Annotated in this window: 205 protein-coding genes and 3 tRNA genes (1 of these 208 running past the window's edge); 127 read left to right on the top strand and 81 right to left on the bottom strand. The window is 64.5% G+C overall.

The genetic code is table 11. The features are described 5' to 3' along the window. The 22 genes from DBZ32_RS15100 to DBZ32_RS14995 form a co-directional block, all read left to right on the top strand. A protein-coding gene (locus tag DBZ32_RS15100; protein ID WP_119168018.1) for a flagellin crosses the window boundary here: on the top strand, positions 1–106 show its final stretch. 824 nt of this gene lie to the left of the window's left edge; the window shows 106 of its 930 coding nt (coding positions 825–930); its start codon lies off the left edge, out of view; its stop codon occupies positions 104–106. A 35-nt stretch (positions 107–141) separates the two neighbouring features. Beyond that, complete coding sequence (fliW, locus tag DBZ32_RS15095) at positions 142–642, top strand: flagellar assembly protein FliW (protein WP_119168017.1); 501 nt, start codon at positions 142–144, stop codon at positions 640–642. Positions 643–884: 242 nt separating this feature from the next. Continuing rightward, complete coding sequence (locus tag DBZ32_RS15090) at positions 885–1,613, top strand: cytidylyltransferase domain-containing protein (RefSeq protein WP_119168016.1); 729 nt, start codon at positions 885–887, stop codon at positions 1,611–1,613. Continuing rightward, the gene (locus DBZ32_RS15085) at positions 1,613–2,650 is read left to right on the top strand and encodes a Gfo/Idh/MocA family protein (RefSeq protein WP_119168015.1); all 1,038 of its coding nucleotides are present in this window, start codon (positions 1,613–1,615) and stop codon (positions 2,648–2,650) included. Before DBZ32_RS15090 ends, DBZ32_RS15085 begins: the two co-directional genes overlap by 1 nt. Beyond that, positions 2,643–3,803 (top strand): DegT/DnrJ/EryC1/StrS family aminotransferase, encoded by a 1,161-nt coding sequence (locus DBZ32_RS15080; protein ID WP_119168014.1) that lies wholly within the window; start codon positions 2,643–2,645, stop codon positions 3,801–3,803. The genes DBZ32_RS15085 and DBZ32_RS15080 overlap by 8 nt, the downstream gene beginning before the upstream one ends. After that, entirely contained in the window at positions 3,800–4,531 is a 732-nt protein-coding gene (locus DBZ32_RS15075; RefSeq protein WP_119168013.1) for a GNAT family N-acetyltransferase, read from the top strand. Before DBZ32_RS15080 ends, DBZ32_RS15075 begins: the two co-directional genes overlap by 4 nt. A gap of 4 nt (positions 4,532–4,535) precedes the next feature. Beyond that, positions 4,536–5,546, top strand: coding sequence for an N-acetylneuraminate synthase family protein (locus DBZ32_RS15070; RefSeq protein WP_119168012.1), 1,011 nt, complete (start codon positions 4,536–4,538; stop codon positions 5,544–5,546). Positions 5,547–5,553: 7 nt separating this feature from the next. Next, a complete protein-coding gene (gene asnB, locus DBZ32_RS15065) occupies positions 5,554–7,392 on the top strand; it encodes an asparagine synthase (glutamine-hydrolyzing) (protein WP_119168011.1) in 1,839 nt (612 codons plus the stop codon). Then, positions 7,389–8,510, top strand: coding sequence for an N-acetyl sugar amidotransferase (locus tag DBZ32_RS15060; protein ID WP_119168010.1), 1,122 nt, complete (start codon positions 7,389–7,391; stop codon positions 8,508–8,510). Before asnB ends, DBZ32_RS15060 begins: the two co-directional genes overlap by 4 nt. After that, complete coding sequence (locus DBZ32_RS15055; protein ID WP_119168009.1) at positions 8,507–8,893, top strand: hypothetical protein; 387 nt, start codon at positions 8,507–8,509, stop codon at positions 8,891–8,893. The genes DBZ32_RS15060 and DBZ32_RS15055 overlap by 4 nt, the downstream gene beginning before the upstream one ends. After that, on the top strand, positions 8,890–9,726 hold the full coding sequence (locus DBZ32_RS15050) for a class I SAM-dependent methyltransferase (protein ID WP_119168008.1): 837 nt from the start codon (positions 8,890–8,892) through the stop codon (positions 9,724–9,726). Before DBZ32_RS15055 ends, DBZ32_RS15050 begins: the two co-directional genes overlap by 4 nt. Positions 9,727–9,730: 4 nt before the next feature. Beyond that, complete coding sequence (locus tag DBZ32_RS15045) at positions 9,731–10,552, top strand: AAC(3) family N-acetyltransferase (RefSeq protein ID WP_119168007.1); 822 nt, start codon at positions 9,731–9,733, stop codon at positions 10,550–10,552. Next, a complete protein-coding gene (locus tag DBZ32_RS15040) occupies positions 10,549–11,322 on the top strand; it encodes a class I SAM-dependent methyltransferase (protein WP_119168006.1) in 774 nt (257 codons plus the stop codon). Before DBZ32_RS15045 ends, DBZ32_RS15040 begins: the two co-directional genes overlap by 4 nt. Further along, positions 11,319–12,329 carry a class I SAM-dependent methyltransferase gene (locus tag DBZ32_RS15035; protein ID WP_119168005.1) on the top strand — a complete coding sequence of 337 codons (1,011 nt, stop codon included), beginning with the start codon at positions 11,319–11,321 and terminating at the stop codon, positions 12,327–12,329. The genes DBZ32_RS15040 and DBZ32_RS15035 overlap by 4 nt, the downstream gene beginning before the upstream one ends. Continuing rightward, the gene (locus DBZ32_RS15030) at positions 12,326–13,162 is read left to right on the top strand and encodes a hypothetical protein (RefSeq protein ID WP_119168004.1); all 837 of its coding nucleotides are present in this window, start codon (positions 12,326–12,328) and stop codon (positions 13,160–13,162) included. The genes DBZ32_RS15035 and DBZ32_RS15030 overlap by 4 nt, the downstream gene beginning before the upstream one ends. A gap of 75 nt (positions 13,163–13,237) precedes the next feature. Then, a complete protein-coding gene (locus DBZ32_RS15025; RefSeq protein ID WP_119168003.1) occupies positions 13,238–14,656 on the top strand; it encodes a DUF4910 domain-containing protein in 1,419 nt (472 codons plus the stop codon). Further along, entirely contained in the window at positions 14,653–15,276 is a 624-nt protein-coding gene (gene hisH, locus DBZ32_RS15020) for an imidazole glycerol phosphate synthase subunit HisH (RefSeq protein ID WP_119168002.1), read from the top strand. The genes DBZ32_RS15025 and hisH overlap by 4 nt, the downstream gene beginning before the upstream one ends. Further along, positions 15,273–17,414 carry an N-acetyl sugar amidotransferase gene (locus DBZ32_RS15015; RefSeq protein WP_119168001.1) on the top strand — a complete coding sequence of 714 codons (2,142 nt, stop codon included), beginning with the start codon at positions 15,273–15,275 and terminating at the stop codon, positions 17,412–17,414. The genes hisH and DBZ32_RS15015 overlap by 4 nt, the downstream gene beginning before the upstream one ends. Continuing rightward, a complete protein-coding gene (locus DBZ32_RS15010; RefSeq protein WP_119168000.1) occupies positions 17,411–18,445 on the top strand; it encodes a class I SAM-dependent methyltransferase in 1,035 nt (344 codons plus the stop codon). Before DBZ32_RS15015 ends, DBZ32_RS15010 begins: the two co-directional genes overlap by 4 nt. Before the next feature lie 5 nt (positions 18,446–18,450). Continuing rightward, positions 18,451–19,380, top strand: a complete 930-nt coding sequence (locus tag DBZ32_RS15005) for a class I SAM-dependent methyltransferase (RefSeq protein ID WP_162906774.1) — start codon at positions 18,451–18,453, stop codon at positions 19,378–19,380. 9 nt (positions 19,381–19,389) lie between these two features. Then, on the top strand, positions 19,390–20,115 hold the full coding sequence (locus DBZ32_RS15000; RefSeq protein WP_119167998.1) for a class I SAM-dependent methyltransferase: 726 nt from the start codon (positions 19,390–19,392) through the stop codon (positions 20,113–20,115). 38 nt (positions 20,116–20,153) lie between these two features. Further along, on the top strand, positions 20,154–22,037 hold the full coding sequence (locus tag DBZ32_RS14995) for an asparagine synthetase B family protein (protein ID WP_119167997.1): 1,884 nt from the start codon (positions 20,154–20,156) through the stop codon (positions 22,035–22,037). 847 nt (positions 22,038–22,884) lie between these two features. Here DBZ32_RS14995 and DBZ32_RS14985 read toward each other — a convergent pair. Both DBZ32_RS14985 and DBZ32_RS14980 read right to left on the bottom strand, forming a co-directional pair. Further along, the gene (locus DBZ32_RS14985) at positions 22,885–23,982 is read right to left on the bottom strand and encodes an NAD-dependent epimerase/dehydratase family protein (protein ID WP_208539246.1); all 1,098 of its coding nucleotides are present in this window, start codon (positions 23,980–23,982) and stop codon (positions 22,885–22,887) included. A gap of 117 nt (positions 23,983–24,099) precedes the next feature. Beyond that, positions 24,100–26,220, bottom strand: coding sequence for a tetratricopeptide repeat protein (locus DBZ32_RS14980; protein WP_162906773.1), 2,121 nt, complete (start codon positions 26,218–26,220; stop codon positions 24,100–24,102). A gap of 189 nt (positions 26,221–26,409) precedes the next feature. Between DBZ32_RS14980 and DBZ32_RS14975 the strand changes: the two genes are divergently transcribed. From DBZ32_RS14975 to DBZ32_RS14880, 20 genes are all read left to right on the top strand, one after another. After that, on the top strand, positions 26,410–27,312 hold the full coding sequence (locus DBZ32_RS14975; RefSeq protein ID WP_119167994.1) for a class I SAM-dependent methyltransferase: 903 nt from the start codon (positions 26,410–26,412) through the stop codon (positions 27,310–27,312). 274 nt (positions 27,313–27,586) lie between these two features. Next, positions 27,587–28,759 (top strand): flagellin N-terminal helical domain-containing protein, encoded by a 1,173-nt coding sequence (locus tag DBZ32_RS14970; protein WP_119167993.1) that lies wholly within the window; start codon positions 27,587–27,589, stop codon positions 28,757–28,759. Positions 28,760–28,992: 233 nt separating this feature from the next. Next, positions 28,993–29,340 (top strand): flagellar protein FlaG, encoded by a 348-nt coding sequence (locus tag DBZ32_RS14965; RefSeq protein WP_119167992.1) that lies wholly within the window; start codon positions 28,993–28,995, stop codon positions 29,338–29,340. A gap of 7 nt (positions 29,341–29,347) precedes the next feature. After that, a complete protein-coding gene (fliD, locus tag DBZ32_RS14960; protein WP_119167991.1) occupies positions 29,348–31,771 on the top strand; it encodes a flagellar filament capping protein FliD in 2,424 nt (807 codons plus the stop codon). Positions 31,772–31,819: 48 nt separating this feature from the next. Continuing rightward, entirely contained in the window at positions 31,820–32,299 is a 480-nt protein-coding gene (fliS, locus tag DBZ32_RS14955) for a flagellar export chaperone FliS (RefSeq protein ID WP_119167990.1), read from the top strand. A gap of 600 nt (positions 32,300–32,899) precedes the next feature. After that, positions 32,900–34,060: a flagellin N-terminal helical domain-containing protein gene (locus tag DBZ32_RS14950; RefSeq protein WP_119167989.1), complete on the top strand. Its 1,161-nt coding sequence runs from the start codon at positions 32,900–32,902 to the stop codon at positions 34,058–34,060. Between the two features lie 89 nt (positions 34,061–34,149). After that, the gene (gene fliS / locus DBZ32_RS14945) at positions 34,150–34,557 is read left to right on the top strand and encodes a flagellar export chaperone FliS (RefSeq protein WP_119167988.1); all 408 of its coding nucleotides are present in this window, start codon (positions 34,150–34,152) and stop codon (positions 34,555–34,557) included. A 54-nt stretch (positions 34,558–34,611) separates the two neighbouring features. Beyond that, positions 34,612–36,093: a flagellar hook-length control protein FliK gene (locus DBZ32_RS14940; protein WP_119167987.1), complete on the top strand. Its 1,482-nt coding sequence runs from the start codon at positions 34,612–34,614 to the stop codon at positions 36,091–36,093. A 9-nt stretch (positions 36,094–36,102) separates the two neighbouring features. Next, positions 36,103–36,810, top strand: a complete 708-nt coding sequence (locus tag DBZ32_RS14935) for a flagellar hook assembly protein FlgD (RefSeq protein WP_162906771.1) — start codon at positions 36,103–36,105, stop codon at positions 36,808–36,810. Between the two features lie 44 nt (positions 36,811–36,854). Further along, positions 36,855–38,132, top strand: coding sequence for a flagellar hook protein FlgE (gene flgE, locus DBZ32_RS14930; protein WP_119167985.1), 1,278 nt, complete (start codon positions 36,855–36,857; stop codon positions 38,130–38,132). A gap of 298 nt (positions 38,133–38,430) precedes the next feature. Next, on the top strand, positions 38,431–38,763 hold the full coding sequence (gene sciP / locus DBZ32_RS14925; RefSeq protein ID WP_119167984.1) for a CtrA inhibitor SciP: 333 nt from the start codon (positions 38,431–38,433) through the stop codon (positions 38,761–38,763). 249 nt (positions 38,764–39,012) lie between these two features. Beyond that, positions 39,013–40,782 (top strand): flagellar basal-body MS-ring/collar protein FliF, encoded by a 1,770-nt coding sequence (gene fliF / locus DBZ32_RS14920; protein ID WP_119168380.1) that lies wholly within the window; start codon positions 39,013–39,015, stop codon positions 40,780–40,782. A gap of 6 nt (positions 40,783–40,788) precedes the next feature. Beyond that, positions 40,789–41,826: a flagellar motor switch protein FliG gene (gene fliG / locus DBZ32_RS14915; RefSeq protein WP_119167983.1), complete on the top strand. Its 1,038-nt coding sequence runs from the start codon at positions 40,789–40,791 to the stop codon at positions 41,824–41,826. A gap of 24 nt (positions 41,827–41,850) precedes the next feature. Beyond that, positions 41,851–42,615 (top strand): FliH/SctL family protein, encoded by a 765-nt coding sequence (locus DBZ32_RS14910; RefSeq protein WP_119167982.1) that lies wholly within the window; start codon positions 41,851–41,853, stop codon positions 42,613–42,615. A 3-nt stretch (positions 42,616–42,618) separates the two neighbouring features. After that, entirely contained in the window at positions 42,619–42,972 is a 354-nt protein-coding gene (gene fliN / locus DBZ32_RS14905) for a flagellar motor switch protein FliN (RefSeq protein ID WP_119167981.1), read from the top strand. 43 nt (positions 42,973–43,015) lie between these two features. Further along, positions 43,016–43,888, top strand: coding sequence for a motility protein A (locus tag DBZ32_RS14900; RefSeq protein ID WP_119167980.1), 873 nt, complete (start codon positions 43,016–43,018; stop codon positions 43,886–43,888). A 63-nt stretch (positions 43,889–43,951) separates the two neighbouring features. Further along, complete coding sequence (locus DBZ32_RS14895; RefSeq protein ID WP_119167979.1) at positions 43,952–45,376, top strand: sigma-54 interaction domain-containing protein; 1,425 nt, start codon at positions 43,952–43,954, stop codon at positions 45,374–45,376. A 29-nt stretch (positions 45,377–45,405) separates the two neighbouring features. Further along, positions 45,406–47,532, top strand: a complete 2,127-nt coding sequence (flhA, locus tag DBZ32_RS14890) for a flagellar biosynthesis protein FlhA (RefSeq protein ID WP_119167978.1) — start codon at positions 45,406–45,408, stop codon at positions 47,530–47,532. A gap of 36 nt (positions 47,533–47,568) precedes the next feature. Beyond that, entirely contained in the window at positions 47,569–48,567 is a 999-nt protein-coding gene (locus DBZ32_RS14885; protein ID WP_119167977.1) for a flagellar biosynthesis protein FlhF, read from the top strand. Next, complete coding sequence (locus DBZ32_RS14880) at positions 48,564–49,364, top strand: MinD/ParA family protein (RefSeq protein WP_119167976.1); 801 nt, start codon at positions 48,564–48,566, stop codon at positions 49,362–49,364. The genes DBZ32_RS14885 and DBZ32_RS14880 overlap by 4 nt, the downstream gene beginning before the upstream one ends. A gap of 146 nt (positions 49,365–49,510) precedes the next feature. Here the strand turns inward: DBZ32_RS14880 and DBZ32_RS14875 are convergent, their stop codons facing one another. Beyond that, the gene (locus DBZ32_RS14875; RefSeq protein WP_119167975.1) at positions 49,511–50,656 is read right to left on the bottom strand and encodes an acyltransferase family protein; all 1,146 of its coding nucleotides are present in this window, start codon (positions 50,654–50,656) and stop codon (positions 49,511–49,513) included. A 64-nt stretch (positions 50,657–50,720) separates the two neighbouring features. On the opposite strand from DBZ32_RS14875, the gene DBZ32_RS14870 reads away from it, so the two are divergent. After that, on the top strand, positions 50,721–51,692 hold the full coding sequence (locus tag DBZ32_RS14870) for a LytTR family DNA-binding domain-containing protein (RefSeq protein ID WP_162906770.1): 972 nt from the start codon (positions 50,721–50,723) through the stop codon (positions 51,690–51,692). Here the strand turns inward: DBZ32_RS14870 and DBZ32_RS14865 are convergent. Next, positions 51,670–52,449 (bottom strand): peptidase, encoded by a 780-nt coding sequence (locus DBZ32_RS14865; protein WP_119167973.1) that lies wholly within the window; start codon positions 52,447–52,449, stop codon positions 51,670–51,672. The two genes, DBZ32_RS14870 and DBZ32_RS14865, sit on opposite strands and share 23 nt — an antisense overlap. 226 nt (positions 52,450–52,675) lie before the next feature. On the opposite strand from DBZ32_RS14865, the gene DBZ32_RS14860 reads away from it, so the two are divergent. The 4 genes from DBZ32_RS14860 (at position 52,676) to DBZ32_RS14845 (ending at position 58,975) form a co-directional block, all read left to right on the top strand. Next, positions 52,676–53,662, top strand: a complete 987-nt coding sequence (locus DBZ32_RS14860; protein WP_235830217.1) for a TAXI family TRAP transporter solute-binding subunit — start codon at positions 52,676–52,678, stop codon at positions 53,660–53,662. A 135-nt stretch (positions 53,663–53,797) separates the two neighbouring features. Next, positions 53,798–55,957 carry a TRAP transporter permease gene (locus DBZ32_RS14855; RefSeq protein WP_119167972.1) on the top strand — a complete coding sequence of 720 codons (2,160 nt, stop codon included), beginning with the start codon at positions 53,798–53,800 and terminating at the stop codon, positions 55,955–55,957. Between the two features lie 11 nt (positions 55,958–55,968). Continuing rightward, the gene (locus DBZ32_RS14850) at positions 55,969–56,814 is read left to right on the top strand and encodes an SDR family oxidoreductase (RefSeq protein WP_119167971.1); all 846 of its coding nucleotides are present in this window, start codon (positions 55,969–55,971) and stop codon (positions 56,812–56,814) included. Positions 56,815–56,866: 52 nt separating this feature from the next. Next, positions 56,867–58,975, top strand: a complete 2,109-nt coding sequence (locus DBZ32_RS14845) for a molybdopterin-dependent oxidoreductase (RefSeq protein WP_119167970.1) — start codon at positions 56,867–56,869, stop codon at positions 58,973–58,975. 24 nt (positions 58,976–58,999) lie between these two features. Here the strand turns inward: DBZ32_RS14845 and purB are convergent, their stop codons facing one another. Both purB and DBZ32_RS14835 read right to left on the bottom strand, forming a co-directional pair. Then, the gene (purB, locus tag DBZ32_RS14840; RefSeq protein WP_119167969.1) at positions 59,000–60,310 is read right to left on the bottom strand and encodes an adenylosuccinate lyase; all 1,311 of its coding nucleotides are present in this window, start codon (positions 60,308–60,310) and stop codon (positions 59,000–59,002) included. Beyond that, complete coding sequence (locus tag DBZ32_RS14835; RefSeq protein ID WP_119167968.1) at positions 60,307–61,761, bottom strand: tetratricopeptide repeat protein; 1,455 nt, start codon at positions 61,759–61,761, stop codon at positions 60,307–60,309. Before DBZ32_RS14835 ends, purB begins: the two co-directional genes overlap by 4 nt. Before the next feature lie 207 nt (positions 61,762–61,968). Between DBZ32_RS14835 and DBZ32_RS14830 the strand changes: the two genes are divergently transcribed. The 4 genes from DBZ32_RS14830 (at position 61,969) to DBZ32_RS14815 (ending at position 64,227) form a co-directional block, all read left to right on the top strand. Continuing rightward, on the top strand, positions 61,969–62,262 hold the full coding sequence (locus DBZ32_RS14830) for a DUF1127 domain-containing protein (RefSeq protein WP_119167967.1): 294 nt from the start codon (positions 61,969–61,971) through the stop codon (positions 62,260–62,262). A gap of 21 nt (positions 62,263–62,283) precedes the next feature. Beyond that, positions 62,284–62,718, top strand: coding sequence for a VOC family protein (locus DBZ32_RS14825; protein ID WP_119167966.1), 435 nt, complete (start codon positions 62,284–62,286; stop codon positions 62,716–62,718). Between the two features lie 107 nt (positions 62,719–62,825). Continuing rightward, positions 62,826–63,329, top strand: a complete 504-nt coding sequence (locus DBZ32_RS14820; protein WP_119167965.1) for a DinB family protein — start codon at positions 62,826–62,828, stop codon at positions 63,327–63,329. A gap of 247 nt (positions 63,330–63,576) precedes the next feature. Then, positions 63,577–64,227, top strand: coding sequence for a GNAT family N-acetyltransferase (locus tag DBZ32_RS14815; RefSeq protein ID WP_119167964.1), 651 nt, complete (start codon positions 63,577–63,579; stop codon positions 64,225–64,227). A gap of 124 nt (positions 64,228–64,351) precedes the next feature. Here DBZ32_RS14815 and bfr read toward each other — a convergent pair whose 3' ends face one another. The 4 genes from bfr to DBZ32_RS14795 all read right to left on the bottom strand — a co-directional run bounded on the left by bfr (position 64,352) and on the right by DBZ32_RS14795 (position 69,618). Continuing rightward, entirely contained in the window at positions 64,352–64,837 is a 486-nt protein-coding gene (gene bfr, locus DBZ32_RS14810; RefSeq protein ID WP_119167963.1) for a bacterioferritin, read from the bottom strand. A gap of 160 nt (positions 64,838–64,997) precedes the next feature. Then, on the bottom strand, positions 64,998–65,198 hold the full coding sequence (locus DBZ32_RS14805; RefSeq protein WP_119167962.1) for a (2Fe-2S)-binding protein: 201 nt from the start codon (positions 65,196–65,198) through the stop codon (positions 64,998–65,000). A 145-nt stretch (positions 65,199–65,343) separates the two neighbouring features. After that, positions 65,344–68,538, bottom strand: a complete 3,195-nt coding sequence (gene putA, locus DBZ32_RS14800) for a bifunctional proline dehydrogenase/L-glutamate gamma-semialdehyde dehydrogenase PutA (protein WP_119167961.1) — start codon at positions 68,536–68,538, stop codon at positions 65,344–65,346. Between the two features lie 252 nt (positions 68,539–68,790). Then, complete coding sequence (locus DBZ32_RS14795; RefSeq protein WP_119167960.1) at positions 68,791–69,618, bottom strand: SDR family NAD(P)-dependent oxidoreductase; 828 nt, start codon at positions 69,616–69,618, stop codon at positions 68,791–68,793. A gap of 166 nt (positions 69,619–69,784) precedes the next feature. On the opposite strand from DBZ32_RS14795, the gene DBZ32_RS14790 reads away from it, so the two are divergent. Further along, positions 69,785–69,869: transfer RNA gene (locus tag DBZ32_RS14790), tRNA-Leu, on the top strand. Between the two features lie 133 nt (positions 69,870–70,002). Here DBZ32_RS14790 and DBZ32_RS14785 read toward each other — a convergent pair. The 6 genes from DBZ32_RS14785 to fabD form a co-directional block, all read right to left on the bottom strand. After that, positions 70,003–70,260, bottom strand: a complete 258-nt coding sequence (locus DBZ32_RS14785) for a hypothetical protein (RefSeq protein WP_119167959.1) — start codon at positions 70,258–70,260, stop codon at positions 70,003–70,005. A 274-nt stretch (positions 70,261–70,534) separates the two neighbouring features. Continuing rightward, complete coding sequence (gene mltG / locus DBZ32_RS14780) at positions 70,535–71,521, bottom strand: endolytic transglycosylase MltG (RefSeq protein ID WP_119167958.1); 987 nt, start codon at positions 71,519–71,521, stop codon at positions 70,535–70,537. Positions 71,522–71,536: 15 nt separating this feature from the next. Then, entirely contained in the window at positions 71,537–72,805 is a 1,269-nt protein-coding gene (gene fabF, locus DBZ32_RS14775; protein ID WP_119167957.1) for a beta-ketoacyl-ACP synthase II, read from the bottom strand. A gap of 76 nt (positions 72,806–72,881) precedes the next feature. After that, positions 72,882–73,121 (bottom strand): acyl carrier protein, encoded by a 240-nt coding sequence (locus tag DBZ32_RS14770; RefSeq protein ID WP_119167956.1) that lies wholly within the window; start codon positions 73,119–73,121, stop codon positions 72,882–72,884. A gap of 235 nt (positions 73,122–73,356) precedes the next feature. After that, positions 73,357–74,094, bottom strand: a complete 738-nt coding sequence (gene fabG, locus DBZ32_RS14765) for a 3-oxoacyl-[acyl-carrier-protein] reductase (RefSeq protein ID WP_119167955.1) — start codon at positions 74,092–74,094, stop codon at positions 73,357–73,359. An 11-nt stretch (positions 74,095–74,105) separates the two neighbouring features. After that, complete coding sequence (gene fabD / locus DBZ32_RS14760) at positions 74,106–75,053, bottom strand: ACP S-malonyltransferase (RefSeq protein WP_119167954.1); 948 nt, start codon at positions 75,051–75,053, stop codon at positions 74,106–74,108. Between the two features lie 395 nt (positions 75,054–75,448). On the opposite strand from fabD, the gene rpsF reads away from it, so the two are divergent. The 14 genes from rpsF (at position 75,449) to rpmG (ending at position 87,923) form a co-directional block, all read left to right on the top strand. Further along, entirely contained in the window at positions 75,449–75,904 is a 456-nt protein-coding gene (gene rpsF, locus DBZ32_RS14755; protein ID WP_119167953.1) for a 30S ribosomal protein S6, read from the top strand. A gap of 5 nt (positions 75,905–75,909) precedes the next feature. Beyond that, positions 75,910–76,167 carry a 30S ribosomal protein S18 gene (gene rpsR, locus DBZ32_RS14750; protein ID WP_119167952.1) on the top strand — a complete coding sequence of 86 codons (258 nt, stop codon included), beginning with the start codon at positions 75,910–75,912 and terminating at the stop codon, positions 76,165–76,167. A gap of 40 nt (positions 76,168–76,207) precedes the next feature. Then, on the top strand, positions 76,208–76,810 hold the full coding sequence (rplI, locus tag DBZ32_RS14745; RefSeq protein ID WP_119167951.1) for a 50S ribosomal protein L9: 603 nt from the start codon (positions 76,208–76,210) through the stop codon (positions 76,808–76,810). A 245-nt stretch (positions 76,811–77,055) separates the two neighbouring features. Continuing rightward, positions 77,056–78,315 carry an SAM-dependent methyltransferase gene (locus DBZ32_RS14740; protein WP_119167950.1) on the top strand — a complete coding sequence of 420 codons (1,260 nt, stop codon included), beginning with the start codon at positions 77,056–77,058 and terminating at the stop codon, positions 78,313–78,315. A gap of 165 nt (positions 78,316–78,480) precedes the next feature. After that, a complete protein-coding gene (locus tag DBZ32_RS14735; RefSeq protein WP_119167949.1) occupies positions 78,481–80,001 on the top strand; it encodes a replicative DNA helicase in 1,521 nt (506 codons plus the stop codon). Between the two features lie 6 nt (positions 80,002–80,007). Then, entirely contained in the window at positions 80,008–81,138 is a 1,131-nt protein-coding gene (gene alr / locus DBZ32_RS14730) for an alanine racemase (RefSeq protein ID WP_119167948.1), read from the top strand. Continuing rightward, positions 81,138–81,911 carry an MlaE family ABC transporter permease gene (locus DBZ32_RS14725; protein ID WP_119168378.1) on the top strand — a complete coding sequence of 258 codons (774 nt, stop codon included), beginning with the start codon at positions 81,138–81,140 and terminating at the stop codon, positions 81,909–81,911. The genes alr and DBZ32_RS14725 overlap by 1 nt, the downstream gene beginning before the upstream one ends. After that, positions 81,908–82,699 carry an ABC transporter ATP-binding protein gene (locus tag DBZ32_RS14720; RefSeq protein WP_119167947.1) on the top strand — a complete coding sequence of 264 codons (792 nt, stop codon included), beginning with the start codon at positions 81,908–81,910 and terminating at the stop codon, positions 82,697–82,699. The genes DBZ32_RS14725 and DBZ32_RS14720 overlap by 4 nt, the downstream gene beginning before the upstream one ends. Positions 82,700–82,777: 78 nt before the next feature. Continuing rightward, positions 82,778–84,184, top strand: a complete 1,407-nt coding sequence (gene radA, locus DBZ32_RS14715; RefSeq protein ID WP_119167946.1) for a DNA repair protein RadA — start codon at positions 82,778–82,780, stop codon at positions 84,182–84,184. A gap of 6 nt (positions 84,185–84,190) precedes the next feature. Further along, on the top strand, positions 84,191–84,844 hold the full coding sequence (locus DBZ32_RS14710) for a CvpA family protein (RefSeq protein WP_119167945.1): 654 nt from the start codon (positions 84,191–84,193) through the stop codon (positions 84,842–84,844). Between the two features lie 54 nt (positions 84,845–84,898). Beyond that, positions 84,899–86,377, top strand: a complete 1,479-nt coding sequence (gene purF / locus DBZ32_RS14705) for an amidophosphoribosyltransferase (RefSeq protein WP_119167944.1) — start codon at positions 84,899–84,901, stop codon at positions 86,375–86,377. After that, positions 86,374–86,886 (top strand): DUF2937 family protein, encoded by a 513-nt coding sequence (locus DBZ32_RS14700; RefSeq protein WP_162906768.1) that lies wholly within the window; start codon positions 86,374–86,376, stop codon positions 86,884–86,886. Before purF ends, DBZ32_RS14700 begins: the two co-directional genes overlap by 4 nt. Before the next feature lie 5 nt (positions 86,887–86,891). Then, a complete protein-coding gene (locus DBZ32_RS14695; protein WP_119167942.1) occupies positions 86,892–87,626 on the top strand; it encodes an SDR family NAD(P)-dependent oxidoreductase in 735 nt (244 codons plus the stop codon). A 129-nt stretch (positions 87,627–87,755) separates the two neighbouring features. After that, positions 87,756–87,923, top strand: coding sequence for a 50S ribosomal protein L33 (gene rpmG / locus DBZ32_RS14690; protein ID WP_119167941.1), 168 nt, complete (start codon positions 87,756–87,758; stop codon positions 87,921–87,923). Between the two features lie 228 nt (positions 87,924–88,151). Here rpmG and DBZ32_RS14685 read toward each other — a convergent pair whose 3' ends face one another. Both DBZ32_RS14685 and DBZ32_RS14680 read right to left on the bottom strand, forming a co-directional pair. Further along, positions 88,152–89,567 (bottom strand): PleD family two-component system response regulator, encoded by a 1,416-nt coding sequence (locus DBZ32_RS14685; RefSeq protein WP_119167940.1) that lies wholly within the window; start codon positions 89,565–89,567, stop codon positions 88,152–88,154. Between the two features lie 46 nt (positions 89,568–89,613). Beyond that, entirely contained in the window at positions 89,614–90,012 is a 399-nt protein-coding gene (locus DBZ32_RS14680) for a response regulator (RefSeq protein ID WP_119167939.1), read from the bottom strand. A 190-nt stretch (positions 90,013–90,202) separates the two neighbouring features. Here DBZ32_RS14680 and DBZ32_RS14675 point away from each other — a divergent pair, with 190 nt between their 5' ends. Further along, positions 90,203–91,099: an ROK family protein gene (locus DBZ32_RS14675; protein WP_119167938.1), complete on the top strand. Its 897-nt coding sequence runs from the start codon at positions 90,203–90,205 to the stop codon at positions 91,097–91,099. Beyond that, entirely contained in the window at positions 91,096–92,397 is a 1,302-nt protein-coding gene (locus DBZ32_RS14670) for a DNA polymerase IV (protein ID WP_119167937.1), read from the top strand. Before DBZ32_RS14675 ends, DBZ32_RS14670 begins: the two co-directional genes overlap by 4 nt. Positions 92,398–92,438: 41 nt before the next feature. On the opposite strand, the gene DBZ32_RS14665 is transcribed toward DBZ32_RS14670, so the two are convergent. Continuing rightward, positions 92,439–93,260 (bottom strand): EipB family protein, encoded by an 822-nt coding sequence (locus DBZ32_RS14665; RefSeq protein WP_208539245.1) that lies wholly within the window; start codon positions 93,258–93,260, stop codon positions 92,439–92,441. 90 nt (positions 93,261–93,350) lie between these two features. Between DBZ32_RS14665 and DBZ32_RS14660 the strand changes: the two genes are divergently transcribed. Beyond that, positions 93,351–94,316: a 2-hydroxyacid dehydrogenase gene (locus DBZ32_RS14660; RefSeq protein WP_119167935.1), complete on the top strand. Its 966-nt coding sequence runs from the start codon at positions 93,351–93,353 to the stop codon at positions 94,314–94,316. A gap of 66 nt (positions 94,317–94,382) precedes the next feature. On the opposite strand, the gene DBZ32_RS14655 is transcribed toward DBZ32_RS14660, so the two are convergent. Then, positions 94,383–95,078 (bottom strand): glutamine amidotransferase-related protein, encoded by a 696-nt coding sequence (locus DBZ32_RS14655; protein ID WP_208539244.1) that lies wholly within the window; start codon positions 95,076–95,078, stop codon positions 94,383–94,385. Between the two features lie 167 nt (positions 95,079–95,245). Between DBZ32_RS14655 and DBZ32_RS14650 the strand changes: the two genes are divergently transcribed. The 4 genes from DBZ32_RS14650 (at position 95,246) to DBZ32_RS14635 (ending at position 98,762) form a co-directional block, all read left to right on the top strand. Beyond that, positions 95,246–96,289 carry a GlxA family transcriptional regulator gene (locus tag DBZ32_RS14650; protein WP_119167933.1) on the top strand — a complete coding sequence of 348 codons (1,044 nt, stop codon included), beginning with the start codon at positions 95,246–95,248 and terminating at the stop codon, positions 96,287–96,289. 298 nt (positions 96,290–96,587) lie between these two features. Beyond that, a complete protein-coding gene (locus tag DBZ32_RS14645; RefSeq protein WP_235830216.1) occupies positions 96,588–97,046 on the top strand; it encodes a MarR family winged helix-turn-helix transcriptional regulator in 459 nt (152 codons plus the stop codon). Between the two features lie 144 nt (positions 97,047–97,190). Next, positions 97,191–98,150: a methylenetetrahydrofolate reductase gene (locus DBZ32_RS14640; RefSeq protein ID WP_208539243.1), complete on the top strand. Its 960-nt coding sequence runs from the start codon at positions 97,191–97,193 to the stop codon at positions 98,148–98,150. Between the two features lie 33 nt (positions 98,151–98,183). Beyond that, positions 98,184–98,762, top strand: a complete 579-nt coding sequence (locus DBZ32_RS14635; protein ID WP_119167931.1) for an HD domain-containing protein — start codon at positions 98,184–98,186, stop codon at positions 98,760–98,762. A gap of 34 nt (positions 98,763–98,796) precedes the next feature. Here the strand turns inward: DBZ32_RS14635 and DBZ32_RS14630 are convergent, their stop codons facing one another. Beyond that, complete coding sequence (locus tag DBZ32_RS14630) at positions 98,797–99,795, bottom strand: GlxA family transcriptional regulator (RefSeq protein ID WP_119167930.1); 999 nt, start codon at positions 99,793–99,795, stop codon at positions 98,797–98,799. A gap of 241 nt (positions 99,796–100,036) precedes the next feature. Here DBZ32_RS14630 and DBZ32_RS14625 point away from each other — a divergent pair, with 241 nt between their 5' ends. The 4 genes from DBZ32_RS14625 (at position 100,037) to DBZ32_RS14610 (ending at position 105,348) form a co-directional block, all read left to right on the top strand. Continuing rightward, positions 100,037–101,290: a sarcosine oxidase subunit beta family protein gene (locus DBZ32_RS14625; protein WP_119167929.1), complete on the top strand. Its 1,254-nt coding sequence runs from the start codon at positions 100,037–100,039 to the stop codon at positions 101,288–101,290. Positions 101,291–101,369: 79 nt separating this feature from the next. Then, entirely contained in the window at positions 101,370–101,663 is a 294-nt protein-coding gene (locus DBZ32_RS14620; RefSeq protein WP_119167928.1) for a sarcosine oxidase subunit delta, read from the top strand. A 27-nt stretch (positions 101,664–101,690) separates the two neighbouring features. Continuing rightward, positions 101,691–104,735 (top strand): sarcosine oxidase subunit alpha family protein, encoded by a 3,045-nt coding sequence (locus DBZ32_RS14615; RefSeq protein WP_119167927.1) that lies wholly within the window; start codon positions 101,691–101,693, stop codon positions 104,733–104,735. Continuing rightward, complete coding sequence (locus DBZ32_RS14610; RefSeq protein ID WP_162906767.1) at positions 104,728–105,348, top strand: sarcosine oxidase subunit gamma; 621 nt, start codon at positions 104,728–104,730, stop codon at positions 105,346–105,348. The genes DBZ32_RS14615 and DBZ32_RS14610 overlap by 8 nt, the downstream gene beginning before the upstream one ends. Here DBZ32_RS14610 and DBZ32_RS14605 read toward each other — a convergent pair. Both DBZ32_RS14605 and guaB read right to left on the bottom strand, forming a co-directional pair. Further along, complete coding sequence (locus tag DBZ32_RS14605; RefSeq protein ID WP_119167925.1) at positions 105,345–106,370, bottom strand: patatin-like phospholipase family protein; 1,026 nt, start codon at positions 106,368–106,370, stop codon at positions 105,345–105,347. The genes DBZ32_RS14610 and DBZ32_RS14605 overlap by 4 nt on opposite strands. A gap of 36 nt (positions 106,371–106,406) precedes the next feature. Further along, entirely contained in the window at positions 106,407–107,870 is a 1,464-nt protein-coding gene (gene guaB / locus DBZ32_RS14600) for an IMP dehydrogenase (RefSeq protein WP_119167924.1), read from the bottom strand. A gap of 328 nt (positions 107,871–108,198) precedes the next feature. On the opposite strand from guaB, the gene DBZ32_RS14595 reads away from it, so the two are divergent. Continuing rightward, complete coding sequence (locus DBZ32_RS14595; protein WP_119167923.1) at positions 108,199–108,648, top strand: baeRF12 domain-containing protein; 450 nt, start codon at positions 108,199–108,201, stop codon at positions 108,646–108,648. Positions 108,649–108,686: 38 nt separating this feature from the next. Here the strand turns inward: DBZ32_RS14595 and DBZ32_RS14590 are convergent, their stop codons facing one another. Together DBZ32_RS14590 and DBZ32_RS14585 are read right to left on the bottom strand one after the other, a co-directional pair. Further along, complete coding sequence (locus DBZ32_RS14590; RefSeq protein ID WP_119167922.1) at positions 108,687–109,436, bottom strand: RlmE family RNA methyltransferase; 750 nt, start codon at positions 109,434–109,436, stop codon at positions 108,687–108,689. A gap of 1 nt (position 109,437) precedes the next feature. Next, on the bottom strand, positions 109,438–110,535 hold the full coding sequence (locus tag DBZ32_RS14585; RefSeq protein ID WP_119167921.1) for a Ppx/GppA phosphatase family protein: 1,098 nt from the start codon (positions 110,533–110,535) through the stop codon (positions 109,438–109,440). 252 nt (positions 110,536–110,787) lie between these two features. Here DBZ32_RS14585 and DBZ32_RS14580 point away from each other — a divergent pair. Continuing rightward, positions 110,788–110,861 (top strand) — tRNA-Gln (locus DBZ32_RS14580). 115 nt (positions 110,862–110,976) lie between these two features. Here the strand turns inward: DBZ32_RS14580 and DBZ32_RS14575 are convergent. Genes DBZ32_RS14575 through DBZ32_RS14560 form a run of 4 tightly spaced genes read right to left on the bottom strand, consistent with a single transcriptional unit; the run spans position 110,977 to position 115,543 of the window. Further along, on the bottom strand, positions 110,977–112,572 hold the full coding sequence (locus tag DBZ32_RS14575; RefSeq protein ID WP_119167920.1) for a gamma-glutamyltransferase family protein: 1,596 nt from the start codon (positions 112,570–112,572) through the stop codon (positions 110,977–110,979). Next, the gene (locus DBZ32_RS14570) at positions 112,569–114,077 is read right to left on the bottom strand and encodes a tripartite tricarboxylate transporter permease (RefSeq protein WP_208539242.1); all 1,509 of its coding nucleotides are present in this window, start codon (positions 114,075–114,077) and stop codon (positions 112,569–112,571) included. The genes DBZ32_RS14575 and DBZ32_RS14570 overlap by 4 nt, the downstream gene beginning before the upstream one ends. A 3-nt stretch (positions 114,078–114,080) precedes the next feature. Continuing rightward, entirely contained in the window at positions 114,081–114,584 is a 504-nt protein-coding gene (locus DBZ32_RS14565) for a tripartite tricarboxylate transporter TctB family protein (RefSeq protein WP_119167919.1), read from the bottom strand. A gap of 8 nt (positions 114,585–114,592) precedes the next feature. Beyond that, positions 114,593–115,543 (bottom strand): Bug family tripartite tricarboxylate transporter substrate binding protein, encoded by a 951-nt coding sequence (locus DBZ32_RS14560; protein WP_119167918.1) that lies wholly within the window; start codon positions 115,541–115,543, stop codon positions 114,593–114,595. A 114-nt stretch (positions 115,544–115,657) separates the two neighbouring features. On the opposite strand from DBZ32_RS14560, the gene DBZ32_RS14555 reads away from it, so the two are divergent. After that, on the top strand, positions 115,658–116,560 hold the full coding sequence (locus DBZ32_RS14555; protein WP_208539241.1) for a LysR family transcriptional regulator: 903 nt from the start codon (positions 115,658–115,660) through the stop codon (positions 116,558–116,560). A 29-nt stretch (positions 116,561–116,589) separates the two neighbouring features. Here DBZ32_RS14555 and pta read toward each other — a convergent pair whose 3' ends face one another. The 4 genes from pta to DBZ32_RS14535 form a co-directional block, all read right to left on the bottom strand. After that, positions 116,590–117,633 carry a phosphate acetyltransferase gene (gene pta, locus DBZ32_RS14550; protein ID WP_119167917.1) on the bottom strand — a complete coding sequence of 348 codons (1,044 nt, stop codon included), beginning with the start codon at positions 117,631–117,633 and terminating at the stop codon, positions 116,590–116,592. Between the two features lie 10 nt (positions 117,634–117,643). Continuing rightward, on the bottom strand, positions 117,644–118,672 hold the full coding sequence (locus DBZ32_RS14545) for a YeiH family protein (RefSeq protein ID WP_119167916.1): 1,029 nt from the start codon (positions 118,670–118,672) through the stop codon (positions 117,644–117,646). Between the two features lie 70 nt (positions 118,673–118,742). Beyond that, positions 118,743–120,518 (bottom strand): sulfoacetaldehyde acetyltransferase, encoded by a 1,776-nt coding sequence (gene xsc, locus DBZ32_RS14540; protein WP_119167915.1) that lies wholly within the window; start codon positions 120,516–120,518, stop codon positions 118,743–118,745. Between the two features lie 38 nt (positions 120,519–120,556). Continuing rightward, the gene (locus DBZ32_RS14535) at positions 120,557–122,203 is read right to left on the bottom strand and encodes a GMC family oxidoreductase (protein WP_119167914.1); all 1,647 of its coding nucleotides are present in this window, start codon (positions 122,201–122,203) and stop codon (positions 120,557–120,559) included. Positions 122,204–122,345: 142 nt separating this feature from the next. On the opposite strand from DBZ32_RS14535, the gene DBZ32_RS14530 reads away from it, so the two are divergent. The 5 genes from DBZ32_RS14530 to DBZ32_RS14510 all read left to right on the top strand — a co-directional run bounded on the left by DBZ32_RS14530 (position 122,346) and on the right by DBZ32_RS14510 (position 127,595). Continuing rightward, positions 122,346–123,581 (top strand): TRAP transporter substrate-binding protein, encoded by a 1,236-nt coding sequence (locus DBZ32_RS14530; protein ID WP_119167913.1) that lies wholly within the window; start codon positions 122,346–122,348, stop codon positions 123,579–123,581. A gap of 202 nt (positions 123,582–123,783) precedes the next feature. Beyond that, entirely contained in the window at positions 123,784–124,452 is a 669-nt protein-coding gene (locus DBZ32_RS14525) for a TRAP transporter small permease (protein WP_119167912.1), read from the top strand. Positions 124,453–124,460: 8 nt separating this feature from the next. Beyond that, positions 124,461–125,819, top strand: coding sequence for a TRAP transporter large permease (locus DBZ32_RS14520; protein WP_208539240.1), 1,359 nt, complete (start codon positions 124,461–124,463; stop codon positions 125,817–125,819). A gap of 32 nt (positions 125,820–125,851) precedes the next feature. After that, the gene (locus DBZ32_RS14515) at positions 125,852–126,628 is read left to right on the top strand and encodes an IclR family transcriptional regulator (RefSeq protein ID WP_119167911.1); all 777 of its coding nucleotides are present in this window, start codon (positions 125,852–125,854) and stop codon (positions 126,626–126,628) included. Positions 126,629–126,851: 223 nt separating this feature from the next. Continuing rightward, positions 126,852–127,595: a FadR/GntR family transcriptional regulator gene (locus tag DBZ32_RS14510; RefSeq protein ID WP_162906766.1), complete on the top strand. Its 744-nt coding sequence runs from the start codon at positions 126,852–126,854 to the stop codon at positions 127,593–127,595. 24 nt (positions 127,596–127,619) lie between these two features. Here the strand turns inward: DBZ32_RS14510 and DBZ32_RS14505 are convergent, their stop codons facing one another. The 6 genes from DBZ32_RS14505 to DBZ32_RS14480 all read right to left on the bottom strand — a co-directional run bounded on the left by DBZ32_RS14505 (position 127,620) and on the right by DBZ32_RS14480 (position 135,503). Then, positions 127,620–129,524 carry a TRAP transporter permease gene (locus DBZ32_RS14505; RefSeq protein WP_119167909.1) on the bottom strand — a complete coding sequence of 635 codons (1,905 nt, stop codon included), beginning with the start codon at positions 129,522–129,524 and terminating at the stop codon, positions 127,620–127,622. An 82-nt stretch (positions 129,525–129,606) separates the two neighbouring features. Then, positions 129,607–130,593 (bottom strand): TAXI family TRAP transporter solute-binding subunit, encoded by a 987-nt coding sequence (locus DBZ32_RS14500; protein ID WP_235830213.1) that lies wholly within the window; start codon positions 130,591–130,593, stop codon positions 129,607–129,609. 105 nt (positions 130,594–130,698) lie between these two features. Continuing rightward, entirely contained in the window at positions 130,699–131,817 is a 1,119-nt protein-coding gene (locus DBZ32_RS14495; protein ID WP_208539239.1) for an Ldh family oxidoreductase, read from the bottom strand. 4 nt (positions 131,818–131,821) lie between these two features. Continuing rightward, positions 131,822–132,586, bottom strand: coding sequence for an aldolase/citrate lyase family protein (locus DBZ32_RS14490; protein ID WP_119167907.1), 765 nt, complete (start codon positions 132,584–132,586; stop codon positions 131,822–131,824). A gap of 23 nt (positions 132,587–132,609) precedes the next feature. Next, on the bottom strand, positions 132,610–134,340 hold the full coding sequence (araD, locus tag DBZ32_RS14485; protein ID WP_119167906.1) for an L-arabinonate dehydratase: 1,731 nt from the start codon (positions 134,338–134,340) through the stop codon (positions 132,610–132,612). 500 nt (positions 134,341–134,840) lie between these two features. Further along, positions 134,841–135,503: a GntR family transcriptional regulator gene (locus DBZ32_RS14480; protein ID WP_162906765.1), complete on the bottom strand. Its 663-nt coding sequence runs from the start codon at positions 135,501–135,503 to the stop codon at positions 134,841–134,843. Between the two features lie 201 nt (positions 135,504–135,704). Between DBZ32_RS14480 and DBZ32_RS14475 the strand changes: the two genes are divergently transcribed. Genes DBZ32_RS14475 through DBZ32_RS14435 form a run of 9 tightly spaced genes read left to right on the top strand, consistent with a single transcriptional unit; the run spans position 135,705 to position 143,080 of the window. Next, positions 135,705–136,241 (top strand): TRAP transporter small permease, encoded by a 537-nt coding sequence (locus DBZ32_RS14475; RefSeq protein ID WP_119167904.1) that lies wholly within the window; start codon positions 135,705–135,707, stop codon positions 136,239–136,241. Continuing rightward, positions 136,238–137,524, top strand: a complete 1,287-nt coding sequence (locus DBZ32_RS14470) for a TRAP transporter large permease (protein WP_119167903.1) — start codon at positions 136,238–136,240, stop codon at positions 137,522–137,524. Before DBZ32_RS14475 ends, DBZ32_RS14470 begins: the two co-directional genes overlap by 4 nt. A gap of 25 nt (positions 137,525–137,549) precedes the next feature. Beyond that, the gene (locus DBZ32_RS14465; RefSeq protein WP_119167902.1) at positions 137,550–138,554 is read left to right on the top strand and encodes a DctP family TRAP transporter solute-binding subunit; all 1,005 of its coding nucleotides are present in this window, start codon (positions 137,550–137,552) and stop codon (positions 138,552–138,554) included. A gap of 46 nt (positions 138,555–138,600) precedes the next feature. After that, entirely contained in the window at positions 138,601–139,563 is a 963-nt protein-coding gene (locus tag DBZ32_RS14460; RefSeq protein WP_119168372.1) for a C-terminal binding protein, read from the top strand. Between the two features lie 3 nt (positions 139,564–139,566). After that, positions 139,567–140,190: a bifunctional 4-hydroxy-2-oxoglutarate aldolase/2-dehydro-3-deoxy-phosphogluconate aldolase gene (locus tag DBZ32_RS14455; protein ID WP_119167901.1), complete on the top strand. Its 624-nt coding sequence runs from the start codon at positions 139,567–139,569 to the stop codon at positions 140,188–140,190. Positions 140,191–140,222: 32 nt separating this feature from the next. After that, positions 140,223–140,873 (top strand): RraA family protein, encoded by a 651-nt coding sequence (locus DBZ32_RS14450; protein ID WP_119167900.1) that lies wholly within the window; start codon positions 140,223–140,225, stop codon positions 140,871–140,873. 13 nt (positions 140,874–140,886) lie between these two features. Further along, the gene (locus DBZ32_RS14445; RefSeq protein WP_119167899.1) at positions 140,887–141,813 is read left to right on the top strand and encodes a sugar kinase; all 927 of its coding nucleotides are present in this window, start codon (positions 140,887–140,889) and stop codon (positions 141,811–141,813) included. After that, positions 141,810–142,571 (top strand): SDR family NAD(P)-dependent oxidoreductase, encoded by a 762-nt coding sequence (locus DBZ32_RS14440; RefSeq protein WP_208539238.1) that lies wholly within the window; start codon positions 141,810–141,812, stop codon positions 142,569–142,571. The genes DBZ32_RS14445 and DBZ32_RS14440 overlap by 4 nt, the downstream gene beginning before the upstream one ends. 17 nt (positions 142,572–142,588) lie before the next feature. Continuing rightward, positions 142,589–143,080: a 2,4'-dihydroxyacetophenone dioxygenase family protein gene (locus DBZ32_RS14435; protein ID WP_119167898.1), complete on the top strand. Its 492-nt coding sequence runs from the start codon at positions 142,589–142,591 to the stop codon at positions 143,078–143,080. Positions 143,081–143,097: 17 nt separating this feature from the next. On the opposite strand, the gene DBZ32_RS14430 is transcribed toward DBZ32_RS14435, so the two are convergent. The 6 genes from DBZ32_RS14430 to DBZ32_RS14405 form a co-directional block, all read right to left on the bottom strand. Beyond that, entirely contained in the window at positions 143,098–144,357 is a 1,260-nt protein-coding gene (locus DBZ32_RS14430) for a TRAP transporter large permease (RefSeq protein ID WP_119167897.1), read from the bottom strand. Beyond that, positions 144,354–144,956: a TRAP transporter small permease gene (locus DBZ32_RS14425; protein ID WP_119167896.1), complete on the bottom strand. Its 603-nt coding sequence runs from the start codon at positions 144,954–144,956 to the stop codon at positions 144,354–144,356. Before DBZ32_RS14425 ends, DBZ32_RS14430 begins: the two co-directional genes overlap by 4 nt. 9 nt (positions 144,957–144,965) lie before the next feature. Then, positions 144,966–145,970: a TRAP transporter substrate-binding protein gene (locus DBZ32_RS14420; RefSeq protein ID WP_119167895.1), complete on the bottom strand. Its 1,005-nt coding sequence runs from the start codon at positions 145,968–145,970 to the stop codon at positions 144,966–144,968. Between the two features lie 86 nt (positions 145,971–146,056). After that, the gene (locus DBZ32_RS14415; RefSeq protein ID WP_119167894.1) at positions 146,057–147,076 is read right to left on the bottom strand and encodes a transketolase family protein; all 1,020 of its coding nucleotides are present in this window, start codon (positions 147,074–147,076) and stop codon (positions 146,057–146,059) included. Further along, the gene (locus DBZ32_RS14410) at positions 147,073–147,936 is read right to left on the bottom strand and encodes a transketolase (protein WP_119167893.1); all 864 of its coding nucleotides are present in this window, start codon (positions 147,934–147,936) and stop codon (positions 147,073–147,075) included. The genes DBZ32_RS14415 and DBZ32_RS14410 overlap by 4 nt, the downstream gene beginning before the upstream one ends. Next, positions 147,929–148,696 (bottom strand): SDR family NAD(P)-dependent oxidoreductase, encoded by a 768-nt coding sequence (locus DBZ32_RS14405; protein WP_119168370.1) that lies wholly within the window; start codon positions 148,694–148,696, stop codon positions 147,929–147,931. The genes DBZ32_RS14410 and DBZ32_RS14405 overlap by 8 nt, the downstream gene beginning before the upstream one ends. 112 nt (positions 148,697–148,808) lie before the next feature. Between DBZ32_RS14405 and DBZ32_RS14400 the strand changes: the two genes are divergently transcribed. Beyond that, positions 148,809–149,705, top strand: coding sequence for a LysR substrate-binding domain-containing protein (locus tag DBZ32_RS14400; protein WP_119167892.1), 897 nt, complete (start codon positions 148,809–148,811; stop codon positions 149,703–149,705). Between the two features lie 20 nt (positions 149,706–149,725). Here the strand turns inward: DBZ32_RS14400 and DBZ32_RS14395 are convergent, their stop codons facing one another. The 7 genes from DBZ32_RS14395 to DBZ32_RS22660 all read right to left on the bottom strand — a co-directional run bounded on the left by DBZ32_RS14395 (position 149,726) and on the right by DBZ32_RS22660 (position 156,253). After that, the gene (locus DBZ32_RS14395; RefSeq protein ID WP_119167891.1) at positions 149,726–150,940 is read right to left on the bottom strand and encodes a CoA transferase; all 1,215 of its coding nucleotides are present in this window, start codon (positions 150,938–150,940) and stop codon (positions 149,726–149,728) included. 105 nt (positions 150,941–151,045) lie between these two features. Then, positions 151,046–151,714 carry an isochorismatase family cysteine hydrolase gene (locus DBZ32_RS14390; RefSeq protein ID WP_119167890.1) on the bottom strand — a complete coding sequence of 223 codons (669 nt, stop codon included), beginning with the start codon at positions 151,712–151,714 and terminating at the stop codon, positions 151,046–151,048. Further along, on the bottom strand, positions 151,711–153,711 hold the full coding sequence (locus DBZ32_RS14385; RefSeq protein ID WP_162906764.1) for a TRAP transporter permease: 2,001 nt from the start codon (positions 153,709–153,711) through the stop codon (positions 151,711–151,713). Before DBZ32_RS14385 ends, DBZ32_RS14390 begins: the two co-directional genes overlap by 4 nt. Positions 153,712–153,715: 4 nt before the next feature. Further along, entirely contained in the window at positions 153,716–154,729 is a 1,014-nt protein-coding gene (locus DBZ32_RS14380; RefSeq protein ID WP_119167888.1) for a TAXI family TRAP transporter solute-binding subunit, read from the bottom strand. Positions 154,730–154,926: 197 nt separating this feature from the next. Next, a complete protein-coding gene (gene nthA / locus DBZ32_RS14375) occupies positions 154,927–155,637 on the bottom strand; it encodes a nitrile hydratase subunit alpha (protein ID WP_235830212.1) in 711 nt (236 codons plus the stop codon). Further along, a complete protein-coding gene (locus DBZ32_RS22665; RefSeq protein ID WP_119167887.1) occupies positions 155,634–155,930 on the bottom strand; it encodes an SH3-like domain-containing protein in 297 nt (98 codons plus the stop codon). The genes nthA and DBZ32_RS22665 overlap by 4 nt, the downstream gene beginning before the upstream one ends. Further along, entirely contained in the window at positions 155,927–156,253 is a 327-nt protein-coding gene (locus DBZ32_RS22660) for an SH3-like domain-containing protein (RefSeq protein ID WP_162906763.1), read from the bottom strand. The genes DBZ32_RS22665 and DBZ32_RS22660 overlap by 4 nt, the downstream gene beginning before the upstream one ends. A gap of 279 nt (positions 156,254–156,532) precedes the next feature. Between DBZ32_RS22660 and DBZ32_RS14360 the strand changes: the two genes are divergently transcribed. Then, a complete protein-coding gene (locus tag DBZ32_RS14360) occupies positions 156,533–157,429 on the top strand; it encodes an isocitrate lyase/PEP mutase family protein (RefSeq protein ID WP_119167885.1) in 897 nt (298 codons plus the stop codon). Positions 157,430–157,454: 25 nt separating this feature from the next. Here the strand turns inward: DBZ32_RS14360 and DBZ32_RS14355 are convergent, their stop codons facing one another. The 4 genes from DBZ32_RS14355 to DBZ32_RS14340 form a co-directional block, all read right to left on the bottom strand. After that, positions 157,455–158,375 carry an isocitrate lyase/PEP mutase family protein gene (locus DBZ32_RS14355; protein ID WP_119167884.1) on the bottom strand — a complete coding sequence of 307 codons (921 nt, stop codon included), beginning with the start codon at positions 158,373–158,375 and terminating at the stop codon, positions 157,455–157,457. A gap of 105 nt (positions 158,376–158,480) precedes the next feature. Then, positions 158,481–159,530, bottom strand: a complete 1,050-nt coding sequence (locus DBZ32_RS14350; RefSeq protein ID WP_162906762.1) for an ABC transporter substrate-binding protein — start codon at positions 159,528–159,530, stop codon at positions 158,481–158,483. Between the two features lie 66 nt (positions 159,531–159,596). Then, positions 159,597–160,472, bottom strand: coding sequence for an ABC transporter permease (locus tag DBZ32_RS14345; RefSeq protein ID WP_119167882.1), 876 nt, complete (start codon positions 160,470–160,472; stop codon positions 159,597–159,599). A gap of 1 nt (position 160,473) precedes the next feature. Then, positions 160,474–161,337: an ABC transporter ATP-binding protein gene (locus DBZ32_RS14340; RefSeq protein WP_235830211.1), complete on the bottom strand. Its 864-nt coding sequence runs from the start codon at positions 161,335–161,337 to the stop codon at positions 160,474–160,476. 245 nt (positions 161,338–161,582) lie between these two features. Here DBZ32_RS14340 and DBZ32_RS14335 point away from each other — a divergent pair, with 245 nt between their 5' ends. From DBZ32_RS14335 to DBZ32_RS14310, 6 genes are all read left to right on the top strand, one after another. Then, the gene (locus tag DBZ32_RS14335; protein ID WP_119167881.1) at positions 161,583–162,416 is read left to right on the top strand and encodes an IclR family transcriptional regulator; all 834 of its coding nucleotides are present in this window, start codon (positions 161,583–161,585) and stop codon (positions 162,414–162,416) included. Positions 162,417–162,619: 203 nt separating this feature from the next. Continuing rightward, positions 162,620–163,321 (top strand): isochorismatase family protein, encoded by a 702-nt coding sequence (locus DBZ32_RS14330; protein WP_119167880.1) that lies wholly within the window; start codon positions 162,620–162,622, stop codon positions 163,319–163,321. Positions 163,322–163,468: 147 nt separating this feature from the next. Continuing rightward, positions 163,469–164,233 (top strand): GntR family transcriptional regulator, encoded by a 765-nt coding sequence (locus DBZ32_RS14325; protein ID WP_119167879.1) that lies wholly within the window; start codon positions 163,469–163,471, stop codon positions 164,231–164,233. A gap of 102 nt (positions 164,234–164,335) precedes the next feature. Further along, positions 164,336–165,505, top strand: coding sequence for an acyl-CoA dehydrogenase family protein (locus tag DBZ32_RS14320; protein WP_119167878.1), 1,170 nt, complete (start codon positions 164,336–164,338; stop codon positions 165,503–165,505). Further along, positions 165,502–167,613, top strand: coding sequence for an acetate--CoA ligase family protein (locus tag DBZ32_RS14315; RefSeq protein ID WP_119167877.1), 2,112 nt, complete (start codon positions 165,502–165,504; stop codon positions 167,611–167,613). Before DBZ32_RS14320 ends, DBZ32_RS14315 begins: the two co-directional genes overlap by 4 nt. Further along, positions 167,606–169,126 carry a 3-hydroxyacyl-CoA dehydrogenase gene (locus DBZ32_RS14310; protein ID WP_119167876.1) on the top strand — a complete coding sequence of 507 codons (1,521 nt, stop codon included), beginning with the start codon at positions 167,606–167,608 and terminating at the stop codon, positions 169,124–169,126. The genes DBZ32_RS14315 and DBZ32_RS14310 overlap by 8 nt, the downstream gene beginning before the upstream one ends. 60 nt (positions 169,127–169,186) lie before the next feature. On the opposite strand, the gene DBZ32_RS14305 is transcribed toward DBZ32_RS14310, so the two are convergent. Genes DBZ32_RS14305 through DBZ32_RS14290 form a run of 4 tightly spaced genes read right to left on the bottom strand, consistent with a single transcriptional unit; the run spans position 169,187 to position 172,546 of the window. Next, positions 169,187–169,681, bottom strand: coding sequence for an SRPBCC domain-containing protein (locus DBZ32_RS14305; protein ID WP_119167875.1), 495 nt, complete (start codon positions 169,679–169,681; stop codon positions 169,187–169,189). An 18-nt stretch (positions 169,682–169,699) separates the two neighbouring features. Then, positions 169,700–171,004 carry a TRAP transporter large permease gene (locus tag DBZ32_RS14300; protein ID WP_119167874.1) on the bottom strand — a complete coding sequence of 435 codons (1,305 nt, stop codon included), beginning with the start codon at positions 171,002–171,004 and terminating at the stop codon, positions 169,700–169,702. Positions 171,005–171,014: 10 nt separating this feature from the next. Then, complete coding sequence (locus DBZ32_RS14295; protein ID WP_119167873.1) at positions 171,015–171,497, bottom strand: TRAP transporter small permease subunit; 483 nt, start codon at positions 171,495–171,497, stop codon at positions 171,015–171,017. A gap of 23 nt (positions 171,498–171,520) precedes the next feature. Continuing rightward, a complete protein-coding gene (locus DBZ32_RS14290) occupies positions 171,521–172,546 on the bottom strand; it encodes a TRAP transporter substrate-binding protein (RefSeq protein WP_119168367.1) in 1,026 nt (341 codons plus the stop codon). Positions 172,547–172,827: 281 nt separating this feature from the next. Here DBZ32_RS14290 and DBZ32_RS14285 point away from each other — a divergent pair, with 281 nt between their 5' ends. The 12 genes from DBZ32_RS14285 (at position 172,828) to DBZ32_RS14230 (ending at position 188,376) form a co-directional block, all read left to right on the top strand. Continuing rightward, complete coding sequence (locus DBZ32_RS14285) at positions 172,828–173,697, top strand: FAD binding domain-containing protein (RefSeq protein ID WP_119167872.1); 870 nt, start codon at positions 172,828–172,830, stop codon at positions 173,695–173,697. Further along, positions 173,694–176,444, top strand: a complete 2,751-nt coding sequence (locus DBZ32_RS14280) for a molybdopterin-dependent oxidoreductase (RefSeq protein WP_119167871.1) — start codon at positions 173,694–173,696, stop codon at positions 176,442–176,444. The genes DBZ32_RS14285 and DBZ32_RS14280 overlap by 4 nt, the downstream gene beginning before the upstream one ends. Further along, positions 176,437–177,966 carry a 6-hydroxynicotinate reductase gene (locus DBZ32_RS14275; protein ID WP_119167870.1) on the top strand — a complete coding sequence of 510 codons (1,530 nt, stop codon included), beginning with the start codon at positions 176,437–176,439 and terminating at the stop codon, positions 177,964–177,966. The genes DBZ32_RS14280 and DBZ32_RS14275 overlap by 8 nt, the downstream gene beginning before the upstream one ends. Then, entirely contained in the window at positions 177,963–178,841 is an 879-nt protein-coding gene (locus DBZ32_RS14270) for a UPF0280 family protein (RefSeq protein WP_119167869.1), read from the top strand. Before DBZ32_RS14275 ends, DBZ32_RS14270 begins: the two co-directional genes overlap by 4 nt. Beyond that, a complete protein-coding gene (locus DBZ32_RS14265) occupies positions 178,832–179,416 on the top strand; it encodes an amino acid synthesis family protein (protein ID WP_119167868.1) in 585 nt (194 codons plus the stop codon). The genes DBZ32_RS14270 and DBZ32_RS14265 overlap by 10 nt, the downstream gene beginning before the upstream one ends. Before the next feature lie 35 nt (positions 179,417–179,451). After that, positions 179,452–180,660: an ABC transporter substrate-binding protein gene (locus DBZ32_RS14260; protein ID WP_119167867.1), complete on the top strand. Its 1,209-nt coding sequence runs from the start codon at positions 179,452–179,454 to the stop codon at positions 180,658–180,660. 97 nt (positions 180,661–180,757) lie between these two features. Next, positions 180,758–182,668 carry an ABC transporter permease gene (locus tag DBZ32_RS14255; RefSeq protein ID WP_119167866.1) on the top strand — a complete coding sequence of 637 codons (1,911 nt, stop codon included), beginning with the start codon at positions 180,758–180,760 and terminating at the stop codon, positions 182,666–182,668. Continuing rightward, positions 182,665–183,450 carry an ABC transporter ATP-binding protein gene (locus DBZ32_RS14250; RefSeq protein ID WP_119167865.1) on the top strand — a complete coding sequence of 262 codons (786 nt, stop codon included), beginning with the start codon at positions 182,665–182,667 and terminating at the stop codon, positions 183,448–183,450. Before DBZ32_RS14255 ends, DBZ32_RS14250 begins: the two co-directional genes overlap by 4 nt. Further along, positions 183,447–184,166, top strand: a complete 720-nt coding sequence (locus DBZ32_RS14245; protein WP_119167864.1) for an ABC transporter ATP-binding protein — start codon at positions 183,447–183,449, stop codon at positions 184,164–184,166. The genes DBZ32_RS14250 and DBZ32_RS14245 overlap by 4 nt, the downstream gene beginning before the upstream one ends. Before the next feature lie 42 nt (positions 184,167–184,208). Continuing rightward, positions 184,209–186,275: a hydantoinase/oxoprolinase family protein gene (locus DBZ32_RS14240; protein ID WP_119167863.1), complete on the top strand. Its 2,067-nt coding sequence runs from the start codon at positions 184,209–184,211 to the stop codon at positions 186,273–186,275. Then, positions 186,272–186,631, top strand: a complete 360-nt coding sequence (locus tag DBZ32_RS14235; protein ID WP_119167862.1) for a DUF1937 family protein — start codon at positions 186,272–186,274, stop codon at positions 186,629–186,631. The genes DBZ32_RS14240 and DBZ32_RS14235 overlap by 4 nt, the downstream gene beginning before the upstream one ends. Further along, on the top strand, positions 186,628–188,376 hold the full coding sequence (locus DBZ32_RS14230) for a hydantoinase B/oxoprolinase family protein (protein WP_119167861.1): 1,749 nt from the start codon (positions 186,628–186,630) through the stop codon (positions 188,374–188,376). The genes DBZ32_RS14235 and DBZ32_RS14230 overlap by 4 nt, the downstream gene beginning before the upstream one ends. Positions 188,377–188,412: 36 nt before the next feature. Here the strand turns inward: DBZ32_RS14230 and DBZ32_RS14225 are convergent, their stop codons facing one another. The 3 genes from DBZ32_RS14225 to DBZ32_RS14215 are packed head-to-tail and all read right to left on the bottom strand — an operon-like array spanning position 188,413 to position 191,597. Continuing rightward, entirely contained in the window at positions 188,413–189,516 is a 1,104-nt protein-coding gene (locus DBZ32_RS14225; protein ID WP_119167860.1) for a DSD1 family PLP-dependent enzyme, read from the bottom strand. A gap of 16 nt (positions 189,517–189,532) precedes the next feature. After that, complete coding sequence (locus DBZ32_RS14220) at positions 189,533–190,225, bottom strand: type 1 glutamine amidotransferase (protein WP_119167859.1); 693 nt, start codon at positions 190,223–190,225, stop codon at positions 189,533–189,535. Between the two features lie 13 nt (positions 190,226–190,238). Then, positions 190,239–191,597 (bottom strand): glutamine synthetase family protein, encoded by a 1,359-nt coding sequence (locus DBZ32_RS14215; RefSeq protein ID WP_235830210.1) that lies wholly within the window; start codon positions 191,595–191,597, stop codon positions 190,239–190,241. Positions 191,598–191,719: 122 nt separating this feature from the next. Between DBZ32_RS14215 and DBZ32_RS14210 the strand changes: the two genes are divergently transcribed. Together DBZ32_RS14210 and DBZ32_RS14205 are read left to right on the top strand one after the other, a co-directional pair. After that, complete coding sequence (locus DBZ32_RS14210) at positions 191,720–192,637, top strand: pirin family protein (protein ID WP_235830209.1); 918 nt, start codon at positions 191,720–191,722, stop codon at positions 192,635–192,637. Positions 192,638–192,838: 201 nt separating this feature from the next. Then, positions 192,839–195,658, top strand: coding sequence for a response regulator (locus DBZ32_RS14205; RefSeq protein WP_119167857.1), 2,820 nt, complete (start codon positions 192,839–192,841; stop codon positions 195,656–195,658). Positions 195,659–195,715: 57 nt separating this feature from the next. On the opposite strand, the gene glk is transcribed toward DBZ32_RS14205, so the two are convergent. The 4 genes from glk to DBZ32_RS14185 form a co-directional block, all read right to left on the bottom strand. Next, positions 195,716–196,651, bottom strand: coding sequence for a glucokinase (gene glk, locus DBZ32_RS14200; protein ID WP_119167856.1), 936 nt, complete (start codon positions 196,649–196,651; stop codon positions 195,716–195,718). After that, on the bottom strand, positions 196,648–198,090 hold the full coding sequence (otsA, locus tag DBZ32_RS14195; RefSeq protein ID WP_235830208.1) for an alpha,alpha-trehalose-phosphate synthase (UDP-forming): 1,443 nt from the start codon (positions 198,088–198,090) through the stop codon (positions 196,648–196,650). The genes glk and otsA overlap by 4 nt, the downstream gene beginning before the upstream one ends. Further along, complete coding sequence (locus DBZ32_RS14190) at positions 198,087–199,871, bottom strand: glycoside hydrolase family 15 protein (protein ID WP_119168365.1); 1,785 nt, start codon at positions 199,869–199,871, stop codon at positions 198,087–198,089. Before DBZ32_RS14190 ends, otsA begins: the two co-directional genes overlap by 4 nt. Positions 199,872–200,096: 225 nt before the next feature. After that, positions 200,097–200,483: a flagellar basal body rod protein FlgC gene (locus DBZ32_RS14185; RefSeq protein WP_119167854.1), complete on the bottom strand. Its 387-nt coding sequence runs from the start codon at positions 200,481–200,483 to the stop codon at positions 200,097–200,099. A gap of 213 nt (positions 200,484–200,696) precedes the next feature. On the opposite strand from DBZ32_RS14185, the gene DBZ32_RS14180 reads away from it, so the two are divergent. The 3 genes from DBZ32_RS14180 (at position 200,697) to DBZ32_RS14170 (ending at position 205,730) form a co-directional block, all read left to right on the top strand. Next, the gene (locus tag DBZ32_RS14180) at positions 200,697–201,224 is read left to right on the top strand and encodes a PadR family transcriptional regulator (protein WP_119167853.1); all 528 of its coding nucleotides are present in this window, start codon (positions 200,697–200,699) and stop codon (positions 201,222–201,224) included. Between the two features lie 127 nt (positions 201,225–201,351). Then, positions 201,352–202,506, top strand: coding sequence for an efflux RND transporter periplasmic adaptor subunit (locus tag DBZ32_RS14175; protein WP_119167852.1), 1,155 nt, complete (start codon positions 201,352–201,354; stop codon positions 202,504–202,506). Next, complete coding sequence (locus tag DBZ32_RS14170) at positions 202,503–205,730, top strand: efflux RND transporter permease subunit (protein ID WP_119167851.1); 3,228 nt, start codon at positions 202,503–202,505, stop codon at positions 205,728–205,730. Before DBZ32_RS14175 ends, DBZ32_RS14170 begins: the two co-directional genes overlap by 4 nt. A gap of 48 nt (positions 205,731–205,778) precedes the next feature. On the opposite strand, the gene DBZ32_RS14165 is transcribed toward DBZ32_RS14170, so the two are convergent. Genes DBZ32_RS14165 through DBZ32_RS14155 form a run of 3 tightly spaced genes read right to left on the bottom strand, consistent with a single transcriptional unit; the run spans position 205,779 to position 210,134 of the window. Beyond that, the gene (locus DBZ32_RS14165; protein ID WP_119167850.1) at positions 205,779–206,984 is read right to left on the bottom strand and encodes an efflux RND transporter periplasmic adaptor subunit; all 1,206 of its coding nucleotides are present in this window, start codon (positions 206,982–206,984) and stop codon (positions 205,779–205,781) included. Between the two features lie 19 nt (positions 206,985–207,003). Further along, entirely contained in the window at positions 207,004–209,370 is a 2,367-nt protein-coding gene (locus DBZ32_RS14160; protein ID WP_119167849.1) for an ABC transporter permease, read from the bottom strand. Between the two features lie 20 nt (positions 209,371–209,390). Next, positions 209,391–210,134, bottom strand: coding sequence for an ABC transporter ATP-binding protein (locus DBZ32_RS14155; protein ID WP_119167848.1), 744 nt, complete (start codon positions 210,132–210,134; stop codon positions 209,391–209,393). A 398-nt stretch (positions 210,135–210,532) separates the two neighbouring features. Here DBZ32_RS14155 and DBZ32_RS14145 point away from each other — a divergent pair, with 398 nt between their 5' ends. Continuing rightward, positions 210,533–211,084 carry a hypothetical protein gene (locus DBZ32_RS14145; RefSeq protein ID WP_119167846.1) on the top strand — a complete coding sequence of 184 codons (552 nt, stop codon included), beginning with the start codon at positions 210,533–210,535 and terminating at the stop codon, positions 211,082–211,084. A gap of 54 nt (positions 211,085–211,138) precedes the next feature. Here the strand turns inward: DBZ32_RS14145 and DBZ32_RS14140 are convergent, their stop codons facing one another. Then, entirely contained in the window at positions 211,139–212,335 is a 1,197-nt protein-coding gene (locus DBZ32_RS14140; protein ID WP_119167845.1) for a LysM peptidoglycan-binding domain-containing protein, read from the bottom strand. 209 nt (positions 212,336–212,544) lie between these two features. Here DBZ32_RS14140 and DBZ32_RS14135 point away from each other — a divergent pair, with 209 nt between their 5' ends. Beyond that, a complete protein-coding gene (locus DBZ32_RS14135; protein ID WP_119167844.1) occupies positions 212,545–213,129 on the top strand; it encodes an LOG family protein in 585 nt (194 codons plus the stop codon). 101 nt (positions 213,130–213,230) lie between these two features. On the opposite strand, the gene DBZ32_RS14130 is transcribed toward DBZ32_RS14135, so the two are convergent. From DBZ32_RS14130 to DBZ32_RS14115, 4 genes are all read right to left on the bottom strand, one after another. Next, complete coding sequence (locus tag DBZ32_RS14130) at positions 213,231–213,476, bottom strand: hypothetical protein (protein WP_162906761.1); 246 nt, start codon at positions 213,474–213,476, stop codon at positions 213,231–213,233. Between the two features lie 292 nt (positions 213,477–213,768). Continuing rightward, positions 213,769–213,845: transfer RNA gene (locus tag DBZ32_RS14125), tRNA-Met, on the bottom strand. Positions 213,846–213,954: 109 nt separating this feature from the next. Further along, a complete protein-coding gene (gene mnmA, locus DBZ32_RS14120; protein ID WP_119167842.1) occupies positions 213,955–215,151 on the bottom strand; it encodes a tRNA 2-thiouridine(34) synthase MnmA in 1,197 nt (398 codons plus the stop codon). 57 nt (positions 215,152–215,208) lie between these two features. Continuing rightward, positions 215,209–216,477, bottom strand: a complete 1,269-nt coding sequence (locus DBZ32_RS14115; RefSeq protein ID WP_119167841.1) for an alpha/beta hydrolase — start codon at positions 216,475–216,477, stop codon at positions 215,209–215,211. Between the two features lie 93 nt (positions 216,478–216,570). Between DBZ32_RS14115 and DBZ32_RS14110 the strand changes: the two genes are divergently transcribed. Beyond that, positions 216,571–217,035: a DUF302 domain-containing protein gene (locus DBZ32_RS14110; RefSeq protein ID WP_119167840.1), complete on the top strand. Its 465-nt coding sequence runs from the start codon at positions 216,571–216,573 to the stop codon at positions 217,033–217,035. A gap of 439 nt (positions 217,036–217,474) precedes the next feature. After that, the gene (locus DBZ32_RS14105; protein WP_235830234.1) at positions 217,475–219,277 is read left to right on the top strand and encodes a ribonucleoside-diphosphate reductase subunit alpha; all 1,803 of its coding nucleotides are present in this window, start codon (positions 217,475–217,477) and stop codon (positions 219,275–219,277) included. A gap of 100 nt (positions 219,278–219,377) precedes the next feature. Here DBZ32_RS14105 and DBZ32_RS22845 read toward each other — a convergent pair whose 3' ends face one another. The 6 genes from DBZ32_RS22845 to DBZ32_RS14080 form a co-directional block, all read right to left on the bottom strand. Then, positions 219,378–219,818 (bottom strand): delta-class carbonic anhydrase, encoded by a 441-nt coding sequence (locus DBZ32_RS22845; protein ID WP_208539266.1) that lies wholly within the window; start codon positions 219,816–219,818, stop codon positions 219,378–219,380. Next, positions 219,764–220,225 carry a delta-class carbonic anhydrase gene (locus DBZ32_RS22300; protein WP_208539237.1) on the bottom strand — a complete coding sequence of 154 codons (462 nt, stop codon included), beginning with the start codon at positions 220,223–220,225 and terminating at the stop codon, positions 219,764–219,766. The genes DBZ32_RS22845 and DBZ32_RS22300 overlap by 55 nt, the downstream gene beginning before the upstream one ends. Before the next feature lie 243 nt (positions 220,226–220,468). Continuing rightward, positions 220,469–221,587 carry a CaiB/BaiF CoA transferase family protein gene (locus tag DBZ32_RS14095; protein WP_119167839.1) on the bottom strand — a complete coding sequence of 373 codons (1,119 nt, stop codon included), beginning with the start codon at positions 221,585–221,587 and terminating at the stop codon, positions 220,469–220,471. 40 nt (positions 221,588–221,627) lie between these two features. Further along, positions 221,628–223,967 carry an ATP-dependent Clp protease ATP-binding subunit ClpA gene (clpA, locus tag DBZ32_RS14090; RefSeq protein ID WP_119167838.1) on the bottom strand — a complete coding sequence of 780 codons (2,340 nt, stop codon included), beginning with the start codon at positions 223,965–223,967 and terminating at the stop codon, positions 221,628–221,630. Between the two features lie 8 nt (positions 223,968–223,975). Continuing rightward, the gene (clpS, locus tag DBZ32_RS14085) at positions 223,976–224,317 is read right to left on the bottom strand and encodes an ATP-dependent Clp protease adapter ClpS (protein ID WP_119168363.1); all 342 of its coding nucleotides are present in this window, start codon (positions 224,315–224,317) and stop codon (positions 223,976–223,978) included. Between the two features lie 287 nt (positions 224,318–224,604). Beyond that, positions 224,605–225,141, bottom strand: coding sequence for a phasin family protein (locus DBZ32_RS14080; RefSeq protein ID WP_162906760.1), 537 nt, complete (start codon positions 225,139–225,141; stop codon positions 224,605–224,607). A 391-nt stretch (positions 225,142–225,532) separates the two neighbouring features. Here DBZ32_RS14080 and DBZ32_RS14075 point away from each other — a divergent pair, with 391 nt between their 5' ends. The 4 genes from DBZ32_RS14075 to galU all read left to right on the top strand — a co-directional run bounded on the left by DBZ32_RS14075 (position 225,533) and on the right by galU (position 228,955). After that, positions 225,533–226,390 (top strand): division plane positioning ATPase MipZ, encoded by an 858-nt coding sequence (locus tag DBZ32_RS14075; RefSeq protein ID WP_119167836.1) that lies wholly within the window; start codon positions 225,533–225,535, stop codon positions 226,388–226,390. Between the two features lie 91 nt (positions 226,391–226,481). Then, the gene (locus tag DBZ32_RS14070) at positions 226,482–227,195 is read left to right on the top strand and encodes a VWA domain-containing protein (RefSeq protein WP_119167835.1); all 714 of its coding nucleotides are present in this window, start codon (positions 226,482–226,484) and stop codon (positions 227,193–227,195) included. Positions 227,196–227,214: 19 nt separating this feature from the next. Beyond that, on the top strand, positions 227,215–227,991 hold the full coding sequence (locus DBZ32_RS22500; protein WP_119167834.1) for a DnaJ domain-containing protein: 777 nt from the start codon (positions 227,215–227,217) through the stop codon (positions 227,989–227,991). Positions 227,992–228,085: 94 nt separating this feature from the next. Continuing rightward, positions 228,086–228,955: a UTP--glucose-1-phosphate uridylyltransferase GalU gene (gene galU / locus DBZ32_RS14060; RefSeq protein ID WP_119167833.1), complete on the top strand. Its 870-nt coding sequence runs from the start codon at positions 228,086–228,088 to the stop codon at positions 228,953–228,955. Positions 228,956–229,055: the final 100 nt, after the last annotated feature.

The following is a 229,055-nucleotide window of genomic DNA, read 5'->3' as shown; positions in this document are numbered from 1 at the left end:
CGCCGCAACCATGACGCAGATCACGGCCGATCAGGTGCTGCTGGAGACCTCCTATACCGTGACGTCGCGCCTCAGCCAGCTCAGCCTCGCAAACTTCCTGCGTTAACCGCCCGGTTACCTGGTTTGAAGGAAACTATCGCCATGTCGACCTCCGCCCACGCCCTGGCCACAGCAGCTCCCGACCAAGGGTCCGTCGTGCCTCAGACCCTTGTCGAGACCCGCTTCGGCACCTTCGCCTTCGATGCGAACAACAGCCTCCTGATGCCCTCGGGCCCGTTGGGGTTTGCGACGCACCGGCACTTCGGCTTGGCCAACCTGCCGGACCCGAACCTCGCGGCCTTCAAGTTGCTGCAGTCGCTCGATGATATCGACGTCAGCTTCGTCGTCACGCCGCTGGAGCTGCATCCGGGTCTGATCGAGCCGCTCGACATCGAGGCGGGAGCCAAAGCGGTCGGGATGGCTTCGACGAACCTGGAAACGCTCCTGATCGTGACGGCCCGGACCAGTCCGGAGGGCGCGTCTCTCAGCATCAACCTGCGTGCGCCGGTGCTCATCGACTTCGATGCCCGAACTGCGCGGCAGGTCGTGCTGGGGAATCCGCACTATGCGGTGCAGCACCCGATCACCATGCCCCAAGCCTGATACGGCATCCTCGGCGGCAGGAGCTCGCCCCCCAGGGCAGCGGTCCCGACACCTCGAGACTTGGCAAAAATTAGGTAGAATGCCTCGAATTCGGCCGCCGTTAACGCTTTCGAAATAGGGTTAACGAAATTCTCCGACTGGACAGGCCGAGCCCGCACGAGGTTCGGCCGCTGTCTGGTCCGAAGCGCGGCGCAACGGCTTTCCAAGCTGCTGCAGTCCGCCTCGCTAGGTAGAGAGTCGGCATGACCCTAAGTTTCGAGGCACCGGCCCGGCGCGTCATCGCGATCGTCCAGGCACGTCTATCGTCGGAACGACTGCCAGGCAAGGTCCTGCGCCCCCTGGGTGGCCGGCCGCTGCTCGGTCACCTGATCGACCGGCTCCGCCACGTGCCCGACCTGGACGGTGTCGTGCTGGCAACCTCGAGCGAAGCTTCCGACGATCCTCTTGCGACTTTTGCCGGCCAGGAAGGTCTACGCTGCTATCGCGGACCGCTGGAGGACGTTGCCAGCCGGATTCTTCAGGCGGCCGTCTCCGACGGCGCCGACGCTTTCGTCAGGATCTCGGGCGACAGTCCCCTGATGGCTCCGGAAATCGTGAGCTGGGCGGCCAAGCTGTTCCGGCAACAGTGGCCCGACCTGGTCACCAATGTCGCAACCCGCAGCTTCCCGAAGGGCCAATCGGTCGAGATATTGAAGACCTCGACCTTCCGCGCCGCGGTTCGCGAATTCGAGACGGCATCCGACCGCGAACACGTCACATCTTTTTTCTACCGCCATGCCGATAGATTCCGGATACTTGCCTTCGCTCGGCAAGAACCTCTCGAGTCGCTGCAGCTTTCGGTCGACTGCGAAGAGGATTTCCGGAGAGTTGAGACGCTGATCAAGCGCATGGATCGGCCACCTGCCAGCTACGGACTCGACGACATCATCGGTCTGCTGCCCGATCGCAGCGGAACGGAGGTCGGAGCGTGATGAGCCTGCGCGCCGGCGTGATCGGGCTGGGCGTCGGTTTCCAGCATGCGATCGGCCTCGCGCAGCACCCGAACTGCGATCTCGCGGCGCTTTGCGATCGGGATCCCGTGAAGCGGCAGCAAGCCAAAGAGCATTTCCCCGGCGTTCCCTTGTTCGAGACTGCGGAAGCACTGCTCGAGGAGAGCGATCTCGACCTCATCTGCGTCGCGAGCTACGACGATGATCACGCGAATCAGATCTTGCGGGCCTTGACCCTGGGCCGTCATGTCTTCGCCGAGAAACCGCTTTGTCTGATGCCGGAAGAGACGGCAGCGATCCGTGACGCGCTGGAGCGTCGGCGTCACTTGCGTCTCTCATCGAACACGGTTCTGCGCGCCTCCCCACGCTTTGCCCAGTTGAAACGCGATATCGATGACGGCCGCCTCGGACGTATCTACGCGATCGAAGGCGACTACAACTACGGCAGGCTGGAAAAACTGACCGCCGGATGGCGCGGGCGGATTCCGAACTATTCGGTCATGCTCGGCGGCGGAATTCACGTCGCCGATCTGCTGCTATGGCTCACGGGTCAAGCGGTTGGGGAAGTCGTCGCCCTGGGCAACGGCATCGCCAGCACCGGCAGTGAGTTCTCGGGCCGGGATTACGCCATTGCCCTGCTGCGGTTCGCCGACGGTACGGTCGGCAAGCTTTCAGCGAATTTCGGCTGCGTCGAGCCGCACTTCCATCGGCTGCTCGTCTACGGAACCGAGGCCACCTTCGAGAACGGGCGCGGCTCCGCCCGTCTCTGGCGGTCACGTGCGGCAGACGCCGTTCCGGAGGACATCGCAACGCCCTACCCCGGCGTCGCCAAGCACGCGCTGCTGCCGAGCTTCGTGGAAGCGATCCTTCATGGCAGCGCCCCCTTGGTCGACGAAAACGACGTCTTGGGCGCGATGGAGCTTTGCCACGCGATCGACCAGGCGATCGACTGCGGCCGACCGGTGAAAGTCGAAACCTCCCGTATGACCCGAGCTGTACTAGAGACCCATCATGCATGAGCTGCCGCGCCAGCGCCCCTTCGGACGCCCGCTGATAGGACAGGAGGAAATCGAGGCCGTGGTCTCCGTTCTGCAAGGGTCGCAGCTCGTGCACGGACCGCGCGCCAAGCAGTTCGAGGATGACTTCGCCAGCTTCTGCAAGGGCGGCACGGCGGTCTCTGTCTCTTCCTGCACCGCCGGACTGCACCTGGCCTATTTCGATCTGGGCTTGGGTCCGGGCGACGAGGTCATCGTGCCGGCGCAAACCCACGTCGCCACGGCCCATGCGGTTGAGTTCACGGGCGCTTCCTGCGTCTTCGTCGAGGCGGATCCGCAGACAGGCAACGTCGCCCCCAATGCCGTCGCCGCCGCAGTGACCGAGCGTACCCGCGCCATCTCGATCGTGCACTACCTGGGACTGCCGGCGGACATGCCGGCGATCAATGCCATCGCCGCAAAGCACGATCTGACGGTGGTCGAAGACTGCGCTCTCGCATTGGGGAGTTGGCTGGACGGTGTGCATTGCGGTCTGCTCGGCGACCTGGGCGCTTTCTCCTTCTATCCGGTCAAACACATCACGACGGCCGAAGGCGGTATGATCCTGACGCGCAACGCCGACACCGCCGCACGCATCGCCCGCAAAAAGGCCTTCGGGGTCGACCGCACCCACAGCGAACGCAGCGTCCCGGGCGTCTACGACGTCACCATGCTGGGCTTCAACTACCGCATGAACGAGCTGGCCGCGGCCCTGGGTATCGAGCAGATCAAAAAGGCAGACGGCTTTCTTCAGGCCCGGGCCGAAAACACCAAGGTACTGCGTGCCGCCCTGGCGGAGATCGACGAGGTCGAGCTGCTCTGGACCGGCGACGCGCGCTTCGTCAGCAGCCACTACTGCACCGCCGCGATTCTCAGCGACGCCGTCGCACCGCGACGTTTCGAAATCGTCGCCCAGCTCAAGCAAGCCGGCATCGGAACCAGCGTCTACTATCCCCGCGCGGTCCCGCAGATGACCTACTACCGGGAAAAATACGGCCACCCGGCCGGCGCCTTTCCACAGGCCGAGCGTATCAGCGACCAGTCGATCGCCTTGCCGGTCGGCCCGCATCTGGACGGAGAGGACATGGTCGCCATCGCGGCCGCCGTTAAGAGCGCTATCCGGGATACCGCCGCATGACCGAACAAGCGGCGCCCCTGCCCGGCGGCGAGGTCCTCACGCCCGATCCTTGGCTGCAGCGCTTGCTGGATCGGCCCTGCTTCGCGTTGGCCCGGACCTGGACGCTGGAGAGTCTCTTAGCCGAGCTGCCGCGCGGACGCTGTTTCGTCTCGGCAAAGGTTCCGGTCGCCCCCCTGGATGCGTCGCTCGCCTTGCAAGGTCTCGGGTTCCGGGTTGTCGACACAGCCCTCACCTTCGAAGCAACCGGCATGACGGCAACAGACGACCGGCGCGTTCGAGTCGCTCAACCTGAAGATCGCCAGGCGGTCGGCGCCATCGCCGCCGGCAACTTCAGCAGTTCGCGCTTTCATCTCGATCCTTCGATCTCCAATGCCGCGGCCGACCGCATCAAGGCGGCTTGGGCCGAAAACTACTTCACCGGCCGGCGCGGCGACCTCATGCTGGTTGCCCAGGACAAGGGGGAGGTCGTCGGTTTTCTGCAGGCTCTGCGAAGCGAAAACGATCTTCTGGTCATCGACTTGATCGCAGTGGCCCAAACCGCGACCCGCCAAGGCCTCGCTTGCGCGATGATCGGAAAGCTCGCCGCCGAAGAGGCGGGCAGGCAAGCGTTACGCCTACGCGTGGGGACACAGGCCGCCAATTTGCCCTCCTGCCGTCTCTACGAATCGCTTGGCTTTCGTCTCGCAGAGGCGAAGACCGTTCTGCACTTCCACGGACAGGAGGACTAGAGCGGTGAAGATCGGCCCGGTGGATCTGACCCGTGACATCCTGGTTGTCGCGGAAATCGGCAATAATCATGAAGGCGACCTCGGCCGCGCGGAAGAGATGATCCATCGTGCCGCCGAAGCCGGCGCCCAGGCGGTCAAGTTCCAGACCATCGATCCGGAGCGTCTGGTCGCCACCGATCAGACCGCCCGCCTTGAGCAGTTGCGGCGCTTCGCCCTGACAGCCGACGACCATGCGCGCCTCGCGGCCGTCGCGGCCAAAGCCGGGGTCCTGTTCCTCTCGACGCCCTTCAGCCTGGAGGCGGTCGCCCTGCTCGACCCCTTGGTTCCGGCCTTCAAGATCGCCTCCGGCGACAACGACTTCGCTCCCCTGCTGACGCGGGTCGCCCTGACCGCGAAACCCCTGTTGATCTCGACCGGCATGAGCCGACCGGAGGAGGTCGCCTTGGCGGTGGCAAGGATCCGGACCGCCTGGGCCGATGCGATGCTTGGCGATCCTGGCCTCGTGCTGCTGCATTGCGTCTCCGCCTATCCGACCCCGGTTCACGCAGCCAACCTCCGTGCGATCCTGTCCTTGTCGGCCTACGGCGCCGTACCGGGTTACTCCGACCACACCCTGGGCATCGAGGCGGCGGTCCTGTCCGTGGCGCTGGGCGCCCGAGTGATCGAGAAGCACTTCACACTCTCGAAGACGCAGTCGGACTTCCGCGATCATCAACTCTCCGCCGAGCCACAGGAATTGGCCGAGTTGGTGGAACGGGTGCGTGGGGCGGAGGCCCTGCTGGGCGATGGCGTCAAGCGCATCCAGGAAGAGGAAACTCCAGTGGCCGCCGCCGCGCGGCGCTCGATCTGTGCCGCCCGCGCCCTGACGCCCGGCCAGATCATCGGCCCGCAAGATCTCACCTGGCTGCGTCCAGCCGGCGGACCGCGGCCCGGCTCCGAAGCCGACCTGTTGGGCCGCGGCGTGAAACAGCCGGTTCCCGCCGGCACGCCCCTCACCCCGGAACTGCTGGACTGAACGCGGCATGTGCGGCATCGCCGGATACATCGGGCCGACCCGACTGAGCGCGCAGCGGCTGGAGGCCTGCCAAGCCCTGATGGGTCGGCGCGGCCCGGACGCCTTCGGCCAGGTCCACCGGGTCACGTCGGATGGCCGTCAGCTGCACCTCCTGCACAGCCGTCTTGCGATCCTCGACTTGGACCCCCGCGCCAATCAACCCTTCGAAACCGAGGGTGGGCTGCTCTCCTACAACGGCGAGATCTACAACTACCTGGAGCTGCGCGACGCGCTGGAGCAAGACGGCGACGGCCCGATCGGCAGCGGCGACACCCCCGTTCTCGCTCACCTTCTCGCGCGCGACGGCGCGGCGGCATTGGAGCGATGCGAGGGCATGTTCGCTTTCGCCTGGCTCGCCTCGGACGGCACGCTGCTGCTGGGCCGGGACCGTTTCGGCGAGAAACCGCTGTACCTGCTGCGCGCTGCCGGCGGCGGCCTGTTCTTCGGTTCCGAGGCCAAGTTTCTCTTCGCGCTTGCCGGCGGCCAGCCGCCGGTCAATTTGCGGCAAGTCCGGCGCTACCTCGTGAACGGCTACAAGTCGCTCTACAAGAGCGGCGAGACCTTCTTCGAGGGGCTGAGCGAACTGCCGGCCGGCCATGTCGCCACAGTCGGACGCGACGGTCGCCTGGACAGCCGGCCCTTCTGGCGCCCGACCTTCGGCGCCGAAGAGTCGGGGATGAGCTACGAGGAGGCCGTGGCCGGCGCCCGCGACCGCCTGGTCCGTTCGGTCGAACTGCGCCTGCGCGCCGATGTCCCGGTCGCTTTCTGCCTGTCCGGCGGCATCGATTCCAACGCCCTGATCGGAGCGGCCAAACGCGAGCTGGGCTACGAGGTCCACGGCTTCACCATCGTCAACAGCGACACCCGCTACGAAGAGCGGGAGATGGTCGAGGCGGCGGTGCGCGAGCATGGTCTCAGGCATACGCCGATCCCGCTTGAGACCGACGGCTTCCTGACGAATCTACGCGACCTGGTGCGGCAGCACGACGCCCCGGTCTACACCATCACCTACTACGCGCAGTGGCGCTTGATGGCTGCCGTGGCCGAGGCCGGCTACAAGGTTTCGGTCAGCGGTACCGGGGCGGACGAGATCTTCAGCGGCTACTTCGACCACCATAACGCCTACCTCGCCGCCATGGCCGCCGAAGACCCGCAGCACCATGCAGAGGCCCTGGAGGACTGGCGGGCTCAGGTCGCGCCGATCGTGCGCAATCCTTTCCTGCAGGACCCCGATTACTTCGTTCGTCGACCCTATGCGCGCGACCACATCTATCTGGATGCGGAGCGTTTCGCCGATTTCCTGATCCAGCCCTTCTACGAACCCTTCGCGGAAATCAGCTTTACGGAGACCTTGCTCCGCAACCGCATGGCCAACGAGCTGTTCGCCGAGAGCGTGCCGGTGATCCTGCACGAGGACGATCTCAACGCCATGTACTTCTCGGTCGAGAACCGCTCCCCCTTTCTCGACGGCGCACTCTTCGACTGGTGCCGGAGCATTCCGACCCGGCATCTGGTACGCAACGGCCGTGCCAAGGCCGTGCTGCGCGATGCCGCCCGCGGTCTGGCCCCCGACGCACTGCTCGACAATCCGCGTAAAGTCGGCTTCAACGCGCCGATCCTCGACTACCTCGACGTCACGGACCCCGGCGTACGGGACGAACTTCTGGCCGACAGCCCGGTCTTCGAGGTCGTTCGCCGCGACCGGATCGCCGCCTTGATCGAGCAGGCGGATTTACCGAACAGCCAGTCGAAGTTTCTCTTCAACTTCGTGAATGCCAAGCTGTTCCTGGAGGAGTTCGCCGCATGAAGTGGTGTCGCTCCTGCGTCTTGCCCGACACGCGCCCGAACCTGGAGATCGGGAGCGACGGCGTCTGCAACGCCTGCCGCGCCCATTCCAGCAAACCCGGTATCGACTGGACCGCCCGCGCCGCGCAGCTCCGCAGCGTAGTCGAGCAGGCCAAGGCGCAAGAGACAGGCTACGATTGCCTGATCCCAGTTTCCGGCGGCAAGGACAGCACCTGGCAGACGGTTAAGTGTCTGGAATTGGGCCTGCGCCCACTGGCCGTAACCTGGAAGACGCCGGCACGCACCGCCATCGGCCAACGCAACCTCGACAATCTGGTCGCCCTGGGCGTCGACCATATCGACTGGCAGATCAGTCCCAGGGTCGAGGCGACCTTCATGCTGAAGGCTTTCGAGCGCTTCGGCTCCACGGCCATTCCCATGCATATGGCCCTCTTCAACATTCCGCTCACCCTGGCGACGCGGCTGCGCATCCCGCTGGTGGTTTGGGGCGAGAACTCGGCCTTCGAGTACGGCACGCAGGACGAAGCCTTGACCGGCTTCCGTCTCGACGAAGCCTGGCTCAAGACCTACGGCGTCACCCACGGTACCACGGCGGCGGACTGGGTCGACGAGGCGCTCTCGGCGAAGGATCTAGCCGCCTACTTCGGACCCAGCAGCGAGGAGCTGGAGACGGCCGGTGTCCGTGCTATTTTTCTGGGCTACTACCTGCCTTGGGATCCCGAGGAAACACGGCGCGTGGCCGAAATCCATGGCTTCCGCGCCGAGGCCGCGGGCGCACGCACCGGCTACTACGACTTCGCCGACATCGACGACGACTTCATCGCCATTCACCACTGGATGAAGTGGTTCAAGTTCGGATTCACCCGGCTGTTCGACAACCTCTCCCTGGAGATCCGAAACGACCGGATGACGCGGAGGGACGCGCTGGAGATCCTGCGAATCTCGGGAGAGCAGCAGCCGACGCAGGATATCGCGAGCTTCTGCCGCTTCGCCGGCACCACCGAAGAGACCTTCTTCGGGATCGCCGAGCGCTTCCGCAACCCAGCCGTCTGGTCTCGCAAGCCGGACGGTACCCGCTACATCCCCGACTTTCTCATCGACGACTGGGCCTGGTCATGAAGTTCGCACCGAAGGACCCGCCCCGCCGCTTCACGGTCGGGAACGCCGCCCTCTTCGAGATGAAGGACTGCGGCGAACTGGCGCTGGAGTCCGACGAGCAGGTGACCTTCACCACGCCGGGCGGCGGCGAGTACGACGTGGCGCGCAAGGACTGGGGCTTCTACGCGACCCCCTCGCTGAACGGCCGGCTGCCGCAGTTCGGTCTGCGCGGGGTGCTGATCCGCAACCGACTGACCGGACGCTACTTTCTGTTGCTGGTCGAGCAGGGCCGGGAGGAGAGTTTCGAGGCCTACTGCGAGCAGGAAAGCCTGGAAAGGGTTAGCTGGCTGGACTCGGACGAAGCGCTCGACGGCCTCCGGGCCACGCTGGAGGCGGCCCGATGACACTGGCCTCGGCTCTCGCTCCGACTCTGAACTGCCCCTGCGACGGCCGGCATCTCGTACCCGCCTTCGCCTACGAGGCGCCGCCGCAGGGAGAAACGGTCTTCGACCTGGAGGCTGCGTGCTACCGCCGAGCTTATCGAAGCTGTGCGCTCTGCGGCCACTGGTTCGGCGCGCACGCCCTCGATCTCTCCCGGCTCTACGACGGCAGCTACGTCGACGCCACCTACGGCGGGCCGGCCGGGATGGCCGACAAGCTCCGGCAGATCCTGGCCTTGCCGCCCGAGCGCTCCGACAACGGCGGCCGGGTTCGCTGGATCGAAGGGCAGATCGGCAGGTCCGCCGGCCGCCGTCTGCTCGATGTCGGTGCCGGCCTCGGGGTCTTTCCCGCAGCCATGAAAGCGAGGGGCTGGCGCGTTTTCGCCGTCGAGACCGACAGCCGGACGGTCGCCCACCTGTGCGACGCCGTCGGGATCGAAGCCTTTGCCAAGGACCTTACGCTACTAACGGCGGAGGAGCTGGGCGGCCCCGTCGACCTGGTCTCCTTCAACAAAGTCCTGGAGCATGTGGAAGCACCGCTGCCGCTGCTGAGTCATGCCGCCGAGCTGCTGACCGAGACGGGAGTCTGCTACCTGGAACTGCCCGACGTGGCCGCCGCCGCGGAGGGACCAGGGCGCGAGGAATTCTTCATCGAACACCACCATGTCTTCAGCCCGGCATCGCTGGTCCTGCTGGCCGAACGGGCGGGCTTCTCGCTCACGGCTCTGGAGCGCCTGCGCGAACCCAGCGGCAAGTTCACCTTGCGCGCTCTGCTGACGGCCGGAACCGGAGCTTGAGCGGATGCTGACTCAAGACGACTTCGTCGCCACCCTCAAGACCGCTGGTGTCGGCAAAGGCGATACCCTGATGGTGCAAAGCAACCTGCGTCGGCTGGGGTCGGTCGACGCACCGCGCAACAAGGGCGGCATCCTCGACTTCTACGTCGAGGGTTTCCGCCGGGCTCTGGGCGAAGAGGGCACGCTCGTGGTGCTGACGGCCTTCGAGGACTACGCGCGCCACGGCATGGCCTTCGACCGGCAGCACTCACCGTCCCTCTCCGGCGCATTGTCGGACCACGTGCGCCAGTTGCCCGGTGCGGTCCGTTCACGCCATCCCGTCCTCTCGATCACCGCGCTCGGCCCACAAGCGAACGCGCTTTGCGACGGACCCCACTTCGAGGGCTTCGGCTACGATTCCGCCTGGGGGCGCCTGCATCGCGCCAATGCGAAGATCATGACGCTCGGCTATGCCATCGCCCCGGACGGCATGACCTTCTGCCACTATCTCGAGAACCTCTACGGCGTGCCCTACCAGTACACCAAGGTCTACGACCACCCGGTACTGGACGACGGCGTACCGCAGCCGGGCACCTGGACCATGCCGGTTCGCTACCTCGACTTCGAAGTCGAGAACGATCAGTCTTTTTTCAAACGCTGCCTCGTCGAGGCCGGCCTGGCGCAGATCCACCCCGTCGGTCGCGGCCAATTGCTGATCACCGACTGCGAGTCGATGGTCGCCCATGCGCTGCAGCGCTTCGCGGAGGACCGCTACATGATGCTGATCCGGCCGCCCGCCTTTCGCCGCGGCGAGATTCCCTTTGATGTAAAAGCGAGCGCAGAATGAGCGGAACCGGCAAGCGCACCTACCAGACCTACACAGACAATACGGCCTACTTTTCCGAGTACGACCGCTACCAGGAACGCTATCGGCAGGAGCCGCGCGAGAGCGACAAGTTGATTGTCGAGCTGATCCGAGCTGGCCTGCGGTCGCACCAGACCGCTCCGGCGATTCTCGATATCGGATGCTCGACCGGCAACCTGCTGGCGCTGCTGCGACGCGAGCTACCCGAAGCGAAGCTGTCCGGCTGCGACCTCTCGACGTCCTCGGTCGAGACCTGCCGCGCCGATCCGACCCTGCAGGACGTTGAGATCGAGGTTGCCGACGCCCTGAGCCTCCAAGGGTCGGCGCGCTATGACGCCGTGACGCTCAACGCCATGGCCTTCTACTTCAATGACCGTGAGTTCGCCCGTCTGCTGTCAGCGGTCTGCCGGCTCCTGCGGACAGACGGCCTGCTGGTCGCCTTCGACTGGTTTACTCCCTTTCAACATCAGCAGATCCAGATGATGGAACGGAGTCTCGGCCATCCCGAGGGTGTTACCTACCATATCCGCTCGACAGCCTTGGTTGAGCGTATGCTGAGTGACGTAGGTTTCACCGAGGCCAAGTTCCGTCCCTTCGAGTTGCCGATTGACCTGCCCTTCCCCGGAACGGATGGCGAAGTCGTCTCCTACACGCAGCGCACAGCGACCGGCCAACGGCTCTGCTTTCGCGGAGCTTTCGTTCAGCCTTGGTACCATCTGGTCGCACGCAAGGCCTCTGGAGCCGCGTCATGATATCGGCTCCGCGGGTAACCGTCAGCGCCGCAGTTACCTTCGGCGAGTTCGATCCCGTGCCGCCTGCGGCCGAGGGTGCCTTGGCGGAGGTCGGCAGGGGCAACGCCCTCTTAGCGCTCGACAATGCACAACAGTACCTTTTCGCCACCGCCGACGGAACGCCCTGGCACCGTTATGACCTGCCCGACGATTCCGATATTCTCAATTGCGGCGGCTACCTCGACAAGCTGCTGAAGTATCGCGATCCAGCGCTGGCCGAGCATCTGCGCAGTAAGGGCGTCAGCAAGGCGAGCTTCGAGGATGGTAGCTTTCCCCTGTTGGCCTCGCGCTCGCCGCAACTCGACCTGCTGCTGCACCGCCTGCTGGTGGCGCTCGCCGGAGAGCGGCCCGGCAGGCGTGTCAGGCTGTTCGACCTGGGCTGCACGGTCGCGGAGCATTTCGACCTGCTGGACATCATGCTGCGGGCCACCAGCGACGGCAGGCTGAAAGCGCCGGAGCTACTCGACTACTGCGGCCTGGACATCTCCGCCCTGGTGTTGGCCGCGGCGCGCTTTCTGCACGGAGATCTCGACCCGCGCCACTTCCGCCTATTGCTCGGCGAAGGCTCCGACTTCGATGCCGGCGATCAGCGGTTCGACCTCTCGCTGTCGGTCGGCGTGATCCACAATCTGCGCGACCCGGTCGGCGGCACCGAACGCATGATCGGATTCTCCGACGTGGCGACCGTGCTGGCCTGCTGGGCCTGCGCGTCGGAGCAAGGCATCTGGCTAACCAGCCATCACGCCGCCCCCATCTACGTCTTCGGCCGGGAAGACCTGGTCCGGCTGCGCGGCGCCGCCCAAGGGCGCGAACTTTTGGTCGCGGACTTCATTCCGGAGGCCCAGTCGAGCCAGCAGCGTCACTTCGCCGGCCTCAGTCAGGAGGCGATGGACAGCCTGGGCTGCTACCATCTGGTGATCACCGACCGCCTCGATCTCTTTCCCGATCTGGCGAGGTTGAGCCTGTGACGCAGAGCGATCTCCGCCGCGCCGTCGGGCGCCTGGTCTTTGCGCGCAACAGCACCGTGGCGCTGAACTTCATGCCTCTGAAGGACTTCCACCTGGACGTGGCGCAAGACGCCAGCCTGATCATGGCCCTGCGCAGTCTGCGCGAGACCGGCAGCCGCGCACTGGTGGACCGCCTACGCATCGGTCAATGGATGGATCGCCTGGCGCTGCGCGAGCTTACGGAAGCGATCCGGGCGGCGACCCCGAGCGAGGCAGACGACCCAGCAGCGCTATCCGTCATTGAGGTCGGCGCGGGCAGCGGCGCGCTGTTCGAGTACCTCAAGTCGGCCGGCGAAACCGAACTATCGAGCTATACGGCCATCGGTCCCGCCTGCGAAGGCCGCCGCTTCGAGGTACTGCACGGGTCCGACCAACTGACCTTCGACTATGCGGAGACGCTTCCGGCGCCGTCCGCGGCCTCGAGCGTCCTGGTGCTCAACCAGAACCAGGCGATCCGCTATGGGCATGGCTGCGATCTCGACTGGCTGTCGGCCGCGCACGCGGCCTCGGGCCCCGTGGTCCTGGCGCTTCGGGTTTCGCTCGGCGAGGACGCGAAGCGCCTCACCGTCAACGGTCATACCGTTCGCTTGCTGGCTATCGAAGCGGTTCGCCGCGACTTGCGGGAGAGCGGCCGCAGCTGGCTGCTGCGGCCGATACCCGGTTTCGACGCGGGCTTCTTCCTGCCCGAGCGGGCAACGACGCCCGAGCTACCCAGCGCGCAACTGGAAACGGGTTTGCTCCTGGCGGTCGCCGGCGCGGCGGCCGGATCTCTGCCCGACTACGCCGAGGCCTGAAGCCGCGAAAAGGCAGTCGGGTCGGGTCAGGTCTTTAAGGTCTTGGTTAACGCTTTCTATGCGACGCTAGCCGCCATGCCGACCGCCACCGCAGTTCTCGACCCGCCCTCTGCCACGCTCGACCTCTCGGGCGCGGGCATGATCGCGCTCACCCGCGATCTCTGCCAACCGCGCACGGCGGTGGTCGCCGACGGCAACGAAACGCTTTTCGCCCGCATAGCCGCCGAACTTACCGGGGAACTGCCGCTCGAACTGATCCGAGTACCCTCCGGCGAGAGCTTCAACGGCTGGGTCGTGCCGCAGAACTGGCGGGTGAAGCGGGCCAAGCTCTACCGCGACGGCCGGGAGGTCTTCGACGGCACGGACAACAGCCTGGGCGTAGCCTACTACTCTCGCTCCTTCTCCGGCGAGCTGTCTTGGGAAGCGCTGCAACCGAAGCTGGTCAGCAACCCGGCCCTGCCCGACGCCTACATGTTCCACTGCATGTGGCAGTATCGGCCCTGGGACGCCGACTGGCGGCTGGTGATGCCGCACAGGCTGCTCGCGACGCTGGGGCCGGGCCGCTACCGGGTCGAGTTGGAGACCGAAGACGCGCCCGGCGAGATGCTGATCGGCGTGGCGCAGAAGACCGGCCGCTCGCCCAAGACCATCGTTTTCAACTCCAACAACTGCCACCCGCACATGGCCAACGACGGTTTCGCCGGCACGGCGGTGCTGATCCGCCTGATGCAGTGGCTGGCCACGCAAGACACCTTCTACAGCTACCGCCTGGTGATCGCGCCGGAGCATCTGGGCAGTGTCTTCTACCTGAAAAACCTGCCGCGCGCGGAGGTCGACCGCATGGTCTGCGGCATCTTCGAGGAGATGCCCGGCACCGGCGGCGCCATCAAGGCGACCAGCACCTTCGCCGGCGGCCACATGCTGGACGCGGCCTTCGCCAACGTGCTGCGGCATCACAGCCAGGCGCATGAATTGGTGCCCTGGCGCTGCGGCGCCGGCAACGACGAGACGGTCTGGGAGGCACCCGGCTACGAAGTCCCCTTCGTCGAGGTCACGCGCTGCGAAGATCAGTTCGCGCCTTACCGGGAGTACCACTCCAGCCTCGACACCCCGGACCTGATGGACCCGGTCCAACTGGAAGAGATGCTGGCGGTCCTACAGCGCGTCGTCTCGGTACTCGAGAACAACAAGATCGCCCGGCGCCGCTTCGACGGCCTGATCTGTCTCTCCAATCCGGACTACGGACTCTACATGGAGCGGCCCGACCCCACCGTGGTGAAGGATCTGGAGGCCGACGCGGAGACCTGGGGTCATCTGCTGGACTGTCTCTTTCGCTACCTCGATGGCGATCACACGCTGCTGGAGATCGCCGAGCGCCATCGGCTCTGCTTCGATCGGCTGCTGCTCTATCTACAACGCTTCGAAGCCAAGGGCCTGGTGGAGTTAACCCGCGCCGAGATCGAACGTCGCCGGCCGGAGCGCGTGGCGCCATGATCGCCGTGATCGACAGCGGTCTCTCCAATATCGGCTCCGTGCTGACCGCCTTGCGGCGGATCGGCGCCGAGGCCAAGCCGACCCGCGATCCAACCGAGGTGGCGGCCGCCGGATCGCTCCTGCTGCCGGGTGTCGGTGCCTTCGGCGACGGGATGGCGGCTCTGCGGAAGCATGGTCTGGTCGAACCGATTCGCGCCCATGCAGAAGGCGGAAAGCCGGTCCTCGGGATCTGCCTCGGGATGCAGCTTCTGGCCGGTGAAAGCGAGGAATTCGGGATGCACGAGGGCCTCGGCCTGATCCCCGGCCGCGTGCGGCGCCTGCGCCCGCAGGCCGGACAGCGCGTTCCCAATATCGGTTGGTGCAACCTGCAAGTTCGTACTGGCGCACAACTTTTTGCGGATACCCCAGCCGACGCCTGCTTTTACTTCGTGCATTCCTATGTGATCGACTGCGCAGTCGAGGAAGACGCCGCTGGGACGCTGACCTTCGGCGACGACCGGGCGACGGTGGCGATCGAACGCGGGCGCATCTTCGGCGCCCAGTTTCATCCGGAGAAGAGCCAGGACGCCGGACTTGCGGTCCTCGATGCCTTTCGCCGGATCGGCGAGGCCCTGCAATGACCGAACCGTTGACACCCACGGCGCTGGCCGGCCAACGCGCCCACCCGGCACCCGGCGGACCGCCCGGCGGTCCGCATCCCCGGCTGGTGCCGGTGCTGCTGCTCAAGCACGGTGTGATCGTGCGCAGCCAGCTCTTCAAAGTGCACCAGGTGATCGGCAATCCCCTGTCCAGCGTCGAGCGCTTCTCCCACTGGAACGTGGATGAGTTGATCGTCCTGGATATCTCGCGGGGCAGCGAGGGCCACGACCTGCGCCGCGACGACCTGCAGCAGAGCTATGACGGCGACGATGTCCTGGACGTGCTGCGCGCGATCGCCGAGGTCTGTTTCATGCCGCTGACCTTCGGCGGTCGGGTCCGGACGCTTTGGGACATCGAGGCCCGCCTGGCGGTCGGCGCCGACAAGGTCGCGCTCAACACGGCGGCCTTCGAGACTCCCGAGTTGATCGAGCAGGCCGCACGGCGCTTCGGCAGCCAGTGCATCGTGGCCTCGATCGACGCCGAGAAGACAGACGCCGGCTGGGAGGTGCGGGTCGATGGCGGACGGCGCGCTACCGGCCTCGACCCCGCGGACTGGGCCCGCGACCTGGAACGGCGCGGGGCCGGCGAGATTCTGCTCAACTCCATCGACCGCGACGGCGCGGGTCAAGGCTACGATCTCGAGCTTATCCGTCACGTGACCGACGCCGTCGAGATTCCCCTTGTCGCCTGCGGCGGGGTCGGCCGCTACGAGCACTTCGCGCCAGCGATCCTGGACGCCGCCGCCGCCGCCGCCGGGGCGGCCAACATCTTCCACTTCTTCGAACTCAGCTACCCGCAGGCCAAGCGCACCGCCCTTGCCGCCGGTGTGCCGCTGCGGCCGCTGCGGCTCGGCTCCAAGTACCTGCCGCGCGAACCCTCCTACGACCGCGCCCGGGAAGATGCCCGCCTGGCCGAACGCCTGCGCCAGGCGGAGGAGGCGGACTACCCGGCAGCGCAGCCCGCGGCCGCGATCAAGCGCCAGCCCATCCGCTGGTGCAGCCATTGCACCTATCCCTCGATCTCGGCGGCGCCGATGGAGTTCGATGCGGCCGGCAAGTGCACCGGTTGTCAGATGGCGGAGGTCAAGGCCGCTATTCCCCCGGATGAGTGGGCCCGGCGCACGGAGCTTCTACACGATCTGGTCGAGCGCTACCGCTGCCGCGACGGCTCGCGCCACGACTGCGTCGTCGCCGTGTCGGGCGGCAAGGACAGCTACTTCCAGGTTCATGTCGTCAAGGAGGTGCTGGGTCTCAACCCACTGCTGGTGACTTACGACGGCAACAACTGGACCGAGGTCGGCTGGCGCAACATGGTCCGCATGCGCGAGGCCTTCGACGCCGACCATATCGTGGTCCGCCCTTCGGTCGAAACCCTGAAGCGCCTGAACCGCCTCGCCTTCCAGGTCATGGGCGACATGAACTGGCACGCCCACGTGGGCATCATGACCGTTCCGATGCGGGTGGCGGCGGAGCGCGGCATCCCGCTGGTCTTCTACGGCGAGCACGGCTACCTCGATCTCTGCGGCCAGTTCTCGATGGACGATTTTCCCGAAGTCACTTATCGAGACCGGTTGGAGCACTTCGCGCGCGGCTACGAGTGGAGTTACTTCCTCGGACGCGAGGGTCTGACCGCGCAGCAGCTCGATACCTGGAAATACCCCAGCGACACGCGGCTGCTGGAGCTCGACCTGCGTGGACTGTTCCTGGGCAACTACGTCCACTGGGAAGCCAACGCGCACATCAAGCTGGTGACCGAGCGCTACGGCTTCGAGATCAGCGAGGAGCCCTTCGACCGTACCTACCGCACGATGTCGAACCTGGACGACATGCACGAGAACGGAGTCCACGACTATCTGAAGTACATCAAGTTCGGCTACGGTCGCGGAACCGATCATACCTGCAAGGACATCCGGGCGAGTCTCATGAACCGCGAAGACGCCATCGAGCTGGTCAACCGCTACGACCCCGTCAAACCACGGGATCTCCTGCGCTGGCTCGACTACGTCGGCATGACGGAAGAAACCTTCGACCGCATGGCCGATACCTTCCGCGACCCGCGCGTCTGGCGCCACGAGGACGGCCGCTGGGTTCGGGACCGGCTGGAGCGATCACGGCCATGACCGATCCGAACCTGAAAAGCGACAGCGACATCGGAGACCCGCTGAGCGAGCGGGAACTCTGCCCTGACGAGCTGCTGGGAGGGCAGGAAGCCGCTTTCGCGCGCGATATCGCCCGCCTGCATGCCAGCCCCGACGCGCATCAGCGTGTGCCCTGCCCGGCCTGCGGCAGCGATACGCCCACGCCCGCTTTCTCGAAGTACGGCTTCGCGTTCCAACGCTGTCCGACCTGTGGGACGCTCTATATGAGCCCGCGGCCGAGCGAAACCTTGATGGCCGACTACTACGCCAACTCCGAGAACTACGCCTACTGGGCGGAGCACATCTTCCCGGCCTCCGAGGCGGCACGGCGCGAGAAGATTCACAAGCCTTGGCTGGCACGCGTGCTGGACTACTGCGAGACCTTCGATATTCGCCGCGACCTGCTGCTGGAAGTCGGCCCCGGTTTCGGCACCTTCTCAGCCCTGGCAAGCGAGTCCGGCGCCTTTACCCGGGTCGTCGGCGTGGAGCCGACGCCGGAAATGGCCGCCGCCTGCCGCGCACGCGGGGTCGACGTGGTCGAGAGGCGGATCGAAGATCTCGACAGCGAAGTCGGGCAAGCCGACGTGGTCTGTGCCTTCGAGGTCGTCGAGCATCTTTTCGCCCCTCGCCGATTCCTCGCCGGTATCGCGCCCTGTGTCGCACCCGGCGGCTTGCTGGTGCTGTCCTGTCCCAATGGCGAAGGCTTCGATATCGCGCTACTCGGCGAGAAGTCCCAGGCGGTCGATACCGAGCACGTCAACCTCCTGACGCCGCGCGCTCTCTCGCGCATGGTCGAGGAGGTGGGCTTCGAAGTTCTGCGCATCCATACGCCCGGCCGGCTCGACGCCGAAATCGTGCGCGACGCGGCCTTGGCCGGAGAGATCGATCTGGACCCCTTCCTCAAGCGCGTGCTGCTCGACCAATGGGACACGCTCGGCTGGCCGTTCCAGCAGTTCCTGGCCGAACAGGGGCTCTCGTCGCACATGTGGCTGGCCGCCCGGAAGGTGACGTGACCGGCATGGCCAAGACCGACCGTCCCGACCTGGAGACCGCGATCCGGCGCTGTTACAGCACCTGGGGCGAGCGCTACTACGATGACTACTACGCGTCGGACAGCGCCTATCCACCGGTCCACACCGACATCGTTCGTGCGCTTTTGCAGAACGAGGGCGCAGGCAGCCTGCTGGACGCCGGTTGCGGACCGGCGTCCATGCTGCGAGATCTCGCCCTACCCGGCTTGGAGCGCTACGGCTTCGACGTGACGCCGGAAATGACCTTAGAAGCGCGACGCATTCTCGGTGAACAAGGTCTGCCACCCGGACGGATCTGGGAGGGGAGTGTCCTGGACGCCGGCGCCTTCGCGCCGCCAAGCGGCGCGTCTGCCGATGGGTTCGATGCCGCCATCTGTTTCGGCGTACTACCCCACATCCCGGCCGAAGCCGACAGCGGGGTAATCGCCCATCTGCGCGACGCTCTGGCACCTGGCGGCGTGATGGCCGTCGAGGCCCGTAACGAGCTCTTCGGGCTCTTCACCCTCAACCGCTACAGCCGAGCCTTGTTCCGCGACCGTCTGATCCGCGAAGAAGCCCTAGCTGAAACGGCGGAGACAGCCAGCGAACGCACGGCTCTGGCGGCTGCTTTGTCCAGCCTGGACGAGCGCTTCCGCACCGATCTGCCACCCTTGCGCGGCGGCTACGCGGACGAACCGGGTTACGACGAGGTACTGTCGCGCACCCACAATCCCTTTGAGCTGCGCGCCCTTGCCGAAGCAGCCGGGCTTGAGGAGATCCGCACCCTCTTCTATCACTACCACGCCTTGCCGCCGATGCTTGAGGCCAAGGCCCCCGCCCTCTTCCGCCGCGCCAGCCTTGCGATGGAAGATCCAACAGACTGGCGCGGACACTTCATGGCCTCCGCTTTCATTCTCGTTGCCCGAAGGCCGAGGTAGGGAACTGGCATGACGCATGCCACGCTTGTCTCTTCGAGTCCGGCAGAACTCCGCGACGACGGCTGGAGGGCGCATAACATCTGGCAACATAGCGCCAGCGTTCGCGCGCTCTACACCGCCCGCGCCCGCGACGAAGCCGAGGAGATGGACTGCCTGGCTCAGGCGGCCGAGCTGCTGGCCCCTCTGGCCGCGCCAGGAGACAGCGTGATCGATGCCGGCTGCGGCAGCGGCTATTTCTTTCATTCGCTGCGCAAGCGGGATCTGACCCTTGCCTATCATGGCTTCGACGCCACGGCCGAGTTTATCGAGATCGGCCGCCGCGAACTGGCGCCCTTCGGCTTGCCGTCCGATTGTCTGCAAAATCTGCGGCTGGAGGACTTCCAGGGCAGCGCCGACCATCTGCTCTGCATCAATCTGCTGTCCAACCTGGACAACTACCACCGGCCGCTGGAACGTCTGCTGAAGGCAACGCGCAAATCGCTGATCCTGCGGGAGTCGATCAAGGACGGTGCCGACTACCGGTATGTTCAGGACGCCTACCTCGATCCCGGTGTGGCGCTTTCGGTACACGTCAACGCCTACGACCGGCGCGATCTGATCGCCTTCATCGAGGCTCGAGGCTTCTCTGTCATCGAAGTGATCGACCGACGCAGCGGCGGGCGCCCGGAAAACGTGATCGGCTATCCCCACTGGTGGAGCTTCCTGGTCGCAACCCGCTGCGGCGTGCCGGCGTAAAGCCAGTCAGCGCAACAAGAAGACGAGACACCCCAACCATGTCCCGCATTGCAGGCCTGTTCCGTTTTTCCAACCCTCGGCCCGGCGATCCTGCCGCCCTGGAGCAGATGCTGACCAGTCTGCCCGGCCATAACAACGCCACGACAATCTGCGCCAGTGCGGGCCTCGGCCATCGGGCTTTTCGGCCCTCCGGACCGGCCGGCGGCACCGGTAAGACCGAGGGACTGCTGCTGGCCCTCGACGGAGCGTTGCTGAACCGCGCGGAGCTTGAGAACGAGACCGGTTTGGAGAAAGCGAGCGATATCCGGCTCGTGGCAAGCTTGATTCGGCGGCTGGGTTTCGCGGCCGCGCTCGAACGCCTGGACGGCGACTTTGCCCTCGCCGCCTTCGATCCGGAAACGCGCAAGCTGCACCTCGCACGCGACCGCCTGGGAGTGAAGCCGCTTTACTGGTCACCGCTGTCGGATGGTATCGCCTTCGGATCGCAACCCCGCGCGCTTCTGACCCTCCCGGAGGTTCCAAACGACCTGGACCGGAAATTCGTCGCCCGCTTCGGCGCCTGCCACTATCGCGGCATCGACGCCGTCCCTGAGGCCTCCCCCTACGCCGCGGTCTATCAAATTCCAGCCGGGCATCGCCTGGAAGCGTCGCCTCAGACAGCCCCGCAGGTACGGGCTTGGTGGTGCCTGGAGAACGAACCGGAATTCGCCGTCGCTCAGGCGGACGAGTTGGCCGAAACCTATCGAACCTTGCTGTTCGAGGCCGTGCGCAAGCGGGTCGCGACCGCGGAGCGGCCCATCTTCACGCTGTCCGGTGGTCTCGACTCCTCCTCGGTCCTCTGCAGCGCCACCGAGGTTACCGGGCGCAAACAGGAGGCCATCTCCAGTGTCTACGTCGATCCTCGCTACGACGAACGCAACGAGATCCAGGACGTCGTCGAGACCGCCGTCTCCCGCTGGCACATGATCGAGGTCGGCGACTCCGTGGATCTTTTCGGACTGGTCGCCGAACTGACAGAAATACACGATGAGCCCGTCGCCACCGCCACCTGGCTATCCCACCATCTTCTCTGTCGGGACGTTGCGGCGGGCGGGTTCGATGCGCTGTTCGGCGGCCTCGGCGGCGACGAACTGAATGCCGGCGAATACGAGTATTTTCCACTGCATTTCGCGGACCTGCGCGCGGCGGGGCGGGAGGCGGAGGTCGCCCGCGAAGTCGCGGCCTGGGCGCATCACCACGATCATCCGATCTACCGCAAGGACGCTGCGGCCGCTGAGCAGATGATGGCGCGGCTGGCCGACCCGGTAGTTCGGGGGCAGTGCAAAGCCGATCCCGAACGGCTGTTTCGCTACCGCCCTCTTCTGACGCCCGAATGGGACGAAATGGGCGGTTTCGAACCGGACATGAGCGGACCCTTCCACAGCTACCTCAAGAACCGCACCTTCCAGGACATGTTTCGCGAGACTTTGCCCTGCTGCCTACGCGCGGAAGACCGCCAGGCCACGGCCTTCGGTCTGGCGCACCACGATCCCTTTTTGGACCACCGTCTCGTCGCCTTCATGTACCGGGTGCCCGGCGATCTCAAGATCCGCGACGGCGTGACCAAGCAGTTGCTGCGTCGTGCCATGCAAGGCGTCTTGCCCGAGGCGACGCGGACCCGGATCGCCAAAACCGGATGGAATGCGCCCGCCCATCGCTGGTTCGGCGGCCGAACGCTGGAGGCCCTTCGCGACCGCGTCCGCTCGACGGACTTCCGTACACGCGGGGTTTTCGACCCGGATGCGGTCGAGGCGCTGCTGGACGAGCACGCGGAGATCGTGGCAGGAGACCGGCCTCAGGAGAACCACATGATGCTGCTCTGGCAGCTCCTGAACCTCGACCTCTGGATGGAGCGTCACCGCGAGCGCGCCGGTGCCGGGTGAATGCCCGTCAACCGGTCACGCCTGTCGAGAGAGCTTCGCTGGCCTGGCAGCTTCAAACGTCTAGGGAGGAACTGGCCCCGTAGTACCCGACCAGACGGTCGCAAAGGCGGCCGCGCCGACAATGGCGACGGGGATTTTCTTCGCGAGGTTGAGGCGGGCTCCAAAGATCGTGCCGAAGATACCAAAGCTCACTGCCGGCATTTCCGCCCGCTCCCTTACTTCATAGATCAAATTCCACTCACGCATTTAATCAGTGATAAATCAGTTAATTCAGAACTATTCCACTAAAAGTATTTGTATATTTATTATTGTATTTTTTGATTTCTATTCAACTTCAGATAATCGCCGAGTTGGGAATGCACAACCGTCTCGCCATTGCTGCGACATACTCTGAACAGTCGGACGGTCGGCGTGGCCATGGCGCGCGCGGCGAGCCCGGGCGGTCGAGAGACCGTCGCGCATGGTCTTTGCAAGAGCGATTCGGGTGATCGGGGCGGCTCCCGCGATCGCATAGGGCCTGAAGCAAGATGCAACGCTCGACAGATAGATCTGCCGGTTTGTGCGCATAGCCGAGGAGGCACGTTGCCGAACGTCACACGACTGCAGCAGGATTGCCGTAGGTGGAGTCACTCCGGCGATGCCGCCTAGCGCCTGTTGTGATGGTATGGACTCGCTTCGCGGTTCCGCCGATCCCAAGAAACAGACTCTACCACTTTGAATCGAGACCAGATTTAACGTCATCGCCGGACCCAATAGGTGGGTCCGACCGATCACTATCTGGTCTGGAGCGCGACTCCTGCTCACTCGTAAGGAGAGAGCGCTACTGTAGAAGTGGTTGGTGCTGCGTCTACTCCGCGGCGTCGCGCAGACCGGCAGGCAAACCCAGCAGGTCCGGCTGTTCCGAGGCAAGTCGGCAGTACCAGTCGATATAGGCGTCGAAGCCGCGCTCGAGCGGATATTGCGGCGCATAGCCCAACAGACTGCGGGCCTTCTCGATCGAGAGTGTGCCGCGTTCGGGCATCAGGCTGTCGCGCGCGTGGTGTTTGACCTCGATTTCCGGAAAGCGCGTCCGCACCATCTCCGCCATGTCGTTCAGCGAGCGACCGTCGCCGTAGGTCAGATTGAAAGCCTGATTGCGCGCTTCCGGCTTGCCAATGGACAGGCAGATCCCCTGGATCAGATCGTCGATGTAGGTGAAGTCGAGCGCATCGCTGCCGTCACCGTTGATCGTCACGGTGTTGCCGCGCACCGCATTCTCGATGAAAGCCTGCCCGACGCGCCGGCTGACGCAGCGCTCGCCGTAGAGGGCGGAGGGCCGGACGATGGTGTAGTCCAGCCCGAAGACCTGGTTGTAGGCAATGACCAGCTTCTCGCCTGCAAACTTCAGTGCGCCGTAGATACCGATCGGCTCGCAAACCCGATCTTCCTCCACGGCGTCGCCATTGAAGTTTCCATAGACCATCGAGGAAGAGAAGAAGATGAAATGCGCGTTCCGTTCGCGCACGCAGTCCAATGCGTTCTCCAGCGTGCGCATGGAATGATCGAAGGTGCTGTAGGGATCCTTGTTTGCGCGGTTGGCATGGGCCACCGCAGCGAGCTGAATCACGCAATCCGGATCGATCGACTCCAGATGGCGGCTCAGCACCTGGTAGTCGCGCGCATCGACGATGTGCAGCGGAATGCCCCTTTGCGACAGCAACTGGAGCCGCTGGTTGATGAAACCGACATAGAGACCTGCATTGGGGTTCTTATCGAGACCGTGGCTGTAGGCCCCCAAGTTGTTGACCTGCAGGCTGTCGACGATCTGCGGTTTGGCACCCAATTCCTGAAGTGCCAAGGCCAGGTTATGGCCGATGAAACCGGCGCCGCCGATCAAGGCGATTCGCCGCCCCTTCAGGGCTTGGCGCAGGGTCTTCTCCTGATCGGCACCGAAACGCGTTTTCAAGGCGCTACTCCTTCGCGGTGTTCGCACCACCAGCCGGCAGGCCGCAAATAGCCGTGCCGCGCCCGGCCCAGCTTCCGAGCGACTGGTTAAGAAACCTCGAACGCCGGGCCGTTACTGTCATATGACGCTCGCTTGAGATAAGCCAAGATCGCGCTGTAGAGCAGCGCGGATCATCGGGATTGCCTGGACCAAGGGCGTACCGAACGGATAGTCGAACACTTTCTGGGACGGAAAGAAGGGCACATGGTCGGTGCCCAGCATGTTCCAGGCCGGCCCGACCGTGAACTCGTAAGTCGGACAGCCAATGCCTGCCGACAGGACCGAGCAAGTCGTGTTCGGCGCCACCACAGCCGTCAGGGCCGTATTCAGAGCGGCCACCTCATCGAGGTCGTCGGTGAGATCGAGCTCGTCCTCGAGACTGAGAATGCGGCCCGGCCAGCGTCGCTCCGCTTCGGCCAGTTCCGTCCGGGCATCTCCATACTGCAGGCTGACGAAGCGGGCGCCCGGCAAGGTGAAGATCGGCTCTAGATCCTCCAACTGCAGATACCAGTGATTACGCCCGGTATGCAGGAGCATCGAGCGCCAACACAGCCCGATGACCGGCTCCGGCCCCAGGGCGGCGAGACGCTCGCGCCAATGTTCGACACGCGCCGGATCCGCCTTCAGAAATCCGCCCGTACCGGTGAAGTCCTTATGACTCCGGCGTACGACGGCAGGTAGGCTGCCGAGATACATGACGTAGTCGAAATCGCCTTCGAAAGCTTCAGCCGAGGACTTCTGCGGTGTTTGAAGCGCATCGCAGACGTCGACATCTAGGAAGGATCGCGCGATCAGATCTCGGATCTTCGGATGCACCTCCAGGGAAAGCTTGGCCTCGGAACCCGGACCTTTGGCGAAGTCCTCAAGACAGGAGAGAAACATGATCTGATCGCCGATTCCCTGCTCGGCGACGATCCCCAAAGACTTGCCCGCAAGCGACTCACCGTCCCAGATCGGCTTGAAGGTCATGCGCCAGCCGTTGCGCAGGTTGGCGTGTACGCCGACCTCGTAGTGATCCCAACCTTCGGCAAGCTGGCCGACACCGAGCAGAGCGAAAGCCTTGTTGTAGAGGGTCCCGGGAGACAAAGGAGCGCAGCGCCCCGCCTCCTCGAAGGCGGCCAAGGCCTCGGCGTGACGGAACTGCCGCTTGCGCAAAACACCGAGATTGTTCCAGGAGTGCACCCGATCGGGGTCGAGCGCGAGGGCTCGCTCCAGCAGACTGTCGGCCCTTTCGAGATCGCCGCGTTCGATATCGATCCGCGCCAGGCTGCAGAGGGCCGGCGCGTGATTCGGATCGCGGTCAATAACAGCGCTCAGAAGCGCGCAGGCCTCCTCGATCCGGTCCAGTTCCAGGAGACAATCGGCCTTCGCGGACGCGAAGCGATCGGAGGCTGGATCCAGCGAGATGGCCCGGTCGAGTGATGCCAGAGCTTCATCGAACTTACCCATCCGCATCAGTACCAGCCCCAAGAGCGAGTACAGATTGGCGATGCCGGGGTGATGTTCGATGGCGCGGTTCAGCAGATGCCGAGCCTCCGCGTTACGGCCGAGCCCATGCAGAAAGTTGGCGTAGTTGCCAAGTACCTCGGCACTCTCGGAGTCTAAGAGCAAAGCATCCTGGAAGACTTGCTCGGCCTCTTGATAGCGGGAGAGACGGATCAGTCCGAGTGCCAGCGTCATGCGCGCATCGATCCGCGACATGTCCAGAGTCACCGCTTTCTCTCCGGCCAGGATCGCGCCCTCGCCGTCGCCCGATGCCAGCAGGATCGCGCCCAGACGCGCGAAAGCGCCGGCGTGCTGAGGCCAACGGTCCAGGGCAAGGTTGCAGGCCTCCGCGGCCAGGCCCGTCTGTCCCTTGGCGCCGAACGCCTCGGCGACGCAGACCAGAATGTCCGGCTCCGGCGCGGCTTTCTGCAGACGCCTCAGTCCGGCCGCCGCCTGGGCCTCCTTCGCACCGCACCAGGCCGTCGCCAGGACGCTCGCGACGAGCTCGCGAATCTCCGGCTTCTCCAGAACCGGCTGCCCGAGCAGCTTCATCAGCAACCGTTCCGACTCGCCGGCCCGGCCCAGGCGCGCCAGTGCGGCCGCCAGTCTGATACGGATCTCGGTCCGGTCCGGCTGCAGGCGCAAAAGGTCTCGATAGAGCTTTTCAGCCTCCCGGTCCCGCCCCGCCGCGACCAGGGCATCGGCGAGGGACACTTTCGCGACGGCATCCTTTGGCTGTTGGCGGGCTTGCTGGCGTAAACGAGTCAACCTGGCATCGGCCAGCGGATCGGCAGGCAAGATGTCCGGGTGTCTCATCGCGTTCATTCTCTTAATGGTTTTATCACTATCGTACGAACAACTTTAACGTCGCAGCAGCGAACTCGTCCGAAGAGCTAAACAAATATGCTTTCCAAACCTTTAAATCTTAAGGCTCGAGCCCGTTTACGCGGTCAGTCCGCATCGGGCGCTCCAACTGGAACGCCGTCCACGATCAGAGACACAGCCTACTGGGCGCAGGCAGCCGAGTCTTATCGCAGCGAGCTGAATAGCCCCTATCACCGGAACCGCCTGGCGATGGTCGAGCGCCTGCTCGACCCGTGCGATCTCTCCCGCAGAGTGCTGGATTTCGGCTGTGGAGACGGTCCGTTGAGCGAAAGGGTAGTTGAAGCCGGCGGCGAAGTCGTCGCGATCGATAGCGATGCAAGCATGATTTCGGTCGCGGCAGCGCGACTGAGCGCCAGTCCTGCCGCGTCTGCCAGGGTCGGTAGCGTGGAGAGCCTTTCGCGCTTTCCGGATGCGAGTTTCGACTGCCTGCTCGCCCTGAACGTGCTGGCCTACCTTCACGGCGGACTGGACGCCGTTTTCTATCGCGAGGCCGCACGCCTTCTGAAGCCGGGTGGTATTCTGGTGGCGACCCACTCCAACTCCCTGTTCGACCTCTTCACCCTGAACGCCTTCACCCTGCGCTTCTTCAGGGAGAACTTCTCGGTCCTCGGCCGCGACTGCGAGATCGAAGCGCTCCTGACCCATCCGGACGAACCCGACCGCGTTCCCCATAGCGTGCGGGAAAATCCCCTGGCTTACGGCACCAAGATGAAGGCCTACGGGTTGCAGGAAGTACGGCAGGACTTCGCGATTCCTCATGCGCTACCGCCCCTCCTGCTGAACGAAGATCCCGACGATCTGGCCAACCGCGAAGTCCCCGACATCGCGTTCCTGCCGGAGACCGAAGCCTGGAAGAAGATGTTCCTCTGCAGCATCTTCGGATCGCGCCTGATCAGGATCCGACCGCCGCAAGATGGTTAGCGTGGGGTTAACGCGCGAGGCGACCCGGCAAGACCTGCCCGGCAAGAACTGCGCAATCGGGAAAATCTTGCCGCGTTAACCGGGTCGAAACTGCCCAGTCGGCAAAGTCAGTCTATCGGCAAGGCAAGTTCTGCCGCGGGATCGGCGGTTTTTGCCGAGTTGGCACGCCCCTTGCTGATGGTTATGCCGGACGCGCAGTCGTCCGCAGACTGGGACAGGTGTCCCGCCCTGACAGGAAGTCGGGGTCAAGCATCCAAGTAGGAGACGAGACACTATGAGTACCCTTAACGTTATCTCGAACTTCGCCGCCAACGTGGCCCACCGTCACCTGTCGCAAGCCAGTTCGGAAGCGTCGAACTCGGTGGCCAAGCTGTCGGCCGGTTCGCGTGTGCTTGCCGCCAAGGACGACGCCGCGGCCCTGGCCATCGGTTCTCGTTTGAATTCCGAGGTTGAGAGCCTCAAGCAGGCCGGCGTCAACGCCGGTCAGGCGGTCTCCATGCTTCAGATTGCCGACGGTGCGATGGCTCGTACCAACGACATCCTGGTCCGCATGAAGACTCTGGCGGTTCAGTCCAGTTCCGGTCAGCTTTCCAACACCGAGCGCGGTCTGCTGAACCAGGAGTACACGGCGCTTCGTTCGGAAGTCGATCGTATCGCCGACGATACGGAGTTCAACGGCACCAAGCTGCTGGCCGGTGATAACAGCTTTGCTACAACCGGCGCCGGCACGGCCATCGAAGCCGCCGACGGCTTCGAGCAGATCTCCTTCACCAACGATACCGGCGCCTTCGCGTCCGGTAACACGGTGCAGATTGGTTACGACGCCACGGCCGACCAGTTCACCGTCACGAACACCAGCACCGGCGTTTCCTACACCTCGGATGCGGGTGTCGCCGCCCCGAGTGCCGGTAGCTTCCGGGATGTGAACATCAACGGTGCCGGTATCACCATCACCCTGAACTCGTTGTTCAACGATACGGCCGGCATCACCGCCACTGCGGCGAGTGGCTTCTCCGTGACCGGTGGTACCTCCGACACCCTGTCGCTCGACTTCCGGATCGGCACGGGCACGGTTTCGAGCGAGGACGAGATCACCGTCGCGCTCGACTCCGCCAAGGCTTCGGCTCTGTCGGCCGGCCTGGAGACCTCGACCATCGACACCAACCTGAACGCCGAAACCGCTATCGGTCTGATCGATACCGCGATCGACACCTTGGCGGAAAACCGCGCGCAGTTGGGTGCCAGCCAGAACCGGCTGGAGTTCGCTTCGGCGAACATCGCGACCTCGATGGAGAACACCGAGGCGGCCCGTTCGGCACTGATGGACTTGGACGTTGCTGCGGAGATGACGAACTTCACCTCCAAGCAGATCCTGATGCAGTCCGGTGTGTCGATGCTGGCCCAGGCCAACCAGATGCCGCAGAACCTGCTGCGTCTGCTGGGCTGATCCAGTTCCTTCGGCCGGGGAGGGGGTTCGCCCCCTCCCCACCTTTTTCTCCCGTGTCGTCTTCTTTCTCAGCTTTTCACGCTTCGCCGCTCTAACAGCAGTTTTTTGGCACCGATCTTGCTTTTGTTTTCCTGACAGTCTCCATCAGGAGCCTTTTTTTGCGAAGCACAGCATAGGTGGCGCCGACCGCCGCCAGGGCAGACAGGCCCGACGACGGTCGACCCGATAGAGCCATGGAAGTCACATCGCTAGTCCCCTCGCCCCAGCCTGCCGCTCGACCTGCGGCAATCGGGGCCGACGCGTCCGGCAACTCGGACGCCCGGCAGCGCGTCGAGCCGGTGGAGCGCCTGTTCGAGCAGGCCGTCTCGAAGACGCAGGACGTCGCCGAAGAGCCGCTGGGCAAGAGACCGCAAAAGCTCAAGGTGACGCTCGACATCGAGGAAGGCACCAATCGTGTGATCGCCAGCCTCATCGATCCCGAAACGGGAGAGGTCAAGCAAGAGTTGCCGCCGGAGGAGCTGCTCGAAAGCGCCGCCCAGTTGCGCGAGCTGCTCGATCGAATCATCGATATCAAGGTCTGAACCAGCCATGTCAGACGTCAGCGCCTCATCCAACAGTCTCGTCGTCGACGGAAACGGACGCGTCCGTTTCTCGGGTCTCGGATCGGGAATCGATTTCGAGTCCGCCGTCGAGGGCATCATGCAGGCTCGCCGGATTCCCGTGGACCGGCTCGAAGCCCAGATCGAGAGCGGCAGCGAGAAGCTCACAGCGCTGGCCGATCTGCGGACGTTGATGAACAACCTGCGGACCTCGCTCGACGATCTCTACGGCCGTCAGACGCTGGGAAACAGCGGCAACATCTTCGAAAACAAATCCACCTTCGCCTCTACTTCCCGCCTGGATGGCGGAAATGCCTCCAACGCCGCGAACCTGATCGGCGTCGCCGTCACCAATGCGGCCGAGACCGGCACCAACGAAATCGAAATCGACCAGATTGCGCGGGCGCAGCGGATCGGGAGCCTCACCTTTACCAGCACCACGGCCGATCTGGGCACGGCAAGCGGTGGCGCGGCCGGCTCGATCGCGGGAACCTTCGACATCAACGGCACGACCATCACGGTGGACGCCACCGATTCCCTGCTGGCCGTGCGCGATCGGATCAACGCCGCCAACGCCGGCGCGGATGCGACCGGCGTGCGGGCCTCTGTCGTCTCCGTGAACGACAGCGAGCATATTCTCGTTCTGACGGCGGAGAAGACGGGCACCAACATCGCACTGGACAACGAAACCGGCGGAGTGCTGTCGGAGTTGGGGGTCTCGAACGATGGCGGAACCACGCTTCTGAACGAACTTCAGTCGCCGCGTACGGCCCAATTCTATGCCAACGGACTGCTCGATCAGGACAAGTGGCACTCGCAGCGTTTGACCGCCGGCGCTGCCCTCTCGACCTTCGGCGTGGACGCGGGTCCCTTCAGTTTCGAGATCCGCGACGCCAGCGACACGCTGCTTGGGACCGTCAACTACAGCGGCACGGACAGCGTCACAGACCTGGCCAACTCGATCAACGCGATTGCCGGGGTGAGCGCCAGTGTGGTCACGACCGGCGGCGCGACCCGCCTGGAGATCACCGGCGACGGCGGGCAGACGATCAACCTCTCCGGAGATACGGGGAGCGCCATCGAAGACCTTGGGCTGACCAACAAGCAGCTGATCGAGCGCGACAGCAACACCATTTCCGACCTCTTCGGCGGCGTCACCCTGACCCTCTTCGGCTCCGAGCCCGGCACCACGATCAGGGTGGAAGTCGAACGCGACCTGAATGCGGTCAAGACAGCGGTATCTGGGTTCGCGACGGCTTATAACGAGCTGAAGATCTTCATGAACCAGCAACAGCTCTCGAACCCGGATACGGGTGAGGCGACTGAGGAAACCGGCGCCCTCTTCCGCAACCCGACCTTGGGTGCGATCGAGCAAGCACTGACCGGCGTGCTGGGCAACGGAGCGGAAGGCACCTCCAGCACCTTCACCGTGCTGGCGCAGATCGGCATCGACTTCGTCAACAACGACGCCGTTGCCGATCCGCTGCTGCGGGACACCCTCAATATCGACGAGACCGAACTCGACGAGGCGTTGCTCAATAACATCGACGACATCGAACGCCTCTTCGCATTCGACTTCTCCAGCTCCGACCCGCGGGTTCAGCTGCTCAGCTTTACCGGCGCCACGACCTACGACGCCGGCGGCTATACGGTGAACATCGGGAATTACGGCTCGGCGAGCGAGTTGTCGGGCGAGGCGAACAGCGATACCGCAACCCTGAACGACGGCACGGATTCCGTCGGCGCGACGACCTCCGGCAGCTTCGATATCAACGGGACGGCCATCGCCTACGATGTGACGACGGACTCGTTGGATAGTCTGGCCGACGCCATCAATGCGGCGGGTATCGCCGGTGTCTCGGCCCGCGTCGTCGACGGGGACGGCGGCGGCAGGCAGATCTCGATCACCTCGAACCAGGATCCTCTGGTCGTCAACAACGATACCGGCGATCTGGTGGGCGCACTCGCCCTCACGACCGAGGATTACCTTGTCGGTTCGGCCAACGTCGGCGGTGCGGGCGACGGCAGTGACGATGGGACGGCAACGACCTCCGGCCGCATCATCACGGTAACCGACCAGAACGGCGCCGAAGGACTTCGGCTGCTCTACAACGGCGCGGGCGACGCCAGCAATATCGATGTCAACTTCACCATCGGCGTCGGCGCGAAGATGTTCTTCGAGCTGGAACAACTGCTCGACAGCCAGAGTGGGTCTCTTGAGGCCGAGGTCGATACGCTGAACGAACAGAACCGCGCGGCGGAGACGCGTGTCGACGAGATGATCGTACGCTTGGACTACCAACGCGAACGGCTGCTGGAGCGCTTCATCGTCATGGAACAGAGCCTGGCCCGGATGAATTCCATACTCGACCAGATCCGCGAAATCACCAACGCCGGCAACAGCGATAACTAGCGTTTCGATGCCCTCCCTTCCCCATCAACAAAGAGGTCAGGACGTGCCATGAGCTACGCTCTCGCTCGGAACTACCAGACCCAAGCGCTGATGACCGCATCGCCGGCGGAGTTGGTCGCCATGCTGTTCGAACGCGCGATCCACTTGATGCGCGAAACAGAACGCGCGATCGAGGAAGGGCGGATCGAGGCGCGGCACAACGCCAACACCAAGGCGATGGAGATCATCCATCACCTCGACGTGACGCTCGACCGCGATCAGGGCGGCGAAATCGCCGAGCAGCTCACCAGTCTGTACAGCTTTGTCCTGCGCCGCCTCGCCGACGTCGATAGGCTGAACGACGCGAACATTCCGCGCGACATGATCGGTTTGCTGGAGCCGCTGCGCGACTCCTGGCGGACTCTTGCGCGGGACGGTGCGACAGCCGCACCGGCGCGGCCCCTGCCAGCTCCACCGAAAAGCGCAGCGCTCGCACGGCCGGAAACGCCGGCAGCACCGATCCCCGCGGGTCTCAACTTCTCGGCTTAACCGGCCGTTTTCGCACCGCAAATCCCCCAGTCATCGCCGAACGACGCGCCCTGCAGAGGTGATCTGCGGGGCGCGTTTGCTTTGGAAGACCTCCTCGACAGTCGCACCGGAAAGAGGTCGCGGTCGCGCCTCCGAATACCCATCCCACGCGGAACGCCAAGCCTTTCCTTGGGACTGAGCCTCCGCCCCCGTCAGCCTGTAAGGCTTTGCCGACGCGGAAGGCGCTCTAGGCAGGATCTGCGTAACGCAACCGGCAGAAATGACCGAGCAGGAACGCTCTTGCAGTACGGCATGACCTACCGCCAAAGCCAGTTCGGCCGCGCTGCTTGCAAAAAAATCCCATGTTTTTCAATGCTATAAGCGGAATTCCGCAAACTGGCACGAGCTTTGCTGATAAGGGGTGCCGGCAAGGCTCGCGTGCATCTGCGCTCCTCGGCCGGCGAAACATGTAAGCGCCCGCACCCCTGCGGGGCTGAGCCAAGGAGGAACGAAGCTAGGCCGATCTTACCGCGAACGCCGGAGCCCCAAGGCTCCTTCACCGGTCAGAGGCCGAGCCAGAGTTCAAGTCCACGCGAGCAAGAAAGTACGGAGACCCCAATCATGGCCCTAAACGTAATTTCCAACTTTGCTGCGAACGTGGCGCATCGCCACCTGCAGCAATCGGATGCGGAGGCGACAAGCTCTCTGGCGAAGTTGTCGGCCGGCACACGCGTGCTGTCCGCCAAGGACGACGCCGCGTCGCTTGCCATCGGCTCCCGGCTACGCGCCGAGGTCAGTGCCTTGCGCCAGGCGTCGGTCAACGCCGGTCAGGCCATCTCAATGCTTCAGATCGCCGACGGCGCCATGGCGCGCGTCGACGACATCCTGGTCCGCATGAAGACGCTGGCCGTTCAGGCCTCGTCCGGTCAGCTCTCGGACACCGAGCGCGGCATGCTGAACCAGGAGTACACATCGCTGCGCGCGGAAGTCGATCGCATCGCGGACGACACCGAGTTCAACGGCACGAAGCTGCTGGCAGGCAGCAACACCTTCGGCGCCGGCACGATTGGCACGGCCATCGAAGTCGCCGACGGCTTCGAGCAAATTACGTTCAGTAACGACACCGGCGCCTTTACCTCCGGTAACGCGGTGTCGATCACCTACGATGCCACGGCCGACCAGTTCACCGTCACCAACGACAGCACCGGCGTGTCCTACACCTCGGATGGAGGCATCTCCGCACCGAACGCGGGCAGCTTCCAGCAAGTGATCATCAACGGTGCGGGCATCAGCATCACCCTGAACTCGCTGTTCGACGACACGACGGACATCACCGCCGGCGGCACCTTCACCGTCACCGGCGGCACGTCGAATACACTGGATCTCGAGTTCAAGATCGGGACGGGGACGGACACACCGGACGATGTCACGATCCAGCTCGTCTCGGCCAAGGCACAAGCTCTGGCCGTTGGCCTGGATACCTCGAGCGTCGATACCAAGGCGAACGCCGATACGGCGATCGGCGCGGTCAACACGGCGATCGACAATCTGGCCATCGCCCGAGCCCAGCTCGGCGCGGCTCAGAACCGCCTGGAGTTCGCCTCGGCGAACATCGCGACGACCATGGAAAACACCGAAGCCTCGCGCTCGGCGCTCATGGACCTCGACATCGCGGCGGAAATGACGCGCTTCACCTCGAAGCAGATCCTGGTCCAGTCCGGCGTGTCCATGCTGGCTCAGGCCAACCAGATGCCGCAGAACCTCTTGCGGCTGTTCCAGTAACCGCAGGTCTAGACACCCCTGCGCCCGGCCGGGTGGCGGAAAAGGGTTCCGCCACCCCGGCGCGGGGCGAAAAACGGAGGACTTGAAAGATGGCAAAGCTCGCCACCTGGATCCGCACGAACGATCTTCTCGAGATGAGCCCCAACCGCATGGTTGCAACGCTCTATGACGAGGCGATCGCCGCGCTACAAGATGCCAAACAGGCCATTGCCTGGAGCGATATCGAGAGCCGCTGCAACGCCGTATCCACGGCGCATGAGCTGGTCGGCGCTCTTTATCTCTGCCTCGACAATGATCGTGGCGGCAAGGTCGCCGAGAATCTCGGCAGCATCTACGGCTTTATCCTGCAGCGACTGCATCGGATCAACTTCGAGAACGATCCGACGATCGCCGACGAAGCGATCGGGCTACTGACGCCGCTGCGAGACTCCTGGGTCGAACTCGATCGTATGACCCACGTTCAGGATGCGGCAGAGCCGATTGCGGTCGCCTCCTAACGCCTTACGCCAAACTTCTCTCTCGAAGACACTTTGCTCGGATCGCAAGACATCATGCAGACTCAGGCTGTCACTCCCAACCCCGGTCGGTCGGCGGATAGTGCCCATGGCGTTGCCGCCGTTGCCAAGAACACCGCGTCCAAGATGCTGGCCTTCGGCACGGGAGAAAGCGATTTCCTCTCGATGCTGGTGAGTCGCGACGAAAAGGAAGATGTCGCTGCGACCGAACCGGAACCGCGCGAAGCGTCACGAGACGACAGACCGAGGTCCGAGGAGTATGACACTTCGAGCACTGCATCGAGACCCGAGACGCCCGAACCGCAAGCCGCGCCTCTGCAGGTAGCCGAAGCGAGACAGGACGTCGGCCGTTCCGCGAACAAGGCGGATCCGCAAAGGGCGGAAGCAGCCAGGCCGACGGGCAGCGAGACCGCACCCAGCCGTGACTCTGCGCAGGCCGGGCGTGACTCCCAGGCCGCAAAAGCCTCGGTCGAAGCGGCAGCTGTCGACTCTCGACCGCGGACAGCTCTGGCTGCCGGCGCGTCTCAAGCGGCGATCGCGGCCCAGAGCGAGGCGAACTCTCCGGCCACCTCTCAGGCGGCGACCCAAGGTCAGGCCAAAGTCGAAGGTGCCGGGGCGAAGACAGAGTCGGAGCAAGCGAGCCAGCGTCCCGACTTCGCCCAGATGGCACGCGCCTCTGCTCACGGCAAAGAGCAGGCTGCACCCGGACAGGGCAACACGACGATGGCGGGCCTGGAGGCAATGGCTCAAGGTAAGACTGCCGAGAAGGGGCAGACAACCCAGGCACCAGGCCACCAGTCGCCCAGCGCGGCGAACGCTCTCCCGACGCAGCCGGGTCAGGCGAACCAGGCTCAGCAGGTACAGAGCCTGCCGCTGGTCGCGCAGGTCGCAGAGCGAACCCAAACGAATACCCGTACTGGCGCACCCGCCGCTGGCGGTGCCGGCCAGATCAACGCGCTGTCGAGCGCGTCCGCCGGCGCTGAGGCCCTCCCCGGAAGCGCCGGAACCGGTGCGGCCGTGAAAACGGAGACGCCGAACGCCGCGAAACCGGTGCCCAACGCCGCACGTGTTCCGCAGCCTGCTGTGGACCAGGTGTCCGTAAGGATCCAGAAAGCCGCCGCCGCCGGTGAGGATCGCATTCAGATCAAGCTGAATCCCGCTGAACTGGGGCGGGTCGACGTAAAGCTGGAATTCCAGACGGATGGCGGTGTCCGCGCAGTCGTCTCGGTCGAACGACCGGAAACTTTCGACTTGCTGCAGCGTGATGCACGCAGCCTGGAGCGCGCGCTTCAGGACGCTGGCTTCAAGCCCGGGCAAACCAACCTGAGCTTCGAGATGCAGACGGGCGGTCAGGGGCAGAGCTTTGCGGATGATGGAGCCGGTGACGGCACGCAGGGCTCCGGACGTGACGATGCTGCGGCGAACCCGGCACAGCAGATGAGCGAGGTGCCGTCGCAGACGGATCAAACGCTGCAGACGCGCACGACCTCCGACGGCCGTGTCGACCTCCGGATCTAGGAGCGGATGATGAACGAAATTTCGAATGCCCTGGGAGTGCCGGGAACCGGCGGCGGCGATGCAGCCGCCAGCAAGGACTCCCTCGGCGAGACTTTTGACGACTTCCTGACCTTGCTGACCACGCAGCTGCAGTATCAGGACCCTCTGTCGCCAATGGACTCTACTCAGTTCACCGAGCAGCTGGTGCACTTCACCAACGTGGAGCAGGGCATTGCCCAGAACGAGAAGCTGGAAGAGCTGCTCGCGCAAAACAGCTTCAACACCACGGCCCAGGCCGTCGGTTTCATCGGCAAGGAAGTGGAGATGTTCGGCGAGTTCGTGGTCGTTGGGGACGGCGGTCCGGACGACATGTCGGTCATGAGCTACGGCCTGGCCCGCGACGCCTCCGAAACCACCATCAAGATTTTCGACGATTCCGGCGAGGTGGTGCGCGAACTGATCGGCAAGACGGCCGCCGGTGCCCATGAACTCAACTGGGATGGCCGCGACGAGAACGGCATCGCAGTTCCACCGGGCATCTACGCCATCGAAGTGGAAGCGGTCGGCAGCAACGACGAACCGATCGGAACGGCCGGTCGGACGGAAGCCGTGGTCCAGGCCGTCAGCACGAACAACGGCAGGACATTCCTGGATATCGGCGGCATCGACATTCCGCTGGAAGACGTCATCGCCATTCGCCAGCAGCCTGAAGAAGGCTCGACTGAAACCGCCAACTGATCCGAAAGAAGGATCAACAGGACGATCACAAGGAGCTCCAGCAAATGAGCATCTACGGCGCCATGTTTTCGGGAGTCTCGGCTCTTTCAGCCCAGTCGAACGCCCTCGGCATGATCTCTGACAACATCTCTAACGTGAACACGGTCGGCTACAAGGGCACGAGTGCAGCCTTCGCCACACTGGTCACCGAGAGCGCAACCCGCAGTCAGTTCACGCCGGGTGGCGTACGCTCGATGCCGATGTCGAACGTCGATCGACAGGGCCTGCTGCAGGGGTCCGCCAATACGACGGACCTGGCGATCGCAGGCAGAGGTTTCTTCGTCGTGAACGAGGCCGCAAATCCCGGCCCCGGCAACGAAGTCCTTTTCACCCGCGCAGGCAACTTCCGCCCGGACGCCGAGGGCAACCTGAGGAATGCCGCCGGTTACTACCTGCAAGGCTGGCCGCTGGACGCGAACGGCACTCCAATCGGCAACACCTCGGTGCTCTCAAGCGTGGAGACGGTCAATATCGGCAACCTGTCGGGTGCCGCCAGAGCTACACAGAACATCGAACTCGACATGAACCTGCCGTCGAACGCAGTTGCGGGCGACACGCACGACGTCACGGTCCAGATTTACGATTCCCTGGGCAACGCCCATGATCTGACGCTTGAGTTCGAAAAGACCGTGGCGAACGACTGGGACGTCTCGATCACCGGGATGCTTCAGTCCGGCACCACGACCGACAGCCTCACGGCCGCCGGCATGACCGCGCTGACCGCTTACGTCGGCAACATCACCTTCGCAGGCAACGGCTCGCCGGCGACGATCACCCTGCCGAACATCGCCATTACCGGCTTCGTCAGCGGCGCCGACAACTCGAACATCGCCATTGACGGCGGCACGGCGGGCCAAAACAACGGCATCGTGCAGTTCGGCGGCGACTTCTTCCTGCGAAACATCGATCAGGACGGCGTCCGCTTCGGTGAGTTCAGCGGTGTGGCGATCAGTGAAGACGGGGTGGTGACCGCTCTGTTCGACAACGGCGACCGCCAGGAAATCTATCAGTTGCCGATCGCCATGTTCGCGAACGTCAACGGTATGGAGGCACGCGACGGCAACGCCTACCAGCAGACCGACCGTTCCGGCGAACTGGTCCTGGCAACGGCCAACTCCGGCGGAGCCGGCCGGGTCGCCGCCAGCGCCCTGGAGTCCTCGACGGTCGACCTCGCCAACGAGTTTACCGACATGATCATCACCCAACGGGCCTACTCGGCCGGCACGAAGGTCATTACCACGGCCGACGAGATGCTGGAGGAGCTGATCCGGATCCGTCGCTAAATCTGAAACCGCCCTGTTTGGCGGCGGCGGCAAGACTGCCGTCGCCGCGGTCTTCCGGGCTTGACCCGGGGTCCCCGCCGGCCCGGTCGCGGACGCGCTCAGCTCCCCGATCGGGCCGGTTGTGGTTTCTCCAAAGGGATAAATGCCTTGGTTGCAGCGCTAGCTGACAGCCGCCTCTTCCCGGAAAAAGAGAACAAAGGGCATTTAGCTTAACTATTTGACTTAGGTCTTTTTTAAAGCGCCAAGCGTAGGCTGACCAGACCTCAAGAGACGTTGCGAGCGCGAGGATTGTCACAGTATGTCGAACGACCGTCCAGGTAGGCCGGGTGTTGCCATCGGCCCTAACGGGCAGCCGATGACGCTCAACGACCTTCCGTCTCCGAATACGAAACGCTGGGTGATCCGTCGCAAAGCGGAAGTCGTTGCGGGCGTTCGGGCAGGCCTTCTGAGTCTGGAGGAAGCTTGCGAGCGCTACAAACTTTCGGTTGAGGAATTCATATCCTGGCAGCGTTTGATCGAGCGCCATGGCGTTCGTGGTCTGCGGACCACGCGTCTCCAAGACTACCGCCAGCCCGAAGAAGGCGATGACGGCGGCGGCCCCGACGACTTCAGTTTCCAGGCCGCGGAGTAGGGTCAGCGAGACGGCAAGATCGGAAGACGGCACATCCGCTCGGCGAATCCGAATTGAGCCGAAGATCGGCTCCGGTAAAATTTGCCCGCTTTGATCTTCGGATAGGCAAGTTTTTCCCCCGGCATTAACGACGCATAAACCTGCCAGCTTCTAGCGTTGCGTCATCGGCTGGGACGCGGGCTGCCTGCTAAGCAGGAAGATGGTGCACCCGACCGGCTCGACCATAGAGCGACCAGGACGGTGACGCCCGTGAACGCCTTCTTAGAAACCATGCGAAGTCTGGGTCCGGCCCGCCTTGCCATCATGGCTGGCGTCGCAGCCGCGATTCTCGCCTTTTTTGTGTATTTCACAGGCCGTCTATCTCAGTCGGAGATGGCGCTTCTCTATGGCGAACTCGAACAAGCCGATAGCGCCCAGATCGTCAACACCCTGGAATCGATGGGGGTGGACTATCAACTGTCGCGGGACGGCAGCCGCGTGCTGGTCCCGGAAGATCAGGTCGCCCGGCTTCGTCTCTCGATGGCCGAGCAGGGCTTGGGAACCGGAGGATCGATCGGCTACGAGCTGTTTGACGGCGCTGAGGGCTTCGGAACCACCAGCTTCGAACAGAATCTTCGCCATAAGCGAGCGATGGAAGGCGAACTGGCCCGCTCGATTTCGTCGATCTCGAGCGTCAATAGCGCGCGAGTCCACCTCGTCCTGCCCGAGCGGGAGATCTTCAGCCGCGAGCGACGCCAGCCGTCGGCCTCCATCGTCGTCAGTCTATCCGGAAACCGCGGTCTTTCGGCGCAGCAGATCCGCGCCATACAGCAACTCGTTTCATCGGCCGTTCCTCAGATGACGTCCGGCGCGGTTTCGATCGTCGATGACGAAGGCAACCTTCTGGCGCGACGCAGCGACGGAGACGGTGACGATCAGCTGGCGACGACAGCCGAGGAGATGCGGATCAACATCGAAAACCGCCTCGCCAACGCGGTAGAGTCCTTGCTTGAGCGTTCAGTCGGGCCCGGCAACGTTCGCGCCGAGGTCTCGGTCGAACTCGATTTCGACCGAGTGACCGAGAACAGCGAGATCTACGATCCCGATAGCCAGGTCGTCCGCTCGACTCAGACCATCGAGGAGTCGTCGCAGGATACGGAGCCCGGCGACGCAGCCGTGACCGTCGGCAACAATCTCCCCGACGCCGGACTGCAGAATCCGGGCGCGCTGGGCACCGCGAACAGCCAGAGCCAGCGAACGGAAGAGACGGTCAACTACGAGATCAGCCGGGTCGTTAAGACTCATGTGCGGGAGACCGGACAGATCCGGCGCCTTTCGGTCGCGGTCCTGGTCAATGGTCAATCTGTGGTCGGCCCCGAAGGCGAAGTCACCTTCGAGCCTTACAGTCCCGAAAAACTGGAGCAGTTGAGCGCCCTCGCCCGCTCGGCCGTCGGCTACGACGCCAATCGCGGCGATACGGTCGAGATCGCGAACCTGCCCTTCGCGGATATGGTTCCCAACGAACTCGGCGGGACGATGGCCGACAGCTTCCTCGGCATCGACCAGCAGGACTTGCTGCGCGTGGCGGAGCTGATCGTGCTGGGGGTCGTTGCCGTCCTGGTTCTTCTGCTTGTAGTCAAGCCGATGGTCGGCCGCCTGCTCGAGCGCGGTCCGGCAATGGCCGGCGACGCCGGCGGTATCCTCGCCGGAGAGCTGGCGGGACAAGGTGGCAACTTGCCCGCGCTCGCGGGCGCCGGTTCGGGCGGCGGCATGATGCTGGCCGGCGACGGCCAGGCCCGCTCCATGCTCAGCGGCGCGGGTGGCAGCGGGGCCGGCGGTAACGTTGCGGTCGCTCGCGAGACCGGGCTGTCGATGCCCGATGCAGACGAGAACGGCGCCGAACTCGAGCAGCTGATCGACATAAACCGTGTCGACGGCCGCGTACGCGCCTCGTCGGTTCGCAAGATCGGCGAAATCGTCGAGAAACACCCCGAGGAAGCCGTCGCGATCATTCGCACCTGGCTCTATCAGGAGGCCTGATAGAACATGGCAGCTCCCGGCACTTCGCTACGCGCACGCGACGACTACCGTACTCTTGGGGGGCCGGAGAAGGCCGCTCTGCTGATGATGGCCATCGGCGAGGAGAACGCCGCCCGAATCTTTTCGATGCTCGACGACGAAGAGATCAAAGAGCTCTCGGGCATCATGGCCAGCCTGGGGACCGTTTCGGCACCGGTGGTTGAACGTCTCTTCGTCGAGTTCGCCGATCAAATCTCCTCGACCGGTTCGCTCGTCGGCAACTTCGATTCGACCGAGCGTCTTCTCCTAAAGGTGCTCGACAAGGATCGCGTCGACAACATCATGGAGGAGATCCGTGGTCCGGCAGGCCGGACCATGTGGGACAAGCTGGGCAACGTTCATGAGAACGTGCTCGCCAACTACCTGAAGAACGAGTACCCGCAAACCGTCGCCGTGGTTCTGTCGAAGATCAAGGCCGAGCACGCGGCACGCGTACTGGCGTTGCTTCCCGAACCCTTCGCTCTCGAGGTCGTCATGCGCATGCTGCGCATGGAGGCCGTACAGCGCGAGGTTCTCGAAGATGTCGAACGCACCTTGCGTAACGAGTTCATGAGCAACCTGGCGCGCACCAATCGGCGCGACAGTCATGAGCTGATGGCCGAAATCTTCAACTGTCTCGACCGCAACACCGAGTCCCGCTTCCTGACCTCTTTGGAAGAACGCAACCGCGATGCGGCCGAACGCATCCGCGCCCTGATGTTCACCTTCGAGGATCTGGGAAAGCTGGACGGAGGCGGTATCCAGACACTGCTGCGCGAGGCCGACAAGGACAAGCTGACTCGTGCGCTCAAGGGATCCTCGGAGAGCTTGCGCGATCTCTTCTTTTCCAACATGTCCGAGCGCGCGGCGAAGATCATGAAGGAAGACATGCAGGCCATGGGCCCGGTGCGTTTGCGCGATGTCGACGAAGCGCAGATCTACATGGTGCAGCTTGCCAAGGACATGGCCGCACGCGGCGACATCGTGATCGCAGACAGCAAAGGCGACGACGAACTCGTCTACTAGACGAGCGCGCCGGGAACGAAAGCCATGGCAGTGGTCGAGCGGTTTCTCTTCGACACGAGCTTCGACGCCGGCAGTGCTTCTGCCTCGGCGCGACGAGCCGCGCCCGAGTCGACGTCGGGACCGTCGATCGATACCGCCGCTGCCGCCGCACTCAAGGAAGCTGCCGTCGAGGAGGCCCGTGCCGAGGGCTATCAGGCCGGTCTGGCTGAGGGAGAGGCCGCCGGCCGAAAGAGCGGCTTCGAGGAGGGTCGCGCGAAAGGACAGGAGGAGGCGCGGGATGCCGGCGCTCAAGAGGTCGCGAGCGCACTAACACTGATCGAACACCGCCTACAGACGCTGATCGATCAAAAGGCCGAGGCGACCGTCGAGGCCGAATCGCTCGCTCTGACAGTCCTTCGCTCCGCCCTCGCCAAGCTCTACCCTGTCTGGGCTCAGCGACACGGACTGACCGAGATCGAAGCCCTGCTGGGCAACTGCCTGGCACGACTGAGCGACGAACCGCGTGTCGTCGTTCGTGTCGCCGATAGTCTCTACGACGCGTTGGACGAACGGCTCAGCGACTTGGCGCGAAAAAGTGGGTTCGAAGGCAAGTTCGTCTTGCTGAGCGAACCGGAGTTGCCGCACGGCGACCTGCGGGTCGAATGGGCCGATGGCGGTGCGGAACGCGACGCAACCGGAACGGCCACCGCAATTACCGAGATCCTCGACCGTGCGCTGGGCAATGACCCGGCATCATCTCACGCATCCGACGATACCGCTGTGTCGCCGGACGAAAACCTGGAGGGCTAAGACATGGCCGACGATGAGTCTCTCGAACTGTCCGATTTGGATGACCAGCCCGTCCCCGCGGAGCAGGAAGACGGCGATTTGCCGGCCCCGGCGGAGAAACCACCGACGAATGCCCGCGAGCTTGAAGCGGTTTACGACATTCCGGTTCAGGTCTCGGCCGTGCTGGGCAAGTCGACCATGCAGGTCAGCCAGCTCCTGAAGCTTGGCCGCGGTGCCGTCGTGGAGCTCGACCGCAAGGTCGGCGAAGCGATCGACATCTACGTCAACAACCGCTTGGTCGCACGCGGCGAAGTCGTGGTGGTCGAAGACCGGTTGGGGGTCACCATGACCGAGATCATCAAGATGGATCGCAGCTGATCGGCTGCGGACCGACAAGTCTCAGCGAAGGACGTCGGAGCCCATGGCAAACCTAGAAGCGACCCAGAGCCCTGCGCCCAAAGTGGCGGTCGGCGGCACGCGCCCGGCCCGATCGCGGGTCGTCGTGCGGGGCACGACGAAGGCACGCTTGGATTTCGCGACGATTCTCGGCGCGATCGGCGCTTTCGCCCTGATCGCGACGGCCATGATCCTGGGCGGCTCCCCGGGCGCCTTCATTGACTTGCCGGCCATGTTGATCGTCTTCGGCGGAACCTTCCTGGTGACCACGATCAGCTACACCTTCGGCGATGTGATCCGCGCTCAATCGGTCATGCTGCGAGCGATACTCTATCACGTTCAGCATCCGCGCGACGCGGCTCTGCGGATGCTGTCCCTGGCCGAACAGGCAAGGGCGAAGGGTCCCCTGGGTCTCCAGGACCAACTCGACGTCCTGCACTACGACCGCTTTCTGCACAAAGCCGTCTCTCTTGTGGTCGACGGTACGCCGGGCGACGAAGTCGAGCGCATTCTGTCCCGGGAGGTGGACGCCACCAGCCAGCGCCATCTGCGCTCGGCGGGCGTACTGCGCCGCGCGGGCGAGGTCGCGCCGGCCATGGGCTTGATCGGCACACTGGTCGGCCTGGTGCAGATGCTGGGCAACCTGGACGATCCGAGTGCCATCGGTCCTGCCATGGCGGTCGCACTTCTGACCACCTTCTACGGCGCGATCCTGGCTAACATGGTGTTTCTGCCGCTGGCCAACAAGCTGGACCGCAACTCCGGCGCCGAGGCCATGGTCAAGCAGATCTATGCCATCGGCGCGGCCTCGATCGGCCGGCAAGAGAACCCGCGCAGGCTGGAACTCACGTTCAACACCATCCTGCCGCCAGGCGAGCAAGTGAAGCATTTCGACTAAACCATAAGCGAGACGGAGACCGGCCCGACACTGAGCGCCGGTTCTTAGAGGAGTATTGGGACAATGCGTCTTTTGATCGTGGGCAGCCTGGACGGCCACATTGCCAGCGCCGGCAAGATCGCGCTCGAACGCGGCGCAAAAGTCGCGCATGTGGACGACATCGATCAGGCTATGGACTCGCTGCGTGCGGGTCGTGGCGCCGATCTTTTGATGATCGACGTCAGCTTGGACGTCGGCGATATGGTCAAGGCCTTGGCGCAGGAGCGGATCGCAATTCCCGTGATCGCGTGCGGTGTCCGCGCCGATCCGGAAAAAGCCGCCGCCGCCATTCGCGCGGGAGCGAAAGAGTATGTTCCCCTTCCCCCGGACGCGGAGCTGATCGCCGCTGTTCTGGCGGCGGTCGCCGAAGAGACCACGGCCTTCATCTACGCCGATCCGAAGATGGCTGAAGTCCTGAGTCTCGCGGAACAGGTCGCCGGTAGCCAGGCCAGCGTGCTGATCACCGGAGAGTCGGGAACCGGCAAGGAGGTGATGGCGCGCTACATCCACACCAAGTCGAAGCGCGCCGCCAAGACCTTCGTGTCGGTCAACTGCGCAGCCATTCCCGAAAATCTGTTGGAGTCCGAATTGTTCGGGCATGAGAAGGGCGCCTTTACAGGCGCCCTCGCCCGGCGCATCGGCAAGTTCGAAGAGGCCGACGGCGGTACGCTCCTGCTGGATGAAATCAGCGAGATGCATCCGCGGCTTCAGGCCAAGCTGCTCCGCGCGGTTCAGGAACGGGAGATCGATCGCGTCGGCGGTACGCATCCGATCAAGGTCGACATTCGCCTGCTCGCCACCTCCAACCGCGATCTGGAGGACGAGGTCCGGAGCGGCGCCTTCCGCGAGGACCTCTACTTCCGCCTCAACGTCGTCGCGATCGAGATGCCGGCCCTTCGCACACGGCCCCAGGACATCCAGGTTTTGGCCGACCATTTCGTACGCAAGTACAGCAAAGCGAACGACGTACCGAAGCCGCTGTTCACGCCCGAGGCCCGCGACGTCCTGGCCAGCCACTACTGGCGCGGCAACGTCCGCGAGCTGGAGAACACCATGCATCGCGCCGTCCTGCTGGCGCGCGACGGCCGGATCACACCCGCATCGATCGTTCTGACCGGAGGCAAGCTGGCACCGGAGAGTCCCGCGGTGAAGGCCGCTTCCACCGCCTCGATCGTGACCGGCTCTCCCACTCCCTTGCCCGTTGCGAACGACTCGGAACTGGACGACGCCACCGGCCTTCAACTGGGTCGTCTGGTCGGCAAGACCGTCGCCGAGGTCGAGCGTGATCTGATCATCGATACCTTGGAACACTGCCTGGGCAACCGCACCCATGCGGCCAACATCCTCGGCATCTCGATCCGCACCCTGCGTAACAAGCTGAAGCTCTATACCCAGGACGGCATCACCGTGCCGATGCCGGGCGAGAGCGAAGCTCGTACGGCCAGCTAACCCGGTCCCGATAGCGCGGAAAGGCGACAATGGCGGATACGAGCGAGTCGGGCGGCCGCGGCCTGCTGAACAGCAAGGCGGGCGGCCGCATTGCGGGCGGCTTTACGGAAGCTCTCAAACATGGCGACGTCGCCCTGGCGTTGGGCGTGGTGTGCATCCTCGTGGTGCTCATCCTGCCCATGCCGTCCTGGCTGCTCGACATCTCGCTTGCGATCTCCATGACCTTCTCGGTGCTGGTGCTGATGGTCGTGCTCTTCATCAACCGCGCGCTCGACTTCAGTTCCTTCCCCACGGTTCTGCTGATCGCCACGATGCTGCGGCTGGCGCTGAACCTCGCCTCGACGCGCCTCATCCTGAGTGACGGCCACGAGGGCACCGACGCCGCCGGTGAGGTGATCGAAGCCTTCGGCAACTTCGTGATGGGCGGCAACTTCGTTATCGGCATCATCGTTTTTGCGATCCTGATCATCGTGAACTTCATGGTGATCACGAAGGGTTCGGGACGTATCGCCGAGGTCTCCGCCCGCTTCAGCCTGGACGCCATGCCTGGTAAGCAGATGGCGATCGACGCCGATCTGTCCGCCGGCCTGATCGACGAGGGCGAAGCCCGACGTCGGCGCAAGGAGCTGGAGGACGAAAGCAACTTCTACGGCGCCATGGACGGCGCCTCGAAGTTCGTGCGCGGCGACGCCATCGCCGGCTTGCTCATCACCTTCATCAACGTCATCGGCGGCATCGTCATCGGCGTCGCCCAGATGGATCTTTCCTTCGGCGAGGCCGCCGAGAACTACACCGTCTTGACGGTCGGCGATGGTCTGGTTTCGCAGATCCCGGCTCTCATCGTCTCCACGGGCGCCGGTCTGCTGGTATCAAAGGCCTCGGCGATCGGTTCGGCGGATGAAGCGCTGTTCGGTCAACTCGGTGGCTACCCCAAGGCCCTCGGCCTCGCGGCCGTCCTGATGCTGGCCTTGGCCTTGCTGCCGGGTGTTCCCTTCTTTCCCTTCGCATCGCTCGCCGCGCTCGGCGGCGGCGCTGCTTGGATGCTTTACAAGCGCAACTCGAGCGAGGAACAGCAAAGGGTCGACGCCGAAGCGGCGGCCGCGCCTCCGGAACCCTCGGCGGAGGAGCCGATCGCCCAGGCACTGCAGATCGATCAGGTCCGACTGGAGCTGGGCTATGGCCTGCTGAGCCTGCTGAGCGCCGAGGGCGGCCGTCGGCTGACGGATCAGATCAAGGCGCTGCGCCGGCAGCTTGCACAGGAGGCGGGCTTCGTCCTGCCGTCGGTGCGCATTCAGGACAATCTGCAACTGACCCCGAACAGTTACGTGATCCGCATCAAGGAGATCGAGGCCGGCGACGGCGAGCTGCGGCCCGGACATCTGATGATCATGGATCCGCGCGGCGACCAGATCTCCCTGCCCGGCGAGGAAACCGTCGAGCCGACCTTTGGACTGCCGGCCATGTGGGTCGAAGAGTCGGCCCGCGAGGAAGCGCTGTTCCGCGGCTACACAGTGGTCGACCCCAACACAGTGATCACGACCCACCTGACCGAGGTGGTGAAGGACAACATGGCCGAACTGCTGTCCTATGCAGAGACACAGAAGCTGCTGGACGAGCTGGAAGGCGATCAGAAGAAGCTGGTCGAAGACCTGATTCCGAATACCATCTCCGTCGGCGGCGTGCAGCGTGTCCTGCAGAACCTGCTCGGCGAGCGTATCTCGATCCGTGATCTGCCGACCATCCTGGAAGGCATTCAGGAGGCCTGCGGCTATACGCGTAACGTGCTGAACATCACCGAGCATGTTCGCGCCCGCCTGGCACGTCAGATCTCCAATGCCGCAGCCACGCAGGACGGGTTGCTCCCGTTGGTGACGCTTTCGCCGAACTGGGAGCAAGCCTTCGCGGAAGCCCTGGTGGGCGACGGTGAGGAGAAGCACCTGGCGATGCCACCTTCCAAGTTGCAGGAGTTCATCTCCAACGTGCGCCAGACCTTCGAGCGGCAATCGATGCTGGGTGAGAGTCCGGCCTTGCTGACGAGCCCGAGCGTACGCCCCTACGTCCGCTCGATCGTCGAACGCTTCCGACCGCAGACCATGGTTTTGAGTCAGAACGAGATCCATCCCAAGGCCAAGTTGAAGACCGTTGGCCAAGTCTAACGCTCCCAATCGGCCCGCAAAGGACCCAGCCGCCTGATGCGACTGAAAACCTTCACTTCCAAGACGCTGCCCGAGACCATGGCTCTCGTACGCGAACGCCTGGGCGACGACGCCGTCATTCTCTCAACTCAGGAGATCGACGGAGCCGTTAAAGTGACGGCGGCGCTCGACGACGAGTTCTCGCCGGAGCTCGAGCAGCAGGCCCGCCGGACGGCGGCCGAATGGGTGACCGAACTGGCCGAGCTGCTGGAGGCGCATCGCGTTCCCAACGGCCTCGCCGACCGCCTTCTGAACGCCGCGGTTCACGCCGGAGCAAGCGACCAGGAAGAGATGCTGGTCACCGCCCTGGTCAGCGTGTTCGACTTCGCTCCCCTGCGCTTTCGCAAGGCTGGCCAGGCGAAGCCCGCTCCGCTGTTGATGATGGGACCGCCGGGCGCCGGCAAGACGGCGACCGCCGCAAAGCTCTGCGCCCAAGCCCGGCTGGCCGGGCAGGCAGCGCACCTGATTTCGATGGACACGGTGAGCGCCGGAGCCCGCGAGCAGGTGACCGCCTTCGCGGGGGCCTTGGGTGTCCCCCTCTCCTTCGCCGAGACCGCGTCGCATCTGTCCGGGGTCGTCGCGAAGATCCCGAGCGACCGGCTGATCGTGATCGATACCATGGGGGCGAATCCCTTCGTCGCCGATGAGCTCAGCGCGCTGGCCGGCGTCGTGCAGGCGGCCGATGCCCTGGGCCTCTTGGTCCAGCCAGCCGGCGGCGACGCGCTGGAGGCCGCGGAGAGCGCTCTGGCCTTCGCCGAGGTCGGGGCGCGCCTCTTCGTGCCCACGCGTCTCGATGCCGCCCGGCGCTTTGGCGGCATTCTGGCGGCGGCTCAAGCCGCGCAACTCTCGATCATGGCCGGCGGCGTATCGCCCAGCCTCGGCTCCGGCCTCAGCCCCTTGTCGCCGCGCGGTCTCGCCAAGCTGCTGGCTCCGCATTGGAGCCGTCAGGCGGCGACCGACGACGACTTTCTGCCCGCGACTGGAACCTTCCAATGACCTCCGCCACTTCCCGAGTCACCCCCAGCGCGTCGACGGTCGTCCAGACGGGACCGGTGGCGAACATGATCGCTGTCGCCTCCGGTAAAGGCGGCGTCGGCAAGACCTGGCTTTCGATCGGTCTCGCGACCGCCTTCGCCCAGCTCGGGCAGCGCGCACTGCTGTTCGACGGCGATCTCGGCCTGGCCAACGTGGATGTCCAGCTCGGACTGGTCCCGGAATACGACCTCGGCGGTGTCCTGCAAGGGCGCTACGCCCTGGAGACGGCCGCACAGACTGTGGAGAGCTGCGGATTCTCGGTGATTGCCGGGCGCTCGGGGTCCGGCAATCTCGCCGCACTGGAGCCGCCGCGGCTTGGCCGACTGACGGCCGACCTCAGCCAGCTCTCCGAGCGCTACGATCGCGTCTTGCTGGATCTCGGCGCCGGAGTGGACCGGACCGTCCGCTTCCTGGCGTCGCGCGCCAAGACCTGTCTCGTGATTACGAGCGACGAGCCCACGGCTATGACGGATGCCTATGCCTTCATCAAGCTACTGACGATGAGCAATACGGGTGCCGACTTGCGCGTAGTCGTCAATATGGCCGGCGACAGGGCGGAAGGCGAAAGAACCTACGCCACATTGCGCAAGGCTTGTGAAAACTTCCTCAAGATCTCTCCGCCCCTGGCCGGCATTGTACGGCGCGATCCCTACGTACGCGAAGCGATTAGACACCAGGCTGCACTTCTGGTGCGCCACCCCAATACGCCCGCCGCTCAGGACATCGAGGCAATCGCCCGCCAGCTTGTAAAGCCATAGCGCATAGGTAGCATTTTCCTATCATTTACAACATTATTTTGGCAAAGTTTCGAGATCGAATTCGCCTAACGAAAAAAGGGATGACTTGCCGGCGACCGGCGAGGTCTTCGGAACCGCCGTCGCTGCCACTTTTTCCTTCGCCGTCGCTAGCGTTGGGCCTGCGCCCGCTGTCCGAGGCCGAACAGAGGTCCGAACAGCCGGTTCTTCCGGATTGCGAGTTCGTAAAGCACCCAGCTTGCCGCAAGCGTCAGGATGAAAAGAAGCGGCATCTCGGCCAGCACCGGAAGTTGGCAAGCGAAGAGAGCGACGGCGAGCAGAATCAAGACAGTCTGGTGCAAGGCATAGAACGGCAGGATCGCCCGAGTCAGATAACGCAACAGTGGCGAAGGTCGATCGAACCAAGCTTTTGTCAGACCGCAGAGGGCGAGAATCATCGTCCAACCGAAGATCGCCGCCGCAGTGCCGTAGAGGGGCAGCCTCCAGACGTCAGGCACCAGTCCCGCACGCAAGCCATAGCGGAGCGCTAGAAATCCAGCCATGCAGAGGACTGCGGCTCGCGCCAGAGGCCGACGTCGCGCCTCCAGGTAGTTCCAGACGCCCGATTTAGCCAGCAGAATGCCGGCCAGGAACAAGCCGAGCCAACGCAGATGGGCTGCCCAATCGTCCACCAGAGCATGGGTATCGGGTCTGAACAGGAGTGCCAGCACATTGGCGGCCGCGAACCAAAGCCCGACCGCCAGGAGCGGAACCAAAGGGTCCTGCCGCTCGACCCACCCGGCGAGGCGTTCGATCCCGCGCGGCAGCGCCGCTGCCAGGCCGGCGAGTAACGCTGCATAGACCAGGAGATAGGCGACGAACCAAAGATGATTCCAGGTTGGCAGAATGATACCGAAAGACTGATCCGCAACCAGATAGTGCCCTAACCAGAAACTCAGGAAACCAGGAGGAATGGCGTTATCCTGACGCAGTTCCAGGTAGCTCTGTGGCGGGACGAGCACCAGCACCCCCAAGAGCAGAATCGGCAAGAGGCGCGTGATGCGGCCTCGTAAGAAAGCGCCCGGCCCTTCACGGTCGAGAAGATGTCTGCAGGCGACGCCAGATATGAAAAACAGGAGAGCGAGACGCCAGGGATTGAGCGCGACCATCGGCCAAGCCAGCCACTCCAGGATGCAGGCGCTCTTCACATGAAAATCCCACGGCACATAGAGCATGCCGATGTGGTACACAATCAGAAGTGCGAAGGCTGCAACGCGCAGCCAATCCAGGAAGTACTTGCGCTGATCCGCAGGCATGATGTCGCTTCGCCCCGCCGTTGTTCGATCGTGGCTCAAACTAACCGGCCGAAACGGCCGGTGTATGAGCGATGACACCAACGGCGGCAAATCCGGGACGAGCGGTGGCGGCAGAGAGCAGGTGTCGTTCCAAGATGTGACGCGGTCGGTCTCGTCCGGACAGTCTCTCGGATTTTGGGGTCTGTGGTTCGGACTGCTGACGGCGGTCGGAGTGACCAACGCGGCATCCAGCCTGACCGAGGCCGCCCGTTTCGGCGAAGCCGTGGAACCTTGGAAACCCTACCTCTGGGAAGCCACCAGTGCGGCAGGCATTCTGCTCGCGCTGCCCGGCCTGGTCTGGTTTGTCCGGCGTTACCCCGTGAGCCGCCACAAAATCGCCCGACAGGTCTTCTTGCACACCGCGGCCGCTCTCGCCTTCAGCGCTCTTCACATCACGACGATGCTAAGCCTGCGCGAGGGCATCTATGCCATGACCGGCAACAGCTACAGCTTCGGTCCGTGGCTGCCGGGACTGATCTACGAACTGCGCAAGGATCTGGTCGCCTACCTGCTGATCGTCACGATTCTCAATCTGATGCAGACAGGCGGCAGAATCGCGCGCCGACCTGCCAGGGGCCTTCGGGACTCCAGCGGTCTGTCTCTAAAAGCTGGAGAGAGCGAGGATCGCTCTACGCCGAAAGTTCTGATTTTGCACGACGGCGGACAGAGTTTGGCGATCGATCCAGCGAGCCTGCTGGCGGTGAAGGCAGCAGGCAACTATGTCGAACTTCTGCGAGAGAGCGCCACTCCGCTTCTGGTGCGTGCGACTCTGGCCGAGGTCGAGGTTGCGACGCGTCCCTTCGGCTTCCTACGCATCCATCGGTCTTGGATCGTCGCGCACAACCGTATCCGGCAGGTGACGTCGACACGCGCCGGAGACTTCAGGGCTCAGCTAGACACCGGATTAGTGATACCGGGATCTCGGCGATACCGTCGTGGCTTGAAGCAAGACGGCGGGCAGCCGAAGCCGGTCGTTAGTCCTGCCGCACCAGACTGAGCCGCTTGCCCTCGTCATCGCTCGGCTCTCCTGCGTCGTCCAGCAGCGCTTGGGTCCAGGGTCCGTCCGGCATGTCGGCGGCAAGCTGGGTGATGTGCTCGTTCCACCATTGCCGCTGACGGCTCAAGTCGTCGTAGTCGTACTGCGCCTCCGACCAGATCCGGTCCGACTGCCTATAGGTGAGCATGTCAATCGGATAGCCGACGTCAGCCGAAGAAAAACGGGTCGAATCGAACGAGAGATAAGCCAGCTTGAGCGCCGTCCGCATCGGGGTTGCATAGCTCAGCGCGCGGTCCAAGATCGGTTTTCCGTAGGCGGTCGCGCCAACTGAGAGATAAGGCGTTCGGGCGTCGATCTCGATCCAATTGCCTTCCGGATAAACCAGAAAGATTGTCGGTTCCGGATCGTCTGCCAGGCAACCGCCCAGGATAGCATTGAGGTTGAAAGTAAGTTCCGAGCGCTCCAGAGCTTCGCGGTCTTCTTCGGCAACCTCGCGCAGGGCTCCGCTGTAGGCACTGACCGCCTCAAGCATAGACCCGAAGCCGGTTTTACGATCCCTGCGTTGGTCGCGATCGAAATAGGCCAAGGTCTTGTCGCGCAACGACCGGAGTCCGGAGGTCATGATCGCCACCTGCGCGTCCGGGGGGCCATGCAGAGTGGCCTTGCGGGCGTTGCTGACCTGATGCCCGGCGGTAATCCGCCCATCGGCGAGCAGCACGAGCCCCTGCTCAACCTTAATCCCCAGGCAATAGGTCAAACGCTGTCCTCGCTCCAGCCGAGTCGTGAAAGAAGATGCTCGCAGCCTTTCGACAGGTCAGCAAGCGCCATGCAGACAAACGATCACCCTATTTCCTCGACAGGGGGAACGCGCGAGGCTATCTCAAAAAAATCACCACCAATAAAAATTATCTGTAGAAAAACGGTGGCAGTACAACAGGGATCATAATACCGGCGCTGCAAGCGCTGAAACTGGGAGAATAGACGTGGACTTTATCCAAACTACCAAGGCGGTTGGCTTGGCTGCAACCCTTGCTGTCGCAACCGGAACTGGGGCACTGGCGCAGGACCGTGACGGTTGGCCCGACAACTTCACCGTCGGTACGGCAAGCCAAGGCGGAACCTACTTCGCCTATGGGTCGGGTTGGGCCAACTTGGTGGCTGAATCTTTGGGCCTCTCCGGCGGCGCCGAGGTAACCGGCGGGCCGACCCAGAACATGGCGCTGGTCCATACCGGCGATGTCGCCTTCGGTATGACCACCATGGGCCCGGCGGCCGAGGCGCTTGCAGGAAATTCGCCCCTTGCGCCGGGCGTGCCTCTGGACAACGTTCGGGCGATCTTCCCGATGTACCAGACGCCTTTCTCGATCACGACTCTCTCGTCTTCGGGCATCACCTCGATTTCCGAGATCCCGGCAGGCTCCAGGATCGGCTTCGGGCCGTCCGGCTCGACGTCCGACACTTACTTCCCACGCATGCTGGAGACTCTCGGTGTCGATTTCGAACGCCGCAACGGTGGCTGGAGCGACCTGGGCGGCCAGTTGCAGGACGGCCTGCTGGACGTGATCGCCTTCGCCGCCGGCATTCCCATTCCGGCCGTCAGTCAGCTTGAAGTCCAGACTGACGTCAACATCGTGGACTTCAATTCGGAGGAGCTGGCGACCATTCTGGAAACTTTCCCGGTTTCCGAGTTCGTTATTCAGCCCGGCACCTATCAGTCGCTGGACCGGGAGGCTCAAGCCGTGGCGATGTGGAACTTCGCCGTCGCCAGCGCCGACCTGTCCGACGACTTCGTCTACGAGGTGGTCAAGACGGTGATGGAGAACCACGACCGGATGATGGAAATCCACAAGGCGTCGCGGTCGACCGTTCCGGAAAACTACATCTACAACCAGGTTCTGAAATGGCACCCGGGCGCCGTGCGCTGGTTCGAGGAGAACGGCTTCGACATCCCTGACGAGTTGGAAGGCTGATCGCCTTTAGAAGACCGCCGGGCCGTGTGTTCCAACGCGGCCCGGCAACTTTCTCGCCGTAACCGCTGGGCAGAGGTATCCTAAAGAGAATCTACCCGCCAGCGTCGTCCGAGCGCCTGGGAGGCACCTTTCGAGATGAGCAGCGAAACAAACAGCGCGCCGGCCGGCACCGACGGCCGCGTCGTCGCAGAGGGCGTGGACGAAGAGCCGACCGCTGGAAACCTTCGTCTGTTCCAGGGCTGGAGGCTTTATCTCACCGGCGGCTTCGCGGCGCTCTACGCTGCCTGGCACGTCTACACGCTGAACGTTGCGCCCATGGAAACCTGGGCCTTTCGCATCACCCATGTTCTGGGCGCCTTGATTCTGGGCTTCTTGCTGTTCGCCGCCGCCCGGTTCCCACGCGAACGCACGGCTGGCTTACGTCTGCAATGGGGACTGGCCGGTCTTTGCGTGCTTCCGATTGTCTATGCGATCGTTCGGGTCGGCCTGATGCACCTGGAACTGCAGGGCGGAGCCCAAGGCATCGCAGCCGAAATCGAGATTTGGCATTTCGGTATTCCCCTGCTGGCCGGAACGGCGCTGGCGCTGCTCGGCAGCTGGACCTTTCGCTCCTCTCAAGATCGCCTTTCACCCTTCGATCTGGTGCTGATTCTGGCAGCGCTTGCGAGTTCGAGCTACTTGCTGGTTCACCTGGACGGTACCTCCCTGCGCATGCGCGCCGGCACCCCCTTCGCAACGCCGGGCAACCTCTATGCCTCGCTCGTCGGGGTTCTGCTGATCCTGGAGCTGACGCGGCGCGTGGCCGGCCTTGCGCTGGTGGTCATCGCCGTGATCTTCGTCGGCTACGCCTTCGCCGGACCCTGGCTACCCGGCTTCCTGGCGCATCAGGGGTTCGATCTGCGGCGTTTCTTCAGCTATATCTACACCGACGCCGGCATCCTGGGTCCGACGACGGCGGTCTCCTCCACCTACATCATCCTTTTCATTATCTTCGCGGCTTTCCTACAGGCATCGAAGGTCGGCGACTACTTCGTGAACTTCGCCTTCGCCGTCGCCGGACGCGCTCGCGGCGGTCCGGCCAAGGTCGCGATCTTCGCCTCGGGCCTGATGGGCATGATCAACGGCACCAGTGCGGGTAACGTTGTGGCCACCGGCTCGCTCACCATTCCGCTGATGAAGCGCATCGGCTACCCGCCTAAGTCTGCCGGTGCGGTGGAAGCGGCGGCCTCGACCGGCGGCCAGATCATGCCGCCGATCATGGGCGCCGGCGCCTTCATCATGGCGGAAATCACTGGCATTCCCTACACGGATATCGCCGTGGCCGCGATCATCCCGGCGGTTCTGTACTTCGCCTCGGTCTACTTCATGGTGGACTTCGAGGCCGGAAAGCTCGGCATGCGCGGTATGCGCGACGACGAGTTGCCGCGTGTCAGAGAGATGGTCAAACAGGTCTTCCTGTTTCTCCCCATCGTTATTCTGATCGCCGCTCTCTTCATGGGCTACTCGGTGATCCGGGCTGGTACCCTGGCGATGGCGGCGGCGGCCGTGGTGAGCTGGCTGACTCCGCATCGCATGGGGCCCAAGGCACTCTATCGGGCCTTCGAGATGGGCGGCTCCATGTCGGTACAGATCATCGCCGTCTGCGCCTGCGCCGGCGTGATCGTCGGCGTCATCTCCCTGACCGGCGTGGGCGCCCGCTTCTCCTCCCTCCTGCTGACACTGGCCGAAGACAGCCAGCTTCTGGCGCTGGCCTTCGCCATGTTCATTTCGATTTTGCTGGGCATGGGCATGCCGACGACAGCCGCCTACGCCGTTGCCGCTTCGGTCGTGGCGCCAGGCCTGATCCAGCTCGGCATCCAACCGCTGACGGCGCACTTCTTCGTTTTTTACTTTGCCGTGATCTCGGCGATCACGCCGCCGGTCGCCCTTGCCTCCTATGCCGCGGCCGGCATCTCAGGCGGTAACCCGATGGAGACCTCCGTCACCTCCTTCAAGATCGGTTTGGCGGCCTTCATCGTCCCCTTCATGTTCTTCTACAATCCGGCCCTGCTGTTCGACGGCAGCAGTCTGGAGGTGTTGCGTGCGCTGGTGACCGCTACCGCCGGAGTGGTGCTTCTCTCCGGTGGCGTGCAGGGCTACTTCTTCACAAGGTCGGTCAATCCGGTATTGCGCGTCGGGCTGATTCTGGCCGCGCTTTTGATGATCGAGGGCGGTTGGATCACCGATCTGATCGGCATCGCCATCGCGGTCTCGGTGATCGCCGCGCAGCGCTTGGCGGCACGTTCGGCAGCCTGAGGGAGGTAAGGATGTTTCGGGATGACCTGCTGGCTGGCAAACGCATCCTGATCACCGGCGGCGGCACCGGCCTGGGCAAGGCGATGGGCCGGCGCTTCCTGGAGCTCGGCGGGCGTCTGATGATCTGCGGCCGACGCCAGGAGGTTCTTGAAGAAACCGCCGCCGGCTTCGAGTCCGACTTCCCCGGCCAGACGGCCTGGCAAACCTGCGACCTGCGCGACCCGGCTCAGGTTACGCAGCTTGTCGTCGCCTGTTGGGATCGCCTCGGCGGACTCGATGTGCTGGTCAACAACGCCGCCGGCAACTTTGCGGCCAAAAGCGAGACCTTGAGCCACCGCGCCTTCGACGCCGTGGTCAATATCGTGCTGCATGGCACCGCCTACGTCACTCTGGAGGTCGGCAAGCGTTGGATCGCGGAGCAGCAACCCGGCACGGTCCTCTCCATCGTGACCTCCTATGCCTGGACCGGTTCGGCCTACGTCCTGCCCTCGGCCACGGCCAAGGCCGGCATTCTCGCCATGACCCGCAGCTTGGCGGTCGAATGGGGACCGAAGAGGATTCGCCTCAACGCCATCGCGCCGGGCCCCTTTCCGACCGAGGGCGCCTGGTCGCGGCTGATCCCCAATGAGCGGATCGACAAGCTCTGGCACGAGAAGATCCCGCTCAAGCGGTTCGGAGAACACCGCGAGCTGACCGACCTCGCCAGCTACCTGATTGCCGAGGGCTCCGGCTATATCAACGGGGACGTCGTCACCATCGACGGTGGCGAGTGGCTGTCCGGAGCCGGCCAGTTCAACCTGCTGTCCGAGCTGACGGACGCGGAATGGGCCAGGTGGCGGGACACGGCGAAGGGCTGATTCGCAGCTTCGCGGATTGCGGAGAGGCCGCGACCCACCCTATCCTTCGCCCATGCCTCTGGATGCCAAACTCCCGGACGGCTGGATCACCAGCGTCTGCCCGCACGATTGTCCCTCGACCTGCGCCTTGGAGGTCGAGGTCCTGGACGAACGCCGCATCGGCAAGGTGCGCGGCGGCCGGCACAACCCCTACACGGCGGGCGTGATCTGCGCCAAGGTCGCGCGCTATGCCGAGCGGATCCATCATCCCGAGCGCCTGACCCAGCCCTTGCGCCGGATCGGCGAGAAGGGCGTGGGCCGCGCCGCCTTCGAGGCGATTTCCTGGGACGCCGCCCTGGACCTGGTGGCCGAGGGCCTGACCGCTGCCGAGCAGCGGCAGGGACCCGAAGCGGTCTGGCCCTACTTCTACGCCGGGACCATGGGGCACGTGCAGCGCGACGGCATCGAGCGACTGCGCCACACCAAGGGCTACTCGCGCCAATGGTCGACCATCTGCGTCACCTTGGCCGAGTCCGGCTGGCTGGCGGGGGTCGGCGCCAAGAAGGGCGTGGATGCCCGCGAGATCGCCAAGTCCGAGCTGGTCGTGGTCTGGGGCGGCAACCCGGTCAGCACCCAGGTCAACGTCATGACCCATATCGCCCGCGCCAAAAAAGCCAACGGCGCCAAGCTGGTGGTGATCGATCCCTACCGCACCGGCACCGCGGAACAGGCCGACCTGCATCTGGCGCTCAAGCCCGGTACGGACTCAGCTCTCGCCTGCGCCGTAATTCACGTCCTGCTGCGCGACGGACTGGCCGACCGCGCCTACCTGGCCCGATACAGCGACTGGAATGCCGAAGTCGAGGCTCACTTCGGCGCCCGCGATCCTGCCTGGGCGGCAGCGATCACCGGGCTCAGCATTACGGAGATCGAAGACTTCGCCCGGCTCTACGGCTCCACCAAGAAGAGCTATCTGCGCGTCGGCTACGGCTTCTCGCGCTCGCGCAACGGCGCCGCCAACCTGCATGCCGCCTCCTGCCTGCCTGCCGTAACCGGCGCCTGGGCTGTCGAGGGCGGCGGTGCGCTCTGGGGCAACGGCGCCATCTACAATCTCGACAAGACGCTGATCGAGGGACTGGACGCGGCACAGGCGCGGCCGGCACGCAGCCTGGACCAGTCCCGCTTCGGACCGGTGCTGACGGGCGATCCGCGCGACCTGGGCGAGGGTCCGCCGGTTGAGGCGCTCTTTATCCAGAACACCAACCCCATCGTGGTCTGCCCGGAGTCCGGCAAGTGTCGCGACGGCCTGGCACGCGATGACCTCTTCGTCGCCGTCCACGAGCAATTCATGACCGAAACGGCCGCCATGGCCGACGTCGTGCTGCCGGCCACCATGTTCCTGGAGCATGACGACTACTACACCGCCAGCGGCCACACCTTCCTGCAGGTCGCTAAGGCCGCTGTCGCACCGCCCGAGGGCTGCCGCTCCAACCACGAGGTGATCTGTGCACTGGCGGACCGGCTCGGGGCCGAACATCCGGGCTTCGAGATGACGGCCTGGGAGCTGATCGACGCAACCTTCCGCGCCTCCGGCCATCCGGGCGCCGACCAGGTTCACGCCATGGGCGGGCTGGACTGCGGCGAGGATTTCGCCACGGCCCACTTCATCGAGGGCTTTCCGCAGCCGGGCGGCCGATTCCGTTTCGCGCCCGATTGGACCGCGCTGACCGCGCCGGTCGAGCCGGGTATCGGCCCGGACACGGCCGGCATGCCCGCCCTGCCCGATCACTGGACCGCCATCGACGAGGCCAAACCGGACAAACCCTTCCGTCTGGTTGCCGCGCCGGCGCGAAGCTACCTCAACACGACCTTTACGGAGACGCCGGGCTCGCAAGTGCGCGAAGCCCGCCCGAACGTGCTGATGCACCCCGAGACCTGCACCCGCCTAGGCCTAGGCGAAGGCGAACGGGTGCGGATCGGTAACGACTTGGGCTCGCTGGTCGTGCCGGTCCGTCCTTTCGACGGGCTACAGCCCGATGTCCTGGTGATCGAGTCGATCTGGCCGAACGAAGCCTTCGAAGAAGGGATCGGCGTCAACCTGCTGGTCAGCGCCGACATGGGTGCGCCGCGGGGCGGCGCCGTGTTTCACGACACCGCCGTTTGGGCGCGGAAGACCGACTGAGGAGCGAGCCCGGTCGCGATCGGCTCAGGCGAAGACCCGCCGGAAGATCTCCTCGACACGCTTGCTGTGGTAGCCGAGGTCGAAACAGACCTCGAGAGCCTGATCATCCAGCGGCACCTCGGGATCGGCCTTGAGTTCCGCCAGGAAGTCGGCGCCCTGCTCCCAGACCTTCATGGCGTTGCGCTGAACCAGACGATAGGCGTCTTCGCGGCTGATGCCGGCCTGCGTCAGGGCCAGGAGAACACGCTGGGAATGGACCAGGCCGCCCAAACTGTCGAGGTTGGCCTGCATGGTCTCGGGATAGACCAGCAGCTTCTCGATCACGCCGGCCAGGCGGCTCAGCGCAAAGTCCAGTGTCACCGTGGCATCGGGACCGATCATCCGCTCGACCGAGGAGTGGGAGATGTCGCGCTCGTGCCAGAGCGCCACGTTCTCCAGCGCCGGCGTGACGTAGGCGCGGACCATGCGGGCGAGCCCGGTCAGGTTCTCGGTCAGCACCGGGTTGCGCTTGTGCGGCATGGCCGAGGAGCCCTTCTGCCCCGGCGCGAAGTATTCCTCGGCTTCGCGCACCTCGGTGCGCTGCAGATGGCGCACCTCGGTCGCCAGGTTCTCGACACAGGCGGCGATCACGCCCAGCGTCGCGAAGAAGGCCGCATGGCGGTCGCGCGGGATCACCTGGGTGGAGACCGGCTCCGGCGCGAGACCCAGCTTTGCGGCAACATGGGCCTCGACCGCCGGATCGATATTGGCGAAGGTTCCGACGGCGCCGGAAATGGCGCAGGTGGCGATCTCGCCACGCGCCGCCTCGAGCCGTGTCCGGCAGCGGGAGAAGGCCGCGTAGTGGCCGGCAAGCTTCAACCCGAAGGTGGTCGGCTCGGCATGGATGCCGTGACTGCGGCCGATGCAGAGCGTGTGCTTATGCTCCTCGGCGCGCGCCTGCAAGGCCGCAAGGACACGGTCGAGGCCGGTCAACAGAAGTCCGGCGGCTCGGTCGAGCTGCACCGCCAGCGTCGTGTCCAGCAGATCGGAAGAGGTCATGCCCTGGTGTACGAAGCGCGCCGGCTCCCCCACCGCCTCGGCCAGATAGGTCAGGAAGGCGATGACGTCGTGGCGGGTTTCCGCCTCGATGGCTTCGACCTTGGCCGTGTCGCTGTCGCTCCAGCCCTCGATCAGCGGACGGCCCTTGTCCCAGACCGTTGCCGCCGCCTCTTTCGGAATCGTGCCCAGGTCCGCCAGCGCATCGCAGGCATGGGCTTCGATCTCGAACCAGATGCGATAGCGGTTGGCGGCCGACCAGATCTCGGCCATCTCCGGCCGGCTGTAACGGGGAATCATGACGGGCTTTGCTCCGGTAAAACGGGGTGACGCGCGAAGGCCTCGACGAAAGTCTCGGGCCAGAGATGATTGGTGTCGATGTAGCGGCGTTGCCGAACCTGCTCCCCGGACAGGGTCACGGCTCGCAGGTCGAGCAGCGGCAGGCCCAGACGCTCGGCGGCGTCCGTCAAGCTCGCAACGAAGCACTTGTGCGCGATCAAAAAGCGGCTGCGCTGCGCCGCCGGAACCAGGGTCAGGGGCGCATTGCTGGCGGGCGGCGTCATCAGGATCGGGGTCAGGCCGCGTGCCTGGCCTTCAGCCGCGACGAAGGCGGCGAGATCGCTGGCCACCTCCCGAATACGGGCCATCAACGCGCTGTCGCTCATCTTGAGACACTGGGAGAAGAGCCCCTGGGTCAGCCGCAAATCCAGTTCGCCGATGCAGATCGCCGGGATCGCCCCCTTCGGCATCCGGTCGAGTGCGAGGCGGAAAGCCGTTTGCAGCGGCTCAGGACTGTCCGCGACGAGCGCCGAAGGTGTCGCTTCCAGCAGCGGTTCGGGCAGAAGCAAGGCCTGTCCGCCCTGCCAAGGCACCACGAGATGACCGGCAGAGATGCAGTGGGTATCGCCGATCGCCACGATCAGCGCCGCCACCTCTCCTTCATAGAGATCGGGCCGATCCGCCCGATAGGTGAGAAGACGGCGCAGAAGATCGGCGACGGTCGCAAAAACCGCGACAAGGGACTCGCCCTCCAAGCTGCCTTTTTCGGCCTCTGCCAGATCCAGGTCGCGGAGAACCGCGTCGACCCGGTTCTCCCGCCAAGCGGCCAGAGCGCGCAGCACGGCCTCGTTATGGCGCTGTGCGGGCGTCTCGGCGGCCGGCAGTTCGGCGAGCAGGCGGCTGCGGCCCAGCCCGTAGAGGCTGCGCGCCAGAAAGCAGGCCGGATCGGCTTCTCCGCCCCGTCTGCGGCCGGGCAGCATCAACTCGGCGGTTTCCGACAGGGCGCCGTGCCGGTAGGCCAGGGCCGCGAGAATCCGGCGGCCGCCCTCCACCTCAGGGTCAACCGCCAGCGCCCGGCGCGCATAGTCGTAAGCTTCGTCGGTCCGCTTGGCCGCCATGCTCAAGCGCGCCAGTAACAGCAAGGCGACCGGCTCCTCGCCCCCGACCTCTACCAGCCGTAGCAGAATCCTGCCGGCCTCTTCCGCCTGGCCAGCCGTCTGCAGCGCCTCCGCCAGCCCCCAGGACGCGGGAGGTGAATTCGGCGCCAGTTCCACCGCACGCCTGAGGGCGGAAATGGCCTCGTCCGATTCCTCGAGACGATAGAGTGCCACACCGTAGAGTCGCTGCGCCTCCGCATGGTCCGGCTGATCGGCCAAAAGAGCCGTGGCGCGGTCCGCCGCGGTTCGCGGATAACCACGACTGAGATATCCGAGGATTTCGGCGATGGCCGGCTCGGGCTGTGCGCTTTGCATCGGTAAAGAAAGTCATCTCGAAGGGGGGAACGGCGCGCACCATGCCCCGAGCCGACCGGCTATGGCAAGCAACAGCCTCGACGCGCGGCATCATCTCGAAGCAGTTCGCCGCACCCAGCTCGAAGCTCACGTCAAGGTCTATCGAAAGTCGGATTGACCCGCTCTTATTTTGATGTTTTGATATTTATCAAAATAAAGGAGTGAGACATGATCCGCTGGCCAGCTTGGCTCCTCGACAGCCTACGATTTCTCAGGCGCACAGCCCTCACCTCGGCAACCGCGCAAGAACTCCGCGCGTTGGACCCTAGCCTTCTGAAGGACATCGGGATTGGGCCGGAACAGATTGACGCCGTTGCCGCCGGTCTGGTGCAGCGCGGTGAAGATCAGCACACTGCGGCGGCCCAGCCCTCCAGCCGCAGGGCCGACGTCGTCGTCCTGCTGCCGCCGCGACGACCGGTTCCAGCCCTATCAGCCTGCGATGCAACCTGCTGCGCCGCTTGACGTTCGAGGAGCAAGAGTCCCATGAAGCGCATTCATATCGGCCTGTCGGTCGCCGACATTTCCGCCTCCGTGGCTTTCTACAGCCGGCTGTTCGGAGCAGAGCCGACGCTGCTGAAGGACGACTACGCGAAGTGGCAGTTGGAAGACCCCAAGGTGAACTTCTCGGTCTCCAAGCGCTGCGAGACCCCCGGTGACTTTCACCTCGGGATTCAGGTCGAGACCCCTGCCGAATTAGCGGATATCTCCGACCGGCTGCGCAAGGCCGGCGAAAAGCTGATCGCCGAGGGACCAGCCAGCTGCTGCTATCACCGCTCCGACAAGGCTTGGGTGTTCGACCCGCAGGACATCCGCTGGGAGACCTTTCTGACCCACGGCGAAGAGCCGATCTACGGTGAGGACAGCTTGACGCCCAGCCCGGCTAGCCGTCCTGGCGAGGCCGACGCCTGTTGTTCTTGACTGCCACGGCCGAGCACTGCGCCAGCCGGGCTGGCTGAGCGTTCTCGCTTTGGCTAACCTTGGAAAAGCTCCGCCGCCGGCGGAACGCCAAGACCAAGGAGGCCTGAATGATCTCCGCCGAGTATCTGCGCACACTGGCGCGCTACAACAGATGGCAGAACGACAATCTGGTGACGGCCGCGGACGGCCTCGACGAAGCAGAGCGGCGCGCCGATCGCGGGGCCTTCTTCGGATCCATCTTCGGGACCTTCAACCATCTTCTCTGGGCAGACCGGATGTGGATGAGCCGCCTCGCCGGTCTTCCGAAACCGGTCAAACCTCTGACCGAGTCGGTTTCGGAAGCCGAGGACTGGCCGAGCTTCAAGACAGCCCGCAAGGAAACCGACGACGTGATCTCCACCTGGGCGGATCGGCAGGGCGACGGCGACCTGACCGGCCAACTGACCTGGCACTCGCGGTCGGCCGACCGCGAGTTCAGCCAACCGCTGTGGCTGCTCGCAACCCACGTCTTCAACCATCAAACGCATCATCGCGGCCAGATTCACGCGCTACTGACCGCCGCCGGGGCAAAGCCCGGCGCCACCGACCTGCCGTTCATGACCGCCGCGTAAGACTGCCCGACAGCCAGGTGGGCGAACCGCCAGAGACCAGGCCACGCAAGCGATTGAGGCTATAGAGGCCGCCCAGACGCCCCAATCCCAGCCAAGTTTCGCCACCTTCTTTAGCGAATCTTAAGGCTAATACCCCTTGATGCGACCACGGTGCAGGAAGCACATCTAATGAAGTAGGGCTGCAAGGGGCTTACCTTTGAGCCAGGGAGGAAGATGCCCGTTGCGTAACCAGCGACGGAGGTCTTCCATGTGGACACTTTCCAGCGATATTGGCACCGGGCACCGCCGTGGCGCCGAAACGGCGGCGTCCAAGCCCGCTCGGCGCTCCGCGGAGCAGCCCACACCGCTGTTCCGCAAACTCACCTCCACCGACGCGGCGGACTACGAAGCGCACCTGCTGCGTCTCGGACCGGCCGATCGGCGGATGCGCTTCTGCGGCAGCGTCAGCGACACAGCCGTCAGCGACTACTGCGCTGCGATCGACTGGGCCAGGACCGTGATCCTGGCCTGTTTCGTCGATCGGGATCTGCGCGGCGCCGCCGAACTTCGGCTGCTCGACAGCTCACCGCTCCAGGCCGAATTCGCCTTGACGATCGAGGACGGCTTTCAGGACCGTGGCCTGGGTACGGAGCTGTTGCGCCGCAGTCTGATTGCCGCGCGGAACCGGTGCGTCACGACAGTCACGATGATCTGCATGATCGAGAACGCCCGCATGCAGCGCATCGCCAAAAAGTTCGACAGCGTTCTCGCGCTTGAAGACGGTGAAATCGAGGGCCGGCTGCGGACCAGTTGGCCGACCTATCTTTCGCTGCTGGAGGAAGCCGCCGGCGACGCCCAGGCGTGGTTCCGCGCCCGGTCGCATGCCAATGCACAGCTTCCGGCCAAGCGGACAGCCTGAAGTGAGCGAGACCGGACCAGCCTGCAACGCAGGTCCGGCCCGACGTTTAATCGGACGGGCTGCTTAGAACGGGACTTGCGCCTTAGGCGGAAGCGAACCCACTTCCGCCTATGACGACCGCACTCTAGGCCGGGTCGGCGTTCGGCTGCGACTGCAAGAGCACGAACCGCTCCAGGCCCATCTTCTCGATCAGACCGAGCTGGGTCTCCAGCCAGTCGACGTGCTCTTCCTCGTTGACCAGGATGCGCTCGAAGAGATCGCGGCTGACATAGTCCCGCACCTCCTCGCTCTGTTTGATCGCATCCCGCAGATCGGGAATGGCCTGGTGCTCGAGCTTCAAGTCGCACTCCAGCACCTCCTTGACGTCTTCGCCGATGCGCAGCTTGTGCAGATCCTGCAGGTTGGGCAGGCCTTCGAGGAAGAGGATGCGCTCGATCAGCTCGTCGGCGTGCTGCATTTCCTCGATGGATTCCTTGTATTCCTTCTCGGCCAGTACCGAGACGCCCCAGTCCCTGAGCATGCGCGAATGCAGGAAATACTGATTGATCGCCGTCAGTTCGTTGACCAGGATCTTGTTGAGGAACTGGATAACCTTCGGGTCGCCCTTCACAGTCTCTACTCTCCTGCTATGCCCACACGTGCAAGGTCCAAAGCCTAAAGGCGCGGCCCTTTAAGGCAGCGCTCAGACTTTTGGCCGGTGGCCGATTTCTATTGTCTTCGTGGGATATAGCCCAGGCCGCGGGGCGCACAAACCGCAAATTCTTTGCGGATTAGGCCGACAGCTCGCTCAGACCTGTCCGCGCGCCTTCACCGGAACCCGTCTGCAGCATTTCCCGGACGGTGTCGATACAGCGTCCGCACTGCGGCCTCACACCGTGATGCAGATAAACTTTCGCGCAGCTGAGAGCGCCGGCATCCACGGCCTCGCGCACCTTGCGGCAGTTCAGGTTGTTGCAAACACAGACAATCACAGCAGCTCTGGCCCTCGCGCGACTCTCACTTTAATTGCGAGCGATTTGCAGTTGCAAAGATGTGCGTTCTGAGAACGATTGTCAATCTCGTATTTGGACGCCGTTCGAGCCTGAGCGGCGACGACAAGTCGCACCATGATCCAGATCAGACCGGCAGGGTCTCGTCGTCGAGGCTCATCAGCGAGGCGTTGCCGCCGGCCGCGGTGGTGTCGATCGAAACCACACGCTCGACCGCGAAGCGCTTGAGGTAGTTCGGACCACCCGCCTTGGGGCCGGTTCCGGAGAGGCCCTCACCGCCGAAGGGCTGCACCCCGACGACGGCGCCGATCATATTGCGATTGACGTAGGCGTTCCCGACCTTGGCGCGGCGCACGATGTAGTCGACCGTGGAGTCGATCCGGCTGTGGATCCCCAAGGTCAGCCCATAGCCGCTGGCGTTGATCGCCTCCACGACCTTGTCCAGGCGATTGGCCTGATAACGCACCACGTGAACGAAGGGGCCGAAAACTTCGCGCTGAAGCCGGTTCAGCGAGTCGATCTCGAAGGCGGCCGGTGCGACGAAGGTCCCGAGTTCCGTGTCCGGACCCAGCGGCGCACGGGCGATCAAGCGGCCGTCGTTGGTCATGGCTTTGTCGTGGCCGCACAGCAGGTCGCGTGCCTCCTCGTCGATCACGGGGCCGACATCGGTAGCCAGCTCGCCCGGATCTCCGACGCGCAATTCCGCCATGGCGCCGCTCAACATGTCGAGGGTGCGTTTGGCCACGTCCTCCTGCAGAAACAGCACGCGCAGGGCCGAACAGCGCTGCCCCGCCGACTGGAAGCCGGAGATTACCACGTCCTGCACGACCTGCTCCGGCAGGGCGGTGGAATCCACGATCATGGCATTCTGACCGCCGGTCTCCGCGATCAGGGGAACGACGGCGCCATCGCGCGCGGCGAGCGCCCGATTGATGGTCTGTCCGGTCTCGACCGACCCGGTGAAGGCGACGCCGCCGATCCGCGCATCCCGGACCAGCCGCCCGCCCAGAGCCGCGCCGTCGCCCGGCAGCAGGTGCAGCACCTCACCCGGCACACCGGCGCGATGCATCAAGCGCACGGCGGCCGCCGCCGTCAGGCTCGTCTGTTCCGCGGGTTTCGCCAGGACGGCGTTGCCCGCCATCAACGCGGCGACGATTTGCCCCGTGAAGATCGCCAATGGAAAGTTCCAGGGACTGACGCACAGAAAGACACCGCGCCCGACATGGCGCAGTTCGTTGCGCTCGCCGGTCGGCCCCGGCATGCGGCGGTCGCCGGAAAAGGCCTCCAGCCCGCGCGCCGCGTAGTAGCGGCAGAAGTCCACCGCCTCACGCACCTCGGCCAGAGCGTCGCCGACGGTCTTGCCGGCCTCGCGGATCGCCAGGGCCATCAGATCGGCCCGGTTTTGCTCGTAGAGATCTGCGATCCGCCCCAGGATCGCCGCCCGCTCTTCCGCCGCGACGTCCCCCCAGTCGACAGCGGCAGCCTCGGCGCGAACCAGGGCCTTGTCGGCCATCTCGGGCGTCGCCCAGACGGCTTCGCCGACCTGTCGGCGACGATCCGCCGGGTCGAACACGGGCCGCGCGGCGCCTGTCTGCGCGACTCCGCCCAGCAGCGGCGCCGCGCTCCAGGACGTCGCCGCCCGACGCTCCATCGCCTGCCCCAACTCCGCCACCACCAGAGGGTCGGCCAGATCCAACCCGGCGGAGTTCGCGCGCTCGCCAAGCTCCGCGCCGCCGAAGAGATCACGCGGCAGCGGAATGCGCGGATGCGGGATCGTCTCCAACCGCTCGGCCTTGGCCACCGGATCGGCGACGATCTCCTCCAGCGGGAGGGCTTCGTCCTGGATGCGGTTGACGAAGGAGGTGTTGGCCCCGTTCTCCAGCAGCCGGCGCACCAGGTAGGCCAGAAGGTCCTCGTGACTGCCGACCGGTGCGTAGATGCGGCAGGGCACGTCCAGCTTGTCGGGACCGACGATCTGCGCGTAGAGCGCTTCGCCCATGCCATGCAGGCGCTGGAACTCGAAGTTGTCCCCGGTCGAGGGAGAACTGGCGGGTCGGTTGCCGGCCATTTCCAGCACCGCCGCCAGGGTATGGGCATTATGGGTCGCGAACTGCGGGTAGAAGGCCCGCGGGTTCGCCAGCAGCTTCTTGGCGCAGGCGAGGTAGGAGACGTCGGTCGAGACCTTGCGGGTGAAGACCGGATAGCCCTCGAGCCCGCGTTCCTGGGCCAGCTTGATCTCGGTGTCCCAGTAGGCGCCCTTCACCAGCCGCACGTTGAGACGTCGCCCGGCTTTCCCGGACAGCTCGCCGAGCCAGTCCACCAGGCGCGAGCAGCGCTTCTGATAAGCCTGGATCGCCAGCCCGAAGCCCTGCCAGTCCTTGAGCGCCGGGTCGCAGGCGACCGCCTCGAGCACCTCCAGCGACAGGTCCAGCCGGTCGGCCTCCTCCGCGTCGACGCAGAAGCCCATGTTCTGCTCCGCCGCCATGACCGCCAGGGCCTTCAGCCGGGGCGCCAGCTCGTCCAGCACCCGCTCGCGCTGTCCGAACTCGTAGCGGGGATGCAGGGCCGAGAGCTTGACCGAAATGCCCGGCCCCTCGTTGACCGCCTTGCCGCTGCCGGCCTTGCCGATCGCGCGGATCGCCGACGCGTAGCTTTCGTAGTAGCGCTCCGCGTCCGCCGCCGTCCGCGCCGCCTCGCCCAGCATGTCGTAGGAATAGCGGTAGCCCTGGCCCTCCAGCTCGCGGGCCCGGCTCAAGGCCTCCTCGACGCTGCGGCCCATCACGAACTGGCGCCCGAGAATGCGCATGGCCTCGCGTACCGCCGTGCGGATCACCGGTTCGCCGGAGCGATGCACCAGACGGCGCAGGAAGCCGCCCAGATCGGCGCGCTCCCGCTCCTCCAGCCGGACCACCCGGCCGGTCAGCATCAGGGCCCAGGTGGAGGCGTTGACGAAGAGCGACTCGCTCTTGCCCAGGTGGCTCTGCCACTCCGCCGTACCCAGCTTGTCGGCGATCAGCTTGTCGACCGTGAAAGCGTCAGGCACCCGCAGCATGGCTTCGGCGAGGCACATCAGCACCACGCCCTCCTTGCTGGAAAGCTCGTACTCCTGCAGGAAGGCATCGATGCCGCCCTGGCGCAGGCGCGAGGCCCGCACGGCCTCCACCAGCTGGCGCGCCCGCTGACCTACCCGGTCGCCGGCGGCAGCGTCGAGCCTGGCCTCCTCGATCAGGCGGCGTACCACCGTCGCCTCGTCAGCCAGGGTGTCCTCGCGTAGGCGCCGGCGCAGCGGTCCGGTCTCGGTGAGAGCGGCATCGATCAGCATCTTGTGGTCCTCACGGCAACTTGGCATCCGCGGCAGTCTTCGCCGCCCGGGCTTTCAGCTAAGCAGCCAAACTAGCGCATCCCGCGTTCGAGCGAAGGGAAACAAGATGTCGTAAGCCGTTAGCAGGGACCACTTTTTTGCATGAAGCCGGCGAATTCCCGCGCTGGCCTCAAGTCCTGCCCCGCGAATGATCTATCGCCCCTCGACGTCGAAGCCCTCTCCAGTGGAAGAGCGCTCGAAACGAACACCCGCTCAGGTAAACTTCGCGGTGATCCCACCATCGACCACCAGTTCGGTGGCCGTCACGTACTTGGCCTCGTCGGAAGCGAGGAAGAGGCTGGCATAGGCCACGTCCCAGGCATCGCCCATCTTGCCGGTCGGGCACTGGGCGTCCCGGAGCTCCACCATCTTGTCGACGTTACCCTCCGCGTAGACCTCCTTCAGGGGCTCGCGGATCATCGGGGTATTCATCAGGCCCGGCAGGATGGAGTTGGCGCGGATGCCCTTGGCCGCGTACTGCAGCGCCACCGCGCGGGTGAACTGGATGACGCCCGCCTTGCTGGCGGCGTAGGAGATGTAGGGCACGCCGGTCCAGCGGGTGCCGGCGATGGAGGCGATGTTGACCAGCGCGCCGCCCCTCCCGCTCTCGTCGAACTGCGCCTCCATGATCGGCAGCACGTGCTTGCAGGTCAGAAACATGGAGGTGAGGTTGACGTCCATCACCCGATGCCATGACTCCTCCGAGGCCTCGACCGGCCCGCCGACCTCGACGATCCCGACGTTGTTGTGCAGCACGTCGATCCGGCCCTCGGCGTTCCAGGCGGCCGTCCGCGCCGCCTCCACCATCGCCCGCACCTGCGCCCCGTCGGTCGCGTCGGCGGCGAAGGCCGTCGCCTTCCCGCCTTCCCCGGCGATAATCCCGGCCGTCTCCTCCGCCGCCGCACCGTTGCGGTCGACGCAGAGCACCTTGGCCCCCTCGCGCGCGAAGAGCGCCGCCGTTGCCTTGCCGTTGCCCCAGCCCGGCCCGCTGGAGCCCGCCCCCACCACGATCGCCACCTTGTCCTGCAGCCGCCCGGCCATCACCGTGCCTCCCCTGTAAGCGTTTGTTTGTCTGCGTTGCAGGAAGAAGCTATGCCGCAAGCGCCGCCGAAGGCAAAGCGCGCTACGCGCAGGGCTTGCCCGACCCCATGACGGCTTGCCATCTTGGCCCCTCGGCGCCGTCACGACGCGCCGAGACAGAGGCGCCGGCCCCTTGGCGGAACTGGTAGACGCACGGGACTTAAAATCCCGGGTCTTCGGACGTGCGGGTTCGAGTCCCGCAGGGGCCACCAAAGCCTGGGATCAAATAGAAGGTCCAAACGTCGGTGGTTTGTTAGACAGCCGCCGAACGCGCGAGCAACCGCACGGTCTCGCTGCCGTGAAGGCTGGCCATTCGGGTCGAGGCGTCTGAATGAATCTACGCCTCTAGTCCTCCCCGTCGTAGCGGGCGCGGCTCATGATGCCGATGCCCATGGCGGCGGAGCCGAAGGTGATCGCGAGACCTGCGAAGATCATGACGATCCCCAGCCAGCCCTCGCGCTGGGTCGAGGCCAGCGTCCAGAGGCTGAAGAAATCGAAATAGAGCAGCATGCCGGTCAGCGCGGCCGCCGCGGCCACCCCCATCGCCAAGTGACCGCCAAGGAACTTCAGGAAGCGCTTCTCGTGCGGTAGCAAGTCGGACATCCCGAGAGTGTGGCGGCTGAGCCGCGCGGATCAAGAGGGGCGGCAGTGTGTTTTGCGCGACCCCGCTCGAGGGTCGACGGCGCCGATCACCCAATGGATTAACTGCCGACGACTTTCTCAATCATAACAAAACGCTGTTTACTGTTCCGTCAGTCAGTCGCCAGAGGTTTCGCGGGCTGTTCCGCCGGAGGGAAGCGTGAGCGGGGACGCCTCCGTCCTTGCGGCCTCTATCGCCGTCCTTCGAAACGCAGATGCGGAGACCGGCCGTCTCGGCCTACTGAGTTTGACCGCCGTCGCGGACGCGGCGCCAGTTGACGACGTTGCGGTTGTGCTCGGCCAGGGAGGTGGCGAAGGCGTGACCGCCGGTCCCGTCGGCGACGAAGTAGAGGTACTCGCTCTCCTCAGGGTTCAAGGCGGCGGCAATAGCCGTGCGGCCCGGGTTGGCGATCGGGCCGGGCGGCAGACCATCGATTCGATAGGTGTTGTAAGGATGCTCGATCTGCCAGTCGGCCCGGGTCAGGGCGCGGCCCAAGGGCCCCGTGCCCTCGGTCAGGGCATAGACCACCGTCGGGTCGGACTGCAGCCGCATGCCGCGGTTGAGACGGTTGATGAAGACGCTGGCCACCAGCGCCCGCTCGCCGGCCACACCGGTTTCCTTCTCGATGATGGAGGCCAGCACGACGGCCTGCTCCGGCGTCTCCAAAGGAAGGCCCTCGGCACGGCCGATCCAGAGCTCCTCGAGCGCCGCCTGCAGGGAGGCCCGCATGCGGGCCACCAGGTCGGCCCGGCTGTCGCCCCAGGCGTAGTGATAGGTTTCCGGCAGCAGAGCGCCCTCGGCCGGCACCTCCGGGACCTCCCCGACCAGACCTTCCGCCGCCTCGATCAGGGCGACCACCTCGTCGGACGTCAGACCTTCGGGGATCGTCAGGCGGCGCACGACGGTCTCGCCGGTGTTCAACTGGTCCAGAACATCCTGCATGGTCGCGCCGGGCGCGAACTCGTACTCGCCGGCTTTCAGCCGGGTCGCCTGGTCGGTCAGCTTGGCGCCGAGACGAAAGACCAGCGGCGCGGAGATCACGTTGGCCTCCGCCAGCCGCTCCGCGATCTGCTCCAGTCCCATGCCCGGCTCGACCACCACGCGGCGGGTGGCGTCCAGCGGGCCGGGCTGCGTGAAGCTAGCATAGCCGTTGTAGGCAACGAGTCCGGCCGCGGTCAGACCGGCCACCAGAACCAAACCCAAGGTGAGGCGCAGGAACCTCAAGGGCACCTCCGGCGGTTAGCTGTCGAAACGGCTCAAGACCAAGCTGGCGTTGGTCCCGCCGAAGCCGAAGGAGTTGCTGAGCGCGTTGCGCACCGCGCGCTCCTTGGGCTGATGCGGGACGAGATCGACAGCATCGGTTTCGTCGGCCGGATCGTCGAGATTCAAGGTCGGCGGCACCACGCCGTCGCGGATCGACAGGGTGCAGAAGATCGCCTCCACCGCACCGGCAGCGCCGAGCAGATGCCCAATCGCCGACTTGGTCGAGGACATCGACATAGTCTCGACCGCCGGGCCGAACAGCTTCTTGACCGCGCCCAACTCGATCACGTCGCCCAGGGGCGTCGAGGTGCCATGGGCATTCACGTATTCGACCTCCGAGGGGTCGAGCTGCGCACGCTTCAGGGCCGCCCGCATGGAGCGGAAACCGCCGTTGCCGTCGTTCGGCGGCGCCGTGATATGGTAGGCGTCGCCGGAGAGGCCGTAGCCCGTCACCTCGGCATAGATGCGCGCGCCGCGCTTCTTGGCGTGCTCCAACTCTTCCAACACCAGAGCACCGGCGCCCTCGCCCATGACGAAGCCGTCGCGGCCCTTGTCCCAGGGACGCGATGCCTGGCTGGGCGTGTCGTTGTAGTTGGTCGAAAGCGCGCGCGAGGCACAGAAACCCGCGATCCCGATCCGGTTCACGGCAGCCTCCGCACCGCCGGCAACCATGACGTCGGCGTCATCCAGCGCGATCAGGCGGGCCGCGTCGCCGATCGCATGCGCGCCGGTCGAACAGGCCGTCACCACGGCATGGTTCGGCCCCTTGAAGCCGTAGCGGATGGACACGTGCCCGGACACGAGGTTGATCAAGGCCGCCGGGATGAAGAAGGGCGAAAGGCGCCGTGGCCCGCGCTCATGCACGGTCACCGCCCCCTCGCAGATCGTCTCCAGCCCGCCGATCCCCGAGCCGATCATGACACCGGTCCGTTCGAGCGACTCCTCGTCGCTCGGCGTCCAGCCGGCATCCTCGATCGCTTCTTGAGCCGCCGCGGTGCCGTACACGATGAAGCGGTCGACCTTGCGCTGCTCTTTCTGCGGCATGTATTCGTCGGCGTTGAAGCCGCCGCTGGTCTTTTCCCCAAGCGGTGGCTGCCCGCCGATTTTGCTGGTCAGGTCGGAAACGTCGAAGTTCTGTATGGCGTTGATCCCGGATTCGCTCGCAAGCAGGCGCTGCCAAACGTGGTCAACACCTGTGCCCAGAGGCGTTACGAGTCCTAAACCGGTTACGACGACGCGTCTCATATCACTCTGTACCGGAACGCAAAGCCGGCCCGCGGGGCGGCGTCTTCACGACCTGCGAAGACACCGAGTCCGGGGCTTAGGACTCCGCGTTCTCCTGGATGAAGTCGATCGCGTCCTTGACGGTCACGATCTTCTCGGCGGCGTCATCAGGAATCTCGCAGCCGAACTCTTCTTCGAAGGCCATGACCAGCTCGACCGTATCGAGGCTGTCGGCGCCCAGGTCGTCGATGAAGCTGGCGCTTTCCGTGACCTTCTCCTCCTCGACGCCGAGGTGCTCAACAACGATCTTCTTCACGCGGTTCGCGATGTCGCTCATAACCCTCTCACCTTCTCGATTCCCCGGGAGGCCGAAACCCTCGTGCCCCCAATCGTTTCTGTTCCGGAAGTTGCTGCTCGATATGGCGCCTCAGGCGCCGCTCCAGCGGCCCGACTCCGCCGACCTCACTTCGATCCTCGCCGGCTTAAAGGCGCCGCCTCTTAGCACAGGCTCCCTGCTTTGCCAATCGGCGTGCAGACCCCTGTCAAATGTCGCGATTGCCCCGCAGATGCGGTCATAACATCGCCATTCCGCCATTCACATGCAAGGTCTGCCCGGTGACGTAGCCGCCCTCGCCGGACGCGAGATAGGCCACCGCAGCAGCGACGTCCTCGGGGCGCCCCAACACCCCGGCGGGCACGGCCGTCAGGATGCGTTGCTTCTGATCTTCGCTCAGCGCGTCGGTCATGGCTGTCTCGATGAAGCCCGGAGCGACGCAGTTGACGGTGATGCCGCGGCTCGCGACCTCCGCCGCGAGGGACTTCGACAGCCCGATCAGTCCAGCCTTCGAGGCTGCGTAGTTGGTCTGGCCGGGATTGCCGGTGACGCCGACCACCGAGGTGATGCTGACGATTCGCCCCCAGCGTCGCTTCATCATGCCCCGCAAGGCCGCGCGCGACAGGCGGAAAGCGGCCGTCAGATTGACGTCCAGGACCGTTTGCCAGTCCTCGTCCTTCATGCGCAGGGCAAGGTTGTCGCGTGTCAGTCCGGCATTGTTGACCAGGATGTCGAGGCCGCCCAGCGCGGCTTCCGCTTGACCCGGCAGGGCGGCCGTCGCCTCGGCATCCGACAGATTGCAGGGCGTGACGGCAACCCGCTCGCCCAAGTCGCCGGCGAGCGCCTCCAACACATCGGTCCGGGTACCGGACAAGGCCACGGCGGCGCCCTGGGCGTGCAGCGCCCGGGCAATGGCGGCGCCGATGCCGCCCGTCGCGCCCGTGACCAGCGCGGTCTTGCCACTCAGATCGAACATCCGCTCCGCTCCTACAGACTGCCGAGAAAGGTCTCGATATCGGCCGGGCTATTTATCGCCGTGCCCGTCAAGGCCCGATCGATGCGACGAGTCAGGCCGGTCAGGACCTTGCCCGCGCCGCATTCGACGAAAACCTCGACGCCTTCATCTCGCATCGTTTCGACGGATTCGCGCCAACGCACCATGCCGGTGACCTGCTCGACCAGGAGGCGGCGAAGAGTCTCCGGATCGTGCAGCGGCCGGGCCGTGACATTGGCGACCACTGGAACCTGCGGGGGCGCAAGTGTCACCGCGGCCAGAGCTTCGGCCATGACATCCGCCGCAGGCGCCATCAGGGGGCAATGGAAGGGTGCGGAGACCGGCAAGATCACGCTGCGCTTGCCGCCGCGTTCCGCCGCCAGGGCCACCGCTCGCTCGACCGCCAGCTTATCGCCCGAAATCACCACTTGCCCGGGCGCGTTGTCATTGGCCGTCACGCAGACTTCCGTCGCGTTCGAGGCGTCCTGGGCGAGCTGACGCACGGTTTCCAGATCGAGGCCGAGAATGGCGGCCATGGCGCCCGCACCGACTGGAACCGCCTTCTGCATCGCCTGGCCGCGCTGCCGCAGCAGGCGTGCGGCATCGACCAGTTCCAGACTGCCGGCGGCCGCCAGCGCCGAGTACTCGCCGAGAGAATGACCGGCGACGAAGGCCGCCACCTCAGCCAGCGCTTTGCCCCCGTCCCGTTCGATGACGCGCGTGGTCGCCAGCGAAACGGCCATGAGGGCGGGTTGCGCGTTTTCGGTCAGGGTCAGGTCGCTCTCAGGCCCCTCGAACATCAGGCGCGAGAGACGCTGATCCAGCGCATCATCCACCTCTTCGAAAACCAAACGAGCGGTCTGAAAGGCCTCGGCCAGCTCACGGCCCATACCGACCTGCTGGCTCCCTTGTCCGGGGAAGATGAAGGCGCGCTTCGGCATTGCAGTTCTTATGGCAATTCTTGAGAAGGGCTCGGAAAGCTGGCGAAAAGGCCGAGATCCTGGGATTCACGAGGACATCTTGGCGTTCGTGAGGGCGCGTATGTCTAACGTGCGCCGTTACCCTGTCAAGCTCGGGAAAGTATGAAGACGTCCGCTGGTCGAGGCGTCGGGCTTGCGCCGCGTCCGCCAATCGCTATATTCCGCGCTTCTCGCCGGTCGGGATCTTGCCCAGTGGACTTTATTCCAGTGGACCTTGCCAAGGAGACCATGCGGGAAAACTCCTTGCCGTCTGCCGCTCGCCCAAACGCTTGGGATGCACGCAGTCGGCTAGGGCCGGGTTGGCCGCCCGTTTTCGGGGGGCGCCGGTCCATGAAACAGCCGAAAGGAGTCTATCGGTGCCGTATTACGAGAGCGTGGTCATCGCGCGTCAGGACCTGTCCGCGCAGCAGGTCGAACAGCTCACGGACGAGCTGGTTGAAGTGATCAAGACGGGTGGCGGCGACGTCGCCAAACGCGAAAGCTGGGGCCTGCGCAACCTCGCCTACAAGATCAAGAAGAATCGCAAGGGCCATTACGTCCTGATGAACCTGGACGCCCCGGCCGAGGCGGTGACCGAGTACGAGCGCATCATGCGCTTCAACGAGGATATCCTGCGCTATCTCACGGTGCGGGTTCCGGAACTCGACCCCGAGCCCTCTGCCGTCCTGCAGAATCGCGGTGCCCGTGACGACCGTCGCGGTCCGCGCGGCGACCGTGGGGATCGCGGCGATCGCGGCCCGCGTCGCGACCGCGACGACCGTGGCCCACGTCGCGACCGTGACGAGCGCCCTGAAAACAGAGCTGGGGAGTAAGCGACATGGCTGTCGAAATCGTCAGCAAGAGCGCCGGCCCACGCCGGCCCTTCTTCCGCCGCCGCAAGTCCTGCCCCTTCTCCGGCCCCAATGCGCCGAAGATCGACTATAAGGACATGCGCCTCCTGCAGCGCTTCGTATCGGAGCGTGGCAAGATCGTGCCCAGCCGCATCACCGCGGTCTCCGCCAAAAAGCAGCGTGAGCTGGCTCGTGCCGTCAAGCGTGCCCGCTTCCTCGCCCTGCTGCCCTACGTCATTCAGTAGGCGGCATTCGGAAGGCTGCGGACTTAAGAAGGCGAAAGATATGGAAGTCATCCTCCTCGAGCGCATCGAGAAGCTGGGCCAGATGGGCGACGTCGTGCGCGTCAAGCCCGGCTTCGCGCGTAATTTCCTGCTGCCCCAGCGCAAAGCGCTTCGGGCAACGAAGGAAAACCTCAGTTACTTCGAAAGCCAGCGCACCCACCTTGAGGCTGAAAACCTCAAGCGGCGGGACGAAGCTGCGGCGGTGGCCAAGAAGATCGACCATGCCCAGGTGATCCTGATCCGTCAGGCCGGCGAAACCGGACAGCTTTACGGTTCGGTGTCGTCGCGCGACCTGGCCGACGCGATCCGGGAAAACGGCATCACCGTGGCGCGCGGCCAGATCGTTCTCGACAGGCCGATCAAGACGCTTGGCCTGCATGATATTCGGGTGCGCCTGCATCCGGAGGTCAGCGTCACCATCACGGCCAATATCGCCCGCTCCAACGAGGAAGCGGAAACTCAGGCGGCCACTGGCGAAGCGTTCAGCGCGGAAGAGCAGGAAGAGGCTCTGGCAGCTGCCGAAGCCGCTCTCGAGGAGCAGATCGAAGCCGCCGATGAAGACGTCGAGCACGACGAAGAGGCGGAGGGGCGCGTCAACGCCTGATCCGACCGCTTTAGCGATACGGCGATGAAGCGCCGCCACGGAGACGTGGCGGCGCTTTTCGTTTGCCCTGGAACAAATTTTGGAGGTGCCCTAGACAGACCGATTGACGGATCGCTAACATTTTCGGTGGCTTGACGGGTCGAGTGCCGGATGCCCGCGGAACCGGCGGCGGCTCGTTTGGGGAGGTTCAAGTACGGGGCAGTACCTGCGGGCAGGCCAACCCCTTGAGGTCGGAGGGTTCGGCGATGCTGACGCACCGCTTCTTCGACAGGGTCATGCGCAGCGGCGACCTCGAGATCGCCTACGCAGACGGTCGCCGAGAGCGCTATGGCGACGGCAGCGGCGACAGGGTCAGGATACGGCTGACCGACCGGGCCACCGAGCGAAAACTGCTACTCAACCCGAAACTGGCCTTCGGCGAGGCCTACATGGACGGCCGCATGGTCATCGAGGAGGGCAGCCTGGAAGCCCTGCTCACCGTCGCCATCGACAACATGGTCCACCTGGAAACGCACACTGTCTTCAGGTGGCTGCATTCCTCCGAGCAGGCCCTGCGCAGACTGCTATCCTTCAACCCGGTCGCGCGGTCGCGCAGGAACGTTCACCACCACTACGATCTCTCGCGCGCGTTCTACGACCTTTTCCTCGATGCCGACCGGCAATACTCCTGCGGCTACTACGCCACGCCGGACAGAGATCTCGATCAGGCGCAGCTCGACAAGAAAATCCATATCGCGGCCAAACTGAAGCTCGACAGGCCGGCCCTGAAGGTCCTGGATATCGGCTGCGGGTGGGGCGGCTTGGCCCTCTATCTGGCCGAGACGGCCGAGGCAGAGGTGCTTGGAATTACGCTGTCGACCGAGCAGCTTACGCTTGCCCGCGAGCGCGCCAAAGCACGCGGACTGGACAAGAGAGTCCGATTCGAGCTGATCGACTACCGTCACCTGGAGGGAACCTTCGATCGGATCGTCTCGGTCGGCATGTTCGAACATGTCGGCCCAGCCCACTACCGCGCGTTCTTCGACCGGATCGCCAAGTTGCTGAAACCCGACGGCGTCGCTTTGTTGCATTCCATCGGCTCAACCCACGCGCCGACCGCCACGAACCCCTGGCTGCGCAAGTACATCTTTCCCGGCGGCTATACACCCTCCCTCAGCGAAGTGTTGCCGGCTGTCGAACGATCCGGACTCTGGACCGCCGACATCGAGATCCTGCGGCTGCACTACGCCGAAACACTGCGCGACTGGCACAAGCGCTTCATGGCCAACTGGGAGAGAGCCGCCGTGCTCTACGACGAGCGCTTCTGCCGCATGTGGGAGTTCTATCTGGTCGGCTGCGAGCTCTCGTTCCGCCAAATGGGCCAGATGGTGTTCCAGCTTCAGATGGCCCGCGACGTCGCGGCACTGCCCATCACCCGAGACTATATGGTCGACTGGAAACGCAGGCAGCCGTCCGGACAGGGGCGCCAGGGGAGCACGGCCAGGCAAGCCGATGCGGCGGAGTAGACAGCCTCGCGCTCTGCCTAACCTAACGCCACATCCTCGCTTCCGCGAAAGTGCGGGTCGACGCTCTCGGGTCCCGAGCTTGCACCCGCTGTCCACCCTATCCACAAGGGTTGCTGTCCGAGACGGGGCTGCTTTCCGACTGTCGGGCCGCTACTGTCACGCCCCATGAACGCGAACGCACCAGGCGCAACCCTCGCCCAACTGCCCGGGCTGGCCGATAGCGCCAGCCGTCTGCCGCCCGTCAATATCGAGGCGGAACAAGCGCTGCTGGCCGCGGTCTTGGCGAACAACCACGCTTTCGAGCGCGTGTCCGACTATCTGCTCGCGGACCACTTCGCCGATGCCGCCCACGCCCGCATCTACGAAGCCTGCCGCAAGCTGATCGAGCGCGGCCAGCAGGCCAACGCCATCACGCTGCGCAACGTCTTCGATCAGGACGGCGATCTGGCGGACGTGGGAGGGGCCGAATATCTGGCCCAGCTCCAGGCCTCCTACGTCACGATCGATGCCCGCCACTATGGCGAACTGATCTACGACCTCTTTTTGCGTCGACAGCTCATCGATCTCGGCGAGGAGATCGTCAACGAGGCCTTCCGTCACGACTTGGAGATCGGCGCTCTCGATCAGATCGAGACGGCCGAGCAGCGGCTTTACAAGCTGAGCGAGCAAGGTCAGGTCGAGGGTGGGCTGCAGCCCTTCCGAAGCGGCTTGGCCGACGCGATCGAAGCCGCCGAGGCGGCCTACAAACGCGACAGCAAGCTGGTCGGCGTGACCAGCGGCTTCGACGACATGGACGAAATGCTGGGCGGCCTGCATCGCTCCGACCTGCTGATCCTGGCCGGGCGCCCCTCCATGGGCAAGACGGCACTGGCCACCAACATGGCGGTGAATGCGGCGCGCAGCAGCCGGGTGGAAACCGATGCGGAGGGTAACGAGATCGAGCGACCAGAGGTCGTCGCCTTCTTTTCTCTCGAGATGTCGGCCGAACAGCTCGCCTCGCGCATCATCGCCGAGGCGGCGGACGTGCGCAGCGATCTGATGCGCAAGGGACAGCTCAACGAGGAAGAGATGCGCCGGGTGCTCGACGTGCACCGCGAACTCGAGCGCTTGCCACTCTATATCGACGATACGCCGGGCATTACCGTCGGCGCTCTGCGCAGCCGGGCACGGCGCCTCAAGCGCCAGGTCGGTCTCAGCATGATCGTGCTCGACTACCTCCAGCTCCTGCAGCCGCCGGCTGGCATGCGGCTGGACAATCGCGTGCAGGAGGTCAGCGAAATCACCCGCGCTCTGAAGATCGTCGCCAAGGAGTTGAACGTCCCGGTGCTGGCCCTGTCCCAGCTCTCGCGCCAAGTGGAGAACCGGGACGACAAGCGCCCACAACTCTCCGATCTGCGTGAATCCGGCTCGATCGAGCAGGATGCGGATGTGGTGACCTTCATCTATCGCGAGGACTATTACCTGGAGCGCGAAGAGCCGACCCAGCGCCTGAACGAGACGACGGACAAGTATCAAGAACGCCTCGACCGTTACAACGAGCGGGTCGAGCGGGCCCGTAACAAGGCCGACGTCATCGTGGCCAAACAGCGTCACGGTCCGATCGGCACGGTGACTCTGCACTTCAATCCGGACCGTGTTCGCTTCTCGAACCTGGCCGATGACGACCGCCTGCCGGAGCACTACTGACTTTTCATGCCGAGCTATACCGTCTCCGATCCGGCCGCCCGGGCTGGCGCGATCCTGGAGATCGACCTGCCGGCCCTGGCCGCCAACTGGCAGCGCCTTGCCGCCGAGACGGCGCCGGCGGAGGCCGCGGCGGTGGTCAAGGCCGATGCCTACGGCCTGGGGATCGCACAGGCGGCCCCCGCGCTTTGGGCAGCCGGCGCCCGAGCTTTCTTTGTGGCACAGCTCGATGAAGCCCTGGCGCTGCGCTCGATCCTGCCGCAGGCGACAGTCTACGTGCTCAACGGCCTGATGGCCGGTGCGGAAGCGGACTATCTGGCGCGCGACTTGTGCCCCGTGCTGAACAGCCTGGAAGATCTGACTCGCTGGAAGCAGATTTCGCGCGAGCGGAAGCGAGCCGCGGCCCTGCAGATCGACACCGGCATGAGCCGCCTGGGCCTCGATGCGCGCGACCTGGAGACTTTGGCGACGGAAGGCTCTCGAGCCGAGAGAGTCCCCATCTCCTACCTCATGAGCCACTTGGCATCCGCCGACGATCCGACCTCGCAGCAAAGCGCCGACCAGCTTGCCGAGTTTCTGGCGGCGCGACAGCGACTATCGCCAAGACTGGGGGCTGCGAGAGCAAGTCTCGCCAACTCCGCGGGTATCTTCCTGGGGCGCGACTACCACTTCGACCTCGTCCGCCCGGGCAGCGCTCTCTACGGCATCAATCCGAAGCCTGGACAGCCTAATCCCATGCGCCAAGTCGTTCGGTTAAAAGGAAAAATTCTGCAGATCCGTGAAATTGACGCCCCTCGGGGTGTCGGATATGGTGCCACTTGGCGGGCGCAGGGCCCGACTCGCATCGCCACCGTGGCGTTGGGTTACGCCGATGGCTACTTGCGATCTCTCTCGAACAGCGGCCAGGCCCTCGTCGGGGGGCATAACGTACCGGTGGTGGGGCGTGTTTCCATGGACTTGATCACGCTCGACGTAACGGCGGTTCCCGAGGCCGCGGTTAGATCCGGCGCTTATGCCGAACTCCTGGGTCCGGATTTGACCGCCGATGCGGTCGGACAGGCGGCCGGAACGATTGGATACGAGATCCTGACCTCCCTCGGCCATCGCTATCATCGTGTCTATCTGGAGGCTGCTGCGTGATTCCCGTTCTGCAGCCTCTTGGCCGGACGTTCCTGGCGTTTCTAAACGCAACCGGCCGGCTCTCGATCTTCACGGCCCATGCCGTCTCACACTGTCTGAGACCGCCTTTCTACCCGCGCATGATCCTGCGCCAGATGATCGACATCGGGTACTATTCGCTTCCAGTGGTCGGCCTGACGGCGATCTTCACAGGCATGGTACTGGCGCTGCAGAGCTACACCGGTTTCGCGCGTTTCTCCGCCGAATCGGCGATCCCGAACGTGGTGGTGGTTTCGATCACCCGCGAACTCGGGCCGGTTCTTGCCGGCCTGATGGTCGCCGGCCGCGTCGGCGCGGCGATGGCGGCCGAGATCGGCACCATGCGGGTCACGGAGCAGATCGACGCGCTGACGACGCTGGCGACCAACCCCTTCAAGTATCTGATCGCACCGCGCCTGCTGGCCGGAACCGCCGTGCTGCCGGTGCTGGTTCTGATCGCGGATATCATCGGCGTGTTCGGCGGCTACTTGGTCGCCGTCTACAAGCTCGGGTTCAACGGCTCCACCTACATCACGAATACGTTGGAGTTCCTGGAGGTTCAGGACGTGGTCTCTGGTCTGGTCAAGGCGGCGGTCTTCGGCTTCCTGATCGCGCTGATGGGCTGCTACAACGGGTACCACTCCCGCGGCGGTGCCCAGGGCGTCGGCGCCGCAACCACCAATGCCGTGGTTTCCGCGTCGATCCTGATCCTCAGCTTCAACTACCTGATCACCGAACTGTTCTTCGCGCGATGACGGCTGCGAACACGCCCCCCAAGATCCAGATCCGCGACCTGCGGCTTGCCTTCGGCAGGAACAAGGTTCTGCAAGGCGTCAATCTCGATGTCGCCAGCGGCGATTCCCTGGTGGTGATCGGCGGATCGGGCAGCGGAAAGTCGGTTCTGCTGAAGTGCATCCTGGGCCTGCTGACGCCGCAATCGGGCTCGATCAAGGTCGACGGCGAAGAAGTGATCGGCCTGTCCGGCGAGGAACTGGAGGCCGTGCGCCACAAGATCGGCATGCTGTTCCAGTCGGCAGCCTTGTTCGACTCCCTCACCGTTTGGGAAAATATCGCCTTCGGGTTGATGCAGGGCGAGCACATGCCGCGCGGCGAGGCAAAAGAGGTGGCGATCAAACGTCTTGTGGACGTGGGCCTCCAACCGAATGTCGGTGAACTGATGCCGGCCGAGCTGTCGGGCGGTATGAAGAAGCGCGTCGGGCTGGCCCGCGCCATCGCAACCAAGCCGGAAGTCATCTTCTTCGACGAGCCGACCACGGGGCTCGACCCGATCATGGGGGCAATGATCGACAAGTTGATCGTGGAGGTGACCCGTGCCAGCGGGGCTACAGGCTTGACCATCACGCACGACATGGCCAGTGCCCGGCGCATTTCGAATCGCATGGCCATGCTGTTCGAAGGACGAATCATTTGGGACGGTGCGACCGATCAAGTCGAAGCCTGCGGCAATCCTTATGTCGAGCAATTCATCAATGGCCGCCCCGAAGGTCCGATCGAAATGCAGATCCAGGATCACTTCCGCTAACTGCCTAGGTGAAAAGGGATCCCGGGGATCCCTTTTCGCAGCGCCCCGTCCCGCGCCCCTGCGAGAGCCGCCCTGTCCTTGTCCAAACGTACCAGTCACTACGTCTGCCAATCCTGCGGCACCAGCTACCCCAAGTGGGCTGGGCGCTGCGAGGCCTGCGGCGAGTGGAGCACGATCGTCGAAGAAGCCTTGCCGGACGCGGCCCCGGGGGGCCTCGGCGGCAAGGGCAAGCGCTCGAGCCGCGGTATCGACTTCGTTCCGCTCAAAGGACAAGAACGGCAAGCGCCGCGCCGCGCCAGCGGAATCGCCGAATTCGACCGCGTCCTGGGGGGCGGGTTGGTCCGGGGCTCGGCCGTCCTGATCGGCGGCGATCCGGGAATCGGTAAATCCACCCTTCTGTTGCAGGCTGCCGCAGCCCTGTCCAAAGAGGGCGCGGCCGGCTGCGCCTACATCTCAGGCGAAGAGGCGATCGAGCAGGTCCGCCTGCGCGCGGAGCGGCTCGGCCTGTCCGATGCCCCGGTCGAACTGGCGGCGGCCACCAACGTCCGCGAACTCAAGGCGGCGCTGGACCGACCGGAAACACCCGACGTTGTCGTGGTCGACTCGATCCAAACCATGTACGTGGACAATCTCGACAGCGCGCCCGGCACGGTCGGCCAGGTCCGGGCGAGCGCCCAGGAGCTTATTCGCGTCGCCAAGCGCCGTGGCTTCGCGCTGTTGCTGGTCGGACACGTCACCAAGGAGGGAGCGATTGCCGGTCCCAAGGTGTTGGAACACATGGTCGACACGGTCTTGACCTTCGAGGGCGAGCGCGGGCACCAGTTCCGTATCCTGCGCGCAGCGAAAAACCGCTTCGGACCGACGGATGAGATCGGCGTGTTCGAGATGACGGACGGCGGACTGATCGAAGTCGCCAATCCATCCGAGCTCTTTCTGGCCGAGCGCCATGGCGAGATATCGGGGGCTTGCGTCTTCGCGGGACTGGAGGGCACCCGTCCCGTTCTGGTCGAGATTCAGGCTCTGGTCGCCCCCTCGCCGCTCGGCACTCCCCGGCGCGCCGTGGTGGGCTGGGACGGCAACCGCTTGGCCATGGTGCTGGCGGTCCTTGAAGCCCGTTGCGGAGTCTCGACCGCAGGCCAGGATATCTATCTCAACGTCGCCGGCGGGCTGCGGGTGGCGGAACCCGCCGCCGATCTGGCCGTGGCGACGGCTCTTTTATCCGCCATCAGCGATCGGCCGGCACCGTCGGAAACGGTGGTCTTCGGTGAAGTCGGTCTCTCCGGCGAAGTACGCGCCGTCGGTCAGACCGATCTGCGTCTGAAGGAGGCCGCCAAGCTCGGCTTCACCCGCGCGATCTGCCCCGCAACACGCGGACGGAAAACCCGACCGCCCGAAGGAATCGCGATGGAAGAGATTGCCGCTCTGGGAGATCTGGTCCAACTCTTCCTCGAGTCCGCATCACGCGATCGGATGCTGGAGGCCTGAACCGGAATGGACGGGCTGCCCATCAACCTCGGGGATTTGATCGTTTTCGTGACGATCGGCCTGGCAGCGATTATCGGGCTGCTTGCGGGCTTCGTCTATGCCATCCTCTGGATCGCTGCCTGGGCCGGTGCAATCGCGGTCGCGATTCTCTTCTATCCGGTTGCGGAACCGTTCGCAGCCGAGCTCATCGGTGCCGGTCTGTTCGCTTCCGTCGGTGCCGGCTTGGCGCTGTTCCTGGTCTCTCTGGTGGTTTTCATCATCGGCGCCTATCTGGTCTCCAAGGCCGTTCGGGCCTCGGCCCTGGGGGCGCTGGATCGCACGCTCGGTCTGATCTTCGGTTTGGGCTGCGGGTTCTTGGCGATCAGCGCGTTATGGCTGGGATACGCTTGGCTCATACCTCCACAGGACCGTCCGGCCTGGATCATCGAAGCCAGGTCCTTATCTCTGGTGAAAGCCGGGGCGGAAACGCTCGCCAGCCTGCTACCGGAAGACTATCAGCGACGGCTGGAAGACGAGGGAGCCACCGGGTCCGACCAACCCTTCGTTCCACCGATTCAACCTGGCACAGGCGAGGGCAGCGGCAGTGCCAACGGCGGCGCGACGGAGTATAACGAGCAGGACAGGCAGCAGCTGGAGCAGCTCATCGAGCAGCGGCAGTAATCGAAGCGGCCCCGGCAAGCGGGGCGAGACGCGGAGGCCGACAGGCCCGACGGCATGATCACAACGCACCCCTTCGACCCCGATAGTCCCGACGGCGACAAGCTACGCGAAGAATGCGGTGTCTTCGGCATCTGGGGGCATGTGGAAGCGGCGAACTTCTCCGCCCTCGGCCTGCATGCGCTGCAGCACCGCGGGCAGGAGGCCGCCGGGATCGTCTCCTTCGACCGTCAGCAGTTTCACGCACACCGGGGCCTCGGCCATGTCGGAGACATCTTCGGCAGCGAAAACGTGATGAACAGCCTCAAGGGCCGGGCGGCCATCGGGCACAACCGCTACGCCACCACCGGCGATACTGTACTGCGCAATGTACAACCGTTGTTCGCCGAACTCGCTTTCGGCGGTTTCGCGCTGGCCCACAACGGCAATCTGACCAATGCAGCGACCCTGCGCCGGGAACTGGTCCAACGCGGCGCGCTCTTCCAGTCGACCATGGACACCGAGGTGATCATTCACCTGATGGCCCTGCAGACCGATTCGACGGTGATCGAGCGGCTGGTTCACGCGCTTTCGCGTGTGGAGGGCGCCTACTCCCTGGTCGCTCTCTGCGAAGACATGGTGATCGGACTTCGCGATCCGCTGGGGGTTCGCCCGCTCGTGATCGGCCGCCTGCCGACGGAGCAGGCCTATGTGATCACCTCCGAGACCTGCGCGCTCGATATCATCGGGGCTGAGTTCATACGCGACGTTGAGCCTGGCGAGCTGATCATTCTCGACAAAAACGGCCTGACGGCCCATCAGGTCTTCCCCAAACGCCCACGGCGCTTCTGCATCTTCGAGCACATCTATTTCGCTCGTCCCGATTCGATCATCGAAGGGCGGTCGATCTACGACTCACGCCAGCGCATCGGTGCCGAGTTGGCGACGGAAAGCCCGGTCGACGCGGATGTCATCATTCCGGTGCCGGATTCCGGTGTCCCAGCCGCCCTTGGCTACGCTCAAAAGGCCGGCATCCCCTTCGAGTTGGGAATTATCCGCAACCACTACGTCGGTCGGACCTTCATCGAGCCGGGTCAGAAGATCCGAGATCTCGGCGTCAAGCTGAAGCACAACGCCAATCGCGCCAAGATCGAAGGAAAGCGCGTGGTTCTGGTCGACGACTCCATCGTGCGTGGAACCACCAGCCGCAAGATCGTTCAGATGGTCCGGGCCGCCGGCGCAACGGAAATCCACTTCCGCATCGCCGCACCGCCGACGACGGACCCCTGCTTCTATGGCGTCGATACGCCGGATAAGGACGAATTGCTCGCCTCCAACATGACCGTCGCCCAGATGGGCGAGCACATCGGCGTCGATAGCCTCGCGTTCATATCGATCGACGGTCTCTACCGGGCGATGGGCGAGACCGGGCGCGACGCCATGCAGCCCCAGTACTGCGACGCCTGCTTCACCGGCGACTACCCGACCCGCCTGACCGACCGAGAAGACCGGGTGAGTCCGCAACCGCTGCTTTTCAAGGAGCTGAGCCGCGCGTGATCGGCCGTTTGGCCAATGCGATCTTCGGTGGTGCAGGCGCACTGGCCGCGGGACAGGCGCCCGCTTTCTACACCCAATATCTGCAGCGTCTCGGGGGTCGCCTGGATCAGGCCGTCGCGACCGTCGAGCGCATCCGCGCCGACGCCGCAGCCCGCGGCGAAAATCTCAGCGACTACATCGCCCTATCTCTCGCCGACACCTCCACCCGCGCGCAGGAGGCTGGCCAGCGCGCTCTGGAGGCGGTACAGACCCGCGACGCCTTGCGCGAGGCCTACACAGCCTTGACCATGGCGCGTCCCTTCGAGCGACCGCAGGTCTTCGCCGAACACTTCGACAGCGGCCTTGCCGAAGCGACGTTGAGCGATTTCGTGCCGGCCTTGCCCGTCTCACCGGAGGGTTTGGTCTATGCGGCGATTGGCTTGTTGGTTGGCCTCGCGGTGTTGGCGGGGATGGAAGCAACGGGCCGGGCGCTGCTCGGCGGGCCGAAGACAGACCGAAGAGTGAATTGAAAGCGATGACTGAAGGTTCCGCCCGGCGCTTCGCCGGCCAGGTTGCCGTCGTAACGGGTGCCTCGCGTGGCCTCGGCCGCGCCTTGGCGCTTGGCCTCGGCCGTGAAGGCGCCCAGGTTCTGGCCTGCGCGACGGACCGGAGCGTCGGCGCCTTGGAAGACCTCGACGATGCGATTCAGAAGGCCGGCGGACCGCGCCCGACCCTGGTGCCCTTCGATCTCAAGGACGGAGAGCGGATCGACGCCTTGCCCTCGGCATTGGCTCAGCGCCATGGCCGGCTCGACCTTCTGATCGGCAACGCCGCCGTGCTCGGCGGCCTCTCGCCGCTCGGTCACGTCGACTCACGGGCCTGGCGGGACACCTTTGCGGTCAATCTCGATGCCAATCAACGCCTGCTCGCCCGACTCGACCCGCTCCTCCGGCAGTCGAAGGGAACGGCGCTTTTCATCTCTTGTCGGGTGGCAGCCGAGGCGCCGGCCTATTGGTCCGCCTATGCGGCCAGCAAGGCGGCCTTGGAGCGAATGGCCGCGGTCTACGCCAAGGAAGTGGAGAAGTTCGAGGTGACCGTCGGCTGTATCGCACCCGGCCCTCTGCGCACTCGTCTGCGGGTTCAGGCCTTTCCCGGCGAAGACCCGGAAAGCGTCGCCAAGCCGGAAGAGGCTGCGACCGAGATCCTCGAGCAGCTTGCCGACGGAACCCTGGGGCGCCCGCAGGAGTCTTCGGCAGCTTTGCCGCTCTGAGCCATCGAGCCGCCTTGACAGGCGAGCGCGCGTGGCTATCTTCGCGACCTCCAATTCGTACCGGGCCAGCCCGGATGTCAGCAGATTTCGCCAAGCGCGGTGAGCCGCGCCGCGCTTAAGGAGGTCACGATGGCCAAACCGATCACCCAGTGGATCAAGATGGTGAGTACCGCCGATACGGGCTACTTCTACGTCAAGAAGAAGAACCCGCGGAACATCACCGAGAAAATGACCATGCGCAAATACGACCCGAAGGCGCGCAAACATGTGGAATTCAGGGAGTCCAAGATGAAGTAAGGGCGCTTCCGGCGCCTATAAGAAAGCGAGAATGGCCGCCGGGTAAGGCGGCCATTGGCGTTTAGGGGGCGTTTGAGCCCTTCTAGAGCCTGTTGTGATCGTAGGGACTCGCTTCGCGGTTCCGCCGATCACAAGAAACAGACTCTAACACTTTGAATCTACGTTGGATTTAACGTAATCGCCGGACCCAATAGGTGGGTCCGACTGATCACTACCTTGTCTAGGTGTTTAGTCCCCGACCGCCGCGCGGGCCGCGCGCTTGGCATCGGGTGTCGCCGGTCCGTTGACGCCGAAAACCAGATTGCGGCCATTCTGCTTGGCCGCGTAAAGCGCCTCGTCAGCCCGTTTCAACAAAGCATCCGGCGTCTCCAGAGGGTCGAAAGTGGAGGCGACTCCGGCAGAGATCGTCACGATCACGTCCGAACCATCGGGACCGGCGGGGATTTTCTGGTGGCTCAGGCGTTCACGAATGCGATCCGCCACCTTTAGCGCGATCTCCACGTCGGTGGCAGGCATCACGAGCACGAATTCCTCGCCGCCATAGCGGGCCAGCAGATCGGTCTCGCGCACGCTTTCGGACACATGGTCGGTCACGGCCTTCAAGACTTCATCGCCGATGGCATGGCCATGGGTGTCGTTCACGCGCTTGAAGTGATCGATATCGAACAACATGATTGAAACCGGTTTCCCGGTTTCGGCGATCTCCATCAGCTTACGATCAAGATGGGCGCTCATGTAGCGGCGATTGTAGATCCCCGTAAGCCCGTCGGTGAAGGCCATGCTGACGCTACGGTCGAGCACCGAGCGCAAACGGTCGTGATAGCGCCGGCGCCGAATCTGCGTGCGGACCCGCGCTTCCAGTTCATTCCGGTCGACCGGCTTCACGACATAGTCCGTCACACCGAGATCCAAACCCTTGGCCAGACGCTGCAAATCCATGTCCTCCAGGACCATCAGGATCGGCACGTAGCGCGTCGCCTCGCGGCTGCGGAACTGGCTGCAGAGTCTGAGACCGTCTTCGCCGGCGATCTCGATCGCGGTGATGATGAGGTCGAAACGGTCGGTCTGGCAGATCTGCAGGGCCGAATCCTTGGAGGTGCAGAGCAGGGCGTCGTAACCGGCGTTCTCCAGATACTCCTTCATGCGGCTGCCGCTGCGGACATTGGCATCGATCACCAGGATCGATCCCCCGGCGCCCTCCGGTTCCTCCGCTTGCTCCAGCAGTTCGGCTTCGCCGGATGTGGCCTGACGGGTGCGCAACTCGTCCGTCAGCATCTTCAGGCGAACCAGGGAGCGCACGCGGGCGAAGAGAGCGACTTCGTTTACCGGTTTGGAGAGGAAATCGTCTGCACCGGCCTCCAGGCCGCGCACGCGATCGCCGACATCGGTCAAGGCGGTCACCATGACGACGGGGATGTGGCGGGTCGCGCTGTCCGCCTTCAGGCAGCGGCAAACTTCCAGACCGTCCATGCCGGGCATCATGACGTCGAGCAGAATCAAATCCGGAGCTTCGCTCGCCGCAAGTGCTAGAGCGCTTGGTCCGTCGTTCGCCGTCAGGACGTCGAAGTACTCCGCCGTCAAACGTGCCTCGAGCAGCTTGACGTTCGTGGGTATGTCGTCGACGACCAGAATCCGCGCACTCATGGGATAGTGCCGTCCGGCAGAAGGCGCCTTTGACGCCAGCTGCTTGCTAGTTGAGGAAACGCTCGACTGTCTGCAGGAAACTCGTCACGGAGATTGGCTTGGCGATGTAGGCCTCGCAGCCCCCCTCCCGGATCTTTTCCTCGTCGCCCTTCATGGCGAAAGCGGTCACGGCCACAACCGGAATCGACTTGAGTGTGTCGTCTTCTTTGATCCACTTGGTCACTTCCAGCCCGGACACTTCCGGTAGCTGAATATCCATCAGGATCAGGTCGGGCTGATGTTTGCGCGCCAAACGCAGGGCTTCCATGCCGTCTTTCGTCTGCAGGATATTATAGCCATGCGCTTCTAGCAGATCGTGAAAGAGCTTCATGTTCAGATCATTGTCTTCAACAACCAGAACAGTCTTGGCATCAGGGTTTCCTGTCGTTTCAACTTCGCTATGCATTACTACCCCGGTTTTTGCCGCCGTAATCGCTGCCATGCTCTCTGCCTCAATCAGTGGACGAGTGTACGCCGGGCGGTCACCTCATACCAGCGTCCACCAGGGTTTCGCATGCAACATTTCGCATGAAAGTCGTTAACAAGAAGTAAGATCCCCTAAGTCGACCTGGGCTAGGCACAAGAATGGGACAGAAATGCGGATCGGTTTGGATCTCGGGGGAACGAAGATCTCCGGCGTCGTTCTGCAAGCGTCGGGCGCAGAGGTCTTGCGGCGCCGCCGCGCCACTCCGCAGGGAGACTACGACGCCACGCTCGTCGCCCTGCGGGACCTTGTCGGCGAACTGGAGTCGGCAGCGGGAACAGCCTGCAGCGTCGGGGTCGGGTGTCCGGGAGCGATTTCGCCGAACAGCGGTCTGATCAAGAACGCCAATTCGACCTATCTGATCGACAAGCCATTCGACAAGGACCTGGCCGAGGCGCTGAGCCGGCCGATTCGTATCGAGAACGATGCCAACTGCCTCGCTCTGTCCGAAGCCGTGGATGGTGCCGCGGCGGGTGCGCAGACCGTTTTTGGAGCAGTACTGGGAACCGGAGTTGGCGGCGGGATCGTTTTGGGCGGCCAGGTTTGGCGAGGGCGCGACGCGATTGCCGGCGAGTGGGGCCACAATCCCCTGTCCTGGCCGCAGGCGGCCGAGTTGCCAGGCCGGCTCTGCTACTGCGGCCGCAGGGGATGCATCGAGACCTGGCTGTCCGGACCCGCCCTGGGGGCCGACTACGATGAAGCGACGACGAGCGAGATGGTGGTCGCGCGTGCCGCGGCCGGGGAGCCGGCGGCGGCGGCGGCGCTGGCACGCTATCGCGACCGCCTGGCGCGGGCACTGGCCACCGTCGTCAACCTGTTGGATCCGGACGCCATCGTGCTCGGCGGCGGTCTATCGCGGGTGCCGGCGCTTTACGACGGCTTGGATGCAGCCGTCGGCGCCTATGTGTTTTCCGATATCTTCGATACCCCCATACGCCCTGCCCTGCACGGTGACGATAGCGGCGTGCGCGGAGCGGCGTGGCTTTGGCCGCTAGAATCGTCACCATGAGCGATCAGGCAAACGACAGACCCTGGCAGCTGCTTTGCCGCGATTGCTTCGCCTGGTCAGAAGCCGCGTCGAAAGGGCCGAGTCCGCGCTGCGCCGCCTGCGGCTCCCATAGGCTCGTGGCCCACCAAGAGCTGCGCGACCTTGGCCTGGCTCACATCGACTGCGACGCCTTCTACGCCTCAATCGAAAAACGGGATGCGCCGGAGTTACGCGACAAGCCGGTCCTGATCGGCGGCGGTCGGCGCGGCGTCGTGGCCGCGGCCTGCTACGTCGCCCGGCTCTACGGCGTCCGTTCGGCGATGCCGATGTTCAAAGCACTCAGCGCCTGTCCCGATGCGGTCGTGATCCGCCCGAACATGGCGAAATACCGAGAGGAAGGCCGCAAGATCCGAGAGATGATGCTGGAGTTGACGCCTCTTGTGGAACCCCTCTCGATCGACGAAGCCTTCCTCGATCTCACGGGCACGCAGGCCCTTCATCACGCTGCCCCGGCCGAGACCCTGGCGCGCTTGGCGCGCCGAATCGAGCAGAGTTTACACCTGACTGTCTCCATCGGCCTCGCCCCCAACAAACTGCTCGCCAAGATCGCCAGCGATCTTGACAAGCCACGCGGCTTCGCGGTGTTGGGCGTAAGCGACGCTCAGGATTTTCTTGCCGAAAAGCCCGTCGGACTCCTTTGGGGAGTCGGTCCGAGCCTGAAGCGCGCTCTGGAGCGCCACGGCATCACCAGGATCAAGCATCTCCTGATCTACGAGGAAGCGGAGTTGGTTGGCCTGTTCGGCTCGATGGGCCGGCGGCTCTATCGCTTCTCGCGCGCGCAGGACGACCGGACGGTCGAGCCCAACGCACCGACCAAGTCGGTCTCGGCCGAAACCACTTTCGACAGCGATATGGACAGGCTCGACCATCTCGCCGCCAGTCTCTGGCCGCTTTGCGAGAAGGTGGCCGCCCGTCTCAAGCGAAGCGAGATTGCCGGTCAGGGCGTGACTCTCAAGCTGAAGACTCGGGACTTCCGGACCTTGACCAGAAGCCGAAGGCTTTCGGAACCGACCCAGTTGGCGGAACGACTTTACAGCGAGGCCTACGCGCTGCTTGAGCAGGAAGCCGATGGACGGCGCTTCCGCTTGATCGGCGTTGGTGCCGACAGCCTGGTCGACGGAGAACGAGCCGATCCGCCAAGCCTATTGGAACCGGACAGTCAGCGACGAGCCAAGGTCGAGCAAGCGATCGACTCGGTCCGATCGAAGCTGGGCAACCAGGCGATCGTCAAAGGCCGCAGCCTTCCGAAACGCAGCTAAGGCCCAGCCCCGCGCGCCCTAGCGGCGCTCGTCGAGCCCCCTCAACACTCCGGCATCGCCAGGGGCTCCAGCTCCATAAGCCGGGCGCGCAGGGCAAAGTCGCCGTAGTTGAAGCGGAAATCGTCGGCCAGACCGTTCGAGAAGACACGCAGATCGACCTCCGTCTCAGGCAGTTCGGCTTCGCCGAAAGGCGGAAAATAGGCGAGCATCAAACGCCAAGACGGCAGGTTCGCGATCAAGTCGGAGTCCAGTGTGGCTGGATGATCGCTGGGAATCCGACCGCCGACGATCGCCGAAACGGCGGCGAGTCCGTCAGTCTCCGAAGAGGCATCGAAAACCAAACGATAGAGCGAAGGGTTTCCGGTCAGGGCCGAATCGATCATTCGAAAGGTGTGATCGGTGGGAAAGAGCGTTCCCGGCGGCAAGGCGACCTCCCTGGCAACCGGTTCTTCAAAACGCGCGATGCCGGGGCCACCCTGGCTTTCAAGCTCAGCGTCGCCGCGCACCGTCTCGTAGACTTCACCCCCCTGAAAGCGCTGAATCACGAAGCGAAAGGCGAGGCCGTCCTTGGCCTCCCAGGTCGTGAGAGCCCAACCGAAGTCGAGCTCGCCGCCTTGGGACTGGCCGAGGATGACGCGGGTGCGCTGCTTCACCGCCCAACCGTCGCAAACGTCGGCCCATTCAAAGTCGAGCCGGCCGCCGGCCGAAGCCACGCTGCCATCGCCCTTGCCGGGAATCAGAAGCAGCTCGTAGCTCGCCCGGTGCGGTTGAAATCCCTCGACCGCCGGTGATCCGCCAATAGCCGCCGGAGGCGCCAGGCCAGTCGTCAACAGAACTGCCAGGAAGGTGGTCCAATTGCGCATCATGTGCGACAGAATAAGCTGCCGACCGCGCGCTGCAATAGCAGCGCTTGCGAGTTTCTTTCGCCTATTTGCCTTTGGGGGGCTCCAGATATGGCCAAAAAGCTTCGGGCACTCGCAACGCGGGCACTCCCCGCCGCGGTCGGTGAGCGTCTTGCGCGTGACTACGAGGCCCACCTTAGTCCGGAGGACAGGCTTCTAAGCCCCGATGAGATCGCCACCGCGGCCGAAGGCTGTTTCGCCATCATCTGTACGACGGCAGACCGTTTCGACCGCGCGCTGATCGACCGTCTGCCGGCCAGCGTCAAGCTGCTTGCCACCTTTTCGGTCGGGCACGAACACATCGATCTCGCGGCCGCCAAGGCGCGCGGTCTCCAGGTGAGCAATACTCCCGACGTGCTGACCGATGCGACGGCGGACATCACGCTGCTCTGCCTGCTAGGCGCTGCCCGCCGGGCCTGGGAAGCGGAGACGCTTCTGCGTGAAGGCCGATGGGTCGGCTGGACGACAACGCAACTCTGCGGCACGCAGGTCAGCGGTAAGCGCCTGGGCATCCTCGGGATGGGTCGGATCGGCCGGGCCGTCGCGGCGCGCGCCCGCGGTTTCGGGATGACGATCCACTACGCCAACCGCAGGCGCCTGGCTGCGGAGCAGGAACAGGGTGCGACCTATCACGATCGACCGGAAGACATGCTGCCGCACTGCGACTTCCTCTCGCTCAACGCGCCCTCGACTCCCGACACCCATCATTTTCTGAACGGCGAACGGATCGCCTTGCTGCCGGACGGTGCCATCGTCGTCAATACGGCGCGCGGCACGTTGGTTGAGGACAACGCGCTGATCGCCGCCCTGACCTCCGGCAAGATAGCGGCGGCGGGTCTCGACGTCTTCGAAGGCGAGCCGCAGATCGATCCGCGCTACGCCCCCCTGCCCAACACGTTTCTGTTACCGCACATCGGCAGCGCGACGGTCGAAACCCGGAATGCGATGGGTTTCATCTGCCTGGACAATCTCGACGCGGTTGCCTCCGGGCGTCCTGGTCCCAGCATCCTGACCTAGAGACGTTTCGGTTCGTCACCGCAAGACCAGGTCGACGCCTAGTCGGTCTATCGCAGTTTCGCTGCTCTAACGCCCCTCGATCCAGCGATCGAGAAACCCCTCGAGCCAGAGACCCAAAGGCTCGTGGTAGCGCCCGGCGTCGGCGATCTGCCGCTCGCGCGTCTGGGCGCCGGGGCGGACCAGGCAGTGCGCCGCCTCCTCCATCCAGCTCTGCATCATCTCGCGGGTCACTTCCGGATGAAACTGCAGACCATAGGTGTGGGCGTTCAGCCTGAAGGCCTGGTTCTCGAAGACCCGGCCCATCGCCAAGAGCTCCGCTCCACGAGGCAAATCGAAGCCCTCCGAGTGCCAGTGGTAGGCATGGATCGGCTCGGGGAGCACTTCGCGGCCGCGCGGCGTCGGCAGGATCTCGACGTAGCCGATCTCGTGCAGCCCATCACGATGCGCTTCTACCTTCGCGCCCTGACTGCGCGCCAGCATCTGCGCCCCCAGGCAGATCCCGAGATAGGGGCGCCCGGCCCCTACCCAGTCATCGATCCAGCGCAGTTCCGCAGCGAGATAATCGACCTGCTCGGCTTCGCTCGCCATCTGCGGGCCGCCGTAGACGACGCAGAGATCATGTCCCTCCCGCAAGCTGGGCAGAAGGTCGCCCTTGGCTACGAACCGCTGGTCCAACCGATACCCGCGCCGGCTCAGTGCCTGGGCGACACGGTCGTCTCGTTCATGCTGACCATGTCGGACAAGCAAGGCAGAAGGCGTCATAGCCGACAACATAGGCGACGCGGTTGCAGGACAAAAGAGCCTGATTCGTCCGGAAAACGAGGTGCCGCGAGCTCAGTCGAAAAATTTCGCCGGCGGGCTGCGCGAGATTGCCTTTCTGACGAATCCGTCTCAGGCTTCCTTATTCTCAACAGACTCCCGGTCTTGGTATGTCACGTGCCACGCCTCCGTCTCAGAAGGCCGCGCTGTCGGCACCGTCGAGGGAAGCCAGCGATCAGCGGCCCCCGCAACGCTTCGCCTTCGTTCTCGTTCCGGATTTCTCGATCCTGGCCTTCACATCGGCGCTCGAACCCCTGAGGGCTGCCAACCGCTTGACCGGGCAGACCTTCTATACCTGGGCGCTGCTTAGCGGCGACGGCGCGCCGGTGCATTCCTCCAGCCAGGTCGGCATCATGGTCGACGCCGCTCTCGCGGACGACCAGCGTTTCGATACGGTGATCGTTTGCGCCGGTCTCGGCGCCGAAACTGCCAGAGACCTCCGGCTTGAGGGCTGGTTGCGGCGCCTGGCGAGACAAGGCTGCCGCATCGGATCCGTCTCTACCGGAACCTATATTCTGGCCCGCGCCGGGCTGCTGCAGGACGTCCGCTGCACGATCCATTGGGAGAGCCTACCGGCATTCGAAGAGGCCTTTCCGGATCTCGAGGCGACGGCGGAGCTTTTCGAGATCGACGGCCTTCGCATGACTTGCTCGGGCGGGACGGCGTCGCTCGACATGATGCTTTCGGTGATCGGGCTGGACCTGGGCCGCGAGCTGGCAACCAAGGCGGCCGAGCAGTTTATCCACGAGCGCATTCGCAGCCGCGAAGATAAGCAGCGCATGGCCCTGCGGGCCCGCTTGGCTGTCAGCCACCCAAAGCTCCTGGCGGTCATCGCGATCATGGAGGAGCATATCGAAGATCCCCTTCCCCGCACCGACTTGGCGCGGATGGCCGGCCTCTCCACCAGACAACTCGAACGATTATTTCGTCGCTATCTCGGGAAGACGCCAACGCGACACTACCTGGAGTTGCGGCTTGACCGGGCCCGGCTGCTACTCGCCCAGACATCCATGTCGGTCCTGGAAGTCGCAACGGCCTGCGGCTTCGTTTCCGCGTCCCACTTCTCCAAGTGCTATCGCGAATTCTATAATCGCAGTCCACGCGACGATCGGGCCGCAACACCTATGAGAGCGACACCTGCAGCAATTGCATAAAATTCCGCCTGGATTGGAATTACAACTGTATGTGCAAACTTTTAAGTTGATTTATTTTCAACTTTTACTCGTAGGCGCCGACCAAGCTATTAGGTAGGCTTATGGAAGAAATCGAAAGGCGATGTGAAAGCCTCTCGACTGGACGGACGAAGAGAGCACACTACGTTCCAGCGCAGGTAGCTTGATAAATCGCCACTCTAGGACCTTTACAGCCCCCTCCATCGACGCGGACGAACGGCGCGGGGCAAGTCTCTCAAGCCTCTTCACTTTGGCGTTACCTTAGAGAGGACCGAACGCCGTGACTGCAAAACTCGCTGAAAACGAAATGGATCAGGTTACAACCCAAGCCCTCAACCTCGACGAGCAGGTGGCACATTTGTTGCGCCGAGCGCACCAACGCGCCTCCTCTCTCTTTCTGAGTGTTTTGGGAGAGCATCAGCTCACGCCGACTCAGTTTTTTGCGATGGCACGTCTGCATGAACGCGGTCAGCTGTCGCAGAACCGCTTGGGACGGCTTGCTGCGATGGATCCAGCCACGATCCAGGGCGTCATCAGACGTCTGGAGGAGCGCGACTACATCCAACGCACGCCGGACGCCAACGATCGACGGCGTATGGTGCTGAGGCTCACATCTTCGGGCATTTCACTGGTCGACCAGCTTCTCGATCACGCCGACGGTGTCAGCGAAGCGATCCTGGAGCCACTCGAGACCAGCGAACGGGACCTGTTCGTCGACCTGCTAAAGCGCCTGACCTGACGCTTCGGGCCAATCGATAAAGACGGCGAGGTCGCGAAGAAGCGACTGTTCGTCGTGCCGGGTACAGAGCTGACGTCGGTCTCGACCGCAGGCTAGACATCCGCATCGGATCAATCAGATCCGAATCGGACGTGGAGGTCCTGCGTGGTTCATTATGTTGAAACTGACGTCCGACCGGATATCGAAATCGCGCCCGCGCGTTCGGTGAAAAATGCCGTCACGGATTTGGCCGCAGGTTTCACTATCGAAACAACACCGGGTTCCGCGGCCAAGATCGACGACTACCGCGCCTATCTGCGATCCGGCGCAACGGTTGCCGTGACCTTCTTGCCCGGCAGCGACTTCGCGAACACGATCGCCACCGCCGCCCGGCTCCGCCGTGAAGGCTTCGAACCGGTTCCGCACCTCGCCGGCCGATCGATTCCGAGCAGATCGCATCTCGAAGACTGGTTGGCGCGCTTGACAGGCGAAGCCGGGGCCACGCGCGCCGTCGTCCTGGCCGGCGCCGTCGCGCAGCCGCTTGGACCTTTCGCCTCCTCCATGGATGTTCTGGAAAGCGGCTTGCTCGACCGCCACGGCTTCACCAGGATCGCCGTGGCCGGTCATCCCGAGGGCAATCCGGATATCGCGGATGAAGCCATTGCCGAAGCCCTGACCTGGAAGAACGACTTCGCCCAGCGCAGCGATGCCGACTTCGAGATCGTCACGCAGTTCGTCTTCGAAGCGGCAGCGATCATCGCCTGGGACAGAGCAATCCGCGCCGCCGGAAACGCTCTGCCGGTGCGTGTCGGCCTGCCAGGCTTGGCGACCTTGAAGACGCTGATCGGGCACGCGCGGGCCTGTGGCATCGGCCCCTCGATGCAGTACCTGCTCAAGCAAGCGCGCAACATCAGGAAGTTGATGACGGTCAGCGCGCCGGATCGGCTTGTGACCGACCTCGCCCGCTATCGCATGAGCGAACCGGAGAGCTGCATTCAGGGTGTCCACCTCTATCCGCTTGGCGGTTTGCGACGCTCCGCTGCCTGGAGTTATGCGGTCGCCGACGGTGCCTTCAGCCTAAGTCCGGACGACAGTGGCTTTGTGATCGACCGCCCAATCGACTAACTTCGCCTCGACACTTGGCAAGGAGGCGAAGTCATGCAGAGCGTCAGCTTCACCCGGATGGAAGACGGGACGGTCGAAGACTACGCATTGCTCGCTCGGGAGGAGGAGCGACTCAAGACGGCGACCTTCGCCGACAACGTTCTGAATCTGCTGAAGACCCTCGAAGGCCCCAAGCTCGGGTACAAGATCGACCGCTATCAGCACTCGTTGCAAACGGCGACTCGGGCGGAGCGCGACGGTGCGGAGGAGGAAGTGGTCGTTGCCGCCCTTCTGCACGACATCGGCGACACCCTGGCGCCCGACAATCATGCCGAGTTCGCCGCCACTCTGCTCAAGCCCTACGTAACGCAGCGCACCTGGTGGATCGTGCAGTATCACGGGATCTTCCAGGGTTACTATTTCTGGCATCATCTCGGCGGCGACCGCGATGCCCGCGAGCAGCACCGCGGCCATCCTCACTTCGAGGCCTGCGCCGACTTTTGCGCCAAGTGGGACCAGACAGCCTTCGACCCCGACTACGACACCGCCGCACTGCACCATTTCGAGCCGATGGTTCGACGCCTACTCGATCGCGAGCCCTGGAAGCTCTGGAAGGACACGGCAGCGGCGTAAGGGACGGCAGCGAAGTTCTTCATCCGGATAGCCGCTAGGCGACACGGCCTTCCATGTGTTCGGGTGCCGCAGGGAGGCCGCGTTCCTTACGCGGCGTGCGCCCGAAGAAGTCGCGATAACACTTGGAAAAGTGAGAGGCTGAGACGAAGCCGCAGGCCAGGGCCACGTCGATCACGCTCATCTCGGTCTGCAGCAGTAGCAGGCGCGCGCGGTTGAGCCGGAGTTCAAGATAGTAGCGCGCCGGCGAGCGGCCGAGGTACTTGCGGAAGAGCCGTTCGAGCTGCCGGGTCGAGAGACCGGCCGCACGCGCTAGGTCGTTCCTGGACAGCGGCTCTTCGAGGTTTTCCTCCATCGTCGCGATGATCGAGAGCAACTTCGGGTGCCGCACTCCCAATCGGGCCCGCAAGCTCATGCGCTGATGGTCGCGCTGATCGCGGATACGTTCGTGCATGAACTGATCGGCCGCCTGGGTCGCCAGTTCCTGCCCGTGCTGCAGCGCGATGGTGTTCAACATCATGTCGGCAGCAGCGGTGCCGCCGGCGCAGGTGAAGCGGTTGCGGTCGATCTCGAAGAGTTCGTCGGTGACCTCCAACTCCGGAAAGGCCTCGACGAAACCGGCAAGATTCTCCCAGTGGATCGTGCACTGATAGCCGTCGAGCAATCCTGCCTTGGCCATCACCACGGTTGCTGTGCAAATCGCACCAAGATCCGAACCCTGCCGGTCCATCCGCCGCAGCCAGGCGAAAAGACGCTTGTCTTCGATACGGCCCGGGTCGAGGCCTGCGACCAGCGCCACCACATGCAGCACGGATGCGGCCTCCAGATCGCCAGTGACCTGAAATTCCATGCCGTTCGAGGCCTGTACCGGCTGTCCATCGATCGAAAAGCAAGGCCAGCGGTAGAGCGGCTTACCAGCAACTCTATTGGCAAGGCGCAAAGGCTCAATCGCCGAAGCCAACGCAATCATGGAAAAGCGCGGCAAAAGAATGAAGCCAATGCTCTGCGGGAGCTCTCGCGGCGTGCCACCCAGCATATTCGACCGCCGTAACTGCGCCTCTGTTGACTTTTACCCAGACGGACGCACACTCGAAAAGCGTGTCCCGCTGCCTCCCCGATAGCGCGTCAATGTGACACAAAGCAGTCGATGTCGCGAAGAGAAAAGATGCGGACGGCGCTGCGCGAGAGACTGAGCTCCGGGCATCACATCAAGGAGCGACACTCCGCAGTTCTCTTGGGCTTGCGCTCGACGATCGAAGAAGAAGGGCCGGCAGATCATGCGCACCCGCTACAGCGTCTTCTCGCTCGCGCGCAATGCCTTCAGGCATCACCGGGATTGGCCGAAGGCCTGGCGTTCGCCGGAGCCCAAGACGTCCTACGACGTCGTGATCGTCGGTGGCGGCGGCCATGGCCTCGCCACGGCCTATTACCTGGCCAAGGAGCACAAGCTGACCAAGGTGGCCGTGCTGGAGCGCGGCTGGCTGGGCGGCGGCAACACCGGACGCAACACAACCATCGTGCGTTCGAACTATCTTTGGGATGAATCCGCCGCGCTGTACGAACACGCGATGAAGCTCTGGGAGGGCCTGAGCCAGGACCTCAACTACAATGTCATGTTCTCGCAGCGCGGTGTGCTGAACCTGGCACATAGCCAACACGACCTGAGAGAGGTCTCCCGCCGGGTGAACGCCAATCGGCTGAACGGCATCGATTCCGAAGTTCTGGATGCCGAGGGCGTCAAGCACTACTGCCCGGTAATCGACCTACGCGGCGGCGGACGCTACCCTGTCCTGGGCGCAAGCCTCCAGCGCCGCGGTGGCACCGCGCGGCACGATGCTGTCGCGTGGGGCTACGCCCGCGCCGCCGACGCGCTCGGCGTCGACATCATCCAGGAATGCCCTGTGGAGGGCTTCCGCATCTCCAACGGCCGGGTCCAGGGCCTGCAAACAGGCAAGGGCTATATCGAAGCCAGGAAGATCGGTCTCGTCCCGTCGGGTCACGCCAGCGTGCTGGCCGAGCGCGCCGGTTTCCGGCTACCGGTGACCTCCCTGCCGCTGCAGGCGCTGGTGAGCGAACCGGTCAAACCGGTGCTCGGCTGCGTTATCATGTCCGGCGCGGTGCACGCCTACGTCAGCCAGTCGGACAAGGGCGAGTTGGTGATCGGCGCCGGCGTCGACAAATATGTCGGCTACGGCCAACGCGGCAGCCTGCCGGTGACCGAGGAAACGTTAGGGGCAATCTGCGAACTCTTCCCGATCTTCCGGCGCATGCGGATGCTGCGGAACTGGGGTGGCATCGTCGATACCTGCCCGGACGCCAGCCCGATCATCTCGAAAACGCCGGTGGAGGGTCTCTACATCAACTGCGGCTGGGGCACCGGCGGTTTCAAGGCGACACCCGGCTCCGGCAATGTCTTCGCCCACACCATCGCCACCGATCGCCCGCACGCAATCAACGCCCCCTTCAGCCTGGAGCGATTCCGCAGCGGCTATCTGATCGACGAGCACGGCGCAGCGGCGGTCGCTCACTGATGCCGGGATCGGTCCTGCAGGCTCTCTCCATAGCGACCCGGCCCTCTTCCTACCGACACCGTGGCCAAAGGCTCCAGCCATGCTGCTGATCGACTGCCCCCACTGCGGCCCACGCGCCGAGATCGAATTCTCCTACGGCAACGAAGCGCACATCGCCCGTCCGCTGCAGCCCGAAGCTTTGGGCGACGAGGACTGGGCCGACTACCTCTTCATGAAGACCAACCGGAAGGGCGTCATGCTGGAGCGCTGGGTACACAGCCACGGCTGCCGCCGCTGGTTCAACGTGGCGCGCGATACACTGACCTACGAGATCCTGGCAGTCTATCCGATGGGCGCCAAACCGCCGAAGCTGCCCGAACGCAGCTATCTGTAACCCTTGCTCTTGGAGAAGCCCCGGCCGATGGCGCAAAGGTTCCGGCTGTCCGAAAGCGGTCTGATCGACCGCAGCGAAACGCTCCCCTTCACCTTCGAGGGACGGCGCTATGAAGGACATCCCGGCGACAGCCTTGCCTCCGCGCTGCTGGCCAACGGCGTGCACTTCGTCGCCCGCTCCTTCAAATACCATCGCCCGCGCGGCATCTTCGCGGCCGGTGCCGAAGAGCCAAATGCGCTGGTCCAGCTCGGCGAGGACGCGCGGACCGAACCGAACCTGCGCGCGACCCAGATCGAACTCTATCGAGATCTGACCGCGAACTCCCAGCACTGCTGGCCGTCGCTCGATTTCGATATCGGCGGCGTGAACGACCGGCTCGCCCGCTTCTTTCCCGCCGGCTTCTACTACAAAACCTTTATGTGGCCGGCGTCGATGTGGATGAAGTACGAGGCGGTGATCCGCCAAGCGGCCGGGCTGGGGACGGCACCGAGCGCTCCGGATCCGGACAGCTACGACAAGACGTTCGCCCATGCCGATCTCCTGGTGGTCGGCGGCGGCCCTGCCGGCCTGATGGCAGCGCTGACGGCGGCGCGCACCGGAGCCCGTGTGGTGCTGGCCGAACAGGAGCCGCTGCTCGGCGGCTGGCTGCTCAGCTCGGCGGGACTCGAGATCGAGGGGCAGCCGGCGCTGGACTGGGTGGCTGCCGCCGAGGCGGAACTGCAGACCTTTCCGGGGGTCACGCTGCTCAAGCGGACCCAGTGCTTCGGCGTCTACGACCATAACTTCTTCACCTTGAACCAACGGGTGACGGATCATCTTCCGTTGGCCCGGCGCGACCCGAGCCTACCGCGTCAGCGCCTCTGGAAACTGCGCGCCAAGCAAGCCGTCTTCGCGACCGGTGCGATCGAGCGGCCTCTCGTGTTCCGGGACAACGACAGGCCCGGCATCATGCTGGCCGGTGCGGCCCAGACCTATGTCCGACGCTACGCAGTGAAGCCCGGTGAGAGGGCGGTCGTCTTCACCAACAACGATGGCGGCTACGCCGCCGCCCTCGCCCTGCAGGAGGCCGGCACGAAGGTCGCCGCCGTGGTCGACCTGCGCGAGACGCCGGAAGGTCCGCTGACCGCCCGCGCACAAGCCGCCGGCCTCGATATCTTCGCCGGTCACGCCGTGATCGGCACCGAAGGCGGCAAGCGGATCTCCGGCTGCCGCATCGCCCCGCTGGACGAGAGCGGCAAGCGTGTCTTCGGCGGAGGAACTCCGCTGGACTGCGATCTGCTGATCTCCTCCGGCGGCTGGTCTCCAACCGTCCATCTCTTCGCCCAAGCCAAGGGCAAGCTGATCTGGGACGAGGCCCAAGCCTGCTTCGTGCCGGGCGAGGCGGCGCGTCCGGATCAGCGCGTCGTCGGGGCGGCGAACGGCGCCTTCGACCTGACAAGCGGTCTGGCGCAGGGCCAGGCGGCCGGCCAGGCGGCGGCGGCCGACGCCGGCTTCAAGGTAAAGGGACGCAAGAAGGCCGCCCTGGCGAAGATCACGGGCAGCGATGCGGCCGGCTTCCTGCCAGCCCGCTTCCTCTACCTCGTCCCCTCGGACCGCCCGCTCGGTCAAGGCGGCAAGCATTTCGTCGACCTGCAGAACGATGTCACCGCCAGCGATCTGGAGCTCGCCTTGCGGGAAGGCTACGGCTCGATCGAGCACGTCAAGCGCTATACCACGACGGGCATGGGCACCGACCAGGGCAAAACCGGCAACGTCAACGCCATCGGCGTCGTCGCCGAACGGCTCGGCAGACCGCTGCCTGACGTCGGCGTCACCACCTTCCGCCTGCCCTACACACCAGTCACCTTCGGTATCTTCGCGGGCCGAGACGTCGATGAACTGCTGGACCCGGTCCGCACCACCCCGATGCAGGCCTGGCACAAGGGCAATGGAGCCGTCTTCGAGGATGTGGGCCAATGGAAGCGCCCCTGGTACTTCCCGAAAGCGGGCGAGGACATGCAGGCCGCCGTGCAGCGCGAATGCAAGGCCGTGCGCGCCTCGCTTGGGCTGCTGGACGCCTCGACGCTGGGCAAGATCGACATTCAGGGCCCGGACGCCGCCGTCTTCCTCAACCGCATCTACAGCAACGCCTGGAGCAAGCTGGCCGTTGGCAGGTGCCGCTACGGCCTGATGCTCAAGGAAGACGGCATGGTGATGGACGACGGCGTCACCGCCCGATTGGGCGAGCGGCACTACCTGATGTCCACCACCACCGGCAACGCCGCCGCCGTTCTGGCACATCTCGAGGAGTGGCTGCAGACCGAGTGGCCGACGTTGAAGGTCTACCTCACCAGCGTCACCGAACAGTGGGCAACCCTGCAACTTGCCGGGCCCAACGCACGCAAGCTGCTGGGACGCTTCACCGACCTGGACCTCTCGCCGGAGGCCTTCGGTTTCATGGAGGTCAAGAACGCCGAGGTGATGGGGATCCCCGCACGCATCTTTCGGATCTCCTTTACCGGCGAGCTCTCCTACGAAATCAACGTGCCGGCCTCTTACGGCCACGCGGTCTGGGAGGCCTTCATGCGCGACGGCGAGACCTATGGCATCACGCCCTTCGGCACGGAAACGATGCACGTGCTGCGAGCCGAGAAGGGCTTCATCATCGTCGGCCAGGAAACCGACGGCTCGGTGACGCCGCTCGACCTCGGGCTGGAAGGTCTCTGTTCCAAAACCAAGGACTTCGTTGGCAAGCGGTCTCTGGCCCGGCCCGACATGGAGCGCTCCGATCGCAAACAACTGGTCGGCCTGGAAACAGACGACCCGGCCGAGGTTCTGCCCGAAGGGGCCCAGCTGACCGAAACCATTCCGGGCACGCCGAGACCCGTGTCCCCGGTGGCGATGGCCGGGCACGTGACCTCCAGCTACATGAGCCCCAATCTCGGCCGCTCTCTCGCTCTGGCCTTAATCAAGGGAGGCCGGGACCGACTCGGTCAGAGGCTCTACGCACCCTTGGCCGACGGCAGAACGATTGTCTGCAAGGTGGTATCGCCGGTGTTCTACGATCCCGAAGGGGAGAGGATGCGTGCCTGAAGACTATCTGCGCCTGAGCGCTCTCGCCTCCCTCGGTCTCGCCGCCCGGTCGGTCGCGGACCGCGCACCCGAGCAAGGTATCGCGCTGCGCGAGCTGCCGCTACCGGGACTCTTGAGCTTGCGTTTCAGCCCAACGGATAAAGCCGTCGCCCAGGCGGCCAGCAACACGCTAAATCTGAAACTGCCGGAGATGGGCGGAGTCAGTCTGAACGGAAGCGTCGCGCTCTACCGCCTCGGTCCCGACGAGTGGTGGATCAAGACGAACGGCCCGGCCATGGCGTTGGAAGAGAAGCTGCGGGCCGCGTTTGGCGGCGGCCACACGGCCGTGATCGAGATCGGGGAAGGCTGGACGCAGATCGAGGCCTCCGGTCCGCAGGCGCGCGCCCTGCTCGCCAAGGGCTGCCCCCTGGACTTCCACCCCCGCGCCTTCCGTGCTGGAGAGGTCCGCCAGTCGCTGCTGTCCAAGGCGGACGCCGTCTATCGGCTGGTCTCCGATGAACAAAGCGAAGCCGAACTCGTCTTTGAGATCACCGTCCGCCGCAGCTTCGCCGATTATGCTTGGCGCTGGCTTGCCGACGCGGCAGCCGAGTACGGGCTGGCGGTCCTCGACTAAAGATAGATCTCGCCGAGATCGATGCTGGTTTCAGTGCCGAGCTTGTCGAAGGTAGCGTCCAGCCAGGTCTCGGCCGTCTGGCGCCCGATGTCGCGGAGTTCCAGCAAAAAGGGAAGAGACGGCGTCAGCTTGGAGTGAACGCTGAGGTCGCGCATCTCCTCCTCCGCCTCGATGGCGTGGATCAGCATACGCTTCATGGAACGATGGGTGATCTGGCCCTTGTCGATCATGTCGGTGACGAAAGCGATCGCCCGCATCTCGCGCATCAGCGAGGAGTTGAAGGAAATCTCGTTGACCCGATTCATGATGTCGAAGGCGTCGGTCGGCAAGTCCGGGCGGTAGAGCGGGTTGATATGGAGGATCACCACATCCCGGCTCTCGCAATTGTAGATCAGGGGATAGATCGCCGGATTGCCCATGTAGCCACCGTCCCAGTAGGCTTCCCCATCGATCTCGACGGCTTGGAACAGGAAGGGCAGACAGGCCGAAGCCATCACTGCCTCGGCTGTCAGTTCGTGGGATTCGAAGACGCGAATCTTGCCGCTGCGTACGTTGGTCGCGCTGATGAAAAGCTTTAAAGGGCAGCTCTTCTGCAACCCTTCGAAGTCCACGCTCTCACGCAGCATGTCGAGCAGCGGATTGAGATTGAAGGGATTGAACTGATAGGGCGAGACGACCCGCGTCATCACCTCGAAGGCGAAGTGACCGAACGAAGGCGCACCCCAGTCGCCGAAGAGCAATTGCATCGGGCTCGGCTGGGTCGGCGCAAAACGAGCGCCGTCGCTGACCCGGCGCCACAAGTCCGATAAGGCTTGCTTGGCGCCGTCCCGGCCTCCGACGCGCAGACCATGCGCGAGGACGACGGCATTCATCGCACCGGCGGAGGTCGCGGTCAGCCCCTCGAAGGCGAGGCGCTCTTCGTCGAGCAGACGGTCGAGCACCCCCCAGGCAAAGGCACCATGGGCGCCCCCGCCCTGCAGCGCGAGGTTCACCGTCTTGATCTTGGCAGCGGACGTGGCCATGCGGAGGCTCCCCGCGCAGGCGCTACGGCCAGCGGGTCAGAGGTTGTTGCGGTAGTTCGGCGCTTCGCGGGTCACGGTCACGTCGTGCACGTGACTTTCACGCAGACCCGCGTTGGTGATCCGCAGCATGCGACAGTTGCGCTGCATTTCCTCCATACCGGGACTACCAGTATAGCCCATGGCGGCACGTAAACCGCCGACGAGCTGATGGATCACGGCGCTGATCGGCCCCTTATAGGGCACCTGCCCCTCAACGCCCTCCGGCACCATCTTAAGCGTATCGGCCACCTCTTCCTGGAAGTAGCGGTCGGCCGAGCCGCGCGCCATGGCGCCGAGCGAGCCCATGCCGCGATAGGCCTTATAGGTGCGGCCTTGGTAGAGGAAGACCTCGCCGGGACTCTCGTCCGTACCGGCGAACAGCGAGCCGATCATCACGCAGTCGGCGCCCGCGGCGATCGCCTTCGCCAGATCGCCGGAATATTTGATGCCGCCATCGGAAATCACCGGCGTGCCAGCCTTGCGCGCAACCTCCACCGTATCGAACAGCGCGGTGAGCTGCGGAACGCCGACGCCGGCCACCACGCGGGTCGTGCAGATCGAGCCCGGCCCGATCCCGACCTTGATCGCGTCGGCGCCGGCATCGATCAAGGCCTGCGCGGCATCCGCCGTGGCAATGTTGCCCGCCACCACTTGAGCCGTGTTGGAGAGCCGCTTGATTTGGCCAACGGTGTCGAGCACGCCGCGAGAATGGCCGTGCGCCGTATCGACCACGACAACGTCGACGCCGGCTGCCAGCAGAGCCTCGGCCCGTGCAATCCCGTCCTTGCCGACACCTGTCGCCGCAGCACAGCGCAGACGGCCCTGGTCGTCCTTGCAGGCCTGCGGATGCATCTGCGCCTTCTCGATGTCCTTGACCGTAATCAGCCCGACGCAGCGATAGTCCCGATCGACCACCAGCAGCTTCTCGATGCGCCATTTGTGGAGCAGGCGCTTGGCCTCCTCCCGGCTGACGCCTTCTTGCACCGTGACCAGGTTCTCCTTGGTCATGAGCTCCGACACAGGCTCGGCCGGGTTGTCGGCAAAGCGCACATCGCGGTTGGTCAGGATGCCGGCCAGCTTCTTGGTGCCGCGCTCGACGACCGGAATGCCCGAGATACCGTGGGTTTCCATCAGGGCGAGCGCGTTGCGCAGGGGTTCGTCGGGGAAGATGGTCACGGGATTGACCACCATGCCGCTCTCGAACTTCTTGACGCGACGCACTTCGTCGGCCTGGGCCGGCGCCAGCATGTTCTTGTGGATCACGCCCATCCCGCCGGCCTGCGCCATGGCGATGGCCAAGCGCCCCTCGGTGACCGTGTCCATGGCCGCGGAGATCAGCGGGATGTTCAACTCGATCGAGCGAGTCAGTCGGGTCGACGTATTGGTTTGGGCAGGAAGAACGGCGGATTCCGCAGGCTGAAGCAAAATGTCGTCGAAGGTCAGGCCCTCGCGGATTTCCATAACCAACCCCGCTGATAAAAAGAGATTGGCGGCGCACTATACACATCGCACAGGCCCTGCCAAGCCGCCGGCCGGCGGCCCGAACGCATAGCCCCTCTGCGTCGCAGCGACGAAGAGCCCGAAGCAGATCGCGATCCGCTCCAATCCCGCCATTCGAGAGGAATTCAAGCCCCGGAACGGCCTGACAAAGCACTTCGGCTCAAGCCGATCCGGCGCAAGACTGACACTGCTCAAGGAACTGGCCCGTCCGTTCGTGCGATCAAGTGAGGTCAAATGGGGGTACGGAAAACGGCATGGCAGATTCGATCGGGCAAAGGACTCGAAAGATATGAAGGCGCCAGTCACCCGAATTGTCGTCGCGGACGGCTTCCGCGCACGCTTCTTCGAAAATCACGGCATTGGTCAGGGTATCCGGCCAAGCGATCCAGCCGAGCTTTCGACGCCCCACCCGCCAAGCCATGAAATCGCCAGCGACCGGCCGGGCGCGACCCGCGACAGAACGGGCGAAGCCTTGCACGCCTACGCCCCGAAGATCGACCCGAAGGGCCAGGAAAAGCTGAAGTTCGTGGCGCAACTCGGCAAACTTCTGACCGACCAGGCCGGGCGCGGTGCCTATGACAGACTGGTGCTGGTCGCCGATCCGAAAACACTCGGCCAACTCCGCGAAGCGCTTGGCAAGGCAGCACAGGATCGGATCTATGCGGAGCTCAACAAGGATCTGACGCAATTGGTGGAACGGGAAATCGTCGATCACCTGACTGAGATCGTCGCGCTTTAGCACGCCCCTCTCGGTCAGACTGCGTCTGTCGGACTCCGTCAATCCGAGTCCGGCGCGTCCTGCGAAGCGCCGCGAAAGCCTTGAGCGACAACGTAGAGCTCGGAGGACTCGGCGCGGCTGGCCGGCGGTTTGACATGGCGCACGGTCTTGAAGTTCTGCTTCAGCAGGTCCAGGAGGTCCCGTTCGCTCCCGCCCTGAAAGACCTTCGCAACGAAAGCTCCCCCGGGCGACAGCACCTCAAGTGCGAAAGCCAGCGCCGTCTCGGCCAGGCCGACGACGCGGATATGGTCCGTTTTGGCGTGACCGGTACTCGGCGCGGCCATGTCGGAGAGCACCAGATCGGCCGGGCCGTCCAGCGCAGCCCTGATCTTCTCCGGTGCGTCCTCATCCAGGAAATCGAGCTGCAAGATCGTTGCACCCACCAGCGGCGCCATCTCCAGGTAGTCCACCGCGACCACCCGGACCTGCGGCCCCAACTGCTGAATCGCCACCTGGGTCCAGCCCCCCGGCGCAGCGCCCAGATCGACGATGCGGCGCGCGCCCTTGAGCAGCCCGACCTTTTCGTCGAGCTGCAACAGTTTGAAGGCGGCCCGGCTGCGGTAACCCCGCGCCCTGGCCTCGGCCACATAGGGATCGTTCAACTGCCGCTCCAGCCAGCGAGTCGACGACGGCCGACGGCCGCGCGCGGTGCGAACCCGCTCGCGGAGCTGGCGCGCGCCGCCCAGACTGCCGCCCGATGCGCTGCCGCGGCGCCCACCCTTGCCGCCCTTACCCTGACCTCCGGCCATGCTACGCACCACCTCCGGCCGGCGCCGTCCAGACTCCATCTTCGCACATCATCAGATAGAGCAGTCCCTCGCGCAAACCGCGATCGGCGACCGTCAAGCCATCGGTCGGACAAAGCCGCCAGAAAGCCTCGAGAATGGCGCAACCGGCCACCACCAGGTCGGCCCGATCCCTGCCGATGCAGGGGTGCGCAACCCGTGCCCGGTAGCTCATGGCGCGGACCTGCTCGCTCAGCTTCTCGACCAAGCCCAAGGGCAGAAACGCACCATCGACCTGCGACCGGTCGTACCGCGGCAGGTCCAAGTGCATCCCGGTCAAGGTCGTCACCGTACCGGAGGTGCCGATCATCTGCAGTTCCCCGAACCTGGCCCGCTCCGCCAAGCCGTGTCGTGCCACGAAGGGCGCCAAGCCGGAGCGAACTTCCGCGACCATGGCCTCATAGACCGGCCGCCCGACCTCGTGCCCGCCGAAGCGCTCCGCCAGATCGACCACGCCGAGCGGCAGAGAGTGCCAGGCCCGAAGCCGCGGCGCGGCGGCGTCACCCTCCGCCGTGTCGTTGCAGAGCCAGACGATCTCCGTCGAGCCCCCACCGATATCGATGATCGCCGCATGACGTCTGCGCCCATCGAGCAGTGGCGCACAGCCGTAACGCGCCAAGCTAGCCTCCTCCTCGGCATCGATCACATCCAGTTCCAGACCGCAACGGCTCCTGACCGCCTCTAGGAACTCGTCCCCGTTCTCCGCCCTGCGACAGGCTTCCGTGGCGACGGCACGCAGCCGAGTCACACCGCGTTGCCGAAGCTTGGCGACACAGACTTCCAGGGCTGCGAGCGTCCGCTGCATCGCTGCCGGCGAGATCCGCCCCGTCGTCGCCAAGCCTTCGCCGAGGCGCACGATCCGCGAGAAGGCGTCGATCACACGAAAGCCGTCCGGCGCCGGGCGCGCGATCAACAGACGACAGTTGTTGGTTCCGAGGTCGAGCGCGCCATAAGCCGCCCGGGCTGGCCGCGGGTGCAGGTGTGCCGCCTTGGTCGAGGGATGTGGAGATGCCGTCTTTCGGGGCCGCGCGTCCTGCTGCGCTTCGCCGCTCACCTTGTCCATCGACCTTCTCGCAACTCCGGCATGGCCGACAGGGCGCAACCGGCTGGCGCCTCTCGATGTCGACATATTCGTCGAAATACAACCATATCCGTCGGCATATGGATACGACAAGAGCGAGCCGCGCCCCGGGCGGCGGTCGCCGCGAAGGGCGGTCCAGGGGTTGAAATGCCGGGCCGGGATGGTCTAGATACGCCGCTCGACGCAACCGGGCCGCATTCAGCGGCGCAAGACAAGGCCGCCGTCCGGACCGGTTGGGGGATAGTTTAATGGTAGAACGACGGACTCTGACTCCGTTGGTCCTGGTTCGAGTCCAGGTCCCCCAGCCAATGTTTCGCTGAACTCCTCAAATCTCCACGGATTCACGGTCCTCCCCGGGGCAAGCCGCGTCGGCGGTGCCGCAGGCCCGGATAAAGCCGCGCCTCCAATACCCGGGCCGGACCTCTAAAAACCGATCGCAAGCCCATCCTTTCGCGGATCCGATCCGGCAGCATAGCCGCCACCTGGCAGCCGTTGGATAAGCTGGGCGCCGCCGAAGCCGAAGGCGTTGTCGGGGGATTCCAGCGAGATATCGTGCCCCATGTCGCGCAGGACCGAGAGGGTCTCCGGCGCCATCGTCGTTTCGCAGGCGACGCCATTGCCCGCAGTGACCCGCCAGCGCGGAGCGTCGACGGCGCTTTGCACGTCCTGTTCCCAGAGCTGTGTCCGTAACGTCATCTGCAGATGGCCCTGGGCCTGCATTGGACCGCCCATCACGCCAAAACTCATCAGCGGCGCACCCTCGCGCATCAAAAAACCGGGAATGATGCTGTGGAAAGGCCGCTTCTTCGGGCCGACCTGGTTGGGGTGGCCTTCCTCCAAGGTAAAGCCCGCACCGCGATTCTGAAGGTGGATGCCCGTGCCCGGCACCACCACGCCCGATCCGAACCCCGCGTAGTTCGACTGGATGAAGGACACCATCATGCCGCTCGCGTCGGCGGCGGTCAGATAGACCGTACCGCCCTGCTTCGGCGCCCCGGCACCGAAGTCCGTGGCCTTCACCGATGAAATTTCGGCGGCCCGCCGGGCCAGATAATCTGGGTTCAACAAGGCCTCGGTCGGGATATCGCACATGTACGCGGGGTCGGCGACGTACGCATCGGTGTCGCGGAAGGCAAGCTTCATCGCCTCCCACTGGTAGTGAAAGGCCATTGCGCTATCCGGTCCATGATCGCGCACCGGCGTATGATCCAGGATGCCCAGTGCCATCAACGCGGCGATACCCTGTCCGTTCGGCGGGATCTCGTGGAGGTCGATGCCGTCGAAGCGCTGATGGATCGTCCCGCACCAATCCGACTGGTGGTTCGCCATGTCGTCCAGGGTCAAGGCGGCACCGTGTTCGGCGGCGAAGGCGGCGATCCTTTCAGCCAGACTGCCGTCATAGAAGGCGCGGCCATGACTTTCGGCGATCTGACGCAGCGTATTCGCCATCGCTGGATTGCGAAAGCGCTCGCCGGCGCGCGGCGGCTTGCCGCCGGGCAGAAAGGTCTCGCCATAGCCCGGCTGATCCCTCAGGGTTTCGGCGTCCCGGCGCCAGCGTTCGGCGATGATCGGCGAGACGATGAACCCCTTCTCCGCATAGCCGACCGCCGGCCCAAACAGCTTCGTGAACTCAAGTCTGCCGAAGGTCTTGGATAGCGTCGCCCAGGCGCTAACCGCCCCTGGCACCGTCACGCTTTCCCAGCCGTGAAACGGCATGCTCTCGGCCCCCGCGAAACGCTCGGGGCTCCAGCCCGCGGGCGATCGGCCCGAAGCGTTCAGCCCATGCAGTTGAGTGCCGTCCCAGAGAATGCAGAAGGCGTCAGAACCAAGGCCATTGCCCGTTGGCTCCACCACTGTCAGCGCGATGGCGGCCGCCAGTGCGGCATCCACTGCGTTGCCGCCGCGAGCCAGCATCGACAAACCCGCTTGGGCCGCCAAAGGCTGCGAGGTCGCCACCAGATTATCGGCCAGAACCGGCGAGCGGCGTGACGGATAGAGTGGTTCATGACGCAGATTCATTGCTTCGCAGTCTCCCGATTTCTTGTTGATTTCCGGTGTTTCCAGATCACCCAGGCGACGGAGAGCGCCGCGGCGCTCAGAAAGATCAGGCTGACGGGCCGGGTCAGGAACAACGTCCAATCCGCATCGGTCATCAGCGCGCGGCGCATGTTGGTTTCGGCGATCGGCCCCAGGATCACGCCCAGCACAAGAGGAGCGAGCGGGTAGTCCAGCGTGCGCAGGACGTAGCCGAACAGCCCGACGATGCCGAGCAGGTAGAGGTCGCTGACTCGGTTGTTCAGCGCGAAGGAGCCCACGACACAACAGACGATCACCGCCGGCACGATCAGCCATTTGGGGATTTCCGTAACCCGCAGGAAAGCGCGCATCGACAGCAGGCAGACCAACAGCATCATGAAGCTGGAGACCACCATCGCCACGAACATTCCATAGACCAGGTCGGCGTTGTCGAGGATCAGCCGGGGCCCCACCGAGATCCCGTGCACCATGAGCGAGGCCATCAGAATCGCGTCGACCGCCGAGCCTGGAATACCCAGCGAGATCATTGGGATCAGACCGCCGCCGGCGGTGGCGGAATTCCCCGCCTCCGACGCAACCACGCCCTCGGGCGTGCCGGTGCCGAATTTCTCGGGCGTTTTCGAGCCGCGTTTGGCTTGGTCGTAAGCAATCAGATTGGCGATCGAACCGCCGGCCCCCGGCAACGCGCCGACCAGAACCCCCACGATGGACGAACGGATCAGATTCACCGGCCGCATCACCACCTCGCGCATCACCGCCCAGGTGCGGAACTCGATGTCCTTGGTCGAGAGCGCGGTACCTGACCGGACCGAGCGTGCGTCCTCGACTTCTGAGAGGAGTTGCGAGATCGCGAAGATTCCGATCAGCACGATCAGAAACGACAGGCCCGGCGCCAGCATCTCGATCCCGAAATCGAAGCGCGGGCGCCCCATGATCGGATCCGGCCCAACGGTCGAGATGGCCAAGCCGATCGCTCCGGCGATCAGCCCGCGCAGGATCGACCGACCCACCAGACTGGCGACGATGGTCAGCGCGAAAACGATGAGAGAGAAGTATTCCCAAGGTCCCAGCCGGACCGCGAAGACCGCGAGCGGCGGCGCGGCCACGATCAGGACGGCGGTGGACAGGACCGTCCCGAAGAAGGACGCCCAGATCCCGAGAGACAGCGCCCGGCCCGGCTCGCCCGCGCGCGCCATGGGAAAGGCGTCGAAGGTCGTGGCGACCGCCGAGGGCGTGCCGGGGATGCCCAAGAGCGCCGCCGAGATCAGACCGCCGGTATAGCCCCCTACATAGACCGCCAGCATCACCGCGATGCCCTGCAAGGGATCCATCGCGAAGGTCAGCGGCAAGGTCAGCACGATGGCCATCGTCACGGTAAAGCCGGGGATCGCGGCGGCGATGATTCCGGCAATGGACCCGATCAGCATGTAGATCAACGTGTCGGGCGAGAAGACTTGGCCGGCACCGGACAGAAAGGCATCCATCATCGGTCAAGCTCCGCGTGGCAGAAATACGTTGAACAGCTCGGCGAAAAGCGCATTCAGCCCGAACGAGAAGACCGTGGCGATGCCCAGCGCCAGCAGCAGCGATTTCCAGGTGCGCGGAGCCAAAGCCAGCTGCGCGACCATCAGGAACGCGAAGGTCGCGATGGAGAACCCGAACTGCGGGATCGCCAGAAGATAGGCACTGAAACAGATCGCCATGACCAAGACGAGGTGGCGACTGCGCAGCCAGTGTGCCGCCGCGGCTGCAAAACCCGCGGCGCCGGTCATGCTCAACTTGCGCAAAGCTCCGACGATCGCGAGAGCCGACAGCACACACAGCAGTCCGAAGACGAGTTGCGGGAAGGCTCCGGCCCCCAGAACTTCCCATCGGCTGGTGGGCAGACCGCGCGCGTCGATGAACAGAAACGCGGACACCCCCAGTACGACGCAGTAGGAGATGAGGCGGGCGACACCGCCCGCCTCGTTCCCTTCGGGTTTCGTCCCTGCCATCGGCGCGCCTAGGGGGCAAGCCGAGTCGATAGGCGCTGCACCGTCTCGGTCAGATCGGTGAGATAGTCGGCATAGTCGGCCTGGCCGCGGAAACCGACCTCGCTGCCGACGTTGTTCATCTGCTCGATGAAGGATTGATCCGACGCCAGTTGCCGGAGGGCCGTCTCCAAGGCGTCGCGGGCTTCCTCCGGACTGCCCTTGGGCATCACGATGCCGCGGGTGATCATCAGCTCCAGATCGCCGCCCAACTCCTTGAAGGTCGGCACGTCCGGCGTTTGCTCCATGCGCTCGGGGTGACCGGTGGCCAGGAAGATCAGATCGCCGTTGTCGACGAATTGCTTGGAGGAGGCGATATCGCCGATCGCGGCGTCCAGATTGCCGCCAACCAGGGCGCGGATGCGTTCGCCCGTGCCTTCGTAGCCAACGTAGGAGAACTCGATCCCGAAGGCCTCTTCGATCATTGCGGCATGGAGATGCGGCACGCCGCCCAGCGTGACACCCATCGTAACGTCACCGGGATTCGCTTGGGCGTAAGCCACGAACTCCTCGAACGTCTCGTAGGGGCGGTCGGCATTGACGACCAAGAACTGAGGCGAGACGGTCATGAGGCCGATCGGGTCGAAATCGTCCCAGTTGAGCTCCGTCAGGCCAGTCTCATTGGCCACGAGAAGCCCTTCATGCACCTGACTGACCGTGTAACCGTCCGCCGTGCGCCTCGAGGCCTCGGCCAGGCCGACGGTGCCGCTGACGCCGGGCATGTTGATGACCGGCATGGCCTGCCCGAGGTAGGGCTCGATGTTGTTCGCAACGATCCGCATCAGCGTGTCGCTGCCGCCGCCCGGTCCCCAGGGCACGATGAACTCAACGGGTTTTTCGGGATAGTCCGCCTGCGCGGCGACGGGTGCCATCACGGCGCCAAGCGTCCCCGCTACGGCAATCACGGCGCGTAGCATTTTCATAGCCTCGGCTCCTGTTCAGTATTTTTGGATTCTCGTTATAAACCCTACTCTAACGTGCATTATTTCTTATCAAAGCGATAACTTCTTGTTTATTTAATTAGAAAAACTTAATCTATGTCCATGGACACACGGCAACTGCAAACCCTCTTGGCCATCGCGGAACAGGGTAACTTCGCGGCAGCCGCACGTAAGGTGAATCTGACTCCTTCGGCCGTCAGCCAACAGATCGCTGCGCTGGAAAAGGAGATCGGGTTTCCGATGTTCGACCGCTCCCGGCGCCCGCCAGCACTCAATGCCAAGGGCGTGCAGCTTCTGCAGGCCGCGCGCACGATCCTCCAGATCGTCGACGACACCCGCACCGACATTTCGGGCGCCAGCGTGACGGGGACGCTCAACATCGGTTCGCTGCGCACCTGCACCGTCGGCCTACTGCCTCGGGCCATCGCCGATCTGCGCGAGACCTATCCCCACCTGACCTTTCGGTTGACGGTGGGCTTTTCACAAGCGCTGATGAGCGACGTGGTCTCCGGCCGGCTGGACGTGGCACTGGTCGCGGAACATGTCGGCGTGCCGCCCAGTCTGAAATGGACCCCGTTCCTGAGCGAACCGCTGGTCATCGTCGGACCGGCGGCGGCCCGGCGGCAAAGTGCGCAGGACAGGCTGACCGGCTGGCCCTACATTCGCTACAGGACCAACGTGCCCCTCGCCAATCAGATCGATACCGAGATCTCGCGTCTTGGCCTTTCGCCGCGAGACGTTGTCGTCGTCGACACGATGCCAGCGGCGATCGAATGCGTGAAAGCGGGTTTGGGTGTGTCGGTCGTACCCTTGATCTCACTGCGCGACGAGAACGCCGCGACCCTGGCCTGGGTGCCGTTCGGCGACCCGCCCACGTCCCGGCAAATCGGCACTGTGCAACGCATGAACTCCGCGCGGTCCGCGGTGATAGAGACCTTTCACGACGCCCTCACCCGCCAAGCCCAGAGTCTGCAAGCAGAGCTCTCGGCGGCTCAGTGAAGCGGCCGCACGGCTTGGCGAGACCCGTCTCAGATTCCTTGCCAGGCTGCTGCCGGCGGATTCGTACGCAACCGGGTCGCTTCCTGGGCCTGCACCCCGGTTACCGCCATCATCGCGTAGATATCGTTGGCGTCGCAGCCGCGCGACAAGTCATTGGCCGGTCGCGCCAATCCCTGCAGGATAGGCCCGATGGCGATCGCGCCGCCGATGCGCTGGGCGATCTTGTAGCCGATGTTGCCGGCATCGAGATTGGGGAAGACGAAGACGTTCGCGCGACCGCGCGTTTGCGAAGCCGGCGCCTTGGCCCTGTTGACCACCGGCACGAAGGCCGCGTCGAACTGCAGCTCTCCGTCGATGGATAGTCCCGGTTCGAGCGCGCGCACTTTCGCCGTCGCCTGCACCACCTTCTCGATCCTTGCATGTTCGGCACTTCCCAGTGTCGAGAAAGACAGCATGGCAACGCGTGGCTCCTCCCCCGTCAGCAGGCTGCAGGAGCGCGCGGAGGCAAGCGCGATTTGGGCCAGTTCATCCGCATCGGGATCGACCACGAGCCCGCAATCGGCGAAGAGGATGGCCCCCTTCTTCGTGTGCTCCGCCGCGCAAAGCAGCATCAGAAAGAAGCTCGAAACAAGCGAGCTGTCCGCCGCCTGCCCAATGACTCGCAGCGCCGTCCGCACGGTATGCGCGGTGGTAGCCACCGCTCCGCCGATCATGCCGTCTGCCGACCCCTCGCGCACCATCATGGCGGCGAAACCCATCGGGTCGGTTATCGCCGCCACCGCGTCGGCTTCGCTCGCCCCCTTCGCCCGCCGCAGCTCGAGATAACGCTCGACGAAGCCGGCATGAAGCCCCGATGCCGAGGGATCCTCGAGCCGGAAGCGCTCGGTCGCGGCACCGAGACTCCGCAGTCCGGCCTCGATCTCGGTCCGATCGCCGAGAAGTATCGGTATCGCCAGGCCCTCGCGCTCCGCTCTCACGGCCGCCTCCAGCACACGCGGATCCGTTCCTTCGGCAAGCACGATGTGGCGCGGCATCGCCTTGGCCTTGTCGATCAGACGCTCGAGCGGTTTCATGCCGTCCTCCCTAGCCGACGAGGTGCAGCCCACCGGCCACAAAAAGTGCGATGAAGAACGTCTCGGCGACGATCAGGACGATGGCGGCAGCGCCGACATCCTTGATGCTCCTCAAGGACGTCTTCATGCCAACCGCCGCAATTCCGAAGAGCAGCGCCCAGCGGGATAGATCGACGAGGAGCGCAGCGAGCGCCTCCGGAACCAGACTCAAGGAGTTGAGGCCTGCCAGGACGACGAAACCGACGACGAAGCCGGGCACCAATGGGGGTTTCTTTCCCGTCGGCTCGGTCGCGAGACTGCGCAGCGAGAGCGAGAGAAGCAGGACGAGAGGGGCCAGCAGCGTCACGCGCATCAGCTTGACGAGGGTCGCGGTTTCGCCCGCCGTCTCGGAGATCGAGAAACCGGCGCCCACGACCTGAGCCACGTCGTGGATCGTTGCGCCGATGAAGATGCCGGCCGCGCGGTCATCCATCGCAAAAGCCGCGGTCAGGAGCGGATAGACGATCATGGCGACGGTGGACAAAGCGGTGACGCCGATGATCGTGAAAATCAGGTTGCGTTCGGACAGGTGGTTGCGCGGCAAGACCGCGGCGATCGCCATCGCGGCGGAGGCGCCGCAGATGGCCACCGACCCGCCCGTCAGAAGGGCCAAACGCCAACCGCGGCCGAGCAGCCTGGCGGCGAGGAGGCCGAAAAGAATCGTCGCCGCGACGGCCGAAACGATCAACGCGATCGTGTCCGCCCCAAGATCCATCACCAGTTCGGCGCTGATCCGGGCCCCCAGCAGCGCGACGCCGAAGCGCAGCACGCTTCTGGAGGTGAAGGCGACACCGGCCGCCGAAGGCCCTTCCTCCGCCAGGAAATGGAAGGCGATCCCGAGGAGGAGTGCCATCAGCATCGCCGGCGCGCCGTAATGATCCGACAGGAACTGCGCGGCGAACGCGACCGTTGCGCAAACCAAGAACCCCGGCGCGAGCCCCACCAGCGGCGCGACGAAGCGCTGCCGCGCCGACGGTCGGTCTGAAGATTGATCGGTCATCGAGGCGTCCCGGCGCGTGGAACGCCCAAAGGGCGGTCGGCGCCGGTCCCGTCCCGGAACAGCCGGACGTTCACACCGGCATCTGTTCGCACATGTCCGCCGGATCGATGCCCGCGACCGGCACGGGCTTCTTCATCGCATCGCGACGGAAGGGCTCGCCCAGCTCCTGGTTCAGGATCACCTCGACGAAGGTCGACTCGCCCTGCGCCTGATCCTCGACCGCCTGGCGCAATGCTGCCGTCAGTTCCTCCTGGGTGCGCACGCTGACGCCCTTCAGCTGGCAGCCCTCGGCGACCTTTGCGAAGGAGAAACGAGGATTCAGCTCGGTACCGACGAAGTTGTTGTCGTACCAGAGCGTCGTGTTGCGCTTCTCCGCGCCCCATTGGTAGTTCCTGAAGATGACCATGGTGATCGCCGGCCATTCCTCGCGGCCGATCGAGGTCATTTCGTTCATGGAGATCCCGAAGGCGCCGTCGCCGGCAAATCCGATCACCGGAACATCGGGACAACCGATCTTGGCCCCGATGATCGCCGGGAATCCGTAGCCGCAAGGCCCGAACATCCCCGGTGCCAGATAGCGCCGACCGTGCTCGAAGGTTGGGTAGGCGTTGCCGATCGCGCAGTTGTTGCCAATGTCGGTGGAGATGATGACATCCTGCGGCAAGGCCGCCTGGATCGCCCGCCAGGCCTGACGCGGCGACATACGATCGGCGTCGCGCTCCCGCGCCTCCTGGTTCCAAACCGTACCCGGATCGTCGTCCTCGTGATCGAGCGAGGAGAGCATCTGCAACCAGGCGGATTTTGTCTGGTGGATCTTCGCCTTGCGCTCGGCGCGGCCGGCGTCGCCGGCGTTCGGTGCCAGCTGCGCGAGAATCTGCTGCGCGACCTGCTTGGCGTCACCACCGATGCCCACCGTGACCTTCTTGGTCAAGCCGATGCGGTCGGTGTTGATATCGACCTGGATGATCTTCGCCTGCTTCGGCCAGTAGTCGATGCCATAGCCCGGCAGCGTCGAGAAAGGATTGAGCCGCGTACCGAGAGCCAGAACGACGTCTGCCTCGGCGATCAGTTCCATGGCCGCCTTCGAGCCGTTGTAGCCGAGCGGACCGACGGCGAGCGGGTGGCTGCCCGGGAAGGCGTCGTTATGCTGGTAACCGCAGCAGACCGGTGCATCGAGCCGTTCGGCCAGGGCCTGCGAGTCCGCGATAGCGTTCCCGACCACGACACCGGCTCCGTTCAGGATCACCGGGAAGCGGGCTTCCGACAGCAGCTTGGCCGCCTCTGCGATGGCCTGGGCACCACCGGAGGGCCGCTCGAGACGGACGATCTGCGGCATGTCGATGTCGACCTGCTGGGTCCAGAAGTCGCGCGGTATGTTGATCTGCGCAGGCGCGCAGCCGCGCCAGGCCTTCTCGATGACCCGGTTGAGCACCTCGGCCATACGCGAGGGATCGCGCACCTCCTCCTGATAGCAGACCATGTCCTGGAACAGAGCCATCTGATCGACTTCCTGGAAACCGCCTTGCCCGATGGTCTTGTTCGCGGCCTGCGGCGAGACCAGCAACATCGGTGTGTGGTTCCAGTAAGCGGTCTTGATCGCCGTCACGAAGCCGGTGACGCCCGGACCGTTCTGCGCGATCGCCATAGCCATCTTCCCGGTCGTCCGGGTGTAGCCGTCGGCGATCAGCGCCGCATTGGACTCATGCGCGCAGTCCCAGAAGGTCACGCCGGCCCTCGGAAAGAGGTCCGACACCGGCATCATCGCCGAGCCGATGATGCCAAAGGCATGGCGAATGCCGTGCATCTGCAGGACCTTCACAAAGGCTTCTTCCGTCGTCATTTTCATCGCTTCATCTCCCTTGATTTCCTTTTGCGACCCTGACGTCACTCTGCGGCCGCAGGCGGCAGAGTTCTGCCAACCGCCGCCCCGGCCCGCCGGTCTTCGCGAATCATGGCGCTGGCCTTCTCGCCGATCATGATTGCCGGTGCGTTGGTGTTGCCGGAGACGATCTCCGGCATGATCGAACAGTCGGCGACGCGCAGGCCCTCGATGCCGCGCACCCTCAGCCGTGCATCCACGACGGCCGAACCGTCGAACCCCATTCTGCAGGTACCCGTCGGGTGATAGATCGTCGTCGCCGTGCCGCGCACCCAGTCGAGCAGATCGTCGTCGCTGACAACCCCGACCCCTGGCCGGAACTCCTCCGAGATCTTGCTGGTCAGCGGAGCGCAGCCGGCAATCTCGCGGGCGATGCGGACGCCCTTAACGATGGTGTCGCAGTCGAGCTGGGTGGAGAGATAATTCGGGTGGATCGCCGGATGGTCGGCGGCGTCCGCGCTCTTCAGCCGAATCTCGCCACGGCTTTCGGGTCGCAGCTGACAGACCGACGCGGTGAAGGCGGAAAAGGGGTGCACCCCCTCGCCCGGGCTGTCGGCCGACCAAGGCTGAATATGAAACTGTATGTCGGGTGTCGCGACCTCGGGCCGCGTCTTCAGGAACGCCGTCGCCAGACTTGCCGCCATGGTCATCGGACCGGCGCGAAAGGCGAGGTACTTGAGCGCGATGCGGGCCTGGTTGAAAAGGCTGCGCACCTCGTCGTTCAGGGTCGGCTCGTTGCACTTGTAAACGAGCCGCGCCTGCAGATGATCCTGCAGGTTCTTGCCGACGCCCGGTAGGTCGAGGAGCGGTGCAATGCCGTGGGACGCGATCACGTCGCCCTCGCCGATCCCAGACAGCATCAGGATCTGCGGCGAGCCGATCGCACCCGACGAGAGCACGATCTCGCCTTGCGCCCGGACGCGCTGCTCGCGACCGAAGCGGTCGCGATAGACCACCCCTGTCGCCCGCCGGCCCTCGAAGTCCAGGCGAAGAACCTGAGCATTGGTGACGATGGTGAGATTGGGCCGCTTGCGCACCGGATGCAGGTAGGCGACGGCTGCACTGCAGCGTCGCCCATTGCGGGCCGTGAGCTGGAAGTAGCCCACACCCTCCTGGCTGGCGCCGTTGTAGTCTGGATTGAAGGGATAGCCGGCCGCCTGAGCCGAGGCCACCCAGGCATCGCAGATCGGACGCTGCAGGCGCATGTTGGAGACATGCAGCGGGCCCCCGATGCCATGGTAATCGTCGGCGCCGCGCTCCTGATCCTCGGCCTTCTTGAAGAAGGGGAGGACGTCGTCCGCCGCCCAGCCGACATTGCCCATCTGGCGCCAGCGGTCGTAGTCCTCGTGCTGACCGCGCACGTACAGCAGTCCGTTGAGCGACGAGGAGCCGCCGAGAACCTTGCCGCGCGGCCAGTCGAGAGAGCGCCCGGCGAGTCCGGGATCCGGCTCCGTCCGGTAACACCAGTCGACGCTCGGATTGTGCATCACCTTGAAGTAGCCGACGGGGATGTGGATCCAGGGGTTCCAGTCGCGCCCTCCAGCTTCTAGCAGGACGACCCGGACATCCGGATCGGCGCTCAAACGGTTCGCGAGGACGCAGCCGGCGGATCCGGCGCCCACGACGACGTAGTCAGCCTGCAGGCCGCTCATCGATCGGTCCGTCGGCTCAGCTGCGCCTTCTGTGCAGCTTCCGTCATCGCAACGCCTTCCTCTCGCCAAATTACCGTCTTGTGAGGTTGAACTTATTCTGCAATTATTGAGACTGCAAGTCTCATTTTGCAGGGAGGAAAAAATGAACGTTTCAAAAAATCTGCGTGGCCTTTCCCGTCGTGACCTCTTCAAGTTGACGGCACAATTCGGCATCACCTCGACGCTGATGGCGGCCGGCAGCTTAGGTGGCGCAGTCACGCTCGCTTCGCTCGCCCGGGCAGCGGAATCAACCTACGAGAAGCGTTTCGCCAAGGAGCCCAAGCATCAGCTCAAATTCGGAGCGTCCGGCTTCAACGCCCGCAATCTTCTGATCGAGCGGGCCGGTTGCCTGGAGTTCGCGCGCGACCTGGAGGAGCGGACCGAAGGCGAGATCCGCGTCGAATTCATCGGCGACAATCAGATCTGCGGTCAGCTCAACTGCGTGGAGAAGACGCAGCTGGGAATCACCGAGATCTTCGCCGCCTCGACCCAGAATTCCGCCGGAGCGGCGCCCTACTACAACGTGCTGGATTACGCCTACATGTTCCCCAGCCGGGCGTCGCAGTACTATTTCCTCTACCATCCCGAGAGCCAGCGTATCCTGCGCGACCCGCTGGAGAAGCGCCACGGCATCAAGTTCCTCTTTTCCCACTGCGAGCTGCGCGGCATCCAGCTCGGCCAGAACTTCGCCGACAAGCCGCTGGTCACCAAGCTGGAGGATCTGTTCGGCACCAAGAATCGCGTGACCGGGACGCAACTCGGCCGCATCGCGATGCAACAGCTCAACCTCAATCCGGTGCCGGTCGCTTGGGAAGAAACGCTCGACGGCCTGAAGCAGGGCCTTATCGACGGCGCGGAAACCTGGGCTTCGGCGGTGGCTTACGCCAACATGTCGCCGGTCGTCGCACAGTCGGTCGACTTGAGGTTCTTCTGCGGCACGGAGCACACCGCCATGTCGTCGAAGATCTTCGACGCGATGGAACCCCACCTGCAGGATGCCATCATGGAATCTGCCTATCTCGCGCAGGTCCATGTGCAGGCCGCCAACGAGGCGGCGCTGGTCAAGACCGTCGGCTTCTCGGACCCGCAGCTCCCCGACACGATTTTCGTCGATCACAACGTGCGGCCGGCCTTCCTCGCCGAGGACCAGATCAAGATGGCCGAGGAAATGTGCGCACCGGAACACAATCCGGAGCCGTGGGCCCAGTGGCGCGAGCGACTGGACGAATGGTCGGGCGGCATCGACACCTACCAGGAAATTCATCGGGTCGCCCGGGAGATTCCGGTCGACATGAAGCCGGAGAATGTCGAACCCCGGCGCTGGTGGCGCACGGCCTGATCCAGCCCACAGACGGAAAAGGCTGTCGGGCACCGGCAGCCCGCTCCGGGCGGACCGGGACGATGACGGCTGTGTCCCAACGGTCCAATCCAGGCAACACGACAGACCGGGGACCGGGACGGTCCAATAGGATCGTTCCGTCCCCGCAGCCGTCGCAATAAACGGTGGAAGAATCCGCCGGTCCGTTCGGGAGGAACTCTTCATGCTGCCTTTAATCGAGGATGCCGCGCGGCTGGTCTCAGCGCTCGGCTCGAACGACGCCTGGACGATCAGCAACGCCATGCGCGGTGCAGGCGCCTGGCTTTTCGGCGCGGTTCTGACGGCGGTCGGCGGCGGAGCGCTCGCCCTGATCTACCATCTATCGCCCCTCGTCGACCGCTACTTCGAACGCACTTTGATGGTGTCGTGCTACCTTCTGATGGCCGGCATCATCTTCGTAGAGGTCTTCCGGCGCTTCGTCCTCAACGAGCAGGCCCCCTGGTCGACGACGCTGCCGCCGTTCCTCTTCCTCATCCTGACCTGGTTCGGCTGCGCCTATAACGTGCGGCTGCGCACGCATCTGGCCTTTTCCGAGCTTCGCATGGCGCTGCCGCGTCTCGGGCAGTTCGCGTGCCTCTGCCTCGATCACCTTCTCTGGCTCGTCTTCTGCTGGATCGTCGTGGTCACCTCGCTGCGCGTCGTGGCCAACTCCGCCTCGAACTTCCAGATCCTGCTCGGCACGGACAACATCATGCAGTGGTGGCTGCTGACGAGCGTGCCCTTGAGCTTCATCGCGATGGCCGCGCGGACCTTCGAGAACGCGGCCGAAGACATCACCAATCTGAGGCGCGGCAGAAATCTGATCAGCCCCCAGGCGATCGGCGCGGACTGAGAGCTATCATGGACGGAAACTGGATCACGCTCATCTCGATCGGCGCCACCCTGCTCTTCCTGCTCGGGGTACCGGTCTTCCTCGTCATCGGCTACTGGGTCATCGGCGCCAGCCTGGTGCTGGGGATGACGCTCGACAACATCGGCGCGGCGCTGGGCGATGTCTTCACCGACGGTTTCGCCCTGCTCGCCATGCCGCTCTTCATCCTCACCGGCGATCTGATCAACCGCTCCGGCATTGCCCGACGCCTGTCGGACTTCGCCTACGCCTGCCTAGGCTGGATCCGCGGCGGGCTCGGCATGGCGAGCCTCGGCGCCTGCGGGCTGTTCGCGGCGATCTCGGGATCGAACTCGGCGACGACGGCGACGATCGGCTCGATGCTTCATCCGGAGATGGTCAAGGGTGGCTACGATCCGCGCTTTTCCGCCGCCACCGCGGCCGCGGGCGGGACCGTGGGTATCATCATCCCGCCCTCGATCATCTTCATCGTCTACGGCTTCCTGCTGAATCTGCCGATCTCCGACCTCTTCGTCGCCGGCATCCTGCCAGGCGCGCTCATGGTGATCGCAATGCAGTTCGTCTGCTGGGTGGTCTGCAAACGGAACGGCTGGGGGTATTTGATACCGCTTCAGTTCGCCCGAATCGCCAAGACCGGGCTCGGTGCCTGGCTTGGGTTCTTCGCGATCGGCCTGGTGCTTTGGGGCATTTACACAGGTAAGTTCTCGCCGACGGAAGCAGCCGGCGTGACCGTCGGCTTCTGCGTTATCGTCGGCCTTCTCAGCCTCCCACTGCATCGCCTGATCGGCACCAAGGGAGAGGAACGCCCGGTCACCGATCGAGGCTATGCCGAAATGCTGGTCGTCCAGGGCTTTCGCGTCACCGAGCTTCCGTCGATCACGATGCGCTCGGCCCAGATCACCGGCATCCTCGCGCCCCTGATCGCCGTATCCGTGGTCATGCAGCAGATCCTCTCCCTTCTCGGCGCGCAGGAGGTAATCGGCGATTTCGTCACGGGCATGGGTGGCTACTACGCGGTCCTCTTCACGGCCATGGTCATCATCTTCATCTCGGGCATGGTGCTCGAAAGCCTGCCGGTAACGATCATCCTCGCGCCGATTCTGGCCCCCATCGCTCATTCGATCGGCGTAGAGCCCGTGCAGTTCGCCGTGATCTTTCTGGTCGGCGCTTCAATCGGCTTCATCACGCCGCCTTACGGCCTCAACCTCTATGTCGCAAGCAGCGTGACGGGTGTTCCCTACTTCCGGCTAATTCGTTATACGGTCGCCTACATAGCCGCACTGCTGACGGTTTGGCTGGTCGTCGCACTCGTCCCGGATCTATCGACGGCGCTGCTGCCGTCGCGATAGCGCGGCACTGCGACAGGAGTGACGGTTGGGGGATGGGCGGCAGGGACGAACAGAGCGATACGATTCCAACCAATCTGCGTCTCCTTCTGGTTCTCGAGGAGGTGGCACGGCTCGGGGTTCCTGCAACGCCGACGGAGATCAATCAGAAACTCGGCCTGCCCAAGCCGACGATTCATCGCTTGTTCTCGACGCTTGAGCAGGCCGGGTTCCTGCAACGCGAGATCGACGGTCGGGCCTACACGCCGGGACGCCGGATGCGCACGCTCTCGCTGGGCGTCCTCTCGTCGCTGAGAGTACGCACGGCGCGCCTGGCCGTGCTGAGCGCTCTTGCGGAGGACATCGGCGAGACCTGCAACATCGCGCTTCCCGACCGCGACGCAATGCTTTACCTCGACCGTATCGAGACCAAATGGCCGCTGCGGATTCAACTGCCGATCGGCACGCAGGTCCCTTTCTACTGCACGGCGAGCGGCAAGATCTACCTGAGCAGTCTCGCCGACTCGCATCTCAAGCGCTATGCGCGCGCAGCCGCGCTGACCCCACACACCGAACGCACGCTAACGGAACCGGAGAAACTTCTGGAAGAGATCAAGCGTACCCGCTCCCGCGGTTTCGCTCAGGACGACGAGGAATTCATGGTTGGCATGATCGCGATTGCCGTCCCGATCCTTGACCCCAACGGACGTTTCCTGTCGTCGCTCTCCTTTCACGCTCCGACGCAGCGCATGACCCTGGAGCGCGCGACGACGCATCTGGAGCGCCTCAGGCGAGCCGCCAAGGAGCTCTCCAAACTGGTTGCAGACGATTGAATTCGCCTTTTGGGCACATCAGGACATCGCTCGTTCCAGAATCGGCCCCTGCGTTGTCTCCGACCTGCCCCCCTTTTCTTCATCCGTGAGCAAGACAAGGTTTCGGCGTGGTGCCGGGGGCAGCATCACCTAGGTCTGACTTGTAAAGATGTCAGACCGCAAAATTGACAGGTCATCGCCAGCTTGCGCACTCTTGGGGTATGAACAGGGTGAAAGACAGACCGTGCCGATAACCCGCCGTTCCGACGCACCGGTATTGGAGGTCAGTGCCCCGGTGCGGCAGTCCAAGCTGGCCGACCAGCTCTACGAGCAGATCCTCGAGCGGATCGTCTCCGACCAACTGAAAGAAGACGACCGTCTGCCCTCGGAGGCCGAGCTGTCGCGTATGTTCGGCGTCTCGCGTCCGGTCGTGCGCGAGGCGCTGAGCCGCCTGCGCGCCGACGGTCTAGTGATCTCGCGCCAAGGATCCGGCAGCTACGTCAGCCGCCGGCCGCCGCGCGACTTCATGCGCCTGGCACCGATCGGCAGCGTCGCCGACCTGCTGCGCTGCTACGAGGTGCGCATCGCGTTGGAGAGCGAGTGCGCCGGGCTCGCCGCTCAGCGGCGCACGCCCAAGCAGCTTGAAACGGTCCGCCAAGCTCTCAAGGACCTCGAACAGGCCATTGACAGCGGAGCCGTCGGCATGGAAGCGGACGTGCGTTTCCACGCCGCAATCGCCGAAGCCTGCGGCAACATCTGGTTCGAAACTCTGACGCACAGCTTTGGCCGGCATATCGAGAACGCCATCATGCTGGCTCGCAAACTATCGCTCTTGAAGGACAGCGAGCGTTTGGCCCGCGTCCAGCGCGAGCATGTCGCCGTCTTCGAGGCGATCGAACAGGGCGATGCGGAGGCCGCGCGTCTCGCCATGCGCCGGCATCTGGACAACTCTCGGACCCGCATTCTCAACGAGCAGGCGGAACCCTGAGCTCGGCCCTAGCGCAGGATCATCCTAGGCATCCGGGCCGCTCCGCGTCCCCGGGTTGGCGTCGCCGGTCGCGAGAGGCACCGTCGCGGGCTCGTTGCGCCGGCGCAGCCATAGCTGGCTGGCAATCACCAGGCCGAGACAGGCAGCGCCGATCAGGTCCGTACCCAAACCCGGCTTGATCAGCACCAGGGCTGCCGTGACCAAGAGCAGGCGCTGCCAGATCGCGGCTGGGCCCAGCAGATAACCGGTCAAACCGCCGGCGAGACAGATCACGCCGGTGATCGCGGTCAGCATGGACAGCATCACGTCGGACCAGTGGCCGATCAGCAGCAACGAGGGGCCAAAAACGAACATGAAAGGCACGATGTAGCCGGTAGCGCCGAGCTTGAGTGCCGTAAGGCCCGAGTCCCAGAGGCTGGCGCGCGAGATGCCGTTGGCGGCATAGACCGCCATGGCGACCGGCGGTGTGATGGCCGATAGAATAGCGTAGTAGAAGACGAACATATGCGCCGCTTCGACGGCGATGCCGAGGTTGACGATCGCCGGCACCAGGAGGGCGACCTGGACGATGTAAGCCGGTGTCGTCGGCATGCCCATGCCGAGAATGATGCCGGCGATCATGGTCAGCACGAGAGCGAGGACGAGGCTGTTTCGCGAGGCGTCGAGCACCAAGCCCGTGAAGTCGATACCGAGGCCCGTCAGGGTGATGACACCGATGACGATACCCGCGCAAGCACAGGCCAGCGCCACGGACACGGTGTTGCGCGCACCGGCGACCAGAGCCTCCAGAATGGTTCCGAGGCGCACGTACTGCCGCGTCGAACGCCGCAACAGCGCCGTCGGAATCACCGAGACGATCCCGCAAAGCGCGGCGAAGGGCGCGCTGTAGCCGAGCAGCAGCACGGTAATGATGATCACGAGCGGCAGGAAGAGGTGACCGCGTTCCATCAGCACGTCGGTCATGATCGGCAGCTCGCTGCGCGGCAATCCCTGCATGCCGGTGCGCTTGGCCTCGAAATGCACGGCGGCGAACAGGGCCACGTAGTAAAGCAGTGCCGGCAATAGCGCGAAGGCGGCGACCGAGAGGTAGCTGACGCCCAGAAACTCGGCCATGACGAAGGCGGCCGCTCCCATGATCGGCGGCATGATCTGGCCGCCGGTCGAGGCCACCGCCTCGACGGCCCCCGCAAAGCCAGGGCGGTAACCGATCCGCTTCATCATCGGAATGGTGAAGGTGCCGGTGGTCATCACGTTGGCCACCGCGCTGCCCGAGACCGAACCGAACAGACCGCTGGTGATACAAGCGACCTTGGCCGGCCCGCCGGCGGTATGTCCCGTCAGGCTCATGGCGAAGTCCATGAAGAGTCGTCCGGTTCCGGTACGCTCGATCAAGGTGCCGAACAGAATGAACAGCATCACGTAGGTTGCCGAGACGCTGGTCGGGATGCCGAACACCCCTTCCGTCGTCATGTAGAGCTGGTCAAGCAGCATCTCGAGGTCGAAATCGGCGATGAAGAAGGCATAGCCCAGAAACGCGGCGGCAGTTATCGGCAACGCCAGGCCGACGGCGCGGCGTGTCGCCTCCAGCAGCAAGACGATCATCGTCACGCCAAGCACGAAGTCCGCCGTTTGCAGCGGGTCGACGTAGGCCATGCGGTTCACGATGTAGTCGTTGAAGACGATGGGATAAGCCGCCGCCGCCAGCGCGCCCAGCAGCATCGAAAGGTCGTACCAGCCCGGCCGCTCGGCCTCGGCTTTCGCACGCCACGGCAGCATCAAGAACGCCAGCGTCAGCGCGAAACCGAGGTGGGTGCTGCGCAGCACATAGGCGTCGGGCGGCCCGAAGAAGGCCACGTAAAGATGGAATCCGGACATTGCCAACCCGACGATAACGATCGCCCGGGCAGCCCATGACTTACCCGCAAACATACCGGCTCATCCCCTTGACGGAAAAGGCGCGCGCCGGGGAGAGGTCGGGTCTCGTCATCCCGTCCCCTCCCCGGACGTCAAACTACATCGCGCCTTTCTCCTCGAAGAACCGGACCGCCCCGGCGTGCATCGGCACTCCGATGTCCGCCCCCATGACCTCGGGCGTGATGCCCTGCATCGCGCGAGCGATCGACGCCAGGTCGCTGACGTTGGCGTAGAGGTTCCGGACAACGTCATAGACGATTTCTTCATCCAGCGAACACTGCGCGACGAGATGGGTGGCGTAGCCGATCGTCGGCACGTCCGCGTCCTGGCCCGGATAACTCCCCGACTTCACCATGATTCTCTGGTAACCGGGATTTATCTCCTGCATACGAGCCAGCCCTTCGTCGTCGATCGGAACCAGCTTAATGTCACGGGCGCTTGCCAGATCCATAATCGAGCCCGCCGGTACCGTGGTGCCGAGGGTGAAGAAGTCGGCGTTACCGTCCTTCATCATCGCCACCGAGTCCGTATAGGACCCGTGGTTGACTCGCGACATGTCCTCGTAGCTCAGACCATAGGCCTGCAGCATGTGGGCCGTGATCGCCTCGCCGGTGTTGCCCTTCGGCTGCACGGCAGCCGCCTTGCCTTTGAAGTCGGCCGGGCTTTGCAGGTCGGAGTTGGCCAAAGCCACCACCTGAAAATACTGCGGATAGAGCGTTGAGACGTTGCAGACATTGTCTTGAGGCGAGTCGAAGGGTGGATTTCCCTTGACGCCGTCAACGGTCGAGACCGAGTTGGCGAATCCCATCTCGGCACGGCCGACCTGCACCGCCTTGACGTTGGCGATACCAGCGCCCGGAAGCACCTGGATACTGGTGCCGTCCATGTTGGACTCGACGATGTTCTGGATTGCGCCGCCCAAAGGATACCAGGACCCACCTTGCGGCCCCGTCATCAAGCGAAGCCGTTCCGCGGCGGCGCTTTGCGCGGTCAGCGCGATACCAGCGATCACGGCGATGCCGATCACACCTTCAATAACGGATTTTCTCATTTTATCCTCCCTTATCAGGTCGCCGGCCGGCATTTTTAGCCGTCCCGGCAGAAGTGTTGGCCCGCAGCGGGGCCGCGTCCGCGGTTCAGGTTCGTCTGTCACCTCCTTCGTCTGATCCTGCGACTCTCTCCCGACTTGTCAGCCGGCGGGAGTCTCCAAAAGGTAGCGGGCGCCGCAGCGCTGCGCGACGTCGCGCAGCATGACGGCCAGCTTTCGCGAGACAGGGACGCCCATAACCTGGCGTTCCCGCTCCTCCGTGATTTCCGGATCGCCCGGTACTAAAACCGGCAAGGCAGGGTCGACAGGCCGACTGGCACGCAGCCGGTCGATCATCTCGTCCATTTCAGCCTCGAACTCGGCGCGATCCCGGAACGCCGCAGGATCGAGGGCGAGAAAGAAATGTCCGACATTCAGACGGTCTGCGTCGGGGTCGCGCAACACTGCGAAGCTTGCGCCCGACAGCATGGCCGAAAGCACCTCGACCATGGCCGCCAGGCCATAGCCCTTGTGGCTGCTGAGCTCGGACCTGCTGCCCAAGGGCGTCAGCAGGCGCAGAGCCAGGGCCGCGGCCGCATCCCGGGTCGGATGCCCCTGTTCGTCAACGGCCCAGCCTTCCGGCAGATCGCGGCCCTCGAGCCAGGCCAGACGCAATTTGCCGATCGCGACCGTGCTGGTCGCGATGTCGAGACAGAACGGTGGATTGCGCCCGGCCGGAGCGGCGAAGGCGAGCGGATTGGTGCCGAACATCGGTTCGCGTCCGCGGGTCGGCACTACCGCGGCGTTCCAGACGTTGCTGGTGGCGAGGCCGATAAACCCCGCTTCCGCGGCCAACAGGGCGTAAATGCCGGCAGCACCGAAGTGGTTGGAGTTACGCACGGCAACGGCGGCGAGCCCACTCGACCTGCATTTCTCGATTGCCAAACGCATTGCCCGGTCGCCCGGATAGTGACCGAGACCGCCGCCGGCATCGAGCAATGCGGTAACCGGGGTCTCCCGCAAGACCTCGACTTGCGGCGCCATCGTCAGTTTGCCGGCCTGACGAAGCTCGTCGTAGAGCGGCAGCAGCCCGATCCCATGGGAGTCGACACCGCGCAGATCGGTTGCCAGCATGATGCGGGTCGTGATCTCGGTTTGCTCGGCCGGCATGCCCCAGGCGGAGAGGACGGCGCGGAGCTGCGCCTCGACCAGTCTCGCCGGCACCATCAACTTATCGCCGTCACGGTCGCTGGTTTCGATACGCTGTTCCTGGGGCGTCATAACATCAGCTCTTGAAGCGGGCCGCGAGAGCGTCCGATTGGCGTGCCAGAATTCCGACGTCCGCACCGACTGCGACGAAAAGACAGCCGGCCTCGAGCCAGCGCCGGGCCTCGGCCTCGATCGGCGTTAGGATACCGGGCGCCTTTCCGGCGGTCCGAATGCGTTCGACCGCGCCGGCGATCTCCGCCTGTACTTCGGGATGACCCGGATTCGCCAAATGACCAAGGTCGGCGGAAAGGTCTCCAGGTCCGATGAAAACTCCGTCCACCCCCTCCACGGCGGCGATCTCGTCCAGATTCTCCAGCGCCTTGCGGCTCTCGACCTGAACCAGAACGCAGATCTCCTCAGCCGCCCGAGCATAATAGTCCGGCACCCGACCGAACTTCGTCGCCCGTGTCGTACTCGCAAAACCGCGCACTCCGTCCGGCGGATAGCGGGTCGCAGCCACCGCAGCCTGCGCCTCCGCGGCCGTCTGCACAAAAGGGATCAGCAAGCTCTGCACACCGACATCGAGCAGCCGCTTAATCACCACCGTATCGTTCCAGGGCGGACGCACGATCGGCATCGCACTGCCGGCAGCCACCGCCTGGAGCTGCTGGTGAACCGTGGTCAGATCGGCCGGCGAGTGTTCTGTGTCGAGCAGCAGCCAGTCGAAGCCGGCGTTGGCCACCACCTCCGTCGAGACATGGTTGGCGAGGCTGCACCACAGGCCAATCTGCGCCTCCCCCTCTGCGAGGGCCCGCTTGAAACGATTGATCGGCAAGTCCATGGCGTTTCCCCTATCTCCGCGCGTCAGTGAATCTCCGGCTCCGGCACCGATGTGCCGGCATGCAGAAAGTCGAAGTCGCAGCCCTTGTCGGCCTGCGTGATGTGTTGGGAGAAGAGCGCACCGTAGCCGCGCCCGTAGTGCCGGGACGGCGGTTGCCAGTCGGCGCGACGGCGAGACAGCTCCGCCTCCTCCACGTGCAGCCAGAGCTTACGTGCGGCCACGTCCAACTCGATCTCGTCGCCGTCACGGACCAGTGCCAAGGGCCCGCCGACGAACGACTCCGGGGCTACGTGCAGCACGCAGGTCCCGTAGCTGGTGCCACTCATTCGAGCGTCGGAGATGCGCACCATGTCGCGCACGCCCTGACGCAGGAGCTTCTGAGGGATCGGCAGCATCCCCCATTCCGGCATGCCGGGGCCGCCCTGGGGGCCGGCGCTCTGCAGCACCAGCACACTGTCCGCGTCGACCGGCAGTTCGGGATCGTCGATCCGCGCGGCCATGTCGTTGTAGTCGGCGAAAACCACGGCCTGCCCGCGATGCCGCAGCAACCTGGCATCGGCAGCCAGCGGCTTGATCACCGCTCCGTCGGGCGCCAAGTTGCCGCTCACGACCGCCAGACCACCGCCTTCGGCCAGGGCTTGCGCACGTGGCCGAATGACCTCCTCGTTATGGATGCGCGCGCCGGCTATGCCTTGCCCGAGCGTCTCGCCCGTAACCGTCGGGCAGTCGAGGTCGAGCAGGTCGCTCAGCTCGGCCAGCAGCGCGCGCAGACCGCCGGCGTAGTAGAAGTCTTCCATCAGGAACCGCCCGGCCGGGCGGACATCGGCCAGCACCGGCACACTGCGGGCCAACGCGTCGAAGCGAGCCAGCGGCAGGTCGACCCCGGCGCGCCCGGCCATGGCAACCAGATGGACGATGGCGTTGGTCGAACCGCTCAACGCCAGCACCGTGACTAGCGCGTTGTCGAAAGCGGCCGGCGTCAGCAGTTTCGCAGGACGCAGGTCGTCCCAAACCAGCTCGACGATCCGTCGGCCGCAAGCGGCGGCCATGCGGGCATGGTTCGAGTCCGCGGCCGGTATCGATGAAGCACCGGGCAGGGTGAGACCCAGCGCCTCGATCGCCGCGGCCATGGTGGAGGCTGTCCCCATGGTCATGCAGGTGCCGGGGGAGCGCGCGATACCCTCCTCGATCTCCTGCCAATCGCGTTCGTCAATGGTACCCGCGCGCAGCTCGGCCCAGTACTTCCAGCTGTCGGAACCGCTGCCAAGCACCTTACCCTGCCAGTTACCGCGCAGCATCGGCCCCGCCGGAACGACGATGGTCGGCAGATCCATCGAGGTGGCGCCCATCACCAGTGCCGGCAGTGTCTTGTCGCAACCGCCGAGCAGTACGCATCCGTCGATCGGATAGGAACGCAGCAGCTCCTCCGCCTCCATCGCCAGAAGATTGCGGTACAGCATCGTTGTCGGTTTCTGAAAGGGCTCGCTCAGGGAGATGGCCGGCATCTCAACCGGAAAGCCGCCGGCCTGCCAGATACCGCGCTTGATCTCCTCCACGCGCTGGCGAAAGTGAGTATGGCAGGGGTTGATGTCGCTCCAGGTGTTGAGGATCGCGATCACCGGCTTACCGGCGAACTCCTCGCGTCCGTAGCCCATCTGGAAGGTACGCGAGCGGTGCCCGAAGGCACGCAGGTCCTCGGCGCCGTACCAGCGATGGCTGCGCAACTCTTCGGGTTTCTTCCTGCGGGTCGCCATCGCCGGTCTATCCTTTTGCCTCAGCCCGTCGCGGCCTCGGCCGTATCGCGTGAGCCGCTCGAAGCAGGACCCGAGGCGAGCGCCTCGGGATCGAGGTGCAGTTGCATGAGTACAGGTCCGTCGGCGACCAGATGGCGCTCGCAAGCTCTGCCGTATTGGGCCGAGGGCTCAGGCCCGCGCCGCCTTGGTCGATCTGCAGAATCATCGCCTGCAGTCCCGGTGACTCCCTGGAATTCGGTGAACGTCATGATCGCCGATCAACCCGCGGCAAGCCTCCAGGCCCTAGAAAGCCTGGGTCGACGTCACGCCTGCCGAAAGCATGCACCAAACTCTCCGCACCGCTGTCTGGCCGTTCGATCATCGTCATGCGACTGGCTCTCTTTCGGTCGGAGGGAAACCGCCACCCAAAGTTTAGGAAGACGTCGATTAAAGGGTCAACTGGTTTGTAAAGACGTCTGACAAATTTAAAGCCTTGGGGCGATCCGTCAGCCAAGGCAGACCTACTCCTGGCGCGGGAGGATGCCGCCTGCGGGCGTCTGGTCCAGGTGCTCCCAATAGGAGCCTTCCTTGCGGGCGATATGACTGGCCAAGAGAGCGAGGACCAGCTCCAAATCGGCTGTCGCGACCAGATCGACCAACCGCTCATGTTCGGCAAACGACTTCTCGAGGTGGTGCGGGTCGATCCCCAGGTGCGTGCGTAACGCCGCCACCTTGCCGGCAATCAGATTGTAGCTCTGCAGAATGTAGGGACTGCCGCAGACTTCGCAGATCGCCTGATGAAAGGCGCCGTCGAGGGACAGGTAGCAGCTCACGTCATTCTGCGTCCAGGCGGCTTGCATATCGGCGAAGACCGCCTTCAGACGCTTCACCAGTTCGGCCCTGGCATCGATCTCGAAGACGCGGCGCAGGGCCGCAGCCTCCAGCACCCAGCGCATCTCGCAGATCTGGTTGAGTTCGCCCGGCGCCAAGGTGAAAACGAAGGTTCCAGCCTGCGGTCGGATCTCGACCAGACCTTCATGCTTCAACTGGACAAGAGCCTCCCGCACCGGAGTCTTGCTGGTGCCGAGCGATGCGGCGACCCGAGCCTCCGAGATCTTTTCGCCCAGCATCCAGTCGCCCTGGACGATCGACCGCCGCATGCGGGTCAGCACAGAATCGCCCAAAAGCGGACCTCGCTTGATCGGCCCCTGGTCCTCTTTGCCGGGAGAGCTCTCGCGCGTCGCCCGCGAGGGTCCGGTCTTCGAAGCGGCGGCAGTCCTTCCGGCAGTGCTTCGTCCTGTCATGCCTCCGCTTGACGCTCCCGATTTCAAACTGATATCTTAGATCTAAGAAGAATAAATGACGGCAGGGAGGATTCCACCCCGATGGTCGACACTTTCGACCGTTGGTTCGTCGCATTCAACAAGGCGTTGCTGGTCTTGTTGATGGCAGCGATGGCCCTTTTGGTCTTCGCCAACGTGGTGGCGCGCTATCTCTTCGGGGTTTCCTTCGGTTGGGCCGAGGAGATGTCGCGCTTCGCGATGATCTGGATCGCCTTCCTGGGAGGCGGTCTTGCACTGCGATATGGGCAACTGGTCGCGGTGGAGACTCTGCAGGCAGCTCTGCCGGACCGACCGGGACTGGTGCTGCGCTGGGTGTCGATTGCGCTCGTCATCATCTTTCTCGTCGCGTTGATCGTGCTCGGCCTCCAGTTCGTTGCCTTCTCCTGGAGCAATCGCACGCCGGTGCTCCAGATATCGCGCGGCATTCCCTATCTCGCCGTCCCGCTCGGCGCCGCCTTTGCGCTGCTGCACCTGGCGATCGGATTCCGGCAGGTGATGCACGGCGACTGGCTGGCGTTGGAGGAGTTCGACCGCGAAGCGATGCCACAGCGGCCGCAGGATCCGGCGGATGCCGGATGACCGCGCTCCTCTTCTGCGTCTTCGCGGCGAGCCTCATGATCGGCGTCCCCATCGCCTTCGTCATGGGGATCGCAAGCCTTGCCGTCCTCCTGGCCGACGGCGGATTTCCCCTGGTCGTGCTGCCGCAGCGGATGTTCAACGGGCTCGATTCCTTTCCGTTGATGGCGGTGCCCTTCTTCATCCTCGCTGCCGATCTGATGACCGCCGGGCGCATCACGGCATCGCTGCTGCGCTTCAGCCAGACGCTGGTCGGCCACATTCGCGGCGGCATGGGTCATGTCAACGTTCTGATCTCGGTCTTCTTCGCCGGAATCAGCGGCTCGGCGCTGGCCGATGCGGCCGGCCCCAGCGCAATCGCCATGCGCATGATGGTGCGGGCCGGTTACCCGCTGCCCTACGCGGCCGCCCTCAGCGCCGCGACTGCGACCATCGGCCCGATCATTCCGCCGAGCATCATCATGGTCATCTATGGGATCACCGAACCGCGCGTGTCCATCTCCCAGATGTTCATGGCCGGCGTTCTGCCCGGTTTGGCGATGGGATTGGCCTTGGCGGCGGCGAACTTCGCAATCAGCCGGCGCCATGGCTACGGGGGTGGCGTCGCGCAGGCCAGCCTGCGGGACGTCGCGGCGACGGCGGTGAAAGCCGCCCCGGCAATTCTGGTTCCGGCGATCATCCTCGGCGGCATTCTGGGCGGCATCTTCACGCCAACCGAAGCGGCGGCGGTCGCTGTCTTCTACGCCATGCTGATCGGCTTCCTGCAGGGCACACTCTCGCTCACGCTGCTACCGCAGATCTTCCTGCGCTCGGCCTTGCTGAGCTCCGCAGTGCTTTTGATCGTCTCGACAGCCTCCATCTTCGCCTGGCTGCTGACGGTCTTCCAGGTCCCGCAGAGCTTCGCCGCAGCCATTACCGCGCTGCCCCTCGGAGAAATCAGCACGCTCCTGCTGCTGGCGCTTCTGATCCTGATCTGCGGACTGTTCATCGATACGATACCTGCCGTGATCGTGCTGACGCCGATCCTGGCCCCCATCGCCTTCAGCGCGGGCATCGACCCGCTGCATTTCGCGATGGTGCTGATTCTGAACCTCACCATCGGAATGGTCACACCACCGGTGGGGCCCGTGCTGTTCGTCATCTGCACGGTTGGAAAGATCCGAATCGAGGTGCTGACGCGAGCGATTCTGCCGCTGCTGGCGGTTCAGATCGCGGTGCTGCTCGCCATCATTCTGCTGCCGGATCTTTCTCTAACGATCCCCAGGCTCTTCGGCTACCGGGGCTAAAAACATTAATGGGAGGACCCAAGGAATGCTCAAACATCTGACAACGGCCGGCGTCTTGGCAGGCGCCGCGATCCTGGCTGCGACCGCGGCCCAGGCCAATACGATCCGTTACGCCCACTTCCAGCCAGCCGCGCTCGACCAGCCGAAGCACGCGGCCGCACTTGCCTTCAAATCGCATGTCGAGGCGGCGACCGGCGGCAGCGTCACGGTCGAGATCTTCCCGGCCAGTCAACTCGGCGGCGGCAGCGAGGTCATGGAGGGTCTGCAACTCGGCACGATCCAGTTGGGCGTCGTCCACGACGGTCCGATCGGTTCGACCTTCGCGCCCTTCCAGGTCTTCCAGATTCCCTACGTCTTCCCGAGCCAGACGGTGGCCTGGGAGGTCCTGGACGGCGACTATGGGGACAGCGTCGCCGAAGCGATGCGCGAGCAGACCGGGATCCGCCTGATGGCCTACGCCGACAACGGCATCCGGCATTTCACCAACAACGAACGATCGATCACGAGCCCGGCCGACATGGAAGGGCTGAAGATCCGCGTTCAACCCAGCCCGGTTTTCCAACGCCTGGTCGAGAGCCTGGGCGCCAGTCCGACCGTAATCGCCTGGCCCGAACTGCCCAGTGCGCTTGCCCAGGGCGTAGTCGACGGGCAGGAGAACGGTGTCACCAATATCCTTGCCGCCGATCTCTACGAGAATCAGCAGTTCGTCTCGCTCGACGGCCATGTCTACAGTCTGCATGCCTACATGATGAACGACGCCTTCTTCCAAGGCCTCGAGGAGTCCGAACAGCAGGCAGTGACCGAAGGCATCGAAATCGCCAAGTGGATCCACCGTGGCATGACCGCGGCACAAGACGCCAACGCGCAGACCATCCTTTCCGAGGTGGGGATGGAGGTGACACCACTCAGCCCCGATCAGGTGGCTGCCTTCCGCGCCAAGGCGCAGAGCCCCGTTGCCGAGTGGGTGGCCGGCGAGGTTGGTCAGGCCTGGGTCGACGGCCTCTTCGCGGCGGTCGAGAGCGGCCGCTAGATCAAAGAACGCCCCACAGTCTCACCCAAATCGAAAGGGAATGCCGATGCCCTCGCAGGCAGCCAAGGTCGTCGTCGTCGACGGCGGTTACGATAGCTACGACACGGAGCGGGCGGTGCTCGCGCCGCTCGGCGCGGAGATCGTCTTGGCACCTTGCGAGGGCGATCCCCGACGGGTGATCGAGGTGGCCAACGATGCCGACGCCGTGTTGGTGCGCGAAACGCCGCTGCCGACGGAAACGCTTCAGCATCTGGAGCGCTTGCGGGCTATCGTGCGCTACGGGGTCGGCACCGATCATATCGACGTTGCCTATGCCGCCAGCCGCGGCATTGCGGTCGCCAACGTTCCCGACTACGGCATCGAGGAGGTGTCCGAGCACGCGCTCGGGCTGTTGCTGGCCGTCAAGCGCCGGCTGTTTCAGCGAGACGCCGCGGTGCGCGGCGACCGCTGGGGCCAGGTCCGCAGCACACCGATCCACCGCACCCGCGGAGGTACCCTCGGGCTGATCGGCGCGGGGCGGATCGGAGGAGCTTTTCTTGAAAAGGCGCGACCGCTCGGGTTCGCCAAGATCCTGGTCCACAGCCGCGATCCCTTGCCGGACGGTACAGAAGCGGCCGATCCCGATGGGATCTGCCGGCAGGCCGACGTGATCTCCCTGCATCTGCCGCTGACGCCGCAGACGCGGCATCTGATCGACACCAGAAGACTGGCGGCGATGAAGCCGACCGCAATCCTGATCAATACGGCACGCGGTGGCCTGATCGACGAGGCGGCACTTGCCGCGGCGCTCGAAGAGGGCCGCCTTTTGGGAGCAGGACTCGACGTTTTCGGCGAAGAACCCCTGCCGAGCGGCAGCCCGCTCCGTTCCGCCCCCAACTGTATTCTTTCCGATCATGTCGCCTGGTACTCCGAGGAGGCGCTGCAAGACCTGCAGCGCAAGGCGGCCGAGGAGGTGCGCCGCGCTCTGCTGGGCGAACCGCTCGTCAACCCCGTCCTACCGGCTGCCTGAGCCATGGACGCCGGACTTGAAAGACTCAGGGGCAAGGCGATCCCCGTCGTCCGCAGCGAAAGCACCGAGCAGGCGCGTAAACTGAGCGGTTGGCTGATCCAGGGCGGCCTGACGATTCTGGAGATCACCACCACCGTGCCCGGCCATGCCGACCTGGTCGCCGAGCTGGCGGCGGACTCCCGTCTGCTGGTCGGTACCGGCACCGTGTTGGACGCGGCCACGGCACAGACCGCGGTTGAGGCCGGGTGCCGCTTCCTGGTGTCGCCCTGTCTGGTGCCGGAGGTGATCGCCGTCGGACAGGCGGCGGGCGTGCCCGTCGTTCCGGGTGCGGCGACTCCCACGGAGGTTCTGACTGCGCACCGCGCCGGCGCCGCGGCGGTCAAGCTGTTCCCGGCCGAGCAGTTGGGCGGTCCCAGCTTCCTGAAGGCCGTGCGCAGCGTGCTGCCGGAGGTGCTGCTGATACCGACCGGCGGCATCGCGCTGGAGCGGGTCTCCGACTACTTCGCGGCCGGCGCCTTTGCCGTCGGCCTCGGCAGCCAATTGGCCGACGCGCGCGAGATCGCCGCGGATGCGCGAGACCAGATCCTCGCCCGTGCCGTCCGGCTGGCCGAAGGCGACACACCCTGAATCCCCCGATCCCATGAGAGGAGAGACACCCGATGAATACGCAAGACCTGATTGCCGGTTTCCAGGACACCGCGATCGCGTCCTGTGCCGATGCCTGCGACAAAGTCGTGGGCCGGCGTTGCTACATGGACCATGCGATCGCGCCGCGGATCAACGAGGACAGGATCGTCGGGCCTGCGGCCACGGTGCTTGAGGTGCCGACCGACGAGGTGCTGCCGCCGCAGCATGCTCTCGACCTGATCGATGAGGCCGAGGCCGGCAGCGTCATCTGCATCTCGATCGGGGCCGACGCGGACGTCGCCGTCTGGGGCGGCCTGATGACTGCGGGTGCCGTCGCCAATGGCCATGTCGCCGCGGTCCTGGACGGTGCGGTGCGCGACATCGTCGAGATCCGCCGCGACTTCGGCTTTCCGGTCTATGCCCGCTCGGCCTGCCCCGGTACGACGCTTGGCCGGGCCAAGACCATCGCCTCCCAATTGCCGGTCGAGATCGGCGGCATCCTGGTGCATCCGGGCGATATCATCGTCGGCGACATCGACGGCGTCGTGGTGGTGCCGCGCGAGCATGCCGCGACCGTGCTGGAGCAGGCTCGCGAGATCGACCAGCGCGAAGCCGAACAGGCGAAGCTGATCGCCCAAGAGACATCGCTGCGCAAAGGTCTGGCGAAGTATGGCCGCATCTGAGGGAGACCGCTCCATGCCGGATCTGGTTTGCCTCGGTGAGCCGCTGCTGGAGTTCAGCGCGGTGGCGCGGGACGGAGAGACCGTCTACCTGCAAGGCTACGGCGGGGACACGTCCAACTGTGCCATCGCCGCCGCCCGGCAGGGCGCCAGCGTCGGCTACGTCACGGCCGTGGGGGACGATGCCTTCGGCCGTGAATTTCTCGATCTGTGGCGGCGGGAGGGGATTGCCGTCGGCGCCGTCACCGTCGATCCGCACGCCCCTACGGGGCTTTATTTCATAACCTACCAGGACGGCCAGCACGAATTCAGCTACCGGCGTGCCGGCTCGGCCGCCAGCCGGATGCGGCCGGACACTCTATCGCTGGAAGTGATTCGAGAGGCGCGCATTCTGCATGTCTCCGGCATCAGCCAGGCGATCAGCGATAGCGCCTGCGACGCCGTCTTTACCGCCATCGCCACCGCGCGGGAGGCGGGCACTCAGGTCAGCTACGATACCAACCTGCGCCTCAAGCTCTGGCCTTTGGCGCGCGCCCGAGCGGTGATCCACGCCGCCATGGCGGAGGCCGACATCGCGCTCCCCGGCCTGGAGGACGCGCGTCAGCTGACCGGCCTGGATGCACCCGATGCGATCGTCGACTTCTATCTGAAACTGGGGCCCAAGGTGGTGGCGCTTACCATGGGCGCGGCCGGCACCCTGGTGGCAACCACCGAGCTGCGAGAGACCGTCCCCGTTCAAAAGGTCGAGCAGGTCGATGCCACCGCTGCGGGCGACACTTTCGACGGTGCCTTCCTGGCACGGCTGCTGGCTGGAGACAGCGTTGTCGGCGCGGCACGCTACGCCAACACGGCCGCCGCGCTTTCGACTCAAGGCTATGGCGCGGTCGCACCGATGCCGACCAGCGAGGCGGTGCAGCAGGCCCTGGCCGGGACGGCTCCGTGACAACAGAGCGGCCAACCGAAGGACTGGCGGCGACGGAAGACCAGAGCCCGAAGATCGCTTTCGTCAGCGGTGGAACCGGAGCGATCGGCCGCGCAATCTCGCTCGCCTTTGCGCAAGCGGGTTATCGCACCATCGTCGGCGCGATCGATGTTGCGGAAACGGCGCTGCCGGAGGTGGTTGAAGGTCGGCCGCTCGACGTGACGGACCCGGACAGCGTCGAAGCCGCGCTCGAAGGCCTGGATAGCCTGTCGGTGCTGATCAACTGTGCCGGGATCACCGCGCGGGAGGGGCGGGAGTTCGACCCCGAGGTCTTCGCGCGGGTCGTAGAGGTCAACCTGACGGGTGCGATGCGCCTGACGATGGCGGCACGACCGCGTTTGCGCGCTGCCGCCGAAGCAGGACGGGAAGCCGCCGTGGTCAACGTCTGCTCCATGCTCAGCTTCTTCGGAAGTCCGACGGTGCCGGCCTATGCCGCGAGCAAGGGCGGGCTGCTTCTGCTCACAAAGTCGCTGGCCGGCGCCTGGGCGGAGGACGGCATTCGCGTGAACGCCGTCGCGCCCGGCTACATCGAAACAGAGCTGACCCGGCCGCTTCACGACACACCCGACCATCGTACCCGGATCGAGCAACGCACGCCGATGCGCCGCTGGGGACGACCGGAGGACGTCACCGGCGCCGTAACGTTCCTCTGCTCCGAGCAGGCGCGCTTCGTTACCGGCACCGTGATTGCCGCCGACGGCGGCTATTCAGCTATCTGACCGCGAGGAGAGTCATCATGCCCGACGCATCGAGCGTTCACCCCCTGTCGCCTCCGGAGCTGGTGATTGCCGGCGAACCGGAAGACGAGCGGGTCTGGGTGCCGCAGGCGCCCAACGTCTGGTTCCGACCGCTGCTGCTCAACCGGGTACAGGGCCAATGGTGCAACCTGCTGCGGGTTCGCAAGTCCGGAGTCCTGAGCCGCCACAGTCATCCGGCGCCGGTCCACGGCTATGTGCTGCGCGGCAGCTGGCGCTATCTGGAGCACGACTGGGTCGCGCGCGCCGGCGATTTCGTCTTCGAACCGCCAGGTGAGACTCACACGCTCGTGGTCGACGCAGATGCCGAGGAAATGGTGACCTTCTTCAATATCTCCGGCGCGATGATCTACTTGGATCAAGACGACAAGGTTATTGGCCGTGACGACGTCTTCACCAAGATCGACATGTGTCGCGCCCACTATGCCGACTGCGGCCTGGGCGCCGACTACGTCATGCAGTTCGTGCGCTGAGCGTTCTCTCCGGAACCTTAGAACACGATGAGGCTGGGCAGGTAGGCGACCAGCAAGAGAACGCCCAAGGCGATCAGGTAGAAAGGCACCAACTCGAGCACGGTTCTACCAATCGAGGTCCCGGCAATGGTCGCCGAGATAAAGAGCGTCGTCCCGACGGGCGGCGTGTAGAGACCGATCGACAGCGCCAGTACCATGACGATGCCGAGTTGCACGGGATCGAAACCGATCGCCGCGGCAATACTCATGAAGATCGGTGCCAGGAGCAGGATCGCCGCCGGCAGATCCAGGAAAGTGCCGACCACCAGCATGACGGCGATCATCGACAGCACGATCAGCCAGTCGGCCTCCAGGCCCTCGACCATACCCTGGGCAAGTAGCCGAGGGATCTGTTCAAGAGTCAGCTGCCACTGGATCAGGCTGGACGCCATGATCACCAGCATGACCGCACCGGTTACGATGCTGGTATGGATCATCGCCCGAGCGATGCCCTGCAGGGTCAGGTCCCGGTAGAGGAAGCGGCCGACGATCAAGGCATAGGTACAGGCCATGACGCTGACTTCCGTCGGTGTGGCAATCCCGAAGCGCAAGGTGACCACGACGAAAACCGGCATGAGGATTGCTGGAAGTGCATAGACTGCCTGCCTGCGGAAGGCCCGGAAGCCGCCGTCAAAGGGGGCGCGCGGCAACCTCCGTAGCCAGCCGGACAGGACGCAGATCGAGGCCAGACCACTGGCCAGGATCAGCGCGGGCAGAATACCTGCGATGAAGAGATCGATGATCGAGGTGCTCGAGACCAGACCGAACAGGATCAGCGGGATGGAGGGTGGAATCAGGACCGAGATGGTCGAGGAGGAGGCATTGACGGCAGCACAGAAAGCGGCCGGGTACCCCGCCCGTTTCTGCACCGGGATCAGCGCATTGCCGAGTGCCGTCGCGTCGGCGACCGCCGAGCCGGACACACCGCCAAAGACAACGGAGCCAACCACCGACACCTGAGCGAGACCGCCCTGCAGTCTGCCAACCAGCAGCTTCGCGAAGTCGACCAAATGCTGCCCGAAGCGGCCGGCCATCATCAGGTTGCCTGCCAGAATGAAAAAGGGAATTGCCAACATCGGAAAGCTCTGCGTCGGCGCGTAGATGCGCTCGATCACGATCTCAAGCGGCAGACGGCCCGACCAGACGATCGCCGAAGCGCCGGCGAGCAGAAGGGCGTGAGCCACCGGAACGGCAAGGAGCAGCAGAACCGGAAAAACGATCAGCAAAACCGTGGTCATGGCGCGCGACCATCCTGCCCGGAGGGCGCGCGCGCCCGCGGCAACTCCAGGAAGAGCAGGCGATAGATCGAGGTAGCCGCGGTCAAGGCTAGTGCGACGCCACCAGCGACGATGCTGCTGAAACCCCAGGCTTCGGACAAGCCGGTGACCGCCAGGTAGCTGGAGGCTGCCGCCTCGGCCATTGTCACGGCGTAGCGCGCGATGCCGGCGAAGAGCAGCAGAACCAGCAGCTCGACGGCGACCAAGACAATACGCTGGCCGCGCAGTGGGAACAGATCGACCATGACCTGAACCGCGATGTGCGCACCCTTTTGAGCGGCCAGCACGGCGCCGGCGACGGCCAGCCACGGAAACAGCAACTGAGGCAGTTCATAGGCCCAGGTGATGCCCTCGCCGAGCAGATAGCGCAGCACGACGTTGACGAAGAGCGCCAGGAACAGACTGGTCAGCACGGCGATGCTCACCGCGCAGGCAGTCCAGACGATGCCTCGGTCGAGCCACTCGACGAGCGCGGGAAAGGGGCCGCCGGGCCCCTCTCCCTTCCTGATCGCCGCAACTCGCGACGTGGTCTCGTCGAGGCCCTCGGCCTCGTTAGTCATGGTCGGCGATCAGTCCCTTTCCTGCGCTGCGGCTTCGGCGGCAGTCTGGAGCCGCGAGACAAAATCGCCCAGTTCGCTCTGCCACTGATCGTAGACGCCCGCCGTCGCTTGCTGGAAGGCGGTCGTATCGACCTCGGTGAACTCGGCGCCTTCGGCCTTCAGCATCTCGACCAGGTTTTCGGCATCGGTCAGGCTCCGGCCGCGTTGATACCAACCGGCATCCACTGCGGAAGTGCGGACGATGTCCTGCTCCGCCGACGTCAGCCCGTCGAACCAGGCAGCGTTGGCGAGTACCGGCGTGCTCTCGTACTTATGGCGAGAGAGCGCGATGTAGGGCGTGATCTCGTGCAGCTTGGCCGAGTAGATGTTGGTTAGCGGGTTCTCTTGCCCTTCGAAAACGCCCGAACGGAGGGCCGAGGGCAATTCGCTCCAGGCCAGCGGTGCCGGATTGGCGCCGAGAGCCTCGAAGGCGTCGAGAGTGGCCCGGTCCGGTGGGGTGCGAATCTTCATGCCCGCCAAGTCTTCGGGGCTCTCGATCGCTTTGGAGATGTGGGTGATATTGCGGATGCCGTTGTCCCACCAAGCCAGCACCACGTAACCTTGCGCGCGCGATAGCTCTGCGAGTTCATCGCCGAGAGGGCCGTCGAGCACCTGCCAAGCCTGCGGCAATTCGGCGAAGAGGAATGGAAGCCCCAACGCCCCGACCTCGGGCACGACTTGACTGTAGGCACCCTGAGAGTTGGCGGTGATCTGGATCGCGCCCAGCTTGACCGACTTCAGCATCTCCGCATCGTCGCCCAGCGAGGCGCTACCCGCGACGTTGAGTGTCAGTTCACCGCCAGAGCGAGCCTCAACCAGATCTGCGAAGAGGCTAGCTGCGTCATAGCGCGGATTACCGGGCTGGGCGCCGTGGGCGAAGGTAATCTCCTCGGCCTGTGCCGCCACAGCGGCGCCCCAGGCCAGCAACGTCGCCGCCGCCAGGAGTCTCCCAGGTTTCTTGAGTTGTAGGGTCATTTGCGTGTCCTCCTTCTATTTAGTCGTTTGATTTTCTTCGTTGTTCGTTTTCTCTCTTGGTCTCCGTCCTTGCTGCGCGTCTCTGCTCAGAGCCATTCCTTGACCGACTGGACGACGCGGTCGACCGACAACCCGTAGCGCTCGTGCAGCGTCGGCAGAGCGCCGGCATCCAGAAACTCGTCGGGAAGCGCGATCTGCCGAAAAGCGGGCGTCACGCCGGCACGCAGCAGAGTGCCCGCGACCGCCTCGCCGAGTCCGCCGACGATGGTATGGTTCTCAGCGGTGACCACCAGCCGTCCCGACCGGCCGCACTCGGCCAGAACCGTCTCCCTGTCGAGCGGCTTGATCGTGGGTACATGCAGCACCGCGCAGTCCACACCTTCGGCCCCCAACTGCTTGGCCGCCTCCAGCACCCGCATGGTCATGAAGCCGGTTGAGACGAAAAGCACATCGCGACCGCCGCGCAGGGTCTTGGCCTTGCCGAGTTCGAAGCGATAGCCATATTCGCCCAGAACATCCGGGACCTTGCCGCGCAGCAAACGCATGTAGACCGGACCTTTATGCGCGGCAATCGCGGCGGTCGCCTGGGCGATCTCCGTCGCGTCGCAAGGGTCCAAGATGGCCAGGTTCGGCAAACCGCGAAAGATTGCCAAATCTTCGGTCGCCTGGTGGCTCGGTCCGTAACCGGTGGTCAGGCCAGGTAGTGCGCAGACGATCTTTACGTCCAGCGACTCTTCTGCGATCGCCATACAAATGAAGTCGTAGGCGCGCCGCGAGGCGAAGACCGCATAGGTCGTGGCGAAGGGCGTGAAGCCTTCACGGGCTAGGCCGGCGGCCGCACTGACCATGACCTGCTCCGCCATACCCATCTGATAGAAACGGTCCGGGTAGCGCTCCGCGAAGACATTCAGGTCGGTGTATTTCGCAAGGTCGGCGCTCAAGCCGACAATGCGCGGGTTGTTCTCCGCAGCCTCGCAGAGCGCATGACCGAAAGGCGCTGACTTGGTCGGCAGACCCTCGGCGGCCAGGGAGGCAATCATCGCCGAGGTGGTGAGGCGGGTACCGCCAGTCCTCGGACTACGCGGTTCGTACTTGGACGGCCTCATTGCGCCTCTCCCCGGTCAAGGATTTCCAAGGCTTTCGCCCACTCCTCAGGCTCGACGCGCAGGAAGTGATTCTTTTCGCGAGCCTCCAGGAAAGGTATGCCCTTGGCCATACGGGTATCGCAGATGACGACCCGAGGCTGCGGTCCAGCATGGTCGCGTGCCGCGTCGAAGGCCGCACGCACGGCATCTATGTCGTTGCCATCGACCCGCTGGACATGCCAGCCGAAGCCCGCCCACTTCGCTTCTAAAGGCTCCGCGCAGAGCATGCGGGTGGAAGGGCCGTCGGCTTGCTGGTTGTTGAAGTCGATGACCGCGATCAGGTTGTCGAGCCGATGGTGGCTCGCCGACATAGCCGCCTCCCAGGTCGAACCTTCGCCCAGTTCGCCATCGGACAGGAGATTGTAAACGAAGGCCTCCGACTTCTTCCGCTTCAGGCCGAGACACATGCCGACAGCGATGCCAAGGCCGTGACCGAGAGAACCGCCGGTGATCTCCATGCCTGGGGTGTAGGCGGCCATGCCGGACATGGGCATACGGCTGTCGTCGGCACCATAGGTCTCTATCTCGTTCTCCGGCAGCACACCGGCCTCGATCAGCGCAGCATAGAGCGCGATCGCGTAATGGCCGATCGACAGCAGGAAGCGATCACGCCCCTCCCACTCGGGATCGTCGGGGCGATGGACCAGCGCGTGGAAATAGGCGACCGCCAGCACGTCGGCGATGCCCAGCGCCTGAGCGATGTAGCCCTGGCCTTGGACTTCGCCCATGCGCAGGGCGTGGCGCCGGATCCGCCGAGCGCGCTCAGGCAGTGTCACGTTGCTGCGCGGCCTGGCGTCCGGCACGAGTTCCTTCTCACCCATGAATAAGCATGCCGCCGTTGACGTCGATGACGGCGCCGGTGATGTAGGCGGAGAGCGGCGAGGCCAGAAAGACGTAGGCGCCGGCTACGTCGTCGGCCTCGCCGAGACGGTCGAGCGGAATGCCCTTGCGGATCTCCACACGCATCTCGTCGGTCAGCAGGTCGCCGGTGATGTCGGTCTGAATCAGGCCCGGCGTGATGCAGTTCACTCGGATACCGTCGGGTCCGAGTTCACGGGCCATGGCCTTGGCCAGCCCGAGGACACCGGCCTTGGCGGCCGAGTAGTGCGGGCCACCGAAGATACCGCCGCCACGCTGGGCGGAGACCGACGACATGCAGATGATAGATCCAGCCTTGCGCTCACGGAAGTGCGGGATAAAGGCTTGGCAGCTGTAAAGGACGCCACGCAGGTTGACATCGAGGATGGGGTCCCAGTCCTCCGGCGTGATCTCCATGAGACGGATCGGCTGGGAGATGCCGGCGTTGGCGGCAAGCACGTCGACCTTGCCGAAGCTCTCGATCACGCGCGCCGCGGCCTGCCGACAGGCGTCGCGATCGGTAACGTCGCAAGCGAGGCCGATGTGGCCATCGCCGAGTCCCCGGTCGGTTAGGTCCCGGGCCGCCGCCTGCGCTTGACCCGCGTCGAGGTCGAGAAGGGCCACGCGGGCGCCGTGCTGCGCCATCATCCGCGCCGTCGCGCGACCGATGCCACGCCGGCTGGCGGCCCCGGTCACGACCGCGGTCAGGCCGTCGAGCAACATCCTTCCGTCTCCCCTGTCGTTCTTCTCGGTATTAAGGGCGACGATCAGCCGGATAGCGGCCGAGGACAAACGCATACTTTACAGCTATCGGTGAATCTGGCTCATCTCTCAAATGGTCAAGCCTTTCCCTGCTTCGCTTCTGACGGCGTTCGAGGCCGCCGGCCGCACCGGATCTTTCCGGGCGGCGGCGGCAGAGTTGAATCTGACGCCCAGCGCGGTGAGCCACGCCATCCGTAAGCTCGAAGATCAGCTCGGAGCCAAGCTGTTCCTGCGCAGCGCGCGTGCCGTTCGGCTGAGTCCGGAAGGACTCGCTCTCTTCGAGGCGGTAGCGCGCGGTTACCAGGAGATTCGCGCGGGGCTCGAGATCGTCGCCACTCGCGAGGCGGGCCTGCTGCGCCTGCACTGCGCCCCCTCCTTCGCCGCAACCTGGCTGATGCCCCGGCTTGGACTATTGTTGCGGGAGAACGAAGGGCTCGATATCCGCCTGGCTTCGAGCACCAGCTATGTGGACTTTCCGTCCGAAGAGTTCGACGCCGACATCGTCTATGGGCCGCCCAAGACCAAGGGCACGGTCGTCGTGCCGCTGATCGAGGAAACTCTGACTCCGCTCTGCGCGCCGGAGCTGGCACCGGCGATCCGCCGCGCCGAGGACCTCAGCCGCCAGAGATTGATCCAGAGCGACAACAAGCTGCTGCGCTGGAACGACTGGTTCCGACGCAATGACCTTCCGATGCCGCCGCAGCAAGGCCCACGCTTCGACCGCAGCTTCCTGGCCATCGCCGCGGCGGCGGATGGCCTGGGCGTCGCATTGGAGTCGACCCTGCTGGCGGAGCGCGAGTTGGCCAGCGGTGCACTGGTTCGTCCACTCGGCGTCACCGCGCGAAATCTGCGCTATGTCGGTCACTACCTGGTGTTCCCGCAGATCGTCGAGCAAAAGCAGCCGATCCAGCTGTTCCGTCGCTGGCTGCTCGACCGCCTGACGCGTTACGGCGAGCCCGCGCGATGCTGAGCACGGCTGGCGCTGTGCCATCATGCCAAAGCCTTGCGTTCCACAGCCCCCTTCGGAAGCAGCGCCTCCAGGGCATCGCTGGACAGCCCCAGCCGCTCGGCGAGGACAGCACAGGTATCGGCCCCCGGCGTCGGCGACGGACGGACAGCGGTCGGACCGGCTTCGGCGAACTGAAGCGGCGATCCCGGTGTCAAGTAAGTCCCGACCCCCGGATGACGGACGCGGGCAAACATCGGATTGGCCTCGGAACAGGCCGGGTCGCTCGCCACCAACTCCCGGAGCGTCTGGTAGGGTCCCCACAACACCCGATTGGCATCGAAGACCTCGCGCACCTCGTCCAGGGTTCGGCCGGCGAACCACGGCTCCAGCAGGGCGGCAATGGCACCGCGGCATCGCCAACGATCCGCATCGGTGGTGAAGTCGCCCCGCAGGGCTTTCTCCAAATGCCTAAAGGCTTCGCCGAGCTCGGTCGCCGCACAAAGACCCGTCCATTGGCGCGCCGTGACCACGGTCACCATGACCCGTTTACCATCCGCCGTGGCGAAATCCCGGCCGAAAGCGCCGTAGACGTCGTTTCCAATCGCGCGGCGCTCTCGATCCAACACCTCGATCTCCGCGATGTAGCCCAAGCTACCGATCAACCACAGGGCAACGTCCTCGAGCGAGAGCTCCACCAGTTGTCCGGCACCGGTCTCGCGCCGGCGGTGCTCCGCCGCCAACAGGCCGAAGGCGGCAGTCATGCCGCAAAGGGAATCCCAAAGCGGTAAAGGATGATTGACCGGAACATCGGACTCGCCTGCACCGGTGATGAAGGGCAGGCCCGTGCGTGCCTGCACCGTATAGTCGACCGCCGTGCGGTTATCGTGCGTACCGCGGATGCTGAGCATGATGAGATCGGGACGGCGTCGACGAAGCTCCTGATAACTCAGCCAACCTTGAGCTGGCCTGTTGGTCAGTACGATCCCCGCGTCGACGATCAGATCCTGGGCGAGCCTCTGACCCTCGAGCGTACGGAGGTCGAGAAACACCGAGCGCTTGGCCTTGTTCAAACCCTGCCAATAGAGACTCTCACCGCTCTCGGTCACCGGCCAACGCTGCAGGTCCAGGCCGCCGCCGGTCTGGTCGATGCGCACCACATCCGCCCCCAGTTGTCCCAAAGCCATACCGCCCAGCGGGGCCGCAATGAAGGCTGAGATTTCAACGACTTTCAGTCCCGCGAGATTAGGCGCTCCCATGTCATTTTCCTCCCAATCATTCGTTATCGTTGCTCCACTGAAATCCCAATGACGTCGTCTATACATCGGGTCCATACACCGGACGCCCCGCGAGGAGGCGAGCGGTTAGGCTGCTCCGAACCGAGCCTGGGATCGCCAGAGGGTCAGGATCTCCTCGGCCCTGTGGAGCGGATAGCGCGCCCGATAGAATCCGAGGCTCGCTTCGTGGCGTTCATGATTGGGGCTGCCAAGCGCGTCCTCCACGACGACCGTGTAGTAGTCCAGGTAAGAAGCGCTGCGCACCGTCGACTCGACGCAGCCCTCCGTGTTGACTCCCAGGATCACCAGCGTCTCGATACCGCGGCCCCGGAGTACTCGCTCCAAGGGGGTGTTGAGAAAGGCGTCCGGCCGGGTCTTTTCGACGACGCTATCGTTCGCGCTTGGCTCCAAGCCGTCGACGAAGTCCCAGCCGAAAGTGCCCGGCAGGGTGTAGTTCGGATCCTTGCCGTCCCTGGTCTTGAAGCGCAGCCAAGCCGGGCTGTCAGAGTGGCCGCCCGGCAGCGTGACCTGACGAATGAAGATCACCGGTATCCCGACGGCCTGGCTCTTTTGCACAAAGGAAACCATGGTCGGCAGGCGCTCCAGAGTCAGCGACAGATCCTTGCCATGGCGTCCGAAATGACCGTCGGGATGACAAAAATCGTTTTGAAGGTCGACGCTGATCACCGCCGTACGGGCAGGCGCAATCATTTCTTCCAGGCAATCACAAACCTCGACGCCGTTGATGCGTTTCATCGCTTCTCCTCCAGGCCGGCCGAAGACGAAGGTGTGACCGGCGTGCGTCGGCGTTCCTGAAGCATCTGCTGGCCGAAGCTGCCCAGCAGCAGGAGCAAACCAAGTGCGTCGGACTGCAGGCCGGGCCAGATCAGCGCGATCGCCGCGCCGGCCAAGACGAGACGCAGCGACCAGCCGGCTGGTCCAACGAGCCAGCCAATCGTCGAAGCCGCCAAGGCCACCGTGCCCACAAACCCGGTGACGGCGGCCATGATGATATCCAGAGGATCGCCGACCAGGATCAATTCCGGATGATAGACGAGAAGGAAGGGAACGATGAAGGCCGCCAGCGCCAGCCGTAACGCGAGCAGCGCTGTCTTGAACCAGTTCGCTTCCGCCATCGCCGCCGCGATGAAGACCGTGGCACAGAGCGGCGGCGTGATGCCCGACAGAATGGCGTAGTAGAAGACGAAGAGATGCGCCTGCATCGGCAGGAGGTCCAGGCGTATCAGCGCCGGTGCGACCACCGCGGCGGCCAGGATGTAAGCCGCGGAGGTCGGCAGCCCCATGCCGAGCACCATCGCGATTCCCATGGCCAGCACCAAGGAAAGCAACAGGTGATCCTGCGCCAGGGAAATGATCAGGGCTGAGAATTTCACCCCCACGCCGGTCCCTGCGATCATCGCTAGGATGATCTGCGAACAGGCGATCAGGATCGCCACGACGACCAGACCGCGACCCGCCAGGATCAAGCCGTCCAACAGCATGCGCAGGCGCCCGGCGAAGGTCTCCTCCGTGCCCAAGGCAAGATAGGCCGCCATCAGTGCGGTCGTGGCCCAGAAGGCGCCGGTGGCCGGCGTATACCCCATGACCAGAAGGCTGATCAGCAGAGCCAGCGGGCCGAAGACGGGCAGGCTGCGCCGCCAATGTAGGAAGGTTCGTGGAGAGGGAACGTCTTTCCTGTCGACGGTCCCGTAGCCGCATCGGCGCGCTTCGAAGTGGATCGCCGCGAAGCAACTGGTAAAATAGAGAATGGCCGGAATCACCGCCGCAAGTGCCACCTCCATGTAGGAGACGCCGAGCAGCTCCGCCATAATGAAGGCTCCCGCGCCCATGATCGGCGGCATGATCTGACCGCCCGAGGAGGCCACCGCCTCCACAGCCCCGGCGAAAGACCGGCGATAACCGAGCTTGCGCATCATGGCGATGGTGAAGGTTCCCGTCGTCGCCACGTTGGCCGCGGCGGAGCCGGACACGGTCCCGAACAGACTGCTGGCGACCGTGGCTACCTTGGCGCCGCCGCCCGTGAAACGACCGCTGAGATAAAGCGCCAGATCCATGAAGGTCTGACCGCCGCCCGTCTTGAGCAGGATGCCGCCAAAGATCACGAACATGGCGATCACCGTCGCCGAGACCCCGGTCACCAGCCCCCAGATGCCCCGATCGGTGCTGTAGAGCACCTCGCTGATCAATTCGAGCGACAACCCACGGTGCGCCCAGGCTCCCGGAAACAGAGGTCCGAAGTAGGCATAGGCGACGAAAGCCACCGCCAGTAGCGGGAACAGCCAGCCAACCACCCTGCGGGTGACCTCCAGCAGGACCAGCGTCAAGGCAACGCCGAGCCAGGTGTCTGCAGCCAGCGGGAAGAACCCGATCGACATGATCCGGTCGTACTGGACCACGACCCAGCCGCAGGTCACCAGGACCGCCGCAATCAGAAGTCCGTCCACCGCCAGTGCGATCCTGGAGCCGTCCAGCCGCCGCGCGGGCGCGAAGAGCAGGAGGGCGAGGACGAGGCAGAGCCCGACATGCGGCGCGCGCTGCTGGATGTTCGGAAACGCACCGAAGGCGCCGGTATAAAGGTGGAAACAGGCGAGTGCGAGAGCGACCGCCGGTATGGTGGGCAGGAGCCAGGCTGGCAGTCGGCGGAAGGTCGGAGAGGGTCCACCGTCCGCCGCCCGGTCCCCGGCACCGTCGCCGCCCCGCCTCTCGTCAGCGATGGGCCGGGCAGCGGGCACCGGCTCAGCCCTCCTGAGCTTCCGGCGGGACCAGATGATCCGGCACGTCGCGGCCCAGTTCGGTCAGGTACCTGTAAACACCGATGTGCAACGGTGCAGTCCCATACTTCAGCGTGTTCTCGACGATGTCGACGGCGGCGATGGCCGGATAGGTTTCGGCGATCTTGTCCTGGTGCTCGACCATCGTCTTGAAGATCCGGTATCCGAGTTCCTCCGGCATCCGCGTCGTCGTGCCCTGGGCGATGAAGACGCTGCGCACCACCGTCTCCTCGGCACCTTCGAAGGGAGGCGTGAGACTGACGAACTGGTAGTGCGGAAAGGTCTCCTGAACTTTGGCGATCTCCGCTTCGCTGAAACTGATGAAGCGAAGGGGCACCGCCGTGCCTATATCGAGGATCAGACCGTCCGGGCGGTCGAACAGGCCGGCCTTGACCAGACCGACGATCCGGCGATCCTTCATGGCATCACGAGCATCGCCGTAACTGCCGGTGAACCAGTCGGGAGCGATGCCGATCAGATCGAACTGATTGTTGCTGACCCGCTCAGTCGAACTGCCGCGCGAACCGCCGCTGAACTCCTGGCCCGCAAGATCCGAGAGGGTCTGGATGTCGCTGTCGGCGTTTACGACGACGTAGTAGGCTAGAGGATTGGTGACCCAGAAGAGCCTGAAGTCCGGCTGAGCCTGCCCCTCCCAGGGTCCCACGCCCTCTTGATACTCGAAGAATTCAGGTTCGGCGAAGAGGCCCCAGTCGGCTTCCTGGCGAGCCAGGCGTTTACGGTTGTCGACGCCCCCACCCGTCTCCATGACCGTGACCTCCAGGTCGTCGAAAAGCTCGTTGAGCACCTGCGCCTGTGCCACGTGGTAGGCGTAGAGGGAGGAGGACTGGCCTGTCGCAGCGATGGTCAGGAAGGTCTTGTCCTGGGCCGTCGCGTTCGATACCGGCAGGATAGCCGTCAGTGCGGCGACGGCTGCAACGGCGGCGATGTCTCTAAAACGTTTAACGACTCGGTGTGACATACCTGATCCTCACTCTTTACGGTCTCGGTGTTGTCCGCAGTGGATGGGCTTAGTTCCGTTCTTGCGAGAAAGTCCGGCGACGGATCGCAAACCAATGCCGCGGCCGGTTAGGGAGAGAGCGTTTCAGGGAGGTCAGGCGAAACGCTCCTGGGACAGACTCGTTCGGAAACGAAGACGCGCCCCTGCATCGTAGAACCTCAGATTCCTCCGGCGGCTCGGCCGCCTTCGGGGGTCAAGGCTTGAGCGGTGCCGATCATGCTATCGCGAGTCACCAATCCGGCCAGCTCCGCCTCACTCATCCCCTCAGTCCCCTGCGGGCGCATCGGTACCACCAGGTAACGGCAGTCCGCAGTGCTATCGAGGACGCGAACCTCCGTATCCTCCGGCAGAAGGGTGCCGAACTCGGCTAAGACGGCGCGCGGCTCCCTTACCGTTCTGGCGCGGTAGGCACGCGATTTGTACCAAAGCGGCGGGATGCCGAGCAGCTGACGCGGGTAACAGGAACATAGAGTGCAAACCACCATATGATGCAGCTCGGGCGTATTCTCGGCTACAACCAGCTTGAGGCCTTCGAAAGGATAACCGAGCTCCGCGACGGCGGTGTTGCCATCGGAAAGAAGTCGATCCTTGTAGGCCGGATCCACCCAGGCGCGGGCCACCACCTCGGCGCCATTATGCGGTGTGCGGTGGTCCCACTCTTCGATCTTGTCCTGGATAGCGCGGGCGCTCAGCAGGCCTTTCTCGATCAGCAGCTCGCGCAGAGCGATTTCCAGAAACTCCCACTCCTCGGTGGGCTCGGGCAGGTCGGGCTGCAAGGTCTTCGCATGGTCGTGGTCGTGATGATGCCCATGCTGGTGGTTGTGCTGATGGCCGTGCGGAGCAGCCGGGCTGTCGGGAGTCTCTGTCACGTCGCGCTCTCCTCGAGCCAATGTTCGTAGATGTCCGCCGCCAGGGTATCGGTCGCCGAATAGGCGCCCCAGCCCTGCCAGAGCGCGTCCATGGGAAAACGGACCTGATAGAGAGGGATCGGGGGCAAACCATCCTCGCCAACGGCTAAACGCTCAGGATTGGGAAACGCGCCGTGGATGGCCGTTACCGTGCCGTAGCGTCCACGCAGAAAGAACGGCGTGCGGATATGGCCGGGCACCTCCGCGTCACGGATCCGCACCGCCGCACCAACCCGAAATCGCGGCGCTGTCACGCCTTCGGATCCACTGTTACGTGGCGGGCGCGTACGGCAGCCAGCTTCGTCTCGATCTCGCTGTCGGTCAGCACGGCTTTCTCGACGAGCAGCCGGCGCATGGCCTCGACCCAACGCTGATAGTAGGCGCCGCCATCGTAGAGTTCGGGCGGCAAGCCCTCGATCGTGCGGCGATTTTCGTCCGTCTTCCAAAGCGACCGCGGCCGGTCGCGAAGCAACATCATCATGGCGTCGATCCGCCGTTCGACCAAGGTCGGCTGATGCTCGCTGCGGTCGATGGGACCGGCTTCCAAACCTCCCAGATCATGCATGGCACGTTGCATAAGCGCTGCCCCCCAGTTTATGGCGGTTGACACGACAGCGTTCTGCCAACCGATTGAACTGTTCGAACGGTGCCCGAGTTTTAGGTCTATTTCAATTCTTTTATTCCGTTCTGCGGAACGATAAAATCGCATTACGACCCGAAAAGCTGTATGCAGACGATCTTCCTATAAATCAGAAGTCGAAAAGACGCGTGCCGACGTTGACTGGTGCCGCGAAGGACTTGCTGCCCGAGCGGCGAAGCAGCGTGGCGCGGCGCCCGAGGCTAGAGAGGAATCGCAATGCGAAAGACCACCCTGCTGAAGTCTTTGATCGCTCGGCCGGAGATTCTGGTGATGCCCGGCGCCTATGACCCGATCAGCGCCCGCCTGGTCGAGGCAGCCGGTTTCGAGGCGATTCAGTGCACGGGCCTTGGCATCACCGCAGCGACGCTCGGCCTGCCGGACTTCAGCGTTCTCGGCATGAGCGACATGGCGGCGCGCACGGCTCACATCGTCCGCGCGACCGGCTTGCCGGTCATGGCCGATGGCGACAACGGCTTCGGTAATGCCGTCAACACCTTCCTTGCAGTCCAGGAATTCGAAGCCGGCGGTGCCGCGGGGATTAACCTGGAGGATCAGCAGATGCCCAAGCGCTGCGGGCATCTCTCGGGTAAGCAGATCATCTCGGCAGCCGAGATGGTGCAGAAGATCCGTGCCGCCACGGAGGCCCGTTCGGACCGCGACTTTGTCATCAATGCGCGCACCGACAGTCTGGCAATCGGTGGGATCGCGGAGGTGATCCGCCGCGGCAATGCCTACATGGAGGCCGGAGCGACGATGGTTTTCGTCGATGGCGCCGACAGTGCCGAGACCATCGCCCGACTGGTCGACGAGATCCGCGGACCACTGGCGGTGAACATGGTCGAGGGCGGCAAGACGCCACGCGGACTGACGGTCGAACGCTTGCAAGCCTTGGGCGTCGCCCGGGTCAGCCTGCCGCTCACCGCAATCCTGGCAGCGGTCGAGGGCATGAAACGCGCGCTGTCAAAGCTCAGGACGAGCGGCGATCCGGCAAGCTACGACGCCGACCTGGCAGGTTTCGACGAGTTGCATAGCCTGATGGGCATGGACCGGGTTCGCGAAATGGAGCAGCGCTACGCGACGGGCGCGGAGAAATCTTCCGCAACCGGCCTGTAGCGCGATCGTTCGGACGTTCGGCACCCTATCTGTCCGTGGCGTAACGCGCCTCCAGCGAGATCCAGTCGTCGTAGTCGAACAGAGACCAGAGCGCGCGGTGATCGAACATGCGTTCGGCTTGGCTGGCGGTAGTGCCGCTGGACTTCAGATCCTGCATCAGTTCCAGGCCCATCTTCCCGATCAAGCGGGTCAAGGAGTTTGGGAAAATCGCCAAACGATACCCCAGACTCTCGAGCTGAGACGCCGGCAGCAAGGGCGTACGGCCCCCCTCCACCATGTTGGCGAGCATCGGCACCTTGGGAAAGGCGCGGCAGATCGCCTCCATCTCCGCTTCGCTTTCCGGGCTTTCGACAAACAGCACGTCGGCACCGGCCTCCAAATAGCGGCCCGCACGATTGATCGCCGCCTGAAGGCCCGAGCTGCTGCGCGCATCCGTGCGGGCTATGACCAGGAAGGCATCGTCTAGGCGCGCGTCGCAGGCCGCCTTGACTCGCGCCTCCATCTCCTCTGGAGCCACGAGCTTGCGACCCAGTTCGTGACCGCAGCGTTTGGGAGCCTCCTGATCCTCGATCTGAATGGCACTGACGCCAGCCCGCTCGAACTCGCGGACCGTGCGGAGGATGTTGAGCGGCCCGCCGAAACCGGTATCGCCGTCGGCGATCACGGGAATCGTAAGGACATCGCAGATCCGCTTGACCCGATCGAACACCTCCGAGAAGGACGCGAGACCGACGTCCGGTGCCCCCAAGCAGCTCATCGACAGCCCCGAACCGGTGATATAGGCGGCTTCGAATCCCGCCGTTTCGACCAGACGCGCCGTCAGGCAGTCGAAGCACCCCGGTGCGATGAGAAGATCCGGACCGGCCATACGCGCACGCAAGCGGGCACTGCGCTTCTCCGTCAAGCGCAATCCAGGTGGGCAGGTCGCATTGAAAGTCTCTGACATGACCGGTCCTTTTCGATGGGCGCCCGCCTGAAACCGCGACTGGCCACGAAAGAAGGGCGCGGAAGGTGCCTCCCGCGCCCCTCTATCTGTTTGCCGAGGTCCGGCTCAGTTGGCAGCCGCTGCCTTTTCGACGAACTCGTTGGTGAAGGAACTATCGGCCAGCGGGGCGTCGAACTGCCGGTCCGAAAACTGGTTCAAGAAGTCGATCACCCGCACGAGCTGCTCGCGCGATACCTCCGGAGAGGTCGGGTAAGCCTTGACCACGCTGGTCCAGGCGAGATCGAACAAGGCCTTGTCGAACTGATCGAAGTAAGCGGCATAGACCTTGTCGCGGACATCTTCGGTGCGTGCGGGGTCGTGCATCGCCTGCGTGGCATCGTAGATCGCCCCGACGAGATTGGCCGAGCGTTCCGGGTCCTCCTGCAGCCAACTCTCCCGCGCGTTCAGGGTGATGTAGAGATAGCCGTCTAGATCGGGGATCTGGCCGGCGGACATATCGAAAAGCAGAAAGGCATCGTGCTGAGCGATCGCCGTATCGGATGTCGGATTGGAGAGGATGAAACCGTCGATGCGGCCCAACTCGAACGCGGCCAGCAGCTCGCGGCTTCCGCCGACGAAGACCACTGTGGCATCGGTCTCGGGATTGTAGCCGGCTTGCTCCAGCATATAGAGCGCGAGTTGATGCGTTCCGCTACCGGCACCGGTCACACCGATGTTGAGGTCCTTCAACGCCTTCAGGCGATCTTCGACACTCGAGGCCTCGGTCAGGCCGAGCTCGCGGGCGATGTCGCCCTGAATCACGACATTGGAGGCGTACTGAGTCATGAGGGCGGTGAAGATCCGAACGTCGGTCCCCTGCTGAACCGCACGCATGGCCGCAGCCGGCGTGCCCGGATAGACGTGCGTGTCGCCGCCGATCACGGAGGCCATCGCAGCGGCACCGCCGGCCTTGAAGACCCGCAGATCGGCCTCGATGCCGCGCTCGTCGAAATAGCCCATCACGTCGGCCACGTAGACCGGCAGATACAGCATGCCGACGCTCGGCATCGCAAAGGTGATTTCCTGCTTGTCCTGCGCGACAGCCGGTAGTGCCGCTCCCCCCAACAACAGCGCAGCTCCCGCGACAGCGGCCGCCATCCGAGTCCGAATAGTCATTGTGACAGTACTCCCTGTTATTCTGGATTTCTCATACCGCTGGAGACATGCAAGCCGCATCGCGACCTAGATCGACATCTCGCGCTTGTCTTCCACGGTCTTCCACGGCATGGCCTTCTTCTCGAACCACTTCACCGCAAAGTTCAGGATTAAGGCCAACATCATGATGGCGATCAGCGCAGCGAACATTCCCGAGGTGTCGAACTGCCCCGAGGCGTCGGCCAGCAGGTAGCCCAGGCCCTTGTTGGAGGCGATCAGTTCACCGACGATGGCGCCGATCAGCGCGTAGGGCACGGACAAGCGCAAGCCGTTGAACACCCAGGTGATCGCGGAAGGAATCACCACCTTGCGCAGAATGTCGCTTTCGTTGGCTCCCATCAGCCGCATGATCGCGATCTGCTCGCGGCTGACCGCGCGAACTCCGGAGTAGGTGTTGAGGAACACCAGGAAGAACACGATGGTGGCCGTCAGGTAGATCTTCATATCGATGCCGATGCCGAACCAGAGGATAAACATCGGCGCCAGCGCGATCTTGGGCAGGCTGTAGAACATCATGATGAAGGGGTCGAGCACGTCCGCAAGCGTCTGTGCGCGACCCAGAACGACGCCGAAGATCATGCCGATCGCACTGCCCAGAAGAAAGCCGAGCAGCGCTTCGATACTGGTGATTCCGGCGTGAAAAAACAGCTTACCCGAGGCCGCCCAGATATAGAGGGTTTCCGCGATCTCCGTCGGCCTGCCGATGAAGAAATCGGAAACGAGTCGACCGGCCGCAAACTGCCATAGGGAGATGATACCGACCAGCAGCAGAGCGCGGGCGAGCCAGATCTTCTGGCGGCGCCGGCGATCGGCCTGCTTCCGTTGCTCGGCCTTGCTGAGAGCCGCCACCGCCGATCCGTCGGCGGGCAAGGCGGTGGAGGGACGCTGCGTCGTATCGGCCATGTCAGTCCTCCATCCCCTCCAGGTCGGGAGACAGCAAATCCCAAAGCTCGGCGGTCAGGTCCCGGTAGGTTTTATTGTGGCGCAACCCCAGAAGATCACGCTCGCGCGGCAAGGGAACGTCGACCACGCGGGCGATCGTGCCGGGCCGCTGGGTGAAGACCACGCAGCGATCCGCGATACTGACCGCTTCGTCGAGGTCGTGAGTCACAAAAACCGTGGTCTTGCCAAGCGACATGGCAAGACGACGAATCTCGATCTGCATCTTCAGACGAAGCTGGGCGTCGAGTGCACCGAAAGGCTCGTCCATCAGGAGCGCCTCAGGATCGTAGGCGAGCAGTCGGGCCAGGGCGCAGCGCTTGCGCATGCCCCCCGAAAGCTGTGACGGATAGGATTTCTCGAAGCCCTTGAGCCCGACCGTGGCCAGCAACTCCTCGACCCTGTCCCTGGCTTCTCCCTTGCGCATGCCGCGAATCTCAAGCGGTACAATCACATTGCCCATGACGTCCCGCCAGGGCAGCAGGTGATCGTTCTGCGTCATGTAGCCGACACGTTGGTTGTACGGCGCCACTACGGCATCGCGATACCGCACCGTGCCGGTGGTCGGCTCGAACAGGCCGGCAGCCATGTTCAGCAGGGTCGACTTTCCGCAGCCGGACGGGCCGACCAGGGTAACGAACTCCCCTTCGCGAACGTCCAGGGTAATGTCGCGCACGGCGACGACATCGCCATGCAGAGTTTCGAAGGTCTTTCCGACCCCTTCATAGGAGATCAGAGTCGACGCCGTGTCAGACGCGAGACCTATCCCGGCCATGCCGATTGCCTCACCGTCCGCAGCCGCCTCGGCCGTGGCCGCTTTCCGAACCATCGCCTCCCATCCCCTGCTTTGTTTTGGCCTCGCGAACTTTCAGAACTCACGGACATTCGCAGCGATACCAACAACACGATCTACGGTCAATTCATTCCGCAATGCGGACCCAGGAAACCACTATTGTCATGTCACGGGCACTACGGTAAGAGTGTTTCAACCCAAGTTTTCACGAACTGGCTGGCAATTGGCCTGGCTCGCAATCGGCGTTCCTGCGAATCGCCTTGAGCGGAATAATCAAAGCTATGAAAACCAGTCCCGGCCCTCTCGCCGAAGAGGCTTACCTCGAGAAGGACGACGAGATTTCTCCCGATTCCAGTACCGACCGTAAGTTCATTACGGCGCTGGCACGTGGATTTGAGATCCTGCGCGCGTTCAAGCCGGGGAACGGGGCGCTCGGCAATCAGGAACTGTCGCGAGTCACCGGCATCCCCAAGGCGACGGTCTCGCGGCTGACCCACACCCTGTCCGAACTCGGCTATCTGCGTCACTTGAAGGCCGAAGGTAAGTACGAGCCGACGGAATCGATTCTCGCACTGGGCTATGCTGTACTGTCGAACATGCTGGTGCGCCAGATCGCGCACGACCCGATGCAGGAGATGGCTCTGCAGCATAAGGTCTCGGTCGGCCTGGCCAGCCGGGATCGGCTCAGCATGATCTTCGTCGACGTCTGCAACAGTCGCTCGCTCGGGACCCTGCGCCTGGAGATCGGCTCGCGCGTGCCCCTGCCGAATACGGCCGTCGGGCGGGCTTTCCTCGCCGGAATCGAAGAGCAAGAGCGGCAGTTCTTCTACGAACACTTCGCACAGCGGCTGGGCGCGGCTGAGTGGGCGGTTCTGAAGGAGCGGGTTGAGGAAGCCATCGCTCAGGTGGAGGACCGGGGCTTCTGCTACGTGGAGGACGAGTGGCATCATGGAATGCGCGCCGTCGGTACGCCCTTGACGTCGATGGGTCGGCAGACGGTGATGGGCATGATGTGCGGCGCGCCGGCCTTCGTGGTGGATCGCGAGAAGCTGGAGGGTGAGTTGGGCCCCAGATTGGCGCACCTCTGTCGCAGCTTGACGCCGATGCTGCGCTGAACGCTGCCCAAGTGGGTGTTCTGCCGCCCGGAGCGCCCGCCGGAACGCCCAATAAAGTAAACTGCCTCTTCCGGCTGCCCAAGACTCGAGCCCGGGACCGACTACACCCGGCCCGCTAGCCCGAGCCGCAAAAACCAGGCGGAAACATCTTGCCGCAGAGGATCGCGCCGGCGGTCCCCTGGATTACGAGAGGAGCCAACAGCATGACCGTCAATGACAAGATCGAGAAGTGGCGCGGGCTGGTGCCGGACAGCGAGTTGGAGACCTATGTCAAAGGCGGCTTCGGCAATCGGATCGGGCTGGGCAGGCGCCCGGCTCTCCTGAACATCGACACCACCTACATGTTCGTCGATCCGGCATACAGCCAGTGCGGAGGAGAAGACCCGGAACTCGTAAGCGCGATTCAGCGCATCACGGACGTTTTCCGAAGCCTGGAACTGCCGATCTACTACAGCCGCCGCGACGACCGCACCCATCCGGTCCGCCGCGGCATCTGGAATCTGAAGCTGGGGACCGCCGACGACTTCCAGTACAGCCGGGACCCGCGAGCCGACGAATGGCCGGACGGCTATGCGCCGCGAGAGCAAGACGTCGTCGTCTATAAGAACAAGCCGTCCTGCTTCTTCGAGACGCCTCTGGAATCCTTTCTCCGCTACGACGGCGTCGACAGCCTGGTCTGTATCGGCATCTCGACGAGCGGCTGCGTCCGTGCCGGCGTCACGGATGCCTTCTCGCACAACTTCCGTGTCACGATCCCTCAGGAAGCGGTCGGCGACCGCTGCGCGACGGCGCACCGGGCGAATCTCTTCGACATGGACATGAAGTTCGCGGACGTCGAACCGCTCGACAACATCGTTGCCGACCTGGAGACCCGCTTCGCCGCCGATGTCCGCGCCGCCCAATGAACACGGAGGCAAGCGAGCCAGGTGACTGAGGCATCGATAGATTGTCTTGTCGTATTGTTATATCAAGACTACCTGTTCCGATGACACATCACGATGTGACGGCCTCGATGGAACACTCGGGAGGTGTCGGATCGGAGTGACGGACCCATGGCCGGGCTGCCTCTTTACCATCGTATCTATACTGTCCTGATCGAGCAGATCAGGGAGGGCCAGTATCCGCCCGGTGCGACTCTGCCCGGAGAACTGGAGCTGGCGCAGCAGTTCGACGTCTCCCGTGTCACCATCCGTAAAACTCTGGACCAACTCGAACGCGACGGTCTCGTGGAGCGCCGCCAAGGCCGCGGTACCTTCGTACGCGCCGGTCGGGCGACCGAACCGGTAAAGGCCGAGGTCACGGGCCTGGTCGAGAATCTTCTGGCCATGGGTCTTCGCACCAAGGTCAAGGTTCTGCATTTCGCCTATGAACCCGCACCTCGACCCGTCGCCGAACGGCTGGAGATTCCCGTCGGCACGATCGCCCTGCACAGCGTCCGTCTCAGGAGCTACAAGGGCGAACCCTTCTCCTACGCCGTCACTTGGCTGCCCGAATCCATCGGACGCACCTTCGGGCGCAAGGAGCTGTCGTCCATGCCCTTGACGCGCTTGCTCGTTCGCGCCGGTGCGGCCCCTGCGGAGGCGCATCAAAAGGTATTCGCGCGTGCCGCAAGCGCCACGGTTGCACCGCTACTCGAGTTGAGCATCGGCGCCCCGCTGTTGGGCATCGAGCGCACGGTGCGCGACGTTCATGGTCGGCCTGTAGAGCATCTCCGCGCCCTCTACCGCCCCGACCGCTACGCGTTCGAACTGACCATGCACATTCAATCGAACGACCCGGATGCGCTGTGGGAGCCGACGGCACTGAAGGGAAATTGAATCTCAAATTCTCACGACGCTATTGTATTAATATAGATACAACCATACAAATACCGCAGAAACAGCGATCTGAGAAATCTGGAATTGGGGGCGGTCTGAGCGATGGACTTCGAACTGAACGAGGAGCAGAACCAGTTCCGTGACAGCGTGCGTCGCTTTGCCGAACGGCATCTCGCCGAGGGCGCCTTGAGGCGAGCGCACGAGCCGAGCTTTCCCTTCGAGGTCGCGCGCGCGATGGCGGATGCCGGGCTGATGGGGATCACCCTGCCCGAGGCCGATGGCGGTCAAGGCGGCACCTTGATGGATGCCATCATCGCCATCGAGCAGGTCGCCTTGGTCGACCCGCGTGCCGCCGACGTGGTTCAGCAAGGCAACTTCGGCGCCATCCGGACCCTCGCCGAGTATGCGACGCCGGCCCAGAAAGCCCGTTACCTGCCACCTCTCCTCAAGGGTGAAACGGTCATCGGCCTTGGTATGACCGAAGCCAATGCCGGCTCCGCCGTGACCGACCTTACGACCCGGGCCGAGCCCGACGGCGACGGCTGGCGGATCACCGGCGGGAAGGTCTTCACGAGCCACTCGGCGGAGGCCGACCTGTTTCTCGTCTACGTCCGTTTCGGGCCGGGTGTCGGGGGCGTTGGGTCGGTGTTGCTCGAGCGCGGCCAGGAGGGTTTCGTCTTCGGTCAGCCCAGCAACTACATGAACGGCGAACAATGGTGCGCGCTCTACTTCGACGAGGTGCGGGTCGAGCCGGAGAACGTGCTGCTAGGACCGGGCGGCTTCAAGAAGCAGATCGCCGGCTTCAACGCCGAGCGACTGGGCAACGCCGCACGGGCGCGAGCCTTGGGTCAATTCGCTTTCAATGCCGCCCGGGAGCATGCGCTCACGCGCAGCCAGTTTGGCCGCCCTCTCTGTGAATTCCAGGGGCTGCAATGGAAGTTCGCGGATGCTCTTCTTGCTCTCGAAGCCGCGCAACTGCTGCTCTATCGCGCAGCAGTCAAGGCCGACCGGGGCCTGCCATCCGCACAGGACACAGCCTTGGCGAAGCTCATGTGCAACAAGGCGGGTTTCGAAACCGCCCATGAAGCCGTGCAGGTCTTGGGCGGAACAGGCTACTGCGACGAGCACCTGGTGGAATACTGCTTCCGGAAGACCCGCGGCTGGATGATTGCCGGTGGCTCCATGGAGGTGATGCGGAACCGGATCGCGGAAGGCATTTTCGACCGCCGCTTCTCCCAACGTCCGCCGCAACCCGGGACCGCGAGCGGATGACCGCCGCTCTCTTAGCGCCGCTCGCCGACTGCCTGCTCCGTCCTCGGAGTGTGGCCATCGTCGGTGCTTCGGCGAACCTCGACAAGAACAACAGCCGGCCTCAGCGTTATCTGGCGAAACACGGGTACGACGGCCGCGTCTATCCGATCAATCCGGCCTACGGGACCCTTTTCGACGAAGCCTGCTACCCCAGCTTGACCGCTGTCGGCGCGCCGATCGATCATGCCTACGTCATGGTTCCACGCCAGGCCGTCGAGGGTGTGGTAGAGGACTGCATCGGAGCCGGCGTGCGTTGTGCGACCATCTTCACCGGGGGTTACGCCGAAAGCGGGCCGGCCGGTATCGCCCGGCAGGAACGCCTCGTCTCGCAAGCCCGGACCGGGGGGCTGCGTCTGCTCGGGCCCAACAGTCTGGGAGTCGTAAATACACGCCTTCCGCTGACCCTTAGTGCGAATGCCGTTCTCGAGCGCGACACCCTTCAGGCCGGCCGCTTCGGACTGGTATCCCAGTCCGGCAGCCTGATCGGCGCGCTCGTGTCGCGCGGGCAGGCACGGGGCATCCGCTTCTCGACGCTGGTGTCCGTGGGCAACGAGTCCGATCTGTCGGTCGGAGAGGTCGCCGAGATGCTGCTGGACGATCCGGACACGGATGTCGTCTCTCTTTTTCTCGAAACCCTTCGCGACCGTGCGGCTCTAGAGGCAATGGCGGCGAAAGCCCATGCCATCGGCAAACCAGTCATGGCCTACGTGCTCGGCCGATCGGAACTGGGCCGCAGCTTGGCCCAGTCGCATACGGGAGCGCTGGCGGGCCAGGCGGCCGTCATGGATACCTTTCTGCGGGAACTGGGCGTCCTGCGGGTCGATCTGTTCGAAAGCCTGATCGAAACACCGCCCCTTTTGGCTGGGCGGCAAAGGCCCGCAGGACGGCGTGCGGCCGTCGTGACCACGACCGGCGGCGGCGGCGCCATCGTCGCCGACCATCTCGGGGAACGCGGCCTGACCGTCGTTCAGCCGTCCACCGAACTGCGGAAAGCCCTGGCCACCCACGGTCTCACAATCGGAGAAACACCGGTTATCGACCTGACCATGGCCGGAACGCGGCAGGAGACCGTGGACGCCTGCCTCGGCGCGCTGATCGACGATCCGGGCATCGATGCCGTGGTGATGGTCGTCGGCTCCTCCTCGGAGTTCTATCCGGAGTTGGCCGTCACGCCTTTGACGAAATGGGCCGGTGCCGCAAAGCCCATCGCGGCCTTTCTCTTTCCCAATGCGGAAGAGTCCCTCGCGCTGCTGGCCGAGGCGGGTATCGCCGCCTTCCGCACACCCGAAGCCTGCGCCGACGCTCTCAACGCCTACCTGCGCTGGGCGCCGCCGCGGGTTCGAAGGACGCAACCGCTGCCGACTGCAGCAGTTCAAATCGTCGAAGTCCACCGTGAGGCGGGAGACCTCAATGAGCGCGATGCCCTGGCTCTCTTCTCCGCCCTCGGCATCTCCGTCGCCGAGTGCCGCGTCATGCCCCTGGGCGGTCCCGTCCCGGCAGACCTGAGCTACCCTGTCGCCGCCAAAATTCTATCTTCCGACATCGCGCATAAAAGCGATCTCGGCGGCGTCGCCCTCGACCTGTCCGATGGAACGATACTGCTGGAGACGGCAAGGCGCTTGCACCGCTCGGTCGCCGCCGCTCAACCCGATGCGCGGCTGGACGGGATCCTGATCCAACCGATGGTCGAGGGTTTGGCCGAAGTCATCGTCGGCTTCCGGATCGACCCGCTCGCCGGACCGGTGGTGATAGTCGGCGTCGGCGGCGTTCTCGCGGAAATCTACGGCGACGTCTCCCTTCGGCTGGCGCCGGTCGGTCGGGATGAAGCTCTGGCGATGCTGCGCGAGGTCAAGGGCCTTGCTCCTCTCTTCGGGGCGCGGGGGCGTCCAAAAGGCGATGTGGACGCGCTGGCGCGCACGATCGAAGCTCTCTCGCACCTGGCGGCCGACGGCGGGCCGGCCGTTCAGGAAGCGGAAATCAATCCACTGGTCGTCATGAACGAAGGGTGCGGCGCCGTGGCCGTGGACGGCTGGGTGAGGCTTGCCAAGCAAGGTGGGATCCATGACTGACTCCTCCGCAACCTTCCGGACGGTTGCCGTCATCGGCGCGGGAACGATGGGGCGCGGCATTGCCCAGCTCTTCGTTCAAGCCGGGCTGCGAACGCTGCTCTATGATGCGAACGCCGAGCAAACGACCGAAGCGGCGGGCTTCGTCACCCGCATGCTCCAACGTCGCCTGGAGAAAGGCGAAGCGACGGAGGCAGCGACCGAAACTGCCATCGCTCAGCTCGCTCCGGCCGACAGCCTCGAGGCGCTGGCGCCCGCCACGCTGGTGGTGGAGGCCATCGCGGAGCGCCTGGACGTCAAGCAAGATCTCTTCCGCAGCCTTGAAGCGATCGTCAGCGAGGACACCATCCTGGCGACCAATACGTCGTCGCTGCTGGTCACCGCCGTGGCCGCGGCCTGCTCGCGGCCGGAACGGGTCGCCGGCTATCATTTCTTCAATCCCGTGCCCTTGATGAAGCTGGTGGAGGTCATCCGCGGCGAGCGCACCGAGAACGCCGTGGTGGCGCGGCTGACGGCTCTGACCGAAACCCTCGGGCACCGCGCCGTTACCACGACCGACAGTCCCGGCTTTCTGGTCAATCACGCCGGCCGTGCCCTCTATACGGAGGGTCTGCAGATCGTGCAGGAAAACGTCGCCGCGCCGCGGACGGTGGATGCCCTGATGCGGGACGCGGCGGGCTTTCGGATGGGGCCCTTCGAGCTGTTCGATCTGACCGGTCTCGATGTGTCGGGGCACGTTCTGGAATCGATTCACAGTCAGTTCTTCCAGGACCCGCGTTACCGGCCGACGCCGCTGCCGCGCCGTCGCGTCGCGGCAGGTCTCTATGGCCGCAAGACGGGCGAAGGCTTCTATCGCTACGACGAGGGTCGGATCGTTCGGCCGCCCGAGCCGGCGGCCCCCGATGCGCCGCTGTCCGGCGCCGTATGGGTCGAAGCCGAGACGGCGGCGTCGAACGCCCTGACGAAGCTGCTCAACACACTCGGAGCGCCTTTGGACAAAGCGTCCAAACCCGCCTCCGACAGCTTGATTCTCCTGGCGCCGGTCGGACTCGACGGGAGCGCCCTCTGCGCGCGGCACGGGCTCGACCCAGCGCGCACCCTGGCCGTCGATCCCCTGTTCGGTCTCGAAAGCGGACGCCGCACGCTCATGACACTGCCGGGAACCGATCCGGTCTGGCGGGATCGGGCTCACGCCTTGCTGAGCAGGGACGGTGTGCCGGTGAGCCTTATCGGCGACAGCCCGGGACTGGTGGTTCAGCGGATGCTTGCGACCATCGTCAATCTAGGATGCGAGATCGCCCAGCAAGCGGTCGCGACGCCCTCCGATATCGACGATGCCGTTCGGATCGGCTTGGGTTATCCGGCTGGTCCACTGACTCTCGGCGACCGTATCGGACCGCGGCAGGTTCTAGAGATTCTGGAGAACGTTCACAGCCTGACCCAGGACCCGCGATACCGGCCCAGCCCTTGGTTGCGTCGGCGGGCCGCCCTCGGCCTGTCTCTGACCACAGAGTAATTAGAGACCAGGCGGGCTGTCTTCGCTCCGCTCCGCCGCCGCGGCGTCGCCAGCGGACTCTTAAGTCGACTCCATCTCGGCGGCGACGCGATAAGCCTCCAGCAAGGCCGGCCATCCCATCGGAGAGGCCATGCCGGCGGCCATACCGGCGCCTCCGTCACCGTGTCTGGCAAAGGCGTCATGCAAGACCTTCACCTGGGTACGACCGGGCTCGATCGGCAGGAAGCGCACCTCCACCTCGCTGGCCTTGGCTGGATCCGGCTCCGGCGACCAGGGCTGTGTGTCCGGCGAGATCTGCCAGGCGAGCAGCAGACGTTGCGGTGGTTGCCACGCCAAGACATCCCCCCAGCCGACCGTCTCACCCTCCTCGCTTATCTCGAACCAGCCGCCCTCGGCAGTCAGGCCGATCTCCCGAGCCGTTCCGCGGGAGAAGCTGTTCTGCTTCGGCCACCAACGATCGATACCGTCGGTAAAGAGTGCAAAAGCCGTATCGGTCGGTAGATTCACGGACACGCCGACGACGACCTCCGGTACCTCGATCACAGGCTCCTCCATGATGCCGTCCTTTCCTCGCTACAGCAGACCGAACCAGCCCGGCAAGGCCAGCGCGATGATCGGGAAGGCCGCAAGAATCCCAAGTCGCAAGAGATCCGCGACGACGAAGGGCAAGGCGCCAAACATGACATCCTCGCTCTTGACCTCCGGCGCGACGGAGGAAATCACGAAGAGGTTCATGCCGACCGGCGGCGTGATCAGACCCAACTCGACGGCTACCACGGCCAGGATGCCAAACCAAATGGGGTCGTAGCCAGCCTCGAGGATCAGCGGATAGAAAACCGGCACGGTCAACAGGATCATCGCCAGACTGTCCATGACACAGCCAAGCAGAACGAAAAAGACCAGGATGGCGGCCAGCACCATCCAGGGCGCGAGCCCCAGGTCGCGAATCAGCGCTACCGTCTCGGCCGGGATCTGCGAGACCGACAGCAGATAGCCGAAGATCTCGGCCCCGATGATGATCAGGAAGATCGCCGCGGTGGTGCGCAGCGTATCGATCAGCGCCTGACGCAGCCCCGGCCAGCGCACACCGCGTGCCAAGGCCACGAGCAGCGTCAGGAAGGCGCCGGCGCCCGCTGCTTCGGTCGGGGTGAAGAGGCCACCGTAGAGCCCGCCCATCACCAGCAGAAAGAGCGCCAGGACCGGCAGCGCGGGCTTCAGCGCCCGGACGAGCGGGATCTGCGCGGTCTCTAGCGCGCGACCGCCCAGCTCAGGCCGCAGCCGCACCAGGATCGCGATGGTCAGACCGTAGAGCAGGATCGCCAACAGCCCGGGCAGGAAACCGGCGAGGAACAAGGCTTCGACAGACTGCTGGGTAATCAGCGCATAGAGCAGAAGCGCAATCGAGGGCGGAATCATGATGCCCAGCGTGCCGCCCGCCGCCAATGCACCCGCCGCCAAACGCGGCGCCGTGCCCTGCGCACGCATCTCCGGCAGCGCCACCCGCGCCATGGTGGCCGCGGTCGCCAGAGAGGAACCGGACACAGCCGAGAAGCCGCCGCTCGCCAGGACAGCCGCCAAAGGCAAGCCGCCGCGCCAACCGGCCAGCAGGCGCCGTGCCGCGGCAAAGAGGTCCCGCGACAAACCCGCCTGTGCCGCCAGATTACCCATCAAGAGGAACAGCGGCACCAGGGTGAAGGCGTAATTGGTCGCCACGTCCCAAGGCCCGTTGCCCAGAATCGCCAAAGCAGCCTCGGGACTTGCCAGCAACGCGAAACCGCCGAGACCCGTGACGATCATCGCCAGCGCCACCGGGCAGCGCAGAACCAGCAGGATCAGCAGGACACCGATAGCCGAAAGGCCGACCTCCGGTGGGCTCACGGCCAGTTCCTCATCGCTCGCCCCGTCCGCTTCTGCCGAAACCGAGCGACAGGCCGACCAGCGCAGCGGCCGCGAAGGCGACCACGGCGAAGGCGTAGAAGCCCCAGAGCGGAAGTTGCATGTCCTGGGTGGTGTCACCGCGCGCAAGCAGCGTCAGGCTCTCCCCCGCGTAGCGCCAGGCGAGCAGCACCGCCAGTATCCCGAACAAGAGACTCCAGAGACGGTCGAGTATGGCCGTCAGCCAAAGCGGCCAGTGCCGGCTGAACACCTCGATCGTGACCGGTCCGTCCCGAAGCGCGCGCGGCATGGCGGCGAAGACCGTGATCAACAAGGCGTAGGTCGCCATCTCCACGGCATCGGACAGCAAGAGATCGAGCCCCCCGGCAGTGAGGTCGAACAGCAGACGCGTCAGGATTCCTGCCGCCGTGACCGCCAGCAACAGCGCCAGCGCCAGACCGGCGACGGCATCGAAGAGAGAGACGAGGCGATGCATCGCAGCCCCTTGCCGGCCTTCGCCTACCGTCGGCCCAGCGCAGTGCGGCACCCGGCGACGTAGTCCTGCAGGGCAGCGTAAGTCTGCCGTGCCGGCAGACCGCGACCTTCCAAGTCGGAAAGGTAACGCTCGCGGGCGCGTTCCGCCGCGGCTTCCCAGGCAGCCCGGTCCTCGATGCTCTGCAGGCTGCCGTTGGCCAGCGTGGCGGCACGCCCGCCGACGTCGCCTCGGTCGTAGCCACGCCCGGCCGCCAACGCCCAGTCCCGGCCGGAGTGTGCGTCGATCACGGCCTTAAGGTCGTCGGGCAACCGCGCGTAGGCGTCCTTGTTCATGGCCGTCACGAAGGCGAGGGCATAGAGTCCGACCTCGGTGTGATGGTCCGACACCTCGTCGGCGCGGAAACCGGCGACCGCCTCCCAGGGCAGCAGAAAGCCGTCGATAACCCCTCGTTGGGCACTCTCGTAGATCGCCGGCGCCGGCATGCCGACCGGCTCGGCGCCAAGTTCCTCCAGCAGCGTGCCGATCACCGCGGTCGGGCGTCGAATGCGCAACCCCTTCAGGTCGTCGAGGCTGGTCACGGCGCGCGCGCCGGTGTGCAGGTGACCGGCGCCGTGCGTGTGGACGAAGAGCACGTGGGTATCGGCATATTCCGCGTCCAAGGCGCCACTGTCGTAAAGCTGCTGAAACGCGCAGGAACCCACTTCCGCCGTCTCGAAGAGGCCGGGCAGCTCCACGAGCTGACTCAGCGGAAAGCGGTTGGCGGTATAGCCCTGGACGGTCCAAGCGATCTCCGCAATGCCGTTGCGAGCGTTGTCGTAGCCTTGCGGCGCCTTGCCGAGAGTCTGCGCCGGATAGACTTCGACGGCGAGCCGGCCGTCGGAGGCTTCCTCGACCGAGGTCGCCCAGGCCTCGAACAGTTCGACATGCTGCCAGGCATTGGCCGGCATGAAGTGGGCGAAGCGCAGCGTCGCCTCCTGAGCCACTGCGATGGAGGCCGTAAAGAGCGCGGCGGCAAGCGGGACGGCAAAGCGCAGGATGTGATGAATCATCTCGGTTCCCGGAACAGCAGACAGCAGGCGACGACACAGGCCGGAGCCGCAGACAAGCCGAGCGGCGGCGGCGATGCAAGCGCCAAAACGATCCGGCAGACCCCGTTGCCGACCCGCGCCGGGACCGCGCACCGCGGGCATCCTACAACCCCAGGTATCGTATCCCATATTCGTTCTGCCGGCTTGACTCGACGGAGAGCCTTCCGGTCAACTTGCCAGCGAAGAAACCGGCGGGGCGGACCATCTTGGCACCGCGGCCGGGACACCGAAACGGGGACGCCATGGGGGTCTACATTCGGCCGAGCACGCTCTCGCAAGCGTTGGATGCGCTCGCCGAACGCCCCTACACGCCGCTTGCCGGCGGCACCGACGTCTACCCCGCACAAGCCAACCTCGCCGCCTGGAACCGAGCTCCCGACCTCGACATTCTCGATATCTCGGCCCTGCCGGACCTGTGTGGGATGGAGGAAACGCCCGAAGGTTGGCGCCTCGGTGCTCTGACCACCTGGACCGAGGCGATCGAAGGGTCCCTCCCCGCCTGTTTCGACGGACTGCGCATGGCCGGTCGTACGGTCGGGGGCCGGCAAATCCAGAACCGCGGTACCCTGGCCGGCAATCTCTGTAACGCCTCGCCGGCCGCGGACGGCGTGCCGCCATTGCTGGCCCTCGACTGCGAGGTCGAGCTGGCCTCGAAAGCCGGGCGGCGGCGTCTGCCGCTGAGCGACTTCATTCTCGGCAACCGCAGCACGGCGCGCCGCCACGACGAGTTGCTGGTCGCCCTGCTGGTTCCGAAGCCGCGTCGACCAGCACGATCGACCTTTCTCAAGCTTGGCGCCCGCAGCTATCTGGTGATCTCCATCGTCATGGTCGCGGCAACACTGGAAGTGGACGCCGGCACGGTGACGGCGGCGCGGCTGGCGGTGGGAAGCTGCTCCGCCGCCGCCCAGCGCCTGCCGGATCTGGAGGCGGCGCTGCTGGGCAAGCCTTGCGACGCCGCCCTCGCGGCAGTGGTCAAAACGGACCATCTCGGCCTGTTGAGTCCGATCGACGACGTGCGCGGCTCGGCGGACTATCGGCGCGACACGGCGCTCACCCTGGTCCGCCGGGCGCTGCTGGACCTCACCGATAAAGCCGGTGAGATGGCGGCATGAGCCCGGATGCCGGCAGTGCCGGAACCACGCTCTCCCTGACCGTCAACGGCGAGCCACGGAGCGTAGCGGCGGCGCCCTTCACCCGCCTGACCGACGTGCTGCGTCACGAGTTGGGGTTGACCGGCACCAAGGTCGGTTGCGATGCCGGCGACTGCGGCGCCTGCACGGTGCTGCTGGATGGCCGGCAGGTCTGTGCCTGCCTGGTGCCGCTGGGCCAAGCCGCAGGACGCGAGATCACCACGGTCGAAGGGCTGGCGGACCAGGAACAGCTCTCCGCCCTGCAGCGCGCCTTCCATCTGCACGGCGCCGCTCAATGCGGCATCTGCACGCCCGGCATGCTGATGGCGGCCGCCGACCTGCTGGCCCGCGTGCAGGACCCGACGGAACGCCAGGTCGAGGACGCACTGGGGGGCGTGCTCTGCCGTTGCACCGGCTACCGCAAGATCGTCGAGGCGGTGCGCGCGGCCCCGCATCTCGCAGCCCCCGGCAATCTCAGTGCCGAAAGCGGCCCCTCGGTCGGGCAAGCGATACCGCGTCGCGACGGCCTGCCGAAGATCACCGGCGACGACCGCTTCGGCGCCGACACCGCCCCGGCCGGGGCGCTCTGGTTGCGAGCCGTGCGGTCGCCGCATGCGCGGGCAACCTTCGAGATCGGCGATCTGGCGCCGCTCCGTGCTGCCTTTCCCGGGCTGCGGCACGTGCTGACGGCCGCCGACGTGCCCGGCGAGAACTCCTATGGAATCTATCCGCACCTGAAGGACCAGCCAGTGCTCGCCTCCGGTGCGGTACGGTACCGGGGCGAGGCCGTGCTGGCCTTGGTCGGCGACCGCGCGACAGTGGAGTCCCTACCTCTCGAGCAAATCCCCATCGCCTGGACGGTCCTGGAACCCGTGATCGGCATGGCTGCGGCCAGGGCACCGGACGCACCGCAGCTCCATGACGCCTCCAACGGCAACGTGCTGATCCGCGGCTACCTGGAGAAGGGTGCGCCGGAGAGCGCCTTCGAAGATGCGGCCGCACGGTCGGAGGGGAGCTGGAGCACCGGCTTCGTCGAGCATGCCTATATCGAGCCGGAGGCCGGCTATGCCCTGCGCGAAAACGGCGGGCTGACCGTCTTTGGCTGCACCCAAGCCCCCTACATGGACCGGGACGAGGTGGCGCGGGTCGCCGGTCTAGCGGTCGAGGCCGTCAGAATCGTTCCCAGCGCCTGCGGCGGCGGCTTCGGAGGCAAGTTGGACGTCGCCTTGCAACCGCTCTTGGCAGTCGCGGCGATGGTGTCGAACCGGCCGGTCCGCGCCCTCTTCAGCCGCAACGAGTCCATGGCGGCGACCACCAAGCGACACCCCTCGCACATCACCGCCCGCGCGGCGGCGGAAGCCGACGGCAAGCTGCGGGCTCTCGATTTCGAAGGCGACTTCAATACCGGCGCTTACGCCTCCTGGGGTCCGACCGTCGCCGGCCGCGTTCCGGTGCATGCCAGCGGACCCTATGCCCTGCCGCATGTGCGGGTGCGCAGCCGGGCGATCTATACCAACGAGACACCAGCCGGCGCCTTCCGCGGCTTCGGCGTGCCGCAGGCCGCTATCGCCCACGAGTGCCTGATGGACGACCTGGCGGCACAGCTCGACCTCGATCCGCTCGAATTCCGGCACCTCAACGCCATCCGGCGCGGCGACACCACGGCGACGGGACAGAGGCTGGAACACTCGGCCGGGCTCGCCACCTGCCTGGAGGCCCTGCGGCCGGACTGGCAGAGGCTGCGCGCCGAGGCCGAAGTCTTCAACAGCACCACGTCGGGGCGGCGACGACGCGGCGTCGGCATCGGCTGTATGTGGTACGGCATCGGCAACACAGCGCTCGCCAATCCCTCCGAAATGCGGGTGGTGCTGGATCGCGACGGTCGCCTGACGCTGTACAACGGGGCGGTCGATATCGGCCAGGGTTCGGCGACGATCATGCTTCAGATCTGCGCCGATGCGCTGGGCCTGCCCCTCGAAGCCTTCGCCCAGGTGGTCGGCGACACGGATCTGACGCTGGATGCCGGCAAGACTTCCGCCTCGCGCCAGACCTTCGTTTCCGGCAAGGCCGCGGAGCTGGCCGGCCTCGACCTGCGCAGCAAGCTGCTGCGTCTCGCCAACGCGGGACCGGACGCGAAACTTCGTCTCCGGGCGTCGCGAGTCCAGGTGATCGAAGGCGACCGCAGCCAAGAGATCGACCTCGCCCGTTTGGCGGAGGACCTGGAGGGCTATGGCTGCTTCGATCCGCCGACCACGCCGCTCGACGAGAAAGGTCAGGGAACGCCCTATGCCACCTACGGATTCGCGGCACAGCTCGCGGACCTCTCGGTGGACCTGGATCTCGGCACGGTCGCGCTGCGGCGGATCGTTGCCGCGCACGACGTCGGCAAGGCGGTCAATCCGATGCTGGTCGAGGGGCAGATTCACGGCGGCATCGCCCAGGGCATCGGGCTGGCGCTGATGGAAGAGTACCTGCCCGGACGTACAGAGAACCTGCATGACTATCTGATCCCGAGCTTCGGCGACGTGCCGGAGATCGACATTCATCTGATCGAAGATCCCGAACCGCTGGGCCCTTACGGTGCCAAGGGCATCGGCGAGCCGGCCCTGGTCCCGACGGCACCGGCGATCTTCGGCGCCATCCGTCACGCCACCGGCGCGGTGGTCCGCCAGGCACCGGCCCTGCCTCATCGCCTGCGCGCGCTTCTTCGGGAGGCCGGGCATGGCTAACGGAGCGCCACCTTCCCAAGAGATGCAGAAGTACGGCGCGCGCGAAGGCGATCAGGGCATCGTGCGCTGCGACGCCTGTCCAGTGCTCTGCCGCATCAGGCCAGGCCGGGTCGGCGCCTGTGGGCGCTATGCCAACGAGGACGGCCTGCTGACGCGCAGCGATCCGCTGGTCCTCAGCCAGCGCGTCGCCGAAGCGGGCGGGGTCATGGTGCCTTTCCAGGCCGAGGACGCGCAGGGCCAGGAGTGGGACGGTCGTCTGCTGGCCAATGCGGAGACCTTCGTGACCGGGATTGGCAGCGGAACCACCTATCCTGACTACAAGCCGGCGCCCTTCATCGTCTCCAGTCAGTACGGCGGCGTCGATACGGTCACCGTCGTCACCGAGGGCATCTTCAGCTACTGCGGCGTCAAGGTGAAGATCGACACGGACCGCCATCTCGGGCCGGAGACGGCACCGGTGCGCGCGGCCGGCGAGATGGTCGGTCACGTCACGACCGCCGAGTACGGCTCTCAGATGCTCTCTCTCGGCGGCGTGCGGCACTTGACAGGCGGCAGCAAGAAGGAAGGCAACATCGCCTGCGACACGCTGCTGAAACTCTGCAGCGGCGAGGCCGTCGAGCTGGAGATCGAAGAGGGCGCGACCGTCACGGTGCAGGCCGACCGCGCCCCGATCGTCAACGGCCACCCGGAAGAGCGGATGCGGGTCGGTTGCGGATCGGCCACCGTCGGAATCTTCGCCCAGCAATGGCACGGACAGGTGGACGAGGTGATCGTGCTGGACGATCACATCACCGGTGTCTTAACGGAACACCAGGCGGGACGTTGCCTCGACATGCCGCTGTCCGGCATCCGCGTGCGCGGCCGCAAGTCGACGCCGGGCCGCTACTTCCAGGTGGCCGAGCCGGGCAGCGGTTGGGGTGGTACCGACATCACCGACCCGCTGTCCATCGTCGAGAAGATCGATCCCAAGACCGCCTGGCCGGGCTTGCGGCTTCTGCTCACCTCGACCACCGGCGAAGACGCGCTCTACTGCGTCCTGGACGAAGAACTGAGGCCGCAGCAGCGGGAGATCCCAGCAGCGGTGCGCAAGGTCGTGGAGCGCATCGGCGAAAACTGCGAGCCGGCGCTCTGCTCCGTGATCTTCATGGCCGGGGCCGGCGGCAGCCTGCGGGCCGGCGTCACCGAGAATCCGGTACACTTGACCCAGTCGGTCAAGCAGGCGCTGACCCGCGTCACCATGGGCGGAGCTCCGGTCTATATCTGGCCAGGCGGCGGCATCACCGTGATGGTCGATGTGACCCGCATGCCGGAAAACGCCTTCGGCTACGTTCCGACACCAGCCATCGTGGCGCCGATGGAGTTCACCATGCCCAAGGCGGACTACGAGGCCTTGGGTGGCCATGCCGGCGCGGTGGTCCCGCTGGAGCAGGTGCTGAGGGAGCAAGGCGAGAGTGCCAAGGCCGCGCGCTGGCGCGACGAGAACCCCTGGCCGCTGGAACAGAGCAAAGGCGGGCGACCATGAGGCCGCTGGCCCGGCGGACCGCAGTGGCGCCAACGCTGACCGGCGGCCGACTCCACCTGCAGGACGGCCCCATCGATCTGGTGATCAAGGCCGAAGGAGCGCCGGACGACGTGCAGGAGGCTTACAGACAAGCGATCACGGCTTTCGAGGGACTGCTCGCCGAACTCGCGCGCGAACTCCCGGAATTGCGACGGCCGCTCGGGGCGGAGCCGCACCGGCTGCGCCATCCCGTGGCAAGAGCCATGGCGGAGGCCTGCCGACCCCACGAAAGACTCTGGGTGACCCCCATGGCTGCGGTGGCAGGCTCCATCGCCGATCATGTTCTCGCCGCCCTGATCGAGGAGCGCAGTCTCACCCGCGCCTGGGTCAACGACGGCGGCGACATCGCCGTGCATCTGGCGCCGGGCGAAAGCCTCGACATCGGACTGGTTGCCGATCTGGCGGACTGGGGTCCGAGCGGCCAGGTCACGCTGACTCACGATCTGCCGACGCGCGGACTGGCCACCTCCGGTCGCCAAGGCCGCAGCCTGTCACGCGGGCTTGCCGACGCCGTCACGGTGTTGGCCGCCAGCGCGGCCGAGGCCGATGTCGCGGCAACGCTGATCGCCAACGCCGTGGATCTGGAGGACCATCCGAACGTTCGGCGGCGCCCGGCCTGTGAGATCGATAGCGACAGCGACCTGAGTGCCTTGCCGGTGGTTACCGCGGTGGGGCCATTGAGCCCGAACGAGATTGAGACCGCCCTGACCGCCGGAGCGCAGCTGGCCGCGCAGATGCATCGGGCTGGCCTGATCCACGCGGCGCTGCTGTCTCTGCGAGAACAAAGCCGGGCCGTACCGGACCGCCAAGAGGAGACGAGCCTTCCATGGACCTGATCGCCATCCGCAAGATCGCCACCTTCGTCGAGGAGGAGCGGCACGAGTTCGGCCCCGCCTTGGCCGAGCCGCTGATTCGTGGCACCGTTGCGGTGGTGATGAACAACCCCTACGCCGGCGGCTACGTCGAAGAGATCACGCCGCTGATGGAGGCGCTGAAACCGGTCGGTAAGGAGATGGCGGAACGCTTGGTCTCCGCCATGGGAAAGGGACCGGAGGAGATCCAGGGGTACGGCAAAGGCGCCATCGTCGGCGCCGCCGGCGAACTGGAACACGGCGCGCTTTGGCACGTGCCGGGCGGTTGGGGGATGCGCGAGGTGCTGGGCCACACCCAGGCCATCGTGCCCTCGTCCAAGAAGGTCGGCACTCTCGGCACGGCGATCGACATTCCGGTTCACCATGTCAACGCAGCCTACGTGCGAAGCCACTTCACGGCGATAGAGGTGCGCCTGCCCGATGCACCGCGCCCGGACGAGCTTGTCTACATTCTGGCCATGACCTCCGGTCCGCGCCCTCATGCGCGCGTCGAAGGACTTCAAGCCAGCGAGATCAAGGGAGAGGACGGCCTGCGCTAGGGCCGTGCTTTACGACAGAAAGGGAGAACAGGGATATGTTGAGGCGACACCTTCTGATCGCGGGGGCGGCTCTGCTGGCCGCAAGTACCGCCTTCACCCCGGCCAAGGCCCAGGACAGCGTCAAGGTCGGTGAACTTTTTTCCTACGCCCGCATGGCGGCCTTCGCCGACCCGTACCGGAAGGGCTGGCAGCTTGCCGTGGAGGAGATCAACGCCTCCGGCGGCGTGATGGGTGGAAAGACCCTCGAGGTGATCAGCCGAGACGACGGCGGCACGACAGCCGACGCGGTGCGCGTGGCCGACGAGCTGGTGACCAACGAGGACGTCGCCTTTCTCTTCGGGACCTTCTTCTCCAACGTCGGCCTCGCGGTCGGCGACTACGCCAAGCAGAAGCAGACCCTCTTCATCGCAGCCGAGCCGCTGACCGACGCCATCACCATGGCGCAAGGCAACCGCTACACCTTCCGCATGCGGCCCAACACCTACATGCAGACCAAGATGCTAGTTGAAGCCGGCAAGGAGTCCGGAGCCAAGACCTGGGCCATCGTGGCGCCGAACTACGAGTACGGCCAGTCCGCCGCCGCGAACTTCAAGAAGCTCCTGGCCGAGATGGACCCGGAAGCCGAAGTGGTGGTCGAACAATACCCGGCCCTCGGCAAGATCGATGCCGGCGCGACGACGCAGGCCATCCTGCGCGCCAACCCCGACGGCATCTTCAATGCGACCTTCGCCGGCGACCAGGCCAAGCTGGTGCGCGAGGGACAACTTCGCGGTCTCTTCGAGGAGCGCACGGTGCTCAGCTTGCTGACCGGGGAGCCGGAGTACCTCGTCCCGATGGGAGCCGAAACGCCGGAAGGCTGGATCGTTACGGGCTATCCCTGGGATCAGATCGACACGCCGGAACACCTCGCCTTCGTCGAAGCCTATCAGGCCAAGTACGACGACTTCCCGCGCCTGGCGTCGCTGCTCGGCTACTCCATTCCCTACGTCATCAAGGCGATGCTCGATAAGGCCGGATCCACCGAGACCGACGCCATGATCGACGCGCTCAAGGGCCTGGAGGTCGAGACGCCGACGGGTCCCATCACCATGCGCGCCATTGATCATCAGGCAACGATGGGTGCCTGGGTCGGACGCCTGACGGTCGAGGACGGCCAAGGCAAGATGGTCGACTGGTACTACGCCGACGGCGCCGACTTCGCTCATACGCCTGAGGCGGTGAAGGCGGCCCGACCCGCCGAGTAGTCTCGCCTATCGTCGCCAGCCGGCTTCCGCACAGCGCGGACCGGCTGGCGATGCGGTTTTTCTTCCAGCTCGTTGCGACCAGGATGGCCCACCGCCGATGGATCCCGCCTTCATCTTCCTACAGTTTCTCAGCGGCCTCGCGAGCGCGTCCAACCTGTTCCTGATCGCCTGCGGCCTCACCATCATCTTCGGCGTCACGCGGATCGTGAACTTCGCGCATGGCAGCTTCTACATGCTGGGCGCCTACCTCGCCTACACGCTGACCGCCCAGATTATGCCGATCCTGGGAGACGTACTCGGCTTCTGGCTGGCGATCCCGCTCGCGGCCGTCGCCGTCGGACTGCTCGCCGTCGTGATGGAGCTGTTGCTGCTGCGGCGGATCTACCGGTCCCACGAACTGTTCCAGCTGCTAGCCACCTTCGGCGTGGTGCTGATCGTCCAGGACCTCGTTCAAACGGTCTGGGGACCTGAAGAACTCTTCGGACCCCGCGCGCCCGGCTTCACCTCCTTCGTGGTGATCTTCGGCTTCCGTTTTCCCGAGTATCAGCTCGTGCTGATCGCCGCAGGGCCTCTGGTGCTAGGTGCGATCTGGCTGCTGTTCAACCGCACGCGCTGGGGCAACCTCGTACGCGCCGCGACGCAGGATCGCGAGATGGTCGGCGCGCTGGGCGTCAATCAGGCGCGGCTGTTCACCGGCGTGCTCTTTCTCGGCGGCTTCCTCGCCGGCCTGGCCGGTGCGCTGCAGCTTCCGGTCGAGCCAGCCAATCCCTTCATGGACGTCAACATCATCGCCGAAGCCTTCGTCGTCACCGTGATCGGCGGCATGGGCAACGTGCTGGGAGCCTTCCTGGCCGCATTGATCATCGCCCAACTCCAGGCCTTCGGCATCCTGGTCTTCCCCGAGATCACGCTGGTTCTGCCCTTCCTGGTGATGGCCCTGGTGCTGGTGGTGCGTCCCTGGGGACTGCTCGGCAAGCCGGAAACCACGACCAGCCACGGCTTTGCCGGCGACCGCCCACTGCGACCGCTGGGCCGTACGCAACAACTGCTGATCGCCGGCACGGTCGCCGTTCTGCTGTTGCTGCCGCTGATCCTCGGGGAGTACGGCCAGAAGCTGGCGCTCGAGGTCTTCGTCTATGCCCTGCTGGCCTTCTCCCTGAATTTCATCATGGGGGCCGGCGGCATGGTCTCCTTCGGCCACGCCGCCTACTTCGGGCTTGGCGGCTACGGCGCCGCGCTGCTGGTGCACCATCTCGGTTTCGGCATGGAAGTCGCTATGCTGGCCGCACCACTGTTCGCCGGCCTGGGAGCGCTGCTGTTCGGCTGGTTCGTGGTGCGCCTGTCGGGGGTCTACTTCGCGATGCTGACGCTGGCCTTCGCCCAGATCGTCTGGTCGACGGCGTTCCAGTGGGTGGAGGTGACCGGCGGCGACAACGGGATGATCGGCATCTGGCCGTCGGGCTGGGCCAGCGACCGGACCGTCTACTACTACCTCTCGCTGCTGGTCTGCGGCGCGGCTATCGCCTTCCTCTGGCGGGCCAGCCACGCACCGTTCGGCTACACTCTGCGCGCCGGGCGCGATTCCACTCTGCGCGCCGACGCCATCGGGATCGACCTCAAGCGCCATCAATGGCTGGCCTTCGCCCTGGCCGGGACCTGCGCCGGCGTCGCGGGCAGCGTCTTCGTCTTCTCCAAAGGCAACATCGACCCGGGCTCCCTCGCCATTCCCACCTCGGTGGACGCGCTGGTAATGGTGCTGCTGGGCGGCATTCAGACCCTGACCGGCCCTCTGGTCGGCGGCGCCGTCTTCCATCTGCTGGAGGCGCAGATTCTGCCGCTGACGGACTACTGGCGCGCGCTGCTGGGGGCAACCATCCTGGTGCTGGTGATCGTCTTTCCCATGGGGATCGCCGGCTTCCTGCGCGACAAGCTGCTGCCTGATGACGATCCCGGCGACGCGATAGAGAAGGAGACGGGTAAGGATGGCCGCGTGGAGGCGCGGACATGACGGAGGCGGTATTGCAGGTCGAAGGACTGCGCAAGGCCTTCGGCGGCGTGGTCGCGGTCGATACCGTATCTTTCGAAGTGGCGGCCGGCCGGCTGTTCGCCATCATCGGGCCGAACGGTGCCGGCAAGTCCACCTGCTTCAACATGGTCGGCGGGCAGCTGCTGCCAGATGCCGGGCGGGTCCGCCTGGCCGGACAGGATATTGCAGGCCTGCCGCCGCGCCGGATCTGGCGGCTGGGCGTTGGGCGCACCTTTCAGGTCGCCGCCACCTTCACGGCGATGACGGTGGTGGAGAACGTGCAGATGGCCTTTATCAGCCACCGTAACCGCCTACGCGCCTTGTTGCCGACCGCGCGCAGACTCTATCGGGCCGAAGCCCTGGCCGTGCTGGAGCGGGTCGGCATGGCTGACCAGGCTGAGCGGCAGTGCGGTCTGCTGGCCTACGGCGACATCAAGCGGGTCGAGCTTGCGATCGCGCTTGCACACGACCCGCGCCTCCTGCTGATGGACGAACCGACCGCGGGCATGGCGCCCAAGGAACGGATCGCGCTGATGGCCCTGACCGCCGACATCGTGCGGGAACGCGGCATCTCGGTGCTCTTCACCGAGCACGATATGGACGTTGTCTTCACCCACGCCGATACCCTGCTGGTGCTCGACCGCGGCCGCACGGTCGCCGCCGGTACGCCGGACGCTGTGCGTGAGAATCCGGAGGTGCAGCGCATCTATCTGGGCGGCAGCGGCGTCGAAGCGGCACAGCGCGGAATGGAGGCGCGCGCATGACCCCGGATGTACCCGCGCTTACAGTCGACGGGCTGAATGCCTTTTACGGCCGGGCCCATATTCTCTTCGATGTTTCCCTCTCGGTCGGCAAGGGTGAAGTGGTCGCGCTGCTCGGCCGCAACGGCGCCGGCAAGTCGACGACGCTAAAGTCCATCGTCGGTCTGGTGAGCGACGCCCGAGGCAAGCGCAATCTCAACGGCCTCGACATCTCCGGCCAGCCCTCCTACCGCATCTCGCAGGCCGGGCTCGGCTATGTCCCGGAGGAACGGCGGATCTTCACCAACCTGACCGTGATGGAGAATCTGGAGGTCGGCCGCCAACCGCCTCGCGAAGGCGCGCCGGAGTGGACGCCGGAGCGCCTATTCGAGCTCTTCCCCAATCTCGCCGAGATGCGCGACCGGCCGGGCGGACGCATGTCCGGTGGCGAGCAACAGATGTTGACCATCGCACGCTCGCTGATGGGCAACCCCGACACCATTCTGCTAGACGAGCCGTCGGAAGGCCTCGCGCCCGTGATCGTCGAGCAGATGGCGCGCACCATTACCAAATTGAAGCACGAAGGCCTGACCGTTCTGTTGAGCGAGCAGAATCTCTTTTTCGCTCGAGCGCTGTCCGACCGTGCCTACGTGATCGAAAGCGGACGCATCCGCTATCAGGGCAGCATGACCGAGTTGATGGCGGACGAGACCGTGCGCCAAGCTTACCTGACGGTGTGAAAAAACAGAGACCGATAGGCAAAAGAAGAGAAAAGAGAAACGATGAGTGCAGTCGTCGTCGGCGTCGACGTGGGCGGAACCTTTACCGACCTGATCCTGATGGAACGGGGCGCCGACGGGGCGGCCCGGCTCGGCCTCGCCAAAGTCCCCACGACCCTCGACAATCAGGCCTTCGGCGTACTTGCCGCGTTGAAAGAGGCAGGTGCCGAGCTTTCCACCGTTGCCGAACTGGTGCATGGCACCACCACCACCACCAACGCTCTGCTCGAGCGTAAGATCGCCAAGGTCGGGCTGATCACCACTGCCGGCTTTCGTGACGTGTTGGAGCTGGGACGGCGCACCCGCCCGCAACCCTATGGCATGTACGGCCGCTTCGAGCCGCTGATCCCGCGCGAGCTGCGCCTGGAAGTCCCCGAGCGGGTCGATGCCGACGGCGAGGTGCTGACACCGCTTGACGAAGCCGCAGTCGGCGCGGCCTGCCGGCACCTGCTTGAGGCGGGCTGCGACGCGCTGGTGATCCACTTCCTGCACGCCTACCGCCATCCCGAACACGAACTGCGCGCGGGTGAGATCGCGCGCGAGCTTTGGCCGAACGCCTACGTCACGCTCGGCCATGCCATCCTCAGCGAGTTCCGGGAGTACGAGCGCGGCACGACGGCTGCAGTCAATGCGGCGGTGCAGCCGGTTCTGGACCGTTACCTCGGGAAGCTTGCCAGAGAGTTGAAGACGCAGGGCTACGGCCGCGACCTGCTGCTCATGCAGGGCAACGGCGGCACCGTTGCCGCCAAGATTGCGGCCGCCGAAGCGGTCAAGACGGTTATGTCCGGCCCGGCGTCCGGCGTCATGGCGGCGGCCTTCACGGCCCGTGCCTCTGGCCAGGCCAACCTCATCACCTACGACATGGGCGGCACATCGACCGACGTCGGTCTGATCCTGGACAGCGTGCCAGCGGTCTCCAGCGAGTTGGAGCTGGAGTATGCCATGCCGATCCATGTGCCGATGGTCGACGTGCACACGATCGGTTCGGGCGGCGGCAGCCTTGCCTCGGTGGATGAAGCCGGGTTGCTGCAGGTCGGTCCGGAAAGCGCCGGCGCGGCGCCCGGGCCGATCTGCTTCGGGCGCGGCGGCACCCGCCCCACCATCACCGACGCCAACCTGCTGCTCGGCCGGCTCGATCCCGCTCGGCTGCTATCGGTCGACAGTCCGGTCTCACTCGATGACCTGTGTGCGGCCTTCGAACGGGAGGTTGGCGAACGCCTCGGCCTGACCGGCGAAGAGGCGGCGGCGGCCGTGCTGCGCATCGCGAACGACAAGATGGCCGGTGCGATCCGTATGGTTTCTCTCGCCCGCGGTCACGACCCGCGCGACTTCGCCCTCTTCGCCTTCGGCGGCGCAGGGCCGCTGCACGCCACCGCGCTGGCCCGCGAGCTCGCGATCCCGACGGTGCTGATTCCCGCACGGCCCGGCATAACCAATGCGCTGGGCTGTATCGTCGCCGATCTTCGGCACGATTACGTGCGCACCCTCAACGTGCCCCTGCCGCTGGCCGACATGCAGGAAGTCGAAGCCGTTTATGCCGAACAGACCGCCGAAGGTCTTGCGACCATCGAACGCGAAGGCGTCGCCGTTGAGGAGACCCAGTCGCTCTACTTCGCCGATATGCAATTCCAGGGACAGACTCATCTGCTGACCATCGCGGTGGAAGACCCGCAGATCGGCCGCGCAGCACTGCACGAGGCCTTCGCCAAGGCCTACTGGCAACGCTTCGCGGTGGAACTGCCGGAGATTCGGCCCGTTCTGGTCAATCTGCACACAGCCGTAATCGGCAAGCGTCCCTCGGTGGCGCTGGAGGCACTGCTACCGCCGGAAGCCCGTGCCAACCGTCTGGAGGATGCCGTCCTCGGCGAAAGGCCAGTCTGGTACGGACAGGGCGGCTGGCAGGACACACCGGTCTACGCACGCGACAAGCTGCCCTTCGGCGCCGGGCTGACCGGCCCCGCCATCGTGCAGCAACTCGACACCACCTTGGTCGTGGAGCCTCGGGACTCCCTGACCGTCGATGCCTACGGCAACCTGATCGTTTCCACCGGGCGGGTGGGCACAGCATGAGGCTCTGGATCATGGTGGCCGGCCCCTACAGCGCCGGCGCCGCGGATGCGGAGACGCGCCGCGAAAACCTGCGTGAGATGAACCGCATGGCCTTGGCGGTTTTCGAACGCGGCCACGTCCCGGTGATCGGCGTCAACAACGCCCTGCCGCTGATCGAGCAGGCCGGCGAGGCGCGTTTCGACGACTTGATGATGCCGATCTCGCTGGCCCTGGCCGAACGCTGCGACGCCGTCCTGAGGATCGGCGGGGCCTCGACCGGCGCGGACGCCGAGGTCGAGCGCTTTCGCGCCGCCGGAAAACCGGTCTTTACCGACCTCGAGGAACTGCCCGAACCAACGGCGGAGTCCAAACCATGACCACGCTCGACCCCGTCACTCTGACGGTGATCCAAAACGGCCTGCAGCAGGTCTGCAACGAAATGGATCTGGCCTTCAGCCGTTCGGCTTTTTCGCCGGTGATCGCCGAAGCCAACGACCGCTCCGACGGCATCTACCATGCCGAGACCGGCGAGTTGATCGCGCAAGGCGACCTGGGACTGCCGGTCTTCGTCGGCACCATGCAGTATTCGACCATGGCCGTCCTCGACAAGATCAAGCAGGGCGAGACCGCGCCGCCCGAGGACGGCGACGTCTACATCGTCAACGACCCCTACCTGGGCGGCACGCACCTGATGGACGTGCGCTTCGTGGCCCCCTTCTTCCACGACGGCAAGGTCTTCGCCTGGCTCGCCAACACCGGGCACTGGCCGGACATCGGCGGCGCCGTGCCCGGCGGCTTCTCAGCCAATGCGACCGAAGTCGAGCAAGAGGGACTGCGCCTGCCGCCGGTCAAGCTCTTCAAGCGCGGTCAGCTCGACAAAGAGATCTACGCGATCATAACGTCCAACATCCGCATCGCCGACCAGCGCATCGGCGACGTCAAGGCTCAGGCCGCCGCCTTGACAGTGGGCAAGCGGCGCCTGGCGGCCATGATCGAGCGCTATGGCGCGACCACTGTCGAGCAGGCCATCGCCGAGCTGAAGAGTCGCGCCGAACAGCAGATGCGCGCCAAGATCGCGACAATTCCCGACGGTGTCTATGACGGCGAAGCCGTCGTCGATTCCGATGGGGTGGTCGACGAACCGCTCTACATTCGCCTGAAGGTGACCAAGGAAGGCAGCGAACTGCGGTTCGATCTCTCGCGATCCTCGCCGCCCTGCATGGGGCCGATGAACTCGGTGATCGCCACCACCCGTTCCTCGGTTTATCTGGCGATGAAGCACATCTTCCCGGAAGTTCCCATCAACGCGGGCACCTTCGTACCGTTGAAGATAGACGATCCGGACGGCACCTTCCTCTATGCACGCTATCCGCGTCCGGTCTCCGGATGCGCCGCCGAGGTCTCCCAGCGCATCGCCGAGGCCGTCTTCGCGGCGCTGGTTCAGGCGATTCCCGAACGGGTGACGGCGGCGCCGGCCGGATCCTCCGGCAACTTCGCGCTGGGCGGCTGGGACCCGGCACGCGAGCGCGCCTACGTGATGTACCAGATTTCCGGCGGCGGTTACGGCGGCGCGGCCGAGCTGGACGGCCTGACCAACGGCTGCTCCACCATCGGCATCTCCAAAACTCCCCCTATCGAAGTCGTGGAACAACTCTATCCGGTGCTGTTCGAAACCTACGCTCTACGCGAGGGTTCGGGCGGCGCAGGCGCACAGCGGGGCGGCTTCGGCGTGGACTATTGCGTCAGGATACGACGCGGCGAAGCACGCGCCAGCTTCGTGATGGACCATGGCCGCGTCGGCCCTCAGGGCGCGCGCGGCGGCGGAGACGGCGCGCGCAATCGCGTCACCGTCTGGCGCAACGGCGAAGCCTACGAGCCCCCTCACCTCTCCAAGGACCAGGACATCGCGGTCAAGGCCGGAGACCGGGTCGAGGTCTCGACCCCCGGCGGCGGCGGCTACGGCGATCCCTTTACGCGAGACGCCGCGCTGGTCGCCCGCGACGTCCGCCATGGCTACTACACAACCGCTCAGGCGCTGGAGCTGTTCGGTGTGGCTCTGAGCGAGAACGGCGACATCGATGCAGAGAGCACGGCAAGGCGGCGCAAGGCCGCTACGGACTAGCAGAAAGCTCCACGCGACCGACGACTGAGCTTTCGCTTAGAACATCGCACCCCGCGCCGTAACGGGCCAGACGGCTTCGACCCTGCCGCCGCGATGACAAACGTACCAGTCGTGCAGATTGACCGTCGGATCGATGTGGCCGGGGATCAACTGCAAGCGGTCACCAACGGACAGGGCCAAACCGGCAGGCAGCGCGATGCTGCCGTGCTCGTCGGAGGCACCGGTCAGCGCGACGGCTGGATGGCTCGCCAGCCGGGGCAAGCCAGAATCGATGGCGCAGGCTTTGTGGCCGGCATCGCAGACGGCGAAGCCCGTTTCCGGCGCGCTCATGATCGTGGCGAGGACCGTGAGACTCTGCTCGTAGTCGGGCGGCGACCCGTTGGCGGCGTAGTCGGCATCCATGAAGCAGTAGGAACCGGGCTGAAGTTCGGTCCAGAGGCCCTCGGCCATTTCCAGCGCGTAGGTCCCCGTGCCGGCGCCGCCGACCGTCTCGCAGCCGAGGCCCGCCGCCGAAAGGGCCGTTGTCGCACGTCGCACGATCTCGGCAGCGGTCGCGATGGCGGATTGCCGTTCCTCCGGTGCCCGCAGGTGCTGGGCGGTGCCGTTGTAGGCCTGCAGTCCGGCGAAATTGAGAGAGGGAGCGGCGGCGATCTGTTGCGCCAGCGGTACGACGGCCTCTGGATCGCGCAGGCCGCAGCGGCCGGCCCCGACGTCGATCTCGATCAGTACGTCGATCACCGCGTCCGCCGCCGCTGCCGCGCGCGCCAAGTCCGCGGCGTTGCCGGCATCGTCGACGCAGACGCCTATCCGTGCCCGCCGCGCGAGCTGCGCCAGCCGTCCCAACTTACGGCCGCCAGCCACCTGGTTGCTGACCAGCAGATCCTCGACGCCGCCGTCGACGAGGGCTTCCGCCTCGGAGACTTTCTGGCAGCAGAGACCGACGGCACCCCGTGCGATCTGGGCCTTGGCGACGTCCGTCGACTTGTGGGTCTTGGCATGCGGGCGCAGGCGCAGACCACGCGCTGTGGTCTCGGCCGCCATGCGGTCCAAATTGCGTTCGAAGGCGTCGAGGTCGACCAGCAGAGCTGGGGTGTCGACCCGATCAAGTGGATCGCCTGGAGTGGCGGGCGGCGGCTGCATGGCCTGTCTCTCAATCCTAGCTGGAGAGGTGGACGACGATACGTTTCAGAATCTCGGTTGGCTGGCGATGGCGTGCGAGGGAAGCTCGCGCGGCGGCGGCTTCCTCGGCCGTCAGACGCGCGCCCTCGCAGTAGTCGATCAGGTCGGCCAGGTAGCGGCGCGAAAACTCCGGATGGAACTGATAGGTCAGAATCGGTGCCTCGTAGGAGAAACCGCCGTTGGGACAGAAGGCATTGCCCGCCAGTCGGCGCGCGCCCTCCGGTGGCGTCATCACCTGGTCTTGGTGGAACACCGGCACCTCCTCGCTGGGGGCGTGGTGGTCCCGTAAATCGTAGGTCTGCACGCCGGCACCCCAACCGGCCTCCGCCTTGCGGACGTCTCCTCCGAGCGCCGCCGCAACGATCTGATGACCGAAACAGATGCCAACCTGCGGGCGGTCGCGAGCTGCCATACCCCGGATCTCGGCCATCAAGGGGCGCATCCAGGGTAAGTCGTCGTAGACTCCGTAGCGTGACCCTGTGAACAGCAAACCGTCGAAGTCGCGCAGCGCCTCCACGGCATCGCCGGCGATCGGCGAGACGGTCTCGAAAGACAGAGCGGTGCCGGCCAGCGGCTGCAGCAGCTCCGCGAAGATCTTCGGGTAGCTGCCGTGGACCGCGACCAGAGGCTCGGGCACCGGGCCGCATTCGACGATGGCGATGCGCTTCATCGGCGTAGTGCCCTCAGCCTCTCTCGAATCCGCGCTTCAGTTCCCAATCGGTAATGCGGCGATCGTACTCGAACTGCTCCCAACGCGCCGTTACCAGATAATGCTCCACCACATCGTCACCGAAGGCCTGGCGCAGCAGCTCCGACCGCTCCAACGCCTCTGTCGCGGCGCGCAGCGTCTTGGGCACGTTGCGCAGCTCCGCGCCTTGGTAGGCGTCGCCCGCGAAGGGCGGCGGCAGCTCCAGGCCACGCTCCATGCCGTCCATGCCGGCCGCCAAGAGCGCGGCAAAGGCGAGATAGGGGTTCAAATCGGCTCCGCCGATCCGGCACTCGATCCGCACATTCCTGGTCCCGTCGCCGACCAGCCGGAACCCGGCGGTACGGTTGTCCAGACTCCAGATCGCCTTGGTCGGCGCGAAGGTACCGACCTGGAAGCGCTTATAGGAGTTGATGAAGGGCGCCAGGAAGTAGGTGATCTCCTCGGCATGAGCCAACTGACCGGCGACGAAAGCCCGCATCAGCGCCGACATGCTCTGCGGCGCGTCCGCATCGTAGAACAGGGGCTTGGAGCCGGCCTCGTCCCAAACGCTGGCATGGATGTGGCAGGAGTTGCCGGCCAGCTCGTAGTTCCACTTCGCCATGAAGGTTACGGACTTACCGGCGAGATGCGCGATCTCCTTGATCCCGTTCTTCAGGATCACGTGGCGGTCGGCCATCTCCAGCGCGTCGGCATAGCGCACGTTGATCTCGGCTTGGCCGGGGCCCCATTCGCCCTTCGAATTCTCCACCGGAATACCGGCCTCCTGCAGGCCATTGCGGATCGCCCGCATCACCGGCTCTTCCTTGGTGGTTTGGAAGATATGGTAGTCCTCGATGTAGCTGCCCGCGGTCGCGAGCTCCTGAAACCGCTTGGCATCCGCCGAGGCATAGGTCTCGTCGAAAAGGTAGAACTCCAACTCGCTGGCGCAGAAGGCACGACGTTCCTGGGCGGCCAGCCGCTCGATCTGCCGTTTCAGAATGCTGCGCGGCGCATGCGGTACCGGCTCGCCGTGGTGGTCGGTGACGTCGCAGAGGACCAGCGCCGTGCCCTCCAGCCAAGGCAAGCGGCGCAGGGTCTTCATGTCCGGCTTCAGGACGAAGTCGCCGTAACCCTTCTCCCAGTTGGTCGCGGCGTAGCCCGGTACCGGCTCCATATCGATGTCGTTGGCCAAGAGGTAGTCGCAGGCGTGGGTTTCCTCGTGAGCCTGCTCGACGAAGTAGACGGCGTGGAAGCGCTTACCCACCAGCCGGCCGAACTGGTCCGGCATAGCCATGACCACGGTATCGATCTCACCCGCTTCCACAGCGGCCTGCAGCGCCTCGAAGGTCATCATGCCCGACATCCCCTTTCCGTATCTTTCGTATCCCGAATTCCGGCGAGTAAAGCATAGCCGGCCACCCCCACGGCAAGCGCCGAGAACTTGACCCTAAAACGAGGCTGCGAAGCGACCCGGCCATGCATAGACTGCAGACCGCGAAAACAGAATCGGAGCAGGGCATGGCCAACGACTGGCGAGAGATCGAGATCCCGGGGCGAGAGCGGGACCTCGGCGAGGGCTTCATGGTCCGCCGCGTACTGCCCTTCGCCAAACGACGGTTGGTCGGTCCCTTCATCTTCTTCGACGAAATGGGACCGGTGGTGTTCGCCCCCGGCCAAGGGCTGGACGTACGGCCACATCCGCACATCGGTCTTGCCACCGTCACCTACCTCTTCGACGGCGAGATCCTGCACAGGGACAGCTTGGGTTCGTTTCAGGCAATTCAGCCAGGTGCCGTCAACTGGATGACGGCAGGCCGCGGTATCGTTCATTCGGAGCGGACACCCGACGTCGCTCGCCGGACCGGGCAACGGTTGCATGGCATCCAGACCTGGATCGCCTTGCCGGCAGCGCACGAGAAGCACGAGCCCGCTTTCATTCACCATTCGGCCGAAAGACTTCCGGAGCTATCGCAAGGCGGTGTCGACCTGCGCGTGATCGCCGGGCAGGCTTTTGGCCTCGCTTCACCCGTCGAGGTGTTTTCACCAACCCTCTATGTCGCGATCGAATTGCGCGAAGGCGCGACGCTGGAGATCCCGCCGGACTATCTTGAACGCGCGGTCTACCCGGTTTCAGGAGCCCTGGAGATCGACGATTGCCCCTGCCCGGCCGGCGTGCTGCAAGTCTTCGTTCCCGGCCGCCCCATTACAGTCAGGGCGACGAAGGCGACCTCAGCGCTGTTGCTGGGCGGGGATCCCCTCGAAGGCTCACGCCACATATGGTGGAACTTCGTGGCCAGCGATCCCGCAATGATCGAACGGGCAAAGGCGGACTGGCGTGCCCAGCGTTTCGACCCGGTTCCGGGCGAAACGGAGTTTATCCCACTGCCAGAGTAGAAATCGGCAGTCTTGAAGCGGCCTCACGCCAATCTAGTTTGGGAATTTAAACAAAGTCCGGGCGATTCCGGTCCGCCGCTACCTTGGCACAAAGCGTTGCGCTTACGCCTCCAGGGAGTCTCAGCGCTCTTGGCACACACCCTTTCTTAGTAGAGGCTTGCCCTGTCGGCCGAACCGGCCGTGCGAGGTGGCGTTTCGAAGATGATCCCTTCAGTCTCCGAACTACGGCTCGAGAATTTCAGACGCCCGATCTGGGTTTTTGACTTCGACGCCTGGCGGATCGTCGACGCCAACGCCGCGGCCGCAGCCTTCTGGGGCCGAGCCGATAGAGAAGAGCTGCTTGCCGTCGATTTCTCGGACCTTTCGCCGGCCACCCAACGGCGTCTGGAAGCCTACCGGCGTCGCCTGGCTGCCGGGGAGCCCTTGGAGGAGGAAGAGTGGACCTTCTATCCACCCTCCGGACCTTTGCGGGCGCGCTGCCTGACGTCTCCGGTCAAGCTCGAGAATGGCAGCGTCGCGATGCTGGTTGAGGCGATTCGTCTCGACACGGCCCCGGTCGAGGGGGTTCTACGCTCACTGGAGGCTCTGCGGCATGCAGGAGCTGCAGTTGCCATGTTCGGCAAGGACGGATACTTGATCGCTGCCAATCCGGCAGCCGAAACCCTGTTGATGATCCGCGAAGACGGCAACCTTTCGCTGCCGGAGCTTTTCGCCGAAACATCGGCCGGCGAACGCGCGATGGCCTGGGCGGCAGGTGGCGCCATTTTCAACGACGAGGTTCTACTCCGCTCACGTCTCGGCGAACGCTGGTTCGCCCTGCGCATGCAGCCGGCGTACGACCCGGTCACCGGCGAGCGCGCCTTCGTCGTCTCCGCGACCGACGTCCATAGCCGTCGCGTGACGGAGCAGCGCCTCAGCGAGAGCGAACGGGCGCGTCAGGAAAGCGAGCGGCATGCCCGAGAACTGGCCCTGGCTCAGCGAAGAGCGACGGAAGCCGAATGGATCCTGCGAGAAGCCATCGACAGCCTGGATGAGGGCTTTCTGCTGGTCGACCGGGAAGATCGGGTCGTTCTCGCCAATCGCCGCTATGCCGAACTCTATCCACCGATCGCACACCTTCTCCAGCCTCGCGTACCCTTCCGCGACATCGCACGAGCCTTTGCCGAGCAGGAAGGAGCCCAGTTCGATCAGAGTATCGACAAATGGGTGGACTGGCGGGTGCGCCAGGTGCGCGAGCGGGAGATCCACACCTGGGAGCAGCCGCTGAGAGACGGCAGGGTCTTCCTGGTCAGCGAACAGCAGACCGCCAGCGGCAATCTCGTCAGCGTCAGAACGGACATCACCTATCTCAAGAACGTCGAAGCGCAGTTGAACGAACGCGCCACGGCCATCGAAGCCGCCAACGACGGGATCGCCATCACCGACAAGCAAGGCAACTTCGTCTATATGAATGTCGCTCATGCCCGGACCTTCGACGGCCGGCCGGAGGACTTCGTCGGGAAACCGTGGCAGGTTCACTTCGAACCGCGTCAGATCGCGTTCCTCACCGACGAAGTCCTGCCGAAGGTCGAAGCTGAAGGTAGCTGGCGCGGCGAAGCCGTGGCTCGGACGTTGACCGGTAAAACGGCGTTTCTCGAAATCTCCCTAAGCCGCCTGGTAACCGGCGGCCTATTGGGCGTGACGCGCGACATCAGCGAACGCAAGGCGGCGGAGACGGAGCGCACGCGCCTGCAGCAGCAACTCTTTCAGTCGCAAAAGATGGAATCGCTCGGGCGGCTCGCAGGCGGTATCGCACACGACTTCAACAATATCCTGGCATCGATGCTGGGCTACGCCGGTTTTCTCGTGGAGGACCTGCCCGATGGCAGTGAGCAACGCCGCTTCGCTGAGGCAGTGGTGGACGCGGGCAAACGTGCCCAGGATCTGATAGGTCAGATCCTCGCCTTCGGCCGGGCCGGCGAACGCGCCAGTAAAATCGTTCCGCTGCGCGAAGTGATGCGTGAGACCGAACAGCTGCTGCGCGCCACGCTGTCTCCAAAAATCGAGCTGCTGGTCGACTTGGGAGACAACAAACGTACGACAGTCCTCGGCGACCGCTCGCAGATGATCCAGGTCTTGATGAATCTCGTGGTGAATGCGCGCGACGCGATCGGCGACGCCGAGGGGAAGATCGTCTTCACGTTGGCACGAGGCCGGTCGACCTGGCCGAACTTCGCCGACACGGTCGCTGCCCAAGATCAACTCCTCGAGAGAGCGCCCGACGGCACGGCCCGGCTGTGGCTCGGACGCCCCCCCGGCGGGCAAGACCTGATCGAGATTCGTGTCGAAGACAGTGGCTGCGGGATCACCCCCAAGGTGATGCAAGCGATGTTCGAGCCCTTCTATACGACCAAGAAACGCGGCCGCGGCACCGGCCTCGGCCTCGCCGCCGTACATGGGCTGGTCGCAAGCCACGGAGGCGCCATCGCCGTGGAAAGCCGGCTTGGCGAAGGGACGAAGTTTCGTATTCTGCTCCCGGCCGCCGCCCGGCCGGGAGCATCGCGACCAGTGGCAAAGCTGCAAGGATCCAGCGGTCAGCGCGCCGTTCTCGTGGTCGATGACGAAGAGGGCGTACGGTCGATGCTGGCGACCGCGCTGACGCGCCGGGGCTTCGACGCCGTAACAGCTGACAGCGGCATGGCCGCTCTAGACCTTTTTCCGCACCGCCGAATCGATGCCGTGATCAGCGATCAAACCATGCCCCGAATGACAGGCGTCCAGCTCATGAAGCGCCTTCATGAGCTTCGGCCGGAGCTGCCCGTCATCCTCTGCACCGGCTACAGCGAGACTCTCGACGGGGAAGGTGCGCGGGCGGCGGGCGCTGCGGCCTTCCTGCGCAAACCGATCGCGCCCGACGCGCTCATCGACATTCTGGACCGCCTGCTGAACAAGCGTGCCGCCGAAGCGCTTCATAGCCCCCGAAAACTGGCGCCGGCCGCCAGCCAGGACGACCGCTCTGTCACCGGACAAAAGCAGAAGTAAGCGTCGTCGAAGCCGATCTCGACCGGATGGAACTCTCCACGATGGGTCGGCTTCTCGCTATGAGCTCCCCAAGCGTCGTGCATAGCGCGCCAAACCGAGCAGAGCCGGGTCGGAGTGCACCACGAGCTGCAGGGGGATCGCTTCGAGATAAGACCGAAAGCGTCCCTTCGACAAGAAACGCTGGTAGAGGTCGGCACCGCGCAGCTCCGGAACCAGACGGGGAAGGATACCCCCCGTGAGATAGACTCCGCCACGTGCGCCGAAAGTCAACGCCACGTTGCCGGCGACGGTCCCGAGAAACGCGAAGAAGAAGCAAATGGCTTTTGTTGCCGCAGGATCATGAAGGCGAACCGCTGCTGTGACCTCCGCAGCGGTCCCGGCCCGCGTGCCGCCGACCGCGCGGTAGAGCGTGACAAGGCCTTCGCCGCTGAGCACCCGCTCGGCAGAGACATGGCCGTAGCGTTGGCGCAAGCCCGCCAAAACGTCGGCTTCCTCTCGGGTCACGGCGGGCAGCGTGACATGTCCGCCCTCGCCCACCAGCGGCGTGTCGTCGGGCAAAAGAGCGGCAACACCGAGTCCCGTGCCGGGTCCGAGCACGGCGAGCAGCGCCGACGTATCGGGCCGACGCGGTCCCCCGAGCGGAATCAGATCGTCGGCCGACAGCTCCGGCAGAGCGAGGGCTTGTGCCGCGAAGTCATTAAGCAAAAAGACTTTCTTGAGGCCAAGACCGGAGGCGAGATCTTCAGCGTCGAATCGCCAACCGGCATTGGTCAATTCGGCGCCCGACTGGCTCACCGGTCCGGCGACGGCGAGCAGTCCGAAACGAACGGGTCCCTCCACCTCCGCCAGTACCTTCGCCAAGGCAGCCTCGGGTTTCGCAAAGGCCGCAACCGACAAGCGCTCGAGAGTCTCTACGCCCGAGTCCCGGACCAGCGCGAAGCGGGCGTTGGTGCCGCCGATATCGCCGATCAGAACCGCCGGCGTGTCGGTCATGCAGCCAGGACCGAGAGGTAGTCCTCGCGCCAGCGGTCGATGTCATAGGTTTGTAAGTGTTTGAACATCGTGCGGTAGCGCTCTCGCCGTTCTTCCAGATCGAGCGACAGCGCCGTCTGCATCGCTTCCGCCGTCGCCTCCAGGTCGTAGGGATTTACGATCAACGCGCCGTCCAGTTCGCGTGCCGCACCGGCGAAGCGGGACAGCACCAGAACGCCGGGATCCTCCGGGTCCTGGGAAGCGACATACTCCTTGGCGACCAAGTTCATACCGTCGCGCAACGGCGTCACCAGGCCGACGCGCGCCGTGCGATAGAAGCCCGCCAACATCCGGCGGCTGAAGCCCTTGTTCAAGTAGCGGACCGGTGTCCAGTCGAACTCCGCGAACGCACCGTTCAGATGACCACAGGCCCCCTCCATCTCATGGCGGAGTTGCATGTATTCGGGAACTTCCATGCGCGACGGCGGCGCAATCTGCAGCATCACCACCCGGCCTCGGTTCGCCGGATAGGCCCGCAGCAGATGTTCGTAGGCCTGAACACGGACCAGCAGACCTTTGGAGTAATCGAGACGATCGACGCCGATGATCAGGTCACGGTTGCGGACGGACTCCCTCAAACGGCGGATCTGGCGTGAGTCGGACGCTTCCTCGGCTGCCTTGGCAAGAGGCTCGGTATCGATCGAAATCGGAAAAGTACCGGTCCGCACGCGACGGCCAAAGGCCTCGACGGTACCGTCCTCCAGGATGGTCGCGCTCAGTTCGCGCTGGCAGTAGTCGAGAAAGGCCTTGCGGTAGTCCTCCGTCTGAAACCCGACCAGGTCGTAGGCACAGAGAGATTGGACAAGAGCGCGCTGGTTGGGCAGCGCGAGCAAAACCTCCATGGCCGGCCAGGGTATGTGCAGGAAGAAGCCCATGATCTGCCGGCATCCCATGTGGCGAAGCTGCTCGGCCATGGGAATGAGGTGGTAGTCGTGGATCCAGAGTAGATCGTCGGCGCGCAAGAGCGGCGCCAGCCGGCGTGCGAAGAGGGCGTTGACCCTTTGATAGCCGGCCAGGTAGCGACGGTTGAAGTCCGCGAGATCGAGACGATAATGGAACAGAGGCCAGATCGAGCGGTTGGCAAAGCCGTTGTAGTACTCATCGTAGTCGCGCTGGGTCAGGTCGATCGTGGCATAGGTGATCGGTCCTGATTCGGAGAGATCGGCGGCATCGGGTTCTCCCTTTTCATGGTCGATGGTCTTGCCCGACCAGCCGAACCACATCCCGCCGCTTTCCTCGAGTGCTGCCTTCACCCCCACTGCGAGACCGCCCTCGCCGCCCGTGCGTCCCGGCCGTGGCACCGCGACCCGGTTCGACACGACGACCAATCGCCGCTTCGCGACGGTTCTGTCAGGCTTCGACGCCGTCTTGCTCGAAACGGCGGGTCCCGCGAGGGTCAAAAGGCATCCTCCCATGATCGGCTGAGGCGCATCGCCGAGTTGATCAGCCCCACCATCGAGTAGGTCTGCGGGAAATTGCCCCAAAGCTCTTTTGTTGTGGGGTCAAGGTCCTCCGAGAGCAATCCGGCCGCATTGCGGCACATCAACATCTCTTCGAAGAGCGCGCGCGCCTCCTCGATTCGCCCCACTTGTGCCAGTGCGTCGATGTACCAGAAGGTGCAGATGTTGAAGGAGTTGTCGGGAACACCGAATTCGTCTTTGGCGTAGCGGAACAGGTGGTTGCCACGCCGCAACTCCTTTTCCACGAAGGCGAGCGTGCCGATGAAGCGGGGGTCGTCGGCCGCTATGAAGCCCAGTGACGGCATTAACAGCAAAGAGGCATCCGGATCGCTGCCACCAAAGGACTGGGTGAAACTGCCGATCTCGTCGTTCCAGGCCTGGGCGATCGTACCTTCGCGAACACGCTCGGCCTGTTCGGCCCAGTAGCGCGCGCGATCGGTCTTGCCGAGATGTTGCGCGATCCGCGCCAAGCGGTCGCAACCGGCCCAGCAGAGGACACTGGAATAAGTGTGTACGGCTTTGCTGTTTCGCAGTTCCCACAGTCCGGCATCCGGTTGATCCCAGAGCGCGACGCTTCGCTCGCCGACCCGCTCGAGTCGCGTGAACATGCTGTCGGTATTCGGATGGGCGATCCGCTGGTCGAAGAAAACTTGCGTGGTCGCCAGGATTACACTGCCGTAGCCATCGTTCTGGATCTGAGTATAGGCGTGATTGCCGACGCGCACCGGACCCATACCGCGATACCCTGGCAGATGGTCGACGACACGTTCGTCCAGCCGCTCTTCCTGAGCGATCCCGAAGACCGGCTGCAGGTCGCCGCCATCCCAGCCCGCGACCAGGTTAGTGATATAGAAAAGATAACTTTCCATGGTTCGGGTGGCGCCCAGGCGGTTGAGCGCCTGCACCACATAGTAGGAGTCGCGCAGCCAGCAGAAACGATAGTCCCAGTTCCGCTCGGTTCCGGCCGCTTCGGGGATCGAGGTGGTGGCCGCAGCTATGATCGCGCCCGTTTCCTCATAGGCGCAGAGTTTCAGCGTTATGGCGGCTCGGATGACTTCTTCCTGCCACTCGAAAGGGATCGAGAGACCTCTGACCCAGTCGCTCCAGTAAGCTTCCGTGTTTTCCACAAACTCACGGGCGATGGCGCCGACCGACTGAGTCAGGCTCTCGTCTGGACCCAAGATGAACGTCAAGCCGGTCTCCAGCACGAAGGGAACTTCGTCGGCTACGTAGGAGACGGGCGCGTCGGTGGTCAGCCGCAATGTCAGATCTGGCATGACGAAGCGCAGATGGTTGCTGCCACGCGTGGACACGGGCCGAGTGGCGCCATAATCCTGTGCAGGATGCAGGCGTACGCGAATGCGAGGCGTCCCGCTGAGTGGGCGGATCTGCCGAACCAGTTGCATGGGCCGGTACATGCGGCCGTAGTGGCGAAACCGAGGCGCGAAATCGACCACTTCGACCGCGTTGCCCGCAGCGTCGCGCAGTTCGGTCACCAGCACCGCCGTATTGTGCCGATAGTGTTGTTCGTACTCGACCAAACCCTCCAGTTCGATCTCCCAAAACCCGCCGGACGGGTTGCCGTCGCTGTTACCCAGCAGGCTGCAGAAAACGGGATCGCTGTCGAAACGCGGCATACAGCTCCAGACGATTCGCGCGCGGCGGTCGACCAGAGCGGCAAAACTGCTGTTGCCGATCAAGGCAAGATCAAGTGAAGACATCATAGGCTCGGGCAGGGAAAGGAAGATCGCGCCCAGGACAATAGACGGCTAGTGCCTTCGCACCAACCGTTTGGCTCATAGACGGCCCGCCTCTTGGCTCACGGACGGCCCGCCTCACCCGCCGATCTTCGGAGTGTCAGCACCATCCGTTACAAGAGGCTGATGTCAGGATCGCAACAGATCGCTGGGGCGCAGCCTGACTCGCCACCGATTTCGGCGCGAATCCTACGAGCTTTGATCGAGCAGTGCGCCCAGCATGGAGTCGCCGACCTTAATCACCGCGAGGTTGGCCTCGTAGGCGCGTTGCGCCTCGATCTGCCGCACTGTCTCTTGCTCAAGCGACACATTGACCTGCCCGACCGTGCCGTTCGCATCGGCCAGCGGATGGTCGGGGTCGTGAGCTGGTACATAGGCCGGTGAAAGGAATCGCGTTTGACCGCGAACCCCACCGTCGACAGCACTGACCGGATCGACGCTGAACGGTCCGACCTGCTGCTCCAGGCCATCACCCGGAACTACCACAGTCATGTTGGCGACGTTGTGCGCGGAGGCAGCGAACCTCTTACTGTGAACCTGAACCCCAGACACGGCAGTCGAAATGGCCGGATTCATGGCGTCACCTTCCTTTCCACCCTATAAAATGGGGTGGTGAGGCAGTGGCGTCAAATATCTATTTTTGATGGATATTTGCCTGATGTATTTTTCATAATTCGGAAAGGTCAATCCGCCCTGCGCGACCGCGATCGACTTATTCTGGATCGATATATATCGAACTGATATAAAGCCGCGAAAGCGAGGCCCTTATTGGATACGAAAACACTTTGCATGGCCGTCCTCCAGGCCAAGCCCGCCAGCGGCTACGAGATCAAGAAAACCTTGGAATCGGCACCTCTCAACCATTTCCAAGAAACCAGCTTCGGCGCGATCTATCCGGCCCTGACGCGGCTAGCTGAGGAGGGTCTGGTCACCGGGAACGCCTTGGCCCAAGACAAGCGCCCCGACAAGAAGGTCTACAGCCTGACCTCGGCGGGTCGGGAGCAACTCGTTGCGGCTTTGCTGCACCCCCCGCTCCCGGATCGCTTCCGCTCCGACTTCCTGCTCGTGCTTTTTCTATCCGACCTGCTGCCGCAAGACCACGTGATCCAAGTCGTAGATGCCCGCATCGCCGACTTGGAAAGGGAGATGGAAGGCATACGCGCCTGCGACCTCAGCATCCCTTCACCCGCGCAACGCTTCGTGCATGACTTTGGTCTCGCCTACTACGAATTCGCCGCCGACTGGCTACGCAGCAACCGCGACCGACTGACCGGCGAGGCCGACGAACCCGAGGCGAAGGCGGCAGGCGCGAGATGAGGCGGTGCAGGAGGAATAAACGAGGGATGAACGCTCGTCCTCGACGAAACGTACAAATAGCAAGCGAACTGAAAGGCCGAGTACGGATCGTACAGGTTACGAACAGAATGAAAGATCAACGGACCGCATGCGCCTGAACCGCTCTTACCTGATCGCCGCGCTCCTGGCCGTGGGCGTTACCGCTTGGATCGCCTCGGGCAGCCTGGGCGAGGATCGTCGCGAACCCCAGATCACCAAGCCTCCGGTGGACTTGGATGCTCTGCGCGAGACGACACGTGTCCGTGTCGCCACCAGCGTGGCCACACCACGTCTGATCGAACTCAGTCTGACCGGTCACACGGAAGCCGTGCGCGCGGTCGACGTGAAGGCCGAGACCTTCGGCCAGATCGAGGAGTTGCTCGTCGAAAAAGGTGAGCGGGTGGCTGTCGGCCAACTCATCGCGCGCATCGATGCGCGCGACCGTCAAGCGCGTCTGCGCGAAGCTCAGGCGCTGCTGCGTCAACGCCAAATCGAGTTCGAGGCCGCCCGTAAACTGAACGAGCGCGGGTTTCGCGCCGAAACTCAGCTCGCCGAATCACGAGCCACGCTCGACGCGGCCGAGGCAACGGTCGAGGCGGCGGAAGTCGCTCTCGAAGACCTTCAGATCGTCGCCCCCTTCGAGGGCGTGCTTGACGATCGGATGATGGATCTCGGTGACTACGTCGAGACCGGAGACTCCATCGCCCGCGTGGTGGATCTCGACCCCGTGCTGGTGATCGCACCCGCGAACGAGCGCGACGTCCGGCACCTGAGGGTCGGTGAACCTGGTTCGGCGATGCTCGCAACCGGCGAGGAAATCTGGGGTCGCATCCGCTTCGTCGCCTCGGAGGCCAATTCCCAGACCCGAACCTTCCGGGTCGAACTCGAGGTCGACAACCCCGACGGACAAGTTCCGGCCGGCATGACGGCAATCATGCATCTGCCGGTAGACCGGATCATGGCTCATCAGATCACGCCGGCCATTCTCACGCTCGATGACGACGGGGTCCTCGGTTTGCGGACGGTGCAAGACAATGAAGACGGTGAACCCGAGACCGGCGTGGTTCGCTTCGTGCCGATCAGCATAGTCGAGGATACCTCGGAAGGTCTCTTCGTGACCGGGCTGCCGGAAGAAGTGACGCTGATCACGGTAGGGCAGGAGTTCGTCAAGGACGGTGAACTGGTGATCGGGATGCCGGACCCGGAGTTCGACCGTTCGGCCAATCCGCTGACCGCCGAGCGCCCCGCCGGAGCCGACAGATGAAAGCGATCATCGACGCCGCGCTCGAGCACTCGCGCACGGTCCTGGCCTGCCTCGTCCTGCTGCTGATCGCGGGCGCCTATGCCTACAACGCCATCCCGAAAGAGGCCGAACCCGACGTCAACATTCCGATCATCTACGTTTCCCTGCATCACGACGGCATCAGCCCGGAGGACGCCGAACGCCTGCTCGTGAAGCCGATGGAGCAGGAGCTGCAGTCCATCGAGGGCATCAAGGAGCTGCGCTCCTTCGCTTACGAAAGCGGCGCCAACGTGGTGATGGAGTTCGAGGCCGGTTTCGATCCCGATCTCGCAATGGACGATGTGCGGGCGAAGGTCGATCTGGCCAAGCCGGAACTGCCCGACGAGACGGACGAGCCGACGGTGCACGAGGTGAACCTCAGCCTTTTCCCGGTGTTGGTCGTCTCACTCTCCGGCAATGTGCCCGAGCGCACGCTGCTGCGTCTGGCCCGGAATCTGCAGGACGACATCGAGACGATCCCGACGGTGCTGGAGGCGGAGATTGCCGGCGACCGAGACGAGCAGGTCGAGCTGATCGTCGATCCCCAGCGGCTCGAGCAGTACGGTCTCGACGCAGCTTACGTGCTCGATCTCGTCAACCGCTCGAACAAGCTGGTCGCGGCCGGTTCCATGGACACCGGCGCAGGTCGCTTCGCCGTCAAGGTCCCGGGACTTTTCGAGACCATCGACGACATCCTCGACATGCCGGTGAAATCCGATGGGGACTCGGTCGTCACCTTCCGCGACGTCGGGTCGATCCGCCCAACCTTCGAGGATCGTCAAGGGTTCGCCCGCATCAACGGCCAGCCGGCGATTGCGCTGGAGGTGTCCAAACGCGTCGGCTCCAACATCATCGAAACCATCGAGAATGTGCGCGCCCTGGTGGAAGCGGAGCGCACCAATTGGCCGGACGAGGTCCAGGTCTTCTACAGCCAGGACAAGTCGTCGAATATCCGGACCATGCTGAGCGACCTGCAGAACAACGTACTGGCCGCGATCCTGCTGGTCATGGTCGTGGTGGTCGCGGCGCTCGGATTGCGCTCGGGCGGTTTGGTGGGTATCGCCATCCCGGGATCTTTCCTGACCGGCCTGCTGGTGATCTACCTCGCCGGTCTGACGGTCAACATCGTGGTGCTGTTCAGTCTGATTCTCGCTGTCGGCATGCTCGTCGATGGCGCTATCGTGGTCACCGAGTACGCCGACCGCAAAAAGTCGGAGGGCCTGGACAAGCGGCAAGCCTACGGCCTCGCGGCCAAGCGCATGGCCTGGCCGATCATCGCCTCGACCGCGACGACACTGGCCGCTTTTCTGCCTCTGCTCTTCTGGCCGGGCGTCGTTGGCGAGTTCATGAAATTCATGCCGCTGACCCTGATTGCGGTGCTCAGCGCCTCGCTCGCCATGGCTCTGATTTTCGTGCCGACACTCGGCTCTGTGATCGGCGGCAAGAGCGGTAGTGCCGACCCGGAGCAGATGAAGACTATCGCCGCAGGCGAAAGCGGCAACCTTGAGGATCTGCGGGGTTTCACAGGCGTCTACCTGCGCTTTTTGAAAGGGGCATTGCGGCACCCGGGCAAGATCGCCCTGCTCGCCGTCGTTCTCCTGGTCGGGGTGCAGGTAGCCTATAGCCAGTTCGGCCGCGGCATCGAGTTCTTCCCCAGCGTCGAACCGGAAAACGCGGCCGTTTGGGTGCATGGCCGCGGCAACCTGTCGATCGATGAGCGTGACCGCTTGGTGCGCGAGGTTGAAGCCCAGATCCTCGACATCCAGCGGGAGACCGGGGCTTTCCACACCGTCTATGCGCGAACCGTCGCGTCCTCCGGCCGGCAAAACGACGACGAGCCGGAGGATCTGATCGGTATCATCAATCTCGAGTTCGTCGATTGGTTCAAACGTCCCTCCGCTCGCGAGATCCTGAACAGCGTCCGGGCTCGTGGCCGCGAACTGCCGGGCATCTACGTCGAAACCCGTGAAGAAGAGGCCGGCCCACCAGTCGGCAAGGCGATCCAACTCCAGATCAGCGCCGACGACCCGGCCGATCTGGATCCTGCCGCGCAGCGCCTGGCCGAGCTGCTGCGAAACACCGGGGGGCTGGTCGGTATCGAAGACGGCCGACCGATCCCCGGCATCGAATGGGAACTGACGGTCGACCGCGCGGAAGCCGCGAAGTTCGGCGCCGACGTAACCCTGATCGGCAACTACGTACGTATGGTCACCAACGGCATGAAGCTGGCGGAGTACCGGCCCGATACGTCGGACGAAGAAGTCGATATCGTACTCCGACTGCCCGAACGCTATCGCACCATCGATCAGCTGGAGCGCATTCGGGTGCAGACCGACCGCGGTCTGGTGCCGATCGCCAACTTCGTCGAGAAGACGGCCGAACCGAAGGTTTCGCTGCTGAATCGCGTCGATGGCCGGCGGGTCATGACGGTCAAGGCCGATGTCGGTGCCGATCCGACGACCGGCGAGCCGGTCCTGGCCGACGACAAGGTACAGGAGATCCGCGCCTGGCTGTCCGAAAACCGCAGCCAGCTGCCTCAGGGGATCGACATCGCCTTCAAGGGCGAGGACGAGGAGCAGCAGGAGAGCCAGGCGTTCCTGACGAAAGCCTTCACCGTCGCCCTTTTCATGATGGCGATCATTCTCGTCACCCAGTTCAACTCCTTCTACTCGGCCTTCCTGATCCTCTCCGCCGTTGTGATGTCGACTATCGGCGTCTTCATCGGCCTGATGGTCATCGATCAGCCCTTCAGTATCGTCATGAGCGGCATCGGCGTGATCGCGCTGGCGGGAATCGTGGTCAACAACAACATCGTGCTGATCGACACCTACGACCGCTTGATGGGCGAGGCCGGCGACCCGATGCAGGCCATCCTGCGGACCGGGGCACAGCGCCTTCGGCCAGTGCTCCTCACCACGATTACGACCATTCTCGGGTTGATGCCCATGGTGATGGGTCTCAACATCGACTTCATCAACCGCGTGCTCCAACTCGGGGCACCCTCCACCCAGTGGTGGTCGCAGCTCGCTACGGCCATCGTCTTCGGGCTCGGCTTCGCCACACTTCTCACGCTGGTCTTCACGCCCTGCATGTTGATGCTGCGCACCAATTTCCAGCACTGGCGGCAGAGGCGAAAAGCCGCGCACGAGACCTCTGAAACGCCCGGCACGCTTGGGATCGGTGCGATGACCAAGCCGGCGGAGTAACCCCTGGGCAGCTGGCCTGCCGGAAAGCGGCCACCGAAAACACTCCGCTCAAGACCTCGGCGTGATCCTTACGCCCTCAGCGACTCGGTCGCTCGGATGCAGAACCACCCGCTCTCCCTCGGCAAGGCCAGTGATGATCTCTGCCTCCAAACCACTGTGCTGACCGATCTCGACGGAACGAGTCCGGGCGCGTCCGTCGTGATCGACGAAGACCGACCAGTCGTCGCCGTTTCGGAACAGGGCGCTCATCGGCAGCTTCAACACCTCGTCGCCACGCCATAGCACGATCCGTACCTCCACCCGATAGCCATGGCCGAGCCGTGGCCAGTGCTCGGGCGGATCGGTGAAGTCGACGATGACGTTGACCCGCTGCTCCTCGATGCCGAGTGCCGAGACCTTGGTGAAACCATAGGGCTCGACCCGACGCACTCTGCCGTTGAGGATGGCGCCACCCCACTCCTCGATCAGCACGGTCTGACCTTCCTCCACTTTGACCGCCTCCACCGACAAAAGGTCGGACACGATCTCCAAGTCGCGCGGATCCCCGATCTCCACCAACGGGTCACCGGCCCTGACCACGCCTTCGCTTTCGCGGACGATGCGCAGGATGTTGCCACTGACCGGAGCGGTGATCGGCACGCATTCGCAAGACGCCCGCTGTGCCTGGGTCTCCAAGGGCGTCAACAGCCGCGCGCGGGCCTGGTCGAGCTCGAACTGCCGGATGCGCAGGGCCGCCTTCGCGGTCTCAGCGGCCGCCGAGCCGCTGAGAAAGGCCCGTTCCGCGTTGTCCAGCGCGCTTTGCGAGATCGTGCGGCCAGGCTGCAAACCCCGGGCACGCTCGACTTCGGCACGGGCATAGTTCAGCTCCGCCTCGGCCTGAGCCAGCTCCGCCGCCGCCAGAACCTGGCCGGCCTCGGCCGCCTGAAGCGCAGCCCGCGCCTCCGCCTCGCTGCGCGGGTCCAGGAAATCCGGGTCAATTGGCTCTATGCCGGTAATGACAGTCTGATTGGCGATCACCAGATCCCCTACATCGGCGTCTATACGCTGCGCCAAGCCGGCGATCGGCGCAGACAACACGAAGACATCGCGCACCCGAGTCTCGCCTTCCTCGTCGACGGTCACCACCAGCGCTCCCCGCTCCGCTTCGGCCAAGTCGACCGGCACCGGCTTTGGCCGGAAAGCGTAAACGAGACCCGCCAACAGCAGCGCGGCGAGACCGGCCCACAAGGCGATACGGCGTGCTCTTGCGCTCATCCCAGTCGTCTCTCTCTGCTCATTCCCGTGTCTTCAACACGCTCACGAGGTCCAACCGATCGAGCCGGCTGCGAACCAGTGCCGCCGAAGCCACCGTTGCGACCAGTCCGATCACCACTGCCAAGCCATAGGTGGTGGAGTGCACGACCAACGGCACACGAAACAGCTCCGTTGCGAAGCTTTGCGAGATCAACCAAGCCAGCAGGTATCCCATCCAGCATCCAAGCGGCAGCCCCACGAAAGTCAGGAGAGCCACTTCGCCCAGCAGAATATAGGAAATCTCCACCCGGCTGAAACCGAGCACGCGCAGCGTGGCAAGCTCGCGACCTCGCTCCGACAGAGCGATTCGGGCGCTGTTGTAGACCACGCCGAAAGCTAGAGTACAGGCGAAGACCACAAAGAAAGAGACAAAGATCATCAGGGTCTCGCCCATGGTCTCATAAAAGGTGTCGACGGCGGCCTGACGCAACATGACGGACGAAACCTCGGGCGTTTCCTTCAGCTCCGCGAACAAGGCGTTCTGCCCAAGCGGATCGACACGCAGATGAGCACCGCTGACCACCGGACGCTCGCGCATCAAGCGATTCAGAGCATCGATATGCATATGGGCCGGGGTGCCGATATAGGTTTCGAACAACCCGACCACCGGCACGTCGGTTATTGGACGCCGCCCCTCCAACACCTCAACGGTGACCAGGTCGCCATGGCCGACGTTCAGCACCTCCGCCAGTTTGGTGGAAAGCACCAGCCCTTCCGGCGGGACCGCTACGGTCAGGCCCGAAACATCGTAAACCAGGCTGAGCCTGGAATCGGGCAGCACTCCCTCGACCGGCTGACGTTTCGAGAGGTTCCCGGCATGCAGCCGCGCCGCCACGCTGCGCACCGGCTCCGCCGCCATGACGCCGGGCATCCGGCCGAACTCGCGCATCACCTCACTGGACTGCGCCTCGACGAGGGCCACCGTCACGTCCTGGCGCTGAGCCTCGAAGAATTGGGTTTCCACCAAGTGGTCGATGGCGTCGAGCCACTGCAGAGAGCTGATCAATACCGCTACGGCCAAGCCGATACCCACCGAGGTCAGAAACGAGCGCCCCGGCCAGCGTGAAATCTGGCGCAAGATGATCCGGGTCGGCTGGTCTGCCCAGCCGGTCAGCAGCCCGGCCAGCTCCCCCCGGTGCCGCCGGTAGAGCGGCGGCACCGGGGGGCGCATCGCCTCCGCCGGAGGCAGCGTAGCGGCGCGGCGTACCGCCACGAGGGCACCCAATACGGCCGCCGACAGGCTGACCAATGCGGCGATCGCGAAAGCGCCAGGACCGGGCCGATAAAGCAGGAAGGGAAAGCGGAAGAGGTCGCCATAGACCTGAGTGTTGAAGCGCCCCAGCCAGGCCCCGACAATCCAGCCGATGACGATGCCAAGCGCCGCCATCACAGCGACCAGCTTCATGTAGTGCCAAGCCACTGCCAGATTGCTGTAGCCGAAGGCCTTCATCAGCCCGATCTCGCTGCGCTCGATCGCGATCAGCCGGGTCAGCACCATGTTCGACAGGAAAGCGGCGACCGCCAGGAAGATGGTCGGAAGGATGCTGGCAATGCTCTTGATCTGCTCCAACTCGTTCGTCAGGAACCAGTTGGAGATCTGGTCCGACCGGTCGAAGGCCCCCACCCCGCCGTACCGATCGAGCAGAAGATCGAGCCGGTCGATGACGTCCTCCGCCCGCGCGCTTCGCAGCAGCGACAGAGAGACGTCGTTGAAGGCACCATCCAGGTCGAAGGCCGCGGCCAGCGCCTCCTCACCCATCCAAAGCACGCCGAAGCGTTCGTCGTCCGGCATCAGCGCGCCCGGGCCGATGGCATAGACGAACTCCGGCGAGAGGGCGACGCCGACCACCTGCAGGTCGCGTCTGTGGCCGTTGACGACCGCGCTCAGCGTATCGCCGGGCGTCAGCCCATGGGCCTCCGCGAAAGGCTCGGTGACCACGACCTCGTCCGGTCGCCCCGGGGCAACCAGCCGACCGGCGCGGAGAGCCAGACGGTTGAGCAGCGACTCGCCGCCTTCCGGGATCGATACCAGATGGCCCGTCACCGGCTCCGCGAATCCCTCCAGGTCGAGCAGCGCCCGTTCGACGATCCGGGTTTCCACCGCCTGAACTCCGGGAATGGCGGCGATACGGCTGGACAGCCGCTCCGGAGCCCGCTTCACGGTCGCGAAGATGTCGGCGAAGTTGTACCGGTCATAGTAAGCACTGGTGGTCTCTTCCAACGCCTCGAGGGTGGTGAGCGACATCACCAGCACCGCGACGCCGGAGGCGACCACCAGCGCCACCGCGAGCACTTGGCCGCGAAGCCGGACGAGGTCCCGGATCAGCTTTCGGTTCAGTGCCCGCATCGGTCCCTACACATCGGCCCTTACCAGGCAAGCTCCTGCACAGGGCGTTTCTCCGCGTTCTCACGCACTGTGGTGATACGGCCGTCGGCAAAGGTGATCACCCGGTCAGCCATATCGGCGATCACCAGGTTGTGGGTGATCAGCGCCGTAGTGGTGCCCAGTTCCCTGTTCACCCGCTCGATGGCGGCCAGGACCAAAATCCCCGTCTTGCTATCGAGCGCCCCGGTGGGCTCGTCGCACAGCAGAATGTCAGGCCGCTTGGCGATGGCCCGGGCGATCGCCACCCGCTGCTGCTCCCCGCCGGAGAGCTGAGCTGGGAAATGATCCGCCCGCTCGTCCAGGCCCACCAGCTCGAGCGCCTCGGCCGGATCCATCGGATCCCGGGCGATCTCCGTCACCAGGGCAACGTTCTCCAGCGCCGTCAGGCTGGGAATGAGATTGTAGAATTGGAAGACAAAGCCGATGTGATCGCGGCGATAGCGGGTCAGCGCCGCTTCGTCGGCGGAAGCCATTGGCTTATCGTCGAACCAGACGCTTCCGGCGGTCGGTGTGTCGAGACCGCCAAGGATGTTGAGCAGGGTCGACTTGCCGCTGCCCGACGGCCCGACCAGCACCACCAGTTCCGAACGGTAGAGCGCCATCTTGACCCCGCGCAGCGCCTGCACTTCGACCTCGCCGCTTCGGTAGATCTTGGTCAGTCCGCTGGTGGCCAGTACCGCCCGCCGCCCGGCCGCCGTCGAGGTGTCAGGGAGCGGTGGCGGCATCGGCCTGCTGCTCGTGAAGAAGGAACAAGCCGCAAAAACTCGGCTAGCTCCAGCGGCAACGCATTGACGTGGATCAGTGGTTCTGACGGCCAGCGCCGCTGGCCGAGGTCGTGACATCGGTGTTTTTCGTCGATCTCACGGTCATCGTCTTCGGGCAGGGCTTCGCCACGCTTCTCACGCTGGTCTTCACGCCTTGCATGTTGATACTGCGCACCAATCTGAAGCACCGGCACCTCAAGCGGGCAACCGCACGCCAAACGGCTGATAGTACAGGGCCCCTTGCGGGCGGACCTCTGACGAAAGCCGCCGCGTAGTCCTTGGGAAGGAGGCTCCCATTTACTTAGCCTTAAGGGCTAATCAGGCAAATTTCAGGTCCATAGCCTTGGAGCCCACCTCGCATGGCCGTCGCAGCCCCTTCCGAGCCCCTTCCCAGCCAGACAGAACCAGCCGAGACGCGTGACGGTAAGGATCTGCACGAGGCCGTTCGCCTCGCCTCCGAGTCGAAACTGCCTCTGGAGCTCGGTAGTATCGAAATTTCCGAGGATGGCCGTGTCGTCCCCAGCGCGCCAGGACACACGCTGACGTTCAGTTTCTTCTACAAAGGCTTACCCTTCGCAGGTGAGGTAGGCCCGGAGTCCGGCGATAGCGTGCGACTGGTCGGTGAATTCGGAAAGATGCCCTTTACCGCAGAGCTGCCGAAGGGGCGTCATGCCATCCGTCAGGTGATCGCCGACAGCCAACGCAGTCAGCGGACACGCTTCTTCGTCACCAGAGAACAGGATCTTCGGCTTGCGATGGAAGCGGTACCGCCGCAACCGCGCACGCCGGTCAGCATCGTCGCCGCAGTCACGGCGCTGATCGTGGAGGCTCTGCCGGGCATCGAGGCGATGACAGACACTCTCAACGAGCGGCTCTCGGCTGGTCGGAAGAACGAGACCAGCGTCGCTTGAGAGATAGGCGGCCCAATCTGACCTGAATGGTCCGCTCTCACAGGCGACGCAAGCTCAACCGGAGCTGTCGGGCGACGGCAACACGAAAATCTGCCCAGGATAGATCAGGTCGGGATCTCGGATCTGGTCGGCGTTGGCGTCGAAAATGACCGTATAGCGCGGCCCCTCGCCATAGGTGCGGCTGGCGATTGTCCAGAGATTGTTGCCAGGCTGAATCACGACGAAGCGCTCATCCGCCGGTAGATTCGCGGTTTCGAAGGCGGCGCGGGCAAAGGGCGATTCGACCCGCGCCGTGACCGCACCCTCGCCATTGAGCTGATCGATTCGCAGCGTGTAAAGGCCGGGCGCGACCGGCTGCGACGGCGTCACGCGCCAGCGCCCGTCGCTGTCGATTCGGGCTTCGCTCAGGGCTGTATTATCCAGATAGACGACGATCCCGTCGCCCGGCAGCCCCTGACCGGAGATGACGAGCCGACCGGCTGCGTCATAGTCGATCGCCTCGAGCCAGAGACCGCCGGCTACCTCGGCAGGCGCAGGTTCAGGCAACTGCATCACCCGCGCCGCACCGGCTGTATCCACGGGAAGCTGCACGACCAGAGATCCTGCATCACTTGCCTGACCGGCTTCGGCAACGGTCGACGCGGCCTCCGGTACCGACAGAACGACGACGTTGCGACCGGCCTGCGCCGCCCCTCCAGCTGTGGTTGCCTCCAGTTCCAAGGCATAGTCGCCCGGCGGCAAGGCGCGTTCGGGCAAGATGACGAACTCGCCACGGCTATCCGCCCGGCCACGCGCCACCTCCTCGCCGTTCCGCGTCACCACCACGTCGCTGTTCGGAGCCGCGCGCCCCGCCATGACGCTGGAGCCGTCACGCTCGACCCTCACGACATCGAAGGAGGGTCCACCGCCGGCCCGGTCTGTCTCGGCGCTTTCCAGCTCCTGCAACTGCACCTCTGCCGGCCGACGAGCCGCGCCTTCCGCGCCGGCGTCGCGCTCAGTCGGCGAGGCCTGAGTTTGCGGCTGGGACCGAGGGGTTGTGCCCACGGCTGTCTCGGTCGCACCTTCGGCTTCGGGGTCTCCTGCTTGGCGGTCAGGCTCAGGCGCGGACTGGGTTTCCGGCCCCGACAACGACCTCTCCGTCTCGGACAGAAGCTCCGGCGGCGCCGTTCCCGGGTCGCGCAACAGCAGGGCCCACAGGGCTGCCCCGATCGCCACGACCAGAAGACCACCGAGAGCCAGACCGCGCTTCACCTCAGATTCCTCGCACCAACACTCGCCAAGACTTCCCGCGAGTTCACAGGGCCTGTAAAACCTAGCCCGCCAAAGTGATTTGCGCAATTGCGGCACAGCGTAGTCCCTGTCTGGCCGCCGTAAACCCGGAAGGTTAGGTTCACAGAGCGATCTTTAAGATTACCTGAGAAACTGCACTTCCGTTCCACTTCCACCAGCACGGACCAGAGATGACCGAACCCTATACAGTCTGCCTTTATTGCGGGTCTTCCAACCGGGCGGATCCCGCTTTCTACGAGGCCGCGGCCGAGTTCGGCCGCGAAGTGGCACGACGGGGCTGGCGGCTGGTCTACGGCGGCGGCCGCGTCGGCCTGATGGGCGCCGCCGCGGATGGCGCGCTGGAGGCGGGCGGCGAGGTCATCGGCATCATTCCCGGCTTCCTGCACGATTTCGAAGTCGGGCACCACGGCGTGACGCGCCTGGAAGTCGTGGAATCGATGCATATCCGCAAGATGCGGATGTTCGATCTGTCCGATGCTTTCTGCATTCTGCCCGGCGGCCTGGGCACCCTCGACGAGACCTTCGAGATCATGACCTGGCGCCAACTGGGTCTGCACGAAAAGCCGATCGTCCTGGCCAACCTCAAGGGCTTCTGGACCCCCTTCCTGGCCCTGCTCCGGTCCCAGGTCGACGCCAAGCTGGTCCGCCCGGAGCACGCCGCCCTGTTGCAGACCGCCGAGACTGTTCCAGAGCTCTTCGACGCCTTGGGCGAACGTACGGAAGCCGTGACGGGCGCAACGTCGAAGTTCCTTTGATCCAGCCTGACGGCTTCGCGTTCAACTTCCCCAGCCGGGCGGCTCTGGCATTGGATCTGGACAAGTCAGCGCGCCGACAGCGACAGCGAGCGCTGCCCAAATCACAGAACGGCGATGGCGACCAAAATGCGATGAAAAAGATCGGATGCCATTCCACATAGGTCGATTCCGACCTTCGCTTCATAGTTGTTCCACGCTAGCTTGACCTCTTCTGTAGTCGGAAAGGAAGCGCCGGTGGAGTTCTCTATAAAGGCCCAGACATTCTTGGTGCTGGTCGTTGCTTTGGCTGTTACCGGCTGCGATACGCGCCGCGTCGTCAGCATCGCGCCGGGAGAATACGAGCTCACCTATGGTGAACCTCTCGGTCGCCGCGTTGCAGCCAACTCAATACTTGATTGGGAAGCGCTGAAGGTGTGTCCCGCTGGCTACACCGTCGTAGCCGACGAGGTTCGGCCCGGATCAAGCCATCCTCTCTACTACTGGCGCATACGTTGCCTCGGCGTTGCTGATAGCGGTGCCGACTAGCATGGGCCCGCCCGCGGTCTCTACGAAATCGACCTACATGGGCACCTGCATAGCCTGCTGGCAAAGGTAACATCCCCCGACCTCGGAGCGGCTCCAAGAGTCGGGGGATATTGATGGTAGCGGGGGAGGGACTTGAACCCCCGACACGCGGATTATGATTCCGCTGCTCTAACCAGCTGAGCTACCCCGCCACAGGGTGAATCCGCCAAAAACGCTGAGTGTCCACAGACCGCAGCATCGCCCGACCCAAGGGGCCATCCGGCGCGAGAGCGTGGATATAGGGGGGGCGGCTTTCGGCTGTCAAGCTTCGGCCGAGGCTGCGGAGGCAGGGATTCTCGATGCCTCGGCTGCCGCCGGGATCGAGACGGCCGCTCGGCTGTCGGCCGCCGCGATCCAGCCGCCGCCCAACACGCGGCTACCGGCGTAACAAACTGCGGCCTGACCGGGCGCGATGCCGTACTGCGGCGCGTCCAGTAGGACCGTCGCACCGCCCTCTCCGGCCTGGACGATCCGGCCGGCGACCGGTGCCTGGGCCGACCGCAGTTTGACCTCGACGGCCGTCGTCCCAGCCGCGTCCAGCGAGGCCGCCAGCCAGTTTAGCTGCCGCAAGGTCACCCGGTCCTTCGCCAGGGCAGCCTTTGGGCCGACCACAACACGCCGCGCCTCGGGCTCCAGCCGCACCACGTAAAGTGGCTCCGCCGTGCCGCCGACGCCCAGGCCGCGGCGTTGGCCGATGGTGTAGCGGATCACACCCTCGTGCCGGCCGACCACCCGGCCCGTAAGGTCGACGATCTCGCCGGGATCGGCGGCGCCGGGACGCAGTTTCTCGACAACGCTGGCGTAGCCGCCGGTCGGCACGAAACAGATGTCTTGACTGTCCGGCTTGTCGGCGACGGCAAGGTCCAGACGTTCGGCCTCGGCACGCGTCTCCGCCTTGGGCAGGCCACCGAGCGGGAACTGCAGAAAAGCGAGCTGTTCGGCCGTGGTGGCGAAGAGGAAATAGCTCTGATCGCGTGCCGCATCGACGGCCCGATGCAATTCGGGGCCTTCGCGTCCCTGCAGGCGCTGGACGTAGTGGCCGGTCGCGAGTGCATCGGCACCGAGATCGCGGGCCGTTTCCAGCAGATCACGGAACTTGACCCGCTGATTGCAGCGCACGCAAGGGATTGGCGTTTCGCCGCGCAGGTAGCTGTCGGCGAAATCGTCGATCACCGCATCGCGAAAGCGGCTCTCGTAGTCCAGGACATAGTGAGCGATGCCCAGACGGTCGGCGACGCGCCGCGCGTCGTAGATATCCTGGCCGGCACAGCAGGCCCCCTTCTTTCCGACTGCCTGACCGTGGTCGTAAAGCTGAAGGGTAATACCGATCACCTCGTACCCCCGCTCGGCCATCAGCGCGGCCGTGACGGAGGAGTCGACGCCGCCGGACATGGCGACGACGACCCGCGTATCCTGGGGCGGCTTGGCGAGGCCGGGAAGAGAAGCTGCGCTCTGCATGGGCGCAATATATGGAACATCTTTCGCGACGCAACGTGGCGAGGTTTCAGAGAGCGACTAAGCCAGCTCGCGCAGCAGGTCCAGCAGGGGTGCCGGTTCGGCCAGCAGACCGAGCGAAACCGAGAAATGCCCCTGACGACGCACCGTGACGCGCCGGGCCGGCAGGTTCCAGCACCGCGCCAAGGCAGCACCTTGCGCGAAGGGCAGCAGGCGGTCGGCCGAGCCCAGCAGCAGACGGATACGCTCCGGCGGTAGGACGGGGCCACCCATGGGGTTCAGCAGCGGCACCCAGCGCGCCAAGGCGGGCTCCGTCCAGCCGGCCGCTTGCAGGCGCGCCCGCAAGCCCAGCAGCCGGCCCAAACTCCCCACCGGCGTCGCCTGCGTGACATCGGCCGCCGTCGTGATCAGCAGCAGACCGTCCGGCTGGCTCCGCTCCGGCCAATGCCGCGCCACCTCGGCCGCCTTCTGCGCCGTCAAGGCGCCGAGCGAGACGCCGGACCAAGCCACCGGCCCCTGCCGCTTGGCCCAGGCCGTCCAGACCGCCAGCTCCGGCACGGCCAGCTCGAAAAACTCCAAGAAACCTGCGGGTCCACGGGCGATCAGCGGTTCACCGCCGTAAGTGCCTGGTCGCCGACGCCGGCCATGCCAAGGCGCCTCGAGCCGCAGCACCTGCCAACCGGCCGCCAGCGCTCGGTCGCTATAGTCCGGGCTGCGCGGCCAGAAGTCCGCTTCGATGCAGATGCCATGCAGGGCGATCACTGTACCCTTGACGGCGGCTCCCCTCGCGGCCGCGGCCGGCCGCTCCAGGCGCGCCCAGGCTGTGCTGCCGTCGCGGGCCGGAAAGCACAGCCAGACGCTCTCCTGCGCGCCCTGCTGCAAGGTGTGGCTTTCCCGCGGAACCGCATCGGGCAGCGGAAAAGCGGCCTCCGGCGCCTCCAGACGCTCGGCGTGACGGGCTTCGACCGCATCCGGCGGCTCGATTGCAAAAGCGGCTGCTGGGGCACCCGCCATTGCTGGCAGATGCCGGAGACGCCGGCCCATCCAGGCCGCCGCCGCACGGCGCCGGCTTTGCTCCAGCCGCGCCAGGTCTTCGGGCCCCGGCGACGCGGCAGCGAAGAAGCCGTGCCGCCAGGCGGCCTCGGCCGAACGATAGCGCTCCAACGCCGAACCTCGCTCGGCTTCGGTCTCGGCCCAGGCACGGGAAAGCGGCAGGTGCAGCCGTGCGACGCTCCAGGTCGCAGGGCCATCGTACCAGGGGCGGAGCCATAGCGGCGCCAGCGGGCGGCGCCAGAGACAGGGTGCACGGTAATCCTTCGGTGACTTCACGGGCCTGTGATTCCCGAAGATTCGATTGCCCTGGCAGGTTGCCAGCCGGCCGTGCCGTCACGGCATCTTTCACCGTCCTTGGAGAACCCTGCCATGCGCCCTTTCTTCACTCTGTTGTCCCTCCTGATTCTGCTGTCCGCGCCGGCGGCCGCCGCGCCGGACGGCCTGGTCGATGAGACCACCCGCTACGGTTACGCAGAGATGATCGAACGCCTCGACCAAGCCGTCAAAGACCACAAGATGGGCCTGGTGACGCGCGCCAGTGCAACCGTCGGCGTCAAACAGGTCCTGGAAGAGGATATCCCCGGCAACATGGTGGTCGGGGTCTATCACCCGCGCTTCGCCAAGCGGATGCTGGAAGCCAGCGTGCCGGCGGGCATCGAGGCGCCGATCCGCTTCTACATCACGGAAGAGGCCGACGGCGGAACCACCCTCACCTACCGTACCCCCTCCGCCGTCTTCGCGCCCTGGGCCGACGGCAACGACGATCTGCAGGCCTTGGCCGCCGAACTCGACGAGATTTTCGCGGGAATCTTTGCCCAAGCCACCGCCGACTGACCGCCTTGCGTCCGAGGGCGGACTCTCCGCCCCGGCTCTCCATCGGCCTGTCCTGCAGCCTCCCTGTCTCCAGTATTTTGTCGTGACATTGCTCCGTCACACAGCTAGATTTAGCGTTATGGGTGGGGGTAAGCTCTAAATCTTGTGCACAAAATCGGTTTTCCACAGCCCAACGATTTCGGGGACAGGGAGCGCTTTCGACATGGACGGATCTGCGGTTTTCAAGGCGGAAACGGGTGCCGGTTCGGCTTCGCCGGGACTGGAAAACCTTGTGGACGAAGCGCGGACTGCGACCTTCGCTCAAACCGAGGCCGTGATTGCCCCCGCAGAGGCTGACATCGCAGACACCGATGGCATGGAGGCCGCGAACGAGGCGTTGCTCGACAGCGGCGACCAGATTCGCGACACCTTCCAGAACGAGCGCGGCATTCGTGTTCGAATGGACCGCGACCGCGACGCCTTGCTGACCGATTTCGGCAAGGCGACACTGACCGATCGCTACCTTATGCCGGGCGAGTCCTATCAGGACCTCTTTGCAAGAGTGGCGGCGCATTTCGCCGACGATTCCGACCATGCCCAGCGGTTGTACGATTCCATCTCGCGTCTTTGGTTCATGCCGGCCACGCCGGTGCTGTCCAATGGCGGTACCGAGCGCGGTCTGCCGATCTCCTGTTTCCTGAACGAAGCGCAGGACAGCCTTGGCGGTATCGTCGGCCTTTGGAACGAAAACGTCTGGCTCGCCTCCAAGGGCGGCGGCATCGGCAGCTTCTGGGGCAACCTGCGTTCGATCGGCGAAACAGTCGGCGGTGTCGGTAAGACCAGCGGCGTAATCCCTTTCATCCGGGTCATGGACAGCCTGACCTTGGCGATCAGCCAGGGTTCTCTGCGGCGCGGATCGGCAGCCTGCTACCTGCAGGTCGACCATCCGGAGATCGAGGAGTTCATCGAGCTGCGCCGGCCGACCGGCGGCGATCCCAATCGCAAGGCGCTGAATCTGCACCACGGCGTGGTGATCACCAACGACTTCATGCGCGCAGTGGTCGACGACGAACTCTGGGCCCTGAAGAGCCCGAAGGACGGCACGATCCAGCGCACGGTGAAGGCGCGCGATCTCTGGATTCGGATCCTGACAGCCCGTGTCGAGACCGGCGAGCCGTACATCATCTACGGCGACCACGTGGCCGACGCCCAGCCCGAACACCACAAGCTCTCGGGCCTGAAGGTCAAGATGTCCAACCTCTGCAGCGAGATCACGCTGCCGACCGGGCGCGACCATCTGGGCGAGGACCGCACGGCGGTCTGCTGTCTCTCCTCCCTCAACCTCGAGACCTACGATCAGTGGAAAGATGAGCCGGGTCTGGTGGAGGACGTCCTGCGCTTCCTCGACAACGTGCTGCAGGACTTCATCGATCGTGCACCGGACTCCATGGCCCGCGCCCGCTACTCGGCGATCCGCGAACGCTCCATCGGCCTCGGCGTGATGGGCTTTCATTCCTTGCTGCAGAAGCACCGCGTTCCCTTCGAGTCCGCCGTCGCCAAGTCCTGGAATCTCCGTATCTTCAAACAGGTGCGCGCCCAGGCCGACGCCGCCTCGCAGAAGCTGGCAGAGGAGCGTGGCGCCTGTCCCGATGCCGCCGAACACGGCATCCAGGAGCGCTTCAGCCACAAGCTGGCGATTGCACCGACCGCCTCAATCTCGATCATCTGCGGCGGCGCTTCGCCGGGCATCGAGCCCTTCGTCGGCAATGCCTTCACCCACAAGACGCTGTCCGGCTCCTTCCACGTTCGAAACCGGCATCTCGAAGAGCTGCTTGAGGCGAAGGGTCGTAACAGCGACGAGGTCTGGTCCTCAATCACCGTCAACGAAGGCTCGGTGAAGCACCTGGACTTCCTGGACGATCATGAGAAGGATGTCTTTAAGACGGCCTTCGAGTTGGATCAGCGCTGGCTGGTCGAACATGCCGCCGACCGCAGCCCCTCCGTCTGCCAAGCCCAGTCGCTCAACCTCTTCCTGGCAGCCGACGTCCATAAGCGCGACCTGCACCAGATCCATCTCTTGGCCTGGAAGCGTGGGGTGAAGTCGCTCTACTACTGCCGCTCCCGTTCGGTGCTGCGCGCCGAGAGCCATCAGAGCAGCGAGAAAGCACTCTCCAGCATCCCGCTGGTCGGCAAGGTCAACGGAAGCGAACAGCCAGTCGTCGCGGAACGGGTCGACTACGAGGAATGCCTGGCCTGCCAGTGAAGGCTAGGTCGCGGCGGAGACGACAGACAGCAGTAGTCTCATATTCGGCACGGGGAACCGAGGCGCAGTCCGAGTGCGCCTCGGTCATTTGTTTTGTCGGCTACTGCGTCGGTGCGAGCAGTTCGGGCGCCGTAACCCGCTGACGAACGCCGTGAGCTTCCGTCTCATCGAAGATATTTCCGTTCTCCGCCCAGCGGTGGAGGGACGATACGTCGACGCGACCGCACTGAGGCCGAACGCTCCAGGTAACCTGCAACGGAGAACAGATCGCCTGAGTATAGCTTGGGCCTGTCGTCGACCCGCGGAAGACGACCGGGGTCCCGGTTCCCGTAGGAAGCGCGAGGAGCTGGTGAAATCCGCCATCCGATGGCGGACCGGCGTAGTCGAACTGAGTAAAATCAAGCGCATCGGGGTCGTTCACCACGAGAAAGGTTTGCGCCTCGACACGAAGAAGTGGATCGCTGCAGCTCTCGCTCAGGCAGGCTCCTAGCCCTGCACCGGGTGAGACATCGCAGGATGAGTAAACCCAGTGAACCTCAATCGTATCGCCGGGGCTACACCGCCGAACGCACCTTGACCGCTATAGGGATCGATCAGCTCGGCCTCCGTTAGGTCGGCTGTCTTATTACAGGCATAGCCGCCGCTCGCGTCGTCACCGACGAAGACACTAAAGCCGGGCCCCTTGTGTTCCGCATTGCTGTGAGCGTGGATGTTGCAGAGATTCATCTTCGTCGAGGCTGGAGCGATCGGAAAAGTGACCGGATTCGCGCCAATCGGATTGGAGATGTCACGAGGCGATTGAGGTCCATAGCCATCGCAGATCAAGGGCACTGTCGAGGCGGCTTCAGCGGCTTCGCTTGGAGTCGCGTCGGCTTGGGCCGAAGCAGCTTGCACAGAGGCGGCAAAGCCGAACAGAGATATGGCGGCTAGAACGCGAAAAGATGTCATGAGACTCCCTTTGAATGCGTTTCCGCAGACTTTGGGAGAGGCCGCGCACTTTCAAGAGTCTCAGACTGAAAGCTAAATATAGATTACGTAGATTTAATGAAATCAGCGCATCTCGGAGCAAATACAGTTACCCTGAGTTATACTAAATAATTTAGCATCCAAGAAAAAAAGAATATCCATTTAACATAACGGTGGCGCAAAAGGAACGCGAAGGCATGGAGGGGCGCCGCGGGCGTCAGGACGCTAGCCTTCACCCCAGGTGGCCAACACCTCCGCTGCGTCCGCTTCCCTTACCGCGGCGCGCGGCGATTGCGCCCGACCGTCGATCAGACCGCCGAACGCGATCTGGACACTCGGCCCTTCGCCCGCGCGCGCGAGGCCGCGTGCCTGAATTTGCGGATGCAGCAGTACCTCCTCCGGCTCCAGCACCGGCATGAAGCAGCAGTCGACGTCGGACAGCAGATCGTTCCAATGATCCTGCAGCCGACCGGCGAGCAGCGCCGCCACCTCGGCGGTCAAGGCATCCTGGGGCAGCGGCTCGGCTTGGCGGGAGATCCAGTCCTCCCGGCCGACGGCACGGCAGAAGGCGGCCCAGAACTTCGGCTCGATGGCGCCAAGAGAGACGAAACGGTCGTCGGCCGTACGATAGAGCCGGTAGAAGGCGGCACCGCCGTTGAGCAGACCCTGGCCGCGGACCTGCGCTTGCGACCCGCCCCGCAAGGCCGAGGTGAAGGGCAGCGCCTGCCAGGCCAGCACCGCCTCCATCAGGCTGATGTCGAGGTTGGCGCCCTGCCCCGTCCGTCCCTGGCGAACCACAGCGGCCAAGATGGCGATGACGGCCTGCAGGGCGCTGGCATGATCGGCGGTCGGCGGGTAGGCGGCGACGCTTTCCCCGACCCTGCCCGAACTGGCCAGCCCGCCGCCCAGCGCCATGTAGTTGATGTCGTGCCCTCCGGTCAGGCGCAGCGGTCCGGTCTGGCCGTAGCCGGAGAGCGCGCAGTGGATCAGCCGTCTATTGAGCTCGACCCGGCGCTTCCCATCGAACCCCAGCTTTTCGAGAGTACCGGGCCGATAGGATTCCAGCAGCACATCCGCGCCGCGCAGCAACTCGGCGAAGACCTCTCGTCCGGCGTCTGCCTTAAGGTCCAGACGCAGGATTGTCTTGCCGGCATTGATTTGCTTGTACCAGGCGGAGAGGCCGTCGGGATCGCGCGGGCCGAGCTGCCGCATGGGGTCGCCGGCGGGCGGTTCGACCTTGACCACTTCGGCCCCGAGATCGCCGAGGATCTGTCCGGCAAAGGGTCCGGGCAGCCACTGGCTGAGATCGACGACGCGGAGACCGGCCAGCAGGTCGAATGTCATAAACGGCGGATCTGAAAGCTGAACGTCAGTGGCGGCCGCCCTACTCCACGAGTTCGGGGACCTTCGGCTTCGCGCGCGTCCCACCGCCGCCGGAACCGCCGCCTTTCTTGCCCTTAGGCTTACCGGCCTCAGGGTAGCGGAAGGTCAGCTTGCTGCGGTCCTTGGAGAGCCCCACCATGACCAGCCCACCGTCCGCCAGCCGCCCGAACAGGAGTTCCTCGGCCAGTGGCTTCTTGACGTGCTCCTGGATCAAGCGGCCAAGCGGACGGGCCCCGTAGAGCGGTTCGTAGCCTTTTTCGGCCAGCCAGCCCCGTGCGGCTTCCGACAACTCGATGGTCACATGACGGTCGGCAAGCTGCGCTTCCAGCTGCAGGACGAACTTCTCCACTACGCGCGCCACCGTTTCGGGTTTGAGCGCGCTGAAGGGGATGATGGCGTCGAGACGATTGCGGAACTCCGGCGTGAACATCCGCTCGATCGCCTCGCTGTCCTCGCCCTCGCGCTGCTCGCGTAGGAAACCGACGGCGGGCTTCGCCATGTCGGCCGCACCGGCGTTGGTCGTCATGATCAGGATGACGTTGCGGAAATCGACGGTCTTGCCGTTGTGGTCCGTCAGTTTGCCGTAGTCCATCACCTGCAGAAGGATATTGAAGAGGTCTGGATGAGCCTTCTCGATTTCGTCGAGCAACAGCACGCAATGAGGATGCTGGTCGACGGAATCCGTCAGGAGACCGCCTTGGTCGAAACCGACGTAACCCGGCGGCGCGCCGATCAGCCGGCTTACGGTATGCCGCTCCATGTACTCCGACATGTCGAAGCGGTGCAGCTCCACCCCCAAAGTATGGGAAAGCTGGCGCGCGACCTCGGTCTTGCCGACCCCGGTCGGGCCGGAGAAGAGGTAACATCCGATCGGCTTATCGACTTCGCGGAGACCGGCACGGGCCAGCTTGATGGCGCTCGACAAGGCTGCAATGGCCTGGTCCTGCCCGAACACCATGGTCTTGAGATCGCGCTCCAGTGTCTGCAGCGCGGCCTTGTCGTCGCGACTGACCGACTTCGGCGGAATGCGGGCGATCTTGGCGACGACCGCCTCGACCTCCTTCACGCCAATGGTCTTCCGGCGCTTGGATTCCGGCTTCAGAGCCTGCGCGGCACCGACTTCGTCGATCACGTCGATGGCCTTGTCCGGCAGTTTGCGGTCGCCGATGTAGCGGGCCGAAAGTTCGACTGCCGTCCGGAGCGCATCGGCTGTGTAGCGCACGCCGTGATGTTCTTCGTAGTAGGGTTTGAGTCCGCGCAGGATCTTCACCGCGTCCTCGATGGTCGGCTCGTTCACGTCGATCTTCTGGAAGCGGCGCACCAGCGCCCGGTCCTTCTCGAAGTAGTTCCGATACTCTTTGTAGGTCGTCGAACCGATGCAACGCAGAGACCCCGACTGCAGCGCCGGCTTCAGCAGGTTGGAAGCATCCATCGCACCGCCCGAGGTGGCGCCGGCGCCGATCACCGTGTGAATTTCATCGATGAAGAGAACCGCATGGTCCTGCTGTTCGAGTTCGGTCATAACGGCCTTGAGGCGTTCTTCGAAATCGCCCCGGTAACGAGTTCCGGCCAACAGCGCCCCCATGTCGAGCGCGAAGATGGTGGCCCCCTTCAAGACATCGGGCACTTGCTCCTCGACGATGCGCCGGGCCAAGCCCTCGGCGATCGCGGTCTTGCCGACGCCAGGATCGCCGACGTAGAGAGGATTGTTCTTGGTGCGGCGGCAGAGCACCTGGATGGTGCGCTCGATCTCGTGCGCACGACCGATCAGCGGGTCGATCTTGCCGCTCTTGGCCTTGGCATTCAGGTCGACGCAGTAGGCATCCAGCGCTTCACGGCCCTTCTTGACCACCTTCTCGCTCTGCTCTTCCTCGGCGCCCTGGACCGGCCTGCTTTCTTCCTGCCCGGGCACCTTTGCGATGCCGTGACTGATGTAGTTGACGGCATCCAGACGGGTCATTTCCTGCTCTTGCAGGAAGTAGACCGCATAGGACTCGCGCTCGCTGAAAATCGCGACCAGCACGTTGGCGCCAGTCACTTCTTCACGGCCCGAGTTCTGCACGTGAATGGCCGCGCGCTGCAGAACGCGCTGGAAAGCGGCGGTCGGCTTGGCATCGCCGACATGCGCATTGATCAGATTGGTAAGCTGATTATCGATGTATTCAGCGAGGTCGGCGCGCACTTCCTCGAGGGAAACGCCGCAAGCGCGCAAGACCGCGATCGCATCCTGGTCCTCGGTCAACGCGAGCAGAAGATGTTCGAGCGTCGCGTACTCATGCCGCCGTTCATTGGCATAGGCCAGGGCGCGGTGGAGGGTCTGTTCCAGGTTCGCGGAGAGCATCGAGCGGCCTACTCCTTTTCGAGAGTGCACTGCAAAGGATGTTCGTGCTTACGCGCAAAGTCGATGACCTGTGTCACCTTGGTCTCCGCCACTTCGTAAGTGTACACGCCACACACGCCGACACCCCGGCGATGAACATGAAGCATAATCTGAGTCGCCTCCTCTTGGCTCTTGCCAAAAAAGCGCTCGAGAACATGAACAACGAATTCCATCGGTGTGTAGTCGTCGTTCAGCATCAAGACCTTGTACATAGACGGCTTTTTCGTCTTTGTCCGGGTCTTGACCACAACACCGGTTCCGGTGCCGGAGCCTCCTCCGTTACCGGTACCTTGTTGATCGTCGTCACTCATGCGCATGTCGGTCGGGTCTGATCTCTCGATGGCCGTCGCGTCTGCGCCGGGCTGCGGAGCCTTACCTGCCAGCCCCTGCCTGCAAGAATACTGGGAAACCAAGGTGGCCGAAAAGGGGGCTTTGCCGAAACCCGACAATCCCCGTTCCAGGAAGATAGGGCCGCGCTCCGGTGGCGGGAAGGGGGTGCGACGGCCAGGTCCGGCGAGCGGGGTTCCGGCCCAAAAGAGAAAGGGCCCGGCGCGCACTGCACCGGGCCCTCTACATCGGAAGGACAAGACCCTCGCGCTTAAGCGGCGATCGGCTTGGAGGCCTTCTCGAAGGTGGCCTGCATGCAAGCCTGCAACGGCTCGACCGCCTCGTTGGCGACCTTCGCCGACAGCTCTGCCAGTTTAGCGCTCTCAGCCATCACCTTGTCGAAGTTGGTGCGGGCCATGCCGCTCTGCAGGTCCAACATCTCCTGCAGGTTCTTTGCTCCGAAAACCTTCTTCGCAGCGGCCATGTTGGCTTCCATGGCCTCCTGAGCGAAGCCCATCATCTCCTTGGAGAGGCTCTCGAAGCCCTTGGCGACGATGGTGCCGGACTTCACGAAGGCATCCATGTTGCCCTTGTTCAGGGTCGAGAACTCGTCATAGCCCTTGAACATCATGGTCGAAGCCTTCTCGACCTGCTCCTTGGTCGAAGTCATGGCCTGCTCGTACTGCTGGCTGGCGGCGTCGGTGCCGGCCTTGACGAAGGCCTCGACGGTCTCCTTGCCAGCATTTACGGCGGCCTCAATCGGTGCAGTCATTTCGTTGGCGGTCTGGGTCTTCTTAGCCTGAGCCATAATTCGGGTCCTCCTCCTCGGGGTTGGCGGCGTCGTGACGCATCTCAAAATCGATGAGCGGTCAAGAAGGCCATTCGGAGCGGCCCTCTGTAACTCCATCAGCTGCTCGCAGCCTTGTTTTGCTGCACTGCAACATAACACCAATGTAGCGAGGCATTATGCTAAGTCAAGGAGATTTTTGTGCACTGCACAAAATGCATGGGAACGGCCATAACCAAGACCCTTAATCGGCCTTAGAGGGGTGCGCCCACACCGGCTTCGCAACTGCAACATAGCATACTCCCTGGCCTGGCTTGGCGCGACTCCAACTCCGGCCCTAGGCAGTGATAACGGCGTGACCCGAAACTGAGACAGGGGTCGCGCCCGCCGCGGGCAGGAGGCCAAAGCTGACGTGAACCATCAGGTATCAAACCCAAGCGTTGCGGGCGGCAACAGCGTCAAAGCTCCGCGTGTCCTGGTGCTGGGCAACGAAAAAGGCGGGTCGGGCAAGTCGACGACGGCGATGCATCTTGTCGTCGCGCTGCTGCGTCAAGGGCGCTCGGTCGGCGTCATCGACCTGGATGCCCGCCAGGGCACCCTCAGCCGTTATGTCGAGAACCGGCGCGCCTTCACGGAAAACGAAGGCTTGCCCTTGCCCCTGCCAGAGGTACGGCAAGTCCTGCGCAGCGAAGCTTCGACACGCGCCGAAGCCGAAGACGAGGAGCGGACGAAGCTGAAGATTGTATTGGACGAGCTCGCTCCCTGCGACATGCTCGTCATCGATACGCCGGGAAGCGATAGCCATCTTTCGCGCCTTGGCCATACGCTCGCAGACGTGCTGATCAGCCCGATGAACGATAGCTTCATCGATCTCGATCTTCTGGCGCGGATCGACCGCGAGGGGCGCAAGATTCTGGGCCCCAGCGTTTACAGTCAGATGGTTTGGGAACAGCGTCAGGATCGCGCCCGCGAGGGTGGCCGCCCCATCGATTGGATCGTTCTGCGCAATCGGCTGGCCCACCTGGATGCCCGGAACAAGCGTGACATCGCGCGCCTGCTCGCGCAGCTCGCGAAACGGATCGGTTTTCGCCTAGCTCCAGGCTTCGGCGAGCGCGTCGTTTTTCGGCAGCTCTTTCCTCAGGGTCTGACTCTGCTCGACTTGCGTCAATCGGGGGCAGACCTGACCATGAGTCACCTCGCCGCCCGCCAGGAAGTCCGCGCCCTTCTGGCTGCCATCGGGCTCGACATGCCCGAAGAGTCGCAAGCCTGACGACCCGACCACTGGAGGCATTGCCGTCGGCAACTTATCTTATTGTCATGCAAGGAATCATGGACCGCATGGCAAGCCACGGAATAACGCGATGAGCCGCGATGATCGGCTACCCAGCAAAAGCGACGCCAAAGACACGGAAGTCGAGGCCTTCTTGAAGAAGGTGCGCTCCATCCAGCCTGCACAACCCGGCGCTGGCGGACGCGGTCGGCTGATCTTTGCGCTCGATGCCACGGCCAGCCGACAACCGGCCTGGGACCGGGCGATGCACATTCAGGCCGATATGTTCCGCGAAACTCAGGTTCTCGGCGGCCTGGACATCCAGCTTGTCTTCTACCGCGGCTATGGCGAGTGCAAGGCCTCCAAATGGTATTCTGCGGCGGATGCGTTGTTGCGCGTCATGACCGGCGTCACTTGCCTGGCCGGCAGAACCCAGATCCGCAAGGTTCTGAAGCACGGTCTGGCCGAAACCAAGAAACGCAAGGTCAACGCCCTGGTCTTCGTCGGCGATGCCATGGAAGAGGACGTCGACGAGTTGGGACATCTAGCTGGGGAACTGGGGTTGCTCGGCCTTCCTTGTTTCCTGTTTCACGAAGGTGGCGATCCGCTGGTCCGCAATGTCTTCGAGCAGATCGCACGGCTGTCGGGAGGCGCCTGCTGCGCCTTCGACGCCTCCGCGGCGCAACAGCTTCGCGATCTGCTCTCAGCCGTCGCCGTCTATGCCGCCGGAGGTCACAAGGCCTTGGCCGACTTCTCGGCCAAACGCGGCGGTGTCACACGGCTACTGACCAGCCAGGTTCGATAGGGAGCCTGGGCGGCTGGCCATGGCATATCTGATCTTCGGCCTTCTGGTGCTGGGCGGCCTTCTGCTACTCGCCCGCTGGTTCGCCTCGGCCCCGCCGTCCGATGTCATCAAGGTGATACGCTACGGCGCCTTCGCTGCGGGCACGGCCTTTCTGCTTTATCTGGTGCTGGGCGGCGCGAGGACCCTGGCTTTCCTCTTGGCGCCACTCCTGTTGCCGCTTTTGATCAACGCGCGCAGCATTCTCAATCGCCTGAAGACCATGACGGGGCCCAGTCCGGGCCAGACCTCGACCGTCGAGACCCGCTTTCTCCGGATGACGCTGGACCACGACAGCGGCGCCATGGACGGGACGGTGCGCGAAGGGGCCTATCGCGGCCGGCGATTGGACGAGCTGGATGAAACGGATCTGCTCGAGCTTTGGCGGACCTGTCGCGCCGAGGACGAGCAATCCGTCCAAGTCATGGAAGCCTGGCTCGACCGCATGCATGGGCCCGGTTGGCGGGAAGCTGCCGGGGTAGGGCCCGATGAGACCGAGACCGAAACCGAAGGCGCCGGATCAACCGGCGAGAACGACAGAGCGCGGGCGGAAAACGCCGGCCGCCGCGGGGCCAGCGGCGGCAATATGACCCTCGACGAGGCATACAAGATCCTCGGCCTCACCCCCGATGCCGGCGAAGAGGACATTCGCGCGGCTCATCGGAAGCTGATGCGCCAGTTCCATCCCGACAGCGGCGGCTCCAACTACCTCGCCGCCAAGATCAATCAAGCCAAGGATTTACTTCTGAGGCGTTCCTGAGACAACGGCGTCGCTTTTTTCTCGCCGGGACCTCCAGTTGCTTGCCTAGTGGGGCTGTGGCACAACCTCGCGCGCCGCAACCATAGGACTTCTTATGCGCAAACGTATCCGAAAGGCGATCTTCCCGGTGGCCGGTCTCGGCACCCGATTTCTGCCCGCAACCAAGGCAATGCCGAAGGAAATGCTACCGATCGTGGACAAGCCACTGATCGAGTACGCGGTCGAAGAGGCCAAGGCCGCCGGCATCGAGGAATTCATCTTCGTGACCGGCCGTGGCAAGCAAGCGATCGAGGATCACTTCGATTTCTCCTTTGAACTGATGGAGACGCTGCGAGAACGCGGCAAAACCGAACAACTCGCAATCGCCGAGCGCTCGCGCATGCGGGCCGGTGCGATCGCCTACACCCGACAGCAGGAGCCGCTAGGTCTGGGTCATGCGGTCTGGTGCGCACGCAATCTGGTTGGCGACGAACCCTTTGCGGTGTTGCTGGCCGATGATCTGGTCAAGGCCGAAGAACCCTGTCTGGCTCAGATGATCGAGACTTATAATGAAGTCGGCGGCAACGTCGTGGCGGTCATGGACGTGCCGCGTGACCATACGAGACGCTACGGTATCCTTGATGTGGTCGAGGACGATGGCAAGCTGGCTCGGGCACAGGGCTTGGTTGAAAAACCCGAGCCGGACGTCGCACCCTCCACGCTGTCGGTAATCGGGCGCTATGTTCTACAGCCCGAGGTCTTCCACGAACTGGACAAGCACACGGCAGGTGCCGGGGGCGAAATCCAGCTCACCGATGCCATCGCGGCGACGATTGCGGACGTCGGCTTCCACGGTCTGCGCTTCGAGGGCACGCGCTTCGACTGCGGCAGCAAGGAAGGCTTTCTGGAGGCCACACTTGCCTTCGCGCTCGACCGCAGCGATCTGGGCGACGCGATGCGCGAGATGATCAAGCGCTACGGCTAAGCTGTAACGCTTTTGCTCTAAAGGCGGGTCGGGCCGCCCGGGCAGGTAAAGAAAAGGGGTTGAGCGATGCACGTAGCGATGATCGGGACGGGCTACGTCG

Source organism: Algihabitans albus (assembly GCF_003572205.1).
Taxonomy (GTDB): domain Bacteria; phylum Pseudomonadota; class Alphaproteobacteria; order Kiloniellales; family DSM-21159; genus Algihabitans; species Algihabitans albus.
This window is presented reverse-complemented; position numbering and strand designations above follow the sequence as displayed.

What these genes read in the sequence shown, in the direction of transcription:
- xsc (WP_119167915.1), bottom strand. Translation starts at nt 120,518, where the DNA reads ATGAAAATGACGACGGAAGAAGCCTTTGTGAAGGTCCTGCAGATGCAC.
- DBZ32_RS14535 (WP_119167914.1), bottom strand. Translation starts at nt 122,203, where the DNA reads ATGAGCGGCCTGCAGGCTGACTACGTCGTCGTGGGCGCCGGATCCGCC.
- DBZ32_RS14095 (WP_119167839.1), bottom strand. Translation starts at nt 221,587, where the DNA reads ATGACATTCGACCTGCTGGCCGGTCTCCGCGTCGTCGATCTCAGCCAG.
- DBZ32_RS14695 (WP_119167942.1), top strand. Translation starts at nt 86,892, where the DNA reads ATGACTGAAGGTTCCGCCCGGCGCTTCGCCGGCCAGGTTGCCGTCGTA.
- DBZ32_RS15075 (WP_119168013.1), top strand. Translation starts at nt 3,800, where the DNA reads ATGACCGAACAAGCGGCGCCCCTGCCCGGCGGCGAGGTCCTCACGCCC.
- DBZ32_RS14270 (WP_119167869.1), top strand. Translation starts at nt 177,963, where the DNA reads ATGAGGCCGCTGGCCCGGCGGACCGCAGTGGCGCCAACGCTGACCGGC.
- DBZ32_RS14170 (WP_119167851.1), top strand. Translation starts at nt 202,503, where the DNA reads ATGAAAGCGATCATCGACGCCGCGCTCGAGCACTCGCGCACGGTCCTG.
- DBZ32_RS14185 (WP_119167854.1), bottom strand. Translation starts at nt 200,483, where the DNA reads ATGAATCCGGCCATTTCGACTGCCGTGTCTGGGGTTCAGGTTCACAGT.
- DBZ32_RS14240 (WP_119167863.1), top strand. Translation starts at nt 184,209, where the DNA reads ATGAGTGCAGTCGTCGTCGGCGTCGACGTGGGCGGAACCTTTACCGAC.
- DBZ32_RS14155 (WP_119167848.1), bottom strand. Translation starts at nt 210,134, where the DNA reads ATGCCGCCACCGCTCCCTGACACCTCGACGGCGGCCGGGCGGCGGGCG.
- DBZ32_RS14415 (WP_119167894.1), bottom strand. Translation starts at nt 147,076, where the DNA reads ATGAGGCCGTCCAAGTACGAACCGCGTAGTCCGAGGACTGGCGGTACC.
- DBZ32_RS15085 (WP_119168015.1), top strand. Translation starts at nt 1,613, where the DNA reads ATGAGCCTGCGCGCCGGCGTGATCGGGCTGGGCGTCGGTTTCCAGCAT.
- DBZ32_RS14555 (WP_208539241.1), top strand. Translation starts at nt 115,658, where the DNA reads ATGTCCATGGACACACGGCAACTGCAAACCCTCTTGGCCATCGCGGAA.
- DBZ32_RS15000 (WP_119167998.1), top strand. Translation starts at nt 19,390, where the DNA reads ATGACGCATGCCACGCTTGTCTCTTCGAGTCCGGCAGAACTCCGCGAC.
- fliW (WP_119168017.1), top strand. Translation starts at nt 142, where the DNA reads ATGTCGACCTCCGCCCACGCCCTGGCCACAGCAGCTCCCGACCAAGGG.
- DBZ32_RS14940 (WP_119167987.1), top strand. Translation starts at nt 34,612, where the DNA reads ATGCAGACTCAGGCTGTCACTCCCAACCCCGGTCGGTCGGCGGATAGT.
- hisH (WP_119168002.1), top strand. Translation starts at nt 14,653, where the DNA reads ATGATCGCCGTGATCGACAGCGGTCTCTCCAATATCGGCTCCGTGCTG.
- DBZ32_RS14445 (WP_119167899.1), top strand. Translation starts at nt 140,887, where the DNA reads ATGCCGGATCTGGTTTGCCTCGGTGAGCCGCTGCTGGAGTTCAGCGCG.
- DBZ32_RS14335 (WP_119167881.1), top strand. Translation starts at nt 161,583, where the DNA reads ATGAAAACCAGTCCCGGCCCTCTCGCCGAAGAGGCTTACCTCGAGAAG.
- rplI (WP_119167951.1), top strand. Translation starts at nt 76,208, where the DNA reads ATGGAAGTCATCCTCCTCGAGCGCATCGAGAAGCTGGGCCAGATGGGC.
- araD (WP_119167906.1), bottom strand. Translation starts at nt 134,340, where the DNA reads ATGGCGACCCGCAGGAAGAAACCCGAAGAGTTGCGCAGCCATCGCTGG.
- DBZ32_RS14285 (WP_119167872.1), top strand. Translation starts at nt 172,828, where the DNA reads ATGGGGGTCTACATTCGGCCGAGCACGCTCTCGCAAGCGTTGGATGCG.
- mnmA (WP_119167842.1), bottom strand. Translation starts at nt 215,151, where the DNA reads ATGCAGAGCGCAGCTTCTCTTCCCGGCCTCGCCAAGCCGCCCCAGGAT.
- DBZ32_RS14165 (WP_119167850.1), bottom strand. Translation starts at nt 206,984, where the DNA reads ATGAGCGCAAGAGCACGCCGTATCGCCTTGTGGGCCGGTCTCGCCGCG.
- DBZ32_RS15040 (WP_119168006.1), top strand. Translation starts at nt 10,549, where the DNA reads ATGAGCGGAACCGGCAAGCGCACCTACCAGACCTACACAGACAATACG.
- DBZ32_RS14770 (WP_119167956.1), bottom strand. Translation starts at nt 73,121, where the DNA reads ATGAGCGACATCGCGAACCGCGTGAAGAAGATCGTTGTTGAGCACCTC.
- DBZ32_RS14670 (WP_119167937.1), top strand. Translation starts at nt 91,096, where the DNA reads ATGAGCGATCAGGCAAACGACAGACCCTGGCAGCTGCTTTGCCGCGAT.
- DBZ32_RS14675 (WP_119167938.1), top strand. Translation starts at nt 90,203, where the DNA reads ATGCGGATCGGTTTGGATCTCGGGGGAACGAAGATCTCCGGCGTCGTT.
- DBZ32_RS14470 (WP_119167903.1), top strand. Translation starts at nt 136,238, where the DNA reads ATGACCGCGCTCCTCTTCTGCGTCTTCGCGGCGAGCCTCATGATCGGC.
- DBZ32_RS14110 (WP_119167840.1), top strand. Translation starts at nt 216,571, where the DNA reads ATGCGCCCTTTCTTCACTCTGTTGTCCCTCCTGATTCTGCTGTCCGCG.
- DBZ32_RS14080 (WP_162906760.1), bottom strand. Translation starts at nt 225,141, where the DNA reads ATGGCTCAGGCTAAGAAGACCCAGACCGCCAACGAAATGACTGCACCG.
- DBZ32_RS14850 (WP_119167971.1), top strand. Translation starts at nt 55,969, where the DNA reads ATGTTTCGGGATGACCTGCTGGCTGGCAAACGCATCCTGATCACCGGC.
- DBZ32_RS14785 (WP_119167959.1), bottom strand. Translation starts at nt 70,260, where the DNA reads ATGTCCGACTTGCTACCGCACGAGAAGCGCTTCCTGAAGTTCCTTGGC.
- DBZ32_RS14490 (WP_119167907.1), bottom strand. Translation starts at nt 132,586, where the DNA reads ATGGACTTGCCGATCAATCGTTTCAAGCGGGCCCTCGCAGAGGGGGAG.
- DBZ32_RS14995 (WP_119167997.1), top strand. Translation starts at nt 20,154, where the DNA reads ATGTCCCGCATTGCAGGCCTGTTCCGTTTTTCCAACCCTCGGCCCGGC.
- DBZ32_RS14950 (WP_119167989.1), top strand. Translation starts at nt 32,900, where the DNA reads ATGGCCCTAAACGTAATTTCCAACTTTGCTGCGAACGTGGCGCATCGC.
- DBZ32_RS14400 (WP_119167892.1), top strand. Translation starts at nt 148,809, where the DNA reads ATGGTCAAGCCTTTCCCTGCTTCGCTTCTGACGGCGTTCGAGGCCGCC.
- DBZ32_RS14320 (WP_119167878.1), top strand. Translation starts at nt 164,336, where the DNA reads ATGGACTTCGAACTGAACGAGGAGCAGAACCAGTTCCGTGACAGCGTG.
- DBZ32_RS14475 (WP_119167904.1), top strand. Translation starts at nt 135,705, where the DNA reads ATGGTCGACACTTTCGACCGTTGGTTCGTCGCATTCAACAAGGCGTTG.
- DBZ32_RS14210 (WP_235830209.1), top strand. Translation starts at nt 191,720, where the DNA reads ATGCATAGACTGCAGACCGCGAAAACAGAATCGGAGCAGGGCATGGCC.
- DBZ32_RS22500 (WP_119167834.1), top strand. Translation starts at nt 227,215, where the DNA reads ATGGCATATCTGATCTTCGGCCTTCTGGTGCTGGGCGGCCTTCTGCTA.
- DBZ32_RS14330 (WP_119167880.1), top strand. Translation starts at nt 162,620, where the DNA reads ATGACCGTCAATGACAAGATCGAGAAGTGGCGCGGGCTGGTGCCGGAC.
- DBZ32_RS14685 (WP_119167940.1), bottom strand. Translation starts at nt 89,567, where the DNA reads ATGAGTGCGCGGATTCTGGTCGTCGACGACATACCCACGAACGTCAAG.
- DBZ32_RS22300 (WP_208539237.1), bottom strand. Translation starts at nt 220,225, where the DNA reads ATGACATCTTTTCGCGTTCTAGCCGCCATATCTCTGTTCGGCTTTGCC.
- DBZ32_RS14620 (WP_119167928.1), top strand. Translation starts at nt 101,370, where the DNA reads ATGCTGCTGATCGACTGCCCCCACTGCGGCCCACGCGCCGAGATCGAA.
- DBZ32_RS14290 (WP_119168367.1), bottom strand. Translation starts at nt 172,546, where the DNA reads ATGATTCATCACATCCTGCGCTTTGCCGTCCCGCTTGCCGCCGCGCTC.
- DBZ32_RS14710 (WP_119167945.1), top strand. Translation starts at nt 84,191, where the DNA reads ATGGACGGGCTGCCCATCAACCTCGGGGATTTGATCGTTTTCGTGACG.
- DBZ32_RS14355 (WP_119167884.1), bottom strand. Translation starts at nt 158,375, where the DNA reads ATGTCAGAGACTTTCAATGCGACCTGCCCACCTGGATTGCGCTTGACG.
- DBZ32_RS14565 (WP_119167919.1), bottom strand. Translation starts at nt 114,584, where the DNA reads ATGGCAGGGACGAAACCCGAAGGGAACGAGGCGGGCGGTGTCGCCCGC.
- DBZ32_RS14635 (WP_119167931.1), top strand. Translation starts at nt 98,184, where the DNA reads ATGCAGAGCGTCAGCTTCACCCGGATGGAAGACGGGACGGTCGAAGAC.
- DBZ32_RS14655 (WP_208539244.1), bottom strand. Translation starts at nt 95,078, where the DNA reads ATGACGCCTTCTGCCTTGCTTGTCCGACATGGTCAGCATGAACGAGAC.
- DBZ32_RS14345 (WP_119167882.1), bottom strand. Translation starts at nt 160,472, where the DNA reads ATGGCCGATACGACGCAGCGTCCCTCCACCGCCTTGCCCGCCGACGGA.
- DBZ32_RS14575 (WP_119167920.1), bottom strand. Translation starts at nt 112,572, where the DNA reads ATGAATCTGCGTCATGAACCACTCTATCCGTCACGCCGCTCGCCGGTT.
- DBZ32_RS14570 (WP_208539242.1), bottom strand. Translation starts at nt 114,077, where the DNA reads ATGATGGATGCCTTTCTGTCCGGTGCCGGCCAAGTCTTCTCGCCCGAC.
- DBZ32_RS14855 (WP_119167972.1), top strand. Translation starts at nt 53,798, where the DNA reads ATGAGCAGCGAAACAAACAGCGCGCCGGCCGGCACCGACGGCCGCGTC.
- fliS (WP_119167990.1), top strand. Translation starts at nt 31,820, where the DNA reads ATGAGCTACGCTCTCGCTCGGAACTACCAGACCCAAGCGCTGATGACC.
- flhA (WP_119167978.1), top strand. Translation starts at nt 45,406, where the DNA reads ATGGCGGATACGAGCGAGTCGGGCGGCCGCGGCCTGCTGAACAGCAAG.
- DBZ32_RS14180 (WP_119167853.1), top strand. Translation starts at nt 200,697, where the DNA reads ATGGCCGTCCTCCAGGCCAAGCCCGCCAGCGGCTACGAGATCAAGAAA.
- DBZ32_RS14795 (WP_119167960.1), bottom strand. Translation starts at nt 69,618, where the DNA reads ATGGCCGGGCGGCTGCAGGACAAGGTGGCGATCGTGGTGGGGGCGGGC.
- rpmG (WP_119167941.1), top strand. Translation starts at nt 87,756, where the DNA reads ATGGCCAAACCGATCACCCAGTGGATCAAGATGGTGAGTACCGCCGAT.
- DBZ32_RS14315 (WP_119167877.1), top strand. Translation starts at nt 165,502, where the DNA reads ATGACCGCCGCTCTCTTAGCGCCGCTCGCCGACTGCCTGCTCCGTCCT.
- DBZ32_RS14205 (WP_119167857.1), top strand. Translation starts at nt 192,839, where the DNA reads ATGATCCCTTCAGTCTCCGAACTACGGCTCGAGAATTTCAGACGCCCG.
- DBZ32_RS14225 (WP_119167860.1), bottom strand. Translation starts at nt 189,516, where the DNA reads ATGCAGCCGCCGCCCGCCACTCCAGGCGATCCACTTGATCGGGTCGAC.
- DBZ32_RS14720 (WP_119167947.1), top strand. Translation starts at nt 81,908, where the DNA reads ATGACGGCTGCGAACACGCCCCCCAAGATCCAGATCCGCGACCTGCGG.
- DBZ32_RS14885 (WP_119167977.1), top strand. Translation starts at nt 47,569, where the DNA reads ATGCGACTGAAAACCTTCACTTCCAAGACGCTGCCCGAGACCATGGCT.
- clpA (WP_119167838.1), bottom strand. Translation starts at nt 223,967, where the DNA reads ATGCTCTCCGCGAACCTGGAACAGACCCTCCACCGCGCCCTGGCCTAT.
- DBZ32_RS14910 (WP_119167982.1), top strand. Translation starts at nt 41,851, where the DNA reads ATGGCAGTGGTCGAGCGGTTTCTCTTCGACACGAGCTTCGACGCCGGC.
- asnB (WP_119168011.1), top strand. Translation starts at nt 5,554, where the DNA reads ATGTGCGGCATCGCCGGATACATCGGGCCGACCCGACTGAGCGCGCAG.
- DBZ32_RS14275 (WP_119167870.1), top strand. Translation starts at nt 176,437, where the DNA reads ATGGCTAACGGAGCGCCACCTTCCCAAGAGATGCAGAAGTACGGCGCG.
- DBZ32_RS14520 (WP_208539240.1), top strand. Translation starts at nt 124,461, where the DNA reads ATGGACGGAAACTGGATCACGCTCATCTCGATCGGCGCCACCCTGCTC.
- DBZ32_RS14280 (WP_119167871.1), top strand. Translation starts at nt 173,694, where the DNA reads ATGAGCCCGGATGCCGGCAGTGCCGGAACCACGCTCTCCCTGACCGTC.
- DBZ32_RS14525 (WP_119167912.1), top strand. Translation starts at nt 123,784, where the DNA reads ATGCTGCCTTTAATCGAGGATGCCGCGCGGCTGGTCTCAGCGCTCGGC.
- DBZ32_RS14380 (WP_119167888.1), bottom strand. Translation starts at nt 154,729, where the DNA reads ATGTCACACCGAGTCGTTAAACGTTTTAGAGACATCGCCGCCGTTGCA.
- DBZ32_RS14245 (WP_119167864.1), top strand. Translation starts at nt 183,447, where the DNA reads ATGACCCCGGATGTACCCGCGCTTACAGTCGACGGGCTGAATGCCTTT.
- DBZ32_RS15025 (WP_119168003.1), top strand. Translation starts at nt 13,238, where the DNA reads ATGCCGACCGCCACCGCAGTTCTCGACCCGCCCTCTGCCACGCTCGAC.
- DBZ32_RS14450 (WP_119167900.1), top strand. Translation starts at nt 140,223, where the DNA reads ATGAATACGCAAGACCTGATTGCCGGTTTCCAGGACACCGCGATCGCG.
- fabG (WP_119167955.1), bottom strand. Translation starts at nt 74,094, where the DNA reads ATGTTCGATCTGAGTGGCAAGACCGCGCTGGTCACGGGCGCGACGGGC.
- DBZ32_RS15005 (WP_162906774.1), top strand. Translation starts at nt 18,451, where the DNA reads ATGGCCAAGACCGACCGTCCCGACCTGGAGACCGCGATCCGGCGCTGT.
- DBZ32_RS14215 (WP_235830210.1), bottom strand. Translation starts at nt 191,597, where the DNA reads ATGATGACCTTCGAGGCGCTGCAGGCCGCTGTGGAAGCGGGTGAGATC.
- DBZ32_RS14530 (WP_119167913.1), top strand. Translation starts at nt 122,346, where the DNA reads ATGAACGTTTCAAAAAATCTGCGTGGCCTTTCCCGTCGTGACCTCTTC.
- DBZ32_RS15010 (WP_119168000.1), top strand. Translation starts at nt 17,411, where the DNA reads ATGACCGATCCGAACCTGAAAAGCGACAGCGACATCGGAGACCCGCTG.
- clpS (WP_119168363.1), bottom strand. Translation starts at nt 224,317, where the DNA reads ATGAGTGACGACGATCAACAAGGTACCGGTAACGGAGGAGGCTCCGGC.
- DBZ32_RS14310 (WP_119167876.1), top strand. Translation starts at nt 167,606, where the DNA reads ATGACTGACTCCTCCGCAACCTTCCGGACGGTTGCCGTCATCGGCGCG.
- rpsR (WP_119167952.1), top strand. Translation starts at nt 75,910, where the DNA reads ATGGCTGTCGAAATCGTCAGCAAGAGCGCCGGCCCACGCCGGCCCTTC.
- DBZ32_RS15050 (WP_119168008.1), top strand. Translation starts at nt 8,890, where the DNA reads ATGACACTGGCCTCGGCTCTCGCTCCGACTCTGAACTGCCCCTGCGAC.
- DBZ32_RS14605 (WP_119167925.1), bottom strand. Translation starts at nt 106,370, where the DNA reads ATGGCCACGTCCGCTGCCAAGATCAAGACGGTGAACCTCGCGCTGCAG.
- DBZ32_RS14190 (WP_119168365.1), bottom strand. Translation starts at nt 199,871, where the DNA reads ATGTCTTCACTTGATCTTGCCTTGATCGGCAACAGCAGTTTTGCCGCT.
- DBZ32_RS14820 (WP_119167965.1), top strand. Translation starts at nt 62,826, where the DNA reads ATGATCTCCGCCGAGTATCTGCGCACACTGGCGCGCTACAACAGATGG.
- DBZ32_RS14515 (WP_119167911.1), top strand. Translation starts at nt 125,852, where the DNA reads ATGGGCGGCAGGGACGAACAGAGCGATACGATTCCAACCAATCTGCGT.
- DBZ32_RS14650 (WP_119167933.1), top strand. Translation starts at nt 95,246, where the DNA reads ATGTCACGTGCCACGCCTCCGTCTCAGAAGGCCGCGCTGTCGGCACCG.
- DBZ32_RS14395 (WP_119167891.1), bottom strand. Translation starts at nt 150,940, where the DNA reads ATGGGAGCGCCTAATCTCGCGGGACTGAAAGTCGTTGAAATCTCAGCC.
- DBZ32_RS14895 (WP_119167979.1), top strand. Translation starts at nt 43,952, where the DNA reads ATGCGTCTTTTGATCGTGGGCAGCCTGGACGGCCACATTGCCAGCGCC.
- DBZ32_RS14625 (WP_119167929.1), top strand. Translation starts at nt 100,037, where the DNA reads ATGCGCACCCGCTACAGCGTCTTCTCGCTCGCGCGCAATGCCTTCAGG.
- pta (WP_119167917.1), bottom strand. Translation starts at nt 117,633, where the DNA reads ATGAAACCGCTCGAGCGTCTGATCGACAAGGCCAAGGCGATGCCGCGC.
- DBZ32_RS14660 (WP_119167935.1), top strand. Translation starts at nt 93,351, where the DNA reads ATGGCCAAAAAGCTTCGGGCACTCGCAACGCGGGCACTCCCCGCCGCG.
- DBZ32_RS14295 (WP_119167873.1), bottom strand. Translation starts at nt 171,497, where the DNA reads ATGCATCGCCTCGTCTCTCTCTTCGATGCCGTCGCCGGTCTGGCGCTG.
- DBZ32_RS14740 (WP_119167950.1), top strand. Translation starts at nt 77,056, where the DNA reads ATGCTGACGCACCGCTTCTTCGACAGGGTCATGCGCAGCGGCGACCTC.
- DBZ32_RS14410 (WP_119167893.1), bottom strand. Translation starts at nt 147,936, where the DNA reads ATGGGTGAGAAGGAACTCGTGCCGGACGCCAGGCCGCGCAGCAACGTG.
- alr (WP_119167948.1), top strand. Translation starts at nt 80,008, where the DNA reads ATGCCGAGCTATACCGTCTCCGATCCGGCCGCCCGGGCTGGCGCGATC.
- DBZ32_RS14970 (WP_119167993.1), top strand. Translation starts at nt 27,587, where the DNA reads ATGAGTACCCTTAACGTTATCTCGAACTTCGCCGCCAACGTGGCCCAC.
- DBZ32_RS15045 (WP_119168007.1), top strand. Translation starts at nt 9,731, where the DNA reads ATGCTGACTCAAGACGACTTCGTCGCCACCCTCAAGACCGCTGGTGTC.
- DBZ32_RS14545 (WP_119167916.1), bottom strand. Translation starts at nt 118,672, where the DNA reads ATGACCGATCAATCTTCAGACCGACCGTCGGCGCGGCAGCGCTTCGTC.
- fliG (WP_119167983.1), top strand. Translation starts at nt 40,789, where the DNA reads ATGGCAGCTCCCGGCACTTCGCTACGCGCACGCGACGACTACCGTACT.
- DBZ32_RS14390 (WP_119167890.1), bottom strand. Translation starts at nt 151,714, where the DNA reads ATGAAACGCATCAACGGCGTCGAGGTTTGTGATTGCCTGGAAGAAATG.
- DBZ32_RS14830 (WP_119167967.1), top strand. Translation starts at nt 61,969, where the DNA reads ATGATCCGCTGGCCAGCTTGGCTCCTCGACAGCCTACGATTTCTCAGG.
- DBZ32_RS14255 (WP_119167866.1), top strand. Translation starts at nt 180,758, where the DNA reads ATGGATCCCGCCTTCATCTTCCTACAGTTTCTCAGCGGCCTCGCGAGC.
- DBZ32_RS14870 (WP_162906770.1), top strand. Translation starts at nt 50,721, where the DNA reads ATGAGCGATGACACCAACGGCGGCAAATCCGGGACGAGCGGTGGCGGC.
- fabD (WP_119167954.1), bottom strand. Translation starts at nt 75,053, where the DNA reads ATGCCGAAGCGCGCCTTCATCTTCCCCGGACAAGGGAGCCAGCAGGTC.
- DBZ32_RS14595 (WP_119167923.1), top strand. Translation starts at nt 108,199, where the DNA reads ATGAAGGCGCCAGTCACCCGAATTGTCGTCGCGGACGGCTTCCGCGCA.
- DBZ32_RS14435 (WP_119167898.1), top strand. Translation starts at nt 142,589, where the DNA reads ATGCCCGACGCATCGAGCGTTCACCCCCTGTCGCCTCCGGAGCTGGTG.
- DBZ32_RS14305 (WP_119167875.1), bottom strand. Translation starts at nt 169,681, where the DNA reads ATGGAGGAGCCTGTGATCGAGGTACCGGAGGTCGTCGTCGGCGTGTCC.
- DBZ32_RS22660 (WP_162906763.1), bottom strand. Translation starts at nt 156,253, where the DNA reads ATGCAACGTGCCATGCATGATCTGGGAGGTTTGGAAGCCGGTCCCATC.
- sciP (WP_119167984.1), top strand. Translation starts at nt 38,431, where the DNA reads ATGTCGAACGACCGTCCAGGTAGGCCGGGTGTTGCCATCGGCCCTAAC.
- DBZ32_RS15035 (WP_119168005.1), top strand. Translation starts at nt 11,319, where the DNA reads ATGATATCGGCTCCGCGGGTAACCGTCAGCGCCGCAGTTACCTTCGGC.
- guaB (WP_119167924.1), bottom strand. Translation starts at nt 107,870, where the DNA reads ATGGAAATCCGCGAGGGCCTGACCTTCGACGACATTTTGCTTCAGCCT.
- DBZ32_RS14430 (WP_119167897.1), bottom strand. Translation starts at nt 144,357, where the DNA reads ATGACCACGGTTTTGCTGATCGTTTTTCCGGTTCTGCTGCTCCTTGCC.
- DBZ32_RS14420 (WP_119167895.1), bottom strand. Translation starts at nt 145,970, where the DNA reads ATGACCCTACAACTCAAGAAACCTGGGAGACTCCTGGCGGCGGCGACG.
- fliS (WP_119167988.1), top strand. Translation starts at nt 34,150, where the DNA reads ATGGCAAAGCTCGCCACCTGGATCCGCACGAACGATCTTCTCGAGATG.
- DBZ32_RS15015 (WP_119168001.1), top strand. Translation starts at nt 15,273, where the DNA reads ATGACCGAACCGTTGACACCCACGGCGCTGGCCGGCCAACGCGCCCAC.
- DBZ32_RS14560 (WP_119167918.1), bottom strand. Translation starts at nt 115,543, where the DNA reads ATGAAAATGCTACGCGCCGTGATTGCCGTAGCGGGGACGCTTGGCGCC.
- purB (WP_119167969.1), bottom strand. Translation starts at nt 60,310, where the DNA reads ATGATTCCCCGTTACAGCCGGCCGGAGATGGCCGAGATCTGGTCGGCC.
- purF (WP_119167944.1), top strand. Translation starts at nt 84,899, where the DNA reads ATGATCACAACGCACCCCTTCGACCCCGATAGTCCCGACGGCGACAAG.
- galU (WP_119167833.1), top strand. Translation starts at nt 228,086, where the DNA reads ATGCGCAAACGTATCCGAAAGGCGATCTTCCCGGTGGCCGGTCTCGGC.
- DBZ32_RS14260 (WP_119167867.1), top strand. Translation starts at nt 179,452, where the DNA reads ATGTTGAGGCGACACCTTCTGATCGCGGGGGCGGCTCTGCTGGCCGCA.
- DBZ32_RS14340 (WP_235830211.1), bottom strand. Translation starts at nt 161,337, where the DNA reads ATGGTTCGGAAAGCGGCCACGGCCGAGGCGGCTGCGGACGGTGAGGCA.
- DBZ32_RS14965 (WP_119167992.1), top strand. Translation starts at nt 28,993, where the DNA reads ATGGAAGTCACATCGCTAGTCCCCTCGCCCCAGCCTGCCGCTCGACCT.
- DBZ32_RS14465 (WP_119167902.1), top strand. Translation starts at nt 137,550, where the DNA reads ATGCTCAAACATCTGACAACGGCCGGCGTCTTGGCAGGCGCCGCGATC.
- DBZ32_RS14845 (WP_119167970.1), top strand. Translation starts at nt 56,867, where the DNA reads ATGCCTCTGGATGCCAAACTCCCGGACGGCTGGATCACCAGCGTCTGC.
- DBZ32_RS14975 (WP_119167994.1), top strand. Translation starts at nt 26,410, where the DNA reads ATGCTTTCCAAACCTTTAAATCTTAAGGCTCGAGCCCGTTTACGCGGT.
- DBZ32_RS14350 (WP_162906762.1), bottom strand. Translation starts at nt 159,530, where the DNA reads ATGACTATTCGGACTCGGATGGCGGCCGCTGTCGCGGGAGCTGCGCTG.
- DBZ32_RS14325 (WP_119167879.1), top strand. Translation starts at nt 163,469, where the DNA reads ATGGCCGGGCTGCCTCTTTACCATCGTATCTATACTGTCCTGATCGAG.
- DBZ32_RS14500 (WP_235830213.1), bottom strand. Translation starts at nt 130,593, where the DNA reads ATGCCGGCCGGCGACCTGATAAGGGAGGATAAAATGAGAAAATCCGTT.
- DBZ32_RS14425 (WP_119167896.1), bottom strand. Translation starts at nt 144,956, where the DNA reads ATGACTAACGAGGCCGAGGGCCTCGACGAGACCACGTCGCGAGTTGCG.
- DBZ32_RS15055 (WP_119168009.1), top strand. Translation starts at nt 8,507, where the DNA reads ATGAAGTTCGCACCGAAGGACCCGCCCCGCCGCTTCACGGTCGGGAAC.
- DBZ32_RS14825 (WP_119167966.1), top strand. Translation starts at nt 62,284, where the DNA reads ATGAAGCGCATTCATATCGGCCTGTCGGTCGCCGACATTTCCGCCTCC.
- putA (WP_119167961.1), bottom strand. Translation starts at nt 68,538, where the DNA reads ATGCTGATCGATGCCGCTCTCACCGAGACCGGACCGCTGCGCCGGCGC.
- DBZ32_RS14815 (WP_119167964.1), top strand. Translation starts at nt 63,577, where the DNA reads ATGTGGACACTTTCCAGCGATATTGGCACCGGGCACCGCCGTGGCGCC.
- DBZ32_RS14835 (WP_119167968.1), bottom strand. Translation starts at nt 61,761, where the DNA reads ATGCAAAGCGCACAGCCCGAGCCGGCCATCGCCGAAATCCTCGGATAT.
- DBZ32_RS14175 (WP_119167852.1), top strand. Translation starts at nt 201,352, where the DNA reads ATGCGCCTGAACCGCTCTTACCTGATCGCCGCGCTCCTGGCCGTGGGC.
- DBZ32_RS14145 (WP_119167846.1), top strand. Translation starts at nt 210,533, where the DNA reads ATGGCCGTCGCAGCCCCTTCCGAGCCCCTTCCCAGCCAGACAGAACCA.
- DBZ32_RS14735 (WP_119167949.1), top strand. Translation starts at nt 78,481, where the DNA reads ATGAACGCGAACGCACCAGGCGCAACCCTCGCCCAACTGCCCGGGCTG.
- fabF (WP_119167957.1), bottom strand. Translation starts at nt 72,805, where the DNA reads ATGAGACGCGTCGTCGTAACCGGTTTAGGACTCGTAACGCCTCTGGGC.
- DBZ32_RS14265 (WP_119167868.1), top strand. Translation starts at nt 178,832, where the DNA reads ATGGACCTGATCGCCATCCGCAAGATCGCCACCTTCGTCGAGGAGGAG.
- DBZ32_RS15080 (WP_119168014.1), top strand. Translation starts at nt 2,643, where the DNA reads ATGCATGAGCTGCCGCGCCAGCGCCCCTTCGGACGCCCGCTGATAGGA.
- DBZ32_RS14495 (WP_208539239.1), bottom strand. Translation starts at nt 131,817, where the DNA reads ATGACGCCCCAGGAACAGCGTATCGAAACCAGCGACCGTGACGGCGAT.
- DBZ32_RS14160 (WP_119167849.1), bottom strand. Translation starts at nt 209,370, where the DNA reads ATGCGGGCACTGAACCGAAAGCTGATCCGGGACCTCGTCCGGCTTCGC.
- DBZ32_RS14235 (WP_119167862.1), top strand. Translation starts at nt 186,272, where the DNA reads ATGAGGCTCTGGATCATGGTGGCCGGCCCCTACAGCGCCGGCGCCGCG.
- DBZ32_RS14405 (WP_119168370.1), bottom strand. Translation starts at nt 148,696, where the DNA reads ATGTTGCTCGACGGCCTGACCGCGGTCGTGACCGGGGCCGCCAGCCGG.
- glk (WP_119167856.1), bottom strand. Translation starts at nt 196,651, where the DNA reads ATGACCGACACGCCGGCGGTTCTGATCGGCGATATCGGCGGCACCAAC.
- DBZ32_RS14900 (WP_119167980.1), top strand. Translation starts at nt 43,016, where the DNA reads ATGGCAAACCTAGAAGCGACCCAGAGCCCTGCGCCCAAAGTGGCGGTC.
- DBZ32_RS14680 (WP_119167939.1), bottom strand. Translation starts at nt 90,012, where the DNA reads ATGCATAGCGAAGTTGAAACGACAGGAAACCCTGATGCCAAGACTGTT.
- DBZ32_RS14070 (WP_119167835.1), top strand. Translation starts at nt 226,482, where the DNA reads ATGAGCCGCGATGATCGGCTACCCAGCAAAAGCGACGCCAAAGACACG.
- DBZ32_RS14230 (WP_119167861.1), top strand. Translation starts at nt 186,628, where the DNA reads ATGACCACGCTCGACCCCGTCACTCTGACGGTGATCCAAAACGGCCTG.
- DBZ32_RS14505 (WP_119167909.1), bottom strand. Translation starts at nt 129,524, where the DNA reads ATGTTTGCGGGTAAGTCATGGGCTGCCCGGGCGATCGTTATCGTCGGG.
- DBZ32_RS14135 (WP_119167844.1), top strand. Translation starts at nt 212,545, where the DNA reads ATGACCGAACCCTATACAGTCTGCCTTTATTGCGGGTCTTCCAACCGG.
- DBZ32_RS15090 (WP_119168016.1), top strand. Translation starts at nt 885, where the DNA reads ATGACCCTAAGTTTCGAGGCACCGGCCCGGCGCGTCATCGCGATCGTC.
- DBZ32_RS14630 (WP_119167930.1), bottom strand. Translation starts at nt 99,795, where the DNA reads ATGCTGGGTGGCACGCCGCGAGAGCTCCCGCAGAGCATTGGCTTCATT.
- flgE (WP_119167985.1), top strand. Translation starts at nt 36,855, where the DNA reads ATGAGCATCTACGGCGCCATGTTTTCGGGAGTCTCGGCTCTTTCAGCC.
- DBZ32_RS14590 (WP_119167922.1), bottom strand. Translation starts at nt 109,436, where the DNA reads ATGGCCGGAGGTCAGGGTAAGGGCGGCAAGGGTGGGCGCCGCGGCAGC.
- DBZ32_RS14935 (WP_162906771.1), top strand. Translation starts at nt 36,103, where the DNA reads ATGAACGAAATTTCGAATGCCCTGGGAGTGCCGGGAACCGGCGGCGGC.
- DBZ32_RS14220 (WP_119167859.1), bottom strand. Translation starts at nt 190,225, where the DNA reads ATGAAGCGCATCGCCATCGTCGAATGCGGCCCGGTGCCCGAGCCTCTG.
- DBZ32_RS14665 (WP_208539245.1), bottom strand. Translation starts at nt 93,260, where the DNA reads ATGCGCAATTGGACCACCTTCCTGGCAGTTCTGTTGACGACTGGCCTG.
- DBZ32_RS14880 (WP_119167976.1), top strand. Translation starts at nt 48,564, where the DNA reads ATGACCTCCGCCACTTCCCGAGTCACCCCCAGCGCGTCGACGGTCGTC.
- DBZ32_RS14615 (WP_119167927.1), top strand. Translation starts at nt 101,691, where the DNA reads ATGGCGCAAAGGTTCCGGCTGTCCGAAAGCGGTCTGATCGACCGCAGC.
- DBZ32_RS14105 (WP_235830234.1), top strand. Translation starts at nt 217,475, where the DNA reads ATGGACCGCGACCGCGACGCCTTGCTGACCGATTTCGGCAAGGCGACA.
- fliD (WP_119167991.1), top strand. Translation starts at nt 29,348, where the DNA reads ATGTCAGACGTCAGCGCCTCATCCAACAGTCTCGTCGTCGACGGAAAC.
- DBZ32_RS14455 (WP_119167901.1), top strand. Translation starts at nt 139,567, where the DNA reads ATGGACGCCGGACTTGAAAGACTCAGGGGCAAGGCGATCCCCGTCGTC.
- DBZ32_RS14250 (WP_119167865.1), top strand. Translation starts at nt 182,665, where the DNA reads ATGACGGAGGCGGTATTGCAGGTCGAAGGACTGCGCAAGGCCTTCGGC.
- DBZ32_RS14460 (WP_119168372.1), top strand. Translation starts at nt 138,601, where the DNA reads ATGCCCTCGCAGGCAGCCAAGGTCGTCGTCGTCGACGGCGGTTACGAT.
- DBZ32_RS14585 (WP_119167921.1), bottom strand. Translation starts at nt 110,535, where the DNA reads ATGGACAAGGTGAGCGGCGAAGCGCAGCAGGACGCGCGGCCCCGAAAG.
- DBZ32_RS14360 (WP_119167885.1), top strand. Translation starts at nt 156,533, where the DNA reads ATGCGAAAGACCACCCTGCTGAAGTCTTTGATCGCTCGGCCGGAGATT.
- DBZ32_RS15060 (WP_119168010.1), top strand. Translation starts at nt 7,389, where the DNA reads ATGAAGTGGTGTCGCTCCTGCGTCTTGCCCGACACGCGCCCGAACCTG.
- DBZ32_RS14875 (WP_119167975.1), bottom strand. Translation starts at nt 50,656, where the DNA reads ATGCCTGCGGATCAGCGCAAGTACTTCCTGGATTGGCTGCGCGTTGCA.
- fliN (WP_119167981.1), top strand. Translation starts at nt 42,619, where the DNA reads ATGGCCGACGATGAGTCTCTCGAACTGTCCGATTTGGATGACCAGCCC.